Source organism: Acinetobacter sp. CAU_H_56 (genome assembly GCF_058599425.1).
Window position 1 is genome coordinate 172170 of the sequence record NZ_CM178654.1, and the last position, 230686, is coordinate 402855.

General features: G+C 43.0%; 210 protein-coding genes, 9 tRNA genes, 3 rRNA genes and 1 riboswitch (2 of these 223 only partly in view). Of the genes, 133 read left to right on the forward strand and 89 right to left on the reverse strand.

Translation table 11 applies throughout. From position 1 onward, the window contains the following. From atpB to AC4MCC_RS00850, 9 genes are all read left to right on the forward strand, one after another. Positions 1-851, forward strand: the 3' portion of a protein-coding gene (gene atpB / locus AC4MCC_RS00810; protein WP_004970145.1) for a F0F1 ATP synthase subunit A. The gene continues 25 nt to the left of window position 1, outside the view; the window shows 851 of its 876 coding nt (coding positions 26-876); its start codon lies off the left edge, out of view; it ends in the stop codon at positions 849-851. A gap of 86 nt (positions 852-937) precedes the next feature. Next, entirely contained in the window at positions 938-1183 is a 246-nt protein-coding gene (gene atpE, locus AC4MCC_RS00815; protein WP_000424060.1) for a F0F1 ATP synthase subunit C, read from the forward strand. A gap of 39 nt (positions 1184-1222) precedes the next feature. Next, positions 1223-1693, forward strand: a complete 471-nt coding sequence (locus AC4MCC_RS00820) for a F0F1 ATP synthase subunit B (RefSeq protein ID WP_067731406.1) — start codon at positions 1223-1225, stop codon at positions 1691-1693. 12 nt (positions 1694-1705) lie between these two features. Further along, complete coding sequence (locus AC4MCC_RS00825) at positions 1706-2242, forward strand: F0F1 ATP synthase subunit delta (protein WP_419364982.1); 537 nt, start codon at positions 1706-1708, stop codon at positions 2240-2242. Between the two features lie 43 nt (positions 2243-2285). Then, positions 2286-3830: a F0F1 ATP synthase subunit alpha gene (atpA, locus tag AC4MCC_RS00830; protein ID WP_004780707.1), complete on the forward strand. Its 1545-nt coding sequence runs from the start codon at positions 2286-2288 to the stop codon at positions 3828-3830. Between the two features lie 88 nt (positions 3831-3918). Then, the gene (atpG, locus tag AC4MCC_RS00835; RefSeq protein WP_004780708.1) at positions 3919-4788 is read left to right on the forward strand and encodes a F0F1 ATP synthase subunit gamma; all 870 of its coding nucleotides are present in this window, start codon (positions 3919-3921) and stop codon (positions 4786-4788) included. Positions 4789-4818: 30 nt separating this feature from the next. Beyond that, positions 4819-6213 carry a F0F1 ATP synthase subunit beta gene (gene atpD / locus AC4MCC_RS00840; RefSeq protein WP_004780710.1) on the forward strand — a complete coding sequence of 465 codons (1395 nt, stop codon included), beginning with the start codon at positions 4819-4821 and terminating at the stop codon, positions 6211-6213. A 26-nt stretch (positions 6214-6239) separates the two neighbouring features. After that, positions 6240-6659 (forward strand): F0F1 ATP synthase subunit epsilon, encoded by a 420-nt coding sequence (locus AC4MCC_RS00845; RefSeq protein ID WP_004780711.1) that lies wholly within the window; start codon positions 6240-6242, stop codon positions 6657-6659. Positions 6660-6805: 146 nt separating this feature from the next. Next, on the forward strand, positions 6806-7108 hold the full coding sequence (locus AC4MCC_RS00850; RefSeq protein ID WP_067762729.1) for a hypothetical protein: 303 nt from the start codon (positions 6806-6808) through the stop codon (positions 7106-7108). Between the two features lie 13 nt (positions 7109-7121). On the opposite strand, the gene AC4MCC_RS00855 is transcribed toward AC4MCC_RS00850, so the two are convergent. Then, on the reverse strand, positions 7122-7565 hold the full coding sequence (locus AC4MCC_RS00855; protein WP_067762728.1) for an AAA family ATPase: 444 nt from the start codon (positions 7563-7565) through the stop codon (positions 7122-7124). 106 nt (positions 7566-7671) lie between these two features. On the opposite strand from AC4MCC_RS00855, the gene AC4MCC_RS00860 reads away from it, so the two are divergent. Together AC4MCC_RS00860 and adhP are read left to right on the forward strand one after the other, a co-directional pair. Next, complete coding sequence (locus tag AC4MCC_RS00860; protein ID WP_067762727.1) at positions 7672-8133, forward strand: hypothetical protein; 462 nt, start codon at positions 7672-7674, stop codon at positions 8131-8133. A gap of 317 nt (positions 8134-8450) precedes the next feature. Beyond that, positions 8451-9479, forward strand: coding sequence for an alcohol dehydrogenase AdhP (adhP, locus tag AC4MCC_RS00865; protein WP_067762726.1), 1029 nt, complete (start codon positions 8451-8453; stop codon positions 9477-9479). Positions 9480-9577: 98 nt separating this feature from the next. Here adhP and AC4MCC_RS00870 read toward each other — a convergent pair whose 3' ends face one another. The 4 genes from AC4MCC_RS00870 to AC4MCC_RS00885 all read right to left on the reverse strand — a co-directional run bounded on the left by AC4MCC_RS00870 (position 9578) and on the right by AC4MCC_RS00885 (position 12194). Further along, a complete protein-coding gene (locus AC4MCC_RS00870) occupies positions 9578-10171 on the reverse strand; it encodes a PM1805 family lipoprotein (protein ID WP_491885547.1) in 594 nt (197 codons plus the stop codon). A gap of 164 nt (positions 10172-10335) precedes the next feature. Beyond that, on the reverse strand, positions 10336-10719 hold the full coding sequence (locus AC4MCC_RS00875; protein ID WP_419364976.1) for an RcnB family protein: 384 nt from the start codon (positions 10717-10719) through the stop codon (positions 10336-10338). A 208-nt stretch (positions 10720-10927) separates the two neighbouring features. Beyond that, a complete protein-coding gene (locus AC4MCC_RS00880) occupies positions 10928-11473 on the reverse strand; it encodes a glutathione peroxidase (protein ID WP_491885548.1) in 546 nt (181 codons plus the stop codon). 175 nt (positions 11474-11648) lie between these two features. Next, complete coding sequence (locus AC4MCC_RS00885) at positions 11649-12194, reverse strand: glutathione peroxidase (protein WP_491885549.1); 546 nt, start codon at positions 12192-12194, stop codon at positions 11649-11651. 191 nt (positions 12195-12385) lie between these two features. On the opposite strand from AC4MCC_RS00885, the gene AC4MCC_RS00890 reads away from it, so the two are divergent. Beyond that, on the forward strand, positions 12386-13285 hold the full coding sequence (locus tag AC4MCC_RS00890; RefSeq protein ID WP_491885550.1) for a DMT family transporter: 900 nt from the start codon (positions 12386-12388) through the stop codon (positions 13283-13285). Between the two features lie 436 nt (positions 13286-13721). Here AC4MCC_RS00890 and tsaC read toward each other — a convergent pair whose 3' ends face one another. From tsaC to AC4MCC_RS00905, 3 genes are read right to left on the reverse strand one after another with little or no spacing between them, the layout of a single operon-like run. Beyond that, on the reverse strand, positions 13722-14291 hold the full coding sequence (gene tsaC / locus AC4MCC_RS00895; RefSeq protein WP_419375242.1) for an L-threonylcarbamoyladenylate synthase type 1 TsaC: 570 nt from the start codon (positions 14289-14291) through the stop codon (positions 13722-13724). 40 nt (positions 14292-14331) lie between these two features. Further along, positions 14332-15471 carry a DNA-processing protein DprA gene (gene dprA / locus AC4MCC_RS00900; protein WP_180018517.1) on the reverse strand — a complete coding sequence of 380 codons (1140 nt, stop codon included), beginning with the start codon at positions 15469-15471 and terminating at the stop codon, positions 14332-14334. Between the two features lie 57 nt (positions 15472-15528). Further along, on the reverse strand, positions 15529-16683 hold the full coding sequence (locus AC4MCC_RS00905) for a LysM peptidoglycan-binding domain-containing protein (protein ID WP_491885551.1): 1155 nt from the start codon (positions 16681-16683) through the stop codon (positions 15529-15531). Between the two features lie 120 nt (positions 16684-16803). Here AC4MCC_RS00905 and def point away from each other — a divergent pair, with 120 nt between their 5' ends. The 13 genes from def to AC4MCC_RS00970 all read left to right on the forward strand — a co-directional run bounded on the left by def (position 16804) and on the right by AC4MCC_RS00970 (position 32815). Next, the gene (def, locus tag AC4MCC_RS00910) at positions 16804-17334 is read left to right on the forward strand and encodes a peptide deformylase (RefSeq protein WP_004780730.1); all 531 of its coding nucleotides are present in this window, start codon (positions 16804-16806) and stop codon (positions 17332-17334) included. A 93-nt stretch (positions 17335-17427) separates the two neighbouring features. Continuing rightward, a complete protein-coding gene (locus tag AC4MCC_RS00915) occupies positions 17428-17838 on the forward strand; it encodes a DUF2946 family protein (RefSeq protein ID WP_005233427.1) in 411 nt (136 codons plus the stop codon). Positions 17839-17909: 71 nt separating this feature from the next. Beyond that, the gene (locus tag AC4MCC_RS00920) at positions 17910-19931 is read left to right on the forward strand and encodes a TonB-dependent copper receptor (RefSeq protein WP_491885552.1); all 2022 of its coding nucleotides are present in this window, start codon (positions 17910-17912) and stop codon (positions 19929-19931) included. A gap of 125 nt (positions 19932-20056) precedes the next feature. Then, positions 20057-20695 (forward strand): ATP-binding cassette domain-containing protein, encoded by a 639-nt coding sequence (locus AC4MCC_RS00925; RefSeq protein WP_491885553.1) that lies wholly within the window; start codon positions 20057-20059, stop codon positions 20693-20695. Next, positions 20692-21969: a hypothetical protein gene (locus AC4MCC_RS00930; protein ID WP_491885554.1), complete on the forward strand. Its 1278-nt coding sequence runs from the start codon at positions 20692-20694 to the stop codon at positions 21967-21969. Before AC4MCC_RS00925 ends, AC4MCC_RS00930 begins: the two co-directional genes overlap by 4 nt. Before the next feature lie 523 nt (positions 21970-22492). Further along, positions 22493-24030, forward strand: a 16S ribosomal RNA gene (locus AC4MCC_RS00935). A gap of 61 nt (positions 24031-24091) precedes the next feature. Continuing rightward, positions 24092-24168 (forward strand) — tRNA-Ile (locus tag AC4MCC_RS00940). A gap of 66 nt (positions 24169-24234) precedes the next feature. Continuing rightward, positions 24235-24310, forward strand: a tRNA-Ala gene (locus AC4MCC_RS00945). Between the two features lie 452 nt (positions 24311-24762). Continuing rightward, positions 24763-27654, forward strand: a 23S ribosomal RNA gene (locus AC4MCC_RS00950). Between the two features lie 202 nt (positions 27655-27856). Beyond that, a 5S ribosomal RNA gene (rrf, locus tag AC4MCC_RS00955) occupies positions 27857-27971 on the forward strand. Together the 16S, 23S and 5S rRNA genes with 2 tRNA genes alongside form the textbook arrangement of a ribosomal RNA operon. Before the next feature lie 147 nt (positions 27972-28118). Beyond that, positions 28119-29333 carry an MFS transporter gene (locus tag AC4MCC_RS00960; protein ID WP_491885555.1) on the forward strand — a complete coding sequence of 405 codons (1215 nt, stop codon included), beginning with the start codon at positions 28119-28121 and terminating at the stop codon, positions 29331-29333. A gap of 143 nt (positions 29334-29476) precedes the next feature. Continuing rightward, the gene (locus tag AC4MCC_RS00965) at positions 29477-31867 is read left to right on the forward strand and encodes a YgiQ family radical SAM protein (protein ID WP_491885838.1); all 2391 of its coding nucleotides are present in this window, start codon (positions 29477-29479) and stop codon (positions 31865-31867) included. 399 nt (positions 31868-32266) lie between these two features. Then, entirely contained in the window at positions 32267-32815 is a 549-nt protein-coding gene (locus AC4MCC_RS00970) for a DUF2726 domain-containing protein (protein ID WP_166136543.1), read from the forward strand. A 77-nt stretch (positions 32816-32892) separates the two neighbouring features. Here AC4MCC_RS00970 and AC4MCC_RS00975 read toward each other — a convergent pair whose 3' ends face one another. From AC4MCC_RS00975 to mdtD, 5 genes are all read right to left on the reverse strand, one after another. After that, a complete protein-coding gene (locus AC4MCC_RS00975) occupies positions 32893-33249 on the reverse strand; it encodes a RidA family protein (RefSeq protein ID WP_491885556.1) in 357 nt (118 codons plus the stop codon). Positions 33250-33253: 4 nt separating this feature from the next. Then, positions 33254-34549 (reverse strand): shikimate transporter, encoded by a 1296-nt coding sequence (shiA, locus tag AC4MCC_RS00980; RefSeq protein WP_419374574.1) that lies wholly within the window; start codon positions 34547-34549, stop codon positions 33254-33256. A 221-nt stretch (positions 34550-34770) separates the two neighbouring features. Further along, the gene (gene dinB / locus AC4MCC_RS00985; protein WP_491885557.1) at positions 34771-35826 is read right to left on the reverse strand and encodes a DNA polymerase IV; all 1056 of its coding nucleotides are present in this window, start codon (positions 35824-35826) and stop codon (positions 34771-34773) included. Between the two features lie 143 nt (positions 35827-35969). After that, entirely contained in the window at positions 35970-36755 is a 786-nt protein-coding gene (locus AC4MCC_RS00990; RefSeq protein ID WP_419363896.1) for a glycoside hydrolase family 25 protein, read from the reverse strand. A gap of 51 nt (positions 36756-36806) precedes the next feature. Continuing rightward, a complete protein-coding gene (gene mdtD / locus AC4MCC_RS00995; RefSeq protein WP_179992221.1) occupies positions 36807-38198 on the reverse strand; it encodes a multidrug transporter subunit MdtD in 1392 nt (463 codons plus the stop codon). Positions 38199-38550: 352 nt separating this feature from the next. Here mdtD and AC4MCC_RS01000 point away from each other — a divergent pair, with 352 nt between their 5' ends. After that, on the forward strand, positions 38551-39516 hold the full coding sequence (locus tag AC4MCC_RS01000; RefSeq protein ID WP_034169797.1) for a hypothetical protein: 966 nt from the start codon (positions 38551-38553) through the stop codon (positions 39514-39516). 89 nt (positions 39517-39605) lie between these two features. Here AC4MCC_RS01000 and AC4MCC_RS01005 read toward each other — a convergent pair whose 3' ends face one another. Further along, positions 39606-40226 carry an LOG family protein gene (locus tag AC4MCC_RS01005; protein WP_166136525.1) on the reverse strand — a complete coding sequence of 207 codons (621 nt, stop codon included), beginning with the start codon at positions 40224-40226 and terminating at the stop codon, positions 39606-39608. 323 nt (positions 40227-40549) lie between these two features. On the opposite strand from AC4MCC_RS01005, the gene AC4MCC_RS01010 reads away from it, so the two are divergent. From AC4MCC_RS01010 to AC4MCC_RS01035, 6 genes are all read left to right on the forward strand, one after another. Then, a complete protein-coding gene (locus AC4MCC_RS01010) occupies positions 40550-42130 on the forward strand; it encodes a TerC family protein (protein WP_159123942.1) in 1581 nt (526 codons plus the stop codon). 75 nt (positions 42131-42205) lie between these two features. Further along, positions 42206-42670, forward strand: a complete 465-nt coding sequence (locus tag AC4MCC_RS01015; RefSeq protein ID WP_491885558.1) for a YchJ family protein — start codon at positions 42206-42208, stop codon at positions 42668-42670. A gap of 61 nt (positions 42671-42731) precedes the next feature. Next, on the forward strand, positions 42732-43376 hold the full coding sequence (locus tag AC4MCC_RS01020; RefSeq protein WP_034169794.1) for a trimeric intracellular cation channel family protein: 645 nt from the start codon (positions 42732-42734) through the stop codon (positions 43374-43376). A gap of 131 nt (positions 43377-43507) precedes the next feature. After that, positions 43508-44827 carry a niacin transporter NiaP gene (niaP, locus tag AC4MCC_RS01025; protein WP_491885559.1) on the forward strand — a complete coding sequence of 440 codons (1320 nt, stop codon included), beginning with the start codon at positions 43508-43510 and terminating at the stop codon, positions 44825-44827. Positions 44828-44990: 163 nt separating this feature from the next. Beyond that, positions 44991-47210, forward strand: a complete 2220-nt coding sequence (parC, locus tag AC4MCC_RS01030) for a DNA topoisomerase IV subunit A (protein ID WP_491885560.1) — start codon at positions 44991-44993, stop codon at positions 47208-47210. 150 nt (positions 47211-47360) lie between these two features. Then, complete coding sequence (locus AC4MCC_RS01035; RefSeq protein WP_180011317.1) at positions 47361-49037, forward strand: long-chain-fatty-acid--CoA ligase; 1677 nt, start codon at positions 47361-47363, stop codon at positions 49035-49037. Between the two features lie 42 nt (positions 49038-49079). Here AC4MCC_RS01035 and AC4MCC_RS01040 read toward each other — a convergent pair whose 3' ends face one another. Continuing rightward, positions 49080-49460, reverse strand: a complete 381-nt coding sequence (locus tag AC4MCC_RS01040; RefSeq protein ID WP_419363911.1) for a hypothetical protein — start codon at positions 49458-49460, stop codon at positions 49080-49082. 100 nt (positions 49461-49560) lie between these two features. On the opposite strand from AC4MCC_RS01040, the gene AC4MCC_RS01045 reads away from it, so the two are divergent. Then, positions 49561-49959 carry an MAPEG family protein gene (locus tag AC4MCC_RS01045; protein ID WP_034703876.1) on the forward strand — a complete coding sequence of 133 codons (399 nt, stop codon included), beginning with the start codon at positions 49561-49563 and terminating at the stop codon, positions 49957-49959. Between the two features lie 120 nt (positions 49960-50079). Continuing rightward, on the forward strand, positions 50080-50616 hold the full coding sequence (ppa, locus tag AC4MCC_RS01050; RefSeq protein WP_005233448.1) for an inorganic diphosphatase: 537 nt from the start codon (positions 50080-50082) through the stop codon (positions 50614-50616). 102 nt (positions 50617-50718) lie between these two features. Here ppa and AC4MCC_RS01055 read toward each other — a convergent pair whose 3' ends face one another. Continuing rightward, the gene (locus AC4MCC_RS01055; protein WP_491885561.1) at positions 50719-52017 is read right to left on the reverse strand and encodes an OprD family outer membrane porin; all 1299 of its coding nucleotides are present in this window, start codon (positions 52015-52017) and stop codon (positions 50719-50721) included. Between the two features lie 868 nt (positions 52018-52885). Between AC4MCC_RS01055 and AC4MCC_RS01060 the strand changes: the two genes are divergently transcribed. Further along, complete coding sequence (locus AC4MCC_RS01060) at positions 52886-53620, forward strand: TorF family putative porin (RefSeq protein WP_180015429.1); 735 nt, start codon at positions 52886-52888, stop codon at positions 53618-53620. A gap of 51 nt (positions 53621-53671) precedes the next feature. Here AC4MCC_RS01060 and AC4MCC_RS01065 read toward each other — a convergent pair whose 3' ends face one another. The 3 genes from AC4MCC_RS01065 to AC4MCC_RS01075 form a co-directional block, all read right to left on the reverse strand. Next, on the reverse strand, positions 53672-54823 hold the full coding sequence (locus AC4MCC_RS01065; protein WP_058951619.1) for an IS4-like element ISAbe18 family transposase: 1152 nt from the start codon (positions 54821-54823) through the stop codon (positions 53672-53674). Between the two features lie 123 nt (positions 54824-54946). Further along, the gene (locus tag AC4MCC_RS01070; protein WP_302700289.1) at positions 54947-56434 is read right to left on the reverse strand and encodes a YifB family Mg chelatase-like AAA ATPase; all 1488 of its coding nucleotides are present in this window, start codon (positions 56432-56434) and stop codon (positions 54947-54949) included. A 65-nt stretch (positions 56435-56499) separates the two neighbouring features. Then, on the reverse strand, positions 56500-56727 hold the full coding sequence (locus AC4MCC_RS01075) for an accessory factor UbiK family protein (protein WP_491876827.1): 228 nt from the start codon (positions 56725-56727) through the stop codon (positions 56500-56502). Positions 56728-57005: 278 nt separating this feature from the next. On the opposite strand from AC4MCC_RS01075, the gene glnK reads away from it, so the two are divergent. The 7 genes from glnK (at position 57006) to AC4MCC_RS01110 (ending at position 63146) form a co-directional block, all read left to right on the forward strand. Further along, positions 57006-57344: a P-II family nitrogen regulator gene (gene glnK, locus AC4MCC_RS01080; protein WP_004650081.1), complete on the forward strand. Its 339-nt coding sequence runs from the start codon at positions 57006-57008 to the stop codon at positions 57342-57344. A 61-nt stretch (positions 57345-57405) separates the two neighbouring features. Further along, complete coding sequence (locus AC4MCC_RS01085) at positions 57406-58821, forward strand: ammonium transporter (RefSeq protein ID WP_491885562.1); 1416 nt, start codon at positions 57406-57408, stop codon at positions 58819-58821. Positions 58822-58960: 139 nt separating this feature from the next. After that, positions 58961-59428, forward strand: coding sequence for a transcriptional regulator NrdR (gene nrdR / locus AC4MCC_RS01090; RefSeq protein WP_004787309.1), 468 nt, complete (start codon positions 58961-58963; stop codon positions 59426-59428). Positions 59429-59430: 2 nt separating this feature from the next. Further along, the gene (ribD, locus tag AC4MCC_RS01095; RefSeq protein ID WP_419374565.1) at positions 59431-60519 is read left to right on the forward strand and encodes a bifunctional diaminohydroxyphosphoribosylaminopyrimidine deaminase/5-amino-6-(5-phosphoribosylamino)uracil reductase RibD; all 1089 of its coding nucleotides are present in this window, start codon (positions 59431-59433) and stop codon (positions 60517-60519) included. Further along, positions 60516-61808, forward strand: a complete 1293-nt coding sequence (locus AC4MCC_RS01100; RefSeq protein WP_004787305.1) for a DNA adenine methylase — start codon at positions 60516-60518, stop codon at positions 61806-61808. The genes ribD and AC4MCC_RS01100 overlap by 4 nt, the downstream gene beginning before the upstream one ends. 23 nt (positions 61809-61831) lie before the next feature. After that, positions 61832-62491 carry a riboflavin synthase gene (locus AC4MCC_RS01105; RefSeq protein ID WP_491885563.1) on the forward strand — a complete coding sequence of 220 codons (660 nt, stop codon included), beginning with the start codon at positions 61832-61834 and terminating at the stop codon, positions 62489-62491. Positions 62492-62600: 109 nt separating this feature from the next. Beyond that, complete coding sequence (locus tag AC4MCC_RS01110) at positions 62601-63146, forward strand: VTT domain-containing protein (protein ID WP_180053831.1); 546 nt, start codon at positions 62601-62603, stop codon at positions 63144-63146. A gap of 103 nt (positions 63147-63249) precedes the next feature. Here AC4MCC_RS01110 and blhA read toward each other — a convergent pair whose 3' ends face one another. From blhA to AC4MCC_RS01125, 3 genes are read right to left on the reverse strand one after another with little or no spacing between them, the layout of a single operon-like run. Beyond that, complete coding sequence (blhA, locus tag AC4MCC_RS01115) at positions 63250-63864, reverse strand: cell division protein BlhA (RefSeq protein WP_491885564.1); 615 nt, start codon at positions 63862-63864, stop codon at positions 63250-63252. Positions 63865-63890: 26 nt separating this feature from the next. After that, a complete protein-coding gene (locus AC4MCC_RS01120) occupies positions 63891-64298 on the reverse strand; it encodes a DNA polymerase III subunit chi (RefSeq protein WP_004787296.1) in 408 nt (135 codons plus the stop codon). Beyond that, a complete protein-coding gene (locus AC4MCC_RS01125) occupies positions 64291-65739 on the reverse strand; it encodes a leucyl aminopeptidase (protein ID WP_491885565.1) in 1449 nt (482 codons plus the stop codon). Before AC4MCC_RS01125 ends, AC4MCC_RS01120 begins: the two co-directional genes overlap by 8 nt. 156 nt (positions 65740-65895) lie before the next feature. Here AC4MCC_RS01125 and lptF point away from each other — a divergent pair, with 156 nt between their 5' ends. The 4 genes from lptF (at position 65896) to AC4MCC_RS01145 (ending at position 70937) form a co-directional block, all read left to right on the forward strand. After that, positions 65896-66996, forward strand: coding sequence for an LPS export ABC transporter permease LptF (gene lptF / locus AC4MCC_RS01130; protein WP_034703425.1), 1101 nt, complete (start codon positions 65896-65898; stop codon positions 66994-66996). A gap of 2 nt (positions 66997-66998) precedes the next feature. After that, complete coding sequence (gene lptG / locus AC4MCC_RS01135) at positions 66999-68069, forward strand: LPS export ABC transporter permease LptG (RefSeq protein WP_005233468.1); 1071 nt, start codon at positions 66999-67001, stop codon at positions 68067-68069. A 124-nt stretch (positions 68070-68193) separates the two neighbouring features. Next, the gene (gpmI, locus tag AC4MCC_RS01140; RefSeq protein ID WP_491885566.1) at positions 68194-69741 is read left to right on the forward strand and encodes a 2,3-bisphosphoglycerate-independent phosphoglycerate mutase; all 1548 of its coding nucleotides are present in this window, start codon (positions 68194-68196) and stop codon (positions 69739-69741) included. 23 nt (positions 69742-69764) lie between these two features. Beyond that, positions 69765-70937, forward strand: a complete 1173-nt coding sequence (locus AC4MCC_RS01145) for a S41 family peptidase (protein WP_491885567.1) — start codon at positions 69765-69767, stop codon at positions 70935-70937. Here the strand turns inward: AC4MCC_RS01145 and AC4MCC_RS01150 are convergent, their stop codons facing one another. Genes AC4MCC_RS01150 through gacA form a run of 3 tightly spaced genes read right to left on the reverse strand, consistent with a single transcriptional unit; the run spans position 70938 to position 74605 of the window. Next, positions 70938-72359, reverse strand: coding sequence for a sigma-54-dependent transcriptional regulator (locus tag AC4MCC_RS01150; RefSeq protein ID WP_491885839.1), 1422 nt, complete (start codon positions 72357-72359; stop codon positions 70938-70940). Positions 72360-72376: 17 nt separating this feature from the next. Beyond that, entirely contained in the window at positions 72377-73942 is a 1566-nt protein-coding gene (locus tag AC4MCC_RS01155) for a sensor histidine kinase (RefSeq protein ID WP_491885568.1), read from the reverse strand. Positions 73943-73969: 27 nt separating this feature from the next. Then, positions 73970-74605 carry a response regulator transcription factor GacA gene (gene gacA / locus AC4MCC_RS01160; RefSeq protein WP_005233474.1) on the reverse strand — a complete coding sequence of 212 codons (636 nt, stop codon included), beginning with the start codon at positions 74603-74605 and terminating at the stop codon, positions 73970-73972. A 216-nt stretch (positions 74606-74821) separates the two neighbouring features. Between gacA and AC4MCC_RS01165 the strand changes: the two genes are divergently transcribed. Next, positions 74822-75874, forward strand: coding sequence for a serine hydrolase (locus tag AC4MCC_RS01165; RefSeq protein ID WP_034703413.1), 1053 nt, complete (start codon positions 74822-74824; stop codon positions 75872-75874). 58 nt (positions 75875-75932) lie between these two features. Here the strand turns inward: AC4MCC_RS01165 and thrC are convergent, their stop codons facing one another. The 4 genes from thrC to xerD all read right to left on the reverse strand — a co-directional run bounded on the left by thrC (position 75933) and on the right by xerD (position 80391). Beyond that, positions 75933-77072, reverse strand: a complete 1140-nt coding sequence (gene thrC, locus AC4MCC_RS01170; protein WP_419363942.1) for a threonine synthase — start codon at positions 77070-77072, stop codon at positions 75933-75935. 57 nt (positions 77073-77129) lie between these two features. Then, complete coding sequence (locus tag AC4MCC_RS01175; protein ID WP_005233480.1) at positions 77130-78434, reverse strand: homoserine dehydrogenase; 1305 nt, start codon at positions 78432-78434, stop codon at positions 77130-77132. Between the two features lie 127 nt (positions 78435-78561). After that, complete coding sequence (locus AC4MCC_RS01180; protein WP_491885569.1) at positions 78562-79374, reverse strand: DsbC family protein; 813 nt, start codon at positions 79372-79374, stop codon at positions 78562-78564. 99 nt (positions 79375-79473) lie between these two features. Continuing rightward, positions 79474-80391: a site-specific tyrosine recombinase XerD gene (gene xerD / locus AC4MCC_RS01185; RefSeq protein WP_159124366.1), complete on the reverse strand. Its 918-nt coding sequence runs from the start codon at positions 80389-80391 to the stop codon at positions 79474-79476. Between the two features lie 176 nt (positions 80392-80567). Here xerD and AC4MCC_RS01190 point away from each other — a divergent pair, with 176 nt between their 5' ends. The 5 genes from AC4MCC_RS01190 (at position 80568) to ftsW (ending at position 85932) form a co-directional block, all read left to right on the forward strand. After that, positions 80568-80828: a FeoA family protein gene (locus AC4MCC_RS01190; protein WP_004787267.1), complete on the forward strand. Its 261-nt coding sequence runs from the start codon at positions 80568-80570 to the stop codon at positions 80826-80828. Then, positions 80825-82681, forward strand: a complete 1857-nt coding sequence (feoB, locus tag AC4MCC_RS01195) for a ferrous iron transporter B (protein WP_004787264.1) — start codon at positions 80825-80827, stop codon at positions 82679-82681. The genes AC4MCC_RS01190 and feoB overlap by 4 nt, the downstream gene beginning before the upstream one ends. A 57-nt stretch (positions 82682-82738) precedes the next feature. Next, a complete protein-coding gene (locus AC4MCC_RS01200; RefSeq protein ID WP_262738493.1) occupies positions 82739-82990 on the forward strand; it encodes a DUF6587 family protein in 252 nt (83 codons plus the stop codon). Positions 82991-83368: 378 nt separating this feature from the next. Continuing rightward, complete coding sequence (gene murD, locus AC4MCC_RS01205) at positions 83369-84715, forward strand: UDP-N-acetylmuramoyl-L-alanine--D-glutamate ligase (protein WP_491885570.1); 1347 nt, start codon at positions 83369-83371, stop codon at positions 84713-84715. 20 nt (positions 84716-84735) lie between these two features. Beyond that, positions 84736-85932 carry a putative lipid II flippase FtsW gene (ftsW, locus tag AC4MCC_RS01210; protein ID WP_180015015.1) on the forward strand — a complete coding sequence of 399 codons (1197 nt, stop codon included), beginning with the start codon at positions 84736-84738 and terminating at the stop codon, positions 85930-85932. Here ftsW and AC4MCC_RS01215 read toward each other — a convergent pair. The 7 genes from AC4MCC_RS01215 to AC4MCC_RS01245 form a co-directional block, all read right to left on the reverse strand. Then, entirely contained in the window at positions 85921-86181 is a 261-nt protein-coding gene (locus AC4MCC_RS01215; RefSeq protein WP_180159404.1) for a zinc ribbon domain-containing protein, read from the reverse strand. The two genes, ftsW and AC4MCC_RS01215, sit on opposite strands and share 12 nt — an antisense overlap. Positions 86182-86237: 56 nt before the next feature. Then, entirely contained in the window at positions 86238-87158 is a 921-nt protein-coding gene (gene gluQRS / locus AC4MCC_RS01220) for a tRNA glutamyl-Q(34) synthetase GluQRS (RefSeq protein WP_491885571.1), read from the reverse strand. A gap of 2 nt (positions 87159-87160) precedes the next feature. Beyond that, positions 87161-87688, reverse strand: a complete 528-nt coding sequence (gene dksA, locus AC4MCC_RS01225) for an RNA polymerase-binding protein DksA (RefSeq protein WP_004787252.1) — start codon at positions 87686-87688, stop codon at positions 87161-87163. Between the two features lie 209 nt (positions 87689-87897). Beyond that, on the reverse strand, positions 87898-88710 hold the full coding sequence (locus AC4MCC_RS01230; RefSeq protein WP_491885572.1) for a metallophosphoesterase: 813 nt from the start codon (positions 88708-88710) through the stop codon (positions 87898-87900). Further along, positions 88707-89342 (reverse strand): NUDIX domain-containing protein, encoded by a 636-nt coding sequence (locus tag AC4MCC_RS01235; protein WP_491885573.1) that lies wholly within the window; start codon positions 89340-89342, stop codon positions 88707-88709. Before AC4MCC_RS01235 ends, AC4MCC_RS01230 begins: the two co-directional genes overlap by 4 nt. Before the next feature lie 79 nt (positions 89343-89421). After that, a complete protein-coding gene (gene thiC, locus AC4MCC_RS01240; RefSeq protein ID WP_419374555.1) occupies positions 89422-91317 on the reverse strand; it encodes a phosphomethylpyrimidine synthase ThiC in 1896 nt (631 codons plus the stop codon). Between the two features lie 90 nt (positions 91318-91407). Further along, a riboswitch (TPP riboswitch) is annotated at positions 91408-91536 on the reverse strand. A gap of 96 nt (positions 91537-91632) precedes the next feature. Further along, entirely contained in the window at positions 91633-92670 is a 1038-nt protein-coding gene (locus AC4MCC_RS01245; protein ID WP_491885574.1) for a hypothetical protein, read from the reverse strand. A 281-nt stretch (positions 92671-92951) separates the two neighbouring features. Between AC4MCC_RS01245 and abuO the strand changes: the two genes are divergently transcribed. The 4 genes from abuO to AC4MCC_RS01265 all read left to right on the forward strand — a co-directional run bounded on the left by abuO (position 92952) and on the right by AC4MCC_RS01265 (position 97809). Then, a complete protein-coding gene (gene abuO / locus AC4MCC_RS01250) occupies positions 92952-94301 on the forward strand; it encodes a multidrug efflux outer membrane protein AbuO (RefSeq protein ID WP_491885575.1) in 1350 nt (449 codons plus the stop codon). A gap of 98 nt (positions 94302-94399) precedes the next feature. Further along, positions 94400-95119, forward strand: a complete 720-nt coding sequence (phoU, locus tag AC4MCC_RS01255; protein WP_491876437.1) for a phosphate signaling complex protein PhoU — start codon at positions 94400-94402, stop codon at positions 95117-95119. A 465-nt stretch (positions 95120-95584) separates the two neighbouring features. Beyond that, positions 95585-96859, forward strand: a complete 1275-nt coding sequence (locus AC4MCC_RS01260; RefSeq protein ID WP_491885576.1) for a glycosyltransferase family 2 protein — start codon at positions 95585-95587, stop codon at positions 96857-96859. Beyond that, entirely contained in the window at positions 96856-97809 is a 954-nt protein-coding gene (locus AC4MCC_RS01265; protein ID WP_491885577.1) for a hypothetical protein, read from the forward strand. Before AC4MCC_RS01260 ends, AC4MCC_RS01265 begins: the two co-directional genes overlap by 4 nt. Before the next feature lie 76 nt (positions 97810-97885). On the opposite strand, the gene AC4MCC_RS01270 is transcribed toward AC4MCC_RS01265, so the two are convergent. After that, positions 97886-99688: an ABC transporter ATP-binding protein gene (locus AC4MCC_RS01270; RefSeq protein WP_491885578.1), complete on the reverse strand. Its 1803-nt coding sequence runs from the start codon at positions 99686-99688 to the stop codon at positions 97886-97888. A gap of 159 nt (positions 99689-99847) precedes the next feature. On the opposite strand from AC4MCC_RS01270, the gene AC4MCC_RS01275 reads away from it, so the two are divergent. Beyond that, positions 99848-100468 (forward strand): alpha-ketoglutarate-dependent dioxygenase AlkB family protein, encoded by a 621-nt coding sequence (locus AC4MCC_RS01275; protein WP_491885579.1) that lies wholly within the window; start codon positions 99848-99850, stop codon positions 100466-100468. 236 nt (positions 100469-100704) lie between these two features. On the opposite strand, the gene ruvX is transcribed toward AC4MCC_RS01275, so the two are convergent. Together ruvX and AC4MCC_RS01285 are read right to left on the reverse strand one after the other, a co-directional pair. Continuing rightward, positions 100705-101148 (reverse strand): Holliday junction resolvase RuvX, encoded by a 444-nt coding sequence (gene ruvX, locus AC4MCC_RS01280; RefSeq protein WP_034705889.1) that lies wholly within the window; start codon positions 101146-101148, stop codon positions 100705-100707. Continuing rightward, positions 101141-101695 (reverse strand): YqgE/AlgH family protein, encoded by a 555-nt coding sequence (locus tag AC4MCC_RS01285; RefSeq protein ID WP_004787233.1) that lies wholly within the window; start codon positions 101693-101695, stop codon positions 101141-101143. Before AC4MCC_RS01285 ends, ruvX begins: the two co-directional genes overlap by 8 nt. Positions 101696-102339: 644 nt before the next feature. Between AC4MCC_RS01285 and AC4MCC_RS01290 the strand changes: the two genes are divergently transcribed. Genes AC4MCC_RS01290 through AC4MCC_RS01305 form a run of 4 tightly spaced genes read left to right on the forward strand, consistent with a single transcriptional unit; the run spans position 102340 to position 105763 of the window. Beyond that, entirely contained in the window at positions 102340-103698 is a 1359-nt protein-coding gene (locus AC4MCC_RS01290; RefSeq protein ID WP_180104176.1) for a COG3014 family protein, read from the forward strand. A gap of 19 nt (positions 103699-103717) precedes the next feature. Next, a complete protein-coding gene (locus AC4MCC_RS01295) occupies positions 103718-104119 on the forward strand; it encodes a YcfL family putative periplasmic lipoprotein (protein ID WP_491876444.1) in 402 nt (133 codons plus the stop codon). Positions 104120-104131: 12 nt separating this feature from the next. Next, the gene (gene lpoB, locus AC4MCC_RS01300; protein ID WP_004787227.1) at positions 104132-104731 is read left to right on the forward strand and encodes a penicillin-binding protein activator LpoB; all 600 of its coding nucleotides are present in this window, start codon (positions 104132-104134) and stop codon (positions 104729-104731) included. 51 nt (positions 104732-104782) lie between these two features. Beyond that, positions 104783-105763: a flagella assembly protein FlgT middle domain-containing protein gene (locus AC4MCC_RS01305; protein WP_491885580.1), complete on the forward strand. Its 981-nt coding sequence runs from the start codon at positions 104783-104785 to the stop codon at positions 105761-105763. A 72-nt stretch (positions 105764-105835) separates the two neighbouring features. Here AC4MCC_RS01305 and recN read toward each other — a convergent pair whose 3' ends face one another. Further along, the gene (recN, locus tag AC4MCC_RS01310; RefSeq protein WP_491885581.1) at positions 105836-107497 is read right to left on the reverse strand and encodes a DNA repair protein RecN; all 1662 of its coding nucleotides are present in this window, start codon (positions 107495-107497) and stop codon (positions 105836-105838) included. Positions 107498-107935: 438 nt separating this feature from the next. Here recN and ppnP point away from each other — a divergent pair, with 438 nt between their 5' ends. The 3 genes from ppnP (at position 107936) to AC4MCC_RS01325 (ending at position 110114) form a co-directional block, all read left to right on the forward strand. Next, entirely contained in the window at positions 107936-108259 is a 324-nt protein-coding gene (gene ppnP / locus AC4MCC_RS01315; protein ID WP_004787221.1) for a pyrimidine/purine nucleoside phosphorylase, read from the forward strand. A 142-nt stretch (positions 108260-108401) separates the two neighbouring features. Then, the gene (gene rlmB, locus AC4MCC_RS01320) at positions 108402-109151 is read left to right on the forward strand and encodes a 23S rRNA (guanosine(2251)-2'-O)-methyltransferase RlmB (protein ID WP_005233526.1); all 750 of its coding nucleotides are present in this window, start codon (positions 108402-108404) and stop codon (positions 109149-109151) included. A 45-nt stretch (positions 109152-109196) separates the two neighbouring features. Next, positions 109197-110114: a DMT family transporter gene (locus AC4MCC_RS01325; RefSeq protein WP_491885582.1), complete on the forward strand. Its 918-nt coding sequence runs from the start codon at positions 109197-109199 to the stop codon at positions 110112-110114. Positions 110115-110152: 38 nt separating this feature from the next. Here the strand turns inward: AC4MCC_RS01325 and coaE are convergent, their stop codons facing one another. From coaE to pilB, 4 genes are read right to left on the reverse strand one after another with little or no spacing between them, the layout of a single operon-like run. Beyond that, positions 110153-110758: a dephospho-CoA kinase gene (gene coaE / locus AC4MCC_RS01330; RefSeq protein WP_491885583.1), complete on the reverse strand. Its 606-nt coding sequence runs from the start codon at positions 110756-110758 to the stop codon at positions 110153-110155. A gap of 1 nt (position 110759) precedes the next feature. Next, complete coding sequence (locus AC4MCC_RS01335; RefSeq protein ID WP_491876449.1) at positions 110760-111620, reverse strand: prepilin peptidase; 861 nt, start codon at positions 111618-111620, stop codon at positions 110760-110762. Next, entirely contained in the window at positions 111620-112849 is a 1230-nt protein-coding gene (locus AC4MCC_RS01340) for a type II secretion system F family protein (RefSeq protein ID WP_491885584.1), read from the reverse strand. Before AC4MCC_RS01340 ends, AC4MCC_RS01335 begins: the two co-directional genes overlap by 1 nt. Before the next feature lie 30 nt (positions 112850-112879). Further along, positions 112880-114589: a type IV-A pilus assembly ATPase PilB gene (gene pilB, locus AC4MCC_RS01345; RefSeq protein WP_491885585.1), complete on the reverse strand. Its 1710-nt coding sequence runs from the start codon at positions 114587-114589 to the stop codon at positions 112880-112882. Positions 114590-114868: 279 nt separating this feature from the next. Between pilB and tpiA the strand changes: the two genes are divergently transcribed. The 11 genes from tpiA (at position 114869) to AC4MCC_RS01400 (ending at position 122137) form a co-directional block, all read left to right on the forward strand. Continuing rightward, the gene (gene tpiA / locus AC4MCC_RS01350) at positions 114869-115660 is read left to right on the forward strand and encodes a triose-phosphate isomerase (RefSeq protein WP_491876451.1); all 792 of its coding nucleotides are present in this window, start codon (positions 114869-114871) and stop codon (positions 115658-115660) included. 13 nt (positions 115661-115673) lie between these two features. Next, positions 115674-116003, forward strand: coding sequence for a preprotein translocase subunit SecG (gene secG / locus AC4MCC_RS01355; protein ID WP_159122712.1), 330 nt, complete (start codon positions 115674-115676; stop codon positions 116001-116003). 53 nt (positions 116004-116056) lie between these two features. Beyond that, positions 116057-116141 (forward strand) — tRNA-Leu (locus AC4MCC_RS01360). Between the two features lie 53 nt (positions 116142-116194). Next, a tRNA-Met gene (locus tag AC4MCC_RS01365) sits at positions 116195-116271 on the forward strand. A gap of 81 nt (positions 116272-116352) precedes the next feature. Continuing rightward, positions 116353-116429, forward strand: a tRNA-Met gene (locus AC4MCC_RS01370). A gap of 71 nt (positions 116430-116500) precedes the next feature. Next, positions 116501-116577: transfer RNA gene (locus AC4MCC_RS01375), tRNA-Met, on the forward strand. A gap of 88 nt (positions 116578-116665) precedes the next feature. Further along, positions 116666-116742, forward strand: a tRNA-Met gene (locus tag AC4MCC_RS01380). 224 nt (positions 116743-116966) lie between these two features. Further along, positions 116967-117491 carry a ribosome maturation factor RimP gene (rimP, locus tag AC4MCC_RS01385; RefSeq protein ID WP_180016611.1) on the forward strand — a complete coding sequence of 175 codons (525 nt, stop codon included), beginning with the start codon at positions 116967-116969 and terminating at the stop codon, positions 117489-117491. Positions 117492-117526: 35 nt separating this feature from the next. Continuing rightward, positions 117527-119011 (forward strand): transcription termination factor NusA, encoded by a 1485-nt coding sequence (gene nusA, locus AC4MCC_RS01390; protein ID WP_004787201.1) that lies wholly within the window; start codon positions 117527-117529, stop codon positions 119009-119011. A 10-nt stretch (positions 119012-119021) separates the two neighbouring features. Next, positions 119022-121733, forward strand: coding sequence for a translation initiation factor IF-2 (gene infB, locus AC4MCC_RS01395; protein ID WP_180011351.1), 2712 nt, complete (start codon positions 119022-119024; stop codon positions 121731-121733). Further along, positions 121733-122137, forward strand: a complete 405-nt coding sequence (locus tag AC4MCC_RS01400) for a ribosome-binding factor A (protein WP_179992191.1) — start codon at positions 121733-121735, stop codon at positions 122135-122137. The genes infB and AC4MCC_RS01400 overlap by 1 nt, the downstream gene beginning before the upstream one ends. Before the next feature lie 79 nt (positions 122138-122216). Here AC4MCC_RS01400 and AC4MCC_RS01405 read toward each other — a convergent pair whose 3' ends face one another. The 11 genes from AC4MCC_RS01405 to AC4MCC_RS01455 all read right to left on the reverse strand — a co-directional run bounded on the left by AC4MCC_RS01405 (position 122217) and on the right by AC4MCC_RS01455 (position 135283). Then, the gene (locus tag AC4MCC_RS01405) at positions 122217-122615 is read right to left on the reverse strand and encodes a Na+/H+ antiporter subunit G (RefSeq protein ID WP_005233541.1); all 399 of its coding nucleotides are present in this window, start codon (positions 122613-122615) and stop codon (positions 122217-122219) included. 10 nt (positions 122616-122625) lie between these two features. After that, positions 122626-122901 carry a monovalent cation/H+ antiporter subunit F gene (locus tag AC4MCC_RS01410; RefSeq protein WP_004787192.1) on the reverse strand — a complete coding sequence of 92 codons (276 nt, stop codon included), beginning with the start codon at positions 122899-122901 and terminating at the stop codon, positions 122626-122628. Further along, on the reverse strand, positions 122898-123416 hold the full coding sequence (locus AC4MCC_RS01415; RefSeq protein ID WP_491885586.1) for a Na+/H+ antiporter subunit E: 519 nt from the start codon (positions 123414-123416) through the stop codon (positions 122898-122900). The genes AC4MCC_RS01410 and AC4MCC_RS01415 overlap by 4 nt, the downstream gene beginning before the upstream one ends. Continuing rightward, entirely contained in the window at positions 123416-125224 is a 1809-nt protein-coding gene (locus AC4MCC_RS01420; protein ID WP_491885587.1) for a monovalent cation/H+ antiporter subunit D, read from the reverse strand. The genes AC4MCC_RS01415 and AC4MCC_RS01420 overlap by 1 nt, the downstream gene beginning before the upstream one ends. Continuing rightward, positions 125224-125589, reverse strand: coding sequence for a Na+/H+ antiporter subunit C (locus tag AC4MCC_RS01425; RefSeq protein ID WP_004787185.1), 366 nt, complete (start codon positions 125587-125589; stop codon positions 125224-125226). The genes AC4MCC_RS01420 and AC4MCC_RS01425 overlap by 1 nt, the downstream gene beginning before the upstream one ends. Positions 125590-125593: 4 nt before the next feature. Then, positions 125594-128431, reverse strand: a complete 2838-nt coding sequence (locus AC4MCC_RS01430; RefSeq protein ID WP_491876453.1) for a monovalent cation/H+ antiporter subunit A — start codon at positions 128429-128431, stop codon at positions 125594-125596. Positions 128432-128868: 437 nt separating this feature from the next. Next, positions 128869-130263: an AAA family ATPase gene (locus AC4MCC_RS01435; RefSeq protein WP_491876454.1), complete on the reverse strand. Its 1395-nt coding sequence runs from the start codon at positions 130261-130263 to the stop codon at positions 128869-128871. 39 nt (positions 130264-130302) lie between these two features. After that, on the reverse strand, positions 130303-131805 hold the full coding sequence (locus AC4MCC_RS01440) for an AAA family ATPase (protein WP_034590271.1): 1503 nt from the start codon (positions 131803-131805) through the stop codon (positions 130303-130305). 19 nt (positions 131806-131824) lie between these two features. Continuing rightward, positions 131825-132607 (reverse strand): bifunctional phosphoribosyl-AMP cyclohydrolase/phosphoribosyl-ATP diphosphatase HisIE, encoded by a 783-nt coding sequence (gene hisIE / locus AC4MCC_RS01445; protein WP_180013393.1) that lies wholly within the window; start codon positions 132605-132607, stop codon positions 131825-131827. A gap of 214 nt (positions 132608-132821) precedes the next feature. Beyond that, entirely contained in the window at positions 132822-133709 is an 888-nt protein-coding gene (locus AC4MCC_RS01450) for an SDR family NAD(P)-dependent oxidoreductase (protein ID WP_419364021.1), read from the reverse strand. 296 nt (positions 133710-134005) lie between these two features. Then, complete coding sequence (locus tag AC4MCC_RS01455; protein WP_491885588.1) at positions 134006-135283, reverse strand: O-acetylhomoserine aminocarboxypropyltransferase/cysteine synthase family protein; 1278 nt, start codon at positions 135281-135283, stop codon at positions 134006-134008. 318 nt (positions 135284-135601) lie between these two features. Between AC4MCC_RS01455 and ettA the strand changes: the two genes are divergently transcribed. Continuing rightward, the gene (ettA, locus tag AC4MCC_RS01460) at positions 135602-137263 is read left to right on the forward strand and encodes an energy-dependent translational throttle protein EttA (protein ID WP_491885589.1); all 1662 of its coding nucleotides are present in this window, start codon (positions 135602-135604) and stop codon (positions 137261-137263) included. Between the two features lie 43 nt (positions 137264-137306). Here ettA and AC4MCC_RS01465 read toward each other — a convergent pair whose 3' ends face one another. From AC4MCC_RS01465 to AC4MCC_RS01490, 6 genes are all read right to left on the reverse strand, one after another. Next, on the reverse strand, positions 137307-137717 hold the full coding sequence (locus AC4MCC_RS01465) for an SEL1-like repeat protein (protein ID WP_419374537.1): 411 nt from the start codon (positions 137715-137717) through the stop codon (positions 137307-137309). Between the two features lie 318 nt (positions 137718-138035). Beyond that, positions 138036-138377, reverse strand: coding sequence for a hypothetical protein (locus AC4MCC_RS01470; RefSeq protein ID WP_004787163.1), 342 nt, complete (start codon positions 138375-138377; stop codon positions 138036-138038). A 143-nt stretch (positions 138378-138520) separates the two neighbouring features. Continuing rightward, a tRNA-Glu gene (locus AC4MCC_RS01475) sits at positions 138521-138596 on the reverse strand. A 36-nt stretch (positions 138597-138632) separates the two neighbouring features. After that, positions 138633-138708: transfer RNA gene (locus AC4MCC_RS01480), tRNA-Ala, on the reverse strand. Between the two features lie 57 nt (positions 138709-138765). Next, positions 138766-140274, reverse strand: a complete 1509-nt coding sequence (gene gltX, locus AC4MCC_RS01485) for a glutamate--tRNA ligase (RefSeq protein ID WP_262737953.1) — start codon at positions 140272-140274, stop codon at positions 138766-138768. A gap of 139 nt (positions 140275-140413) precedes the next feature. After that, positions 140414-140719, reverse strand: a complete 306-nt coding sequence (locus AC4MCC_RS01490) for a hypothetical protein (RefSeq protein ID WP_180013405.1) — start codon at positions 140717-140719, stop codon at positions 140414-140416. A gap of 390 nt (positions 140720-141109) precedes the next feature. Here AC4MCC_RS01490 and AC4MCC_RS01495 point away from each other — a divergent pair, with 390 nt between their 5' ends. The 9 genes from AC4MCC_RS01495 (at position 141110) to AC4MCC_RS01535 (ending at position 151564) form a co-directional block, all read left to right on the forward strand. After that, positions 141110-142114, forward strand: a complete 1005-nt coding sequence (locus AC4MCC_RS01495; RefSeq protein WP_491885590.1) for a sulfate ABC transporter substrate-binding protein — start codon at positions 141110-141112, stop codon at positions 142112-142114. Positions 142115-142356: 242 nt separating this feature from the next. Further along, complete coding sequence (locus tag AC4MCC_RS01500; protein ID WP_004787154.1) at positions 142357-143376, forward strand: sulfate ABC transporter substrate-binding protein; 1020 nt, start codon at positions 142357-142359, stop codon at positions 143374-143376. A gap of 191 nt (positions 143377-143567) precedes the next feature. Beyond that, positions 143568-144479, forward strand: coding sequence for a 16S rRNA (cytosine(1402)-N(4))-methyltransferase RsmH (gene rsmH, locus AC4MCC_RS01505; protein ID WP_491885591.1), 912 nt, complete (start codon positions 143568-143570; stop codon positions 144477-144479). Positions 144480-144489: 10 nt separating this feature from the next. Continuing rightward, the gene (ftsL, locus tag AC4MCC_RS01510) at positions 144490-144822 is read left to right on the forward strand and encodes a cell division protein FtsL (RefSeq protein ID WP_491885592.1); all 333 of its coding nucleotides are present in this window, start codon (positions 144490-144492) and stop codon (positions 144820-144822) included. 15 nt (positions 144823-144837) lie between these two features. Further along, complete coding sequence (gene ftsI, locus AC4MCC_RS01515) at positions 144838-146661, forward strand: penicillin-binding protein PBP3 (RefSeq protein ID WP_491876459.1); 1824 nt, start codon at positions 144838-144840, stop codon at positions 146659-146661. Positions 146662-146672: 11 nt separating this feature from the next. Beyond that, entirely contained in the window at positions 146673-148169 is a 1497-nt protein-coding gene (locus tag AC4MCC_RS01520; protein WP_491876460.1) for a UDP-N-acetylmuramoyl-L-alanyl-D-glutamate--2,6-diaminopimelate ligase, read from the forward strand. An 8-nt stretch (positions 148170-148177) separates the two neighbouring features. After that, positions 148178-149581 carry a UDP-N-acetylmuramoyl-tripeptide--D-alanyl-D-alanine ligase gene (locus AC4MCC_RS01525; protein WP_491885593.1) on the forward strand — a complete coding sequence of 468 codons (1404 nt, stop codon included), beginning with the start codon at positions 148178-148180 and terminating at the stop codon, positions 149579-149581. Further along, positions 149582-150700, forward strand: coding sequence for a phospho-N-acetylmuramoyl-pentapeptide-transferase (gene mraY / locus AC4MCC_RS01530; protein WP_159122695.1), 1119 nt, complete (start codon positions 149582-149584; stop codon positions 150698-150700). It begins immediately after the preceding gene. Between the two features lie 60 nt (positions 150701-150760). Then, positions 150761-151564 (forward strand): putative RNA methyltransferase, encoded by an 804-nt coding sequence (locus AC4MCC_RS01535; RefSeq protein WP_491885594.1) that lies wholly within the window; start codon positions 150761-150763, stop codon positions 151562-151564. A 58-nt stretch (positions 151565-151622) separates the two neighbouring features. Here AC4MCC_RS01535 and ponA read toward each other — a convergent pair whose 3' ends face one another. Beyond that, positions 151623-154151: a penicillin-binding protein PBP1a gene (ponA, locus tag AC4MCC_RS01540; RefSeq protein WP_179992181.1), complete on the reverse strand. Its 2529-nt coding sequence runs from the start codon at positions 154149-154151 to the stop codon at positions 151623-151625. 166 nt (positions 154152-154317) lie between these two features. Here ponA and AC4MCC_RS01545 point away from each other — a divergent pair, with 166 nt between their 5' ends. The 20 genes from AC4MCC_RS01545 (at position 154318) to AC4MCC_RS01640 (ending at position 179089) form a co-directional block, all read left to right on the forward strand. Next, positions 154318-155376, forward strand: coding sequence for a pilus assembly protein PilM (locus AC4MCC_RS01545; RefSeq protein ID WP_180002742.1), 1059 nt, complete (start codon positions 154318-154320; stop codon positions 155374-155376). Beyond that, positions 155376-156014 (forward strand): PilN domain-containing protein, encoded by a 639-nt coding sequence (locus AC4MCC_RS01550; RefSeq protein WP_491885595.1) that lies wholly within the window; start codon positions 155376-155378, stop codon positions 156012-156014. Before AC4MCC_RS01545 ends, AC4MCC_RS01550 begins: the two co-directional genes overlap by 1 nt. Continuing rightward, positions 156011-156727, forward strand: coding sequence for a type IV pilus inner membrane component PilO (locus AC4MCC_RS01555; protein ID WP_491885596.1), 717 nt, complete (start codon positions 156011-156013; stop codon positions 156725-156727). The genes AC4MCC_RS01550 and AC4MCC_RS01555 overlap by 4 nt, the downstream gene beginning before the upstream one ends. Then, positions 156727-157254 (forward strand): pilus assembly protein PilP, encoded by a 528-nt coding sequence (locus tag AC4MCC_RS01560; RefSeq protein WP_034169727.1) that lies wholly within the window; start codon positions 156727-156729, stop codon positions 157252-157254. Before AC4MCC_RS01555 ends, AC4MCC_RS01560 begins: the two co-directional genes overlap by 1 nt. 16 nt (positions 157255-157270) lie before the next feature. Then, positions 157271-159436 (forward strand): type IV pilus secretin PilQ, encoded by a 2166-nt coding sequence (locus tag AC4MCC_RS01565; protein ID WP_491885597.1) that lies wholly within the window; start codon positions 157271-157273, stop codon positions 159434-159436. Positions 159437-159472: 36 nt separating this feature from the next. Beyond that, positions 159473-160009, forward strand: coding sequence for a shikimate kinase AroK (gene aroK, locus AC4MCC_RS01570; RefSeq protein WP_005233593.1), 537 nt, complete (start codon positions 159473-159475; stop codon positions 160007-160009). Between the two features lie 28 nt (positions 160010-160037). Beyond that, the gene (aroB, locus tag AC4MCC_RS01575; protein WP_491885598.1) at positions 160038-161117 is read left to right on the forward strand and encodes a 3-dehydroquinate synthase; all 1080 of its coding nucleotides are present in this window, start codon (positions 160038-160040) and stop codon (positions 161115-161117) included. 11 nt (positions 161118-161128) lie between these two features. Further along, positions 161129-161980: a hypothetical protein gene (locus tag AC4MCC_RS01580; protein WP_491885599.1), complete on the forward strand. Its 852-nt coding sequence runs from the start codon at positions 161129-161131 to the stop codon at positions 161978-161980. 450 nt (positions 161981-162430) lie between these two features. Continuing rightward, the gene (gltB, locus tag AC4MCC_RS01585) at positions 162431-166906 is read left to right on the forward strand and encodes a glutamate synthase large subunit (RefSeq protein ID WP_491876829.1); all 4476 of its coding nucleotides are present in this window, start codon (positions 162431-162433) and stop codon (positions 166904-166906) included. Positions 166907-166978: 72 nt separating this feature from the next. After that, positions 166979-168400 carry an FAD-dependent oxidoreductase gene (locus AC4MCC_RS01590; RefSeq protein WP_104425619.1) on the forward strand — a complete coding sequence of 474 codons (1422 nt, stop codon included), beginning with the start codon at positions 166979-166981 and terminating at the stop codon, positions 168398-168400. Positions 168401-168671: 271 nt separating this feature from the next. Further along, complete coding sequence (locus tag AC4MCC_RS01595; protein ID WP_004787108.1) at positions 168672-169265, forward strand: LemA family protein; 594 nt, start codon at positions 168672-168674, stop codon at positions 169263-169265. 37 nt (positions 169266-169302) lie between these two features. After that, entirely contained in the window at positions 169303-170346 is a 1044-nt protein-coding gene (locus AC4MCC_RS01600; RefSeq protein ID WP_491885600.1) for a TPM domain-containing protein, read from the forward strand. Next, a complete protein-coding gene (locus AC4MCC_RS01605; RefSeq protein WP_180025544.1) occupies positions 170340-170900 on the forward strand; it encodes a TPM domain-containing protein in 561 nt (186 codons plus the stop codon). Before AC4MCC_RS01600 ends, AC4MCC_RS01605 begins: the two co-directional genes overlap by 7 nt. A gap of 200 nt (positions 170901-171100) precedes the next feature. Continuing rightward, positions 171101-171538 carry a pilin gene (locus tag AC4MCC_RS01610; RefSeq protein WP_491885601.1) on the forward strand — a complete coding sequence of 146 codons (438 nt, stop codon included), beginning with the start codon at positions 171101-171103 and terminating at the stop codon, positions 171536-171538. A gap of 58 nt (positions 171539-171596) precedes the next feature. Continuing rightward, complete coding sequence (locus AC4MCC_RS01615) at positions 171597-173513, forward strand: tetratricopeptide repeat protein (RefSeq protein WP_491885602.1); 1917 nt, start codon at positions 171597-171599, stop codon at positions 173511-173513. Beyond that, positions 173514-174365, forward strand: a complete 852-nt coding sequence (locus AC4MCC_RS01620) for a glycosyltransferase family 2 protein (RefSeq protein ID WP_491885840.1) — start codon at positions 173514-173516, stop codon at positions 174363-174365. A 3-nt stretch (positions 174366-174368) separates the two neighbouring features. Then, the gene (locus tag AC4MCC_RS01625) at positions 174369-176081 is read left to right on the forward strand and encodes an ABC transporter ATP-binding protein (protein ID WP_491885603.1); all 1713 of its coding nucleotides are present in this window, start codon (positions 174369-174371) and stop codon (positions 176079-176081) included. A gap of 18 nt (positions 176082-176099) precedes the next feature. Continuing rightward, positions 176100-177302, forward strand: a complete 1203-nt coding sequence (locus AC4MCC_RS01630; protein WP_491885841.1) for a CDP-glycerol glycerophosphotransferase family protein — start codon at positions 176100-176102, stop codon at positions 177300-177302. Next, a complete protein-coding gene (locus tag AC4MCC_RS01635) occupies positions 177296-178069 on the forward strand; it encodes a glycosyltransferase family 25 protein (protein ID WP_491885604.1) in 774 nt (257 codons plus the stop codon). Before AC4MCC_RS01630 ends, AC4MCC_RS01635 begins: the two co-directional genes overlap by 7 nt. A gap of 45 nt (positions 178070-178114) precedes the next feature. After that, positions 178115-179089 carry a glycosyltransferase family 2 protein gene (locus tag AC4MCC_RS01640; protein WP_491885605.1) on the forward strand — a complete coding sequence of 325 codons (975 nt, stop codon included), beginning with the start codon at positions 178115-178117 and terminating at the stop codon, positions 179087-179089. On the opposite strand, the gene AC4MCC_RS01645 is transcribed toward AC4MCC_RS01640, so the two are convergent. After that, entirely contained in the window at positions 179066-180124 is a 1059-nt protein-coding gene (locus AC4MCC_RS01645) for a glycosyltransferase (RefSeq protein WP_491885606.1), read from the reverse strand. The genes AC4MCC_RS01640 and AC4MCC_RS01645 overlap by 24 nt on opposite strands. Before the next feature lie 8 nt (positions 180125-180132). Further along, the gene (locus AC4MCC_RS01650) at positions 180133-181266 is read right to left on the reverse strand and encodes a glycosyltransferase family 4 protein (RefSeq protein ID WP_491885607.1); all 1134 of its coding nucleotides are present in this window, start codon (positions 181264-181266) and stop codon (positions 180133-180135) included. Between the two features lie 124 nt (positions 181267-181390). On the opposite strand from AC4MCC_RS01650, the gene AC4MCC_RS01655 reads away from it, so the two are divergent. Further along, complete coding sequence (locus AC4MCC_RS01655) at positions 181391-183025, forward strand: PglL family O-oligosaccharyltransferase (RefSeq protein WP_491885608.1); 1635 nt, start codon at positions 181391-181393, stop codon at positions 183023-183025. Between the two features lie 54 nt (positions 183026-183079). Here AC4MCC_RS01655 and bfr read toward each other — a convergent pair whose 3' ends face one another. The 3 genes from bfr to AC4MCC_RS01670 form a co-directional block, all read right to left on the reverse strand. Beyond that, positions 183080-183544 (reverse strand): heteropolymeric bacterioferritin subunit Bfr, encoded by a 465-nt coding sequence (gene bfr / locus AC4MCC_RS01660; protein WP_034705394.1) that lies wholly within the window; start codon positions 183542-183544, stop codon positions 183080-183082. A gap of 226 nt (positions 183545-183770) precedes the next feature. After that, entirely contained in the window at positions 183771-183965 is a 195-nt protein-coding gene (locus AC4MCC_RS01665) for a bacterioferritin-associated ferredoxin (protein WP_004787097.1), read from the reverse strand. A gap of 155 nt (positions 183966-184120) precedes the next feature. Next, positions 184121-184504: a RidA family protein gene (locus AC4MCC_RS01670; protein ID WP_104425645.1), complete on the reverse strand. Its 384-nt coding sequence runs from the start codon at positions 184502-184504 to the stop codon at positions 184121-184123. Positions 184505-184636: 132 nt separating this feature from the next. On the opposite strand from AC4MCC_RS01670, the gene AC4MCC_RS01675 reads away from it, so the two are divergent. Continuing rightward, positions 184637-185698: an RNA-guided endonuclease InsQ/TnpB family protein gene (locus AC4MCC_RS01675; RefSeq protein WP_491885609.1), complete on the forward strand. Its 1062-nt coding sequence runs from the start codon at positions 184637-184639 to the stop codon at positions 185696-185698. A 76-nt stretch (positions 185699-185774) separates the two neighbouring features. Here AC4MCC_RS01675 and AC4MCC_RS01680 read toward each other — a convergent pair whose 3' ends face one another. The 3 genes from AC4MCC_RS01680 to gmk all read right to left on the reverse strand — a co-directional run bounded on the left by AC4MCC_RS01680 (position 185775) and on the right by gmk (position 189080). Next, complete coding sequence (locus tag AC4MCC_RS01680) at positions 185775-187880, reverse strand: RelA/SpoT family protein (protein WP_491885610.1); 2106 nt, start codon at positions 187878-187880, stop codon at positions 185775-185777. 217 nt (positions 187881-188097) lie between these two features. After that, positions 188098-188379: a DNA-directed RNA polymerase subunit omega gene (gene rpoZ, locus AC4MCC_RS01685; RefSeq protein WP_004650579.1), complete on the reverse strand. Its 282-nt coding sequence runs from the start codon at positions 188377-188379 to the stop codon at positions 188098-188100. 77 nt (positions 188380-188456) lie between these two features. Continuing rightward, complete coding sequence (gene gmk, locus AC4MCC_RS01690; protein ID WP_004787090.1) at positions 188457-189080, reverse strand: guanylate kinase; 624 nt, start codon at positions 189078-189080, stop codon at positions 188457-188459. Positions 189081-189215: 135 nt separating this feature from the next. Between gmk and ispH the strand changes: the two genes are divergently transcribed. The 12 genes from ispH to rplS all read left to right on the forward strand — a co-directional run bounded on the left by ispH (position 189216) and on the right by rplS (position 199951). After that, entirely contained in the window at positions 189216-190166 is a 951-nt protein-coding gene (ispH, locus tag AC4MCC_RS01695; protein ID WP_180031245.1) for a 4-hydroxy-3-methylbut-2-enyl diphosphate reductase, read from the forward strand. A gap of 162 nt (positions 190167-190328) precedes the next feature. Further along, on the forward strand, positions 190329-190760 hold the full coding sequence (locus tag AC4MCC_RS01700; RefSeq protein WP_432242168.1) for a pilus assembly FimT family protein: 432 nt from the start codon (positions 190329-190331) through the stop codon (positions 190758-190760). Further along, the gene (pilV, locus tag AC4MCC_RS01705; protein WP_432242169.1) at positions 190757-191305 is read left to right on the forward strand and encodes a type IV pilus modification protein PilV; all 549 of its coding nucleotides are present in this window, start codon (positions 190757-190759) and stop codon (positions 191303-191305) included. Before AC4MCC_RS01700 ends, pilV begins: the two co-directional genes overlap by 4 nt. Continuing rightward, positions 191302-192213 (forward strand): prepilin-type N-terminal cleavage/methylation domain-containing protein, encoded by a 912-nt coding sequence (locus tag AC4MCC_RS01710; protein WP_491885611.1) that lies wholly within the window; start codon positions 191302-191304, stop codon positions 192211-192213. Before pilV ends, AC4MCC_RS01710 begins: the two co-directional genes overlap by 4 nt. Further along, the gene (locus tag AC4MCC_RS01715; protein ID WP_491885612.1) at positions 192213-193025 is read left to right on the forward strand and encodes a pilus assembly protein PilX; all 813 of its coding nucleotides are present in this window, start codon (positions 192213-192215) and stop codon (positions 193023-193025) included. Before AC4MCC_RS01710 ends, AC4MCC_RS01715 begins: the two co-directional genes overlap by 1 nt. A 14-nt stretch (positions 193026-193039) precedes the next feature. Further along, positions 193040-196675, forward strand: coding sequence for a pilus assembly protein (locus tag AC4MCC_RS01720; protein WP_491885613.1), 3636 nt, complete (start codon positions 193040-193042; stop codon positions 196673-196675). 10 nt (positions 196676-196685) lie between these two features. Further along, positions 196686-197147, forward strand: coding sequence for a type IV pilin protein (locus AC4MCC_RS01725; protein ID WP_491885614.1), 462 nt, complete (start codon positions 196686-196688; stop codon positions 197145-197147). Continuing rightward, positions 197135-197620, forward strand: coding sequence for a type IV pilin protein (locus AC4MCC_RS01730; protein WP_491885615.1), 486 nt, complete (start codon positions 197135-197137; stop codon positions 197618-197620). Before AC4MCC_RS01725 ends, AC4MCC_RS01730 begins: the two co-directional genes overlap by 13 nt. A gap of 142 nt (positions 197621-197762) precedes the next feature. Then, on the forward strand, positions 197763-198020 hold the full coding sequence (gene rpsP / locus AC4MCC_RS01735; RefSeq protein ID WP_004826436.1) for a 30S ribosomal protein S16: 258 nt from the start codon (positions 197763-197765) through the stop codon (positions 198018-198020). A gap of 21 nt (positions 198021-198041) precedes the next feature. Next, the gene (gene rimM, locus AC4MCC_RS01740) at positions 198042-198590 is read left to right on the forward strand and encodes a ribosome maturation factor RimM (protein WP_004787070.1); all 549 of its coding nucleotides are present in this window, start codon (positions 198042-198044) and stop codon (positions 198588-198590) included. Positions 198591-198632: 42 nt separating this feature from the next. Next, a complete protein-coding gene (trmD, locus tag AC4MCC_RS01745; protein WP_491876480.1) occupies positions 198633-199373 on the forward strand; it encodes a tRNA (guanosine(37)-N1)-methyltransferase TrmD in 741 nt (246 codons plus the stop codon). A gap of 206 nt (positions 199374-199579) precedes the next feature. Beyond that, positions 199580-199951 (forward strand): 50S ribosomal protein L19, encoded by a 372-nt coding sequence (rplS, locus tag AC4MCC_RS01750; protein WP_004787066.1) that lies wholly within the window; start codon positions 199580-199582, stop codon positions 199949-199951. Positions 199952-200012: 61 nt separating this feature from the next. Here the strand turns inward: rplS and AC4MCC_RS01755 are convergent, their stop codons facing one another. The 3 genes from AC4MCC_RS01755 to AC4MCC_RS01765 form a co-directional block, all read right to left on the reverse strand. Further along, a complete protein-coding gene (locus tag AC4MCC_RS01755; RefSeq protein WP_491885842.1) occupies positions 200013-200993 on the reverse strand; it encodes a lipase family alpha/beta hydrolase in 981 nt (326 codons plus the stop codon). 170 nt (positions 200994-201163) lie between these two features. Beyond that, positions 201164-202174, reverse strand: coding sequence for an esterase/lipase family protein (locus AC4MCC_RS01760; protein ID WP_491885616.1), 1011 nt, complete (start codon positions 202172-202174; stop codon positions 201164-201166). A gap of 507 nt (positions 202175-202681) precedes the next feature. Beyond that, positions 202682-203710, reverse strand: coding sequence for a lipase secretion chaperone (locus AC4MCC_RS01765; protein WP_491885617.1), 1029 nt, complete (start codon positions 203708-203710; stop codon positions 202682-202684). Positions 203711-203863: 153 nt separating this feature from the next. On the opposite strand from AC4MCC_RS01765, the gene truB reads away from it, so the two are divergent. From truB to AC4MCC_RS01780, 3 genes are all read left to right on the forward strand, one after another. Further along, a complete protein-coding gene (gene truB / locus AC4MCC_RS01770; protein ID WP_491885618.1) occupies positions 203864-204769 on the forward strand; it encodes a tRNA pseudouridine(55) synthase TruB in 906 nt (301 codons plus the stop codon). Positions 204770-204784: 15 nt separating this feature from the next. Beyond that, a complete protein-coding gene (locus AC4MCC_RS01775) occupies positions 204785-205552 on the forward strand; it encodes a sulfite exporter TauE/SafE family protein (protein ID WP_004787054.1) in 768 nt (255 codons plus the stop codon). A 127-nt stretch (positions 205553-205679) separates the two neighbouring features. After that, complete coding sequence (locus AC4MCC_RS01780) at positions 205680-206147, forward strand: hemerythrin domain-containing protein (RefSeq protein WP_180179401.1); 468 nt, start codon at positions 205680-205682, stop codon at positions 206145-206147. Positions 206148-206218: 71 nt separating this feature from the next. Here the strand turns inward: AC4MCC_RS01780 and AC4MCC_RS01785 are convergent, their stop codons facing one another. Beyond that, complete coding sequence (locus AC4MCC_RS01785; RefSeq protein WP_491885619.1) at positions 206219-207103, reverse strand: EamA family transporter; 885 nt, start codon at positions 207101-207103, stop codon at positions 206219-206221. Between the two features lie 333 nt (positions 207104-207436). Between AC4MCC_RS01785 and AC4MCC_RS01790 the strand changes: the two genes are divergently transcribed. After that, the gene (locus tag AC4MCC_RS01790; protein WP_491885620.1) at positions 207437-208585 is read left to right on the forward strand and encodes a hypothetical protein; all 1149 of its coding nucleotides are present in this window, start codon (positions 207437-207439) and stop codon (positions 208583-208585) included. A 44-nt stretch (positions 208586-208629) separates the two neighbouring features. Here AC4MCC_RS01790 and AC4MCC_RS01795 read toward each other — a convergent pair whose 3' ends face one another. Both AC4MCC_RS01795 and serA read right to left on the reverse strand, forming a co-directional pair. Beyond that, entirely contained in the window at positions 208630-209496 is an 867-nt protein-coding gene (locus tag AC4MCC_RS01795; RefSeq protein WP_491876488.1) for an EamA family transporter, read from the reverse strand. 126 nt (positions 209497-209622) lie between these two features. Then, the gene (serA, locus tag AC4MCC_RS01800) at positions 209623-210855 is read right to left on the reverse strand and encodes a phosphoglycerate dehydrogenase (RefSeq protein WP_005233651.1); all 1233 of its coding nucleotides are present in this window, start codon (positions 210853-210855) and stop codon (positions 209623-209625) included. A 354-nt stretch (positions 210856-211209) separates the two neighbouring features. Here serA and AC4MCC_RS01805 point away from each other — a divergent pair, with 354 nt between their 5' ends. From AC4MCC_RS01805 to craA, 4 genes are all read left to right on the forward strand, one after another. Further along, positions 211210-212619 (forward strand): FAD-binding oxidoreductase, encoded by a 1410-nt coding sequence (locus tag AC4MCC_RS01805; protein WP_491885621.1) that lies wholly within the window; start codon positions 211210-211212, stop codon positions 212617-212619. Positions 212620-212761: 142 nt separating this feature from the next. After that, a complete protein-coding gene (locus AC4MCC_RS01810; RefSeq protein ID WP_312210962.1) occupies positions 212762-213139 on the forward strand; it encodes a hypothetical protein in 378 nt (125 codons plus the stop codon). 79 nt (positions 213140-213218) lie between these two features. Next, on the forward strand, positions 213219-213794 hold the full coding sequence (locus AC4MCC_RS01815; protein WP_491885622.1) for a hypothetical protein: 576 nt from the start codon (positions 213219-213221) through the stop codon (positions 213792-213794). A gap of 259 nt (positions 213795-214053) precedes the next feature. After that, entirely contained in the window at positions 214054-215283 is a 1230-nt protein-coding gene (craA, locus tag AC4MCC_RS01820; protein WP_491885623.1) for a chloramphenicol efflux MFS transporter CraA, read from the forward strand. 211 nt (positions 215284-215494) lie between these two features. Here the strand turns inward: craA and AC4MCC_RS01825 are convergent, their stop codons facing one another. The 5 genes from AC4MCC_RS01825 to AC4MCC_RS01845 form a co-directional block, all read right to left on the reverse strand. Further along, entirely contained in the window at positions 215495-215791 is a 297-nt protein-coding gene (locus AC4MCC_RS01825; protein WP_004787034.1) for a DUF3817 domain-containing protein, read from the reverse strand. Positions 215792-215918: 127 nt separating this feature from the next. After that, complete coding sequence (gene yccS / locus AC4MCC_RS01830; RefSeq protein WP_491885624.1) at positions 215919-218084, reverse strand: YccS family putative transporter; 2166 nt, start codon at positions 218082-218084, stop codon at positions 215919-215921. Between the two features lie 142 nt (positions 218085-218226). Further along, the gene (sodC, locus tag AC4MCC_RS01835; protein WP_180168071.1) at positions 218227-218769 is read right to left on the reverse strand and encodes a superoxide dismutase family protein; all 543 of its coding nucleotides are present in this window, start codon (positions 218767-218769) and stop codon (positions 218227-218229) included. 110 nt (positions 218770-218879) lie between these two features. After that, positions 218880-220028, reverse strand: a complete 1149-nt coding sequence (locus AC4MCC_RS01840) for an AI-2E family transporter (RefSeq protein WP_491885625.1) — start codon at positions 220026-220028, stop codon at positions 218880-218882. Positions 220029-220161: 133 nt separating this feature from the next. Next, the gene (locus tag AC4MCC_RS01845; protein WP_419364104.1) at positions 220162-220806 is read right to left on the reverse strand and encodes a ParA family protein; all 645 of its coding nucleotides are present in this window, start codon (positions 220804-220806) and stop codon (positions 220162-220164) included. Between the two features lie 123 nt (positions 220807-220929). Between AC4MCC_RS01845 and AC4MCC_RS01850 the strand changes: the two genes are divergently transcribed. Together AC4MCC_RS01850 and AC4MCC_RS01855 are read left to right on the forward strand one after the other, a co-directional pair. After that, entirely contained in the window at positions 220930-221397 is a 468-nt protein-coding gene (locus AC4MCC_RS01850; RefSeq protein WP_004787020.1) for a Holliday junction resolvase-like protein, read from the forward strand. Between the two features lie 26 nt (positions 221398-221423). Continuing rightward, positions 221424-222008: a hypothetical protein gene (locus AC4MCC_RS01855; RefSeq protein ID WP_302700376.1), complete on the forward strand. Its 585-nt coding sequence runs from the start codon at positions 221424-221426 to the stop codon at positions 222006-222008. Here AC4MCC_RS01855 and AC4MCC_RS01860 read toward each other — a convergent pair. Then, positions 222005-222631, reverse strand: coding sequence for a class I SAM-dependent methyltransferase (locus AC4MCC_RS01860; protein ID WP_419374508.1), 627 nt, complete (start codon positions 222629-222631; stop codon positions 222005-222007). The two genes, AC4MCC_RS01855 and AC4MCC_RS01860, sit on opposite strands and share 4 nt — an antisense overlap. A 180-nt stretch (positions 222632-222811) precedes the next feature. On the opposite strand from AC4MCC_RS01860, the gene AC4MCC_RS01865 reads away from it, so the two are divergent. Then, positions 222812-223375 carry a hypothetical protein gene (locus tag AC4MCC_RS01865; protein WP_004787012.1) on the forward strand — a complete coding sequence of 188 codons (564 nt, stop codon included), beginning with the start codon at positions 222812-222814 and terminating at the stop codon, positions 223373-223375. Between the two features lie 223 nt (positions 223376-223598). On the opposite strand, the gene AC4MCC_RS01870 is transcribed toward AC4MCC_RS01865, so the two are convergent. Then, positions 223599-223931 carry a HopJ type III effector protein gene (locus AC4MCC_RS01870; protein WP_491876495.1) on the reverse strand — a complete coding sequence of 111 codons (333 nt, stop codon included), beginning with the start codon at positions 223929-223931 and terminating at the stop codon, positions 223599-223601. A gap of 166 nt (positions 223932-224097) precedes the next feature. Here AC4MCC_RS01870 and crcB point away from each other — a divergent pair, with 166 nt between their 5' ends. Then, a complete protein-coding gene (gene crcB, locus AC4MCC_RS01875) occupies positions 224098-224478 on the forward strand; it encodes a fluoride efflux transporter CrcB (protein ID WP_341119973.1) in 381 nt (126 codons plus the stop codon). A gap of 76 nt (positions 224479-224554) precedes the next feature. Here crcB and AC4MCC_RS01880 read toward each other — a convergent pair whose 3' ends face one another. Both AC4MCC_RS01880 and AC4MCC_RS01885 read right to left on the reverse strand, forming a co-directional pair. Then, positions 224555-224806, reverse strand: a complete 252-nt coding sequence (locus AC4MCC_RS01880; protein ID WP_491885626.1) for a type B 50S ribosomal protein L31 — start codon at positions 224804-224806, stop codon at positions 224555-224557. A gap of 97 nt (positions 224807-224903) precedes the next feature. Further along, positions 224904-226202 (reverse strand): ABC1 kinase family protein, encoded by a 1299-nt coding sequence (locus AC4MCC_RS01885; protein ID WP_004787005.1) that lies wholly within the window; start codon positions 226200-226202, stop codon positions 224904-224906. A gap of 288 nt (positions 226203-226490) precedes the next feature. Between AC4MCC_RS01885 and AC4MCC_RS01890 the strand changes: the two genes are divergently transcribed. Then, on the forward strand, positions 226491-226697 hold the full coding sequence (locus AC4MCC_RS01890; RefSeq protein WP_034701512.1) for a DUF1737 domain-containing protein: 207 nt from the start codon (positions 226491-226493) through the stop codon (positions 226695-226697). Positions 226698-226727: 30 nt separating this feature from the next. Here the strand turns inward: AC4MCC_RS01890 and AC4MCC_RS01895 are convergent, their stop codons facing one another. Together AC4MCC_RS01895 and AC4MCC_RS01900 are read right to left on the reverse strand one after the other, a co-directional pair. After that, the gene (locus tag AC4MCC_RS01895) at positions 226728-228086 is read right to left on the reverse strand and encodes an MATE family efflux transporter (RefSeq protein ID WP_491885627.1); all 1359 of its coding nucleotides are present in this window, start codon (positions 228084-228086) and stop codon (positions 226728-226730) included. Positions 228087-228126: 40 nt separating this feature from the next. Next, complete coding sequence (locus tag AC4MCC_RS01900; RefSeq protein WP_159122648.1) at positions 228127-228585, reverse strand: DMT family transporter; 459 nt, start codon at positions 228583-228585, stop codon at positions 228127-228129. Between the two features lie 126 nt (positions 228586-228711). On the opposite strand from AC4MCC_RS01900, the gene hemW reads away from it, so the two are divergent. Next, the gene (hemW, locus tag AC4MCC_RS01905; RefSeq protein WP_491876496.1) at positions 228712-229866 is read left to right on the forward strand and encodes a radical SAM family heme chaperone HemW; all 1155 of its coding nucleotides are present in this window, start codon (positions 228712-228714) and stop codon (positions 229864-229866) included. A 99-nt stretch (positions 229867-229965) separates the two neighbouring features. On the opposite strand, the gene AC4MCC_RS01910 is transcribed toward hemW, so the two are convergent. Further along, a complete protein-coding gene (locus tag AC4MCC_RS01910) occupies positions 229966-230250 on the reverse strand; it encodes a hypothetical protein (RefSeq protein WP_419374503.1) in 285 nt (94 codons plus the stop codon). Between the two features lie 376 nt (positions 230251-230626). Further along, a protein-coding gene (locus AC4MCC_RS01915; RefSeq protein WP_004786992.1) for a cold-shock protein crosses the window boundary here: on the reverse strand, positions 230627-230686 show its final stretch. Its footprint extends 150 nt past the window's final position; the window shows 60 of its 210 coding nt (coding positions 151-210); its start codon lies off the right edge, out of view; its stop codon occupies positions 230627-230629.

The window sequence follows — 230686 nt, forward strand, 5'->3', positions numbered from 1 at the left end:
CTTCGACCGAGTATATCAAGCATCACTTGACCAACATGACCTATGGCAAAATGCCAGACGGTTCATGGAAGTTGGCTGAGTCTGCTGAAGAAGCTCAACAGATGGGGTTCACTGCTATTCACTTGGATTCAATGGGTTGGTCTATCGGACTTGGTCTGATCTTCTGTTTATTGTTCTGGATTGTCGCGAAAGCTGCAAATTCAGGCGTGCCTGGTAAATTCCAGTCAGTAATTGAAGTGATTATCGAGTTTGTAGATTCAAGTGTACGTGATACCTTCCATGGGAAGTCTCGATTAATTGCACCCTTAGCATTAACCATTTTCGTGTGGATTTTCCTCATGAACTTGATGGATTTAATCCCTGTTGACTTTATTCCTTATGTAGCTCAACAGGCGATTGCATCTATGCTGGGTGTGGACCCTCATCAGGTTTACTTTAAAATTGTTCCGACTACAGATCCAAACATTACCTTAGGTATGTCTATTTCTGTATTCTTCTTAATTATTTTCTATAGTATTCGTGAGAAAGGTGTTGGCGGCTTCGTTGGTGAGTTGGCACTTAACCCATTTAACCCAAGTAATCCAGTTGCTAAAGTGCTTTTAATTCCATTCAACTTATTGTTGGAATTGACTACTTTCTTGGCGCGACCAGTTTCATTGGCTCTACGACTGTTCGGTAACATGTATGCGGGTGAGTTAATCTTCATTCTTATCGCGTTATTACCGTTCTGGATCCAGTGGGCATTGTCTGTGCCTTGGGCGATTTTCCACATTTTGATTATTACGCTACAAGCATTCATTTTCATGATGTTGACAATCGTGTACATGAGCATGGCAAGCGAAAAGCATTAATGGTATGGCCTAACTGTCATCGGGCGGTTGGGCACACAATTTTTTAACTTAATTTGGTATAAAACCTAACCTCTGAGGAATTTTTCATGGAACTCACTTTAGGTCTAGTTGCAATTGCATCTGCTATCTTGATCGCTTTCGGTGCTTTAGGTACTGCGATTGGTTTTGGTCTTCTAGGCGGCCGTTTCCTTGAAGCTGTAGCTCGTCAACCAGAATTGGCTCCACAACTTCAAACTCGTATGTTCTTAATCGCGGGTCTTCTTGATGCTGTGCCTATGATCGGTGTTGGTATTGGCTTGTTCTTCATCTTCGCTAATCCATTTGTAGGTTAATCAGCTTAATTCCGAAATTCACTATTTGAGGAATTTGCAATGAATATCAACCTCACATTGTTTGGCCAAGCGATTGCGTTTGCGATTTTTGTCGCATTCTGCATGAAGTTTGTATGGCCACCACTAATCAATGCGATTAGTGAACGTCAGCGTAAAATCGCTGATGGCTTAAATGCTGCTGAAAAAGCGAAGGCTGACCTTGCAGATGCGCAAGCACAAGTGAAAGCTGAACTAGACGCGGCAAAAGCTCAAGCGGCTCAATTGATCGAACAAGCGAACCGTCGTGCAGCACAATTGGTAGAAGAAGCGCGCACTCAAGCATCTGCTGAAGGTGAACGTATTCGTCAACAAGCGAAAGATGCTGTTGATACTGAAATCAATGCTGCTCGCGAAGAATTACGTCAACAAGTGGCTGCTCTTGCAGTAGCTGGCGCTGAGAAAATTCTTAGCCAACAAGTTGACGCAGAAGCTCACAATGCCATGCTGACTCAGCTGGCTGCTAAACTTTAAGAGAGGCGGATTATGGCTGAACTCTTGACGTTGGCACGCCCTTACGCAAAAGCAGCATTTGCTTACGCTTCTGAGCAAAGTGCAGCTGACACTTGGTCAACTGTACTTGAATTGCTTAGTGCTGCGGTGCAAGACGAAGCATTTTCAGCTTATCTAAATCGCCCTGAGTTGACACCTGCTGAGCAGGTGGCTCTTTTCGCTAAAGTTTTAGGTGAAGACCAAACTGCATCAGTGTCAAACTTTTTGACATTGCTTGCTGAAAACGATCGTTTGGTTCTTCTTCCTGAGATTGCAGCAGAATTTGAGCAGCTTAAATCACAGAATAACAATACTGTGGATGTAGTGATTGAATCTGCATTCCCATTAACTTCTGTTCAAGAACAATTACTTGCGCATGCATTAGAGAAAAAATTCGAAGCTGCCGTAAATGTTTCTGTAGAAGTTAACCCAGCGTTAATCGCGGGTGTGGTTATTCGTGCAGGCGACCAAGTGATAGATGATTCTGCGCTTAATAAGCTTGAAAAAATGCGTACTCGTCTTCTTGCTTAATAAATAAGAAGACTGAACTTTAAAAAGATTGAGGTATAGCGCAATGCAACAACTGAATCCATCCGAGATCAGTGCGCTCATTAAACAGCGTATCGGCGATCTGGACACCAGCGCGACCGCTAAAAACGAAGGTACCATTGTTATGGTATCCGACGGTATTGTGCGCATTCACGGCCTTGCTGATGCAATGTACGGTGAAATGATCGAATTCGACGGCGGCTTATACGGTATGGCACTGAACCTAGAACAGGATTCAGTGGGCGTCGTTGTTTTAGGTAACTACTTAAGCCTTCAAGAAGGTCAAAAAGCTCGTTGTACAGGTCGTGTATTAGAAGTTCCGGTTGGTCCTGAACTTCTTGGCCGTGTCGTAGATGCTTTGGGTAACCCGATTGATGGTAAAGGCCCTATTGATGCAAAACTTTCTGATGCTGTTGAAAAAGTAGCACCAGGTGTAATTTGGCGTCAATCAGTGGATCAACCTGTACAAACTGGTTATAAATCAGTAGATACAATGATCCCAGTAGGCCGTGGTCAACGTGAGTTGATCATTGGTGACCGTCAGACTGGTAAAACAGCTATGGCGATCGACGCGATCATCGCTCAGAAAAACTCTGGCATTAAATGTATCTACGTTGCAGTTGGTCAAAAACAATCAACTATCGCAAACGTAGTACGTAAGCTAGAAGAAACTGGCGCTATGGCGTATACAACTGTTGTAGCAGCAGCTGCAGCCGATCCAGCAGCAATGCTGTTCTTGGCTCCATACTCTGGCTGTACAATGGGTGAATACTTCCGTGACCGCGGTGAAGACGCTCTGATCATCTATGATGACTTGTCTAAACAAGCTGTTGCGTATCGTCAAATTTCATTGCTTCTTCGTCGTCCACCAGGTCGTGAAGCTTATCCAGGTGACGTGTTCTATCTACATTCACGTCTACTTGAACGTGCTTCTCGTGTATCTGCTGACTACGTTGAGAAATTCACTAACGGTGAAGTTAAAGGCCAAACTGGTTCATTAACTGCATTGCCGATTATTGAAACTCAAGCAGGTGACGTATCTGCATTCGTACCAACCAACGTAATTTCGATTACTGACGGTCAGATCTTCCTTGAAACATCATTGTTCAACGCAGGTATTCGTCCTGCTGTGAACGCGGGTATCTCTGTATCTCGTGTTGGTGGTTCTGCGCAGACTAAAGTCATCAAGAAATTGTCTGGTGGTATCCGTACTGCACTTGCACAGTACCGTGAATTGGCAGCGTTTGCTCAGTTCGCTTCTGACCTTGACGAAGCAACTCGTAAACAGCTTGAACACGGTCAACGCGTAACTGAGTTGATGAAGCAAAAACAATATGCTCCATACTCAATCGCTGACCAAGCTGTATCAGTTTATGCATCTAACGAAGGCTACATGGCTGACGTAGAAGTTAAGAAAATCGTAGACTTTGACGCTGCGTTAATTGCTTACTTCCGTTCAGAACACGCTGCGTTAATGCAAAAAATTGACGAGACTGGTGCTTGGGATAAAGATATCGAAGCTGAATTCAAAGCTGGTATTGAAAAATTCAAAGCGACTCAAACTTACTAATTTAGCAACTTGCTAGATTGGTGTTGGTTTGGTTCACGGAATCAACCTTCGAGGGCTCGTAAGGGCCTTCGAATACTAGGTTAAGCGTATGGCAAATTTAAAAGAAATTCGCGCCAAAGTAGCTAGTATCAAAAGCACGCAGAAAATTACTCGCGCGATGCAGATGGTAGCAGCTTCTAAGATGCGTCGTGCGCAAGAGCGCATGGCTCAAGGCCGTCCGTATGCCGAAAATATGCACCGTGTAATTGCTCATTTGGTACAAGCGAATCCTGAATATAAACACCGTTATATGGTTGAACGTCCTGTTAAGCGCGTTGGCTATATCATTGTGTCTTCAGATCGTGGCCTTGCTGGTGGTTTGAACATTAACCTGTTCAAGAAAGTGGTAAAACACGTTCAGCAGCAACAAGAGCAGTCAATTGAAGTTCAATTTGCTTTGATTGGTCAAAAAGCGGTTTCGTTTTTTAAAAACTACGGCGGTAAAGTGCTTGGTGCGACCACTCAAGTGGGCGACACTCCAAGTCTTGAACAGTTATCTGGTTCTGTACAGGTGATGTTAGACGCTTATGATAAAGGCGAATTAGATCGTATTTATCTGGTTTCTAACGGCTTTGTCAATGCCATGACTCAAAACCAAAAGATCGAACAGCTTGTTCCTTTGGCAGCTGCTGAAGAAGACAAGACGCTTAACCGTCAATACGGTTGGGACTACATCTACGAGCCTGAAGCTGAAGAGCTTTTAAATGGCTTGTTGGTTCGTTACATCGAGTCTGTGGTGTATCAAGGTGTGATCGAAAACATCGCGTGTGAGCAATCTGCTCGTATGGTTGCAATGAAAGCTGCAACTGATAACGCGGGTGAATTGATCAAGAACCTGCAACTTATTTATAACAAGCTGCGTCAAGCCGCGATTACTCAGGAAATTTCTGAGATCGTTGGTGGTGCCGCTGCCGTTTAACATATATTAGTTTGAATTGAGGAGACAGCAATGAGTAGCGGTCGTATCATTCAGATCATCGGCGCGGTTATCGACGTCGAGTTTGAACGTAACAGCGTTCCTAAGATCTATGACGCTCTCCAAGTTGACGGTACTGAAACTACTTTAGAAGTTCAGCAACAACTTGGTGATGGCGTTGTTCGTACTATTGCAATGGGTTCTACTGAAGGCCTTAAGCGTGGTTTGAACGTAACTAACACTAACGCTCCGATCTCTGTACCAGTAGGTACAGCGACTCTTGGCCGTATCATGGACGTTCTTGGTCGCCCGATCGACGAAGCTGGTCCTGTTGCGACTGAAGAGCGTTTACCAATTCACCGTCAAGCGCCTTCTTATGCAGAACAAGCGGCTTCTACTGACCTTCTAGAAACTGGTATTAAAGTCATCGACTTACTATGCCCGTTCGCGAAAGGTGGTAAAGTTGGTCTGTTCGGTGGTGCCGGTGTTGGTAAAACTGTAAACATGATGGAGTTGATCAACAACATCGCGAAAGCGCACTCAGGTTTATCTGTGTTTGCTGGTGTTGGTGAACGTACTCGTGAAGGTAATGACTTCTATCACGAAATGAAAGACTCTAACGTTCTTGACAAAGTAGCAATGGTCTACGGTCAGATGAACGAGCCACCAGGTAACCGTTTACGCGTAGCGTTGACTGGTTTGACTATGGCTGAGTACTTCCGTGATCAAAAAGACGAAAACGGTAAAGGCCGTGACGTACTATTGTTCGTCGACAACATCTATCGTTATACACTAGCGGGTACTGAAGTATCAGCACTTCTAGGCCGTATGCCATCTGCAGTAGGTTACCAACCGACTCTTGCAGAAGAGATGGGTGTTCTTCAAGAACGTATTACATCTACTAAGTCTGGTTCTATTACGTCAATCCAAGCGGTATACGTACCTGCCGATGACTTAACAGATCCATCGCCTGCAACTACGTTCGCTCACTTGGACGCAACTGTTGTATTGAGCCGTGACATCGCTTCTCAAGGTATTTACCCAGCGATCGATCCACTTGACTCTACTTCACGTCAGCTAGATCCACTTGTAGTTGGTACTGAGCATTACGAAATCGCTCGTTCAGTTCAAAACGTTCTTCAACGTTATAAAGAATTGAAAGACATTATCGCAATTCTTGGTATGGACGAATTGTCAGAAGAAGACAAACTTACTGTATACCGTGCACGTAAGATCCAACGTTTCTTCTCTCAACCGTTCCACGTAGCTGAAGTGTTTACTGGTGCTCCTGGTAAACTTGTACCGCTTAAAGAAACGATTCGTGGCTTTAAAGGTCTTCTAGCTGGTGAATACGATCACATCCCAGAACAAGCGTTCTACATGGTTGGTGGTATTGACGAAGTGATTGCTAAAGCTGAGAAACTTTAATTAGTTCCCTAATTTAGGAGATTCTCATGGCGACTATGCAATGTGACGTTGTAAGTGTTCAAGAGTCTTTGTACTCAGGCACTGTAACTATGCTAATTGCTAAAGGTGCTGGCGGTGAGTTAGGTATTATGCCTGGTCACGCTCCGCTGGTAACTTTGCTCCAACCTGGCGCGATCCGCGTTATTTTGGAAAACGGTACAGAAGAATTAATCTATGTATCTGGTGGTGTTCTAGAAGTTCAACCGCATGTTGTTACGGTTCTTGCTGATACAGCAGTCCGTGCAGAAAACTTGGATGAAGCGGCAATTATTGAAGCGCGTAAACACGCTGAACAATTGCTCGCAAATCAAAAGAGCGATTTGGACTCTGCTGCTGCTTTGGCTGCTCTTGCAGAAACTGCTGCTCAGCTGGAAACGATCCGCAAAATCAAAAACCGTGCAATGTAATTGCTGGTTTGAGATTGAAGAAACCACCCGAAAGGGTGGTTTTTTTATGCCTAAGGTATTTGAAAAAACTGATCAATCTAAAGTTGCATGTATTTTATTCATGTTTTAATTTATTCTCATTCAATTCAACTGCCTAATACTGCCTTATGAATCTCATCGCTTTTGAACCTCACTTTTGGGAACTTTACCAAGACTTTGATCAATATTATTTAAGTATTGCAGTCGATATGAGTTCGGTGGTGTCTTGTTGGGATGTGGAATTGACGCATGAAGAAGTGCAGCAATATGAGCATCGTGGTCGTGTCAGTATTCAAGAACTGGCAAAAGAGATGGTGGCTGCAACCTATAGAGGTGATTTTAGTTCTTTGGAAAGTCGCTTGGTGAAACCGTATGAACGACAAGCCATGCAAGCTGCGTTTAAAACATGGCAACAGCAGCAAGCTGAATAACTGGTTTATGCGGTTATGGGTTCATCGGTAAGATTGAAAACTCGCCATTGGCAATAATTTTAAGCTTAAAAATTTCAGTAAAACCTTCTGCATAGCAGGGAATTTCTAATTTTTTATAGGTGGCTCGAATCCCAATTTCAGGAATATTGGCCTTACCTTCTCTATAACTATTACGCTCTAAAGTACTGGCCAAATCAGTGTCAAAATAATAAGCAATCACGTCAAAGCCAGCATCTCGCGCACGTTGAATATAACGTGCACGATCCATACGTGTCGGGTTGGTATTATCAATCACCATTTTGGTTTTAGACACTAAACCAGCTTCAAAAATTATATTTTCACGATGTCGAGTTTTCAGCATATCAAGATTAATACGCAAATGACTGTGGTATAAATTCAACATATAAAATGTGGACTTACCCGATGCTTGTACGCCGGTAAAAATAATCAGTTGCATAGTGGATGAAAAAATCTGTAGGCCTTATATTGCATATTAAAGCAGCTACAGGCTTTTGCTACAATTTCTGCACTACCAATAACAACAAAATAGGTCAGGACTTTTTATGTATACACTTCGATTATGTTTCTGCTTATTGCTGGCAATGCCGCTGCTTGCCTGCCAAAGCCAATATGTCACCACACCGAATGTCGCAACTGAAGCCGCATTGGTGGCAGAATCGGTGGATAATGGCATCAGTACAGAACTTGAAATTCCCTATTTATCCGCTTTTCGCAACCTAAGACAAGCCTATAACCATTGTGTGGCGTTCACCTCAGCAGAAGCTTATGTGTATACCGACAATCGGCTGGAAGAACATTTGGAGCAGGGCACGCTGATGGCGCGTACAGAAAATGGTGCTTTTCTGCATAAAATGTTGGTGGAGGGAATGGGAGCTGACAAAACTCGAATTACCCTGTTCCTGCCAGCCAAATATCATTTTGCTCAAGCCCGTTTTAAGCAAGATGTGCAACGTGCACTCGGACAAGATAAAAACTGTAATACTTATGAATTTGCTCAATCTTAAAGTAAGAAAAAGAGGCAGTTGTTTATTTTCTGGTTGAGAGATTTCCCATGCTTAAAAACTCTCAATTTTTCAATGGATTTGGATATGGTCTATCAACAACATGCGGAAAATTTTAGATTAAAAATATTGTAAATTTACAGCATGACATTTTGTGAGGTGTAGTCGATAAACCGATCATCAGGCAGTGAATCACAAGAAGTAGCAAACCGAGAGAATTGCTTACAAATTCATCACGCTGACCTATTTATTCTTCCTCTATAGTAGAACAAGGTTGTTTAAAAAATAATCTCAACACTTATAAGATGGAGAGAATAAATATGGCAACAATGAAAGCAGCCGTAGTGACTGCATTTAATCAACCACTACAAATACAACAAGTCGAAATTCCTAAAGTCACGCCGGGCAAAGTCTTGGTCAAAATTATCGCGACAGGTGTCTGTCATACCGACTTACATGCCATGCATGGCGATTGGCCTGTTCAGCCAACCTTACCTTTTATCCCCGGGCATGAAGGGGTGGGTGAAGTAGTTGAAATTGGTGAAGGAATTGAACATTTAGAAGTTGGTGATATCGTCGGTATTCCTTGGTTATATTCAGCGTGTGGGCATTGTGATCATTGCTATGCGGGCTGGGAAACCTTATGTAAACAACAACAGAACTCAGGCTATTCGGTCAACGGCAGTTTTGCAGAATATTGCTTAGCCGATGGTGATTATGTCGGTGTGATTCCTGAGGGTGTCGATCTACTGGAAATCTCACCTATTCTATGTGCTGGTGTCACCGTTTATAAAGGACTGAAAATGACCGAGGCTAAAACTGGGGATTGGGTTGCCATTTCCGGTATTGGCGGTCTAGGTCATGTGGCGGTGCAATATGCGAAAACAATGGGTTTTAATGTCGTGGCGATTGATGTTGATGACTCAAAACTTGAGTTGGCCAAAAATCTCGGCGCCGATGTCGGCATTAATGCCTTAAAAACCGATGTGAAAGAGGCGGTATTGCAGGCAACGGGTGAAGGTTGTCATGGTGTCTTGGTGACTGCGGTTTCTCCGAAAGCCTTTGAACAAGCCGTGTCGATTATACGTCGCGGTGGTACGATGGTCTTAAATGGTTTGCCGCCCGGCACTTTTGACTTGTCGATCTTTAACATGGTGCTGGAGGGAATTACGGTACGTGGTTCAATTGTTGGGACACGTCTGGATTTAAAAGAAGCGCTAGATATTGCCGCGCGCGGTAAAGTCAAAGCACATATTCATGTTGAACCGCTTGAAAATATCAACGATATTTTTGATCGTATGGAAAAAGGTAAAATTGATGGCCGTATCGTGATTGATATGCGGCTTTAATGCAAAATCCCACAGCAACATAACATAGAGCAAAATCAAGACAGACCAGTTCAGTATGATCGAAAGGTCTGTCTTGCATGTTTAGAGCTAAGAGAAAATTAGCTTTCTGATGTTTTTTCTTGAGCTGAATGATCTGAAATGATCATGCTGGCAAGTTTCACCATCTCCAGTTGGATATTGCCCATTTGATTTTTAATTTTCTGAATATCCACTTGAGTTAAATCCATTTGGCCATTTAAAAAGGGTGAAGCCAAAACTTGCTGATTGGCAGCTTGTAAATTGCTGCGAATATCATTGATTTCAGTGCTTTTTAGGTTCAGTCCACTGAGTGCCTGATTAAAACCTTTCAATTGTTGTTGTAGCTGATCGGCTGCCTTTTGCAGTTGAATCGGGTCTTGGCTACTGACCGCCGTTTCAATATCGCTTTGGGTTTGTTTCAATTGCTCAACATAGCTGCCCGCTTTCAATTGCATGTCGGCGACATCACGGACAATGTAAAACATATTGCCAGACTTCAGCTCTGTTTGCGCAGTCGTCGTGCGATCACTTTGCTGTGCAGGTTCAAGATCAGTAGAAAGCGTACTTTGTTCTTGCTCGACCGGTGCTTCGGTCGCCTGTTCACAGCCCATTAATAAAACGCCTGAGCTAAATAGTGCAAAAGGAAGAAGAGCATTTACAAGAATCTTGGACATGAAATCGTGGTCTCGGAGCAGGTGGTTCTAATGCATGACTATAAGAATAAAATGTGAAGATAAAAAAGATTGTTGCAAAGTTATAACAAATATTTTGAATACAAATGATTAAGACATTAAAAAAGAGTGCCGAAGCACTCTTTTTTCACCGAGGAGGATAAAACTTATCCTGCAATAATTTTAATAATATTATGGCTCATCACATTGGTAAGTATATAGTCACCATTTACTTTGATCCATTGCTGATTTTTACCAGGTTTGCTGAGTTTTTTGTATTTGCTGTGATCTACCTTATAAATTTTGCTCTGGAACTGAGTTGGTACTTTTTGACCTACGCGCCAATCGCGTGAAGGATCTACTTTCTTATGTACCTGTTTATGCTGTTGAGCTTGTGCAGGGGATTTATGCTGTGCATGATACTGTTGCTGAACATGCGTTTTTTGTGGCTGATGATGTTGGGAATAATGCTCTGGAGCTGCAGCAAAAGCTGAAGTCGCCACAAGTGCACTAGATAATGAAAATACGACTGCTTTTACTAAGTTTTTCATGTTCTGAACCTATCGTTATCTCTCTTAGGATAACTGCATATTAGGCTCAACTCATTGATAAATATGGAATGAAATGTTGTAGAAAAATAAAAATTCAGTGTAAATCATGGAGATTTTAGAGCCAGGTAAATCTTGTTATAAGTGTTTGATTATACATTAAAAAATAAGTATCTATTCTTGAAATAGATACTTACATTACTGTTACAAATTATTTAGCCAATTCTGCATTGATTGCATCTTGCAAGCGAGCATCATCTGCTGGAATATTGGGTGCAAAACGCGCGACTACTTCACCTTGCTTGTTGACCAGGAATTTCTCAAAGTTCCACAGCACTTCTGGTAATTCATTTGGCGTATTACCAAAACTTTTCAGGCGCTCTGCAAAATCTTCGCCCCCTGTACGTTGCGGCTGAGCTTGGGTCAGATAATGGTAAAGAGGATGCTGATCTTCACCCACGACAGAGATCTTGGAGAATAGCGGGAAATCTACATTGTAGTTCAGACTGCAGAACTGCTGGATTTCCTCGTCTGTACCCGGTTCCTGACCTTTAAAGTTATTCGCAGGAAAAGCCAGAATTTCCAGTCCTTCGGTTTTCTTCTCATTATAAAGTTTTTGCAGTCCTTCATATTGTGGGGTTAGACCACATTTTGATGCGACATTCACAATCAGCAGGACTTTGTCCTGATAATTGGATAAAGTCGTATCTTCTCCAGTGACGGTTTTTACCGGAATCTCATAAATGGACTGGCTCATATTATTTTAGTCGAGTTGTTATGGAAATAGACTCTTGTTTTATCGGGTCTGGGCGGTTTCAGCAAACATAAATTTTAGATAAGCTTGTGAAAAAAATATGAAATTCAATGTTCATGCCTATGAGCCAGGTCGGCTAAACTGGTCATCAGTTGCAACCGACCTATTTAAAAAAGACTTATTTAGCAAGCTCAGCATTGATTGCATCCAGCAGGCGTGAATCATCTGCCGTGATATCCGGTGCAAAACGTGCAACGACTTCCCCCTGTTTGTTCACCAGGAATTTTTCAAAGTTCCAAAGGACTTCAGGCGGTTCATTTGGAGTCAGGCCATAGTCGACCAGATCTTTCCACCATGGACCTTCACCGATACGTTCTGGCACAGCCTGAGTCAAAGTAGCATACAAAGGATGTTTAGCTTCACCCACGACCGGAATTTTGGCAAACAGCGGGAAATCCACCTGATAATTTAGGGAACAGAATTCCTGAATTTCCTTTTCACTTCCAGGTTCCTGTTCCAGAAAATCATTGGAAGGGAAACCTAAGATTTCCAGTCCTTCGGCTTTTTTATCCTCATAGAGTTTTTGCAAGCCTTCGTATTGTGGAGTGAGGCCGCATTTTGATGCCACATTCACCAATAGCAAGGCTTTGCCTTGATACTGGTTCAGCGTCGTGTCCGTTCCTTGAATCGTTTTTACCGGAATGTCATACACAGAAGTGCTCATCAGATTTCCTTTTTATTAAATGAATGAGGGCTATTTGTTTTAACGGGTATTTAAATACAGTACAAGTCGGAATCAGTGAAATGCTTACTTGCCGGCTACAAATAGCATTAATTTTAGTTGAAAAATCAATTATGCTTAGGCACTTGCCAAGAGGGCATAGATTAACAATAGATAGAGACAGGGATGAAGTTATGACGCAGCAGCAAAAAACAATGTGGTGGGCCATGCTGCTTCCCTTGACTGCGGTCCTGATCTGGTCATTGAATATGACCGTTAACCGTTATGTGGCGGATTATATTTCTCCCTTAAGTATCAGTTTTTATCGCTGGGTTCTGGCTCTGCTGATTTTAACGCCGTTAATGTGGCCTAAGGTTCGCAAAGCCTGGCCAGAAATTCGACCACATCTGGGGCATCTGGCTGTCTTAAGTGCATTGGGCATGGTGTTGTATCAAGGGCTGGCTTATACCTCGGCACATTATACCAGTGCCACCAATATGGGCCTGATCAATGCCTTTATTCCGATTTTTACCATTATTGTCGGAATCTTTGTTTTACATGTTCGTCCCACCTTAATGGCAGTAATTGGCAGTATTTTGTCTTTTATTGGTCTGATGTATGTGATGGGGCAGGGGCAGTGGGCACATTTGCTTGATGCAGGGGACCATTATATTGGTGATCTGTTAATGCTGATTGCGGTATTTTTCTATGCTTGTTATGGCGTTTTGCTCAAAAAATGGCAGATCCAGATTCCGCTATTGGTTAGTCTGTATATGCAGATTTTTTTGGCCGTTCTCTATCACATTCCTTTAGTGCTGTACTCAGGTCTGGATGCTATTAATAGTAATAACGCAGCAAGTATTATTTATGCCGGAATTTTTCCTTCTATTGCTGCCCCATTCTTATGGATGATGGCTGTACAACAACTTGGTCCAAACCGCAGCAGTATTTTTATGAATCTGATGCCGGTCTTTACGGCGTTAATCGCTTATTTATGGTTGTCTGAAGCCTGGACGATCTACCACAGCATTGGTGGTGCCATTATTCTGGTAGGTATTTTATTGGCGCAATACCCTGCTAAACCCAAGGTTTAAGCTATTAAATACAGGGCTGAAGTTTTGTTTGTTTAATATTTGAACAAATGATTACATTATTTTTACAGTATTATTCCTGAAATTTAGTGATTATGGATATAAAAATAAATTATTAAAAATTAACTTCATTTTAAAACTGAAACAAAAATAGCAAGATATTTTGAATTTTGATTAAATTTTAAATATTTTTAATAGAAAAAATATATTAATACATTGTTTTATTGTATTTGCTGTTGTAACGGATTTCTCGCATAATGCCCGCATCGAGAATGATGAATCAGAAAAAACCTAGATTTATCAAACTCCCAGAGATTTACAGACCCTCTGGATGTGATAATACACATCCTTTTTTATGCTCAACCATCCCTATATGGTTGAGCTTTTTTTTGTCTTAAAACTTTAGTCGGCTTGAAAAGAAAAATGACTGAGCAAAGGCTCAGTCACGAATAATTTCACCTGTTACCGCATCAATAATCCGGCTTGGTTTCTGGCTCAGTCCCAGATCGCCATTCAGATAATTTAGATCCTGGTCAAAATAACGCATGGCATCTTGCAGGGAACGTGCAGGTTCTAGGCCGGCAGGATTGGCACTGGTTGAAACAATAAAACCGCCAAAGGCTTGGCACAAGGCTACACAAAGAGGATGAGTAGTCACGCGTACTGCCACTTTAGGGTGTTTGCCTTTAATCCAGCCTGGAATATCGTTATTGGCAGGGAGTAACCAGGTGGTTGCCCGGTCTGTAGGTCGATCATTACTCCAGGACGCAATTACTTTTTCACGCATTTCTTCACTTAGATCCTGAAGTAAATGTTCCACTTGTGAAATATGAGCTGCGAGTAAAATCACGCCTTTTTCAATCGGGCGCTGTTTTAAGGTTAAAATCTGGTGAAATGCCTGTTCATTGTAGGGGTCGCAACCTAAGCCCCAAACAGCCTCTGTAGGGTATGCCAAGACCTGTCCAGCTTTGAGACATTCAGCTGCTTCGGCAACAGAGGTGGTGATCATGTGTATACCTTATCAAAACAAGAAGTGTCTATTGTGAACCTTATTTATGTGGACGACAACGTAGATACATGCCGGCTTGCTGGGTGCAAAAGCCAAGTAGCTCCAGTTCCATCAATTGACTGGTCAGAGAAGAAACATCCTGTTGCAGATGATGACTGAGATGATCCAGATCCTGTCCGACCCAGTCCAACTGGTTATAAAGTCTGAGCAGATGGGGCGGTATGTGTGCAGGAAGTTCATCCGCCATGTCATGTTGTACTTCATTTTGTAAGGCTTGCCATTGGGTCGCCAGAGCCAGTTCTTCAATCACCTGTTGTGGGTGATCAATCAGAATCGCGCCTTCACGAATCAGCTGATGGCAGCCCTTATGATATTCGCTATAAATATGCCCCGGAATGGCAAATACAGTCTTGCCTTGTTCGGCAGCCAGTTTGGCCGTAATCAGAGAGCCGCTTTTTAAGGTTGCTTCAGCCACAATGACCCCGAGACTTAAGCCACTGACAATCCGGTTACGCCGTGGAAAGTGATGCTGCAACGGTGGAGTCTCTGGCAGAAACTCGGTAATGACCGCACCACCATGTGCAATGATTTCCTGGCGCAATTGTGCATGTTGAGAAGGGTAGGTTTGATCCAGCCCGGTTCCCATCACCGCAATGGTTCCCTGATGTTTTAATCCTGCCCGATGAGCAGCTTCATCTATGCCTTGTGCTAATCCACTATTAATATAGAAACCCTGTTCACTCAAATAAAAGGAGAAATCATAAGCTACTTGCCGGCCGTGAGGACTCGGCTTGCGACTTCCTACAACCGCAATTTGAGCCTGAAGCAATGTATCCGGCTGACCTTGACCAAAAATAATTGGTGGTTTGTCTACATAGTGGCTGAGTTGCTGCGGATAGTGCAGATCATGATAGAGCAGGATGAAATCACTATCTCGTTGAATTTTTTCCAGACAGCGCTGAAATTTCTGCTGTGATTCTGGAAGCGAGAAGTCCTTTAAGCGTTGGACATGATTGGCATGAATGCCAAGAGCCTGCCAGGTAGGCACCTGATCAGGCTGTATGGCTGTGGTCAGACTTGAATAATGCTGACTGATTTTATAGAAGCTCGAAAGAGAATGCTGAACCAGATACCATAACGTCAGTGTTTCCAGTTGCACGCGTGATAACGAGTTCAGCATATCGAGACCTATATCTGTGTCTTCTTATTCTTTAAGTTGTAAAGTTAGATCAATCTATTATTCATCTAACAATGGCGCTTGAATATTGGCACCCACCTTGATTGGTAATTCACTTTCCAGCACATAAGCATAGCTCAGCTGGTCAAAAGTTTTAAAGACCATCACATTGCCAATGCGTTCACCTGGAAGCTGTACGCGTTCCTTGGTTTTCGGATCAGTCACGACTTCACCTTTCTGGTTTACGCTGAAGACATGACCAGTCTGAACCCCATGTGATGTACCACGGTCAATCGTTACGACACTATGACGTGCTGCTGTACCAATTGAACCCAGTACACGCACAATCTGACCACCAGCAACCGTATTTTCTGCATTCACTGGATAGAACAGGGTAGGCAACATCGGATCGTATTCAGGTAATACACGGTCACCGCGACGCACTTCTGCATTATAGCTATCTGTCAATTCCAGCGTGGTGACATCACCTTCGCCACGTACTGCGATTCCGGAAGCAACCTGTTGCAACTCTAGAGCAGCTGTGTATTTCTTGCCATTGGCATCAGTAAATACATAAGGGTCTGCTTCACGATACACCGCATAACGCTGACCAACCACCAGACCATTGCCGCGTGCATAGACCTTCTGGCCTTTACCGGCCAGTACGCGCTGGTCTGCAGTGCCGAGAATGTAAGGCGTACCCTGAACTGAATCCGCTGCCACTATGGTATAGCGTTCCAACCATTGCTGGATATGCGCTAATGGAATCACTGGAATCGTATTATTTAAAGATTCAACGCGAACCTGTGGTTGTAATGAAGTACTACCGATATAACGACTGATGATGCCTTCACAACCATCACCTTCATCTTTACCGATAATTGGACGACCTTGATAGTCACACATCAACAGGCGATCACCCGGGAAAATCCAATGTGGATTTTTCACGTGCTTGTTACTGGCCCAGATTTCTGGCCAACGCACCGGGTTTTTTAAGAAACGTTTTGAAATATCCCACAATGTATCGCCTTTTTTGACCACATAGACATTGGGCGCACTGGCTTTTAAAGCAGGTGGATTGACGTTACGGGCAGGAGCTGCCTCGGCTGAATACATTGTCCCCATACTCACTCCGACACAAACTGCCAGTGCGAGCATTTGATTTTTTAACCCCAAGGCACTAAAAAATGGCATGCCCTTCAAAACCTTTTTCATTATCATAATTCCTAAAATTATGTGCGTAGTTGCGTTATAATAACGATCTTACACACATTTTTTTGATGAAGCATTCCCTTCATTTGGTTTTTTGATCAATGGCATAATTGAGGACGCAGTATGGCCTTATTACCTATTTTAAGTTTCCCGGATCCCCGTCTTCGTACCATTGCACAACCAGTCGAAGAAGTTACTGATGAAATTCGTCAGCTCGCTGCAGATATGTTTGAAACCATGTATGAAGCGCCAGGCATCGGACTCGCCGCGACCCAAGTCGATCGTCATATTCAGCTGATTGTGATGGACCTGTCTGAAAACAAAGATCAACCCATGGTGTTCATTAACCCCAAAATCACACCATTGACTGAAGAAACACAGCCTTATGAAGAGGGCTGTCTATCAGTTCCTCAAATATACGATAAAGTTGAGCGTCCGTCACGCGTAAAAATCGAGGCAATTGGTCTGGATGGTCAACCCTTCGAACAAGAGGCTGATGGACTTCTCGCTGTGTGCATCCAACATGAAATGGATCACTTAAATGGTAAACTTTTTGTAGATTATCTGTCGCCATTGAAACGTCAGCGTGCCCGTGAAAAAGTAGAAAAACTGGTTCGCCAGCGCAATAAAGAAAAAGTTGCAGTTAAACGCTAGGATTATTTTCCCAAGCAATTTTTTATGATTCAACAAGCCCAATTTTGATTGGGCTTTGTTATACTCAGCCTAGACAAATTCAAGGGTTTGCCTATGGTTCTGCGGGGAGGTCTGCTACTTTCCTTTGTAGCGGTATTTCTACAAATTGCTGTGTTCTTACAGCCTTTGCTGCCGAAGCAATATCAGGTTGCTCCGGTCTGTGAAACCATCACGCGCGCCCTTTTAGTTTCCTCTCATGTTCATTCTGAACATCCTGCTCATCATCTTGATCAGCATCCTATTTCCTCGGACTCCATGGCGCATGAACACGATGCCAGTCATCAGTGTCAGTACTGTACTGTCTATGGCAACCTGGTTTTGCCGCCTGAGCTTGAAGTGAAAGAAGTCCTGGATCGAATTCAGGTCAGACTATTGGCTTTTGAACAAGCCTTTAAGCATGTCTGGTTTATCCTTCAACGACTCTTTTTAATCCCGCAGGGACGGGCACCGCCACTGTTTGCATAAATCCACGTTGTTTTGCCTGGGTCTTTACTGACTTAGGCCGTGTTCAATTTATGTATTCAGTGAGATAGAAAATGGCTCAGCCTAAATTTTCTTTACAGCCTCTTGCGGCTGCGATTTGTGTTGCCTGTTATTCATCAGTGGTTATGGCCAATGAAAGCATGCCTGTACAAACCATGGCACCGATTGTGGTGACTTCAACTGCCGGTAATGATGCTAATGGTCTGATTGTCCGTGCTGATCCGAAACAGCCGATTCAGCCAGTGCCGGCAACCGATGGTGCAGATTATCTGCAAAGTATTGTAGGTTTTAGTTCGGTCAATAGCGGAGCAGGTACCAATGGCGATGTGACCTTTCGTGGCATGTTCGGTTCACGCATTAAAATCCTGACTGATGGCACAGAAAACTTGGGTGCCTGCCCAAGCCGGATGGATTCGCCCACTTCATATATTTCTCCAGAAAGTTATGACCGTATTTCAGTCATTAAAGGCCCGCAAACGGTTCAATATGCCAATACTGGTTCGGCAGCAACCGTCATTTTTGAGCGTACACCTGAACAATTTGGAGAAGATCAACACTATCGCGGTCAGGCCAGTGTACTGATAGGATCTTTTGGTCGTCTGGACCAGAACATTGAAGCTGCTGCTGGTGATGAAAAGAAATATATCCGCCTGAACACCAATCGTTCGGTATCAAACAGTTATCAGGATGGTGATGGTCAAACTGTACCTTCAGATTGGGAACGATGGAATGCAGATCTGGCGCTAGGCTGGACCCCCAATGAAGATACTTGGGTCGAATTGACTGGAGGCAAGGCGGATGGTGAAGCCGTGTATGCGGGTCGTGCCATGGATGGATCTAAGTTTGCTCGTGAAAGTTTAGGCTTACGTGTTGAAAAGAAAAATCTCAGCGATGTGATTAAAAAAGTCGAGGCGCAGGTCAATTACAATTTTAATGACCATGTGATGGATAACTTTAGTCTGCGTGAATTTACCCCGAGCGCGATGATGGCCATGCCGATGGCGACCAATGTGGCACGTAAGACTTTAAATGCACGTGTTGCCATGACCAATGCATGGGATCAAATTGAGCTCATTACGGGTATTGATACACAAAATAATGAACACAGCATTCGTAAAGGCATGCATAACAGCTATAAAGATCAGCTACGTGAGACCGATATGGAATTTCAGTCGGTGGGTGCTTTCGCTGAACTAAATTATGATTTGGGTAATCGTAATGCCCTAGTTACAGGCGTACGCCTCGATCAAGTCGATGTGGATGCGGTGCAAAGTCATCAAAGCCGTCATGACGTATTACCAAGTGCCTTTTTACGTTTTGAAAATCATCATCCAGAGCATGAAGATGGCAAAACCTATATTGGTCTAGGCTATGTCGAGCGTATGCCGGATTACTGGGAGCTATTCAGTCCAAAAACAGGTAATGATCATCCCAATACTTTTGCCCATATTGATATTGAAAAAACCTTACAGCTTGATATTGGCTATCAACATCAGCATAGTGCATTGAATTCATGGGCATCTGCTTATGTTAGTTTCATCAATGATTATGTCTTAATGACTTATAAAGGCATGCACGGCATGCTCAATGCCCATGCCCGTAATGTCGATGCTACTATTGCAGGTGCAGAAGCAGGGGTGGGTTATCAATTTACCGATGCCATTCAAGCAGATGTCAGCGCCATGTATGCATGGGGTGAGAACACCACAGACCATACGCCACTACCACAAATTGCACCTTTAGAGGCGAGGGTGAATCTCCGATATATTCAAGACCGTTATACGCTAGGGGCTTACTGGCGTGTGGTAGATGCACAGACGCGTATCAGTAAAAATGAAGGCAATATTGTCGGCTATGACCATCAAAAAAGTGCAGGCTTTGGTACCTTATCGCTGAATGGAAGCTACAACATTGTTGATGGTATCGATTTATCGGTGGGTATTGATAATGTCTTGAACAAAACCTATACCGAGCATCTGAATAAAATGGGGGCTTCAGGCATTGGCATTGCTTCAGATGAACAATTTAATAATATTGGACGTAATTATTGGGCACGTCTGAGTTTTAAATTCTAAAGCGCTATGCATTAAAAGCAAAAACAAAGCCGCATGTATTGCGGCTTTGTTTTTTTAATAACTATTTGAATCATTATAAAATTCATGTTTTATTTAGGTAAAACAATACATCTGAATAACAACATATGCAGCAAAAAAACCAACCCAGCATTCAACTGAAAAATCTTAGTAAATCCTATGCTGAAAAAGTGATTTTTCAGCAGCTTAATTATCGTTGGCAGGGCAATGGTATTTTTGTGCTGTCTGGTGCCAATGGCGCAGGCAAATCGACGTTGCTACAAATCATCGTCGGTATGGATACCGTGTATCAAGGACAAGTCTTGATTCATGATCAAGTTTGCAGTCAAAAGCAACTTGCAGAGCACATGAGTTTTGTTCCCGATGCCATGGTGGCGTATCCATTTTTGACCGGGCAAGATTTTCTAGAATTTATTGCCAGTTTACGCAATATCTCGATGAGCAAAGCTCAGGTTTTAATTGATGCATTTCAATTGCAGGACTTCTTACAGACGCGTTTTGATGCCATGTCTTTTGGTACTGCGAAAAAAATGATGCTGATCTCAGCATTTATGAGTGATACATCTATTTTGGTCTTGGATGAACCGACACATGGGCTAGATGTACAGTCTTTAAATGTCTTAAAAGAACTTTTACTAGAGGCTGCACAGCATCGCTTAATTCTAATGACCTGCCACGACGTGCATTTACAACAGATGCTAAATGCACAACATGTCAATCTGTATGATTTGGTTGAGGTCGCATGAAGCAAAGCCTTTCATCAACATCGGATCACGCCGTGCAATCAATTCAGCTGATTCGTAAGTTAGTGCGTTGGCGCTTGCAATATTATGTGTACGTGACAGCAGATGCACTTAGTCGAAATAAACAAATGAGTATATTGCTGATACTTGCATTAGGACCTATGTTGATGGGCCTGATTTTAATGTCAGCAAAACCCATCTTGGCATTATTGAATGGCGGTCATGTCGTGCAAAGCCTAGTTATTTGGAATGCTTTAATTGCAGTGTCAATGATTTGGGTAATCGTACAACGCCAAGCATTGATGGGTGGTGTACCGAATCAATATTTGCAATGTTTACCGATTTCGCCACAACAGAGGTTGTTCACTGATTTTGGAGTGTTGTTTTGCACGAATATCATTTTATTTATGCCCTATATGGTCGCGTTGCTGTATAGCGTTGTCGAAAACCCTCGGCAACTTTTAGGACATGCTGTGTTGACTTTGCTGTGGATGAGTACAGTGATATTGCTGCAGCTGCAGTTCTTATATCGTATTTGTGGGCGAATGTTTGCTGCAATGGGTTCTGTTCTGAGTCCATTGTTGTTATGTGTCATTGATTTACCCTTAATCAGCGTAGTTGTAGCTTTGGTATATATGTATTTACTGTATGCAATGTTGAAGCGCAATCAACAATCAAAGCCGCTGAAAATGTTATGGCTCGGTCAACGATTACAACTCAAAGCCAGCGATTCGATTCGTTATAACCTAATAAGAATTTACGCACGCCAATTATTACAAGCTGAAAATCATGCACGACTGATCATTCTCTTTATCGTTGCTGTATCGCCTCTTGTTATTATTCCGATGGTTGATGCCAAAATTATTTTGGAAAATCTTTTATGGATTCGTTGGCAAGGGCAGGGCTTACTGTTTTTTGTGATCAGTGTATTGATGGTATTGCCGATCAGCGTATTGGTTGGCTTTCAATTGCCACTGAAGACTGCATACCAAATGCAGTTAAATTTTTTAATCAGTCAGGGCGTCAGTCAACATCTGATTCATCAAGCACAGCACACTATGTTGTTTCTACTTGGTATGGTGGCAATATTACCTAGCTTGATCACCGCAATGTGCTTTATAGGAAATTTACCGCGTTTTTTATTGTGCATGACGACGCTTGCTATGCTTTGGATCAGTATTTGGTTGTACCGCAAGCCTGAAGATCTGCATGTTGTGACCAAAATGGTTCTTTTTATTGTGAATGTAATGATCATTCGCTTCATTTTAGCAATGTAGAACTCAAAAAGAGGTGCCGAAATACACTTGCAAGAAAAAAATGAAAATTAAATCGTTAAATTTGACAAATAAAACAGCGGAAAATGCAAAAAAACACTCATTTAGCCCAATAAATAAACAGACGATAATTTTTGTTTAAAATAGGGGTTGTGTTAGGTGTGAAATGCTGTAGAATGCACATCCATCGGCGGTGATGAAGATTAAAACTTCTGATAAAACAGTAACTTAGCATGAAATGGTTGAGTTGGGTTTTAGAAAGGAAGTTTAAAAATAATTTTCATTACTGGTTGACTTTCTAGAGATAGGGAGTAATATAGCCGACCTAGCTTGCTACTGACGAAGTAGTAAGAAGATCATTAAGAGATTATGAAGAACAACTTGTGTGGATTTTTACTGGTTGATTAATCGAAATTATTTTCATTGATTGAATGGTAGAAATTACTCGAAGTTTATTTGAGAAATATTTGTCAGAAAATTGATGAGCCAAGTTTAAGAGTTTTACTTATAAAACTCGAAATGATTTTAACTGAAGAGTTTGATCATGGCTCAGATTGAACGCTGGCGGCAGGCTTAACACATGCAAGTCGAGCGGGGATAGGGTGCTTGCACCTGATTCCTAGCGGCGGACGGGTGAGTAATGCTTAGGAATCTGCCTATTAGTGGGGGACAACGTTCCGAAAGGGACGCTAATACCGCATACGTCCTACGGGAGAAAGCAGGGGATCTTCGGACCTTGCGCTAATAGATGAGCCTAAGTCGGATTAGCTAGTTGGTGGGGTAAAGGCCTACCAAGGCGACGATCTGTAGCGGGTCTGAGAGGATGATCCGCCACACTGGGACTGAGACACGGCCCAGACTCCTACGGGAGGCAGCAGTGGGGAATATTGGACAATGGGGGCAACCCTGATCCAGCCATGCCGCGTGTGTGAAGAAGGCCTTTTGGTTGTAAAGCACTTTAAGCGAGGAGGAGGCTTACCTGGTTAATACCTGGGATAAGTGGACGTTACTCGCAGAATAAGCACCGGCTAACTCTGTGCCAGCAGCCGCGGTAATACAGAGGGTGCAAGCGTTAATCGGATTTACTGGGCGTAAAGCGCGCGTAGGTGGCTAATTAAGTCAAATGTGAAATCCCCGAGCTTAACTTGGGAATTGCATTCGATACTGGTTAGCTAGAGTATGGGAGAGGATGGTAGAATTCCAGGTGTAGCGGTGAAATGCGTAGAGATCTGGAGGAATACCGATGGCGAAGGCAGCCATCTGGCCTAATACTGACACTGAGGTGCGAAAGCATGGGGAGCAAACAGGATTAGATACCCTGGTAGTCCATGCCGTAAACGATGTCTACTAGCCGTTGGGGCCCTTGAGGCTTTAGTGGCGCAGCTAACGCGATAAGTAGACCGCCTGGGGAGTACGGTCGCAAGACTAAAACTCAAATGAATTGACGGGGGCCCGCACAAGCGGTGGAGCATGTGGTTTAATTCGATGCAACGCGAAGAACCTTACCTGGCCTTGACATACAGAGAACTTTCCAGAGATGGATTGGTGCCTTCGGGAACTCTGATACAGGTGCTGCATGGCTGTCGTCAGCTCGTGTCGTGAGATGTTGGGTTAAGTCCCGCAACGAGCGCAACCCTTTTCCTTATTTGCCAGCACTTCGGGTGGGAACTTTAAGGATACTGCCAGTGACAAACTGGAGGAAGGCGGGGACGACGTCAAGTCATCATGGCCCTTACGGCCAGGGCTACACACGTGCTACAATGGTCGGTACAAAGGGTTGCTACTGCGCGAGCAGATGCTAATCTCAAAAAGCCGATCGTAGTCCGGATCGCAGTCTGCAACTCGACTGCGTGAAGTCGGAATCGCTAGTAATCGCGGATCAGAATGCCGCGGTGAATACGTTCCCGGGCCTTGTACACACCGCCCGTCACACCATGGGAGTTTGTTGCACCAGAAGTAGGTAGTCTAACCTTAGGGAGGACGCTTACCACGGTGTGGCCGATGACTGGGGTGAAGTCGTAACAAGGTAGCCGTAGGGGAACCTGCGGCTGGATCACCTCCTTAACGAAAGATTGACGATTGGTAAGAATCCACAACAAGTTGTTCTTCATGACGATGTATCTGAGGGTCTGTAGCTCAGTTGGTTAGAGCACACGCTTGATAAGCGTGGGGTCACAAGTTCAAGTCTTGTCAGACCCACCACTACTGACGAAGCGTTAATTGCAGAGCGAACAGAAACGGAACGATACATTGACTTATTGATAAGCTGGGGACTTAGCTTAGTTGGTAGAGCGCCTGCTTTGCACGCAGGAGGTCAGGAGTTCGACTCTCCTAGTCTCCACCAAATTTCAAGATCATAAAAGCGCAGCTTTTACTTGAAATTTAAGCAAGAAGCTACGCTTCGCGCAGTATGTGATCATACAGTGTTGAAGTTGTTTAGTCCTTGAGCGAACAAGCTGATAGCTTATAGAGCTTAGTAAGAAAGCGGCGTATAATGCGCGGCATTGTTATTAACCTCTGTGATTTATCACAGTAATGCAGTCCGACGAGGATGCATTAAATCATTAACAGAATATATTTGAGTTGAAATAATTTGTTCATACTCATACAAGAGCGGAAACAAGAGATCGCAAGATTGATTGTTGAAGTGATTGAATGAGAACTAGCGAAATTAACTGAATCAAGCGTTTTGGTATATGAATCTAATTGAAGCTGTACAGTGATTAAGTTCACGAGATCGCAAACAACTATGTTGCTACACTGACTTGTAGGTGTAACGACTGTTTGGGGTTGTATAGTCAAGTAATTAAGTGCATGTGGTGGATGCCTTGGCAGTCAGAGGCGAAGAAAGACGTGATAGCCTGCGAAAAGCTCCGGGGAGGCGGCAAATATCCTGTGATCCGGAGATGTCTGAATGGGGAAACCCACCGGCTATAAGGTCGGTATCATAAACTGAATACATAGGTTTATGAGGCGAACGCGGAGAAGTGAAACATCTCAGTATCCGTAGGAAAAGAAATCAATTGAGATTCCCTCAGTAGCGGCGAGCGAAAGGGGAACAGCCCATTAAGTCATATCAGTTTTAGTGGAATGCTCTGGGAAGTGCAACCATAGTGGGTGATAGTCCTGTACACGAAAGGGCTGATATGATGATGTCGAGTAGGGCGAGGCACGTGAAACCTTGTCTGAATATAGGGGGACCATCCTCTAAGGCTAAATACTCCTGACTGACCGATAGTGAACCAGTACCGTGAGGGAAAGGCGAAAAGAACCCCTGTGAGGGGAGTGAAATAGATCCTGAAACCGCATGCATACAAGCAGTGGGAGCCACTTTGTGTGGTGACTGCGTACCTTTTGTATAATGGGTCAGCGACTTATATTCAGTAGCGAGGTTAACCGAATAGGGGAGCCGTAGAGAAATCGAGTCTTAATAGGGCGTTTAGTTGCTGGGTATAGACCCGAAACCGGGTGATCTATCCATGAGCAGGTTGAAGGTTGGGTAACACTAACTGGAGGACCGAACCCACTGTCGTTGAAAAGCCAGGGGATGACTTGTGGATAGGGGTGAAAGGCTAATCAAACTCGGTGATAGCTGGTTCTCCCCGAAAGCTATTTAGGTAGCGCCTCGGACGAATACCATTGGGGGTAGAGCACTGTTTCGGCTAGGGGGTCATCCCGACTTACCAAACCGATGCAAACTCCGAATACCAATGAGTACTATCCGGGAGACAGACTGCGGGTGCTAACGTCCGTAGTCAAGAGGAAAACAATCCAGACCGCCAGCTAAGGTCCCTAAATCATAGTTAAGTGGGAAACGATGTGGGAAGGCATAGACAGCTAGGAGGTTGGCTTAGAAGCAGCCACCCTTTAAAGAAAGCGTAATAGCTCACTAGTCGAGTCGGCCTGCGCGGAAGATGTAACGGGGCTAAAACTATGTACCGAAGCTGCGGATTTGCAATTTATTGCAAGTGGTAGGGGAGCGTTCTGTAAGCCGATGAAGGTGTGTTGAGAAGCATGCTGGAGGTATCAGAAGTGCGAATGCTGACGTGAGTAACGACAAAACGGGTGAAAAACCCGTTCGCTGAAAGACCAAGGGTTCCAGTCCAACGTTAATCGGGGCTGGGTGAGTCGACCCCTAAGGCGAGGCCGAGAGGCGTAGTCGATGGGAAATTGGTTAATATTCCAATACTTCAGTGTAATGCGATGAGAGGACGGAGAAGGTTAAGTCAGCCTGGCGTTGGTTGTCCAGGTGGAAGACAGTAGGCATGCATCTTAGGCAAATCCGGGGTGCTCTATGCTGAGAGTTGATAGCAAGCCAGTTTACTGGTGAAGTGGCTGATACCATACTTCCAGGAAAAGTCTCTAAGCTTCAGTTACACTGGAATCGTACCCGAAACCGACACAGGTGGTCAGGTCGAGTAGACCAAAGCGCTTGAGAGAACTCTGCTGAAGGAACTAGGCAAAATGGTACCGTAACTTCGGGAGAAGGTACGCTGCCGGCGGTGATAGGACTTGCTCCTTGAGCTGTTGGCAGCCTCAGAAACCAGGCCGCTGCAACTGTTTATTAAAAACATAGCACTCTGCAAACACGAAAGTGGACGTATAGGGTGTGATGCCTGCCCGGTGCTGGAAGGTTAATTGATGTGGTTAGCGCAAGCGAAGCTATTGATCGAAGCCCCAGTAAACGGCGGCCGTAACTATAACGGTCCTAAGGTAGCGAAATTCCTTGTCGGGTAAGTTCCGACCTGCACGAATGGCATAATGATGGCGGCGCTGTCTCCAGCAGAGGCTCAGTGAAATCGAATTCGCCGTGAAGATGCGGTGTACCCGCGGCTAGACGGAAAGACCCCGTGAACCTTTACTGCAGCTTGACATTGAACTTTGATCTTACTTGTGTAGGATAGGTGGGAGGCTTTGAAGTGGTGACGCTAGTTGCCATGGAGCCGTCCTTGAAATACCACCCTGGTAATATTGAGGTTCTAACTCTGCTCCATAATCTGGAGCGAGGACCATGTCTGGTGGGTAGTTTGACTGGGGCGGTCTCCTCCTAAAGAGTAACGGAGGAGTACGAAGGTGCGCTCAGCGTGGTCGGAAATCACGCGTAGAGTATAAAGGCAAAAGCGCGCTTAACTGCGAGACCCACAAGTCGAGCAGGTACGAAAGTAGGTCTTAGTGATCCGGTGGTTCTGTATGGAAGGGCCATCGCTCAACGGATAAAAGGTACTCTGGGGATAACAGGCTGATACCGCCCAAGAGTTCATATCGACGGCGGTGTTTGGCACCTCGATGTCGGCTCATCTCATCCTGGGGCTGAAGCAGGTCCCAAGGGTATGGCTGTTCGCCATTTAAAGAGGTACGCGAGCTGGGTTTAGAACGTCGTGAGACAGTTCGGTCCCTATCTACCGTGGGCGCTGGAAATTTGAGAGGATCTGCTCCTAGTACGAGAGGACCAGAGTGGACGAACCTCTGGTGTACCGGTTGTGACGCCAGTCGCATCGCCGGGTAGCTATGTTCGGAAGGGATAACCGCTGAAAGCATCTAAGCGGGAAGCCTACCTCAAGATAAGATTTCCCCGAGACTTTATGTCTCCTAAAGAGCCGTTGAAGACTACGACGTTGATAGGTTGGATGTGGAAGTGCAGTGATGCATGAAGCTGACCAATACTAATTGCTCGTGAGGCTTGACTATACAACACCCAAGCAGTTGTATATAAAGCATCAATTGATTTCATATTGATCTAACGATCAGACGAAGCCTTGATTTGGTTAAGCTAATCGAACAAACTACTGCAACTCAGATACATCTGTTAATGAACTCTATTTGAAGAAAGCTAGGCAAACGAAGCGTAAGCAACGTAGATAAGACCATAGCGAGTAAGCATACCAGTTGTGCTGGCGACCATAGCAAGAGTGAACCACCTGATCCCTTCCCGAACTCAGAAGTGAAACCTCTTAGCGCTGATGGTAGTGTGGGGTTACCCATGTGAGAGTAAGTCATCGCCAGCTCATTATTCCAAAAGCCCTCTGCTAGCGCAGGGGGCTTTTTTTATGCGTGGAGTTTAGGAAAATTAATTATTCGATGGTTATTTAAACTGAATCATCACATAAAAGGCGAATTGAGAGGCGTATACTGGGCAGGTTCATGGAGCGGATATGTCCTCAAATTTATCTTCAAGCCATATCGCATATGGTTCATCTGCTTTTAAAGCTATTTTATTCTCCTTATTTCTGGCGGGTTTTGCGATTTTCTCATCGCTGTATTGTGTCCAGCCAATGATGCCGATTCTGGCGGATTATTTTCATATCTCTCCAACACAAAGTAGTTTTCCACTTTCCTTCTCTACCATTGCCTTAGCTATTGGCCTGATTTTTACAGGACTTATTTCAGACCGTTTTGGCCGTAAACCAATTATGGTTTGGTCTTTATTCTCTGTATCAGTCTTATTATTACTCAGTGCTTTATTACCTATCTGGTCTATATTTTTAACAACACGAGTGTTAATAGGTCTCACGGTCAGTGGCGTGGCAGCCGTGGCGATGACTTATATCGGAGAGGAAGTGGCGGAGCAGGATGTGGGCTTTGCCATGGGACTGTATATTTCCGGGACTGCGATTGGTGGTATGAGTGGTCGATTGATTGCTGGGACATTGGTCGATTTTATTTCCTGGCAATCCGCGACTTTGATTATTGGATTGCTGAATCTATGTATCGCGACAACTTTTTATTTTCTATTACCGAAGTCCAGGCATTTTAAAGCTTATCCAATACAATTCAGTCGTTTTATCAGAGCATTTCAGCAGAATCTGAGTGATCCTAAATTAAGAATTCTGTTTTTACAGGGCTTTATCCTGATGGGGGGCTTTGTCTCGGTATTTAACTATCTAAGTTATCGTTTGATTCAAGCACCATTTGAACTGTCTCATGTCTGGATAGGGTTGATTTCGATTACTTATCTGGCCGGAATTTATAGCTCTCCACGAGCCGCAGCTTGGAGCAGGAAGTTTGGACGTTATAAGGTGCTTGCCGTCATGCTTTGTACCATGCTGTTTGGCTTAGCCTTAATGTTGATTAATAACTTGGCTTTGGTCTTTATGGGTTTGCTGATTTTTACCTTTTCCTTTTTTGCGGCTCATTCAACTGCTAGTAGCTGGGTATCTGTGCAATCCTTACAGTATCGTGCGGTAGGTTCGTCCCTTTATTTGTTCTGTTATTACCTGGGTTCAAGTTTACTCGGAAGTTCAAGTGGACTGGTCTGGGAAAATGCCGGATGGTTAGGACTAAGTGTATTTATTGCTATTATTTTAGGATTGGGCTTATGGATGACACAGTATTTAAAACCTGCAACTGATCATTCAAAAATAGAATAAGTATATATTCCTGATAAAGGGCTTAAAGCTAATATTGTATAAATTATAATCAAGCAACCTGAGCTGAATTCATGCTAAAATACTCGGCTTTCATCTTTGATCACTTTTCTGATCTTCCATCTGCCAGCCGAGAATTGCTAGCCATGTCTACTGCTTATACCGCTCAGACTGCGCCTAAAGCGTTGTTTGATTACGACAAATATTGGGCGTCATGTTTTGAACCCGCGCCTTTTTTGCCGATGTCACGCGAGGAAATGGACCAACTCGGTTGGGACAGCTGTGACTTTATTTTTGTCTGCGGTGATGCCTACATTGACCACCCGTCATTTGTGACCGGGATCATTGGACGTGTGCTCGAAGCACAAGGTTTCCGCGTCGGGATTATTGCCCAGCCAGACTGGACCAATGTAGAAGCCTTCCGTGTACTCGGTAAGCCAAATATTGCCTGGGGTGTTTCTGCCGGTAATATGGACTCAATGATCAACCGTTATACGGCGGATCGTAAGATTCGTTCAGATGATGCTTATTCTCCAGATAACCAGCCGAATAAACGTCCAGACCGCGCAGCAACCGTCTATTGCCAACGTTGTCGTGAAGCTTTCCCGGATGTGCCGGTATTACTCGGTGGTATTGAAGGTTCATTACGTCGTATCGCACATTATGACTACTGGTCAGATAAAGTCCGTCGTTCGATCTTAATGGATTCTAAAGCGGACTTGTTGATGTACGGTAATGGCGAACGCTCGATCATTGAGATCATGCACCGTCTGGCTAAAGGTGAAAAGATTCATCAGATTACCGATGTTCGTGGTACTGCATTCATTATTAATAAACATAACCGTGCTGCGAAAGCTCAGTTTGTTGAAATTGCATCCAATGATGTGGATACCATTGGCCGTGTTGATCCGATCATCAACCCGTATGTGATGAGCGAAGATATTGATGGCTGTGAGATTGAAAAAGACAAAGGCAACAGCTTAAGCCAATACCAGAATTTCCAGAAAGAAGTCGTATCGAATCCAATCGTGCGTGAAGGGGATAATCTGGAACCTGATACGCAAATCGTTCAGTTACAGCCTGCATCTAAAGCCATTAAACACAAACTGCCACCACGTGAACTGGCGGTGATTCGTTTACCTTCTTTTGAAGAAGTGGCGAATGATCCTGTGCTGTATGCGCATGCGAACCGTATTCTGCATCTGGAAACCAATCCAGGCAATGCGCGTGCCTTGGTACAAAAACATGGTGAACGTGATGTGTGGATCAATCCACCACCGATTCCATTAACTACCGAAGAAATGGATTATGTGTTCGACCTGCCTTATGCACGTCTGCCGCATCCATCCTATGGTAATGCACGTTTCCCGGCCTTTGACATGATTAAATTCTCGGTGAACATCATGCGTGGCTGTTTTGGTGGCTGTACTTTCTGTTCGATCACCGAGCATGAAGGTCGTATCATTCAGAACCGTTCTGAAGAATCTATCCTGCGTGAAGTGGAAAAGATTCGTGATACGGCTCCGGGCTTTACCGGCATTATCTCGGACTTAGGTGGCCCAACAGCCAATATGTACCGTTTGGCATGTAAAGATCCTGAGATTGAGAAGAACTGTCGTAAACCTTCATGTGTATTCCCGGGCGTATGTCAAAACCTGCATACCGACCATGCACCGTTGACCCAGTTATACCGTAAGGCACGTGCCTTACCGGGCATTAAAAAGATTCTGATTGGATCAGGTCTGCGTTATGACCTTGCTGTATTGAATCCGGAATATGTCAGAGAGCTGGTCACCCATCATGTGGGTGGTTATCTGAAGATTGCGCCAGAGCATACCGAAAAAGGCCCATTATCGAAGATGATGAAACCGGGCATCGGGACATATGATCGCTTCAAGCAGATGTTTGACCGTTTCAGTAAGGAAGCCGGCAAGGAACAGTATCTGATTCCTTATTTCATCGCAGCGCATCCGGGAACTACGGATTACGACATGATGAATCTGGCGATCTGGCTGAAAAAGAACGGTTTTCGTGCCGATCAGGTACAGACTTTCTATCCGTCGCCAATGGCCACTGCAACCACCATGTACTACACCGGTAAAAATCCGCTGGCGAAAGTCGCGCGTTATACTGAAGATGTGGACATCGTGAAAGGTGAGAAACGTCGTCGTCTGCATAAAGCTTTCTTGCGTTACCATGATCCAAACAACTGGCCTTTATTGCGTGAGGCTTTAAAGGAAATGGGGCGTCAGGATCTGATTGGTAACTCGAAGCAGCATCTGATTCCGACCTATCAACCTGCAGGTACAGATGGACAATACCAGTCTGCACGTAAGAAGAATTCGACGGTTGCAGGCGATTCACAGAAACGTACTGCTAACCCAGGTAATCGTAGTCAGGCTCAAAATAACCGTCCGAAAAAAGGCCAGATTCTGACCCAGCATACCGGTCTGCCACCGCGTGAAACGGGTGATGCGAAAAAGCCATTTGGTGGCCCTAAACCGAAAGGAAAATCAAAGCTAAAATCACGTGCTTGATTAAGCTGATAAAAAAGACACTTCGGTGTCTTTTTTTTGTGTTCAGACTTTATTGATGCAGCTTTCGGGTTCTCAATTAAAATGTAAAATATTTTATTTTTAGTCGATTTAAATTTTTGAAAAATGATATAAAAATAACACTTTGTCGGAATTGTCTTACAGTTCAACCGATTTATATTGCGATCTATCAGGAGACTATTTTACAGTCGCGTATAAGGATTTAACCCTAATTTCTATTGAAATAGCAAAAAGCGGTTTTTAAGTAACTGGCAATCAAGTTTTGCTACGAATTGTATTGGTCTCTACACAGAATAGTAGCAGGGCAATTTTAAAAATAGTATGGGTTTATACTGGATAACAATAAAACAAGAATGATTATAAGAATGCAAGGATTGAGTCATGACCACCTATATGATTATAGGGAGTTTCTTGGTGTTCTGTGTCGTGCTCATGGCATGGAAGCAGCTAAGGAATAGCCCAAAACCACAAGACAGCGCATTAAAACAGCGCGCTATTTTTAATCCAAATGAACAACTGACGTTTACACGCCTGAAAGAAGTGTTGCCTGATTATATTGTACTGGCCCATGTTTCTTATGATGCACTACTTACCACTAAATTTGGTCGTACCCGGCACAAGTATCGTGATCTGATTGCAGATTTTGTGATTCTGGATCAGCAATATCAGATTGTTGCTATTGTAGCCGTCGATGATCCGGTAATTTTAAAACGTCCACAGCAGGCGCAATTTCAGGATGCCTTGTTGACTATGGCCGGTTATCGCGTCATTCGCTATGAAGATGTACCGGAATATTATCAGTTACGAGGAGATTTCCTGCGTGAGCAGGAGCATTCCAGTAAGGACCAGAGATTTACCGCTGTGAATGATCTCAAAAAATATCATCTCTATTCAGATCTGGAACGACGTAAAGTCAAAGCATTAAACTGATAGAACCTAAACGAAAAAAGTATGCCAGGTGCATACTTTTTTCTATTTTACATGAGTAGAAATTAGGCCTGAGAAGTCTATTCAGGTTTGACGGCTACGACAGTCAGTTCCACTAACACACGTGGATCATACAGTTTAGCTTCGACACAGGTGCGGGGCAGGGCTTGAATATCCGATACCCAGGCGTCCCAGACTTCATTAAACGCTGCATAATCTTTTTCAATATCTTTGAGATAAATCGTCACCGACATGATCTGGCTTTTATCGGTACCGGCATCCGCCAGGAACTGGTCAATGAGGTCCAGGGTTTGCTGGGTTTGACCTTTGATATCCAGATCCAGGTCTGTGGCCAGTTGGCCGGCAAGATGAACCAGATTGCCGGCAATGGCGATCTCAGAAAAGCGTTGTGAAACATGCAAACGTTGAACAGACATTAGCTTAATCCTTGGTTTTTGGCATCAAGGCTGCGACTAATGCAGTCAGTAGGCAGCCTATCGCAAGATAGATGGCTACATAATGCCATGAACCATCACCCCAAATCACTAAGGAGGCTGCAATCATTGGGGTAAAACCACCACCAATAATACTGGCGACCTGATAACCGACTCCGGCACCGCTATAGCGATATTCTGTACCAAATAGCGAGGTAAAAATCGGTTGATGTACGCTGACCACCATGTCATGTGCAACATTAGCCAGTAGAATGGCGCCAACAATAATCATCCAGGTATTTTGTGCATCCAGTGCCATAAAGAAAGGGAAAGCAGACACTGCACCGATCAGGCCACCCCAGACACACATAGTTTTATGCTGGATTTTATCCGATAGCCAGGCAAAGAAAGGAATACTGAAACAGCTGATCGCACCAACCATCAGGGTGATATTCAGGAAGAACTGTTTGTCCATGCCCAGGTTGTTGGTGGAATAGTTCAGAGCAAAGTTGGTGACCAGATACATGGTCAGCAGTTCGGTCAAACGTAAGGCAATAATATAAAAGAAGGCTTTCGGATGTTTGCTGATTGCCTGCAAGATCGGCAGTTTTTCTGGATGATGATCCGCCTTAATCACTTTCTCTACGAATTCTTGGGATTCATCCTGATCACGGCGAATCCACATCGCAATTCCGATTAGTACGATACTGGCAATAAATGGAATCCGCCAAGCCCATTCAGCAAAAGCCTCTTCACCCAGTGTGGCAATAATAATGGATACTGCACCCGTTGCCAGTACCAGACCTACGCCATAGCCGACCTGAACACCACTGCTATAAAAGGCTTTTTTGCCTTTAGGGGCATTTTCTACTGCCATTAGGGCAGCACCACCCCATTCACCACCGACTGCAAAGCCTTGAATGGCACGCAGGGTCACCAGTAAAACCGGTGCCCACCAGCCAATGGCTTCGAAATTAGGTAAAAAACCAATCCCGACGGTGGAAATCCCCATCAGGACCACAGTCAGAACCAGCATTTTCTTGCGGCCGAGCTTGTCGCCGAAATGACCAAATACCACACCGCCTAGAGGGCGAAAAAGAAAGCCAACACCAAAGGTCGCTAGCGCCGCCAAGGTGCCCATATTGGCGCCAATGCTTGGGAAAAACTGGTCTTTAAAAATTAAGGCTGCAACAATACCGTAAAGGAGAAAATCATACCAATCGACAACAGCACCAACAAAACTGGATAACGCCGCTTTACGCGCGCGTCGTTCTTGAATAACAGAAGAATTTACAGAGGACATGCAGGGAGGGATCCATGAGATACATCAGAGTTGCCCTGTAATATTCGGATTTGATCGTCACGCCAATCACAGGACAGTATGCTGAAAGTAAAGGTGATTTCCAGCATCTCAGCACATACATGGATAATGCATTGCGCAGATAGAGTACTCCAAAAATTCAAAATGTAAAAATAAAGTTGCCGTATTTTTAAACTAACGTCTAATACTTGTACAAAATAGGTCTAAAGTAGGAGTAATTGCGTTTCTGTTTCACGTGCAGCGAGTTGATAAACGCCAAGCCCAATCAGCCGAAATTGCAGTTGAGGAGTAATATGCATTTCTTGAAGCAATAAGTTTAAAGCCTGTTCCAGTTCTTGTGGACTACGCAGCAGCTGGCTGAAGCTTTTACTATGCTGCATGGTCTGAAAATTCTTCATTCTCAGCTTTACAGTAACTCCGCGGGCAGAGAGCTGCTTTTTTTCCAGACTTTGCCAAAGCTGGGCAATTAATGGCTGCCAGTAAGGCTGGCATTGCGGTAAATACAGATCATCATCGAAAGTCGTTTCCTTGGAAATCTGCTGGCGTTCCCGTTCAGCTTCGACTGGCCGATCATCAATGCCTTGAGCATAAAGAAAAAGACGCCGTCCATATTTGCCAAAATGCTGAATCAGGATCGCTTCTTCAATCTGCTGTAAATCTCCCAAGGTTTCCAGATTCAAAATTTTTAGTTTTTCTTGAGTGACTTTGCCTACACCGGGAATTTTTTTTAGTGGAAGATCCTGAATAAAACGCTGCACCTGTGAAGGTTTGATGACACAGATTCCATTCGGCTTATGCCAGTCAGAGGCGATTTTAGCGAGAAATTTATTCGGCGCCACGCCAGCAGAAGCGGTTAGTCCAGTAGTTTGAAAAATATCTTCACGAATGTGCATTGCCACTTCAGTGGCACTCGGAATCTGCTGCAAATTTTCGGTGACATCCAGATAAGCTTCATCCAGAGACAACGGTTCGATCACCTTGGTATAAGTTTGAAATATCTGATGAATCTGACCAGAGACCTGACGGTATTTGGCAAAATCCGGTTCAATCACAATGACCTGAGGGCAGAGCTTACGTGCTTGAGTCATCGGCATGGCAGAACGCAGTCCGAACTCACGGGCCGGATAGGAGGCAGCCGCCACTACTGCCCGGGGATGATGTGAGGCAATCACCACAGGCAAAGCTTTCAGCTCCGGACGTTCACGCAGCTCGACCGAGGCGTAGAAAGCATCCATATCGATATGAATAATTTTGCGCATATCCAGTATCTTAAGTGGCTTTAGCTGGATTGGGAAGAGACCGGATTGATAAGTAAACAGGCTAAAGCATTATTCAATATGAAGCATATCCTGCCTAAATAATTCAATATCCATTTCATGGTTGAATCAGGGAGAAATTGGATTTATTTCTTGGCCGGAGGCTGGGACTGATCTGGGGTGGGAATACTGTTCTGCTGTAAAAATTTGATCCAGTCCTGCTCCGAGCCATAAAACACATTCAGATCCACAGTACGGGCAATGCCGGGAATTTCACCCTGACTGCTATGCTGCCAGAAAGTCCATTTAGGCTGACCTTTTAAATCTGGCAAACCTTGGTATTCACGTACCCAGAGCGGTACGTCAGCAAACTCTCCCGCCAGCACAATGTTATAAAAAGATTTGGACACATAGAAGATCGGCTGCTTGCCATAATGGTGTTTTAAGGCATCATGCATGATCCGGATTTCCTTGAGCAGCTGCTCTTTGGAGTAGTGATTGATACATTTGCTGTCATATTCCAGATCCATGACAGGAGGCAGGGCATCCGTTTTACGCGGAACCGATTCTATAAAATTCTGAGCCTGAATGCTGCCATCACGGCAAAGCCGGTAAAAATGATAAGCACCGACCAGAAAGCCCTGTTCGCGGGCCTGCAGCCAATATTCCTGAAACTTGGTATCTTTAAAATCACCGCCTTCTGTGGATTTTAAATAGACAAATTTATATTTCTGTTTTGGGATTTTCTTCCAGTCTATTTCTTTCTGATGATGGGAAATATCAAAACCATGAATCGGATAATCTGCTGCATGCGCTGATGGCTGCTTGAAAACCAGCAGATAAAGCACAGTCGTCACCACAAGTGTAATCAGCAGCCCGACTGCAATCACTGAGCATTTTTTCCAGTTGCTAGAGGTGGGAGCTGCTTTCATTGTGAATGGTGGCCTAATCTAGAGATATTCATATCGAGTTTACATTCTGCCTTAGACTGGCGTATTTTTGGGAATATGCCAGAAAATATAGGCAGCAATAATATTAATACAGCCCAGACAGAGCAGCGAAACATGGAAGGCATTGTCCAGCTGTTCAGGGCCGAAGTAGGCACTAAACATATTCACCAGCGTACCCGCCAGTGCCACCCCGATACTCATCGACAGCATCATGATCATCGACAGGAAACTGTTGCCACTGCTGGCATCCTGCTGGCTTAAATCTTTTAAAGTCAGCGTATTCATTGAGACAAATTGCAGGGAATTCAGAATCCCGAACACAAAGAAATGAATGGCTCTTAGCCAGATTGGGGTTTCCGCCGTAGTTAAGGCAAAACTGGCGATACATAAACCGACCAGCAAGGTATTGATCAATAAGACTCTACGATAACCAAAACGCTGAATGATTTTGCGGATAATCGGTTTAGATGCTAAAGAACCGAGTACCGTTGGAATCATCAGTAAACCGGTAATAAAAGGTTCAAAACCAAAAGCGACCTGCAACATTAAAGGCAATAAAAACGGAATCGAGTTGCCGCCGAGCCGGGCAAAGAAATTACCCAGAATGCCAATCGAATAAATCTTATTTTTAAATAATTTACTACGAAATAGCGCATTTAAATGAGTATGCGAATGATAGGCATAGATGAGCGAGGCAATCAGACCACTTCCGACCAGACTTAAGCTCCACCAGAGGGGATATTGTGGATTGGCAAAGTTTTCAATCCCCAGACACAGGCCGATCATTGCGATGACCAGCAGAATAAAACCACCAAAATCAAAACGCTGTACCGTTGGTTCAGTGATATTCGGCATAGCTTTAAAGGTAATTAGGGCACCCAGCAGACCAATCGGCAGATTGATCAGAAAAATCCAGTGCCAGGATAGATACTCGACCATCCAGCCACCTAAGGTCGGGCCGATCAGAGGGCCCATCAGTCCTGCCAGACTCATCAGGCTCATGGCGGACAGAAACTGGGTACGAGGAATGATTTTCAGCATGGCCAGTCGTCCGACTGGAAGCAGCAAAGCACCGCCAATGCCCTGAAATACCCGATAAACCAGCAGTTCATTCAGATTCTCAGACCAGGCACAGCCCAGTGAGGCCAGAGCAAAAATAATGATCGCTGCAAAATAGATATTCCGAACCCCAAAGCGATCAGCCAGCCAGCCACTCAAGGGAATACAGGCCGCAACTGAAAGTACATAGGCCACCACCACACTATGCATCCGTAGTGGATCTTCCTGCAGGTTACTGGCGATCGCAGGCAGGGCCGTATTGATAATCGTGGTATCCAGGCCCTGCATGAAAAAGCCAATCGACACCAGCAAGACCAGCAGTCTGAATTCAGGTTGTAGGGATTGATGCGTAGGAGTGACATTCATGGATTTAAAAAATCATCTATTTTGAATAGTTTAAAGAAATCTATGCAGCAGTGTGACTGAAATAAAAACGATTGTGAATAGGAGTCGTGTAGACAAAATGCTAATGAATTCACAGCCTGATTTCAGTTATTGAAGAGAAAGGGTAAAAGATATATTTCTATACTGCGAACATCTCAAACTTATACGGATTTATAAATACGTCATTTTTGGAACACTTCAAGCTTCTTTTTAAGGAGTAGGCTACAAAAAAATATGACGGAAATGTCATGAAAATGAAATAAAACCGTCATAATCTGGGGCAAACTTCCAGAACTGCTGTACTGGGAACTGTCTAGTAAAAGGTTTTGTACTTATGACCATCGAGATTTTGATGGTAGTTGGCTTCTGTCTGGCCGCCTATTCCATCGTGGGGAATGATGTTCCGCAAACATTAGGAACATTTATTTCATCGAACTCACATCGCCCATGGTGGGTACTCTGGATTTACATCAGTACTATTCTGGTTGTGGTGTTAATTTATGGCTGGTTTGCTTCTGGAGTAGGGGATGCCTCTTATGGACGTTTGGAAACCATTCCTTTTCCTGAGGATGGGGTCACCTGGCTATATGTAGTACCGCCTCTTTTACTGATCATTTTGACCAAATATGGTATTCCGGTGAGTACTACTTTCTTGGTGCTCACGATCTTCTCCCCGAGCAGTCTGGGTTCCATGCTGACCAAGTCGATGATGGGTTATGCCGTCGCGTTCTTTGTGGCGATTGTTATCTATCGTCTGGTCATGAAAAAACTCGCGGTCTATTTCAGTGAAACCCGTGATCAGCAACATTCTCCGATGTGGATGGCTTTACAATGGCTATCTACGGCATTTCTGTGGAGCCAGTGGCTAATCCAGGATCTGGCCAATATCTTTGTTTATGTGCCGCGTCAGGTGCCGTTTGAGTTCCTAATCTTTGCCATTTCTGTCTTTGTGATACTGCTAGGCATGATTCTTTACCAGCGTGGTGGAGCTATCCAGAATATTGTCGATACCAAGACTGGGGTCACCGATGTCCGTTCTGCTACAATTATCGACTTTATCTATGCGCTGATTCTGCTGGTGTTTAAAGAGTGGAGTAACATCCCGATGAGTACCACTTGGGTATTCTTGGGGTTACTGGCCGGTCGTGAATTTGCCATTTCGATGCTGGTGACTGAAGTCAACAAGCACCGTACTTCACGTAATGTCAGTAAAGATGCCATGAAACTGATGTTTGGTCTGGCGATTAGTGTATTTCTGGCGACGACTTTGCCATGGTTCTATCACACGATTTCCGGTTAATGTCTTTGCATGTATAAATGAAAAAAGCGAGCATCAAGCTCGCTTTTTTATGGCTTTAAATATTTGCTATTCAAAGCAGATGAAAAAATTTAAACCACAAAACGTTGTGGGGCATCCAGATTCAGCAAGGTGGTATAAATCTGATCTGCATGTTCACAGACAATCAATTTAGCCCGATGTTGGGGCGGCAAGAAGCCTTCCTGCACCGCAAGATCAAGCTGGGCAATCAGGGGATTATAAAAGCCATTGACGTTATACAGCATCATCGGTTTTTGATGCTGGTTCAGCTGACCCCAGGTCGCAATTTCCAGAATTTCTTCAAATGTTCCCAATCCACCCGGCAAGGCGACAAAGGCACAGGCTCGATCTGCCATCATGGCTTTACGTTGATGCATGCTGGTGACGATATGCAGTTCAGTCAGTTGAGGATGAGCAATCTCATAATCCAGCATAAATTCCGGAATCACACCCACCGCTTCACCACCATGCTGAATCATGGTGTCTGCCACCTGGCCCATCAGACCAATACTGGCGCCGCCATAAACCAGACCAAAACCATGTTCGGCCAGACCTTGAGAAAGTTGAATCGCTTTTTCCAGATAAATCGGTTTGTTGCCGGCACGAGAGCCACAGTATAAAGCCACTAGCGGGCGTGTTGTTTTTGGGGAGTTATCATTAAAATAATCGGTCATTTCCATTACACTTTGCATTTATTTTTTTCACCTTATCATTTTTTTATCTACTTACTATAACTTAGTTAACAAATATGACAATTCCATGAGCTGACCTCATTTTAGGACAAAATCTTTCATTCAAATTCATCCATAATCCCGGATGAAAACAGGTGAATTTCATGGTGTTCTTGATATACTGAAAGTCTGTCTTACTACAATAGAACTCACATGGGTAGTCGAAGTTGGCGCTTTAATTTAATAAAACGTCACATTATCAAGTCTTTAATTCAAGTCGGGTATCAACCTGTATCTCATCATGCAAATACTTGCCTTTCTCCTCAATTAGAGGAGCAGATGCGATGATTTTTGAATGGATGTCAGATCCCTCTGCCTGGATTGGCTTACTCACACTGATTGTTCTTGAAATTGTACTCGGGATCGATAACTTGGTCTTTATTGCAATTCTGGCGGAAAAACTTCCACCCGAACAGCGTAATGCGGCGCGTATCACCGGTCTGGGCTTGGCGCTGTTAATGCGACTGGTGTTGCTGGCATCGATTGCCTGGGTCGTAACGCTTACCGAACCGCTATTCCATATCTTTGAGCATCCATTTTCAGGACGCGACCTGATCTTATTATTCGGTGGTGTATTCCTGCTGTTTAAAGGCACTATGGAGTTGCATGAGCGTCTGGAAGCCAAACCTGTGACCAAGGAAGAAAATCCGGTTCAGGCGGTGTTCTGGATGGTGATTGTTCAGATCGTGGTACTGGACGCCGTGTTCTCGCTCGACAGCGTGATTACTGCGGTTGGTATGGTCAAAGATCTGTCTGTGATGATGATTGCCGTGATTATTGCGGTCGGTATCATGTTGTGGGCCTCTAAAGCCCTTATGGATTTCGTCAACAAGCACCCGACAGTAGTGATTCTCTGTCTGGGCTTCCTGATGATGATTGGTTTCTCGCTGGTGGTTGAAGGCTTCGGTTTCCATATTCCAAAAGGCTATCTGTATGCCGCGATTGGTTTCTCGGTAATTGTCGAGTTCATTAACCAGACCATGAAACGTAATCAGGAAAAAATGGTGACCACTACTGATATGCGTTACCGTACTGCGTCTGCTGTAATGCGTATGCTGGGCGGTAAACCGGCTCAGGACAATGATTCTTCTGAGCCGGAAGATGTGCTGGCGACCCGTGCCTTTGCTGATGAAGTCTTTGATGATGACGAAAGTGGGGTCTACCATAGTGTCATGGTTCAAGGTGTACTTGGCCTGTCAGAACGTCCGGTGAAATCGGTGATGACACCACGTCCTGAACTGGAATGGATTGATCTGGAAAATGATCATGCTAGCATCAAAGAGCAGTTATTGCATATGAGCCATTCACGCCTGATTGTGGCGCGTGGTGAGCTGGACAATATTGCCGGTGTGGTATTGACCCATAAAGTCCTGAATGAATACATCGAAACAGGTATTTTGGACTTCGAAAAACATCTGCGTGAACCAGTGATTGTGCATGAAAATGCTCAGGTCTTGATGGTCATGGATCAGTTGCGTCAGGCACCGCTACAAATGGCTTTAGTATTGAACGAATATGGTTCGATCGAAGGCGTGGCAACACCGATTGATGTACTGGAAGCGATTGCCGGTGAATTCCCGGATGAAGACCAGCTAGAAGCAGCGGTAGAGAGCCTGGAAGATGGCAGCCTGATTCTGGATGGTTCAACTGATATTCGCCATGTGTCACTGCTTCTGGATCGTGATCTGGTCAATGAAACTGAAGAATATTCAACTTTGTCGGGTTATATCCTGTTCCATCTGGGACGCTTGCCGGAAAATGGCGAAAAGCTCGAAGCAGATGATTATATCTTTGAGGTGGTCACTATGGACGGCCACAAGATTGATAAGGTACATATAATCGCGCCTGCGAACCGGAAAGACTAGTTCAACGCCCGAAGAGGTCAGCTAAAAGTTTGCTAAAATAGCCCGCATTGTCGGGCTATTTTTTATGGAATTGAAATGTCAGAAGCATGTCCATGTGGACAAGGTGAATATGCAAGCTGTTGCCAGCCACTGCATCAGGGGCAGCAATTGGCTCAAAGCGCCGAGCAATTAATGCGCTCGCGGTATAGTGCCTTTGCCAAGCATGAAATTGATTATATCCAGCAGACTACCGCCCTTGGACAACAGCAGGCTTTGGACATGCCAGCCATTGCTGAATGGAGTAGAACCAATCAATGGCTGAAGCTGGAAATTGTGCAGGCCAATGAAAAACTGGACAAGACCCATGCGCTGGTCGAGTTCAAAGCACATTATCACGATGGCAAGCAGGCCCAGATTCATCATGAAATTTCACATTTTGTGAAGTTCGAGAATCGCTGGTATTTTCTGGATCCAACGACAGATCAACAGCTTACAATGAAACAGCCGTGCATCTGTGGCTCCGGGAAAAAATTTAAGCAATGTTGTGCGCATTTTTTATAATTTTCACATAGATTTAGCTTAGAATAGCCGCCATCTCAAAGCCTCAGGTGGAAGCAGGGCGATGTTACTGACCGTCATCTATATTATTGCAATTACCGCTGAAGCCATGACCGGAGCCTTGTCTGCCGGTCGGCGTAGTATGGACTGGTTCGGGGTTACGATTATTGCCTGTGTCACGGCGCTCGGTGGTGGTTCGGTACGTGATGTACTGCTTGGCCATTATCCCTTGACCTGGGTTAAACACCCGGAATATCTGGTATTGACCTGTTGTGCCGCCTTTGTCACCATCCTGATTGCCAAATGGATGCGCCATTTACGCAATATCTTCCTGGTACTGGATGCCTTGGGCCTCATCGGCTTTACTATCATTGGCTGTCAGATTGCACTTGAGATGGGACATGGCTTTGTGGTCAGCGCGGTCGCCGGTGTCCTAACTGGAGTATCGGGCGGTATTTTACGTGACATTTTATGTAATGATGTGCCTTTAGTCTTCCGCCGTGAACTGTATGCCAGTATTTCCTTTGTTGCAGTCATCTTCTATTGGCTCTGCAGCAATTTCGGTCTGTCACTCGAACTGACCATTATTTCTACCTTAATTTTTGGCTTTAGTTTGCGTTTGATTGCGATCTATTTCGGTCTGGAAATGCCGAAGTTTATCTATAAGGATGATGACGAACAGTCCGCTTCATCCAAAGACGAATCTTGATATGAATTATGGTAACTGCGGGAGGGAAAACTTCCCGCAGGCGTACGTATTCGTAGTATAAAAAAATAAAAAATCAAACCTCCTGTTGGGACAGCAGCATCTCCCGTTTCACCTGATCAGAGATTTTTGTTATGGATTTAGTTTCTCGGATACAGCGCTTGCCGATCGGCAAGTTCCACTACACTCTTTTATGGGTGATTGGTCTTGGCTGGATGTTTGATGCCATGGATACGGGATTGATTTCCTTTATTCTGGCGAAAATGGCTGAAGACTGGCAGATGAGCGCTGACCAGAAAAGCTGGGTGGTTTCGATCGGTTTTATCGGTATGGCGATTGGGGCAATTTTCTCAGGTGGACTGGCAGATCGCTGGGGACGTAAAACTGTATTTGCCAGTACGCTGGTGATTTATAGTCTGGCGACTGCTGCCTGTGCCTTTGCGCCGAATCTGACCTGGTTACTGGTATTCCGTTTTATTGTCGGTCTGGGATTAGGGGGGCAGTTGCCGGTTGCGGTGACACTGGTCAGTGAATATATCCCGGCAAGGGTACGTGGCCGTTTCATTGTGCTGCTGGAAAGTTTCTGGGGCTTGGGCTGGTTGGTGGCTGCACTGGTGTCACGTTTTGTGATTCCTGATTTTGGCTGGCAAGCTGCATTCATGATTGGCGGGATACCGGCACTGTATGCCATCGTAATCTGGAAACTGGTGCCTGAGTCGGTGCCATATCTGATCAATCATGGCCGGGTAGATGAAGCGCAGGCTCTGGTTAAAAAGATTGAGCGCAAATGCGGCGTCGAAGTCATGGAAATCTTTGAAGTTAAACCCGTGGCTGCCAAGCAGAATATCTCGTTTACCCAGCTCTGGAGTGGTATTTTTGCCCGCCGTACCTTGATGCTGTGGCTGATCTGGTTTGGGATCGTTTTCTCCTACTATGGCATTTTTACCTGGTTACCCAGCCTTCTGGTCAAGGAAGGCTATACCATCGTGCAGTCTTTTGAATATGTTCTGGTTATGATTCTGGCGCAATTGCCAGGTTATATTGCGGCAGCATGGCTAGTTGAAAAACTCGGTCGTAAGGCAACTTTAGCTGGCTTTATTGGCATGTGTGCCATCTCTGCTTATTTCTTTGGCCAGTCCGGCAGTGTCACCGAGATCGTAATCTGGGGTTGTCTGATGTCCTTCTTTAATCTGGGGGCATGGGGTGTTCTTTATACCTATACACCAGAACAGTATCCAACCAATATCCGTGCTTTTGGTTCAGGCTGGGCCGGTGCAATTGGCCGTATTGGCGGGATTGCTGCACCTTTTGCCGTAACCCATTTGATGGGGATGCCAAACGGTTTCAGTTATGTCTTTACCATGTTTACTGCGGTGCTGATTGCAGTGGCTGTGGTCATTTTAGTCCTAGGTGAAGAGACCAAGGGCAAGACACTAGAATCTATGGGTTTATAAGGTTGGTGATTTTTTAGTTGCTCAGCTGCTATAAAGTGGATATTTTTAGCCCATAAGACACGATTTGTCGCGCTGTGTAGTTTACTGCCCTTGTGCAGCACACAGCCGCGACTTAGCATAAGAAACATTGATACAAAAACGAATTTTAGGATTATAGGTTGTTATGACAAGCCTTGCGCATCATGCGACAGAAAACCGTTCCGTAGCCGAATTTACCGAACAAGCTTATTTAAATTATGCCATGTACGTGATTATGGATCGTGCATTGCCACATATTAGTGACGGTTTGAAACCGGTACAGCGCCGTATTGTCTATGCCATGAGTGAACTGGGTCTGAAATGGACCAGCAAACCGAAAAAATCGGCACGTACTGTCGGGGATGTACTGGGTAAATACCATCCACATGGTGACTCGGCCTGTTACGAAGCTATGGTCCTGATGGCGCAGCCATTCAGTTATCGCTATCCATTTATTGAGGGACAGGGCAACTGGGGTTCACCGGATGATCCTAAATCTTTCGCGGCGATGCGTTATACCGAAGCCAAGCTGTCGCAATATAGTGAACTGCTTTTATCCGAGCTAGGACAGGGTACCTGTGACTGGCAGGATAACTTTGATGGTTCGATGAAAGAACCGATCAACTTGCCGGCACGTGTTCCTAACATTCTACTAAATGGTACCACCGGGATTGCTGTGGGGATGGCGACTGATATTCCGCCTCACAACTTGCGCGAAGTGGTGAAAGGTACTATCGCTCTGATCCGTAATCCGAACCTGACCGATGCTAAAATGGCAGAATACATTCCGGGACCGGATTTACCGACCAAAGCGGAAATCATTACGCCACCCTCCGAACTGCTTAAAATTCAGACGACAGGTCGTGGTAGTTACCGCATGCGTGCGGTATACGCCATTGATAAAAATGAAATTGTGATTACCGAATTGCCATATCAGGTATCCGGTTCAAAAATTATCAGCCAGATTGCGGATCAAATGCAGGCGAAAAAACTGCCGTTGGTCACTGATGTTCGTGATGAATCTGACCATGAAAATCCAACACGTTTAGTGGTGGTACTGCGTTCGAACCGTATTGATGCAGAAGCGGTCATGAGCCATCTGTTTGCGACTACAGATCTTGAGTCTAGCTATCGTGTCAATATGAACATGATTGGCGCGGATGGCCGTCCACAGGTGAAATCGATTCGTCGTATTCTGCTGGAATGGATCGAGATCCGTAAAACCACCGTCACTCGCCGTCTGCAATACCATCTGAACAAGATCGAAAAACGCCTGCATATTCTTGGCGGTTTGATCATTGCTTACTTAAATATTGATGAAGTCATTCAGATTATTCGTGAGGAAGATCAACCTAAACCAGTGTTGATGGAACGTTTTGGCATCGATGAGATTCAGGCCGAAGCCATTCTGGAACTTAAACTGCGTCATCTGGCCAAGCTCGAAGAAATGGAACTGCGCCGCGAACAGGAAGAGCTGGAAGCCAAAGCTGCCGTGATTCGTGAACAGCTGGCCAATCCTGAGTCTTTAAAAACCTTAATCATCAATGAACTAAAAGAAGATGCCAAGAAATTTGGGGATGATCGCCGTTCTCCAATCGTACAACGCGCCGAAGCCGCTGCAATTGATGAAACTGAAATGATGCCAGCAGATCCCGTTACGGTGGTATTGTCTGAAGCAGGCTGGATTCGCTGTGCCAAAGGGCATGAAGTGGATGCTGAAAATCTGAATTTCCGTGCGGGCGATCAGTATCTCAGTCATGCTCAAGGTAAATCTAATCAACGCGTCTATGTATTAGATGATAGTGGCCGTAGCTATGGCTTACCAATCAATGGCCTGCCATCGGCACGAGGACTTGGTGAACCATTGAGTTCAAAACTGTCTCCGGCAAGTGGAGTCGGTTTCAAGCAGGTATTGGTCGCTGAAGATGATGCGGAAATCCTGGCAGTCAGCAGCAAAGGTTATGGATTTAAAACCCAGGCCAAGCAGCTAGATACCAATGCCAAAGCTGGTAAGGCTTTCCTGAATTTATCTGAAGGTGCACAAGTCATGAACCTGCAGCCGCTGGAAGATGCAACTCATGTTGCACTACTCAGTTCAGCTGGCCGTCTGCTGATTGTTGATCTGTCGGAATTACCTGTACTCAATAAAGGTAAAGGTAATAAATTGATACAACTTGAAGATAAAGATCAAATTTTATCCATGACAATATTGAAACTTGATGAAATAATTCAAGTGCTTGCAGGACAGCAACAATTAAAACTTAAAGGGGATGACCTGCAAAAATATATTGGGAAACGAGGCTCTAAAGGAACCCTGTTACCACGTGGATATCAAAAAGCAAATAAACTGTTGATTCAAAGATAATACTAGCATCCATGAATCGAAATACGTTATATATGAGTAACGATTCGACAAATGGATGCAATGTTGCACATATACAAGTCTAAAAAATGACGTGCAGCATTGAAAAAAACAGTTGAACTACTAAGGATTATGATTGGAGAGATTGGCATTATGGAAAAGATTTGGTTCGCTGAATACCAAAAAACAGGGATTCCAGAAACTGTAGAATTACCAGCAGAAAATACATCTCTGGTTGATATTTTTGAACGCAATTTCCAAAAATTTGGCTCACGTGATGCCTTTATCTTTATGGATAAGACTTTAACGTTCAATGAGTTGGAAGAAGCTAGTCGTAAATTCGCAGCATATTTACAAAGTTTGGGTCTGGCAAAAGGCACACGTGTTGCCGTAATGATGCCAAACGTTCTTCAGTATCCGGTCGTAGCATTGGGGGTGTTCCGCGCTGGTTTAGTACTGGTAAATGTAAATCCACTGTATACATCACGTGAGCTTGAGCATCAGTTAAAAGATTCTGGCGCTGAAGTTCTGGTCATTATTGAGAACTTTGCCAGCGTTTATCAGTCAATTATTGGCAAAACGCCTGTGAAACACGTGGTTGTTGCTTCTGTGGGTGACATGCTGGGTGCTTTAAAAGGTACTTTGGTGAACTTTGTATTGCGTTCAGTACGTAAGCAGATTCCGGCATGGGATATTCCAGGTCACATCAAGTTCAATGCTGCACTGAACAAAGTAAATCCAAGCAACTATAAACGCCCTGAATTAACTTTAAGTGATACTGCTGTACTTCAGTACACAGGTGGTACTACTGGTGTTTCTAAAGGTGCTGAACTGACCCATCGTAACCTGGTTGCTAACCTGTTGCAGTGTGATGGTATCTTCCAGAGCAAATTCGGTGCACAAGATGGCCAGCCAGATGACCGTATTTTCTGTGCTTTACCGCTTTATCACATCTTTGCTTTCATGGTCTGTGCACTTTACGGCATGTATAAAGGTCAGGCCAACGTTCTGATTCCTAACCCGCGTGACCTGCCTGCGGTGATGAAAGAGTTACGTAAATACCAGCCAACATTCTTCCCTGCTGTAAACACGCTGTTTAATGCGCTTGTAAACAATGAAGAATTCAAGCAACTGGATCATAGCCGTTTAAAAATGGCGATGGGCGGTGGTATGGCGGTTCTGCCTTCTACTGCAGAAGCTTGGAAGAAAATTACCGGCACTAACATCATTGAAGGTTATGGCCTGTCTGAAACTTCTCCAGTGGCAACTGCAAACCCACCAGCATCTGAAGAATTCAGCGGTACGATTGGTATTCCGTTGCCTTCAACTGAAGTTGCTATTCTGGATGATGACGGTAATGAAGTTGCACTCGGTGAACAGGGTGAAATCTCAATCCGTGGTCCTCAGGTGATGAAAGGCTATTGGAACCGTCCGGATGAAACCGATAAAGTGATGGTGAATGGCTTCTTCCGTACTGGTGATATCGGTGTAATGGATTCACGTGGTTATATCAAAATCGTTGACCGTAAGAAAGACATGATTCTGGTCTCTGGCTTCAACGTTTATCCTTCTGAAATTGAAGAAGTCGTTGCAAAACATCCGAAAGTACTGGAAGTGGCTGCAATTGGTGTACCAGATGAAAAATCAGGTGAAGTGCCAAAACTGTTCGTTGTGAAGAAAGATCCTTCATTGACGACTGAAGAAGTTCTGGCATTTGCGAAAGAAAACCTGACCGGTTATAAACGCCCACGTTATGTTGAATTTATGGATGAATTACCGAAATCTAACGTAGGTAAAATCCTGCGTAAAGACCTACGTAAGACTGCATAAATCCTGCAATAAAAAAGCGCCTGAGGGCGCTTTTTTTTAATTCTATTTTTTCATTAGCCAGCGGTCAAAGTAAGGACGTCCTACCCCGATCACACCCAAGAAAATAAACATGGTGCCAAACTGGCGGTTAAATCCTCTCAAATTAAAACTGCCATAACTGAGAATATTATCTATCAGGCAATAAATGATGATCGCGACTACCCAGTGCCAGATCGGCATACGCTTGATGCCTACCGCATAGAAGGCAATCCATAAGATGGCAAAAGTGAATAAGGGAGACCAGATATTCATATTGGCACAAATGACTGCCATCAGAAATGCAACAATCGGCAATACGATTTTTAATACGCGATCCACCTGACGTTGATGCTGGCGCTGTTTCTCGAGGACATCGAACATTTCATTTTGATCAGGGCTGACCATAGTGAATCCTTAATCATTTATAAAAACACTCTATTTAACAAAATTTATTCACGAAACGCCATGCTATGATAGACATAAAAATTCTCAAGAGAAAAATCAGATGCATAGCATTAGTGGGGTTATCTATCTCATTTTGGCAGCTTGTCTTTTACCTTATGTTTTTACCTTGATTGCTAAAAAATCGGCAGGGTTTCGTGCAAAAGACAATCAGAATCCGCGGGCATTTTTAGAACAGTCTACAGGCCTGGCCAGTCGTGCCAATGCCGCTCAGCAGAATAGCTTTGAAAGCTTACCACTCTTTATTGCCTCGATTCTGATGGCAGAATATATGGTCGTTTCACAAAGTCTGGTCATGACCTTTGGGATTGCCTATTTGGTTTTTCGGGTCATCTATGGGATCTGTTATCTGGCGAACTGGTCGACCTTACGTTCAATTGTCTGGCTGTTATCCTTATTGTGTCCAATAACCTTGCTGCTGTTAATTATCAAAATCTCTTAAGCCAAAAATAAAGCAGGTCGAGATATTTACAGTTCGATATTTTAAAATCAAAAAAAATCTGTAAAAACCGTTATAATTATCGCGGTTTTTAAAAGATATAACTTGTTAAAGAGTGATGCTATGAGCTACAGCAATATCCCAGCGGGTAAAGATGCGCCAAACGACATCTATGTCATTATCGAAATTCCTGCAAATGCAGCACCAATCAAATATGAAATCGATAAAGATTCTGATGCATTATTTGTAGACCGTTTCATGGGTACAGCAATGTTCTACCCAGCAAACTATGGTTATGTACCAAATACACTTTCTCTAGATGGCGACCCTCTAGACGTATTGGTGGTAACTCCACATCCAGTAGAGCCAGGTTCTGTAATTCGTTGCCGTCCTGTCGGTAAACTGAACATGGAAGATGACGGTGGTGTTGATGCGAAACTGGTTGCAGTTCCACACGACAAACTGACTCCGATCTACAAAGATGTTCAAGAATATACTGATCTTCCTCCATTACTGATCAGCCAAATCGAACACTTCTTCCAGCACTACAAAGACTTGGAACCAGGTAAATGGGTTAAGTTAAGTGGTTGGGAAGGTGCTGATGTTGCGAAACAAGAAGTACTCAGCTCAATTGCAGCTTATGCAGAAGCAAATAAATAATTCATTTGCTTTTCAGTTTAAGTCTTTAACTTTTTAAAGCTTAAACAAAAAAAACCTGCACAATGTGCAGGTTTTTTTATTATGGCTTGAAATTCGGGTGAATTAGAATAATTTCACAGGAATATCTAACCAGATACGCCATTCGTTGGTGTCAGGCATATAGTAGTCATTTGCATAAGCAGCATCATTACGATAGTGAGAATAACGTAGACGCAAACTAGTATCCTTAGCAAAACCAGATTGAACGGTATATTTTACCTGATTGAAAAACTCTTGTTCTTTCGCGTTATTATCAGTCTCTGTGTCGATATCCCAGCCATATACAAAAGCTGAAGTCCAGTTCAGTCCAGGAATACCATATTTAGAAAAATCTAAATTGTATTGAAGTTGGGCTGATTTTTCGTCACGACCGTTAAAGTCTGAAAGATATGAGTTTGGCAAGTAGACACTTTGCACACCATCAGCATTTTCACCATATGCATAACCAGTGTTTCCAGTACTTTGTTGATAAGCCAACATAACACTATGAGCACCTTTATTATAAGTACTAGAAAGTGCCCAAATATTATTGCTACGATCAGATGAGTCTGATCCTAAGCGAGAAGATGATGCTGAAGCATCTTTATCCCACTCGGTATGATAACCACTGAGATCATGGGTTAAAGTACTATCATTCGCTAAAGCGTAGCTATAGTTTGCATTAATATAATGACGATCAAGTTTGTCCTTAACATCTACACCATAATATGAAGCATTTACGGCATCATTAAATTTATATTTTGCACCCCATACTACGGCACGATCCAGCTCAGCACCATCAGAGTTAATTTGGTTAGAAAGCTGATTTTCTGTGAATTTACCAGCAACTAAGTTTAAATTTTCAATTTCGTTACTTTGTACCAATAGACCAGTAAAGTATTCAGGCACTAGACGTGCAGTATTACTTGCAAGTACAGGAAGATCTAAAACTTGAGTACCATAAGTCGCTGTCGTATTTGACACACGAGCTTTCACATAAGCACCACCACGTGCCCAATGATCATAGGCGTCTTTAGTTCCATCAGCATTATTTTGAGGGTGGGTAGGAATCATACTGTTGCCTGTGTGACCATTTTCACCCAGTTTGATTGATGCATCCCCAATAATACCAGCACCAAAACCAACTGTACCCTTTGTGAAACCCGAATCTAATTTGACGATTGCTGTTTGAGCGAAAGAACTCGTATCACTATTTGGTGGAGTGCCTTTATAGTCACGAGATAAATAACCAGTACGGAAAAGTACAGATCCTTCTGCGTCTTCTACAAAACCTTTAGACTCACTTTGCTCGCTAGCAAAAGCGGTTGAGATCAATGCAGCCTGAATCAAAACTGCCAATGTTAATTTTTTTGTGTTTTGCATTGGGAGAGAGCCTTATACAAATTGATGGAAATTTTTAGGAATTGTATAAGATTCGCTGAATAAATGTCATTTTTATTTACGATATTCCACTAAAGTCGAGGGATTTTTTTTAATCTAAAGTAAATAATAGTAAGATATCTAACAGTATAAATCCTGACCATATAGTAAAAAAACAAATAAAAACAAAGATGTTTTTTAAATATAAATTCTCTGAAGGATTTGACTCATGAGTGCATCAATAATATTTAAAATTAAAATTCTTAGAATGAAAAAGTTAAGTGTTCAAAATCTTCATTTTCTGTATCAGACTCTTCATTAATAATTTCTTAAAAGTAGAAATTTGTTATAAATTATTGAATTTTAATATATAAATACTTAATTTAAATATTTATAAATCCAAAAATGCGCAGAGATTGCCGAATAATAAAAAGTCATTCTATGAGAGTCACTTTTTGTTGCTTAGCACTATTTTGAACTTTTTAATCCAGAAATTTCTGAGTTTGGGCAAGAATCAAAAACTCGAATAGAGTAATCTGCTTCTTTACCTTTTATTTCTGCACCTTTTTTTAGCACAAAATTTAATCAAAGCGAAAATAGTTTCAAAATGGCGCAACTTGTAAATGATTATGTATAAGGGCGAAAAAAGAAAATAAATCTTTGAAAAAGGACCAGTGTTAAAAAGAACCTATCAAAGTGCTTTTTTTAAAAATTTAAATATAATTTAAAAACAAATACCTAGTGATTTATTTTATTTATATTCATCAGATTTCCGTTGTTTTATTCCAGATTGGCATAGCTCTTGCAAATTTCGAACTTGAGTTTAATCAATATCATAAAAACGTCTCAGACGATCTGGGGGAGTCATACAATGAAATCAACATTAAAAGTATTATCTTTTGCTTTACTAGGTGCTGCATCTTCTTTCACTTTCGCGGATGAACCAGCTGCTGAACATTCAGTTTCTGGAAATATCAGTGTACTTTCAAGCTATAACCTGCGTGGGATTACCAACACACCTGAAAATAGCGGAGCTACTTTACAAGGCGGACTTGACTATAATCACGCCTCTGGCTTCTATGCTGGTTGGTGGGGCTCTACCTTAGATTATTCTTTGGTTGAAGAAGGCCGTGATGCTTTTGAAAATAATTTCTATGCAGGCTACAGCCATTCGGTAAATGATGATTTGGGTTTAACGATCGGTACGACTTACTACTATTACTATGAATCTGATGAAGAAACGAATGGATTTGAGCTGTTATTAGGTCTGAGCTATAAAGATTTAGGTATTACAGCACAAACTCTTCTTGAAGATACGACTTGGGGGAATGCAGGGGATACTTATATTAAAGGTACTTATAGCTATGCACTGCCTAATGACTTTAGTTTAGACACCGCTTTAGGTTTATATGCTTATGAAAAGTCAGGTGACTATGTAGAAGAGACCAGTGAAAGCTTTGGTTTCCGTCATTTTGATATCGGTTTAAGTAAACCTCTTGCAGATACTGGTGTTACTGCAAGCATCAATTACATCATCGGTGGTTATGATCGTATGGATGTGAAACAAAAGAACAAAGTAGTATTCGGATTAGGTTATAGCTTCTAATTTTTTCTGAATAAAAAAGGCGACTCTAGGTCATTGCTGTCCCACAATTTTTCACAAGAGGAAGCTCAAATGAGCTTCCTCTTGTTTTATGGGTATTTTATCGGGTGAAAATAAAGCTTTTAAAGTTCTTCTTTCAAACAAATTCACTTGAATTATTCTGAGTAAACGTTGAACTGTCCAACCTGTTTTTCCTAAATGTTGAGCGAAACTCACCAATAAATAGGCGATCATCGCAATCCAGATTTGTGTCTGAATTGCGTTCCTGCTGCGGCCTAGAAACGCTTTTAATTTGAGATTCTGCTTAATCGCCTTAAAGAACAGCTCAACTTTCCAACGATCTTTATAAATCGCCGCAATGGTGGAGGCGGCTAAATGAAAGTTATTGCTGAGAAAGCTAAAGTGCTTGCCACTTTGCTGATCTCTATATTCAATTCTTCTTAACACTGGGGCTTTTCTTTTTAGGGCATGTGCGCTATTCAGCTGAATGGTTTCATCTTTTAGAATACCTTTGGATTCAAGCACTGGATGTTGCTGGATCACCTGATACACAGATTTAGGCCTAAAACGTGTGACAAATCCAATGTTTTGAGCAGTCAGATTTGCATACCATTGGTAATCGACATAGCCTTTATCAAAAACTACAATGCTGCCAGCAGGAAACTGGAATTTGCGGCCTTGTACCATGTCATTTTCTTTGCCATTTTCAACTGCAACAAACTCAGGAATATCATTGCTGTGATTCAATCCTATACTGAGTTTCATGCTGGCTTTTGAGTCGTGAACTTTGGCCCATTCACATAAGGAAAGCGACAGGTCAATATGACTGGCATCCAAGGAATACAAGGGATTCTTAAAGCGAAATTTATGAGCGACTTTTGAGTGTTCATAGTATTTAAGCAACTTGTAAAATAGCTGTTGATACAAGGCAGCAGGCTGCTGCTCATTGATTCGTGCCAGCGTGCTTCGGGGAATAGACTTTGCTCCGAGATGACTTAGCTTTTCCTGTTGGCACTCCAAATTGGATTGAATATCTCTCAGACTTTGCCTACAAGAGAATTGAGACATCAATATGGCAATAAACTGATCCCACCGGGAAGCTGCTCTAAATTTCTGTCCAACATGGTGTACTTTAGCAAGTTGTTCAAAATCCTGTCGCACAACAGGTTTAATTAGCTCATGAAATACGGTATTCTGATGTGACAAAACCTGAATCCTGGTCGTTAAAGTGTTTGTTTGCACTCATATTTTAACTGTTAGGACTCAGGTTTTTTTTATTTAAAGCAAACTATGGGACAGCAGTGGACTCTAGGTCGCCTTTTTTATTGTTTAAATGTGCTGCCCGCGATAAGACAAGGCTTCCGATAAATGCCCAGTCTGAATATCTGGACTTTGGTTAAGATCGGCAATGGTTCTGGCAACACGCAAAATGCGATGATAGCCTCGTGCTGATAAATTCAGTTTCTGCTGAGCCAGTTCAATCATTTTCTGAGCTGGTGGATCGAGAGGGGCATATTGCTCCAGTTGTTTTGGACTAAGGCTCATGTTCAAGGCATTTTGCCGTTCGATCTGAATATTATAGGCGCTGATCACACGCTGTCTGACGGTTTCAGAGTTTTCGACAGGTTTATTGTCTTGTAACTCCTGTGCCTGTAAAGGTGGTACGTCAATATGCAGGTCAATCCGGTCCAGTAATGGACCAGAAATCCGGTTCTGATAACGCTTGATGCTTTCAGGTGAACATTGACAGCGGCTGTCCTGATTAAATGCATAACCGCATGGACAAGGATTCATGGCTGCCACCAGTTGAAAATTGGCTGGAAAAGTAATTTGCCGGGAAGCACGTGAGATTACAATTTCTTTGGACTCAAGCGGCTGACGTAATACTTCTAAAACCTTGCGGTCAAACTCAGGCAGTTCATCTAGAAATAAAACGCCCAAATGTGCCAGTGTGATCTCTCCAGGTTTAGGATGTGAGCCACCGCCGACCAGTGCAATGGCAGACGCAGTATGATGCGGTGCCCGAAATGGCCGCTGGCCAAAGGGATGATTGGCATTGGCAATTGAATAGATACTAGCAACTTCCAGATTTTCCTGAGTATTTAAGGGAGGTAAAATACTGGCGAGGCGCGATGCTAATAAGGTTTTACCTGTACCAGGTGGGCCGCGGAACAGCAGGGAATGGCCACCTGCAGCTGCAATTTCCAAGGCACGTCGTGGTCGCAATTGTCCTTTCACATCCGCAAGATCAAATTTATAAAAAGAGTGCTGATCTAATGGACTGGTCTTAAACGGGGGCAAGGTTTCTGCTTGAGCCAGATGTGCACAGACTTCCTGTAAATGATTGGCAGCAAATACCTGAAAATCCGGAAGCTGAGAGGCTTCCTGAGCATTCGGACTAGGCAAGATCAGTTGATGCTGTGCCTGCTGGCAGGCGATTGCAATACTCAGGATTCCTGTTACTGGCCGCAATTGACCATCTAGGGCCAGTTCACCAATAAATTCAAGGTCATCTGTGCAATTTTCTGGAAGCTGCCCTGAGGCCACTAAAATTCCTAGCGCAATCGGCAAGTCCAAACGTGAGCCATCTTTAGGTAGATCGGCAGGTGCCAGATTAATGGTCAGGCGTTTGGTCGGAAACTGAAAGCCGCTATTCAGAATAGCTGATCGAACCCGATCCTTACTTTCCCTGACTGCGGCTTCAGGAAGCCCCACAATGGTGAGGGAAGGCATGCCAGAACTGACATGAACTTCGACTTCAATTAAAGGTGCATGCAGGCCTAACAGGCCTCGCGTATAAATTTTGGCAAAAGACATATTGTTGTTCCAATATAGTGCATTATTTTTATTGTTCTCGTGTCTTTTGTGCACTGTAGTTGTGCTTATTTTTTAATCGAGACTTTTTCTTCTAGCTCTTCGACTTGTTTTAGTAAATCATTTAAACGCTGATTGGCATTATTTAGGGCAGTGCGTTGACGTTCGAGCTCTTCTTTAGACACTAAATCCATTTTACTGACGGCTTCATTGAGCAGGGCACGCAGGTTGTGCTCCAGATCCTTTTTAGGTTGTTCAACTTGCTGCAAAATTGCTTGTAACAGGGTTTCAATCATAATCCGATCCATCGCCATATAAATGCGTGGACAGTGTAACATTGCCGAAAGAGTGACTGACAGTATTTCAGATAAAATATAGGCTGCTTCGATTAGTAATATTGTAAAAATCCACATAAAAAATATCCAATTTGTGCAGATTCCAATACGTTATAAGTATAAAATAAAAGAGCAAGAAACATCGTGCCGGGCTTTCTAATTTCCCCCGACCTTAGGAATCTTGGCATGAAATTTGAACATAAAACCTTACTGGTGAAATAAGCCGAAGGAAAACAAACATGAAGCTCGTAACTGCAATTGTAAAACCTTTCAAATTGGATGATGTGCGTGAAGCATTATCTGAAATTGGTGTTCAAGGCATCACTGTGACTGAAGTCAAAGGCTTTGGTCGTCAAAAAGGCCATACTGAACTTTATCGTGGCGCTGAATACGTTGTAGATTTCCTACCGAAAGTCAAAATTGAAATCGCAATCAGCGATGAAATGGTTGATTCGGTAATTGAATCAATTACTCGTGTTGCAAGCACTGGCAAAATCGGTGACGGAAAAATTTTCGTAACTAACTTAGAACAAGTCATCCGTATTCGTACCGGTGAAACAGGTGCAGACGCTGTTTAATTTGGCACGAAGTTTGCTGAGTACCTAATAACTCACAAAAAAACATGGTTGGGGGATACGAATGAAAAAAATGCTAATGGCGTTCGGCTTGTCCAGCGCTCTTTTAGGTGGTTCTGTTGCGTGGGCTGAAGAGGCCGTAACAGCACCAACACCTACTGAAGAAGTCGCACTCGTTGCAGAGACTGGTGATACTTCACTTACAACAACAGACACAACTACAGCAGAGATTGCTGAAGTGGCGCCAGCTGAGCCAGCAGCGCCTGTAGAAGAAGAAGCTACTCTCGATACTGGCGATACAGCCTGGATTCTCACTTCAACAGCCCTTGTATTACTGATGACCATTCCAGGTTTAGCCCTGTTCTATGGCGGTATGGTCCGTAAGAAAAATGTGCTGGCAACAATGGCACACAGCTTTGTTGCTGCAGCCGTAGTCAGTATTGCCTGGGTCGTGATTGGCTATACATTGGCCTTTGGTGAAGGAAATGCCTTTATCGGCAGTCTGGACAAGCTCATGCTGGCTGGGATAACCACCGATGCACTTTCAGGCACAATTCCTGAAATCCTGTTCGTGATCTTCCAAATGACGTTTGCCATTATTACGGTTGCCATCATCAGCGGTTCAATTGCGGAACGTATGAAGTTTGGTGCTTTTGTGGCATTCATTACACTCTGGGTGATTCTGGTTTATGCGCCAATTACTCACTGGGTATGGGGTGGCGGCTGGTTAGGCAACGACGGTGCGCTTGACTTTGCTGGTGGTACAGTCGTTCACATCAACTCAGGTGTAGCGGGTCTAGTTGCAGCCTACATGCTAGGTAAACGTATGGGTCTTGGCCGTGAATCAATGGCGCCACATAACCTGACTTTAACTGTAGTCGGTGCAAGCTTACTTTGGGTAGGCTGGTTCGGCTTCAACGGTGGTTCAGCATTGGGTGCAAATGGTTCTGCGGGTTATGCGCTGATCGTAACTCAAGTTGCAGCAGCGGCAGCAGCGATCTCTTGGTTAATTACTGAAAAAGTGGTACGTGGTAAAGCCTCTGTATTAGGTGGTGCATCTGGTGCGGTAGCAGGTCTGGTGGTGATTACTCCAGCAGCTGGTTTCGTTACTGTCGGTGGTGCCCTGGCGATGGGTCTGATCGGTGGTGTGGTATGTTTCTGGGGTATTACTGCTCTGAAACGCGCACTGAAAGCCGATGATTCTCTAGATGCCTTTGGCCTGCATGGTGTAGGTGGTATCGTAGGTGCGATTCTGACAGCATTCTTCGCAAGCGAATTCATCATGGGTGATGCTGCTCCAGCAAATGTAATGAGCCAACTTTGGGTTCAAGTTGAAGGTGTACTTGCAACCATCGCTTACTCTGCAGTATTAACTTTCGTGATTCTTAAAGTGATCGATCTGATCATCGGTATCCGTGTTTCTTCTGATGATGAACGCATGGGTCTGGACTTGAGCCAACACGGCGAACGCGTAGAATAATCTGCTAAAACAATAATCAATATATTGTGTAAAACAGCCCATCTGGGCTGTTTTTTTTCTATATATTGCGTAAAACTCTACAAAGTTTAGAATTTTTGCTACACTCGGAAATCATCAGGATTTGTTCAATTAAACCGCTATGCATTGCCCATTTTGCAATACACCAGACAGTAAAGTGATTGATTCACGCCTGGCCGCTGAAGGTTGCCAGATTCGCCGCCGTCGTGAATGCGTCAGTTGTAATGAACGCTTTACCACCTTTGAAAGTTATGAAGTGGTGATGCCGCGTGTCATCAAATCTGATGGCAAGAATGAACCCTTTGATGAAGCCAAATTACGCCGTTCCCTGATGCATGCCTTGCAGAAACGTCCTGTGACGCAGGAACAGATTGAAACGGTGCTGAGTGATATCCAGTTGCAGATTCGCCGTCTGGGTGAGCGTGATGTGAAATCACGTACCATTGGTGAAATTGTCATGCAATCTCTATTTGCACTTGATCATGTCGCTTATGTCCGTTTTGCTTCGGTCTATCAGGATTTTCAGGATGTCGAGGCTTTTCGTCGTCAAATTGAACAGATGCAGCAACGTGGCGAATTTCAAGAATAAGCATGTCTGAACTCAATCAAGATCAAGTCTGGATGCGCCGTGCCATCGAACTGGCACGTCAGGGACAGTATTCCACTAAACCGAATCCGAATGTCGGCTGTGTCATTGTCAAAGATGGCGTGATTGTCGGTGAAGGTTTCCATCCTAAAGCTGGTCAGCCACATGCTGAAGTCTTTGCCATGCGTCAGGCTGGAGATCAGGCGCGCGGTGCAACAGCTTATGTGACCTTGGAACCTTGTGCACATTATGGTCGTACACCACCGTGTGCCAAAGGTCTGGTCGAAGCAGGCGTAGCCAAAGTGATTGTGGCTTGCCCTGATCCGAATCCACTGGTGGCTGGAAAAGGCATGCAGATCCTGAAAGATGCCGGTATTGAAGTGGAAGTTGGCATCTGTGAAGATGAAGCGCATCCACTGAATTATGGCTTTCTGAAAGCCATGGCGACTAGGATGCCTTATGTACGACTGAAAATTGCATCAAGTTTAGATGGCCGTACCGCAATGGCATCGGGTGAATCAAAATGGATTACTGGTGTAGAGGCCCGACAGGATGTACAGCATTGGCGTGCGATTTCTGGCGCCGTAATTACTGGTATAGATACGGTATTGGCAGATGACTGCCAGCTCAATGTACGCAATCTAAATGACGTGGATGACCTCAGTACCATCGTTCAGCCCAAACGGATTATTCTGGATCGCCAGGGGCGTTTGCCACTCACTGCCAAGCTCTTGAAAAATCCAGAAACGATAATGGTGATGGGGCCTTATCGTCAGGAGCTGGCTGAGTTGGGTGTGATCCAACTCGAAATTCAGCCTTTAAAAGAATTATTACAGCAACTGGTTCAGCAGCATCAGATTTATGAGGTGCTGGTTGAGTCAGGCGCGACCTTATCTACCGCATTTTTACAGGCAGGACTGGTGGATGAACTCATCAGTTATGTTGCACCGACCTTATTGGGGCAAACTGCGCGTAGTATGTTCAATGCAGAATTTAGCCGAATGGCAGAACAACTTCGATTCAAGTTGCAGGACGTGACCCGTTTGGGTGACGACGTGCGCTTCAGGTTAATTCCTTCTCAAGAGACACTATGAATTCAGAGTCTACGGTTTATCACAAACGTCGCCATGCGGCACGTACCACAGATGAATATCTTTTCCATCAATTGGTTCCTTATTTGGGGAACAAACGCCGTTTACTACATTTAATTCTGGAAGCACTTGAGAGCACGGGAACCTTAAAACGTGAAGATGGCCGTGCGCCGATATTTGCCGATTTCTTTGCCGGTTCTGGTGTGGTATCACGTTTAGCACGTCAAAATGGCTATCGTGTCATTGCCAATGACTGGGAACCCTATAGCCATGCGCTGAATCATGCAGTTCTGGCATGCACTGATGCACCTGCATTTAAAGAACTGGGTGGTTATCAGAAAGCAATCGACTATCTAAACCGTCTGCCTGAAGTCAAAGGCTGGGTGACGCATAACCTGTGTCCACGCAATGACGAAATCTATGATCCGACCCGTGACCGTTTGTTCTTCAAGCGCCGTAATGGCATGCGTATTGATGCGATCCGTCAGCAGATTGCCACCTGGCAAGCGCAAGGTGCGATTGATGACGTGGAAATGAGTGCCTTGCTGGCACCATTACTTTATTCAGCCAGTTTTGTCAGCAATACATCAGGCGTATTTAAAAGTTTCCACCATGGTTGGGGCGGTAAAACCCAGACTGCACTAGAACGTATTGAATCTTTACTTTGGTTAACGCCAAGCCGTTTCTGTGAAGATGCTAAGCACCAAGGACCTGCCGCTGAAATGTGGTGTGTAGATGCCCAGCATCTGGCCAATCAGATGAGTGGATTTGAAGTCGATGTGGCTTATCTGGATCCACCGTATAACCAGCACGCCTATAGCAGTAACTATCATGTGCTGAATGCTTTAACACTTTGGGATCAGGTGGATTTGCCGACACCAGATACTAAAGGCTTCAAGAGCGGGATTGATCGTGCATGGCGTAAGGAACGTCCAAGTCAGTACAACTCATCCAAGCATGCCAAAGAAGCCTATGAAACTTTGTTGGCGACCATTAATGCGCGTTTTATCCTGACCAGTTATTCAACCGATGGTAATATTAGTGCCACAGATTTGCTACAGGCCAACCTGAAACGTGGCCGTGTAACCTTGCTCACTCAGGATGTGCCACGTTATCGTGTCAGCAAACAGCGCCAGTCTGAACGTGCACGTGTACTGGAATTTATTGTAATTACCGACACACATGCCAAGTCAGGTCCGCCAATCCGTCAGTTACTGAGCCAGTTGCATCATTATGCCGAGCTGGGCGGTGTGGATACGACCGGGGTGAGTACCCAATTGGCCTTGTGGTAAGCGCAGAGAAAAAGGAAATAAAGATGTTTACAGGTATTATTGAAAGTCTGGGCAAGGTCGAGAGCCTGCAAAGCGTTGGCGGTGATGTGCGTTTACGTATCCAGACGGATCTGGATATGTCTGATGTACATCTAGGCGATTCAATTGCCACCAATGGCATCTGTCTGACCGTAATTGACTGGGGTGAGAACTGGTATGCTGCAGACGTATCACGTGAAAGCCTGGACCGGACTACACTGGCTAACTGGAAAGTCGGCCAACCTGTAAATGTCGAAAAGGCGATGCTGCCCACTACACGTTTTGGTGGACATATTGTTTCTGGTCATGTCGATGCTGTGGGTGAAATTACGGTGGTACGTTCCGATGCCCGTTCCATCTACTTTGAAGTGACTGCACCAAAAGAAATTGCCAAATATCTGGCAGAGAAGGGCTCTATAACAGTAGATGGTGTCAGCCTGACCATCAATCACTTACGTGGAAATATCCTTAGTCTGAATCTGATTCCGCATACAGCCGAACGTACCAATATTAGCACTTGGAAATTAGGTACTAAAGTCAATCTGGAAGTAGATGTGTTGGCGCGTTATATCGAGCGGTTATTACTGGGTGACAAGGCCGCAGAAAATACAGAACAGTCTAAAATCAGCATGGAATTCTTAGCCGAAAATGGTTTTTTGAAATAAATCCGCTGAGCAATTACCAGACAGTCTAATTGAAAAATTAGACTGTCTTTTTATTTTTCGGGATAATACGTAGCTCAACTCGCGATTTTAGCCCCAGTGGACAGGTCGAATGCTCGATTTTTTACTTCATCTTGAACAGTCTTTACCCTTATTGCTGGAGCAGTATGGGGTGTGGATCTATGCAATTTTGTTCCTGGTGATTTTTGCAGAAACAGGTTCACCATTTTTCTTTTTTTTGCCCGGTGACAGTCTGTTGATTGCTGTCGGTGCGCTGTGTTCCAGCTCTGACCTGATTACCTTGCACTCTATGGGTTTATTGCTGCTGATTGCTTCGATTCTGGGTTATACCGTGAATTATTATTCGGGCAGGGTGCTCGGATTAAAGTATTTCAATGAACATTCACGGTTTTTCAAACCCGAATATATGGTCAAAACCAATCATTATTTTATGAAACATGGTGGCAAGACGATCTTAATTGCGCGTTTTATTCCCTTTGTACGTTCCTTCGGCCCTTTTGCGGCAGGTTCTGGCCATATGAGCTTTGCGACTTTCAGTTTTTATAATGTGACTGGGGGAATTCTCTGGATCAGCACTTTGCTTGGGACAGGCTATCTGCTTGGCAATACCGCATTTTTACTGGCTGACTTGTTTTAATTTTAAAGTGAATTTTATAGTTAGATAAAATGAGTTTAAATAAGGCAAGCAGGGGGTAAGGCTGAAAAATAAAAAGACTCTTTCAGCCAACTGATTATCAAGCCTACTCAGCCAGATCAGAATTTTTCAGAATATAGTCAATTTCTTCTTTAGCTGCAGCGCGTAATTTCTCACGCAGTGCATTGATGGTTTGTTCAATCACAGTTTCTGCTTCGAGTTCCAGACGTAACCGTAAGCTTTCCAGCTCAGACAAAATCTGGGTATCGTCGATATTTAAGCGACCTTTGGCAAAGTCGAGCACCTGATCCGGATTTTTCTGATAGCGTGCGGCATAATCCTGAACTTCAGTATCCAGCATATGACGCATTTCAGCCAGCTTCTGAGTTTGCTCGGCAAATTTTCGCTCTTCATCACGGCGTAGCTGTTCGGCATAGGCCTGTTCTTCAGCACGTTTTTCGGCTAAGGCTTTTTCGAGTGCCCGCTGTCTGCGAATGCGTGCTTCTTCAATCAGTTCGGCCTTGCGCTGTGCATATGCTGCTTCAATTTTACGTTCAGACTCTTTCTGTAACTGCTGGTCGCGAACGAGCCATTCTTCTACAGCGGTTTCAGGCTTAAGTACTTCACAGATGCGCGAGAGGTCATCGATAAAGGTCTGACGTACAGCCTCAGGCGTGTTTAACCAGCGCTGTTTAAAATCTGGACCTACATTTAATGCCACTTGCATCTCCTTGTTCACGTGATTACTTAGAGCTTAAAGGTATTTGGCTGAATGCCAAAGCGACGATATTGTTTATATTTCTCACGTCCCAGCTGTTTGGCCGGTTCATTGTTTTCAATAATCTCAATAATGTGACTAAATTTCGCATCAGGTTCAAGTGCTTCCGGATTAAAATTAAAAATAATCCAGCCCGACTGCTCTGGTAATTGAGCCGAGATACAAACGGTTGCATCTGGCTGATCGATTCCATGCGGAATAAAGCTGGCGGGATCAAAGTTCCACAGCTTTTCATCCAGTTCCTGCTGTAAGGCAGGATCGGCACACAGCAGCCAGATACGCTCTGGCTGACGCAAAATTTTACGGCATAAACGACAAGTGCTGTCCACTTGTCGTTCAGGGCTTTTTTCAAATAAATAAAAGCTGACCTTAGCCATGCTTTTGAACGCGATTAGCCAGGAATTGCATTAATAGAGGTACTGGACGGCCAGTTGCGCCTTTATTTGGACCTGAATTCCATGCAGTGCCTGCAATATCCAGGTGAGCCCAACGATAGTCACGCGTAAAACGTTGCAGGAAGCATGCAGCCGTTACAGAACCGGCTTTAGGACCACCAATATTGGCAATATCCGCAAATGGGGAATCCAGTTGTTCCTGATAGTCGTCCAGTACTGGCATGCGCCATACACGGTCAAATGCATTTTGGCCAGCGGTTTCAAGTTCTGCAGCCAGCTCATTGTCTGGCGTAAACATACCGGTCAAGACTGAACCTAAGGCCACTACACAAGCACCGGTTAGAGTTGCAATATCAATCACCAGAGCAGGGTTGAAGCGTTTCACATAAGTTAGCGCATCACAGAGTACCAGACGGCCTTCAGCATCAGTGTTTAGAATTTCAACGGTTTGACCGCTCATAGTCGTTACGATGTCACCTGGACGGGTGGCTTTACCAGAAGGCATATTTTCCGCTGCAGCAATCGCACCCACCACATGAATTGGTAAACGAGATTCGCATAGTGCACGAAGCGTGCCTAGAACTGAAGCCGCACCGCACATATCGTATTTCATTTCGTCCATGCCAGCGCCTGGTTTTAATGAAATACCGCCGGTATCAAAAGTAATGCCTTTACCCAGTAATACCACTGGTGCTTCTTCACGATGAGCCAGATATTCAATCGTAATAATACGGCCTGGACGGTCTGAACCTTTGCTGACTGCAAGGAAGGCACCCATACCAAGGTCAGCCATTTGCTGTTCATTGAGCACAGTCACTTTAAGCAGGTCTGGATATTGAGCCGCCAGCGCTTGCGCCTGTTCTGCCAGATATTCCGGGAAGCAGATGTTGCCAGGGCGGTTACCCAGATCACGCGCCAGATTCTGACCAATCTGAACGGCATGAATCAATTGTAACTGTTCAGCTGTTAGCGGAGTTTCGGCAGCGATGAAATCAATCTGCTGCAGAATAAATTCGTTCTTTTTCGACTTGTATTCGTCATAGCCGTAGCTGGCCTGAGTTAAAGCCAATGCAAACAGATAGTGCAATTCTTGTGGAAGTTGTGTCAGATCAACAGAAATCTGTTTGAATTTTTTTTGAGAGCCTTTAATAATGGCCTGGGCAATTTTCGCCAGTTTTCCCGCTTGTAATTCGGCAGTCTTGCCGAGGCCGATCAGGGCCGCATGCTGAGACTGGCTGACCTGTCCAATCAGGCTTAAACTTTCTGCTAGACCAGCCTTGAATTGAGATGCTTCAATTAATGTATCTAGGCTATTGATTTGGTATGTTGATGCAGCGCTCTGAATCTGTTCTGAGTCGACTAAAATCAACAAAGATTGACTTGATCCATTCTCTGGGAATGACGTATTAATTGTAAGGTTCATATCTTGTTTTCACGCCTGTTTAGATTTGCAAATCATTCAAGCATTGAAACATTTATCCGAATAGATTTTCAATGGGCAGAGCCACCTAGGTTTTATATTTTTGCTATTCGGGTAAACTAGCACTCGTTTTATGGAGCTCATTTTGGAAGAACTAATTTGATTATTCGGCGTTATCTGGTCAAGCAAGTGGTATCGACCTCCTTGGTGGTGATTGCCTTACTGACCCTTATCATGATGGGCGGTCGTTTGATCAAGTATTTTGGTGTGGCCGCACAGGGGCGTCTGGATGCTGGAATCCTGTTCAGCATCATTGGTTATCGTCTGCCTGAATTCCTGACCCTGATTCTTCCACTTGGGTTTTTTATTGGCTTAATGCTGGTCTTTGGCCGTCTCTATGTTGATCATGAGATGGCGGTCTTAAACGGTAGCGGAATTAGCCGGCATCAGCTGGCACGTCTTTTGATTCCGATGACTCTAGTGTATCTCCTTGCACAAGGCTTTCTCATGCTGTGGGCTTCGCCGTGGGGGATTCGTCAGTTTGAAGCCTTGACCAGTGAGCAAGCAGTACGAACCGGCTTTGATCTGGTTCGACCCAAAGAATTTATTTCTTCCGGACCTTATACGATTTATGCCGGAGATCTATCCGAAGATCGCAAAAATCTGAAAGATATTTTCTTCTATCAGCGTGCGGAAAAAGAAGGTAAGCCGGATGTGATGATTCTGGCGCAGGAAGCGACCCGAATTGAAATGCCGAATGATGCAGCCAATGTGGTTGATCTGGTCAATGGTCGCCGCTATGAAATTTATCCAGGCACGCCGCAATATACCCAGGCTGAATTTGAAAGCTATCGTTTACGGATCGAAAGTGATAAAGAAGCAGAACTGGCCAGTGATGAAGTTGAAGCCTTGCCGACCGGACAGCTTTGGAAAAACCGTCAGGATCCTGTCGTAGCCAGTGAGCTTGGCTGGCGTGTCTTTGTACCGTTTGCCATTGTGATTGCCCTGATTTTGTCTGTAGCGCTGTCTGAAGTGAGCCCACGTCAAGGTCGCTATCTCAAATTATTCCCGGCACTGATGATCTTTGCCAGCCTGATTGTGGCCCTGATGGCGATCAAAACCCGGGTCAGCAAGGCGGAAATGGGCATTTGGGCTTATCCACTAGTCCTGATCATCTATGCGATAGCCGGTGCATTGTTCTCACGTAAACAGAATTTGGCGCCAAAAATTAAAAAACGGATTCAGCGAGTGAGGTCTTAACAATGTTAGCACGTCGTATAGTTGCCAAACATGTGACCGGAACCACTGCGCTGGCGATGCTTGGGGCAACAGCTGTTCTTTCAGGTCTGCAGGTTTTATTTACGTATTTAGGTGAATTGGGCTCCCTGAAAGAAGGCTATGGTGCCTGGGATGCCTTGAAATATGTACTCTGGGGCGCACCGAATTATCTTTATGAAATTCTGCCAATTTCGGCACTGATTGGTGCGGTACTCGGTTTGGGTACATTGGCTTCCAATAGTGAGCTGATCGTAATGCGTTCAGTCGGCGTTAGCCTATGGCGTATTGTCGGCTGGGTTATTCGATCAGCATTGTTATTGGTCGTATTGTCGTTTGCCCTGAGCGAATGGGTGATTCCATATACCAATGAACAGGCCAAAGCAGTCAAAAGCTATAACAAGCCAGTCAAAATCGGTGAAGTGAAAGGCTATTGGACGCGTGAGGGCAATCGCTTTATCTATATTGATTATGCCAACGCCAAAGGCCAGCTGAAAAATGTACAGATGCTGGACTTTGATGACAATTACCGTCTGCGGGGTACTCTGGATGCCAAACAGGGTGAGTTTGTCAAGGATGGAGCCTGGAAACTAGATAGCACTGAACAGTTTGATATTTTACAAAACGGCAATGCGACACTGGTACAGCATGATGAGCAGCCACTGGCTTTGGCCTTGCAGCCGAAATATGTGCATATGGTCACGATTGATCCGGAAGATTTATCACCAAGTCAGTTAGTGAGCTTTATGAGCTATATGCATGAATATAGTCAGGTACCTAAAACCTATCAGCTGGCCTTCTGGCAGAAAGTCGGTTCGCCATTTGCCCTGATTGCGCTGGTAGTGATTGCCTGTTCATTTATCTTTGGGCCATTGCGTCAGCAATCGATGGGCTTCCGTTTGGTGATTGCGTTATTCGCAGGGTTAGGCTTCTTCTACCTGCAGGATTTTCTCGGTTATGCCAGTCTGGTCTATGCGCCGTCACCGGCATGGTTTGTATTTATTCCTATTTTGCTGATGTTTGCTATTGGCGGCTACTTGCTCCATCGGGCCCGCTAAGCTATAGGAAAATAGAAGAAATCAATCGCAACAAGAGGCTTAAACCATCGTCTGGTCATGGCCTCTTTTTGCAAAATTCGGTAAACTAGAGCGATTAATTCGTAGACGAAAAGAGTATTTCATTATGACGGATGCAACTGCTGGCAAAATCCCTCACGTTTTGGTGATTATGGATGGTGTGGGTCATCGCGAAGCGGTCGAAGACAATGCGTTTTTAGCGGCTAAACGACCAAATTTAACTGCTATGCAGGAAAAGCATCCGCATGGTTTGATCTCAGGTTCAGGTGAAGATGTCGGCCTGCCTGATGGTCAGATGGGGAACTCTGAAGTCGGTCATATGAATCTTGGTGCTGGCCGTGTGCTGTATCAGGACTTTACCCGTATTACCAAAGATATCCGTACTGGGGCTTTCTTCGAACATGAAGTGCTGGTAGATGCGGTTGAGAAAGCCAAAGCAGCAAATGGCGCAGTCCACATTATGGGTCTGTTGTCTGAAGGCGGTGTGCACTCACACGAAGATCATATCGTGGCGATGGCTGAACTGGCTTTAAAACGCGGTGCTCAGGTTTATCTGCATGCGTTCCTCGATGGCCGTGATACACCACCAAAAAGTGCGCAACCCTCTTTAGAAAAACTGGATGCATTATTTGCTCAATATCCGGGCCAGGGTCGTATTGTCAGCATGATCGGTCGTTATTTTGCCATGGATCGTGACAACCGTTGGGATCGTGTAGAGCAAGCGTATTGTCTGCTGACTGAAGGCGAAGCAGTGCGTACTGCAGCTACTGCAGTTGAAGGTCTGGAACAGGCTTATGCTGCAGAGGAATCAGACGAATTCGTAAAAGCGACTCGCATTGGCGACACTGTGAAGATTCAGGATGGCGACAGCGTCGTATTCATGAACTTCCGTGCTGACCGTGCCCGTGAATTGACTCGTGCCTTTGTTGAAAAAGATTTTGCCGGTTTTGAACGTAAGGTTGTACCGAATCTGGCGAAATTCGTGATGTTGACCCGTTATCAGGCGACCATTGATGCACCTGTGGCATATATGCCAGAAGCGCTGGTAAATTCTTTAGGTGAGTATCTGTCTAATTTGGGTAAAACCCAGTTGCGTATTGCAGAAACTGAGAAATATGCACATGTAACCTTCTTCTTTAGCGGCGGCCGTGAAGAAGAGTATCCAGGTGAAAAACGTATCCTGATTCCATCTCCAAATGTTGCGACTTATGACCTGAAACCGGAAATGAGTGCCTATGAAGTAACAGATGAACTGGTGGCAGCGATCAATTCAGGCGAGTTTGACCTATTGGTTGTGAACTATGCCAATGGTGATATGGTCGGTCATACTGGTGTATTTGATGCAGCAGTGAAAGCCGTTGAAGCTGTGGATACTTGCTTAGGCCGTGTTTATGAAGCTGTGATGGCGAAAAAAGGTCATATGATTATTACTGCAGACCATGGTAATGTGGAGCAAATGCAGGATTATCAGAGCGGTCAGGTGCATACCCAGCATACCACTGAACTGGTTCCATTTATCTATGTGGGTCCAAGCTCTGCAACAATCGCAGAAGGTGGCGTATTGGCGGATGTCGCACCAACACTACTAAACTTGATGCAAATTCCGGTACCAGCTGAAATGCAGGGCCGCAATCTTATTGAGTTGCACGCTTAATCTTTTATAAAACAGGTATAAGAATGATAAAAACACATGGCAAGTCTGTAGTCTTATCCTGCTTACTGATGTGTTTGAGTCATTCCGCCTGGAGTGCTGTTTCGACCGAGATGGCACTCGATGAACTGGAAATGGATGAACAGGTCTATAATGAAATTCCTGTTACATCCATCCAGGAATTTGTTCAGATTTATGGCATCGTCAAAGATAATTATATTCAAGACAAAAATGACGATGTGCTTTTCCAGCAAGCCATTCAAGGTTTGGTGAGTGGCTTAGACCGCTATTCCCGCTATTTATCTCCTGAAGACTATAAGCAGCTGCGTGAATATACCGAAGGTGATTTGGCCAGTATTGATTTTGATCTGCATTTTAATCCGCAGCTAAAACAATGGATGGTACAAGGCTTGAGTCCGGATGCTGACTCTGCCAAGCAAGGCCTTCGTAACGGTGTCACAGTTTACAAGATTGATGATCAGGTCTTGAGTGCGCTGAAACGTGAGCAGGTGCGAGATTTATTGACTGGTGCCATTGGCTCTACTTTAACGCTCCAGCTTTCTGCGCAAAGTGTACCGATTACACTGGTCCGCAATACCAAAGTAGATACCGAGATTAAATCGACCTTACACAGCAATCAGGTTCTGGTGCTGCAGGTCAAAGTCTTCCAGCAGGATACTGCTAATGAAATCAAACGGATTATTGAAAGTTATTCAAGCAATCGCCTGAAAGCGGTGCTGTTTGACTTACGTAATAATCCCGGTGGTTTATTGTCCGCAGCCGTTGAATCGGCAGATTTGTTCCTGAATCAGGGCATTATTGTCTCGACCAAAAGTCGCTCGGAAGGCAATCAGCAATTCCAGGCACTACCAGGAATTGAGTTTCAGAACCTGAAAGTCGGGATTCTGATTAATAACCGCTCTGCTTCCGCTGCAGAAGTATTTACTGCTGCTCTGAAAGAACACAATCGTGCCTGGGTGGTAGGGGAAAAGAGCTATGGCAAAGGGGTAGTGCAGAAGCTATTCCCTTTAAGTAATGGCTCTGCTTTGCAGATGACGGTGTCGCAATACTTTAGCCCGACCGGCAATATGATCGAAGGACAGGGGATTCAGCCACATTTCACCTATCCTCTCGGTCAGGATGCACGTGAGGAGAGCTATCTGGATCACGTCACAGACTTGCTGCTCCTGCAAAAATAATTATTCCTCTTCTTCGGTATCCAGTCCGAATTTTTTCAGACGGTAACGTAAAGAGCGAAACGACATACCGAGTTTTTTGGCGGCCAATGTACGGTTCCAATGGGTCAGATTTAAAGCATTCAGCAGAATTTCTTTTTCAATCTTTTCTAAATATAGTTCCAGACCTTCTTCAGGTAATTTTTTCGGAATAATGATCTGATCCGAAGATGCTATAGGCTCTGCCAGATTGGCAGTTTCTGATAAGACAGGAGCCAGATGACGCAGTGGAGCAGTTTGCAGATGCTGAAGATCAATCTTGTCTTCATCACTCAAAGTAATCGCACGTTCAATAATGTTACGCAGTTCACGCACATTGCCTGGATAATATTGCTCCAGTAAAAATTCCTTGCTCCGTTCTGTCAGCTTTTTTGCAGGAATCTCCCATTCCTGACAGATCTTTTGAATAAAATGCTCAGCGAGGAGCAGAATATCCTGGCCGCGCTCACGCAGTGGTGGTAAGACCAGATCCATCACATGAATACGGAAGAATAAGTCCTGACGAAATTTGCCTTGTTGTACCAACGCATCAAGATCCTGATGGCTGGCACTGATGACACGGAAATCGACATCAATTTCGGTATCGGAACCGACTGGACGAATGCGTTTTTCCTGGACTGCACGTAGCAGTTTGACCTGCATAGACAGGGGTAATTCAGCAATCTCATCTAAGAACAGACTACCTCCATGGGCAGACTGAATTAGTCCTTGTTTGTCCTGTGTCGCACCCGTAAAGCTGCCTTTCTTATGGCCAAATAGTTCGCTTTCCATCAGTTCGGTCGGAATCGCGCCGCAGTTAATTGCGATAAAAGGTCCTTCATTGCGATTGCTGAGACGATGGACCAGATTGGCCACCACTTCTTTCCCGGTCCCTGATTCGCCAGTAATAAATACCGGAGCCTGAGAACGGGCAATTTTTTTCAAGGTGACACGTAATTGCTGAATAGGCAGTGATTGTCCAATTAGCAATTTATGTTCTAATGAATCATTAGAATTATTCTGATAATAGTCTACTGGTTTATTCAGTGCTTTTTGCAGCAGTTGTTCTAGATGCTTTTGATTGATCGGTTTGCTGACAAAGTCAAATGCACCTGCCTTGAGTGCAGCAATAGCAATATCCATATTGCCATAGGCCGTTAGAACAGCTACCGGAAGGTGAGGGGAATGCTGGTTAATCCAGTCCAGTAATTGCAGACCATTGCCATCAGGAAGATTTAGATCTGTCAGACAGGCATCATATTGATGATCTGTCAAACATTTTTTTGCATCTTCCAGACGATGAGCAATATGCGTACGGATTCCCATGCGCATCAATGACATTTGCATGAGGGTACATAGATCTTCCTCATCATCCACCAATAAGACCAGTGGTTGTTGTTCCACAATATTTCCCCTTATTCCTTTTATGCTGTCACACGTTGACAGCTAATCCGAAAGCATGCGCCCTGTTCTTGTGAAATGTAGTTGAGTTGTGCCTGATTGGCTTCACAAAAACTGTGTGATAAATATAGTCCGAGTCCCGTTCCATGGATAGATGTGCTGAAAAAAGGTTTAAATAATAATTCCTGATCATGGGTGGCAACACCAGAGCCAAAATCCCGAACATCTATCCATACCTTATGTTCATATGGGTGAATATTCAATTGAATATGGGGTGAATCCGGTGAATTATGCCGGATAGCATTACGAATCAGATTAATCAGAATCTGACGTAACTGGGCTTCATCGAACTGAATTGCCAGTGGTGCATCAATATTACATTGAATCTGATCTGCCACATCTGCTAAATCTTCCTGAATAAACAGTGGTATAAACTCATTCAGCTGAATCACGACCGGATGGGTTTCTTTATTCTTCACCATATTCAGGGTGTCTTGGATAATCCGGTCAATACGGGTAGCCTGTCGGCTGATCATCTGATGCAGGACCTGTTGCTGTTCAGGTTCAGAATCGAGATAAAGATCATTGGCCTGTACAATGGCAGCCAGAGGGTTGCGAATTTCATGGGCAATACTGGCGGAAAGCTGGCCTAGAGCAGCAAGCTTTAACTGTTGCACCTGCTGATTAAGTTTGCGGGCATCTTGCAGCACGAGCAGAGTCAGAGTCTGGTGCGGTACAATCAGCTTTTGTACCTGCACGTGAATATTATAACGACTCTGCTGGGATTCAAATTGAAACCGCTCACCATTTTCTAGAGTTTCAAAACGGATCAGTTCAAACAAGTCATTTTGAGATTGGTATAACGAAAATCTTTCATGGGCATACATTGGTTCAATGCCCAGCAGATGACAGGCAGCTGGATTACTGAGCACCACATGGTAATTCTCATCTAAGACCAGATGGCCAGTTTCAATCTGTTCCAGAATATAGCGGTTAATATTCTGTAAGCGATATAGTTCAAGCGATTGAGAAAAATTCAGGTTCTCCAGAATCTGAAAACGTCGTACTGCAATTTGTCCTGAGCCATAGACGACAAAAAACAGAAAGGCCAGCAGGGCACTATTCCCGATATTGGAAAGTGAGGAAAAGGCAAAAATACTGCCGATAAAATGCTGATAGATGATACTAATTACCGCAATCAGGGTGATGATCAGGGCTTTCTTGGCATCCAGTAATAATGAGGCTGAAAAAATGGTAATAACAAAAATCAGTCCGAGATGGACATTTGGACCCTGACTGGCTAAGGTCAATAAACTAAGAAAAAAGACATCGCTGGCAAAAATCAGAATGAACTGTGGCTGAATCAGGCGCTTTACCCATCTTAGCGTAAACAGCTGCACAGTATTGACGGCGACGCCAATCATTAAGGCATAGTGATAGAGTTTAGGATACTGATAATCCGCAGTCATATCGGGATAAGTCAGCAGGAAAATCAGCAACAGACCCGTGCTGATAATCAGGCGGTAGGCGCTATACCATAGGCCCAGATGATATTGATTCAGTTCAGAATAACTGGATGTTTGCGCCATAGAAACCGCATTAAGCAGAGGGTTAAATTAAGGTTTAATCAGGCCATAGCGCATTGCAAGATGGGTCAGTTTAACATCACTATCGATATTCAGTTTTTCGAAGATCCGGTAACGGTAAGTATTGACTGTTTTAACACTTACAAACAGCTTGTCGGCAATTTCCTGCGCGCTGATACAGTTCACTACCATCATGGCTACCTGCATTTCACGTTCAGACAGTGCATCAAAAGGAGATTGCTGGGTATCGGACAGGTAGGAGCTGGCCAGCTGTTCCGCGATATCAGCACTGAAATATTTACCGCCCTGCATGACTTTATTGATGGCACGAACCATCTCTGATACAGGTGCACCCTTGGTGATATAGCCTTTGGCACCTGCCTTAAGTAAAAGAGAAGGATAAGGCTCTTCAGCTAGGCCACTCACCGCAAGAACTTTGGTTTCAGGAGCAGTCTGTAGTAAACGGCGTGTGGTTTCTACACCACCGATACCTGGCATGTTGACATCTAATAGAACCACATTGGGATGATGCTGACGGACGAGGGTAATTGCTTCTTCACCAGATTCAGCCTGTCCAATCACCTGAACATCCGCATGGTCTTCCAGCATTCTGCAAATTCCAGTACGAACTAATTCATGGTCGTCGACAACTAAAACTGTGATCACCTAGACTCTCCCTCATTAAAAAATCATTTTTTTGTTACATAAAGCAAAATAAGCTTGCAATGAAACTACAAAATTAGCAATCCTATTCGCAGATTAAATCTGAAACTTATCACATAGTGTCAAGAACAAAAAATGTTCGGCATTGTGTTTAAATGTAAGGCATATTAGAGGTAATACGCAAATCAATCTTACCTCTGTTAGTTGAGTGAAGGAATAGTGAAGAAAATAAACAAGTCTTTAAGGCATCTACTCGGCCTGTCCGTGTTAATCAGCATGAGCACGACAAGTTTTGCTGAAATCATTATGAATTCTGGCACAACAGAGGGCGGATCCAGCATCAGCTGGTCTTCTGATGAAGTCAATCAGCTCATGAATGATAATTTGAGCGTATCTGCTGCAGAACCTTCACCACCAGGTTCAGCAACTGTTACGACGACGATTCGTCAGGGCGGCGCACCAGCACCAGTACCGACAAAACCTGTGCAGATTATTGATAATAGTCATTTTATTAATCAACCTGCTGTAAGTGCGCGTGCAGCTCTGGTGATGGATTCACAGACGGGTGAAGTGTTATTCAGTAAGAATACCAATAATGCTTACCCGATTGCGTCGATTACCAAATTGATGACTGCAGTAGTGATTTCAGATGCGCGTTTGAATATGTCTGAAAAAATTACTTTGCAACAGGCTGATTTTTCCTGTGCAGGCTGTAAGAGCTCAAGTTCTACCTTAAGAGCTGGGGACAGCATGAATCGTGCTGAAGCCTTATTATTTGCCTTAATGAAGTCTGAGAACCCGGCTGCAGCGGCATTGGCGCGTACGTATCCAGGTGGTCGTGCAGCCTTTATTGCGAAGATGAATGCCAAAGCTAAAGAGCTGGGCATGAATTCAACCCACTATATGGAATCTACCGGCCTGCATCCTGGCAATGTGTCTTCTGCACGCGATTTGGGGATTCTGGTGAATACCGCTTCACAGTATGGCTTGATCCGTCAGTTCTCTACCACTGCCAGTTATGATTTTAATCTTGGCTATCGTGTATTGAAATCGAATAACACCAATTCACTGGTGCGAAATGGTGGCTGGAACATCAACCTGTCTAAAACCGGTTATATTAATGAGGCAGGACGTTGTGTCGTCATGCACACGACCTTAAATAACCGTCCTGTAGTAGTCGTGGTATTAGGCGCGGATTCAACTGCTGCACGTACCAATGATGCGACTCGTCTAATGACCTGGGTGTCTAGCCTGCCTAAACAACGTGTTTAATCTTTTTTAAGCGCATATAAAAAGCCCTGCAAGTGCAGGGCTTTTTTGATTCTGTATCTTACATATTAGAAAGAATAGATTCACGAACCTGTTCTAAAGTTGCGTCGATAGACAGCATTACAGCATCAGAACATTGTTTGATGGCAGTATCTGGATCTTTCAGACCGTTACCAGTTACGGTACACACGATCACAGAACCTTCAGCAATTTTACCTGCTTTAATGTCACGGATTGCGCCACCGATAGACGCTGCAGATGCAGGTTCTACGAATACGCCTTCATACATAGAAAGAAGACGTTGCGCTTCCAGAATCTCGGCATCAGTCAGTTCATCGAACCAGCCTTTAGAATCACGAACAACCGCTTTCGCATGGTTCCAGCTTTGTGGATTACCGATACGGATTGCAGTTGCAACAGTCTCAGGATTTTTAACAGGTGCACCACGAAGGAAAGGTGCAGCGCCAGAAGCTTGATAACCTACCATTGTTGGCAGACCTTCAGGTTTAGGACCAGTGAAGGCATCAGTGGCAGCGTCGTAAACCACTTGTTCGAATTGATCAGCAGGTTGATTCGCAACAGCTTCAGTATAACCCATCCAGTGTGCAGTAATGTTACCTGCGTTACCTACTGGCAGGCAGTGGTAATCTGGTGCACGGCCCAATTCATCCACGATTTCGTAAGCAATGGTTTTTTGACCTTGCAGACGGTACGGGTTGATTGAGTTTACGATAGTTACTGGTGCTTTATCAGCGATTTCTTTTACCAGACGCATACCGTCATCGAAGTTACCGCGGATTTGCATGGTGATCGCACCATACATCATTGCCTGCGCCATTTTACCCATGGCAATTTTGCCTTCTGGGATTAAAACAAACGCTTTGATACCTGCACGCGCTGCATAAGCCGCTGCAGCTGCTGAAGTATTACCTGTAGACGCACAGATAATCGCTTTAGAGCCTTCTTCAACCGCTTTTGTTACCGCCATGGTCATACCACGGTCTTTAAATGAACCAGTCGGGTTTAAGCCCTCGTACTTCACATAAATTTCAACATTTTTGCCAATAATGCGCGGAATATTCGCAAGCTTAATCAGTGGCGTGTTACCTTCACCCAGAGAAACGGCTTTAGTAGTTGCAGACACTGGTAAACGGTCGCGATAGCGGTCAACTAAACCAGTATAACGATTGGCATTCGACATGATGATGTTCCAATTGTGTGTAGAGCTTGGCAAGGGGAGAGTGTCCCCTCGACCCGATTAATTATCAAGCGATTCTAAACGAATTCGTACAATTTCGCCATGAATGACAGGAAGAGCTTGAATTTGTTTTAACGCTTCATCCATTTTCGCTTCCTTGACTGGATCAGTCAGGATCACGATAGGAATAAGATCTTTTAGACGTGACTGCTGCAGAATTGCATCAATACTGATGCCTTCGCGGCTTAGGATAGAGGTTACTTCAGCCAGTACTCCGGTCTGATCTTCAGCATTGATCCGGATGTAGTATCCAGTCGTCATTTCTTCGCGTGGCAGGATTGGCAGGTCACTTAAGCTTTCAAAAGCCAGTTGTGGAATTGTACCAGCACCGTCTTCAGTATAAGAAATATCACGTACGATATCCACGACATCTGCAACTACTGCAGAAGCTGTAGGGCCCGCGCCAGCACCCGCACCGTAATACAGTGTAGGACCAACCGCATTGGCTTGAACCAGAACTGCATTTTTCACACCATTCACATTAGCGATCAATTGCTCTTCAGGAATCAGAGTAGGATGTACGCGGAGTTCAATACCGGTTTCAGCACGACGGGCAATACCGAGGTGTTTGATACGGAAGCCCAAGTCTTCAGCATATTTCACGTCTTGTGCAGTAATTTTGCTAATGCCTTCAGTAAAGACTTTATCAAACTGCAACGGAATACCAAAAGCAATAGAGGCCAGTAATGTCAGTTTATGTGCTGCATCGATGCCTTCTACGTCGAAAGTTGGATCTGCTTCTGCATAACCCAGCTCTTGTGCTTCTTTCAGTACATCAGCAAAGGCACGGCCTTTATCTCGCATTTCAGTCAGAATGAAGTTGCCTGTACCGTTGATGATACCAGCCAGCCAGTCAATCTTGTTGGCTGCCAGACCTTCACGCATCACTTTAATAATTGGAATGCCGCCAGCCACCGCTGCCTCGTAAGCAATTTGCACAGCGTTGTCATCGGCAAGTTTGAACAGTTCATTTCCATGTTCAGCCAATAGGGCCTTGTTGGCAGTTACGACCTGCTTGCCATGCAGGATGGCTTCTTTAATCACTTCATAAGCAGGGTGAATACCGCCCATGACTTCAACCACCACATCTACATCAGGTTGACGTACGATGTCGAGCAGATCTGCACTTTGTTTGACTGATTCAGGTAGATCCAGATCAGGACGCGGACGACGCGTACCAACATGGGTAATTTGAATTTCACGACCGGTGCGACGTTTAATCTCAGCAGCATTTTCTTTTAATAGTTTAAGGGCACCACCACCCACAGTACCAAGACCGAGGATTGCCAGACGAACTGGTTTCACGTCACACTCCAAATATAAACAGTTTTTTACGAGAGCCTAGATCATAGCTAAAAAAGCGGCCTGACTCTAGGGTCATTTCAGAATATCTTTATCTATAAAATAAAGTTAAATAACTAATTAAAATGAGTTATTTAAGTCGATCCAATAATTCTGATGTGCTCATATAGCCACCGAGGTAAAGTCCTTCAGAACTGTATACGCCCGGGGTACCATTGACGCCAATATTAAGACCCATTTGATATTGATCTTTCACAGGATTTTTACAAGTAGTAGGAGTGATAGATCCACCAGTGATGGCTTGGTCGAAGGCTGCGCGACGGTCGGAATTACACCAGATGGCTTCCATGGCAGGCATATGCTGCTCGCCACGTGGCCAGGCAATATAACGCACCTCGATGCCTTTGCTGTTCATTTCATCCATTTGTTCATGGAATTTGTGACAATACGGACAGCTGACATCGGTAAAGACATAGATCACATGCTTGGTTTTACCTTTGGCTGGATAGATCAACAGGTCTTCAGCTTTAAGATTTGCAAAGATTTTCTTGTTCACGTCAGATTGCAAGGTTTCGCTGACATTATGCAGCTCTTTATCACCAAGACGAATGACATCGCCCTGAATCAGATATTTACCGTCATTTGTCACATAGACGGGTGCCATACCTTCCAGGCTGACCCAAGACATGTTGGGTACTTCAGTAGTTTTAATACCCGTGATTTTTGCGTTAATTCCCGCTTTTTTGAAATGACTTTCGAGCGTTGAAATCAGGCGTTGCTGTGCATTACGTTCGCTAAGGTTAGAGGCTTCACCCGTCGCCGGTGCACTTGCTGTAAGCGTATCTTGCTTTTTATCTGAATTATTGGAATTGGAACATGCGCTCAGTCCCAGACCGGTAGCAAGCAGACAAGCGATAAAAATTTTGGTGCGGGCAAATGTCATAATAACCCTTTTTTTCTTGGACTAAAAACAGAGCATTAGCATAGCAAAAAAAGATAGAGCTACGTCAAACTTCTCAGTTTATTCTATTTGAATCAGCTCTTAAGCCCGTGGATGATGGGTCGCGTGTAGTTGTTGCATTCTGACTTGTGCCACATGGGTATAGATCTGTGTGGTGGATAAATCACTGTGACCTAGCAACATTTGTACTACCCGTAAGTCAGCGCCATGATTAAGTAAATGCGTGGCGAAGGCATGGCGCAAAGTATGCGGAGACAGTTCAGCCTGAATTCCGGCTTGTAGTGCATAGCGTTTAATGGCATACCAGAAATTCTGCCGGCTCATGATGCCGCCATGCTGGGTGAGGAACAGATAATCAGTCGCTGTCTTATACAATTGCGGGCGTGCCTCTTGCAGGTATTTTTCTACCCATTCACAGGCCATCTGTCCCATTGGCACTAGACGTTCTTTATTGCCTTTACCAACAATACGTAAATAGCCCTGTTTTAAATTAATCAGATCGAGACGCAGATTAATCAGTTCTGTCACCCGTAAACCACAGGCATAGAGGACTTCAAACATGGCACGATCACGTAAACCAAGAGCAGTATTAATATCGGGTGCATGAATCAGCGCTTCGACATCAGCTTCAGACAGGTCTTTGGGCAAAGCACGGCCCAGCTTCGGTGTTTTATGAGCAGCCACCGGATTGTCACTCCGCAGTTTTTGTTCCCGCAGGAATTTATAAAAAGAACGTAAGGCGGACAAACATCGTGCAATTGAACGTGGACTTTTTTGCTGTTTGGTCAGTTCAATAAGCACATCGGAAATATCATCATGGTTCCATTCTGGTAAAGGTTTAACCAGACATTCAGCACACTGAATCAGATCAGACAAATAGGCATTCCGGGTATGGGGGCTCACTGTCTGGGCAATCAGATAATCACGAAAACCCTGTAAGTAACTGAAAGCTTCAGGAATCTGAACTGGACTAGGAATACGAGGTTTTTTATTCAGCATGATGTTTAATGAAGATGATTTTTAAAAGCGAGAAGCCTGATTGCTATTTTCCACTCTAGTTTAATTTTGCTGACATGTCGATGTGCTATACAGTCAAGAAGAAATGTAATTAATACTTATTTGTTAATTATTCTCATTTGTTTGTATACTGTACAAAAGTCTTAGGAATTTTCACGGTGCGTTTGTCTGATTTGAAAGCAAAACAAACTGCCATCATTCGAAAAGTTAATCGAACTACTGATGGTAAAGGCGCTTCCCACGATGTTGTGGCCAGTCGCTTGGAAACTTTAGGTTTTGTACCAGGGACTCAGGTACAAGTCATTACCAAAGGTATTTTTGGTGGGGATCCGATTCTTATTCAGGTGGGGTTTACGCGTTTTGCTTTACGAAAATCGGAAGCGGCCAAGATTGAAATTGAACAGGGAGCCGCGGCATGAGTGATACCTTACGTATTGCCCTTGTCGGTAACCCAAACTGCGGTAAAACTTCTTTATTTAACCATTTAACTGGATCTCGTCAAAAAGTCGGCAACTATGCCGGGGTTACGGTTGAGCGTAAAGTCGGGAATTTTACACTGCCTTCAGGCAAACCGGTACGCGTACTGGATCTGCCAGGAACTTATAGTCTGGATGCCACCAGTCCGGACGAAGAAATTACCCGTAATGTGGTTCAGGGTAAAATTGCAGAAGAAGGCCAGCAGGATACTTTCCTGTGCGTGGTAGATGCAACAAACCTAAAACTGCATCTGGGACTGGTACTGGAAATGATTCAGCTGGGTCGTCCAATGCTGGTGGTGCTGAATATGATGGATGAAGCACGTCGTCGTGGCATGCAGATTAATACCCAGAAACTGTCTGAGCGTTTGGGTGTGCCGGTAGTTGAAACAGTAGCTGTGCGTACTTCAGGGATTGAAAACCTGAAAAATGCATTGGATAAAAACAAATTTTCTGCCCCGCAAACTGAACTCAGTGGTTTGAGTGGTGACCACCATCATCAGATTGCCAGCATTCTGAAAGATGTGGTGAATTATGCCGATCAGGAAGATAAACGTACTGATTTCTTGGACAAGATATTCCTGCATCCGGTATTGGGCCTGCTTAGCCTAGCCATCATGATGTTTGTGGTGTTTCAGGCGGTCTTTGCCTGGGCTGCGCCATTTATGGACGGAATTGAAACTTTCTTCGGCTGGCTGGGCGAGTACATGGGTGGACTGATCGCTCATCCTTTATTAAACAGCTTGGTAGTTGACGGGATTATTGCCGGTGCGGGTGGGGTTGTGGTCTTCCTGCCGCAGATTCTGATTCTATTCTTCTTTATTCTGGTTTTGGAAGAGTCCGGGTATTTACCACGTGCCGCCTTCCTGCTAGATAAATTGATGTTTAAAGCAGGTCTTTCGGGCCGTGCTTTTATCCCTTTATTGTCCAGCTTTGCCTGTGCCGTGCCGGGGATTATGGCTTCACGGACGATTAGTGATCCACGTGACCGTCTGACCACGATTTTTGTGGCGCCACTGATGACCTGTTCGGCACGTCTACCAGTATATGCCTTGTTAATTGCAGCGTTTATTCCTGAGCAAACTGTTTGGGGCTTCATGAACCTGCAGGGTCTGGTGTTATTTGGTCTGTATATGGCCGGTATTCTGAGTGCACTGATTGTTTCCTTTATCCTGAAATTTTTCCATAAAGACAAGTCACAGCACATGCTGTTGATGGAGCTGCCAAGTTACCGCTTCCCGGATGTGAAAAACGTCTGGATTGGTTTGCTTGATCGCGGCAAAATCTTCTTAAAGCGTGTCGGTGGCATCATCTTTGCGTTATCCATTCTGCTATGGTTCCTGTGTACGTTCCCGCAACCACCAGAAGGTGCAACTTTACCGGATATCGATTATTCCTTTGCCGGGATGCTCGGCCATGTGATGCAACCTATTTTTGCGCCATTGGGCTTTAACTGGCAGATCTGTATTGCACTGATTCCGGCGATGGCAGCGCGTGAAGTTGTCGTGGCAGCACTGGGTACGGTTTATGCCTTGTCTGCAGTTGATGAAGATGCCATGTCTGAGGGTCTGGCGGCACTGATTAGTGGCGGTGGTGATCTGGGCTGGTCGATCGCGACCGGCTTGTCTCTACTGGTCTGGTTTATCTATGCGCCGCATTGTCTGGCGACTTTAGCCACTGTGAAGCGTGAAACCGGTTCATGGAAAACGGTCAGCTTTATGACCTTCTACTTGTTTGGTTTGGCATATTTCATGTCATTCCTGACTTATCAAATTGCATCACATTATTTGGGTTAAACTGGCTGAAGAGAAACCTTGGCTAGATCTGACTGATCATGTGAATGGGAGATTGAGATGATTGAAATTCTGATTGTAGCGGTACTGGTTGTCTGGAGTGCGCTCGTGGTATTTAAAAAGGTATTTCCGAATACCTCACGCTCAGTCTTCCAGAAGCTGTCTGATGCCTGTGCAGCCAAGGACTGGCACACGCTGGCGAAATGGTTAAAACCGGCTATGGCTGGTGGCTGTGGCGGTAATTGCGCTTGTCCGGCATCGGAACAAAGCTCAAGTACAAAACCTAAAGCTCAGGCAGTGAAATGGAAGTAAACTTTCATTCTGTTTGAGAATAAAAACTGAGCATGCAAATGAGTGAGGGAGTTTAGAAATAAACTCCTTCATTTTTTATTTTTTAAAAACTTATTGATTTATCTGGGTAAGAAGAGTCCACTATTTTTCTATATATGAATGTAAGCGTTGTCTGATTTTCCTTTCAAGTTATGGATAGCATGGTCTTAACTTTTATTCCCATGATGATGCGAATAAAAATTCATTAATTATTAAACCGATTAAAGATGAAGATTGAACGATATTTTTTTACGCCCTGACACAAAAAATGCCAGAGAAAGTCAAAACAGAAAAAGCATTCAAAACAGCAAAGTGCTACCATTTCGTCAGTTTTAAAATAGACCAGAAAATGGGGCGAAAATGTTAATACAACGTGGTGGATTAAAAGTCGTTGCAGGACTCGGGATTTCAGGTGTTGCAGCGGTCAACTTCTTACATGACCAGGGCTACCGCGTTGCAGTAACGGACTCAAGAGCCACCCCACCGGGACATGACCAGATTCCTGCGGAAGTACAGACCAGTTTTGGCAAGTTTGACCAGAATCTGTTGCTCTCTGCTGAAGAAATTATCATCAGCCCGGGACTCGATCCGAAACTGCCTGAGATTCAAGCAGCACTGGCTCAAGGTATTCCTGTGGTAAGTGAAATCCAGATTTTACGTCGTGCGACGGATAAGCCGATTGTGGCCATTACCGGTTCTAATGCCAAAAGTACCGTAACGACTTTAATCGGTCTTATGGCAGCGAATGCGGGTAAAAAAGTGGCAGTTGGGGGGAATCTTGGTCGTCCAGCACTGGATCTGACCAAAGATGATCCTGAACTGTATATTTTGGAATTGTCGAGCTTCCAGTTAGAAACCACATCAAACTTGCAGGCTGAAGTGGCTGTTGTTCTGAATATGAGTGAAGACCATCTGGATCGTCATGGCGACATGATGGGTTATCACACCGCCAAACACCGTATTTTCCAAGGTGTAAAAAAAGTGGTGTTTAACCGTGATGATTCATTGACCCGTCCACTGGTTCCAGATGCAATACCGATGCAGAGCTTTGGTTTGAATGCACCGGACATCAACCAGTACGGTATTCTCAAAGATACAGACGGCACAATCTGGCTGGCACGTGGTCGTGAACGTCTGCTCAAAAGTTCTGACATGTATATTCAAGGTACCCATAATGTGGCGAATGCCTTGGCTTGCTTAGCTTTAGGTGAAGCAATTGGCTTGCCAATGAGCGTTATGCTGGATACGTTAAAAACCTTCAAAGGCTTGGAACATCGCTGCGAATTTGTTAAAGAAGTGAATGGGGTACGTTATTATAATGACTCCAAAGGAACCAATATTGGTGCAACACTGGCAGCACTTGATGGCTTGGGCATGGCAATCGAAGCTCAAGGTGGCAAAGTTGCCATTATTCTTGGCGGTCAGGGTAAAGGCCAGGACTTTACTGCTTTACGTGACTCATTATCTAAGTATGCAAAAGTAGCCATATTGATTGGTGTGGATCGCCCAATTATTGAAAAAGCCATTACTGGTACGACTGAGCTGGTGCATGCAGAAAGCCTGCAGGAAGCAGTAGAAATTTGCCAGAAGCGCACTCAGGCACATGATGTCGTGTTATTGTCTCCTGCATGTGCAAGTTTTGACATGTTCTCCGGTTATCCGGAACGTGGTCGCAAGTTTGTGGCCTATGTGAATGAACTCAATTAAGAATAACAAGGATTCGTGATATGGCTGAGTTTGCTCAGACTGCGATCAATAAAATTAATCAATTTTATCAGCAGTGGGTACCTAAGCTGCCCGCTGAAGTTAATCCGCGTAATGTGCTGATTTTTTGTGTGCTGGCTTTGCTGTGCATTGGTTCGATCATGGTGGCCTCGGCATCCATGCCTTATGCGGAACGGATGCATGAAAATGCTTTCCACTATGTAACCCGGCATGCGATCTCGATTCTGGTTGCGGCGGGTGCAGCCTTTTTAGCCTATAAAGTTCCATTAAAAGTCTGGTTCAATAACACTTTCTTTTTATGGATTATTACTATTGTTTTGCTGGTCGCCGTACTCTTTGTCGGGACTGAGGTAAACGGCTCCAAGCGCTGGATTCGGGTAGCCGGTTTTACCTTGCAAGCTTCCGAAGTCGCCAAGATCATGATGGCGATTTTTACCGCAGACTACGTCGTGCGTCGTGCTGAAGAGGTTCGTAATAATATCAAGGGCTTGGTACGTTTAAGTGCCATCATGGGTGCAACCGTTGGCCTGATTATTCTTGAGCCTGACTTGGGTGCAACGGTGGTTATTACCCTGACCATGCTCGGTGTATTCTTCCTGGCTGGTGCACCCTGGATTCAGTTCGGTGTTGCTTTTATAACCTTATTAGGTGCGTTTGCTGCTGCGATTGCTCTGGAACCTTATCGTTTACAACGTTTACTGTCTTTCTCGAATCCCTGGGAAGATCCGCTTGGTACCGGTTATCAGCTTTCCAATGCCTTAATGGCCTTTGGTCGTGGCGAATGGACGGGAGTAGGGCTAGGCCACAGTATCCAGAAAATGTCTTATTTACCGGAAGCGCATACTGACTTTATGTTGGCGATCTTAGGGGAAGAATTTGGTTTCTTGGGTATTTCTACTATTCTGATTCTGTCCTTTACCGTGATGGTCTGCTGCATCCGGATTGGGCATCGTGCCTTGCAGCATCAGTACTTGCGTGCAGGTTATCTGGCTTATGGGATCAGTATCATTTTCCTGTTACAGATTCTGGTAAACGCTGGGATGAATATGGGGCTATTGCCTACCAAAGGTTTAACCCTGCCATTTATTAGTTATGGCGGTTCATCACTTATTGTTTGTGCAGTGATGATCAGTTTGATTCTGAAAATTGATTCGACGACCCAGCAGGTCAATCCAAGCCGGGAAGAATCAAGCTTCTAGATTAGACGGACGCTGTGGATCAGGCTGAGCATGGTCAAGTACTGTGCTCGGCATGACAGTCCCACAATTCAGGCAACGCACAAAAGCACTTTTTGCCTTGGAAAGTGGAACCAGCGGAATAAAAAATAAAGAAAAATAATTACGCTGCTGTTTGAGTTCATACCCAGAACGGGTTCGGCAGACTGGACAAAGGAACTGGCTTTTCTCAATGACCTTGGTTTTCGGTCCTACACCAAAAATAAAAAACATTTTTATGATCCTCACTCGCCTTGGTTATTGCTTTTAGCTTAAGTGAAAACCTGTTTTTATAAATAGTGACCTTGTAGCTCAGTTGTATGCGGGATTTGGGAAATATCCCATTGTGCAACCGCTTGTTCGAGCATATGAGCAGGACGATCCAGTTCTACGGGCACCTGACATAGAGCTTGAAGTGCTTTTTGCAAGAGCAGGGGAGCCTGATCAAGATCCAGTGCCTGCGCCAGATTTTGCTTGGATAGTTTCTGGCCCTGATCATTCATTGCCAGTGGTAAATGCATATAGCTTAAACGCGGATAACCTAACAATTGACCCAGATAAATCTGACGTTCGGTATTATCTAAAAGATCTGCACCACGCACCACATGGGTCATGCCTTGCAGATAGTCATCGACTACGACTGCCAACTGATAATTGATAATGCCATCACGACGTTTCAGTACAAAGTCACCCAAGTCTTTTTTTAACTGTGAACAATGTTGACCTTGCAGGCGATCTTCAAAACAGATTTCAACATCTCCGACCTTGACCCGAATTGCCTGATGTTCGAAAGGCAAACCGAGGTCACGACAGGTGTCTTGGTAAATATGATTGGAGCCCAGCATTTTACGGGTACATTGGCAGGCATAGACCAGACCCTGTTGACGCAGTTGCTGGATCACATTTTCGTAAATATCCAGACGATCTTTCTGGTAAATGATTTCTCCATCTGGCTCGAATTCAAAAGCATCCATGGCACGCAAAATATGTTCTTCGCTACCGGGATAAATTCGGGGGATGTCGGTATCTTCAATGCGGACTAGCCAGCGCCCCTGATGGGCTTTGGCATCGCAGTAGCTGGCAACTGCGGTAATGAGGGAACCAAAATGCAAAGGGCCGGTTGGCGATGGCGCGAACCGGCCCACGTAATTCTCTTCAGCTTTCCCTTCCTTTGATAAAGGGAGGGTCAGGGAGGGATTACTTAAAGACATGCTTAACCGTTATTTTGCTTCTCTTTGATCTCTGCCAAAGTTTTGCAGTCGATACATAAAGTTGCAGTTGGACGTGCTTCCAGACGGCGCAGACCAATTTCGATACCACAAGTTTCACAGAAGCCGTAGTCATCGTTTTTAATCGCTTCGATAGATTGCTCGATTTTGCGGATCAGTTTACGTTCACGGTCACGAGTACGAAGTTCGATGGCAAATTCTTCTTCCTGAGTCGCACGGTCGTTTACATCAGGGAGCGCAGTGTTTTCGTCTTGCATCGTATTTAAAGTACGATCAACTTCTGACATCAGTTCAGCTTTCCATGCCATCAAGATTTGGCGGAAGTGTTCAAGCTGCCCTTCAGACATGTATTCTTCATTTTTTTTAGGTTGATAAGGTTCAATACCAAATAAGCTAGCAGTAGAACCACCCTCAGTCGTTTTCGGCTTAGATTTGCGCACACGTTTTGTAGGTTTTTCCTCTACAACATCAGTTTGTTCGTCTAAGACTTGATTTTGGTTGTCATTCGCCATTTAGGGCATTCCTCATCATATGCGTATGTTAATACGCAAAAAATATGGTGATATGCAATTTTTATCCACCCTGTAGAAAGATTATCCTCCTACGGGGGTCGTCATCATATAGACTTTTTATGCTTTTTGATAGTCTTTGATGTCTGGATTATAGATATCACATTTCCTTTGGTTGCAATAAAGTAATTAAAAAAAAATAAAATGCAAAGTTAATAACCTGAAATTTCGGTATTAATATTTTGCTGGCTTAAGGTCACACGTTCGATATGTGTATCGAACTCCCCATTTTGTTTCAAATGTAATACACGATAGCCAGGTGCCGCCTGGTCTAGCGCGAATTCATCACTCTTGGGTTTGAACTGTACACTGGTCGATGGCGTCGATAAAAACTGGATACCGTGCCATTTATTGCAGGAATCCTGATGTACATGACCAAATAGAACCAGCTTCACATTCTGGTGCCGGGCCAGTACATCTTTTAGATCTTCGGCATTCTTTAGCCGGTGCTGGTCAATCCAGTGCGACTTCATCGCAAAAGGATGATGATGGCAAGCCACAACCACATGCTGATTTCGGTATTCAAGCAATAATTGGTCCAGCTGTTGCAGTTGAGCCTGTTCTACCCAACCATCTATCCGATCTTGGACTGCACTATTTAGTAAAATCAGGGTCCAGTTGCCAAAATGGATGGCATGTGCCTGATCTCGATCCTGATAAAAAGGAAAGACCTTAATATCATCATGATTGCCCGGAATCTGATAATAGGGCACTTGACAGGACTGGATATATTTTAAATAACGCGTATAGGTTTCTGCGACCGGCACCTGTGCCAGATCACCGGTATGTACGAGTGCATCCATTTCTGGAAAATTGTGCTGAATATGCTGCATGACTTCATGAAAGCTCTGCTCCGGGTTCATATTCGCAAATTCCAGATTGGGCTGATCCATCAAGTGGGTGTCAGAAATCTGGATAATGGTCCATTCTTGTGGTGATGCAGGATTGAATTGTTCCGATGTCATGTCTGCCCCCTTAAACCTGACGGGACAGCCTGTTGATGCTGTTGTAGCCATTGTAGCGCCATAATCACAGGTGCGTTTCTGAGGCGACCATTACTCAGCAGGGCCGGAATATCGGCATAATCCAGAATGTGCAGCTGGATATTTTCTCCTTCATCCGGCATGCCAAAAACACCGCCTTCTTCAGGCAGTTCAGTCTGGGCGACATAAAGATGAAACAGTTCCGAGCAGGCACCGGCAGAAGGATAGAAACTGAAAAGATGCTGCAAGGAATCAATGGTACAACCTGACTCTTCGAAAGCTTCGCGGCGAATACAGGTCTCAGGCGTTTCATTGCCATCCAGTACACCGGCAATGACTTCTAGTTGCCATGGCGTATCCTGATCATCCAGCCCGCCAATACGGAACTGTTCAATCAAGCCGAATTTTTGCTGCTGATCGTTATACAGCAGTACCCCAGCGGCTTCAGGGCGATGGATAAGCTCACGTTGCAATGCAGGTGTATAAGATTCCTGATGGAAGACACGGTGACGTAACGTGACTTTTTCCACCTGAATAAATCCCCGATATAAAAACTCACGGGCCTCTATCCTAAAATCTTTTTTATTATAAGAGGCTTGTTTAATAATATTCATAACTCAGAAAAGGATGAAATAACTTATTTTTTTCATCCTATCTGAGATTTTTATGAAAACAACTGTTTTTTTTACGGTTTTACACCTTGTGGTACAATTTTTGACCAGAGCTGTGGAAATCGTTTTTCATCTGCTTAAGGCCGGCTTCAATCTCTGCCTGCGTTACAGCCGGGGTTTCATCAGCAGATAACTGGCTGGCATAATCCCGCACATTCTGGGTGATTTTCATTGAACAGAACTTTGGTCCGCACATCGAGCAGAAGTGAGCCGATTTATGTGCCGCTTTTGGCATGGTTTCATCATGCATGCTGCGAGCTGTGTCTGGATCCAGGCTCAGGTTAAACTGGTCTTCCCAACGGAACTCAAAACGGGCTTTAGACAGGGCATTGTCACGCGCTTGGGCACCTGGATGACCTTTGGCTAGATCGGCAGCATGTGCGGCAATTTTGTAGGTAATGATGCCGTCTTTCACATCTTTCTTGTTCGGCAAGCCTAAATGTTCTTTCGGTGTCACATAGCAAAGCATTGCCGTACCGTACCAGCCAATCATCGCGGCACCAATGGCCGAAGTAATGTGGTCATAACCCGGTGCGATATCTGTGGTTAATGGCCCAAGTGTATAGAAAGGTGCTTCCTTACAGACTTCCAGCTGCAGGTCCATATTTTCCTTGATCATATGCATTGGCACATGCCCCGGACCTTCGATCATCACCTGTACATCATGTTCCCAGGCACGATGCGTCAATTCACCCAACGTGCGTAGCTCGGCAAATTGCGCTTCGTCATTGGCATCCTGAATACAGCCCGGACGTAAGCCATCCCCGAGGCTGAAAGACACATCATAGGCTTTCATGATTTCGCAGATTTCATCGAAATGGGTATAGAGGAAGTTTTCCTGATGATGTGCCAGACACCACTGTGCCATGATCGAACCACCACGTGACACAATACCAGTCAGACGATTCGCGGTCAGCGGTACATAACGTAATAACACACCGGCATGAATCGTGAAGTAATCTACGCCTTGTTCAGCCTGTTCAATCAAGGTATCTTTAAAGATTTCCCAGGTCAGGTCTTCAGCTACACCGTTGACTTTTTCTAGAGCCTGATAAATTGGTACGGTACCGATTGGAACTGGAGAGTTACGGATAATCCATTCACGAGTTTCATGGATGTTTTGACCAGTCGACAGATCCATAATGGTGTCGGCACCCCAGCGGGTCGCCCAGGTCATTTTTGACACTTCTTCTTCAATACTTGAACCCAGCGCAGAGTTTCCGATATTGGCATTAATTTTTACCAGGAAATTGCGCCCGATAATCATCGGTTCCAGTTCAGGGTGATTGATATTGGCAGGAATAATGGCACGGCCTGCAGCGACTTCCTGACGGACAAATTCAGGGGTGATTTCCTGTAAATTTTTGGCACCGAAATTCTGTCCCGGATGCTGACGCATATCGGTACCTTCCAGCTGACGCAGGTTTTCCCGAATCGCGATATATTCCATTTCCGGCGTAATAATGCCCTGTTTGGCATAGTGCATCTGGGTCACATTCTGGCCAAGTTTAGCCCGGCGTGGTTTTTGAATATGGGCAAAGCGGATATTGGCAGTACGGATATCGCGCAGACGTTGGCGACCAAACTCAGAACTTAAATCATCCAGCATTTCTGTGTCATTACGCTGTTCAATCCAGCCTTCACGCAGATTTAGCAGGCCTTTATTCAGATCAATTTCAACATTTGGATCGGTATAAACCCCTGAAGTGTCATAGACCATCAAAGGTGCATTATATTCACCGCCCAGACCAGTCGGAGTTTCGCTGAGAGAAATTTCTCGCATGGGCACCTGAATATCAGGACGTGAACCTTGCAGATAGACTTTACGGGAAGCCGGCAGAATGCGGGTCAGATCACGCGCTTCCTGTTCGTGTGGAGTAAGGGGAGTTTCAGAAGAAAGATTCGTTAACTGGCTCATTGCAATGATCCTTATGAATGACATCAACGAATCAAGCACGACCAAAAACGTGGACGGAATTATCTGGGAGTAGATAAAACAAGGGTAATCGTTTTTAGATGGCTTGATTCCTACGCAGGTATTAACCTGATCAGGTTCAACGGTACTCACTATCAAATGGCCGAAAAGGCTGATTTAAGTGATCTCAGCGAGTTATTACTCGCGCTCCGTCAAGCGAGGCTAAATCTTAGCTTAGTTGGTATTTAAAAAGTAGCTTTAAATTGGGAGGGGTTGCTGATTTTCGGCTATCTCATCGATTTTTAAGAAAAGATTGTTTTAAAGACAGATCGCATCTTTAAAGCAGTCTTTATTGTAGTTCTGTGAGGGTGGGGTGACTTGGGCATAATATAAAATCTGTTCAGTGCTGGACCGGTCACGATAATCCGCAGCTAAGGCACGCTGACGCTGTTCAGGATTCATATCCAGAAACTCTAAAAATAATTTCGCCTGTGTCGATAACTTGGATTTCTGACCACGCGCTAGACCAATAATAGTTTCCAGATGGCTGGTTTCTACCGAATAACGGTCACGATAATCCTCAGAGATTGGCGATTGCTCGCTGCCTCTGAATAGGAAATAAGTATATTGTTTCAGCAGATATTCGGCATCACGCTGATAACTGCTTTTTGGATAGGTTTGCAGATAATCTTCCCAGAATAGAGCGCGAGCGGCAATATTGGCAGCTTCAAGCTGTAAGCGTTTTTCGACCAAGACAGGTTCCATATTCTGCTCAGCCAGATTTTCAATAAATACCTTTTCGGCAACCGGTAAATACGGTGCAAAGATACGTGCCAGGTATTCCGGGCTACGACGATACTGCAATGTACCATTGCCCTGATCCAGTAGTTCTACATAGGCCTGACCTTTATGCTTCAATAAATACTGGTCGCGTGTGGTCAACTGTTCAAAGTGGCTTTGTTGGATGGTGGGATGCTGAGCCATATCTAAAGCATATTGCTCGAAAGCACGTTGCTGGAATTCGGTGCGTTCCACATGCAGGAAGCGTTGATACATTTCTGTAGAACGCTGCATCAGGTGTTTCTGCTCGGCCAGTTCCATGAGCGGCAGACACACTTTAAGGTCCTGATTAATCTGTTCCAGTGCAAAAGTGGTGCGCTGTTCATTAATCTGGGACATGTTTTTTTCAATATTTTCACACATGAGGGTGAAATCGTTCGCGGGAGACTGAACGGTTTTAACCTCGGCCTGTTCCATTTCAACTTGCGGTTCTGAGGATTGCTGGCATCCGCCTACGAACAGCAAGCTGCTGAAAACAAAACAAACTTTGAATATCGAATGAATTCGCGTTAACACTATGCTTCAGGACTCTATATAGATGAAATCAGAAATAACTGCCTTACTGGGAGCTATATTGTATAGATCTAATTCAAGTTCTATGTGTAGTATTGTGAATGGCTTTGTTAAGCTAAGATGCGGGATGGGGAAAGTAGGAGGAATATTGAATAAAATCGTGGATCTATAAGAGAAAATTAATAAAAGTCATACGTAAAAAATCAAAAGAAATCTTTAGTATTGCTGGGTTTAATGCGCCTTAATCTGATGATTTAAATGGCTGTAGGGGTGAAAACTATAAAATGAAATTAAAACACATCGTCAGTGCCTGTTTATTGGGTGCCAGTCCGACACTGTTTGCGCTGGATCTGCTTGAAGCTTATCAGCGTGCCCAGCAAAATGATCCGAACTGGCAGGCGAATCTGTTGCAATACCAGTCGGATCAGCTCAACCTGGGCATAGCCAGCGGAAATTTATTGCCGACTGTGACTTTATCTGGAAATGTGACCCGTAAAAACCAATCTGCCGATAATTCATCGATAGAAGGTTTGCCTGCCGAATTTGGAGAATTACAAGGTTCGAGTACGACTACACGTCAGATTGCAGTCACTGCACGTCAGCCACTATTTCGTTGGGATGCCTGGCAGGGTTATAAGCAGGTCAAAACCTCGGTAGAACTCAGCGAAGTTAACCTGCGCCTGCAAAAGCAGCAGCATATTTTGCAGGTGGCAGAAGCCTATTTTAATGTTTTACGCCAGCAGTCTTTAACTACGGCTTATCTGCAAGAAGAGCAAGCTTTATCAGAACAGTTAAGGATGATGAATGCCAAACTTCGAGAAGGACTCGTGGCGAGAAGTGATGTCAGTGAAGCCAATGCCCAATACCAAAGTGCACAAGCTAACCGGATTTCTACACAGGTACAACTGGTGCTGGCACAGGAACAATTGGCTCAGTTGATTGGACCTTATCAGGAAAATCTGGCGGTTCTACGTGAGGATTTCCAGTTTCAGAAACCTGTTCCGAGTAATATCGGCTCCTGGACCGAACTGGCACAAAACCAGAATCTGGAAATTTTGCAGGCACGTTTGCAGAAACGCTATTCTGAAGATGCCAAACGGGTGGAGCAGGCGGCTCTCTATCCTCAGGTTGAAGCTGTCGGAACCTATGGCTATTTAAAGCAGACTCCTGAAACAGTGTTATCAACCAATGGGGATTTTGACCAGATTGGCGTCGAGGTCAACTGGAATCTGTTTACCGGGGGGCGAACCCAAAAGAGTATTCGTCAGGCGGGCGTGAACGTACAGAGAAGTGAAGCCCAACTGGATGCCGCCATTCGCAAAGCTAATACTGATGTTAAACAGTCTTATCTGCAGGTAGAAACGGATGAGGCCAAACTGAATGCACGTAAAGCAGCGATGCAGTCTTCAGATATTGTGTCTCAAGCTTCCAGAGCTCAATATCAGGAAGGTTTAAAAACCATGGTGGATGTATTATTGGCGCAGCGCAATGCCTTCTCTGCCAAAACCGATTATCTGAATGCCAAATATGATTATTTGCTGCATGTACTGCAATTACAGGCTTCGGTAGGACAATTGACAGAAAAAGAACTGGCAGAGATGAATGCCTGGCTCATTGAATATGACCGTTCTTAAAGAAGGTTAACAAGTTGTCATCAAACTTTCATGATGGTCATGCTTTAATGATATTTCATGATGTGTTCTTACCTTTTCCTGTTCAGGAGTAGATTTCCTTGAGTCCCAATAATCCTGTGCTCAGTCATCACATTTCTTCGCAATTTAATGAAGAATTGCAGGACGTAAATACCAAGTTCATGACCATGGGCGGCATGGTAGAACAGCAGGTGACCAATGCCATTCATGCACTGCTGGATACAGATGCTGCAATGGCGGTTGAGGTGCAGTTTCAGGACAATACCGTGAACCGTCTGGAAAGTGAAATTGATGAGGCACTCACCCTGATTTTGGCTCGCCGTCATCCCGCTGCCATTGATCTGCGTATGGTGCTTGCCATGTCCAAGGCCAATACCGATCTGGAACGGATTGGAGATGAAGCATCGAAAATTGCTCGTATTGCCCAAACCTTGTGTGAAGAGGGTGGTTCACCACGCGGTTATATGGAAACCCGACATATTGGTAACCAGGTTCGAGTGATGATTCATGATGCATTGGATGCCTTTGCTCGTCTGGATGTAGACCAAGCGCTGCGCGTGATGCAGGCCGATGCCGACATTGACCGGGAATATCAGTCCGCTACCCGTACTTTAATGACCTATATGATTGAAGATCCACGGCATATTAGTCGGGTGATTAATGTACTTTGGGTACTACGTTCGCTGGAACGCATTGGAGATCATGCACGTAATATTTCGGAACAGGTCATTTATATGGTCAAGGGCCTGGATGTACGGCATAGCAGTGTCGAAGAAATTGAGCAAAAATTTCAACGTTAATTAAAACTAAATAATAGTAAAAAGCCTGCATTGTGTAGGCTTTTTTTATTTCAAAAATATGTTCTTGATATTGTGAAAGCTAGACAGGATAGGCGTTCCCTAATATTACTATGAGAAAAATCACATAAATAACAATTACTAATAAGCTTTATAAATTTAATTAAAAGAAATGTGAACTATTTATCAAAAAACATACAAAAGTTGTATATAATTTAGCAAAATACGGGTTGATTTATGAAAATGGAATTATTTTCAGAAAGTGAAAAGATTTTTTCATGTGCTCATCAAACCAATAGATAAGAAAGAAAAACGAAGCTCTTTTGTTATCAGTCACATACTTCTGGTCTAAACCTAACCCTGCATTCATTTACTCAGTGAAATTATATATTTAAGAGAAAATTCATGATCATTGATGAAAGTCAAAGAGAAGCTTCCCGAATTTACTTTTCTGTGTAGTTAAAGTTTGTGATCGCGTTAATGGGTGCGTGTTTCTGGACCATATTTTCCATCTGGATTGCTCAGGACTGGTTGCATGATTTGAGCACTTATGTTGGTTACTTTTGGGCTATTTTTCTGATTTATGGTATTGCCATTATTCCAGGATTTATGAACTCATTTGCGGCATTAAGCCTGATGATGGACAGACGCCCTAAACGCCAGCCATTAGCAGTTTATCCAGGGATTACCATGTTGGTGGCTGCTTACAATGAAGCCGCGTCAATTGAAGACACTTTGGTCAGTATTAACCAGCAAAAATATCCGGGAAAATTACAGGTTATTGTGATTAATGATGGTTCTCAGGATGAAACCGCAGAGATTGTCCGCAAAGCAGAATCAAGATTTCCCTGGCTGACTTTACTAGATTTAAAGCAAAATGCAGGGAAGGCGCATGCCTTAAATGAAGGCCTGAAACTTGCCGAACATGATCTGGTGATTACCGTCGATGCGGATTCTTATCTCCATCGTATTGCTCTGATTAATATTGTTGAGCGCTATGTGGCAGATCCTCCAAATACACGTGCGGTTGCAGGTAAAATTCTGGTACGTAATTCGCGTACCAATCTGCTGACCAAAACTCAGGAATGGGATTATTTTCTGGGTATCTCGGCAACCAAACGCCTGCAATCTCTTTATCAGGGAACTCTGGTAGCGCAAGGTGCTTTCTCTATTTATGACCGTAATGCCCTGATTGAAGTCGGCGGCTGGCCTGAATGTGTAGGTGAAGATATTGTGCTGACCTGGGCCTTGTTAAATGCAGGTTATCGGATTGGCCATTGTGAGGATGCCTGCCTGTTTACCAATGCACCGACGACGCTTAAAGTGTTTGTTAAACAGCGTCAGCGTTGGGCTCGTGGCATGATTGAAGCATTCATTAAACATCCTAGTATTTTAATCAAGCCAAGACTCTCTACATTTTTTATTTACTGGAACCTGTTTTTCCCATGGCTGGATATTGCCTTTACCTTTGGCTTTATTCCAGGAATCATTCTGGCATGTTTTGGACATTACTGGATTGTCGGAATCATGACTTTAGTGCTATTGCCAATGGCATTCCTGTTGGGTTTCTTAAATTATTCAATTGAACGCAGAATGTTTAATGACCTGGAGCTTAAGGTCCGCAAAAACTTCAGTGGTTTTTTATTGTATGTGTTGGCCTATAGCTTCCTGCTTCAACCAGCCAGTATTTTAGGCTATATGGATGAAGTGTTGAGAACACGAAAAACCTGGGGAACAAAATGAACACTATGAAAATCGGATATGTATGTGTTCCTCTGCTCATGAGTTTAAGTACTGCCAGCCTGGCCAATGGATTAGATGAAGATCAGACATCAAGTGAACGAGCGGCTGGAACAGAATTCTTTTTGAGTGACGATAGCGAAGGCTTCCAGACTCGTAAATTATCAGCGGAATTCTTGCCTCAATATGAAGATGCCGATCATTATCTGGGTGTACGTGGCAGTGCTTATCAATATAGGGCAGATGACTGGAAACGCGATGGTCAGAAGATCTCATTTATTGGGCGTGATATTGAGTCCGCTACAGCCAATGGCTGGACGCTGGAAGCAGGATTGTTTGAGCAAGGTGATCATACTTTATTGACCTTTGATGGCAGTTACCGTACTGCACTTGCAGAAAAGACAGCAGTAGAACTTTTTGCCAATCGTGACTGGGTTGAAACCCAGCCTGCACTTGATGCAGGAACAAACTTTACTTTTGTCGGTGCGGCATTAGATCAAGGTTTAGGTGAACATGTCACGCTTGTAAGTTTAGCGGGAACACAGTTTTTCTCGGATGATAACCGCCGTGATCATGGCCGTCTTAGACTGATTTATCAGCCTTCACTAGATCTGGGTCTAACGCTTCAGGCTCGTTATCGTATGTATCGCAGCAGTGAAGAAGATGTGGGTAGAGAGTACTTCAACCCAGAAGATTATCAAGAATCGATGTTCGCTCTCGGTTGGCGTCAGCGTTTCGCTGGCTGGTCTGCAGGCTTAACGGCAGGCTTTGGCCGAGAAAAAATCAATCAGGATCCGAGCCAGTCTACCCGATTATTCGAACTCAACCTACAAAGTCCTGTTCGTGGCTCGCAATTTCTGCGGATGAATGCCGGCTATAACCGCAGTGCTTCTTTCTATGGCCCGAATTACGATTATCGTTATATCAGGGGTGAATGGATTGTGCAGTTTTAAATCTGGCTAATGATATTTTGATTTTAAGCGGTCTTTAAAGACCGCTTTTCTTTTTTAGAGATAGTTGAATGAAGAGCTAACTATGCGTTTCTTCCTCTGCATCATCTTCAAAAGTCTTGGCAATTTTTTCAATATTCAGGCTCTTCGCCATAGCATCAAAAATTTCCTTATATACGCCGTCCTGATGATAAAGCGCATCATGTTCACCGTGTTCGGCAATACAACCTTCTTTCATCACATAGGTATAGTCTGCATCAATAATTTGAGACAGGCTATGCGAAATGATAATCACGGTACGGCCTTGCTTGATCTGATCCAGACTCTGTTTGATCTGTTCTGTCGCAATGGCATCCAGGCTTGCCGTCGGCTCGTCCAGAAAAATAATCGGTGGGTTTTTCAGGAACATCCGTGCGATGGCAATCCGCTGTTGCTGACCGCCGGACAGTTGCAGGGCATCGGAATCATAGCCATCCGGTAGCTGTAAAATCTGTTCATGAATCGAGGCTTTTTGAGCAGCTGCAATCACCTCATCCATACTGGCATTGGTTTTACCATAACGGATATTGTCAAAAATCGTGCCCTGAAAAATATGGTTTTTTTGTAGCACTAATCCGATATGATCACGCAGATATTGAGTGTCATAATCTTTTAAGTCGATCCCATCCAGTTTGATCTGGCCTTCCTGTGGTTCATAAAATTTATCGAGCAGACTGATCAGGGTTGATTTACCCGCACCAGACAACCCTACTAGTGCAGTAATCGTATTGGGACGAATCTCCATATTGATATCCTTTAAGGCATGATGCCCATTCGGATAATAAAAATTCACGCCACTTAGCTCAAATCGGCCTTTAACTGGCGTTTTTTGCTGTCCGCTTTGCTCAATTTCAGCATCAGCTTCCAGAATATTGAAGAAGCTTTCTGAATAGATCATGGCATCATTCACTTCATCATAAATCCGGTGCAGCGAGCGAATCGGAGCAGAAACGTTATTAAAGAGCAGCACATGGTACATGATCATGCCGATACTCATCTGTCCATCCAGTACAAAATAGGAGGTCAGGATGATAATCAGGACTATGCCGATCTGTTCAATAAAGGTTTTCAGACCATCAAACAGGAAGCTGGTCTGCCGGGTTTTCATCTGGTTATCGGTCAGTTCACGCTGCAAGCTCAGCTGCTTGTCTGATTCAATCGATTCCCGGTTAAAGGATTTGATGACTGTAATTGAATTGATGATGCTGAGAATGCCCTGGCTCTTTTTTTCCCGGCCATCTCTCAGACTACGGCGCCATCCACCGAGTTTTTGTGCCTGTTTATAGGTGAGCCAGAAGTAGATCGGTACAATCGCTGTGGCGACCAGCCCGACATAAAAATTGGCATAGTACATCAATCCGAGCGCGACAATTGCACTGGTAAATAGAGGAAAAATATCAATGAAAAAGATCTGAACCAGTCGGGTGAGGGAGCCAATTCCGCGATCAATACGGGTCTGTAATTTTCCAGCCTGATTATTATCCTGATTAAAAAATGCTAGCCGGTATTTTAAAAACTTTTCAATAATGCCTTGAGCCAGATCTTGGGAAATAAAAATCCGCAGCTTTTCTCCATAAAACTTCTGCCCAAACTGGACCAGTGCATTCACCACTTCTTTACCGAGTAAAATGGCAGAGATAGTAATCAGGATATGCCAGCCTTCATCCAGTCCCTGTCCTTGTTCCAGCAGTGCATTGATGCTATCGACTGCATATTGCAGGGTCAGTGCATTGACCTGAGCAGTAAAGGAACCGATCAGGGTTAAAATGAGGGTCGCAATCACCAGGAGCCGATAAGGGCTGACAAAGGGACGAAGTTTTAAAAACAGCTGCCATAAATTCATAAGCAATTATTTTTATTGTCAAAGTTGGATTTAGTCTAGGCAGGAATAGAGGTACTCACAAGAGTAAATGTTGTATTTATTTGTGAAATTAGATTGTAATTTTTCTGGATAAGTCTCAATCTTTTCAGCAAGATACTGAAATTTTTAGACTAATTTTAAATGACTTTGGACCTGTTTGCGCCAGAACCTCAAATGAATTTATTACCTTTTGATGGGGTGGTAGAGGATTATGGCCAGATTTTAAATGAGCAGCAGAGCCAGCAATATTTACAGCATTTTCTAGCTCATCTGGCCTGGCAAGCGGATGAAGTCACTTTATTTGGCAAGCATTATATTACTGGGCGAAAAGTTGTCTGGTATGGCGATGAACACTATCAATATCATTATTCCGGAAGTTTCAAACAAGCTCATATCTGGACACCGGGGCTATTTCGGTTAAAGCAGCATATTGAAAAATTGGTGGGTCATTCCTTTAATTCCTGTCTGGCTAATTTATATGAAGATGGGTCGCAAGGTCTGGGCTGGCATAGTGATGATGAGGCAGCTTTATATCAGGGAACGTCACAGGAAAATGTGATTGCATCCCTCAGTCTGGGTGCAACCCGCAAGATGAGCTTTAAACATAAAACAGAGAATGAAACAGTGGATCTGCTTTTACAAAGTGGTCAGTTGATTGTGATGCGTGGACAGACCCAACACTACTGGAAACATTGCATCCGGAAAACGACTCAGGTTCTGGAACCTAGAATTAACCTGACTTTTCGTTATTTTTTTCCTTAATTAAATTATCTTTGATAAAACAAAAAATACTAGTTCATTAGTATTTAAAATTCCTTCTCTCAGGGAGAAAGTGAGGATGAGGGAGTTCCTTTGCTCATTGTTGAATGATTAAAAAATGATTGATGAAGGCACTCTATTTTTTTAGATTGAAAGTATCCCAATGAACTAAAAAAGAGATTCTTTAATTCAAAAAAATAGCATCTCGAAAGATGCTATTGCTTCTATTTAAAAGAAATTTAGGGTTGCAGTCCAGCTGGATGCCGATACCAGCTTTCAATCAAAAGGGCAGCAGCGATACTGTCCGCAGACAATTTTTTGCCGCGACCTTGAGCTTGATAATGATCCAGTTCATCCCGTGCTTCACGAGTGGTCAGGCGTTCATCCACCATCAAGGTTTCAATATTGGTCTGATGACGTAAACGGCGGGCAAATTTTCGTGCCCGTGTCGACAGTTCAGATTCACTATCATCCATATTCAGTGGCAGACCAACTAAAAATAAGCCTGGCTGATGGCTTTTTACGATTTTCAGTAATTCGTCCCAGTTCGGAATCCCGTCTTTCATAGGAAATAAAGGGAGGGGATTGGCACTTTCAATCAGGGATTGGCCGACTGCCATTCCCATTTTCTGTGTACCAAAATCAAACGCCATAATGGTGTTTGGCGCGTTTACATCAGGCATGTCCAATCTCGGAAGATAACCAGGTTCGGTCTACGCCCATTTTTTTATAGGCAGCATCCCAGCGGTCGTTATAAGGTAAATTAAAAATCAGGTCCATATCGGATTCACAGATCAGCCAGTCACCCCGGGCAATCTCTTCTTCAAGCTGATGTTTGCCCCAGCTCGCATAACCCAAGGCGATCTGATAGCGGCCTACACCTTCATTATGCGCAATCGCATCCAGAATATCTTTAGATGTGGTAATACAAACATTTTCACCCACAGCAATAGAGGAATGCCAGGTCGGCTGACCGGTATGCAGGACAAAACCGGCCTCAGGTCGCAAAGGTCCACCTTGCAACACTTCATGGGGATTGACATTATCCGCCTCAATATCCAGGTCATTCAGCAATTCTTTAATTTGAATGCCAGCAGGGCGGTTAATAATGATCCCTTGAGCGCCATCTTCATCATGACGGGCTAGATAAATGACCGTGTGGGCAAAAAAATCGTCACTTGCATGGGGTGGCGCAATCAGACAACGATGAGTCAGATATTGTTTAGTCACCTGAGCGGCTCTCCAAAAGTCTATATCGTTTGTGATCGTGGTAGATGATTTATCAGGGCAAAAGACTGGATTTTCAATTCTGCAAATTGTCTATTCCTTATTTACTTATCCCACAAAAATGCACCACTGACAACTTAGCTTTGTAGATACTGAGTATAAAAAAACTACAAATAGGTATTTTTTTTATTTTTTCAATAAATCAATAAAATCAGTTTTATTTTATTGAATGGTAAATTCTGGGGTTCATTTATTATCGACTAAGAATATAAAATAAATTTAAGAAGGAATAAGTTTATATATTTTTAATTGTTTAATAATTAAACTAAATAATTAAATAGAAGAAAATATTAAATTTTATATTTAAAGCGAAGTGCTTTATTTTTTATTAATTTTTTATAAGTTATTTTATTAATGAATAGGTATAATGAATTAAACTTATATAGCAATAATAGAAAAGATTTTTCATACTTAAAAACGATTATAATTTGTAAATTTTATTCAATATTGTTTAATTTAGGTAAATATAATGTGTTTATTTAGAGTTAAATTTTACACAATATATACATAAACTACATATTGAAACAATTTGGCTTTGTTTGTAAGATGCGCCGATTTTTAATCTTCTATTATTTTAACGGATCGTTATGCATCATTTTTTTAAAGGGACTTTAATTTCTGCTCTATGTTCAGCGTCTATTATTTCCCATGCGGCAGTATTCAAAACATATAATGAAGAAGGTAATTTTTTTCGTAGTCATTTAAATGCAGAACTGTCTGAAAATTTAATTACAGATTTCAAGAATAAAACTAATTCAAAAGATGGTGTTTTATATCTGTTAGAACAAGCCCGGTTATTACAGGTCAATCATCAATATGATCAAAGCCAGGAATATTATAAACAGGCTTTTACTTTGCTAGATAAACAGCAAAATCGTGCCAAAGTCAGTGTATCTCGTGTGGGCTTTAAAGCTCTGGCTTTGATGAGTAATGATTCAATTGTTCCTTATCTGGTACCCCCTCATGAACAGGTACTAGCACATATTTCTCAGGCAAAAAATTATATTTTTCTCAAAGATTTAGAGGCTGCATCTGTAGAAATGCGGGTTGCACAAGGCCTACAGCGTGAAATTGAACTGGCTCATCAGAAAGAGCTGGAAAGAAAAAAAGACAAAGTTAAAAAACCGGCTACTGAAGGAAATCCGCTTAGCGCACTGGATGAAGCATTTATAGGTCTGGACCCTATTGCCGGCAAAATTAAAAACAGCTACCAGAATGCGTATGCGTTCTACATGGCTGCCAATTTATGGGAAACCTTGGGTGAATATAACGACGCCTTGGTAGATTATAAAAAGGCCTATGAATTACAGCCAGATGCACAGATTGCCCAAGACGTAAAACGCTTGAATCAGTTAGTAGCAAAACCAAAAAGTGGCAGTGTGCCGGTAATTGTCTTTATCGAGCAAGGTATTGTCCCGCAAAAGGTTGAAAACAAGATTGATGTGCCAACACCGGGTGGTTTGGTCAATATCGCTTTTGCGACTTATGAGCCAAGTACCTATGTGGCACCGAAAAGCCTGAAGGTCAAAGTCAATAATAAGCCTATGCAAGACAGCTACGTGATTAGTGATATTGGCGCTCTGGCAGTTAAAGACCTGAAAGAAAAAGTAGTAGGCAATCTGACCAGTCAAATCATGCGTGCAAGCGCCAAATATGCTGCACAAAAACAGTTAGGCAATCAGCTGGGTATTTTGGGTCAGGTGGCCGGCAATGTCCTGAATATGTCGACTGAACGTGCCGACTTGCGTGGCTGGAGTACCTTGCCAAGCAATGCCCAGATTGCGCGCTTAAATCTCGCTCCAGGCAACCATAAATTACAGCTCTCTAGCGGCAGTCTTTCCAGTTCAGCTGTCAATCTGGATGTCAAAGCCAATCAAACTGTCTTTGTCTATGCACATCACGTCAATGACAAGATTACCGCCAGCGTAAGCACCATCCCACATTAATAAAACCTAAGAGAACGATATGAAACGTCAATTCAGCTTTGCAGTACTTGGTTTAGGGGTACTGTTAATGGTGGGGTGTACTGCACCGAATGCCTTGTCGACCCAGACCAACTCAACTAATGAAATCAGCATCCGTACGATCACCAATAACCCGATCCTGAGTACGGAAGTATTTGTAGAACGCGTAAATATGAGTGCGGCAGGTGATTTGAAACGCGCATCGATTGCAATCAAAAACCGTCGTTTTAATAACAAAGACTTTAGCTACAAGATCGTGTGGGTGGATGCGCAAGGTGCGGAAGTGAATCCTGAAGGCGCCATCTGGAAGCCGATTCAGTTAACTGGCCGTGAAACCAAAGGTGTGCAATCCCTAGCACCAAATCCGTCTGCTGTCGATGTTGTTGTGTACTTGAAAAAATAAGAGAGATTGAACATGAATGCAAAATTGATTTTCGCTGTATTGGCAGCAACGACTCTGGTTAGTGGCTGTGCGTCTACTGGTGCAGTGAGTTATGGCGATGCGCAAGCAGTTGAAACTTTGACGACTGACTTCGGTTCGACTGATCTGCAAATGATTGCAGCGAAAATGGTGGATGACATGCTGATATTCCCGCCGATCGTACAAATGACACAAAACCGTCGCCCAGTGATTGTAGTAGATCGTATTCACAATAAAACTCAGGAACATATTGATACTGAATCCATTACTGACAGCATTCAGAACAAGCTGATCAACTCTGGAAAATTCCGTTTTGTGGATATGAAGTCTGTGAATGCGATGGCGCAGCAACTGGCCTATCAAAAACAGAGCGGCATGGTGAATCAGGCAACCGCTGTACGGAGCGGTGGTCATATCGGTGCTGAATATATGCTAAATGGCAACTTGTCGAGCATTGTAAAAAATGCAGGCGGCAAGAGCGATGTGTACTACAAGTTCACCTTTAAATTGCAAAACCTGCAAACTGGAATCGTTGAGTGGACTGGCGAGAAAGAAATCCGTAAAGCAGGCAAGCGTTCGACTTTCGGCCTGTAATTTAAATTAAGGTTGCTGTGCTTTGGCACAGTGACCGCAGAAGAATTCAATATGAAAAAAATATTACTTGCAGGCTTATTGTCCGGATTGCTCAGTTCACCTGCTTTTGCAGCAATTAAGGAAGTAATCAAAGAAGCCAGCGGCAGTGGTTCTACACAGCATCAGGCCATTTCTGAAGCGTTATTGGTAGCGGTACAGTCAGTAAATGGTGCTTCGGTTTCTTCGCAGATGGATTATGAAGAAACCGTTTCTTTATCAGTGAACCATCAAGGCTGGACCTATACCGGCAAGGTATCTCCGGTCTTTAGCGTAGCTAATCAGGGTTCGGGTTCAGTCACTAAATTCCAGGTACTTAGTGTTTCTGGAGCGAAGAATAATTATCGGGCCAAAGTCCGTGCTCATGTGGTTAAGTTTGAATCTGCTGTGCAGGATCAACATTTACACCGGATCGCTGTTTTACCATTCCAGATGGCAGAAAAAAATAATCGACTGGCTGGAGGAGGATCTGCCCGTGAATTTAGTCAGGAATTATCCGATACACTGGGCACTTATCTAACCCAAAGCGGACAATTAAGTGTGGTTGATCGTCACTATATTGAGGAAATGCAGTCTGAAACTGATTTCCTGTATTGGGATGGCGCACCACAGGAACTGGCACGTATCGGTCAGAAAGTTGGCGCAGATTATTTGCTGGTTGGTCAGATTAAAGATTTATCTACCGCCAGTAAGCAGCAGATGTATGGTCTGAATGCTGGCGCGGCTCAGGTGCGTTTAAGCTGGCGCGTGATTGAAGCGGCGACCAGTAAAGTCGTTGCAGCCGGAATCTTTAACCGTACCTTGTCTAATTTAATGACACAGAATATTTTGACGAACAGTTTAAATGACAGTACTGCAGACAAAATTGCTCAAGGTCTTAATCCAGAGATTTTACAAGGTTTGAAATTGCAGCCTGTACAAACTCGTCAAGCTTATGATCAGTCACCCGGTTATGGAATGACGCCAGGTTCTAGTGATCAACCAGTCAAATGGTAATTTTTGGCTTTAACTAAAAGCTGTTCATAAAAAAATCCCTGCACTAGTCAGGGATTTTTTATTAAGCATAATTTATGCTTGCTGAAACTTTAACTGTCTTAACTGACGTGCATGCTGCAAGGTGGTTTCATTAATTTCCACGCCACCCGTCATACGGGCAAGTTCCTGTACAATTTCACTTTCTTCCAGATTGATAATGGTACTGCTGGCCGGATCAGTCTGGCATTTTTTCACCAGTAAATGCTGGTCGGACTGTGCAGCCACCTGCGCTTGATGGGTAATACATAGAATCTGTACATGCTGTGCCAGATCAGCCAATAAGCGACCCACGATTTCCGCAGTACCGCCACTGATCCCGACATCGATTTCATCAAATACCAATACTTCAGCTTCGGTTTTTTCTGCATTCATCACCTGCATCACCAAGGCAATACGGGATAATTCACCGCCTGAAGCCACCCGTGCCAGAGGTTGGGCTGGAATGCCCTTGTTGGCAGTAAACAGAAGCTGAATAAAACTCAAACCTTCACTTGATGGATGTTCCAAAGGCTCAAATTTAAATTCAAAATGTGCTTCAGGTAGTGCGAGCTGTTTCACCTGTTCGGTCAGTTTCTTCGCCAGCGGTTCGGCCGCATCACGGCGAATCTGATCCAGATGTTGTGCTTTACTCAGAAACTCCTGATAAGAGACCTCAACCTGTTCAGCCAGTGTTTCCGGGTCTTCCAACTGATGCAATTGTTCAAGCTCAGTCTGCCAGGCCTCATATTCTTCTTTCAGCAATTCTGGCTGGGTGCGGTATTTGCGTGCTAAACGGTGAAACACTTCCAGTTTGGAATTCAGTTCTTCCATACGTTCCGGATCAAAGCTTTGCCGATCCATAAACTGGCGTAAGGTCGCCGTCGCATCTTCGAGTTCACTTTGGGCATTCAGCAAAGAAGTATAAATCTGGGAAAGCTGTTCGCTACGACCGGCATGCGATTCCATACGGCGTAAAATTGAAGCCAGTTCCTGAGAAATATTCTGTTCACCTTCGTCCAGTCCATTCAGGCTATAGACACAGTCCTGCATAATCGCTTCATGATGGGAAAGGCGGTCAAATTCCTGCTCAATTTCCTGATAATCCGTTTGGACGACTTCTTCTAATTCTTCGAGTTGCAGCTCCAGAGTTTCCATACGTTGCTTACGAGTTGCTTGTGCATCCAGCGCGGCCTGATGCTGGCGAATATTTTTATGCCAGATACTGTAAGCATCACGTACTTCCTGAGCGGGTGCATAAAAATTGCTATAGCGATCCAGCCAGTGTTTGGGATAAGGTGGCTCTAGAAGTTGCTGCTGGCTATGCTGGCTATAAAGCTGGACCAGTAGTCGGCCAATTTCTTTCAGTTCAGACAGACTGCTGGGGCGGCCATTGATCCAGGCCTTACTGCGACCAGTAGCGAAGATCACCCGGCGTAAATGAATTTCCCCTGACTCATCATCCAGTTCATGCTCTTTTAACCAGCTCGCCTCGGGGCTGTCTTCCTGATAGCTAAAAGTTGCTGTTACATCGGCTTTTTCGGTGCCATAACGCACATAATTGGTATCGGTTCGCTCACCTAGACAGGCAGACAGTGCATCCAGTAACAGGGATTTACCTGCACCGGTTTCACCAGTAAGAACGTTAAAACCTTTATCAATATCAATAGCAAGATGCTCGGCCAAAGCAAAATTGATCAGAGTTAAATGTGTCAGCATAAACGCATCCGGGCTGCGAAAAGTTTGAATGAAATAGCATGTCAGTTGCTTCAGTCTAGCAACGCGGCTGTTATTATAAATCAGGATAAATCGATTTCATTCTATCTTAAATTTCAGGGATTAATACACGCTTATTTGAATGTTGTGTCACAGGAACCAAGATTAGGCCACTGAAGTTACAAAAGATATTTTCATTTTTCTGACATACATGAAATTTAGATTAAAATCAGGTCGGAATATATTTTGCTTATAAATGGCGGGAAAAATCACGACATTTTCCAAGATCTGCCGAAATCGCTCAAACAGGCTGGAATTAAGGCAAGCAGAGGCACTCAATAATTTCATTCAAGTCCGATAAACTTCGATTGATTAGTTGCGGGTGCACATTTAAACTACAGCAATCAAAATATTACAAAATGCTTTATCTGGAGAAATGGCATGTCAGCTCAGTTTGATCATGTATCAGTACTTAAAAAATCGAATGTGTATTTTGGCGGGTTATGCATCAGCCATGTGGTGCAATTTGAAGATGGCACTAAAAAAACCTTAGGGGTAATTTTACCTTCAGAAAATGCATTAACTTTTGAAACACATGTGCCTGAGCGTATGGAAATCATCTCAGGTGAATGCCGTGTACAAATCGCTGACAGTGAAGAGAAAGAACTGTTCCGTGCGGGTCAGTCATTCTATGTGCCAGGCAATAGCCGTTTCAAAATCGAAACTGATGACGTGCTGGACTATGTTTGCCATTTTGAAGGCTAAATAGACCTACAGATGAGCTGTAACCGATCAAGAAATTTTGTTCTGAATCGGTTAAACTAAGCTTGATACAGAATCCTGTGAAGTTGGCTTTGCAGGATTTTTCTTTTGCTGCCTATTTCCCAATTTATTTTCGAGGTCGTTCATGGCTAAACCTGAGTATTATTATGGCGTCCATTCAGTAGAATCACTGCTGGAGCTTGAGCCTGAACGTGTCTTGACTCTTTTTACCCTGAAAGGTCGTGATGATCAGCGCCTGAAACGTGTACTGGAATTGGCTGAGCCTTTCGGCATTAGTGTCCAGCAGGCTAGTCGTGACAAGCTGGAAAAACTGGCAGGTTTGCCTTTTCACCAAGGCGTTGTGGCGGCAGTTCGTCCGCATCCAACCTTAAATGAAAAGGATCTGGAAGATCTATTGAAGCAAGATTCTCAAGTACTTCTATTAGCACTCGATCAGGTAACTGATCCGCATAATCTGGGTGCTTGTATTCGTACTGCCGCAGCGATGGGGGTAGCGGCTGTGATTGTGCCGCGTGACCGTTCAGCAAGCCTGACGCCGACTGCACGTAAAGTGGCAGCAGGTGGTGCAGAAAAAGTGAAGTTTATTCAGGTGACCAATCTGGCGCGTACTTTGGGTCAAATCAAAGATGAATTTAATGTACGTGTGGTTGGTACGATGCTGGATGAAAAAGCTTTACCTATCCAGAAATTTGATTTTACTGGTACAGGTGTATGCGTGGTGATGGGTGCGGAAGATACCGGTTTGCGTCCAATTACCCAAAGCCAATGTGATCAGACGGTTTATATTCCGATGGCAGGCAATCTGCAAAGTCTGAATGTGAGCGTGGCCACAGGTATGGCTCTTTATGAAGCCTGTCGTCAGCGTCAAGCTTAAGTCCTTTTTATTGTTTATTCATAAATACTGTTAAAGAAGAAGTCTATGTCTCCCCGAACGCAAGGTTATGCCTTTGTCTTAATTACCATGTGTATTTGGGGAGGTTTTACCTTAAGCACGCGTTTAAGTGCTCAGTGGGGGATTAGTGCCTGGGATCTGGTTGGATTACGTTTTCTATTGGCTTTTCTGATTCTGATGCCAGTCCTGATTTATAAAAAGGACACAGCCTTTTTGTGGAGTAAGGAATCCTTTCTCTTAGCCATGATTGGCGGGGTGGGGTATTGCCTGACTGCTTATACTGCTTTCCATTATGCACCTGCAGCTCATGCTGCCGTATTTCTAAATGGCTGTATTCCACTTTGTACCGCAGTGGCTGCTTTTGTGTTATTTAAACAGGGATTTGACCGACATACTTGGATCAGTATGGTGATTATGCTGCTTGCGATTGGCAGTATGAGTTGGCTGATGTTCCGAGAGTCCGGTGTGGCCTTGGGATTAGGCGATCTGCTATTTTTCATCAGTGCAATGTGGTGGGGTGTATTCACTGTACTGCTACGTCAATGGAAGCTATCTGCCTGGCATTCTATGGCCAGTGTAGCGATCTGGTCAGCCATCGTTTATGTGCCAATTTATCTGCTATTCTTCCCCAAACATCTGGATGCTGCTGAACCTTGGCAGATGGCTTCCCAAGTGCTCTTTCACGGTATTTTTGTGGTGATTATAGCGACACTAACTTATGTGGAAGCAATTAAACGTTTAGGTGCTTTTAAAGCGGGCAGTATTGTGACCCTAGCGCCATTTATTGCTGCCATACTGGCTGTACCGTTATTAAATGAGCCTCTAAGTCTCGCGCTTGTCTCTGGCTTAGTGGGTATGGCAATTGGTGCCATACAGCCTTGGCGTTGGTTGATGCATCAAGATAGCTTGAGTCAAAAACTGGAAGAACAAAAAAAGCAGTCCTAACAAGGCTGCTTTTTATTTTAGTTTTAAATAGGTTTGGATTAATTATTTTGAGCAGCCATTTGAAGATATTTTTCATGTAATGGCGTGAGATGGGCATAAAGATGTTCCAGCTCACCATCATTCAGTACAATATCATTAGCCATGGCACACTTTTGTTCACGCGGCATTTGTGCGGCAATGATCTTCTGAATTTGCTCCACATTTTGTCCATCACGCTGCGAAGCCCGTTGAATTTGCAGTTCAATAGCGGCATCAATTAATAACGTATGTTGTGTCAGTTCATGCTGATTGGTTTCAAATAATAAGGGAGAAACTAAAATCGCATAAGGACTTTGTGCTGCATGCAACTGTTGAATAATTGAAGTGCGAATAGCAGGGTGAGTGATATTTTCCAGCGTTTTTCGTGCTTCTGGAGACTGGAAAATATGGTTACGTAAAGCACGGCGATTCAATGAGCCATCCTGAAGTAAGACCCAATCACCAAATACTTCTCGAATTTGCTGCAGGGCTGGTTGACCGATATCGACGATTTCACGGGCGACAATATCCGCATCTACTACAGCAATCCCTTGAGCTTCAAACCATTGGCTGGCAGCAGACTTGCCACTACCAATTCCACCAGTTAAACCGAGTACAAATTTCACTTTACTGACCTAAATAGATTTTCATGATCTGCTCACCCCATAAAAAGGCAATCCAGCCGGCAATAGCAATATAAGGGCCAAAGGCAAAGGGCTGATTTTCTTTACGAACTTTAAGCAGGATAATCCCAATAATCGCACCCACCAATGATGACAATAATACAATGAGCGGTAGGAGCATAGGCCCCATCCAGGCACCTAAGGCAGCTAACAGTTTGAAATCTCCATAGCCCATACCTTCCTTGCCGGTCACCAGCTTAAACAGATAGTACACCACCCACAAGCATAAGAAGCCAATGATATAGCCCCAAATGGCAGAATCAGGGGTAGTATAAATCGCATAACTATTAATACCCAGGCCGAGTGCAGCCAGTGGCAGGGTATAGCGATCAGGTAATAATTGGGTGTCGAAATCAATAAAGGTGAGCGCAATCAGGACATAGGTAAAAACTAGACCAAACAGCATCTGTACTGTAGGTCCAAATACTGCCACCACCATCAGTGCACAAGCAGCTGTCAGAAGCTCGATAAATGGATAGCGAATACTGATTGGATTTTGACAGTTGCCACATTTACCACGTAATAAGATCCAGCTAATCACTGGAATGTTCTGATACCAGCGAATAGGGGTCTGACATTTTGGGCAGGTTGAAGCTGGTTTGCTTAAAGTAATTTTGCTTTCATCAATAATGGGCTGATCTGGATGCAAAAACAGCTGGCAATCCGTACGCCATTCCTGTTCCATCATTTTAGGGGTGCGGTAAATGACAACGTTTAAAAAGCTACCAATACAAAGACTAAAAAGCCCAACTGCGAGATAAAGCGCAGTTGGGTTTTGACTGAAATATAAAATAAAATCTTGCATTAAACCACGGAACCCATTTGGAAGATTGGGAGATACATCGCAATCACTAAACCACCGACAAGAACCCCGAGGATCGCCATAATCAAAGGTTCCATCATCGAGGTTAAACCATCTACTGCATTGTCAACTTCGTTTTCATAGTGCGTTGCAACTTTATCCAGCATGGCATCCAATGCCCCTGATTCTTCACCAATTGCAACCATCTGTACGGCCATAGAAGGGAATTTATCGGTGACACGCATGGCAAATTGAAGCTGTTGACCCGTCGCAACATCTTCCTTGATTCTTAAGACCGCCTCCTCATAGACCACGTTATTAGTCGCGCCAGCAGTCGATTCAAGCGCATCAATTAATGGTACGCCGGCAGCAAAAGTGGTGGCGAGAGTACGGCTATAACGGGCAATAATTGCTTTATAGACCAGATCACCAAAAATGGGAGCTTTGAGCGCGGCCTTATCCAGTAAATCACGGAATTTTTTGCTACGCTTTTTCGCTTCAAGGAAAGCAGTAATCACTACGCCAATTCCAATAATCAAAAGGAACCAATATTTTTGCATCCATTCGGACATATTGACTACCATTTTAGTAAATGCAGGTAAGTCCGCACCGAATGAAGAGAATAAGTCCTGGAATACAGGGACTACTTTCACCATCAGGATAATTGTGACGATCACAGCTACTACAATTACTGTAGCTGGATATTTCATGGCCTTTTTAATTTTTTGCTTTAATAGCTCACTTTTTTCTTTATAAATCGCGACACGATCCAGCATGGTTTCCAGAGCACCCGATTGTTCGCCAGATTCGACCAAAGAGCAGAATAGATTATCGAAATATTGCGGGTACTTACGTAGAGCACCAGCGAAAGTATTCCCGCCTTCGACTTCACCTTTAATTCCAAGCACAACCTCGCGCATAGAAGGATTTTCCAAACCTTCTGCAACAATTTCAAAGCCCTGAACTAACGGTACCCCAGCTTTCATCATAGTGGCGAGCTGACGGGTGAAGATGGTGATATCCAGTGTGGAAACTTTTTTCTTCATTAAACCTTCGAGAATATTTTTTTTCTTTTCCCGGATGGTTTTGATCGTAATGCCTTGTTTGCGCAAGTTCACTTTTGCCAAGGCCATATTTCGTGCCGGCAATTCCCCCTTGATCTTTGCGCCTTTGCGGTCAACCCCTTCATAACTGAAGATCGGTGTCATCTGGCCTTTTTTTGCTGCTGCCATAGCTTTATCCTTATTTTATATTCAGCACGATCATTCGCTGGTTACACGATTGACTTCCTGTAAAGAAGTCACCCCCTGCATAACCTTCACTAACCCTGATCGGCGTAAATTGTTAAATCCTGCCCGTGCGGAAGCTTCAGCAATTTCAATGGCATTGCCATCTTCCATAATAATTCTTGAAATCTCAGGTGTGACTTTCATAACTTCATAAATACCGACCCGGCCCTTATAACCTTCACGACATTCATTACAGCCGACTGGCTCATAAATCTGAAATTCAGGGCTTTGTAAATCTGCTTCGGTAAAGCCCATCTCCAGTAAGCTTTGCTTTGGAATGTCAGCTGTTTTTTTACATTGTGAACACAAGCGACGGGCCAGACGCTGCGCAATCACTAGATTGACCGAGGTCGCGATATTGAAAGAAGGGACGCCCATATTACGTAAACGGGTCAAGGTTTCTGGAGCACTGTTGGTGTGCAGAGTTGACATCACCATATGACCTGTTTGCGCTGCCTTGATTGCAATTTCAGCTGTTTCCAGGTCACGGATCTCACCGACCATGACAATATCAGGATCCTGACGCAGAAAGGATTTTAAAGCAGCTGCAAACGTCAGGCCTACTTTAGGGTTGACGTTCACCTGATTAACCCCTTGCAGGTTAATCTCGACTGGGTCTTCCGCAGTAGAAATATTAGTATCTTCACGATTTAAGATGTTTAAGCCCGTATAAAGCGATACGGTTTTACCGGAACCAGTAGGACCGGTAATCAGTAACATCCCTTGCGGTTTATCTAAGGCTTCCATGAATAACTCTTTCTGCTCAGGTTCATAACCCAAAGCATCAATTCCCAGCATGGCACTAGACGGATCTAAAATACGTAGAACCAGTTTTTCACCAAACAGGGTAGGGAGTGAGTTAACACGGAAGTCGATGGCTTTGTTTTTTGAGAGCTTTAATTTAATACGACCGTCTTGAGGCACGCGTTTTTCAGAAATGTCCATTTGCGACATAACTTTTAAACGTGATGCCAAACGGTTTGCTAGTTGTAGCGGCGGTGTTGCAATTTGACGTAAAACGCCATCGACACGATAGCGCACCCGGTACATTTTTTCATAGGGTTCAAAATGTAAATCCGATGCGCCCATACGAATGGCATCAATCAGTAATTTATTAATATATTTAACAATCGGGGCTTCTTCACCCTTCTCTTTTTCATCTTCTTCTTGAGTTGGATCAGCTGTATCGACATTTACATCCAGATCGAAATCATCATCAAAATCAAAAGTACTTTCTTCAGTAAAGTTTTGCTCAATCAGTTTTTCGAGTTTATTGTGTTCAACAATAACGGTTTCGATATTCAGTTTAGTCGCAAAGCGGATGGCATCCGTTGCTTCGATATTGGTTGGATTGCTCGTGGCAATATACAGAACATTGGCATTTTTATAAATTGGCAAAATTCGATGCTTGGTGACCAGCTTTTCATCGATATCTTCACGCAGGATTTGTCCTGGATCATAAGCGCCAATATCAAATAGAGGCTCACCAAATTCTACTGAGATCGTTTCAGCAATGGTGGTAGGAGAGAGATTATGATGACTGACCAAATAAGCCACAATATCTATTTTTTCTTGTTTGGCATTGGCTAAAGCAGTCCGCATATCTTCAGCCGATAATACCCCTTCATCGACCAGGCGACGAATAAACCCCGTAAATCTTGGTGACCCCTGCAATGCTGTCATGCTTCAATATGCCTATCAATTCAATTTTTTTAATTTGCTATTCTAAAATTATACGTTTGTTATACAAAAATACCATAGCTGAGAATGCTGCAATCTTCCTGATATTCAGTAAAAGCTTGAACTGGTCGGAAGAACTGGACATTTTTTTCAGTGATAACAAAAAATAACCATTTTGAATAGTCTAAACTGAGAAATAGGATGAATAAAACTATTCTTTAAATTTTACAATTCCGTGTAGAATGTGCCCAATTCAAGATATGTCAGTGAAATAGGTTATTTATGTCGGTTTCGACGATTACCCCTTGGGTGGTGGGCAACTGGAAAATGAATCCAATGCAGGCAGATGCCCAGGCTTTGGTTCAGAATTTAAAAGACTTGCTTGAGTCTGCACCAGTTTCAACAGAGAATTGTCATTTGGGTGTGGCACCGACAACCCTTGCCTTAACTCAAATTCAAACTGCATTTGCTTCTGCTAATCGCCCTGTATATACCGTAGCACAAGATGTATCACGTATTTCAGGTACAGGCGCTTATACCGGGGAAGTGAGTGCTGAATTATTGGCTGATAGCCAGATTCACTATGTATTGATTGGACACTCTGAACGTCGTGAAATTTTTGCTGAAAGTTCACAGATCTTAAATGCTAAAATCAAGAATGCCTTAAATGCCGGTTTAACTGTAATTTACTGTGTGGGCGAAAGTCTGGAACAGCGTGAAGCAGGGCAGGCGGAAGCAGTGGTCCTCCAACAGATTTGTGATATCGCGACTGTAGTTGCAGGCGAGCAGTGGAAAAATATCGTGATTGCTTATGAGCCAATCTGGGCCATTGGCACCGGTAAAACTGCCTCTCCAGAAGATGCGCAGGCCATGCATGCCCAGATCCGTCAAGGTTTGAGCCAGATTACAGGTTATGCTGCGACTATGGCGATTTTATATGGTGGTAGTGTAAAACCGGAAAATGCAGTAGAGTTAGCAGCTTGTCCTGACATTAACGGGGCATTGGTGGGTGGTGCATCGCTCAATGCTGAGTCGTTCCATCAAATTGCTCAAGCATTTGCAAATACACAATAATTAGGAGTTCAGCATGCAAACTTTTGTGCTGGTAGTACATATTATCTTAGCGATTTTGATGATTGTCTTGATTTTAGTTCAGCATGGTAAAGGTGCGGATGCTGGGGCATCATTTGGTGGTGGCGGTGCGGCAACGATCTTTGGTGCCTCAGGTTCGGGTAATTTCATGACCCGTTTGACGGCAGTTTTTACCGCATTGTTCTTTGTGACCAGTATTACTTTGGCGATTCTTGCCAAGAAACAAACCACTAATGCGTACAGTTTATCGTCAATTCAATCAGCACCAACTGCGCCTGCGCAACCGGTTGAAACTTCACCAACTGCACCACAAACGACCGAATAATTTTAATTAAACCTTTCTTTTTTTCAGTGATGCGACTAGAATGCGTCACAGCTGCGGTGGTGGTGGAATTGGTAGACACGCTACCTTGAGGTGGTAGTGCTTTCGGGCGTGGGGGTTCAAGTCCCCCCTTCCGCACCAACTTATAATCCAGAACATAAGTTGGTGTATGCAGCTAAAAAAACTTCTGTTGTTGCGGGATGGAGCAGTCTGGTAGCTCGTCGGGCTCATAACCCGAAGGTCGTTGGTTCAAATCCAGCTCCCGCTACCAATCAATCCTTTTTTAAAGACGCAAACTTTTAAAAGGCAGCTTAAATCTGATTTAAGTTGAGAAGAATTATTTGCATGTTGTTGCGGGGTGGAGCAGTCTGGTAGCTCGTCGGGCTCATAACCCGAAGGTCGTTGGTTCAAATCCAGCCCCCGCTACCAATCCTTTAAAGATGCAACTTTAAAGGCAGTTTAATGATAGAATATTAAGCTGAACGTTATTTGTATGCTGATGCGGGATGGAGCAGTCTGGTAGCTCGTCGGGCTCATAACCCGAAGGTCGTTGGTTCAAATCCAGCTCCCGCTACCAATTTTTCAGTAACAGATAACAAATATGCAGAATGATGTGGTTGTGATTGAAAAGTTCGCATCTTTTGTATATAATTTTTGCACGTTGATGCGGGATGGAGCAGTCTGGTAGCTCGTCGGGCTCATAACCCGAAGGTCGTTGGTTCAAATCCAGCTCCCGCTACCAAGTTTCTTAAAAGAGGCTCACAACTATGGTGGGCCTTTTTGCACAGTGGGATTTGAAAAAAGTTCAAATTGTGCATTAATTGGGGCGATTTACGCCCTTTTTTATTGGCTATCGTGTAGTGTCGACAATATTTGGTCAAATCTCCATGTTTCACTACTACTATAGTTTGTATTGGTTTGTAGTGGTCAAATAGATCATAAAATCGCACCAGATGACGAGAGTAAATGAAGCTATCAAATAAAACTCAAGCACTTCAGGACTTGATTGCACCAGCAGTTGAAGCCTGTGATGTAAATCTGTGGGGGATTGAATTCCTGCCACAAGGCAAACGTTCATTATTACGGATCTATATCGACAAACCGGTCGATGAAAATGCAGCACCTGTTGTCAATGAAGATGGCGAAGAAGAGCAGGGTCGTGGTATTGGGGTTCAGGACTGTGTGCGTGTCACACAGCAAGTCGGCGCGATCCTGGATGTACATGATCCAATCTCAGGTGAATATTCGCTTGAAGTGTCTTCACCAGGTTGGGATCGTCCATTCTTCCAGCTGGAGCAGATGGCTCATTATATCGGACAAATGGTTGCGCTGCGTTTGATCAGTGCCGTCGATAATCGTCGTAAATTCCAGGCAAAACTGGTTGCAGTCGACCTTGAAAATGAAATGATTCAAGTTGAAGTAGAAAAGCAACAGATTTTGGATATCGACAGTCACAATATCGATAAAGCAAATTTGGTCTATCAAGATTAATTCAATTAATAAGAATCTGAACGAATAGGTGACTTATGGCACGTGAAATTCTTACCGTGGTTGAAACGGTTAGTAACGAAAAAGGTGTAAGTCGTGAAGCAATTTTTGAAGCGCTAGAACAAGCTTTAGTTGCAGCGACTAAGAAGAAATTCTACGAGGGGACTCACTCGGAAGAAGCTCGTCTTCGTGTAGAAATTGACCGTAAAACTGGTGATTACCGTACTTTCCGTCAATGGGAAGTGGTGGCTGATGAAGATCATGAAATGCCTGCTTGTCAGGATGCGATCTCTGATGTTGATCCGGCACAATGGTCAATTGGCGATATCCGTGAACTGGAAGTAGAATCAATCGATTTCGGTCGTATTGCTGCTCAGATCGCGAAACAGGTGATTGTACAGAAGATCCGTGAAGCAGAACGTGCACTGGTTGCCGATGCGTATGAATCTAAAGTCGGTGAGCTAATCTACGGTGAAGTGAAAAAACAAACCAAAGATGGTTTTATCATTGACTTGGGTGACAACGCAGAAGCGTATCTGGCTCGTGAAGAGATGATTCCGAAGGAAATCCTTCGTCCGAAACAACGCGTGAATGCGATTCTATATAGCGTTAACCGTGAAGGCCGTGGTGCACAATTATTGTTGTCACGTGCTAAACCGGAAATGCTGATTGCATTGATGAAAAAAGAAATTCCTGAAATTTCTGAAGAAATCATTGAAATTAAGGCCGCAGCTCGTCAACCGGGTGTTCGTGCTAAAATTGCAGTGAAAACCAATGACCACCGTATTGATCCGGTGGGTGCTTGTATTGGTATGCGTGGTACACGTATCCAGGCTGTACAGCAAGAGCTCAATGGCGAGCGTATTGATGTGGTAGTTTGGTCGGATGATCCTGCGCAATATATCGCAAGTGCATTAGAACCAGCAGATGTCTCTAGTATTGTCATCGATGAAGATGCACGTACTGCAGACATCATTTTCGCGACTAGTGATCAGCTGGCTCGTGCAATTGGTTCACAAGGTCAAAACGTTCGTCTGGCATCTGAATTGACTGGCTACAAGCTGGACATGATGCTGGAAGAAGAGTACTACGCACGTCAACAAAGCGAAGCACAAAAATACCTAGACATGTTTGTTACACGTCTGGATATTGCTGAAGATTTGGCGATGGCGTTGGTAGAAATGGGCTTCACCTCGCTTGAAGAAATTGCTTACGTACCGCCAGAAACGTTTGATGAAATCGAACTGGATGCGGAACTGGTTGAACTACTGCAAAGCCGTGCGAAAGAAATTGCACTTGCTGATGCATTACAACAGCAAGAAAACGTACAAGCGCCAAGTGAAGAACTTGTTGCAATGGAAGGCATGACAGCAGAGATCGCGCAAGCTCTCGCAGCTCGTGGTGTGGTAACCGTAGATGACTTAGCTGACCAAGCGACTGATGATATCGAAGATATCGAAGGTCTCGGTGCTGAGAAGGCCGGTCAACTTATTATGAAAGCGCGCGAATCATGGTTTAACTAGGAGGTAGTATATGACGGACAAGTCGATTAAAGAGTTAGCACTCAGCGTGGGTCGCCATGTTGATAAGCTCCTAGAGCAGGTTCGTGAGGCAGGTTTACCACAGCGTAAAGCTGACGATATTATTACCACCGAACAACAAGATCGCTTAATGAATCATGTGAAAAAGACACAAGGTTCGGATGGCCATGCAGGACAAATCACGTTGAAACGTAAAACGACCAGTACTGCTAAAGTGGCAAGTACTTCAGGTAAGGCGAAAACGATTAATGTAGAAGTTCGCAAGAAACATACATTCGTCAAGCCAGACCCGGAACAAATTAAAGCAGAAGCTTTAGCGAAGGCTCAAGCTGAACAGCAAGCGAAAGCAGAAGCTGAACAGAAGTCAGCACCAGCTAAAAAACCTGCTGATGCACCTAAGTCAGGTACAAACAATGCAAGCAAAGCGCTAGAAGCAATGCGTGCAGCTCAGAAACAAGAAACTGAGAAACAGGAAACACCTAAAGCAGCTGTTGTGGTAAAACGCAAATCAACTAATAAACCGATTGTGAAAGCAGCGGTTAAACAAGTTGAAACAGCAGAACAGAAAAAAGCGCGTGAAGCTCAAGCCGCTCAATTAAAAGCAGCTGAAGAAGCAGCACGTCGTAAGGCAGCTGAAGAAGCACAGCAACGTACCCTTGAGCAAATGCGCAAGATGGCGTCGAAGTATTCTTCTGAAGATACCACTGCAACCATTCGTGTGATTGATGATTCTCCACTTGCTGCTGGTCTGGTTGGCCAAGCATATGAAGACTCATTTGCGAAAGAAGACCGCGAAATCAAACGTGGTACTAACACTTCAAATACACGTTCACCGAAAAAAGGTGGTCGTCGTGGTGAAGAGCAGTCTTTCCGTGATAACTCACACAAACGTGGTTTGAAATCTAGCCAAGCGAATAAGCATGGTTTTGAAAAACCAGTGAAAAAACAGGTTTATGACGTTGAAATCGGTGAAACGATTGTCGTTGCTGACCTGGCTGCGAAAATGGCAGTTAAGGTTCGTGAAGTGATCAAGTCACTGATGAAAATGGGTGAACTGGTTACTCAAAACCAGGCGATCGATCAGGAAATCGCGGCTCTTGTGGTTGAAGAAATGGGCCATAACCCGGTACTGGTTTCTGAAACTGCAGTCGAAGATAACCTGCTTGAACAGGCTGAAGAAGCACGTGGTGCGCAAACTACTCGTGCGCCAGTTGTTACGATCATGGGTCACGTTGACCATGGTAAAACATCGCTTCTAGACCGTATCCGTCGTGCCAAAGTGGCGCAAGGCGAAGCAGGTGGTATTACCCAGCATATCGGTGCTTACCATGTAACGACTGATAAAGGTATTATCACATTCCTTGATACTCCGGGACACGCAGCGTTTACTGCAATGCGTTCACGTGGTGCCAAAGCGACTGATATCGTAGTCTTGGTTGTTGCAGCAGATGATGGCGTGATGCCACAAACTGCCGAAGCCATCGATCACGCACGTGCAGCGGGTACGCCAATCATTGTTGCAATCAACAAGATGGATAAAGACTCTGCTGATCCAGATCGCGTATTGAATGAATTGACCACCAAAGAAATCGTACCTGAAGAATGGGGCGGTGACGTTCCTGTAGCGAAAGTATCTGCACATACTGGTGCGGGTATTGACGAACTTCTTGACCTGATTTTAATTCAGTCTGAATTGCTTGAATTGAAAGCGTCTGAAGAAGGTGCAGCACAAGGTGTTGTGATTGAAGCGCGTGTTGATAAAGGCCGCGGTGCAGTAACTTCTATTCTTGTACAGAACGGTACGTTGAAAGTGGGTGACCTGGTACTTGCTGGCTCATCTTATGGCCGCGTTCGTGCCATGACCGATGAAAACGGTAAGCGTATCAAGTCTGCAGGTCCTTCGATTCCAGTTGAAATTCTGGGTCTTCCAGAAGCACCGATGGCAGGTGACGAAGTTCTGGTTGTGAATGACGAGAAGAAAGCACGTGAAGTTGCCGATGCGCGTATGGATCGTGAACGTCAAAAACGTCTTGAACGTCAATCTGCAATGCGTCTTGAAAACATCATGGCGTCTATGGGCAAAAAAGATGTGCCAATCGTCAATGTGGTATTAAAAACTGATGTACGCGGTACATTGGAAGCTCTGCATGTTGCATTGGCTGAGCTTTCAACGGATGAAGTAAAAGTACGTATCATCGGTTCGGGTGTGGGTGCAATTACTGAATCTGACGTCACACTGGCTGAATCTTCAGAAGCAGTTCTTCTTGGCTTTAACGTACGTGCTGACAATACTGCACGTCAAAAAGCAGATGCAGACAGTATCGACATTCGTTACTACTCAGTGATCTATCAATTGATTGATGACGTGAAAGCAGCGATGAGCGGTAAACTTGCTCCTGAACACCGTGAAACGATCTTGGGTGTTGCTCAAGTACGTGAAGTGTTCCACTCAAGCAAATTCGGTGCTGCAGCAGGCTGTATGGTACTTGAAGGCGTATTACACCGTAATAAACCGATTCGCGTATTACGTGATGACGTGGTGATCTTCCAGGGCGAGCTAGAATCTCTTCGTCGCTACAAAGAAGTGGTGGAAGAAGTTCGTGCCGGTATGGAATGTGGTCTTGCGGTGAAAGGCTATAAAGACATCAAACCTCTCGATAAGATCGAAGTGTATGATGTGCAATTGATTAAACGGAGTCTTTAATGGCGGGTAGTCAACGTCTGAAGCGTATGGCGGATACGGTACAACGTGAGTTGTCTGAACTGATCCGTCAAGAGCTGAAAGATCCACGTCTGGGTGGTCTGGTGACCATCTCAGCCGTGAAGGTGAGCCCAGACTTAGGATATGCAGAAGTTTATGTCACAGTAATGGGTCGTGAACTTGGTGATGAGCAAAGTGAAGCGGCAAATAAAGAAACACTCGATGTCCTGAATAAGGCATCTGGGTTCCTGCGCCATGAACTGAGCCGTCGGATCAAGACACGTATTACACCTCGTCTACGTTTCCATTACGACAAAACCAATGCATATGGTAACTATATGTTTGGTCTGATTGCTGAAGCAGTGAAGGATTTACCTCCTGCTGACGACAAGAAAGATGAAGAATAAGCTTTTATAAAGCGCAATAAAAAAGCCACCTTAGGGTGGCTTTTTTATTGCTGAACTTTTAAGTAGAACTGGCTAACTATTACTTTGAATCTTGATCATTCATTTTCTTTTCATAAAATGCACGACGGCGGGTTTTCTGCCAAGGTAATGGACGTTCCAGCGTTTCTGGCACTTCACCACTCATTGAGCGCAAACGTAAATGCAAGGCCGCTTGCGCCATCAGGTTGGCAGATACCGGTGCAGTAATAAAGGCAAATAGGGTAATTAGTACTTCAGCAAAACCTAAACGACCATAGATAGCCGAAAAAATAATAGAAGCGATCAGAAAGCTTCCTAGACCTAAGGTACTGGATTTGGTCGGTGCATGCAAACGCATAAACAGGTCGGGTAGACGTATCATCCCAATGCCGCCCACCAGCATAAAGAAAGCGCCAATCAATAAAAAAATCGAAACTAGTATTTCTAAAATTAAAGGCATTTAAAAACTCCTAGTCGATGACATGGCCAGTAGTGAAATAGCGGGCAAGGGCAGCGGTAGAGACAAAACCTAGCATAGCCACCAGTAGGGCACCTTCAAACATAAAGGTACTGCTCCAGTAGATTCCCAGAATCACCACCAGACAGGTTGCATTCAAAAACAGGGTATCTAATGCTAGGAGACGGTCAACAATTGAAGGGCCCATGACCAGCCGGATCAGACACAGCAACATGGAGATCGTGACAGCACCCAGACAAATCAGCAATGCATATGGCAGAATGGTCATGCTTCAGCTCCTGATTGTGCGCTAAAAATTTTAATCAATGGTTGTTCATAACGCTGTTTGATGGTTTCGATTTCGGCCTCTTCATCATCCGTGCTTAAGGCATGCACCAGAATATCGCCACGGTCCTGATCAATCCCCGCAGAAACTGTACCTGGTGTGGTGGTAATGATCATCGCCAGCAACGTATTCACTTCTTCATGCTCGGTATCCAGCGGTACCCGGAACCATTTTGGATGTAGGTTTTTGGTCGGTCCCAGTACTAAAATCGCGACTTTAATATTAGCGACAATGATGTCCCAAACGACGACCCAAAATAGACGCATCGCCGGGATCCACCGGATATTCGGCGTGTAATCAATAAAAGGAGCGACCATTCGCGGAATCAAGATCGCCAGGAATATTGCCATGAGCAGTGTGCCGGCTTTCATATTATGGGCCAGCATGACCCAGCTCATCGCCACAATGACCGAAACGAAAGGATGAGGAAACCAGCGTTGAAGTAATGATTCAGCCATTAAAGTCCCTCCGCCGGTTTAAGTTGATTGTCGTCGTATTTGTTCTGTTCAATATACTGCTTATCAATCTGACGTTGTTTAAATTCAGAAATATGATCGCCATTTAAGGTGTTTTCTGAAATGACATAAGGAATCAGATGCGCATTTGGATCAGGTGTTTCACCACCATATTTGGTTTCTGGTAAATAACCTGGATCAAATGGCTGAACACTGATGAACTTACCTTCAGCATCACGTTTTAACAGTGCTGCTTCATAAATCGGATTGGTTTTAATCTGTGCTGCGGTCTGATAATTATATTGATAGATCGGTGCAGCAAAAACCACGTAGGCTGTCAGACTGAGCAATAACAGATAAATAACCCGGTCATTTCGTGCCGGTGCCTTGCTCGGTAAGGCTTCATACTTGCTGAATTCTTCAGAATTTTCATCCTGTTCCGGTCGGCTTGAACGCCAGAACAGAATAAAACCGACCCGGGTAAAAGCCAAAATACTCAGTAAGCTGACCAGTAGAACCGTAAAGATAATCAGCATTTGATGCTCAGACTGTCCTGAAGCTTGCAGGATAAACACTTTACCGAAGAAGCCGCTGAAAGGTGGCAAGCCAGCCATCATCAAGGCAATGATGAAATATACAATGGAAACCAGCTTATTCTGTTTCATCTGTGGGGCAATCTTAAAGTGATCTTTAAACTCGCCACGCTGTGAGGTGATCCAGCCACACAGAATATAAAATGCCGCGCCAATTAGGGTGCTGTGCACCATGTAATACAGTGCACCTGCCCAGGCCTGAGTGCTATTCATCGCAATGGCAATCAAAATAGTCCCAACTGAAGACAGCACCATAAAACCGACAAAACGACGCAGGCGTTCGGTACCAATTGCACCGATTACCCCATAGACCGAAGTAATCAGACCAATCACCAGCAGACAGTTCATCAGAATCTGGTGGCTATATTCATCATCAAATACAGTGCCATTGACCCGGATAATCGCGTAGATCCCGACTTTGGTCATGATGGTAAACAGGGCAGCCACCGGAGTAGTTGCAACAGCATACGTTTTAGGAAGCCACAGGCCTACCGGTAACATGGCTGCCTTGATCCCGAACACCACAAATAGCATCAGTCCGCCTGCAACGGCCAGCTTATGTTCATCGCCTGCCAAAGTTGGCATCAGGCGGGCAACATCAGCCATATTCAGGCTGCCGACACTGCCATAAATCATCCCGAGTCCGATCAGGAACATAGCAGAAGCGAGCAGGTTAATAGCCACATAATGCACACCGAGCTGGAAGCGTGCCTTGCCTTGCCCATGCAAAAGTAGAACATAGGAGGCCATTAACAGGATCTCGAAGAACACGAACAGGTTAAACAAGTCACCGGTCAGGAAGGCACCACTAAGCCCCATTAATAGAAAATGGACCATGGTGTGGAAATAGCGCCCGCGAATATCCCATTCTTTGCTGGCATACCAAACGATTGGCAAAGCGAGTGTATAGGTCAGTACCAGCATCAAGGCAGAGAGTTGGTCCAAGACCAGTACAATACCAAAAGGGGCGGCCCATTCACTTAAAGTGTAGACACTGATCTGCCCTTGGCTGCTATTGATCAGATAGCCAACTGCCATAATCAAACCCAATAGGGTCGAAATATGACTCACGCCACGACGCCACGGCTGACGCCAGTCGGTAATCAGAGAACCGGAACCCGGGTTACCCAACAGTACTAAAATAAAGGCAGTAAAAGCCGGTAAAAGAATACTGAAAATAGGAGTGTGTTGATTCAAGAAGTTGAGAAGATCAGTCATTACGGCTCATCCTCACGTGGGTCATGTTGCGGTATCTCTTCTTTGGAATCAACGTGATCTGTTCCTGATTCATAACGGCTACGTAAGGCCAGCTGTACAATAAAGGCGGTGGTGGCAAAACCGATTACAATGGCGGTCAGCACTAGCGCCTGAGGTAAAGGGTCGGTGACCTGCGTGGCTTCGGTGAGCACTGCAGGCGAATTCATCTGAATACGACCCATGGCAAATAAAAACAGGTTCACTGCATAACCAATCATGGCCAGTCCAAGAACGACCGGAAAGGTACGTGCCCGCAGAATCAGATAGATCCCGGTGGCAGTAAGTAGGCCAATTGCTGAGGCTAATAAAAGTTCTAAACTAATCATTCTATTATCCTCTTGGTACTGGGCCAGTCATGCTTGAGTGACGGGAGTCACCCAGAACGGAAATCATCAGCATGGTCGCCCCGACTACGGTGACATAGACACCGACATCAAATAGCGCGGCAGAAGCCAAATGCATATCGCCAAGTAATGGTGGATGAACATGAATATGGGCACTGGTCAGGAATGGACGTGACCAGAACCAGGCTGCAATACCAGTTAGGCCTGCAATAGTCAGGCCGACGCCAATCCAGATTTCATAGAGACGTCCAGATTTAGCTCCCAGCATTTTCTCTGCATGATCCTGACCAATGGCAACGTATTGAATGATCAAGGCCAATGAGGTAACCAGACCGGCAATAAAACCACCACCCGGAAGATTATGGCCGCGCATAAAGATATACAGGCTCACCACCAGGGCTACCGGTAAAATCCATGATGCAGTAATACGCAGCATCAAAGGGGAGGGGTTAAAACGGTAAGTCAGACCTTGGGTAATGGTAGTGCCATGGGCACGCATGCCATCCATCAGACTCAGTACACCGATTGCTGCAATCCCGAGTACGGTAATCTCGCCGAAGGTATCGAAACCACGGAAATCGACCAGAATTACGTTGACGACGTTTGTACCGCCACCAAGCGGAATCGATTGTTGGATGAAGAACCAGGAAATTGAATTATGGTCACGTGTCATAACCAGCCAGGCAACTGTTGCAATTCCTAGACCCCCGCAGACCGCAATCACTGCATCTCGCCAGCGTCGGGTCGGGCTGGATTCATAAGGCGTGAGTTGTGGCAGTAGAGACAGGCTCATTAGTAGCAGAACCGTCGTTACTACATCGACTGTAATCTGGGTCAAAGCCAGGTCGGGTGCCGAGAAACCAATGAAAACCATGGTGACGACCAGACCGACCGCACCACTGATCAGGATGGCCTTAATCCGTTCATGATGGAACCACAGCATCATCCAGCAAGCTGAGAACAGCAATAACCACAGTACAATGGCAAGCACTGGTGCATGGGTCAGTTCGCGGCTACCGGTGTCGATCCCATTGACGACGAGTGGGTAACCCACCAGACCAATGGTAAACAGTACAATCCACAAAATATAACTTTGCAGTTTGCCATTTTCAGTCGCACGGCGGAAACGTCTTGAATTCAGTAATAGATTTTTCAGAAACAGATCAAATAGTACACGACCTTGCAGTTTGCCCAGTTTTGGATCCAGATCAATTTCCCGGATTGTGCCACCTTTGGCCAGTGCAAAATAGAAAATCGCACCGCCGAATATCGCAATAATACTCATCACCAAAGGCAGATTAATACCGTGCCAAAGGGCGAGGTGAGTACCTTCAAAGGCGAAATTCTGGGTTGATGCTTGTGTGGTGCTATTTACAATCTTTTCAACCAGTAATCCTGGTAACAGGCCGACTGCGATACACAGGAAAGCCAGTAAAATAGCCGGTGCACGCATACCGAATGGCGGTTCATGCGCATCTTTATTTGGGACTTGCTGGCCTAAGGGGCCATCAAAAAATACGCCATGCACCAGACGAATTGAATAGGCGACAGCAAAAATCCCAGCCAGTGTTCCTGCAATGGCGGCACCGACCATCACTGGTCCACTTAAGTTTGCGACCAGTTCGGTAAAGAACATTTCCTTGGACAAGAAACCATTGGTTAATGGAATACCTGCCATGGAGGCGGCGGTGATCATGGTCAGTGTTGCGGTGAAAGGCAGCATTTGCCAAAGACCAGACAATTTTCGCAGATCCCGGGTACCGGATTCATGGTCAATGATCCCGGCAATCATGAACAAGGCAGCTTTAAAGGTTGCATGGTTAATGATATGGAAAATTGCTGCTGCGACGGCGAGTGGTGAGCCAATACCCAGCAGACACATGATCAGGCCTAAATGGCTAATAGTTGAATAGGCCAACAGACCTTTCAGATCTTCTTTAAAGATGGCAAAGAACGCTGCCACACACAGGGTAAATAACCCAATAAAAGTAACAATATTATGGAACAGTGCCGCGCCTGCAAAAATCGGCAATAAACGTGCAACTAAAAACAGGCCTGCTTTAACCATGGTTGCAGAGTGCAGATAGGCAGACACCGGCGTCGGTGCTGCCATGGCATTTGGTAACCAGAAGTGAAACGGGAACTGCGCACTTTTGGTAAAAGCACCGAGTAAAATTAATAATAATGTCGGTACAAATAGGGCATGCGCCTGAATCTGTTCGCCCATCATCAGGATCTGGTCAATCTGATAGGTACCTGTCATCTGTCCGAGCAGAATAAAACCACCCAGCATAGATAAGCCACCCATGCCGGTAATGGTCAGAGCCATGCGTGAGCCGCGTTGAGCCGCTTCATAATTGCTCCAGTAACCGACCAGCAGGAAGGAGGAAATACTGGTGAGTTCCCAGAAAATCAGGAGAATCAGAAGATTATTAGACAAGGAAATGCCGAGCATCGCTGCCATAAACAGCATCAGCAGGAAATAGAGTTTACTCAGGGAGTTTTTAGGGCTGAGATAATAATAGGCATAGATATAAATCAGGGTGCCAATTCCACTAATCAGCAGAGCAAACAGCATGCCCAAAGCATCCAGCCGGAAACTGAAATCGATTCCAAGCTGGGGTAGCCAGGACCAGGTCTGGGTAATTACCGTTCCATTAAATACAGCAGGCGCCTGACTCAACAGTAATAAGAAACTGCTGAGGCTGACGGCAATTGCTCCTAAAGCCGTTACCCCGCGTGAAAATTGCTTCAGCCACGAGACAAGGGTTGTGCCTAATACTAACGGTAACAATATAATAATTGGCAGCACACTCGTATCCATTGTCGTGATATAGGTTAAGGTCAACCTAGGGTGAATCTTTATCTTTCAAGGATTACAGGACCGCAAAGAGCGACCCAAAACTTCTCGATCTTGAAAGCCAGAATGATATTCAAACAGAATAAAACAGTTGTATTGCGCAACTTATAAACGATAGCAAATTCCGATTTTACAACGAAAATTGCAAGTAAAACCGATCATATTACAGGATAACCACAACATCAATGTTTTTATGTAGAACTTGTAGATTATACGTAAGCTTGGTTTTGATATGGGGTGCATGCTTGAACATCTCGTACAAATTTGACCGAAAATAAAGATCAAACTCCCTGCATTTATTGATAAAAATTTATAACTTCTTGATCAGGAATGCAGAAAATCCAAACCTATTCTTGCATCCTGATTTTATTTTTTAAATTGCATTATCGTTTCAGCACTATTTAAGAAGATTGAGGCAAGCTTTGTGAATTATCCTGACTCAACAGTTGTAAAAGTTCTTGCTGCTGTTCTGTGCTTAGCTGCTCCTGAATCAGTTGCAAAACAGATTGAGCCGTCAGGTTGACTGTTTCTGGTTCCTGAAGTGCATCTTCAACTTTTTCTATATCTGAATGATGTTGGCTAATCTCAAGCGGCAACTTCGCATAGAGATGATCATATTGAACCTGCATTGGATTCAGATGGATGGGATGCAGCTGTTTATTTTCCAGTTTTAGACACTGAAAATCCTGAGCCTGTTCCAGCAATTCCGGCCGGTTTCCAGTCACAATAATCTGCAAGTTAGGAAACGCCTGATGCAGACGCGGTAAAATGACGGCAGCCATGTCCTGATCCAGTTGATGATCAATTTCATCAATCATTAAGATGCCAGTACCTTCCTGACAGGGAAATAAGCTGTGCGGATTAAGCAGACAAAGGCGTCGTACGATATCTCCCACCAGTGCAATCCAGTTCCGGATACTGCTCGACAACTGCTGAAAGCTAAAGGTGTGATCCTGATAACGCACCATCAATTGCAGCTTGGGCTGGTAATCGAGATAAATCTGGCTAAGTTCTGGTAGTACAATGGATAGAGCTTCACGCAAGGCAGTTAAGCTCGGTGTATGCATATGCGCTTTGGCTTTTTCAATTTGCTGGGCCAGTTGATCTGCCTGTATATCATCCGATTGCTGTAGTGCCTGATCTAGAATCTGGTCAATGATCTTGGCACTTTGTGCATTTTCAATATCACTAACTTCACGAAACCATTCAAAGAAGCGCGCAAAAGTCGTAAAAGGAATGGCGGTAATTTCATAAGCATGCGCAGTCTGAAAAATGGCCTGATTATTTTTGCTGAGTAAATTGATTTCATTGACGAAGCGTTCAGCTGGATAGTAGGCGACCATAGGCAGACCGAGCAAAGGGTCATGTTGCCTTGCCTTCTGATAAAGATTCACCATGGCATCGAGTTGCTGCGTTTCTGCTTTGGCAAAGCCAATTCCCTGACTATTTAAGGTTTTATATAACTGCCAGGAACAAGATTGGGCAGGGGCCGCTTCTCCCTGTGCTGATTCAGGAAATGATCCCAAATCATCAGGAAAACGCACCAGGATATCAATTTTGGATTGCAGACGATTTTGCAGGATATCCTGATCCAGCATACTTAAACCTGCGGTACGCAAGTCACGAAAACGTGCAGAAAACCAGGTCAAAGCCTGATAACTTAAGCGCAGCAAGGTAGTTTTACCGGAACCCTGATCACCCAAAATTAAAGTCACAGGTGATTTTTGCAGATCAAAATCGAGCTGGATATTAGAAAAGTGCAGAGCATGTTTGAGTTGTATTTTTTCGATGTGCATGGATCACCTGTAGCGTGATTTTTACATCTATGTTTTACCTTAGCCGACGGCTTGGCGCAGTGACTGTGGCATCCTGATTTTCAGTTGTTGAATGAGGTCATAAATGTGATGAATATTTAAGCTTACTTTAGCACGAGTACAGGCCACGTACAGCAGACGTAACTCTTCGTCACTAATTTTATGGTCTTTCTCATTCAGCTTAAACTGGTAATCATCTTCAATGTGTACCCGATCCCATTCCAAACCTTTGGCCTTATGTGCGGTAGAGATGATGTAGTCCGCTTGCCCGATTGGTGTGATTTTGGCAAGGGCAGTTTTCAGGGGATCAGTACCATGTTCATCGACCAGTTTGACTAAAGGCTTGATATCACTGCCTTCATTGGTCTCGCAGTACTCGTGCACATCATGCCAGGAATTAAACCAGGCCAGTTCAGGTACATCAACCACACGTTTGCCCTGTTTCAGCATCGCAGCGGCATCAACAAAACGGTTTAGCTTGACATGATCCGCTTGCAGGCTGACTTTATCACCACGTACTAAACCGGCGAGTAACAGTTCCATAGCACGTGCATTGGTCCGGCATAGAATCGCATCGCGCAATTTGGTATGTGGTTTATTGACCACTTTAGAATTTAAGTGCGGATTACCGAGTAGGGGCACGGTTTCATTCAGTGCTCCCAAAATCGCATTGGCATTCAGCGCAATTTCAGGCCCGAAACGGAAGGAAGTGGTCAGACGAGATTCAGGTAGTGGCAGCTGCTGCATGGCATTCACTGCACCACGCCAGGCATAAATTTGCTGATGTGCATCGCCGACATAGATGACCTGAGTGCTACGCTGTTTCAGCAAAATTCCCAGCATCAGTGGATCAGCATCCTGTGCTTCATCAAACAGCACATAGTCGGCAGGAATATTGGGCTCAGACAATGCCCAAAGTTTCAGGTAAATATCATGCCCAATCCCGGCCTGATGATTGGGATCAATTGACTCTAACCAACGCCGTTCAACTGCTGGATAAAGTTTCTTTTGCAATGCTTCAATATCATCTGGGTGTAGCCAGCTCGGTGCCTGAATATGTCGCGGGGCGGGATATTGCGAACTGGTTGAGCAGAAATAGCCAACTGCATTCGCGACCAGACTGGCCAGACGCGAAGGCATCAGTACATATTTTTCATAACGTCCGCCCATCATCCGGCGCAAGGTCATCGGTTCAAGGCGATATTCTTTGGCAATAAAGCTTGGACTTAAACGCGGTAGGCGTAGTTTATCCGTGACTCCACGTGGAACACTGCGAAAAGCCAGGGAGTGGAAAGTACGGCAGTCGACACCACGATGAAACTTGTTTTGTGCTTCTGAGGCAATGGATTTATTAAACGCCAGATACATGCCGCGCCGTTCCGGCATGGCATCACTGATCATTTGCAGGGTCGTGGTTTTACCTGTGCCCGCATAGGCAATGACTTTAAAAGATTTTCCCAGGCGTGCGTTATCAATAGCAGTTGCCTGCTCATAGGTCGCTTTGGGTTTTTGCAGATCAGACACAGGTAGATTCATTCACGATTTAATGTTGGCGATTGGCTTTTTCAACCAGACCGGATAGACCCTGACGGCGTGCCAGTTCATTCAGGACCAGTTGCGGATCCAGGTCGAAGTAACCGAGCATCACAATGGTATGGAACCATAGATCAGCCACTTCATAGATCAGGTCATTCTTGTTGTCTTCAGAGGCTTCAGTTTTGAAATCTTTAGCCGCGATCACGGTCTCAAAGCTTTCTTCACCGACTTTTTCCAGAATCTTGTTGAGGCCTTTATGGTACAGCTTGGCCACATAAGAAGATTCCGGATCAGCTTTCTTACGCTCTGCCATCATCTCGCCCAAGTATGACAATACTTCAACCTGTTCAGACTGAGCGGTTGAGGCATTCATGGCAAGGGTATGTGGATTTGTTGATTTTTCACCGTAAATCGCAGCAGGATCTTTGATTTGTGCATCCACAATTTCCCAGCCATTTGGTGTCAGTTTACGGTAGAAACATGATTCACGACCAGTATGGCAGGCAATACCACCATGCTGTTCAATCTGTAAAATAATCACGTCCGCATCACAGTCCAGACGGATTTCATGCACAGTCTGGAAATGACCAGATTCTTCGCCCTTATGCCATAACTTGTTGCGCGAACGGGAGAAATATACCGCCTGATTTTTTTCAGCAGTTAAAGTCAGCGCTTCGCGGTTCATCCAGGCGACCATCAATACACGACCAGTTTGATGGTGCTGGGCAATGGCAGGGATCAGACCTTGTTCGTTAAATTTTACTTCATCGAGCCATTGCACGTTGTTCATAAGGGTTTCCATTAATTGAATCAGATATAAAAAGATGGATAGGAAATATCCGTCCATAGTGTACGTGATCTCGTCGCATTTGCGGCAAAAATCTGTGCCTGAAAAGACAGGATGTGCCGTTAGGCGCATTCAGATTATAAACCTGAGCGACTGAATCTCTAAAGTGTAGAAATAAAATAGCCGCCCTTAGGCGGCCAGAATATTCTTGAAAAAATTACCAGTGCTCACCTGGGAAGATCCGCGCATAGGCCTTTTGCACCCAGTTCAGTTTTTGCGGCTGACCCACTGATGCTGAAGAGCTTGGGAATAGGTTATAACCGATCGACATCAGGACATTGTTGATGTCTGGCGCAATCGCATAGGTAATCGAAGCCAGACGTCCCAGATGGGTTGCGACTTTCTTCGGACGTTTCACAATCGCATAAGCAATCAGTTCGGCTGCCTGTTCCGGAGACAGGGTAGGCACATATTTATAAATTTTGGTCGGTGCGATCATTGGCGTACGAACCAAAGGCATATAAATCGAAGTGATCGCAATTTTATGTGAATGGACTTCTGCAGACAGACAGCGGCTGAAAGCATCCAGTGCGGCTTTAGATGCGACATATGCTGAGAAGCGGGTGGCATTCGCCAATACCCCAATCGAGCTGATATTGATGATATGACCTGCACGGCGAATCATCATTTGCGGCAGGATATTCATCACCAGACGTACAGCACCAAAATAATTCAGCTGCATGGTACGTTCAAAATCATGAAAACGATCCACTGATTCATGCACTGCACGGCGAATCGAGCGGCCCGCATTGTTAATCAGGATGTCGATATGATCGACTGAAGCAATAATCTGTTTGGACACTTCATCAATGGATTCCATATTATTGAGATCACATGGAAATACTGAAGCTTTACCGCCTTTGGATTCAATTTCTTTTTTTACTTGTTCTAGGGTGTCTTTGGTACGCGCGACCAGTAAAACATGTGCGCCAGCATCTGCCAGCTGATGTGCTGTCGTTAAACCTATACCACTGGATGCGCCTGTAATAAGGACAGTTTTACCTGCAATACGTTTTTCCAATTGTTTCTGTAGTCTAGTTTTCACGTTTGTTATCCCTAATTTGAAGACTGTGTTCAAATTATTTTTATTAAAAAATCAAAGATGGCTCTAACAGAGATAAGAGCGAAGATGAGTACTAATATGATAACCAATTATTTAAGAAAATCTATACATTAAACTATTGAAAATAAAATAAAAATTAGAGTAATTGCTCTATTTGTGTTCGCCGTTTCAATTGATTTTTATCATGAAAATAAATCACAAAGCAAGTGATTGTATTCAAAAAATAAATAAAAAAACTCCAGCATTTTTTGCTGGAGTTTTCTGCTTTAAAATGAGGCTTAAACTGCTGCGAGAGAGTGGTCCAGATCCGCAATCAGGTCATCAATGTGTTCAATTCCGATCGATAAACGCACCATATCTTCACTCACACCTGCTGATTTAAGCTCTTCAGCATTAAGCTGGCGGTGGGTGGTCGTTGCCGGGTGGCAGGCCAAACTCTTGGCATCCCCAATATTGACCAGCCGAGTGAACAATTGCAGGGCATCGATAAAACGGGCACCGCCTTCACGGCCACCTTCTACACCAAAAGTCAGAATGGCAGACGGTTTACCTTTCACATATTTTTGTGCCAAAGCATGCTGCGGGTGATCTTTCAGACCGGCATAATTGACCCATTTTACTTTCGGATGTTGTTGTAAATATTCTGCAACCTTCAGCGCATTTTCAGTATGACGTTCCATACGCAGGCTCAAAGTTTCCAAGCCTTGCAGAATTAAAAATACATTTTGCGGGCTGATCGCTGCCCCGGTATTACGCAGAGGTACGACGCGAGCACGTGCGATATAGGCAGCTTCACCTAAAGCTTCAACATAATTGACACCGTGATAACTCGGATCAGGTGTATTCAGAGCAGGGAAGCGCTCGGCATGTTGACCCCATGGGAACTTGCCACTATCTACAATAATGCCGCCAATCGAATTACCATGACCGCCAATATATTTGGTCAGCGAATGCACCACGATGTCGGCACCGAAATCAAAAGATTTCTGTAGGACTGGGGTGGCAACCGTATTATCAACGATGACTAGTACGCCATATTCATGTGCAATCTTGGAAATCGCTTCGAGGTCAATGATATTGCCCAGCGGGTTACCAATTGATTCCACAAAAACCAGTTTGGTCTTGTCATCAATTAGGCCACGTAATGCTTCCGGGTCTTGATAGTCAAAGAAACGAACTTCGATCCCTTGTTTAGGCAGGGTATGTGCAAACAGGTTATAAGTGCCGCCATATAAAGTAGACACCGAAGCAATATTGTCACCCGCTTCAGCAATGGTCTGAATCGCATAGGTAATCGCAGCCATACCTGAAGCTAAAGCCAGCGCACCAATACCACCTTCCAGAGCTGCAATACGTTGTTCCAGCACTGCCGTGGTTGGGTTCATGATGCGGGTATAGATATTGCCCTGAACTTTTAGGTCAAACAGGTCTGCACCGTGCTGAGTATTGTCAAAGGCATATGAGGTGGTTTGATAAATGGGAACCGCAACAGCTTTAGTGGTAGGTTCCGGGCTATAGCCTGCGTGAATCGCTAAAGTTTCTGCTTTATAAGTCATGATCGTTGGTCTTCTTGTGTTTTTAGCTGTAATGAAACTGCTCAAATATTAACACTTGAAATATGAAGAAAAGTGCATATTTATTCAAATGAATATCTTAATTAACGATATAGCATCAGCAAAATAATGCAAGTTTAGGTGTCAGAAATACTGTTTGAAAAATAAACAGGATTAAACTTGTAACAAGGCATTAACTTCACGTGAATGGCTTATGTTTTGAAGACTTTCTGCGTATAATAGCCGATTATTTTTTCGCTCATGATTGAGCAGGGGAAGTTTGTTTCTTCCCCATTTGGTTTTTCAATTGAGGAGTCCTACGTGGCCCAATATATTTATACGATGAACCGAGTGTCCAAGATGGTTCCGCCAAAGCGCGAAATCCTCAAGGATATCTCCTTATCATTTTTCCCAGGCGCAAAAATTGGTGTGCTTGGTCTGAACGGTGCAGGTAAATCTACTTTGCTTCGTATTATGGCGGGCGTAGATAAAGATTTCTCTGGTGAAGCACGTGCGCAACCGGGTATCAAAATCGGTTACCTCGAGCAAGAACCACCACTTGATCCAACCAAAGACGTTCGTGGCAACGTTGAAGACGGCGTACGTGAAGCACTTGATGCATTAGAACGCCTTGATCAGGTATTTGCAGACTATGCAGATCCGGATGCAGACTTCGATGCTTTGGCGAAAGAACAGGAAAAACTGGAAGCGATTATCCAGACTTGGGATGCGCATAACCTGAATAACCAGTTGGAACAGGCTGCAGCAGCATTAAATCTGCCTGCATGGGATGCAGATGTAACCATGCTTTCAGGTGGTGAACGCCGTCGTGTTGCATTATGTCGTTTACTGCTGTCTAAACCAGACATGCTGCTTCTCGACGAACCGACCAACCACTTGGATGCAGAATCTGTATCTTGGCTGGAACGCTTCCTGAAAGACTTCCCGGGCACTATCGTGGCGATTACGCACGACCGTTATTTCCTGGATAACGTAGCCGAGTGGATTCTGGAGCTTGACCGCGGACATGGTATTCCTTACCAAGGTAACTATTCTTCTTGGCTGGAACAGAAAAATGCGCGTTTAGAACAAGAGAACAAGCAGGAAGAATCTTTTGCTAAAGCATTGAAAAAAGAACTTGAATGGGTTCGTTCAAATGCGAAAGGCCAGCAGAAGAAAAACAAAGCACGTATGGAGCGTTTCGAAGAGCTTAACTCTCGCGAATTCCAGCAACGTAATGAAACTTCTGAAATCTATATTCCGCCTGGTCCACGTCTGGGCAACAAGGTGGTTGAAGTTGAAGGGGTCAGCAAATCGTTTGGTGACAAACTGCTGTATAAAGACTTGTCTTTCACAGTACCACCAACAGCGATTGTCGGTATCGTAGGTCCAAACGGTGCAGGTAAAACTACATTGTTCCGTATGATGACGGGCGAACAGCAACCCGATACTGGTACAGTGACTTTGGGTGATTCTGTAAAAGTTGCTTATGTGGGTCAGATTCGTGACACCCTGGATGACAATAAAACCGTTTGGGAAGAAGTGTCTGGCGGTCTGGATATCCTGAAAGTAGGCGATTACGAAATTGCATCTCGTGCTTACATCGGTCGCTTCAACTTTAAAGGTCAAGATCAGCAAAAACGCGTAGGTGAATTGTCAGGTGGTGAGCGTAACCGTTTACAACTTGCGAAAATCCTGCAACAAGGTGCGAACGTAATCCTGCTCGATGAACCATCAAACGACTTGGACGTAGAAACTTTACGTGCGTTAGAAGATGCGATTCTGGTCTTCCCGGGCTGTGTGATGGTGGTATCGCATGACCGCTGGTTCTTGGACCGTATTGCGACTCACATCTTGTCATTTGAAGATGAGACTCCAGAATTCTTCACCGGTAACTATACCGAGTTTGAAGAATATCGCCGTAAGAAATATGGCGATGATCTGGCAGCGAAGCGTCAGAAATACCGCAAAATTGGTGCTTAATCCAAGCGCATAAAAAAACCAGCCTTTGGGCTGGTTTTTTTATTTAATATTGGACACTCATTTGGCTATAAGTATTTGATAACAGCCGCGCAGCTTTTAAATGACCTTGCTGTTTAGCCTTATTCAGCCATTCTTCAGCATGAAAATAATTCTGATCTAAACCTAGACTACCTTTAAGAAAGTGTTTACCCAGTCTATATTGCGCTTCGGCGTGTCCACGTGTTGCTGCACTTAAATAGTTCCAGAAAGCATTGCGTTGATAACTTTCTTGCTGCTTTAGCTGCGCAATTTGAAAATGTTCGACTTGGCGTTGCTTTAAAGCATGGCAAAGCTTTTCAAGCTGTACAGCTTCCAGATAATAGGTGTCTGCTTCAGAAATAGAATTCTCCACTTCTGAACCTGTAGGCTCATCATGAGAAAACAGAAAATGTATGACTTTTTTAAGTTTAAGCATTTTTATTCCTCACGTTTGCCATTATTAACAATTAATTAAACTATCCACTAAAGACTACAATATAAAGCGGTTTTATTACGGTAATGAATTGCATGCTTTTAGTCTCATGTTGATATTTTTGTGTATTTAATGAGCAAAAACAAGCAGTAAAAATAAAAAAACTTCATTTTAAAAGTGAATTAAATTAGAAAAAATATGAATTTGTTGTTCTAGTCTACATTTTGATATTAGGGGCTAGAAGATTTAGTTTTACTAATAAAAAAATCTTGCATAAGCATGCAAGATTTTTCGGCTTTGAAATTGAGTGAACTATAGAAATCAGATTTCCCACTCATGATTGCATTCACGGCATTTCCATTTCTTTTGGCTTTGCATGAAAGCCTGCATGGAAATTTTAAAATCAGGCAAATCTTTATAGAACATGAAGCCTGCGATCAGACAGATAATAAACACGATCACAGTAGCGGTCTGTAAAGTCGTACCTGCACCATCTCCAAAAATCCACATCGCGATGCTAATGATGACCAGTAGCAATAATACAAACAGGGCAGGCACCAGCATGATCAGGCTTTTAGGCACGACTGGACGTGCCGCTGGTTGACCTGGCTGAGCCACGGGCATGATTTTTGGGCTTTGACATTTAGGGCAGCGATATTGCATTACAACTCCAAAATTCTAAATTACTGATTATTTTATCGGAAGATACGCAAAAACCGAAATACCGCCAATATAAAACAGACAGACAATAAAAAACCCAAGTCACAATGCTTGGGTTTTTTATTAAGATGTTGCCATCTTGAATATGGCGTCCCTACGGGGATTCGAACCCCGGTTACCGCCGTGAAAGGGCGATGTCCTAGGCCTCTAGACGATAGGGACAAATGAGGCAAATACACAGGTAAAGCAAGACTTATTTGGTGGAGTCAAGGAGGATCGAACTCCTGACCTCTACAATGCCATTGTAGCGCTCTACCAACTGAGCTATGACCCCAGTCTGTGTGAGCGCTATATTATGGATATAACGCTCAGCCGTCAACTAAAAAATAAATCAAGCTTGATCAACTGCTTCATTTTTCGGCAGTTTCAGACTCTCATTCAGTTTTTCCCAAGCTTTTACTTCTTTCTTGCTAGGACCACCCACAACTTCCAGCGCGTGGCGCAGACGGGCAAAAGTCAGATCCGGACCAATGGTAACCATGGTCTGCATGACTGGGGTAGAAGCGGTTGAACCGGCAATCGCAATAAAGAATGCTGGCATAAAGTCACGTAATTTAACGCCCATCTGATTTGCCAGATCCATCAGCGTTTGGCTGACAGTGTCATTGTTCCAGGTGAACAGGCTTTCCAGACGCCAGATCGCAAATTGCAGGCTTTGACGAACTTGTTCTTCAGAAAGTTTTTTGCTTTCAAACTGTTCTTTAGTCAAAGTCGGGAAATGGTTGAAATAATGCGCTGACCAGTTCACTGCTTCAGACAGCAGATTGATCCGTGGTTGAATTGCAGCAGCGATTTCTTCCAGTTTGGCACGGTCTGCTTTCCAGGCTAGTAGGGTATCTAATAGTTCAGCAGGAGAAAGGGCTTTAATCCACTGACCATTTAACCAGTTCAGTTTCTCAACATCAAAGATTGGACCACCCAGAGAGACACGGTTAATGTCAAAGTGTTCAATCATTTCAGCCAAAGTGAACTTTTCACGCTCATCTGGCATTGACCAGCCCATACGGCCCAGATAGTTCAGCAATGCTTCTGGCAATACACCGATGTCTTTATAGTAGTTAATTGAAGTCGGGTTCTTACGTTTAGACAGTTTTGATTTGTCCGGGTTACGCAGTAGAGGCATGTGGCACAGGACTGGCATGTCCCAACCAAAGTATTTGTACAGCAACTGATGTTTCGGTGCAGATGGAATCCATTCTTCACCACGAATCACATGTGTAATTTGCATCAGGTGGTCATCGACCACGTTTGCCAGATGGTAAGTTGGCAGACCATCAGTTTTCAGCAGAATTTGCATGTCGACTTGCGCCCATGGAATTTCCACTTCACCACGCAGCATATCATTGAACGTACATACCCCTTCAGTCGGCACTTTCATACGGATCACGTGCGGTTCACCAGCTGCCAGACGACGTGCCACTTCTTCTTTAGACAGTTTTAGACCGCGGCCATCGTAGCGTGGAGTTTCGCCACGAGCCTGCTGTTCAGCACGCATTTCATCCAGTTCTTGCGCTGTTGCGAAACAGTAGAAGGCATGACCTTTATCTACCAGTTCTTCTGCGTATTTTTTATAGATGCTCATTCGTTCTGACTGGCGGTATGGTGCATGTGGACCACCGACATCTGGGCCTTCTGACCAGTTCAGGCCTAACCAGCGTAGTGAGTCCAGAATCATTTTTTCAGATTCAGGAGTAGAACGCAGCTGATCCGTATCTTCAATACGAAGAATGAATTCGCCACCGTGCTGTTTAGCAAAACACAGGTTGAACAGGGCAATATAGGCAGTTCCCACATGCGGGAAGCCGGTAGGAGAAGGTGCAATACGAGTACGAACAGTCATAACCGGATCTAATCTTAAATATAAAATTGCAGCTATTATAACGAAAAAGCCACATCACTTAATGCTTTATTCAACATTGAATGATGCGGCTTTTCAGGATGAGCAAAATATAACGAATGTGGAGAACTAAAACTAAGTCTTATGAATTGCTCGGAGAAAAAATACTTTGCACAAAGCGGGTAAAGCGCAGGTTTTGAGCTGCAAAAAAGCTTTGAGTCGGATTTGATTTGAACGCAGTCAGCGCCTTAAGTTCATCCTCAGTATGAAAAGCATTTTTATCAGCTTTATGTTGCTGAATCGCTTTTTCAATTGGTGAGGTTTTCACTTCAATTGCACTTACAGAGGCTTTAGGTAGCTCTGTTTTTACAACTACGGCATGGCCAAGTTGAATCGAGAACAGCATGATAAGACTTAGGATGCTGGCTGTGAATATTTTAAATTTCATATCCAAACTTCCTCCTTGGCTCTGGTTAATCTTGTTTTGTTAAAAATGTTGTTATAATACTGGCTACAATCTAATCACATTCAGATATAAAAAAGTAGAACCAGGTCACATTTTTTACAAAAAACTAATATTTCTCTGTGGAAAATTACTAAATCTCAAAATTTCCACATTTAAGTTGCCTATTTGTAACAGATAACTGTGTAGAGATCGTGAAGAACTGTCTTATATTGTAGCAGGATATTAAATTTTTAGGGGAAAATGTATCCGAAATGAATTGTGAGCATATATATCAAAAATAGAATATGATTGGATAAAATATTATAATCATCTGATTGTTAAGTAATTTTTTTGTTTATATAGTGCTGGGTAAATTAGCAATGAGTGCCCATCATGAAAAAGATAATAACTTCTACTATTTTAGTATTACTTGGCGGAAGTGTCATTCCTAGCTATGCTGCAAAAGACTTTCTCAATGTTTCCTATGATCCGACCCGCGAATTCTATCAGGAATATAACGAAGAATTTGGCAAGTTCTGGAAACAGAAAACCGGGCAAGCGGTCAACTTTAAACAGTCGCATGGTGGTTCAGGTAAACAGGCACGCTCTGTGGTGGATGGTTTGCAGGCCGATGTAGTCACTTTGGCACTGGCCAATGACATCGAAGAAATTGTCAATGCAGGCTTAATCGAAAAGGGCTGGCAGAAAGAGTTCCCAAGTAATTCGGCTCCTTATACCTCTACGATTGTATTTCTGGTTCGTAAAGGCAATCCAAAACAGATTAAAGACTGGAATGACCTAACCAAACCAGGCGTTGAAATTATTACGCCAAACCCAAAAACCGGTGGTGCACCGCGCTGGATTTATCTGTCCGCCTGGGGGTATGCCTTGAAACAGCCGGGTGGTAATGATGCCAAAGCCAAAGAACTGGTGAAAAAACTCTATGCCAATGTCAAAGTACTGGATTCAGGTGCGCGTGGTTCATTAACGACCTTTGCTGAACGCGGGATCGGCGATGTATTACTCTCTTGGGAAAATGAAGCGTTATTGGCGACGCAAGGTTTGGGTAAAGATAAATATGAAATTGTTTATCCTTCAATTTCTATTCTGGCTGAGCCTTCAGTGGCGATTGTCGACAAGACTGTGGATAAAAATGGCAACCGTAATTTGGCCAAAGGTTATCTGAACTATTTATATTCACCAAAAGGGCAGGAGTTGGCAGCGAAATATTACTTCCGTCCACGCGATGCCAAAGCAGCAGCGAAATATGCAGCGCAATTCCCGAAAATCCAGACTTTTACTATTGATAAAGTCTTTGGCGGCTGGGCAAAAGCGCAGAAAACCCATTTTGTGAATGGAGCAATTTACGATCAGATCTCTGCGGAAAACCGTAAATAATTTTACTTACTGAACCATTATGAGAAAGCGGATAATTTATTATCCGTTTTTTTTATATCTAAAGCATAAAATGCTATAAAAATAGAATAAGCCTTTAATCTAGATATTTTTATTATATAAAACATGAAATTAAAACAAAAAATAACTAAATATTACCCTGTATGCACTTTGTTTGCTCAATTGCGAAAAATAACTTTATTTCATATAGTTATATCTAATGAAGATAATCTCCCGATACTCTTATGAAAACTCAATTAAAATCACTGGTTAGTGCTGCCTTATTGGCAACAGGTCTGACATTTACTGCAACTGCGAGCCAAGCCGCGGATCGTGAATTCCTGAACGTTTCTTATGATGCGACCCGTGAATTCTATGACGAATTCAACAAATCTTTTGGTGCCTACTGGAAAAAACGAACCGGTATCGATGTGAACTTTAAACAGTCACACGGCGGTTCAGGTAAACAGGCGCGTTCTGTGGTCGACGGTTTAAAAGGTGATGTGGTTACCTTGGCATTGGCAAACGATATTGAAGAGATCGTAAGATCTGGTCAGATCCAGCCAGGTTGGCAAAAAGAGTTCCCGCATAATTCTGCACCTTATACTTCGACAATTGTGTTCATGGTGCGTAAGGGTAACCCTAAAGGAATTAAGGACTGGAAAGATCTGACTAAACCGGGTGTAGAAATTATCACGCCAAACCCAAAAACCGGTGGTTTGCCACGTTGGGTCTATCTGTCAGCTTGGGGTTATGCAGAGAAACAACCAGGGGGTAGCAAAGCCAAAGCCCAAGAATTTGTCGGCAAGCTTTATAAAAACGTCAAAGTGATGGACTCAGCCGCACGTGCCTCAATGACGACATTTGCTGAACGTAATATTGGTGATGTGCTGTTAACCTGGGAAAATGAAGCTCTGGTAACACAAAAAACTCTGGGTAAAAATAAGTTTGATATCGTTTATCCATCTTTGACTATTCTGACTGAACCCTCTGTAGCCATCGTAGATCGTACGGTAGATAAAAATGGCAATAAATGGTTAGCTAAAGGTTATATCAACTATCTTTATTCTCCACTTGGTCAGGACATGGCAGCACGACATTTCTATCGTCCACGTAATGAGAAAGTCTTAGCCAAATATTCATCACAGTTCCCGAAAATTAAAACCTTTACCATTGATGAAGTATTCGGTGGCTGGGCCAATGCACAGAAAACTCACTTTGTGAATGGCGCAATCTTCGACCAGATCTATAACTCGAAGCGTTAATCTGTTGATTAGAAAATAAATTTAAAATATAAAAAAAGCTTCCTTTATGGAGGCTTTTTTATCGGCTGTCAAAAAATAAAAACGGTTTTCTCTATAGAAATTAATATTTATCTACAAAAAGTCGTTTGGAGCTTTAGCTAAACAGAGTGATAATGTGCAGTTAAATTTTTCGCCCTATTGATTGAGTTTTTATGTCACATATTTCTGTATTACTTCACGAAACGATTGATGCCTTATTGGCTGGTCGCAATACGGGAATTTATGTGGATGGAACCTTTGGTCGCGGTGGACATACACGTTTATTGCTTTCCAAATTGGATGAAAATGCACGTGTCTACGCCTTTGATAAAGATCCGCAAGCATTGGCTGTTGCCGCAGAACTGGAACTGGAAGATTCACGTTTTAAAATTATCCATGCCAGCTTCGCTGATTTAAAACAGGCATTAGCTGAGCAGGGTATTGTAAGTGTAGATGGGGTGATGGCTGACCTAGGGGTATCTTCACCGCAGCTGGATCAGGCAGAACGCGGTTTTAGCTTTATGAAAGATGGCCCGCTAGATATGCGTATGGACAACTCACAAGGCCCGACTGCAGCAGAATGGCTGGTGGATATTGAAGAAGAAGCACTGGCTAATGTGATTTTTCAGTATGGGGAAGAGCGTTATAGTCGCCGTATTGCTAAAGCAATCAAGGCTGCCGGATATATTGATACCACAGCCAAACTGGCGGAAATTGTGAAAGTTGCCCATCCAAAATGGGAAAAAAATAAACATGCTGCCACCCGAACTTTCCAGGCAATTCGTATTGCTATTAATAAAGAATTAGAAGATATTGAAACTTTCCTCCCTCAAGCGGTTGAGATTTTAAAACCGGAGGGACGTTTGGCTGTGATCAGTTTCCATTCACTGGAAGACCGGTTGATTAAACAGTTTATTCAAAAAGAATCAACGCTTGAAGAAGATTCAGGCTGGGGAATGCCGCAACAACAAAAGGATACGCGACGTTTAAAGAAAATCGCCCGGGTCAAGGCAAGTGATGAGGAAGTTAAAGCCAATCCTCGTTCACGTAGCGCATGGCTGCGCGTGGCAGAACGTTTAGCTTAATAGGCACATCATGAAAACTGAAGTGGTTGATAAAAAAACAGAAAAGTTATGGCTGAAAAAAGTCATTGTTTACCTCATATTGATATTGATGGTCTTTATCAGTGCGGTATTTGTCGTCTTCCAGGTCTTTGAATACCGTCAGGATAATCGAGAACTAAGTACCTATCTGCGTGAACGGGATGATTTGAATGCAGAGTGGGGACGTTTGCTGATTGAACAGCAGACCTTTGGTGCGACCGCGCAGATTGGTACCCGTGCAGTGACCCAGTTAAGGATGTATTCACCTCCGATTTCACAGAGTGTCGTGATTTCCTTACCACAACCTTCAGATGAGAAAAAATAAGGCTAGCGCTCGAACATGGTAGACAAGAGAAAGAAGCAACCGGTACGTAAAAAGCAGTCCGTCACCGAGAAAAATGCCTTAAATGTTTATATCAACCGTTTTTACATCATGTGGGCCGTGGTGCTGCTGTGTTTTGTGACACTGATCGGCCGAGCTTTCTATGTGCAGATTATCAATAAAGACTTTTTGCAAAATAAAGCCAATGCCAATATTTTACGAACCAATACCATCAAGGCCATGCGTGGCGTAATTTATGATCGTAATGGTATTCCGCTGGCAATCAGTACGCCGATTATGAAAATCGTGATTGACCCACGTGACTATTTTGATAATAAAAAACTCTATGATGAAACCATGCTGGCGCTACAGAAAGAGCCGAATAGCCGTAAACTGAAACGTCAACTCCCAGATAAAAACCTGAATCTGGATGAGCTGGCTGATGCAGTAGGTATGGATCGTGCTGAATTGCGTAGAAAGATGGAAGAGCGCCCACGTTCACGTTATCTGATCCTTAAAAAAGAAGTGCCGCCACAACAGGCGGAACTGATCATGAAGCGTAATTTCCAGGGTGTGTATACCGAGAAAAACTATAAGCGTTATTATCCGCAGCCACAGCCAAACTCCCAGATTATTGGTCTGACCAATAGTGAAGGTACAGGTATTGAAGGTCTGGAGATGCAGCTGAATACCCGTCTTGCCGGTCAGGATGGAGAACAGCAGATTATTCGTGACAAAAAAGGCAACCGGGTTAAAGAACCGGAAGTGATTAAAGAAGTTGAGCCGGGTGAAAACATTACCCTGAGTATCGACTCACGTTTACAGTACATTATGTATCGTGAACTGACTGCAGCAGGCGTCGCCAATAATGCCCGCTCCGCAACAGCGATTGCAGTTGATGTCAAAACTGGTGAAATTCTGGCAATGTCTTCTTGGCCATCTTATAACCCGAATGACAAGAATGGCTTATTAAATAAAGACGCAATGCGTAACCGTGGCGCTGTCGATTCCTTCGAGCCGGGTTCAACCATGAAGCCGCTAACAGTGGCGATGGCTCTAGAGAGCGGGAAATATACGGCCAATTCGGTGATCAATACGAGTCCAGGTAGTATGCGAGTCGGGAATCATACTATTCGTGATACGCATAACTACGGTCAGTTGACACTGGGTGGTATTATCCAGAAATCATCAAACGTCGGTGTAGCTAAATTAGCTCTGTCACTGCCGTATGAAACTTTACCGACTTTCTATAAACGTCTTGGTTTTGGTCAGCGTTCCGCAGTGAAATTTCCGGGTGAAAGTTCCGGTTTGATTCTGCCGCCAAGTAAATGGAATGTGTCTGAAGTAGCAACCATGGCCTATGGTTATGGTCTGAATGCGACTGTGCTGCAATTGGCTGATGCCTATGCCATGCTGGCGAACAAAGGTGTGAAAGTGCCTTTAAGTCTATATAAGTTAGAAGAACAGCCACAAGGCGAGCAGATGATTGATCCACAAATCGCAGAACAGGTTCTGCTGATGATGGAAACAGCAACTTTGCCTGGTGGTACAGCAACCCGTGCAACCGTACCTGGTTATCGTGTTGCAGGTAAAACCGGTACTGCGCATAAATTGCGTGCCGATCGTAAAGGCTATTCAACCAGTGAATACCGTGCCTTATTTGCCGGTGTAGCGCCAGTAAGTGATCCGCGTATTGCCATGGTGGTGGTCGTGGAAAATCCGCAAGGGTCTTATTATGGTGGTATGGTATCTGCACCTGTCTTTGCCCGTGTGATGCAGGAATCTTTACGCCTGCTGAATGTCCCGTTGGACAAACCTTTAGAATCTCCCAAAGTCCAGTAAATAGGTGATCAATGTCCATTACATTTCAAGATCTCTACGCCGTTCAAGAACCTGCTGAGTGGATGCGACAATCCTTTCAGGGTTTCGAACTGGACAGCCGCAAAGTTAAACTGGGGCAAATTTTTATTGCCCTGACCAGCTTGTCTCAACCTGAAAAAACCGCAGAATATGCCAAGAAAGCCCTGTCATTGGGTGCACTGGCCGTGATTTCAGAACAAGAGCTGGGTGTTACTCCAGCTTTGGTAGTACCCAATGTCCGTCACTTGATGGGCGAGTGGCAGAAGCGCTATCTGCAAGCGACTCAACCAGTCAAGGCTGCCCGTATTCTGGCTGTGACCGGCACCAATGGTAAAACCACGATTTCCCGTCTGGTTGCTGAGTTGCTGATGCTGCAAGCTAAAGCCTGTGCAGTTATGGGGACTACAGGGAATGGTATTTTGCCGAATCTGGAAGCCTCTTCTCATACCACGCTTGATGCACTGCATTTGCAAAATGCCTTGCATGCCTATGCACAGGCTGGTGCGGAATTTGCTTCAATTGAAGCGAGTTCGCATGGTCTGGAGCAGGGTCGTCTGAATGGTTGTGCGATTGAAATTGCGGCTTATAGCAATTTAAGTCGAGATCATCTGGATTATCACGGTACGCTGGAAGCTTATGCAGAAGCAAAATCGCGTTTATTTAGCTTTGAATCTCTGAAAGTTGCAGTCATCAATATTGATGACGCACATGCAGAGGTGATGCTGAATGCTGCAAGAACCAATCCAAACCAACCGAAAATTCTGACTTATTCTTTGTCGCAAGCAGCCGATTATCAGGTTCAGGATATCCAGTACAGTATTTCCGGTGCTGAATTTAAATTGATCACTGCACAAGATACATTTACTGTGCATAGTCCTTTGCTGGGTCATTTCAATATCGAAAATCTGGTTGCGAGCCTGATTGTGGCAGAGCAGGCGGGTTTTGCACTAGCCGATTTAATTGCAACTGTACCTGAGCTAAAAGGTGCTCCAGGCCGTATGCAGGTGATTCGTGATGATGAGCGTTTATTTGTCGTGGATTATGCACATACTCCAGATGCCCTGACTCAGGTCTTGCTTACACTGAAGCGCCATGTCAGTCAAAAACTCTGGGTTGCTTTTGGTTGTGGCGGTGATCGTGACCGTGGTAAACGTCCGCTGATGACTCAAGCGGCTCTCGAAGGTGCTGATATTGCAGTGCTGACTTCGGACAATCCACGTACTGAAGATCCAAACCAGATTTTCGCTGACATGAAGCAGGGTATCGATTTTTCAGACAAAACCTATCATGAAATTCATGACCGTCGTGAAGCAATCCGCTTTGTAGTCGACCAGGCGCAGCCAGGTGACATTGTGGTGATTGCCGGTAAGGGACACGAAAATTATCAGGAGATTGATGGGGTGCGACATTGGTTTGATGATGTGGTCGAGGTACAGGCCGCAATTGATGCCCAGCATCACAACTGTGATTTAGCATTTCCAGCGCATTAGGATTTTACATGCATACTTCAACAACAAGTACCGTGCCTCTAGAGCCATGGACAATTGAACAGTTAGAGCAGGCCACTCATGGTTATTGGCTGAATGATAAAAAACCTGAAGGTCAGATTAAGCGGATTTTAACTGATTCCCGTCATGCCGAAGCAGGTGATGTTTTTCTGGCACTTAAAGGTGAGCGTTTTGATGCGCATGACTTTATCGCACAAGTGGCTGAGAAGGGCTGTGGAATCGCGATTGTCAGCCAACCTGTTGATGCAGAGATTTGCCAGCTGGTGGTTGAAGACACTCGTCTGGCACTGGGTCATCTTGGCGCTTATCGTCGTCAGCAAAACTCACAGCTTAAAGTCATTGCTTTGACTGGCAGTAGCGGTAAAACCACGACCAAGGAAATGCTGGGCAGTATCCTGTCACGTCTGGCACCGACTTTAGTCACTCGCGGTAACCTGAATAATGATTTGGGTGTCCCAATGATGTTACTGGAACTGCGTGCTGAACATCAGTATGCGGTGATGGAGCTGGGTGCGAGCCATCAGGGTGAAATTGATTACACTTCCAATCTGGTACAGCCGCATGTGGCCGGTATCATTAATATTGGTACCGCACACTTGGGTGAGTTTGGTGGCCGTGATGGGATTTGTCGTGCCAAGTCTGAAATCTATTCGCATATTTCTGAAACCTCGATTGTGCCTGCAGCGGATGATTATGCCGAGAAGATCCGTACAGCCGTCAAAACCGAGAAAACTTTGAGTTTTGGTCAGGGCGGTGATGTCTACGCGACTGACGTAGAACTACATCCGCAATCTGCGACTTTCACGCTAAATACACCGCAAGGCATTAAAACCGTAAATCTACCATTTGCTGGTGAACACAATGTGCAAAATGCAACTGCGGCAGTGGCTTTCTCTTTGGCAATTGGTATTAGTCTGGATGATATCGTGGCTGGCCTTGAACAGGCCGTTGGTGCCAAAGGTCGTTTGAACTTTATACCGCATAAAGAATTTTTATTTATTGATGATACCTACAATGCCAATCCAAGTTCGATGCGTGCAGCGGCTGAAGTTTTAGCGCAGCAGCAGGGCATTCGGGTAATGGTGACCGGTGATATCGGTGAACTGGGTTCATCTGCCGCGATCGAGCATTATAAACTCGGTCGGGATCTGGTATCGGTCAAAGGCATTAATTTTGTGGTGGCTGTGGGGGAATTTGCTCCAGCTGCACAAGAAGGTGCACGTAGTACGCAATATGGTAAGAAAATGCAGGCTTTCCTGAATCAGGAGCAGGCTTTACCGTTTTTAATTGATTTGATTGAAACACATCATCCCCAGCCAATGTCTTTCCTGTTCAAGGGTTCACGTTTTACCCATATGGAAACATTAATGGCTGCATTGATGGAGAAACTCTAAATGCTGTTATGGCTATTTGATCATCTGGCGGGCTTTGATAGCACGTTTCAGGTGGTTCGTTATTTAACTTTACGTGCTTTGCTCAGCGTCTTGACCGCAATGACCATCGGTTTGGTTTTGGGTCCGATCATGATCCGCAAATTGCAGGCACTAAAATATGGTCAGGCAGTAAGTTCGTTTGCTCCTGAGAATCATGCCAAGAAAATGGGTACACCGACTATGGGTGGGGTATTAATCCTGCTCTCGATCGGGATATCCACCTTACTATGGGCAGACCTGACGAACCCTTATGTCTGGATTGTGCTCTCGGTGATGGTGATTTTTGGCGCCGTGGGCTGGGCAGATGACTGGATTAAAATCCGTTATAAAGACAATGCTGGTTTACCTGCACGCAAGAAATTCTTTTGGACGTCTGTAGGTTCAATCGGTGCTGGTATTGCACTGTATGTGATCGCACAGCAGCAACCGAATCCGGTAGTGACTGCCAATATGCTGGATGTGCTGATTCCATTCTTTAAGGATCACACCATTCCATTGTCTGTGATTCCGCTGGGAATTGGCTTCATTATTTTCACTTACTTCGTGATTAATGGTGCATCCAATGCCGTAAACCTGACTGATGGTCTGGATGGTCTGGCGATCATGCCAATTGTTCTGGTTGCAGCAGGTTTAGGGGTATTTGCTTATCTGGCAGGCGATGTACGTTTCGCTAACTACTTACATATTCCTTATGTGAAATATTCTTCCGAACTGGTAGTTATCTGTGCTGCGATGATTGGTGCCGGTCTGGCATTCCTCTGGTATAACGCTCACCCAGCTCAAGTGTTTATGGGTGATGTGGGTGCATTATCTTTAGGTGCAATGCTGGGTACGATTGCCGTGATGGTGCGTCAGGAAATCGTGTTTGCGATTATGGCAGGTGTATTCCTGGTGGAAGCGATTTCAGTCTTCCTGCAAATCGGTTCATTAAGAATGCGTAATAAACGGGTATTCCTGATGGCACCTTTGCATCACCATTATGAAAAGAAAGGTTGGCGTGAAACTCAAGTCGTCATTCGTTTCTGGATTATTACGATTATGCTGGTAGTTTTAGGCCTAATGACCTTAAAATTACGCTAAGAAATGCATTTGAAAAAAGTCGGCGCATGCCGGCTTTTTTGTTTTGGAGAAATGAAAAAAATGAACCTACTGATGTGTCCTGTTTGTCGTGAGCAGTTACGCTTAAATGAACGTACATGGCGCTGTGACAATCAGCATAGCTATGATGTGGCCAAGCAGGGTTATGTGAACCTGCATGTGGTGCAGCATAAACATAGTAAAAATCCGGGTGATACGCCTGAATCTGTGCAGGCACGCCGTGCATTTCTGAGTGCAGGCCATTATGCGCCTTTGCAACAGGCTGTGGTCAAGAAAATCTGTGAGCTGCGGATTGAAAATCTGCTCGATATTGGTTGTGGCGAAGGTTATTACACCAATGCCATGCAGGCTGAAGTCATGCAATGTGTCGGCGTAGATATTGCCAAAAATGCAGTTCAGGTTGCAGCTAAACTGAATAAAGAAATTACCTGGGTGGTAGGAACAGGGGCGACCTTGCCGGTATTGGATCAATCCATTGATCTCTGTACCAGCTTATTTAGCCCGATTCCGAAACAAGAAATCTTGCGGGTATTAAAGGCAAAATCTTATTTGATGGTAGTGACACCTGCACCACAACATTTGTACGCGATGCGTGAAGCCTTATTCGAGGAAGTGAAAGCACATGAACCACATAAATTTGTCGAACAGTTGCAGGATACATTTAATCTGGTAAGTGAACAGGTGATTGATGCGCCAATGACTTTGGCTCAAGCGGATTTAAAAAACCTGATTACCATGACTCCTTATGCTTATAAAGCCAAACCTGAACGCCGTTTGGCACTTGAGCAGCAGGATCAATTCGATTTAATGGCTCAATTCCAGATTTATGTATTTCAGAAGAAGTAAATCGGTTATTTAGAAATAAAAAATCCCTCATTATTGAGGGATTTTTTATTGGTTCAGATTATTCAAGTTCTTCAATCAAGTTTTCCAAAGGATCCACCACCCGATTTGGTTGTAGTGGCTGGTCTCTTGGCGCCACTCTTTCATCATCCGGTATGCGAATTTCCTGATCAGGCAAATCTTCAAAATCATTGCTTTGTCGCTTAGGTGCTACAACCGGGGCAGGGCGATACAGAGGCGTCGCTAAAGGTGGAGAAGACGGATCATGCTGTTCCTGCTCACCTTGCACTACCTTATTACGGTTAATTGGTGCTTTAGCATTACGATCCAGGCGAACCCAAGCTTCTGGTGTGCCTTTTAAGGCATTCCCCATAAAGTCGGTCCAAATTGGCAAGGCTGCTACGCCACCGTATTCACGTCGACCTAAAGTCTTCGGCTGATCAAAACCGACCCAGGCAACGGTGACCAGTTTGCCATTAAAACCTGCAAACCAGGCATCTTTGGCATCATTGGTGGTACCGGTTTTACCCCCAATATCGCTACGACCAATTCTTAAAGCAGCACGCCCCGTACCATGCTGAATCACATCGCGTAAAATATTGGCCATATCATAAGCAGAGCTAGATTTTAGAATACGTTCTGCCTGACGGTAATTACTGTCTTCTGCCGAGATTTTTGGTGTTTCTGGTTTCTGCGCTAGGGTTTTGTTATTGATTTCAATTGCTTCATCATCAGGAGTGAGTGCGCCTGTTGGTTGAGGACTTTCTTCCTGAGCATTAATACACGAGATGCAGGCATATTCAGGCTTAGCCTCAAAAATAGTCTTGCCATAGGCATCTTCGATACGCGTAATAAAATGTGGCTGAATCCGATAACCGCCATTGGCGAACGTAGCATAACCAGTGGCCATCTGGATTGGTAAAACCTGAGGTGTGCCTAGAGCAATAGTATAGTTACGTGGAATCTGATTATCCTGCAAGCCAAAATCCATAAATAACTGACGGGTACGCTCAATACCAACAGTTTGTAATAGGCGTACTGAAACCGTGTTACGTGACAGATATAAAGCACGACGTAAAGGAATCATCCCTAAATAACGGCCATCCGAATTACGCGGACTCCATTTACCAATAGTAATCGGTGCATCATTGACCATGGTATGCGGAGTCATACCACGTTCTAAAGCCAGAGCATAAACAAAAGGTTTAATGGTTGAACCCGGTTGACGCCAGCCTTGAGTCGCGCGGTTAAATTTGGATTGATAAAAATTATAACCACCCACAATGGCTTCAATCGCACCATTATTTGGGTTTAATGCAATTAATTGGCCCTGTACCTGAGGCGTTTGTACTAGTGCCCAGGAACTTTTATTTTCATTAGGTCTTAAACGAACAATATCTTTAACTTTAACAATCTGTGAAGCTCTGCTTGGTGCAGCACCTACACTATCTGCACTACGATAAGGGCGAGCCCAGGACATGCCTGACCAAGGCACAGTTACAGTGGTGCCATCCTGCATCAACGCTTCAAAGCTATTATTATTGACCTTGGTCACTTCAGCAGGGTAAGTGTTGGCATAGACACGGAAATTTTGCAGGGGCTGATCATGAGCCTCAGCACCTCGCCAGCCATGACGACGATCATAGGCCTCTAAACCATCCTGTACTGCCTGTTCAGCATAAGCCTGACGTTCACTATGGATCGTCGTGTAGACTTTATAACCTGAATCTATGGCCTGTTCACCAAAATTTTCTACCAGTTCAGAGCGAACCATTTCGCCGACGTAGGGAAATTTGTTGCGGGTACTACGGTCAGGCATATCCAGGTTAATCGGTTCAGCAATGGCTTCCTGATATTGGCTCTGATTCAAATAACCCAGTTGCAGCATACGACCTAAAATCCAGTTGCGGCGTTCTAGTGCACGCTTAGGGTTGGCTACCGGATTATAACGAGAAGGCGCTTTAGGTAGGCCAGCAATCATCGCCATTTGCGCAATCGAAAGCTCATCTAAACTTTTGTTGTAATAGATTTTGGCTGCTGCCGCAATGCCGTAAGCATTTTTCCCCAAGAAAATTTTATTGACATATAAAGTCAGAATTTCTTCTTTACTTAAATTCTGTTCTATTTTACGTGCCAGGAAAATTTCAGTCAGTTTACGCTTTAAAGTACGTTCGGGACTTAAATAGTAGTTTTTGGCGACCTGCATGGTAATGGTCGAACCACCTGTCTGTACATCAGAGCCGGTAATGGTTTCACTGACTGCACGTCCTAAGCCTTTAAAACTGATGCCGCTGTGTTCGAAGAAACTGGAATCTTCTGCAGCGAGGAAGGCGTGAATAAATTCTTTCGGAATCTGTTCATAATTCACAGGAACAGAAAGCTTGCCACCATACTCTGCAATGAGCTCATTATCTGAGCTAAAAACTTGTAAAGGCTTTAATAAAGGTGCCTTTTTAAGCGTAGACATTTCAGGCAAAGATGGGGCAATATAGAGATACATGCCATAGAAACCCATCGGAATTGAGATCAAGATAATGATAATGATCAAAAAAAATGGATGAACAAGGCCTGAACAAGATAGCTTTTTCATAACAAGTAAGTTTTAATAAGAGCTAATGGCAAACTAATTACCGGTCAGTATATCCTTTAGATATGCATATTGTTAGATGAGTTATTGTATCTATATAAAATTATAGACCGGCACAGATTGGTGAGTTTGTTTTTATTGGGGATAAAAAAATAATAGGAATTGTATTGTGCGCAGGTTATATCGTAAGCCAAATAAGGGGTTAATAGGAGTGGATATTAGTTCGACTTCTGTTAAAGTTTTAGAGCTCTCTGTAAAGAACGGTCGGTACTGGGTAGAAAGTTATGCTTTGGTCCCACTACCAGAAAGTAGTGTCGTTGAAAAAAATATTTTAAATCCAGAAGCGGTGGGTGATGCGTTGGGGCGTGCGATTAATTTGGCCAATACCCAGTCCAGTCAGTCAGCCTTTGCGATTCCAACTTCTATGGTCATCACCAAGATCATCGAAATGGATGCTGATATGTCGGATGATGAACGTGAAATTCAGATTCGTGAAGATGCCGAACAATATATTCCTTTCCCACTTGATGAAGCCAGTCTGGACTTTGAAGTTCTGCCAGACCGTTTAACCAATCCGAACCGGGTCAATGTCCTGTTGGTAGCGACCCGAATCGAAAATGTCGAAGCACGTTCTGAAGTACTGCAAATTGCCAACCTCAATCCAAAAATTGCAGATGTCGAAAGCTTTGCATTAGAAAATGCATTCAAGGTGTTTTCGGATACCTTGCCGATGGGGGTAAATACTGTCGGGATCCTGGATATTGGTCATAGTATGACGACCTTATCCGTCATGCAGAATAACAAGATCATTTATACCCGTGAGCAGGTTTTTGGTGGCAAACAGCTAACTCAGGAAATCCAGAACCGTTATGGATTGTCTTTTGAGGAAGCAGGGCGTGCTAAAAAAACCCGTGCCTTACCAGATGACTACGATATTGAAGTACTGGAGCCATTCCTGGATGCTGTGGTACAGCAGGCAGCTCGCTCATTGCAGTTCTTCTTCTCTTCATCTCAGTTTAACGAGATTGACCATATTTTATTGGCAGGGGGGAATGCCAATATTCCAGGTCTGGCAAAATTATTACAGCAAAAACTCGGCTACCGGGTCACTATTGCCAATCCATTCCTGCAAATGGGCTTTTCTCCTCAAATTGATATTAAAAAAATTGAAAATGACGCGTCCTCACTCATGGTTGCATGTGGTTTGGCATTGAGGAGTTTTGATTAATGGCAAAGATTAACTTACTCCCTTGGCGCGATGAGCTAAGAATTAAAAGAAATAATGAATTTGTAGCGATTTGCGCAGGGGCACTTTTTCTAGGATTGGCAGCAGCAGGTTCAACCTGGTTCTATTACGATCAAAAACTTCAGGATCAGGAGCAGGCCAACCAGCTGGTGGTCAGTACTAACCAGAATCTGGATGTACAGCTGAAAGCATTGGATGGTTTACAAGACCAGCGTAATGCAATTGTTGAACGTATGAAGCTGATTCAGGGCTTACAGACTCAACGACCGATCGCAGTTCACCTGATTGATGAAATTGTACGGGTCACACCAGGCAATATGTATATTACGAAATTTCAGCGTACCGGTGATAAATTTACCATTGAAGGTAAGGCGGAAAGTCCGAATACAGTGGCTGAGTTGCTACGTAATCTGGAAGCTTCTAGCTGGTATCGTAATGCATTTATGAATGCCTTTATTGTCGCAGACGAAGCAAAAAATAAAGCGCCATCCTCGGTGATTCCTCGAGTAGAAGAATCTTATGGTAGCTTTACGGTCACGGTTGATCTAGATCAAATTGCTGAGCCAACACTTAAAGAAGGACAAACGCCAGCCACAACTACAGCGGAGGCATCATCATGAGTAATGACGGATTCGATGAATTAAGCCAAGACGTAGTGGCTGTTCCTAGAAAAAAAATGACAGTTGAAAAGTTCTTTCAACAATTCAATACACTAGATCCAAATAATTATGGTAGCTGGCCATTATCAGTCAAAATTACCTGCTGGATCTTTATTGTTATTCTGGTTTTTATGCTGGGGTATTTCGGGTTTATTCGCGGCAAAATAGAAGCTATTTCACAAGCCAGTGCTCAAGAGCAAAACCTGTTAAATGAATTCCGGGAAAAGGAATCCAAGCTGCGGAATTTACAGCAATATCAGATTCAGTTGCAGGAGATGGAAGCACGTTTTAATCAGCAATTGGAACAATTGCCGAAAGAAACTGAAATTCCAGGTCTGGTTGAAGATATTAACCTGAGTGGAGTGAACTCCGGACTGAAATTCAAGAATATTCGCTTGGAACCTGAAATCAAACAGGAATTCTTTATTGAGCAGCCGATCGCGATTGAAGCCACTGGGGATTATCATGCCTTTGGTTCTTTTGTGAGCAGTATTGCAGGTCTTTCGCGCATCGTTACACTGCATGACTTCACCATTACAGGGACTAAAAATAAAGAAAAGAAATCTGAAATTCCTGTTATTGATTATGTAGTGAAAGCGAAAACCTACCGTTATGTAGGCAATGCAGATGCTTCATCTACTTCAGCTACAACTGATACGCAGGGAGCTCAGTAATGAATATCATTAAAATTACTTCAGCTTTAACGCTCGGATTTTTATTGGTGGGCTGCGAATCAAGAATTGATGCAGTCAATCAGGAAATGGCCAATATCCGTAATCAACCACCATTACCAATTGAACCGGCGCCGGATTTTATTCCGACAGAAATGTTTAATTATGCAGCTCATCAGCTGAAAAGTCCTTTCCTGCCAAGCTCTTTAGCAGCCGAATTGAAAATTATGGCAGGTAAGCGGGTTTATCCAAACTTGTCACGCCAATTACAGCCTTTAGAGAGTTATCCACTGGAAACCTTAAGCATGAAAGGCAGTATGCGGAATCAGGCGGGGCAGATTCTGGCTTTGATTCAAACGCCTGATGGGGAAATTGAACGGATACAACGTGGCAGCTATATGGGACTTAATCACGGTCGTGTAACGAGAATTACGCCGACACAGATTGACTTGATTGAGATTATTCCAGATGGCCGTGAGGGATATGTGGAACGTCCACGAAGTCTGGTTTTGATTGGGCCAGCGCCATAAGTTTTAAGGAATAAAAATGAATAAGAGTATTAAAGAATTTATTTTTGGGGATGCTAATACAATGAATCATGTGTTTCGTCAGTTTTCTATGGGGGCTGTCGCGATTGCTGTGATGCAAGCAGCGAGTGCGCAAGTTTCAATGACCAATGTGGTGCCAATGCAGATTCCTGGACAGGGAACTGAAATCCGGGTGATGTTTAATGGATTGCCACCTCAGCCTCAAGCTTATCAGCTTGAATCTCCGTCACGCCTGATTCTGGATTTTAATGAGGCCCAACAAAATCTAAAACAGTCTAGTATTCCAGTCGCAACTGCTGAAGCTAGTTCAGTTGATATTAGCTCAGATGCACAGCGTTCTCGCCTGACAGTGAATCTCGCTAATGCAGGTGCATTTACCACGCGTGTAGAAGGTAATACCTTTATTTTAAAAATTAATTCTGCCACTCCAGTTGCTATTGCTCAGCCTGTACAACAGCAGGTCGCTCAGGGGATTACCAATATTGGTTTCCAGCGGGGTGCACAGGGTGAAGGGCTGGTGGTAATTGATCTGGCAGGTCAGAACACACCAGTCGATGTTCAGCAGCAGGGAACTAAAGTGATTGTAAGAACTTTGGGTTCCAAGATTCCGGCACATTTGACTCGACGTTTAAATGTAAATGATTTTGCTACACCCGTTTCAACGGTAGATGCAGTCAACCAGAATGGATCAGGCGTGATTACCATTCAGTCTGCAGAAAGTTATGAATATATGGCTTTCCAGACGGATAATAAGCTGACCATTAGTTTGAAGCGTCCAGAAGTTAAAAATCCGCTGCGTCCTAAATCAGTCGCTTATACAGGCAAGAAAATTTCCCTAGATTTTCAAGATATTGAAGTTCGTCGAGTTCTACAGTTATTAGCCGATTTTACCGATATCAATATGGTTGCTGCAGATAGCGTACAGGGTAATATTACCTTACGCCTCAAAGAAGTGCCTTGGGATCAGGCTTTAGATATTGTATTAAAAACCAAAAATCTGGATAAGCGTCGTAATGGTAATGTGATCTGGATTGCACCGGTTGCAGAACTGATTAAGGCTGAAGAAGAAGAAGCTAAGGCTTTAAAACAAAGCGTTGCACTTGCGCCAATTCAAACTGAATATATGCAGCTTAGTTATGCAAAGGCAGCTGATATTGAAAAGCTGATTACTCAAAATAAGAGTGCATCAGGGTCAGGTAGTTCAAGTAATACCAGTAACGGTGATGATAGAGAAAGTTTATTAAGTTCACGTGGCTCTATCTCTATTGATGCTCGTACCAATACCATTATTGTGAATGATACCCAGCCTTTCATTGATAAAATTCGCAATATGGTCGATCTACTTGATGTACAGGTGAAACAGGTAATGGTTGAGGCACGTATCGTTCGTGCAACCACTGACTTTACCAAAGAAATGGGAGTGAAATGGGGTGTCTTATCTCAAGGTATAGCTAGCAATAACCATTTACTTGTTGGTGGAAGTGATACAACTCTTTGGGATCTCCGAGAGCCAGAGGTAAATGAATTCGGTGGATTTACCTATGATATTCAGCGTCCGGATAACCTAAATGTAGACTTAGGGGTTACTAGTCAAGGAGCAAGTCGCATCGCCTTTGGTTTAATTAGCCTATCTGATTTTATGCTGGATCTTGAACTTTCTGCGCTTCAAGCAGATGGTTATGGTGAAGTGATTTCTACACCAAAAGTACTCACTGCTGATAAACAAAAAGCGACTGTGGCATCTGGTTCACAAATTCCATATCAGTCCGCAGAAGGTGGTGGTGCCAATGCAGTGTCGACTACAGAGTTTATTGATGCAACTTTAAGTCTGGATGTTACACCAAGTATTACTCCAGATGGCAAGGTGCAGATGGAGTTAAATATTACCAGTGACTCACCAGGAAATCCTACACCAACTGGCCAGTTAACGATTAATAAAAATCAGATCAATACTAATGTACTAGTTGATAATGGTGAAACAGTAGTACTTGGTGGTATTTTTGAGCAAGAAACTCGAAATGCACAAACTAAAGTTCCTTTCTTGGGCGATCTACCTTATTTAGGTCGTTTATTCCGTAAAGATGTAAAATCAGATAACAAGCGTGAGTTACTGATTTTTGTTACACCTCGAATTGTTAATGACAGTGTTTCAAGAAATCATTAATATATTTTGAATTTAACAAAATGAATAGGTGACTCCTTGCCAAGCAAAGAGTTTGAAACCCTGCCAAATATCTATTTGGTAGGGCCGATGGGGGCCGGTAAAACAACAGTAGGACGACATTTAGCAGAACTGTTAGGACGAGAATTTCTGGACAGCGATCATGAAATTGAGCGTAAAACAGGGGCTACGATTCCTTGGATCTTTGAAAAAGAGGGTGAAAAGGGTTTTCGTCATCGTGAAACTGTTGTAATTGATGAGTTAACCTCACGTCCACAACTTGTACTTGCGACTGGTGGTGGTGCAATTACTCAGGCTCCTAATCGGGATTATTTAAAGCAGCGAGGCATCGTTGTTTATCTTTACACCCCAGTTGAAATTCAGCTTCAGCGAACCTATCGCGACAAAAACCGTCCCTTGTTACAAGTCGAAAATCCTGAACAGAAACTCAGAGATCTGCTTGCAGTACGGGATCCGTTATACCGGGAAGTCGCACATTACATCATTGAGACCAATCAGGGAGCTGCACGAGATCTGGCGCAGCGTATTCTGAATCTCATCCTTCCGAAAAAATAAGTTCAGTTGAAAAAGTGGTTATCCCCTCATGAAAACCTTATATGTCGAACTCGGTGAACGTCGTTACCCCATTTTTATTGGCAGTAACTTGAATCCTCAGGAACTGCTTGAACCTTATATTCATGGCAAACAGGTGATGATTGTCAGTAATGATACGGTGGCACCACTTTATCTAGATCGCTATAAGGCTGCATTGGAAAATCTGGGTAAAACTGTGGCGACCTGTATTTTGCCGGATGGTGAGAAATACAAAAATATTGAGCATCTAAACCTGATTTTTGATGCATTGCTTGAGGCAGGCTTTAACCGCGACTGTACAGTTCTGGCACTCGGTGGTGGTGTTATTGGAGATATGGCCGGTTTTGCTTCTGCCTGCTTCCAGCGTGGTGTCTATTTTATTCAGGTGCCAACGACTTTACTCTCTCAAGTGGATTCCAGTGTGGGGGGCAAAACCGGCATTAATCATCCGCTGGGTAAAAACATGATTGGTGCTTTCCAGCAGCCACAAGTGGTGCTGGCAGATATGTCACAGCTGTCAACTTTACCAGATCGTGAACTGTCTGCAGGTTTGGCTGAAGTGATCAAATATGCCTTGCTCGGTGATGAAGAGTTTCTGGTCTGGCTAGAAGCCAATATGGAAGGTCTTATTGCCCGTGATGAGCAATTGCTGGCCGAAGCGGTTTATCGTTCATGTGCGCATAAAGCCCGTATTGTAGCGAATGATGAAAAAGAGCAGGGTGAGCGTGCTTTACTTAATCTCGGTCATACATTTGGTCATGCGATCGAGTCTTATCTGGGTTATGGTGAGTGGCTGCACGGAGAAGCGGTAGCCACGGGGATGGTGATGGCAGCAGATTTATCCCATCGCATGGGCTGGATTTCATTAGAAGACCTTGAGCGTACAAAAAAAATCATTTCTCGTGCGCAATTACCTATTGTTTGTCCTAAAATCCCACTTGACGATTTCCTGGCTTATATGGCTCACGACAAGAAAGTTTTAAATGGGCAGCTTCGTCTTGTATTATTGCAACAACTTGGAAAAGCGGTCATTACTCGAGACTTTAATGTCGAGTTGATGCAACAGGCGATTTTAGCTCATCAGGCATAGGTTTAATTTTTATGACAGCATTACGTTTTCCTTGGCAAAAGATTCAGCATTATTTCTGGCTGGTCTGTGGCGTATGCTGTCTATTTACTGCCTTGGTTTTTTGGGCTATCACTGATACAGATGAAGTTGTAGAAGTAGAGAAGAAGCCGGAAACCGAAGTTGAATTACAGATTCAACCAGAAAAAGTGGCCTCGATGACCCATCTTGGTGCGCTTTCTGATGAAGTTAAGCCTCTTGATCTCAATACTCGAATTGTTGTCAATGTTAGTCATGAGCCTGAATTCCGCGGAACCAAATATATTGGTGAAGTAAAGAATCAGCATGCGATTGAGCTATTTCGTGTGGGTAATGAAGCCATTCTAAAAACCTTCCTGAAAAAACAGCAGGATCGTAAGCCTTTTGTTTATTTAAGGCTTTCAGGTGAGAATCAACCAGAACAATATGTATTGTTATATGGTCTGTATAAAACCGCAGCAGAAGCTCAACAAGCTTTATCAGCGCTCAATCTGAATTTGCCTAAATCTGTCCAGCCTAAAGTTGTGGCCATGCAACAATATGCCAGTCTAGTCAACAGTATGGGTTCGGAAGAACTGGCAAGTAATCAAAAACTTTATGAAATTCAGTTGAAAAATGTACCTTTACCGAAATTTAATGAATCCGTACAGATCAGACCGAAAGCTCAACCTTCAGCCCCTATGGTCACCCCTAAAGAAAGCACCACGAGTACCACGATTGTTCGACGTGATCAGGAAGGTAATGTAGTGGATGTGCAGAAATCTCAAAGTCATGTCGAAGGAAGTCCGCGCTCATCAAATGGCAATTCTCGACCTCAAGAAAACGAGATTAGTGATCCATTTAACTAGGCCGGTCTAAAATAGCGCACAGACACTTTATCTTTATTATAAATGTGCGCTTTTGGTGCAAAAAATACGCACCATAAATAATCATAAATTTTCTTTTGTAGGCTAAATCTTTGTCATTTGTGTTGTTTTGATTTTTGCTCCTTAAGTTGGCATGAAATTTGCTTTATTGGTGCATGAATTGAATTAATCTCCCTGTTTTAGCGCGAAAATGATTCGATGAATAGGCGTAATTGTCATCTTTGTTGCTTATTTTTATCTTATCCATCAGCAAAATGAATGTTATTTTTCATGCATTCCGTCTGAAAAAGGATTATGTTGAAAAGATACTCAATGATATTTTGCTCTATAAAGCTGCTTAGCTTGCGGAGTAAATCAGACAGTCACGCACAGCAGAATTTAGATTGTTTAATAGCCTATCGGGCTTAGTGAAAAGAAGGGTACGCTATGCACATGCCATCGCCTAATAATGTAGCTCCCGCTCAAGGTTTATACCAACCGGATGAGTTTAAAGATAACTGTGGTTTCGGTTTGATCGCCCATATGCAGGGTGATGCCAGTCATGATCTGGTCAAGACCGCAATTCATAGTCTAAGTTGTATGACCCACCGTGGCGGTATTGCTGCTGATGGCAAGACCGGTGATGGTTGTGGTCTATTGCTGGCAATGCCTAAAGAATTCTTCCGTGAAGAGGCCAAACGCTTAAGCGACATTACCTTAAGTGAGATTTTTGCTGTGGGTACAGTATTCCTGAATCTGGACCCCGCATTAGCCGCACATGCAAAACAGGTCCTGACGAAAGAAATTGAAGAAGAAGGCTGTCGCGTTATCGCATGGCGTGTTGTACCGACGAATAATGATGCGCTTGGTGAGATTGCAATGCAGTCTCTACCAGCTTTTGAACAGATCATCGTGAACTGCCCAATTGGTGTAACTGAAGTTGAATTCAACCGTAAATTGTTCCTTGCACGTCGTCGTGCTGAACAGCAGTTAACCAGTGATCCATACTTCTATGTGACGACCTTATGCTCAACTGTAATCAGCTACAAAGGTCTGATGATGCCAGCAGCTATTGCTGACTTCTATACTGACCTGGCTGATGAGCGTCTGGCATCACATATCGTGGTCTTCCACCAACGTTTCTCTACCAATACGTTGCCACGTTGGCCATTGGCTCAGCCATTCCGTTACCTTGCCCACAATGGTGAGATCAATACCATTACGGCTAACCGTAACTGGGCAATGGCGCGTACACCTAAATTTGAAAACCCGTTACTGCCAGGTTTGACTGAGCTGAATCCAATCGTAAACCGTACTGGTTCAGATTCATCTAGTCTGGATAATATGCTGGAAATCCTCGTGGGTGGTGGTATGGATCTGTTCCGTGCGCTACGTATGCTGGTTCCACCTGCTTGGCAAAACGTTGAAACGCTTGATGCTGATTTACGTGCATTCTATGAGTTCAACTCTAAACATATGGAAGCATGGGATGGCCCTGCTGGTTTAGTTATCCAAGACGGTCGTCATGCGATCTGTATGCTGGATCGTAACGGCTTGCGTCCGGCACGTTGGGTCATCACTAAAAATGGCTACATTACACTGGCTTCAGAAATCGGTGTATGGGGCTATGAACCTGAAGATGTCATTTCTAAAGGTCGTGTGGGTCCAGGTCAAATGCTGGTGATCGATACTTATACCGGTAAAGTATTAGATACTCAGGATGTGAATAATCACCTGAAACGTATGCGTCCGTACCGTGAATGGTTACGTGAAAATGCTGTACGTCTACAAGGCAGCCCTGAGCTGGAAGAATATCTATGTGAGCGAGGCTTGAAAGGTGACAACCTGAAAGCGGCACAGAAAATGTTCATGGTGACTTTCGAGGAACGTGACCAGTTGCTGCGTCCAATCGCTGAAAGCGGTCAGGAAGCTGTGGGTTCTATGGGTGATGATACCCCAATGGCGGTGCTGTCACGTCAGGTACGTCATGTGTCAGACTATTTCCGTCAGCAGTTCGCACAGGTAACGAATCCGCCAATCGATCCATTACGTGAATCGATCGTGATGTCGCTGGAAACCTGTTTAGGTCGTGAACAAAATGTTTTCGAACAGGGTCCAGAACATGCAGACCGTCTGATTATTTCGAGTCCAGTTCTGTCTAATTCAAAAATGCATCAGATCCGCACGTTAGGCCGTACAGGTTATGAGATTGCGGATATTGATCTGAACTATGCTGAAACCGAAGGTCTGGAAGCTGCGATTGCTCGTATTTGCGAAGAATCAGCGCAAGCGATTCGTGACGGCAAAACTTTATTGGTACTTTCAGACAAGAAAATCCGTGAAGGTTACTTGCCAGCCAATGCTGTGATGGTCACTGGTGCAGTACACCATCATCTGATCAATACTGGTCTGCGTACTGATGCGAACCTGATTGTTGAAACCGGTTTCGCCCGTGATCCACATCAATTTGCCGTTCTGCTTGGCTTTGGTGCGACAGCAATTTATCCGTACCTGGCATATGACGTGATCAATGATCTGGTGGCTAAAGGTGAATTGCTGGGTGATCCGGTCTATGCACAAAATAATTTCCGTAAGGGGATTGAAAAAGGCCTGTTGAAAGTCCTGTCTAAGATGGGTATTTCAACTGTGGCTTCTTACCGTGGCGGTCAGCTGTTTGAAGCAGTCGGTTTATCCAATGAAGTTGTGAATAAATGCTTCGTAGGTGTTCCGAGTCGTATTCAGGGTGCAACTTTTGCTGACCTTGAAAATGACCAGAAACAACTGGCAGATTTAGCCTGGAAAAACCGTAAGCCAATCGATCAGGGTGGTATGCTGAAATTTGTCTTCGGCAAGGAATATCATGCGTTTAACCCGGATGTGATTAATTCACTGCATAAAGCAGTACGTTCTGGTAATTATGCTGACTTTAAAGAATATGCAGAGCTGGTAAACAATCGTCCCATTGCAACCATCCGTGACTTATTCAAGCTGAAAACTGACAACTCAATTCCAGTGGATCAGGTTGAGTCTGTAGAAGATATCTTGCCTCGCTTTGACTCTGCGGGTATGTCTTTAGGTGCGTTATCTCCTGAAGCACATGAAGCGATTGCGATTGCCATGAACACCATCGGTGGTCGTTCTAACTCTGGTGAGGGCGGTGAAGATCCAGCACGTTATGGCACCATCCGCAACTCGAAAATTAAACAGATTGCATCCGGACGTTTTGGTGTAACCCCAGCGTACTTAACTTCAGCAGAAGTGTTGCAGATTAAAGTGGCTCAAGGTGCGAAACCGGGTGAAGGTGGTCAGTTACCTGGTGGTAAAGTGAATGGCTTGATTGCCCGTTTACGTTATTCAGTTCCAGGCGTGACCCTGATTTCGCCACCACCACACCATGATATCTATTCAATCGAAGATTTATCGCAGTTGATCTTTGACTTGAAACAGGTCAATCCGCAAGCGATGGTATCGGTGAAACTGGTATCTGAACCGGGTGTAGGTACGATTGCAGCAGGTGTTGCGAAAGCGTATGCCGATTTCATTACCATTTCTGGTTATGACGGTGGTACAGCAGCATCTCCATTGTCTTCGATTCACCATGCGGGTTCTCCATGGGAATTAGGTTTAAGTGAAGCGCATCAAGCACTTCGTGTAAACGACCTGCGTGGCAAAGTACGCGTTCAAACTGATGGTGGTTTAAAAACTGGTCTGGACGTAGTAAAAGCAGCGATCTTGGGTGCAGAAAGCTTTGGCTTCGGTTCGACTCCAATGATTGCCTTAGGTTGTAAATACCTGCGTATCTGTCACTTGAATAACTGTGCGACCGGTGTTGCAACTCAACAAGACCATTTACGTCAGGAACACTATATTGGTGAACCACAAATGCTGATCAACTTCTTCACTTTCATTGCTGAAGAAACACGTGAATGGTTGGCGGCACTTGGCGTATCTAGCCTGAAAGACCTGATTGGTCGTACAGATTTGCTGGAAATCCTGCCAGGTGAAACTGACAAACATGCTCACCTTGACCTGAGCAAACTGCTAGAGTCACATCCAGCAGCAGAAGGCAAAGCACAGTACTGTGAAGTACAGGGTAATGAACCATTCGATAAAGGTATTTTGGCTGAGAAGATGGTAGAAGAAATTCTGCCAGCAATCGAAGCAGGTACAGGCGGTCAATACAGCTTTACCGTAGGTAACTGTGACCGTTCAATTGGTGCACGTCTGTCAGGTGAAATTGCCAAACGTTATGGCAACCTGAGTATGGAAGCACATCCGGTTAAAGTAAATCTAACTGGTACAGCGGGTCAGTCACTCGGTGTCTGGAATGCCGGTGGTCTGCATCTGAAACTGGAAGGTGATGCGAACGACTACGTGGGTAAAGGTATGGCAGGTGGCCGTATCTCGATTTTCCCACCGAAAGGTTCGCCATTCCAGACTCAAAATACTGCGATCATTGGTAATACCTGTCTGTATGGTGCGACTGGTGGTAAATTGTTTGCTGCAGGTACGGCTGGTGAGCGTTTTGCAGTTCGTAACTCTGGTGCCTTCGCAGTCATTGAGGGTGCAGGCGATCACTGCTGTGAATATATGACTGGCGGTATTGTGACCGTCCTAGGTAAAGTAGGCCATAACTTCGGTGCAGGTATGACCGGCGGTTTCGCTTATGTATTGGACCTAGACAATGATTTCGTAGATCATTACAACCATGAGTTGATTGAACTGAACCGTATCTCAACTGAAGCGATGGAAGAACATCAGACCTTCTTGCTTCGCATTTTAGATGAACATATTGCAGAAACAGGTAGTGCTTGGGCGTACAAGATCCGCCATGAGTTTGATTTCTATAGTCGTAAGTTCTGGCTGGTAAAACCAAAAGCAGCTAACTTATTGACCTTGTTGAAAACAACTCAAGCTGATCCACAATAATTCCACTACTGCAGATATAGGCAGACCTAAGGTAATGCGAATAAAGCCTTGGGTCTACCCACGGAGAGAGAGATGGCAGAGCGCCTAAATAATGACTTTCAATTCCTGGATGTCGCACGCCAAGATCCAGAGAAAAAAGAGATTGACGTCCGCAAAGCAGAATTTGTGGAAATTTATAAACCTTTCACAACAGAAGTGGCTGCAAATCAGTCACATCGTTGTCTAGGTTGTGGTAACCCGTACTGTGAATGGAAATGTCCAGTTCATAACTACATTCCAAACTGGTTGAAGTTACTTGCAGAAGGCCGTATTTTCCAGGCAGCAGAACTGTGTCACCAGACCAATACTTTGCCAGAAGTGTGTGGTCGTGTTTGTCCTCAAGACCGTCTGTGTGAAGGTGCTTGTACCTTAAATGATGGTTTTGGCGCAGTGACGATTGGTAATGCTGAAAAATATATCAATGACACCGCTTTCGCTTTAGGCTGGCGTCCAGATATGTCTCATGTGAAATGGACTGACAAGAAAGTTGCCATCATTGGGGCGGGTCCTGCCGGTCTAGGCTGTGCCGACATTCTGGTGCGTAATGGTGTAAAACCTGTTGTATTTGATAAACGTCCTGAAATTGGTGGTCTGCTGACTTTCGGTATACCAGAATTCAAGATGGAAAAAGACGTGATGAAACGCCGTCGTGAAATTTTCACCGGCATGGGGGTTGAATTCCGTCTGAATACTGAAATTGGTACCGATGTCACTATCGACCAGTTACTCGCTGACTATGACGCTGTCTTTATGGGTATGGGGACATACACTTATATGAAAGGTGGCTTTGCTGGTGAAGATCTGGATGGTGTGTATGATGCACTGGATTTCCTGATTGCTAACGTGAACCGTTGCCAGGGCTGGGAAAAAGATCCATCCGAATACATCAGTGTTGAAGGCAAGAAAGTGATTGTCTTAGGTGGTGGTGATACCGCGATGGACTGTAACCGTACTTCAATCCGTCAAGGCGCTGAGTCAGTGGTTTGTGCTTACCGTCGTGATGAAGCGAACATGCCGGGTTCACGTCGTGAAGTAAAAAATGCACGTGAAGAAGGTGTAGAATTCCAGTTCAACCGTCAGCCTATCGAAATCGTGGGTGAAAATGGTAAAGTGACTGGCGTAAAAGTGGTAACCACTCAACTGGGTGAACCAGACAGCCGTGGACGCCGTAGCCCAGAACCAATTCCAGGTTCAGAAGAAATTCTACCTGCAGATGCAGTATTACTGGCATTTGGTTTCCGTACCAGCCCAGCAGACTGGTTTACTGATGTAGAAATTAACTTGGATGGTTCAGGTCGCGTACTTGCAGCCGAGCAGCAGCAATATAAATTCCAGACTTCAAATCCAAAAATCTTTGCCGGTGGTGACATGGTCCGTGGTTCTGACCTGGTCGTGACTGCGATCTGGGAAGGTCGTCAGGCTGCAGAAGGTATTCTCGATTACCTTGATGTTTAATCTAATTTAATCCTCTATTTAAAAAACCCGCTACGGCGGGTTTTTTTATTTTTCTTCATTTTACTAATTTATTCAGCTTAGTTCTAAGAAGTTATAGTAGATATGGATTTTAACTTATAGATATATCCAATATTAATTCGTAGCTTTGAAGCATAACGAAAGGAATAAGAACGATATAAGTAAAAAATTATAAAAATTAACAAAAAATGAGAAAAATATGTTTAAAATCAAATTAATTAAATAAATATCAATAAAGAATTGAGGATAAAAGATGATCCCTGTATTAAAAAAATCTTTCATTGCTCTGATGTTAGCGAGTACCCTGACGCTTACAGGTTGTGGTTATAACACCTTACAAGTTAAGGATGAGGCGGTAACTGCGGCATGGTCTGAAGTACAAAACCAGTATCAGCGTCGTGCTGACTTGGTGCCGAATTTAGTGAATGTTGTCAAAGGCTATGCCGCACATGAAGAGCAGGTGTTAACTGAAGTGACTCAGGCACGTGCCAATGTGGCAGGCTTAAAAGTTGATCGTGAAGTGCTGGAAGATCCTGAACTGTTCCAGCGTTATCAGGAAGCTCAAGCACAAATGACTAGTGCTTTGTCACGTTTACTGGCGGTGACCGAAAATTATCCTGATCTGAAAGCCAATGAGCAGTTTCGTGATTTGCAGGTACAACTTGAGGGTACTGAAAACCGTATTGCGGTAGCACGTAACCGTTATATTACGACGGTACAAGATTTTAACTCTTATGCACGTCAGTTCCCGCAGGTGATGACGGCCAAAGTGATTGGCATGGATACCAAGCCAAACTTTAGTGCAGAGCAGAGTGCGCAACAGGCACCTAAGGTTTCATTTGATTAAGCTTGATCTTGGGTAATCTGCTAATAAGGTGGCTGCAATGATGCATATAAGCGCTGTAAAACTTTATATAGGTCTATTTCTCAGCCTCATTATGAGCCTGATGAATCCTGCCTGGAGTGAAACAGCAACGGCAACTGATACAGAAGAAGTGATTGTTGCACGTGAAATTTTGCAACCTAAAACGAATACTACGGATCAAAATGTAGAATCAGCCGCTACAGTACCGCAGCCCCAAATTGCCAATGATATGGCAGAAGGTCAGGTTCAGCGCGACTTGCCCAGCATGAATGAACCAGTGATTGATCAGGCAAATTTATTAACGGCAGCAGAGAAACAGCAACTTAGTCAACGAATCATTAATCTCTATGAAGCTGGCAAAGCTCAGATCGGGGTGGTAATTGTACCTACGACGGGCCAGGAAGATATTTTTGACTATTCCATGCGTGTGGCAGATCGCTGGCAACTGGGATCAAAAGAGCATGATAATGGTTTGTTAATGACTGTTGCGGTAAATGACCGTCGTATCCAGATTTTAACTGGATATGGGTTAGAAGGTGTTCTGCCGGATATTGTGGCTGGACGGATTATTAATAACAAAATTACACCTTTGTTTAAGCAGGGGCAGTATGCGCAAGGAATAGATGCTGGGCTGGCAGAAATCGAGCGTATTCTAAATCTGGATCCTGAAATTGCAGCTCAAGCAGCAGCTGAGCTTAAAGAACGTCAGGAACAGGCTTATAAAGCGCAGCAAGCATCTCAAGCGACTTTTGGTTCGGTTATTTTTATTATCGTTGCTGGCGTCATTGGTTCTATGATCTTTGGCAGGAAGTTGAGTGCGGCCACTGCTGCAGTAGCCGGTACCGCAGCCGGGTTAGTCAATGGTATGGGATTGGTCGCTAGCCTATTAATTGGTGCTGGAGTTTTCTTTTTGCTCGTGACCTCACTTGCTCAGTTGATCCTGCATGCTTTCATGGCAGGTGGAGGTCGTGGCGGTGGTAGTGGACGTGGTGGTTTTGGAGGCGGCGGCTTCGGTGGAGGCGGCGGTGGTTTTGGCGGGGGAGGAGCATCAGGCTCATGGTAACAACTACAGATACAACAGATATTGTCACGCAACCTAAGCTGGAAGAACATGCTCAACCAAGTTTTAAGCGTTGGCTTAAGCACTTCTTTTATATGCCTGCAACCAAGCGATTTTTCTCCAAGCAGGATCAGCATGCGATTGCATTAGCTGTAGAAGAAGCAGAGCATGGGCATGTAGGAGAAATTCAGGTGGTGATTGAAGGATCTCTACCTTCTCGTTCTGCTTATTACCAGGATACGCTTTGTCGTGCCCGTCAACTCTTTGCTGAATTGGGTGTATGGGATACAGAACATAATAGTGGCGTGCTTTTATATCTGAATCTTTGTGATCATAAAGTAGAAATTGTGATTGATCGGGGAATTAAACAGGCGACGACGCAAGAAGTATGGGATCAGATTTGTGAAAATATTATTCAGCAGTTGAAGCAACAGAAGTATAAGAATGGAGTGCTTTTGGGTGTTAAGCAGATTGGAGAAATTTTAAATCAATACTATGATCGAAAAATGGATGATTTGAAGAATGAATTAGGAAATAAACCGATCATTCTAGGGTGACTTTAGTTAAATAAATGACAATTTTTGTCAGTTATCTACACAAAATGAAACTGAAAAATAACAAATTGAAAAATATTTTTTTAAACTGCTGTTTTTTCTGTCAAAATTATTATAATAAAAGTTGGCACGTTAGATGCTAAATATAAATAGCTTTAACAATTAAGCTTATAAATAAACATAAAACATTTGTGGAGAATGTTATGAAATCAGTTCAAAAGGGTTTTACTCTTATTGAGTTAATGATCGTTGTAGCGATCATCGGTATTCTTGCAGCAATCGCGATTCCTGCTTATCAAGATTATACAAAGCGTTCACATGTAACAGAAGGTTTAAACCTTGCTGGTGGAGCAAAAGCGGCTGTAGCAGAATTTTCTGCTTCTCAAGGTGCATATCCGACTGATAATGCTGCAGCAGGTCTAGCTCCTGCAAACGGAATCAAAGGTAATGCTGTTGACTCAGTAACCGTTGCTTCAGGCGTAATTACTATTGCGTATAATTCTAAAGTAGAAGCTGGTAAAACATTAGTTTTAAGTCCAACAACATCAGCAGGTGGTGTAAATTGGAAATGTAAAGCAGATACTTCTACTGGCGTAAATCAAAAATATTTACCAAGCAACTGTCGTACAGGTTCGAACTAATTTAGTTTAAGCCATTAGAGAACCTACCTTCTGGTGGGTTTTCTTTTATGGGGGAGGTATGTCTACAAATAAAAGCTTTGTTTCCATCGTGTTTTTACTTGGTGTGACTTTTATATCTTATTTTCTTGGTTTAAAAGGAAATTTTATTTTTGATGATTTTCCAAATTTAGAGCCACTTGGATATTATGGCATTATCGATAGTTGGGAAAAGTTTAATAATTTTGTATTCAGTGGTTTTTCGGGACCAACAGGGCGCCCAATTTCTTTAGCCACATTTTTAATAGATGCACAGACTTGGCCGACTTCCCCTTATTCATTCAAATATACAAATTTAATGATTCATTTACTCAATGGAGTTTTACTCTGTTGGGCAATCATATTATTACTCAGAAATTATAACTATAAAGAACAACAAGCTATTTGGATTGCATTAATTACTTCAGGTATTTGGTTATTACATCCATATTTTGTATCTACTACACTATATGTAGTACAACGTATGGCGCAGCTGGCTACAGTATTTACTTTAATTGGGATTATTGGATATTTAAAAGCGCGATTACTTTTAGCTTATAAGCCTATACAAGCATATCTTTATATGGCTATGTGGATAGGTCTTTGCACAATTTTAGCAACATACAGTAAAGAAAATGGAGCCTTACTTCCGTTGTTGATCTTAGTTTTAGAATTTTGTAATCCAAATAAGAATCATAAACCGATTTGGCAGTGGCGAGCCTTATGTTTATGGTTACCATCATGTTCAGTACTTTATTTAATTTTTAGAGACTTGAACTTTGATGACAATATATGGCCGAATCGAAATTTTAATCAGGTTGAAAGATTATATAGTGAAGCGCGAATTGTTACTGAATACCTCTTTAATCTAATTATTCCTCAAATTGAGGGGCGAGGACTTTATCAAGACGGAATTGAAATTTCAAAATCCTTATTCTCACCGATTACTACATTATATTCATTAATTTTTTTATTTGGATTGATTCTAGTTGGGTTCATAGTCAGAAATAAATATCCATTAGTGTCTGTTGCTATTTTATTCTTTTTCGCTGCACACTTAATGGAGTCAACAGTTTTAGGTTTAGAACTCTATTTTGAACACCGAAATTACTTGGCTGCATTATTTCTTTTTGTTCCTTTAGCTGCTGGATTATATGTTTTAAAAGAAAAAATTGAGCCTAAATTAGGCTATGTAGTAATAATAAGCATTTTTTTAATTCTTAGTTTTTTTACGTATGAGCGTGCAAAACTATGGGGAAACACAGATCAATTATTATTATATTGGGCGAAGAATAATCCTAACTCGCCTCGTGCTCAAAGTACTATTGCACAGAAGTTGCTAGAGCAAGGCAATATCTTAGAAGCAAATCAACATTTAGAGCAGTCCCTTCAAAAAATGCCGAATAGTGCGTTACTAAATATGCAATTGCTTTTACAAAAAGTGTCATATGGTTATGCCACCAAGCAAGATTTCAAGAGAAGTAGCTTACTATTGGAACAACAACCATTTGATGCACAAGCGCTTCAAGGCTTACGTATTTTGACAGAAGGTATAATTTCGAATGAGCAACAATGTATTCACTATTGTGAATTAAGTTTAAAGTTTATTCAGACTTTAGATCAAAATGTGAAATATCAGCATATTTCAGTATACCAACGCCTATCACCTTATTTAAAAGCTAAGCTATATTTAGCAATGGGACAGGATAAAATGGCAATCACACATTATGATGAAGCAATTCAAAGATACAATGATGTAGAGGCTGGGCTAATGATGGTAGCTGAGGTGGCTTCACATAGTTTGGCACCCGATGCTTTATTTTTGTTAAATAAAATTGAGCAGCTATATAAGAAACAAGATTCGTCTAGATTAAGAAGAAGTAAGGCTGAATACGACATGGAAATATTCAGGTTAAAAGCTATCTTGGCTACTGAAATAGCTGGTAATACTAAGGATTAAATTTTGAAAATCAGTGTTGTGCTTCCATCCAAAAATGAATCAGGTGCAATTGGGGACACCATCGAAAAAATTCATGCGCTAGGCATTGTCAATGAAATTTTAGTCATTAATGATGGTTCTAAAGATTCGACTCAGCAAGTTGCAGAGCAAGCAGGTGCAGAGGTGATCTCTCATCCTTACTCTAAAGGTAATGGTGCAGCTATTAAAACAGGTGCGCGTCATGCTTCGGGTGAGGTGATTGTGTTTATGGATGCAGATGGACAGCATGATCCTAATGATATCCCGCGACTGTTAGAAAAAATTGATCAAGGTTATGATCTTGTTGTTGGTGCACGCCAAAAAGGCTCCCAAGCAAGTTTAGGTCGTGGTATTGCAAATGGCTTATATAATGGCTTAGCAAGTTATATGACCGAACATAAGGTAGAGGACTTGACCTCTGGTTTTCGTGCGGTTCGTGCTGAAAAATTTAGAGAGTTTTTATATTTATTGCCGAATGGATTCTCATATCCAACAACAAGCACTATGGCTTTTTTTAGAGCAGGCTATTCGGTCACTTATGTACCCATTCATGCAGCAAAGCGTATTGGTAAAAGCCATATTCAGCCTTTAAAAGATGGCGTGAGATTCTTTTTGATTATTTTTAAAATTGCGACATTATTTTCGCCGCTAAAGATGTTTCTTCCAATTGCGGTTCTTTTGTTTTTAATGGCGACGGGTTGGTATGGTTATACATTGTATGAGTTTCATCGGTTTACCAATATGAGTGCTTTACTTTATACAGGGAGTATTATGGTATTTTTATTGGGACTTATTTCAGAGCAAATTACTGCTTTGATGTATAAAGAGAAATAATTTGTGTTATACAGTATTCAGCAGATTTGGAAAATTTTGTCACCATTAGACCGACGTAAAGTACTCTATGTGCTGATACTTGTGATGGGAATGGCATGTGTTGAATCTGCGGGTGTGATTTCAATTATGCCTTTTTTGGCAGTGTTATCTAATCCTCAGATCATTGAAACTCAGCCTCTATTATCAACAATATATACTTTTATTGGTGCTAATTCTGTCAAGGAAGCGATTGTCTATTTAGGCATTATTTCTTTAATTGTGGTGATTAGTTCTGCAATATTTAAAATGATCACCCAGTATGCTGTGAACCGTTTTGCGAGTCTGCAACGTCACTATTTTTCAACACGACTATTAAAAATCTACTTACAACAAAACTATGAGTTTTTTATTCAGCGAAATTCATCAACTTTGATTAAGAATATTTTATCCGAAGTTGATCAACTCATTTGGACTTTAATTCTTCCTGCTTTAACAATCATGTCTTATGGCCTTGTGTTATTTGCAATGATTGCTATTTTGTTGGTGTATGACCCAATAATGGCATTTGCAACAGCAAGCATTTTAGGTTTTTTCTATTCAATTATTTATATCGTAATTCGAAGAAAATTAGCACAAATTGGTCAAGAATTTAGCATTGCGAATCAACAGCGTTACCATACTTGTCAAGAAGCATTAGGTGGCATTAAAGATGTCATTATAAATGATGCAAAAGAGAGTTATATCGAACAGTTTGAACGATCATCTCGTATATTTGCTCGACATATAGCAACACGTGACACCTTGGGACAAATTCCACTTAATATCATTGAAACAGTAGGATATGGTTGTCTTATTGGACTTGCGATTTTTTTAGTACTTTTAGGTAAAAATGTTTCTCATATTTTGCCTATATTAGGTTTATATGGTTTTGCAGCTTATAGGATGTTACCAGCAGCGCAAAATATTTACCGTGCTGTATCACAAATCAAATTTTCTTCTCAAATTTTAAAAGTCATTCAACCTGAGTTTGAATTGGAAAAAAAAGAGAACGTAGTTGAATTTAAGAAAGACATTACTTTCGAAAAAGCAATTCGACTTGAAAATATTAGTTTTAGTTATCCAAACAGACCTGATCAAGAAGTGCTAAAGAATTTTAGCATAGTAGTTCCTAAAAATAGTAGTTTGGGGATTATGGGTAAAAGTGGTAGTGGTAAAAGCACGTTGATGGATATTATGCTTGGGCTTTTGACACCACAGCAAGGTAAAATTTATATCGATGATATTGAACTTACAAGAGATAATGTAGCGAGTTGGCGTGCTTTGGTAGGCTATGTGCCTCAGTTTATTTATTTAGCAGATAAGACTATTGCTGAAAATATTGCTTTTGGTGTACCCAAAGAGCAAATCGATTTTGAGCAAGTAAAAAAAGTTGCTCAGCTTGCACAAATTGATGCTTTTATAACAAATAATTTAAAAAATGGATATGATGAAGTTGTGGGGGAGCGAGGGGTTATGCTTTCGGGGGGGCAGCGTCAACGTATTGGTATTGCTCGGGCATTGTATAAAAATCCTCAAGTTTTGTTTATGGATGAGGCAACGAGTGCTTTGGATATAGAGACTGAAGAGGCAATTAATAGAGCTGTAAATTTTTTAAATGGGAAAATTACAATTATAATTATTACACATCGGAAAGATACTTTAAAAAAATTAAAAACATTATTAATTTCTGAAAAATAGGAAAATATTAGAGTGAAAATGAAAGTATTTAATTTTTTTAATAAATTGATATATTTTATTTTTAATAGAGATTTTATATTTAATAATCTTAATTTATTTTTATTTAAGATAAAGAGAAAATCTAATATATATTTTTTGGTTAATGAAGAGCAGAAATGGTCAACAGATCAATTGTATTTAGAATTAAAAAAACATTTTGATGTGAAAATTGTTTTATTGGGAAATCCATATACAGGTAAAATAGAAAATAATGTATATGATTTTTTTTCAAAAAAGGGCGATGTAATAATATACCCAAAACTTAATTTTTTTCAAAAATTAAAATTATTATTTAAAGGAGATATAATTTTTTTTCAACAACCTTGGGGTATGGAAAATAAAATAAGATACATGCATTTTTTTTGTCTAACAATATATATTCCATATAGTGCAATTACGGTTAAAGATTCTATAGATTATAATGTAGAAAATTTTCATAGGTATTTGTGGTTGTATGTTGCACAGAATGAACACGTTTTTAATTTTTTTAAGGAGTTTCAATTAAAAAGGGGTATTAATTGTAAGGTTTTAGGTTACCCTAAGTTTGATGATTTGTATCGAGAATATTTAAATGATGAAAATATATTTCATGATTTTGGTAAGAAAAAAATTATTTATGCACCACATCACTCATTGGAAAATTCTATACTAGGTTTAGGTACCTTTGATAAGTATTTTGAAATATTAGTGAATATTGTTGGATTGAAACGTAGCTCATTTGTGTATAAACCTCATCCTAGACTAGAATATACATTAACTTGCGAGGAATTATTTTTTTCAATAGAAGATTATGAGGAATATCTTAAAAAATGGAACAATGGAATTAATTCAAAAATAATGAATCAAGGTGATTATGGTTCATTATTTTCTGAATCTGATTTTATAATTACTGATTGTTCTTCTTTTTTGATTGAGTATTTCTTTACTGGTAAACCTATTATTTGGTTAAAATCTGATAGGCAAAAAATTGATTTTAATGGTTTTGTAGAAGAGTTGAAAGAAAGTTTTTATATAGTAAATAGTTGCGACGATATATTAAAATATATTGAAATGTTAGAGAATGATGAGGATATCATGAAAGAAACAAGGGAAATACTTATTTCAAAATATAAGAAACAGATACTAGGTTCTTCAAATAATATTGTTGATTATTTATTAAATTTAAAAGGAAAAAAATGTTAATTTATTGCATTTCACTTGAAAAAGACACTATACGTAGGGAGAATTTAAAAAAAATTTTTCCTAAAAATTACTGTAATATGAAAATAATAAATGCTATAAACGGTAAAAAAATTACAGCTGAAGATTTTTTTTTATATTCTAATCAGTTTTACAAAACTCATAAAAAAATCATTGCACCGAGTGAAGTCGGGTGTACATTATCACATATAAAAGCCTATAAAGAGTTTCTTGAAACTAATGAAGAATATTGTTTGGTAATAGAGGATGATATTATCGGTAATGATGATGATATTTCAGAAATAGAAAATATAATTTTAAGTGACAGGCCAGAAGGAATTGTTTTATTTGGAGGGCAGGAAGGGGTGCCTAAAGATTATTGGAAATATGTTTTAGCAAAAAAAACTAAAAACTTATATTTAATTTCAAACTTTTCTAAGAAATTTTTATTTGGCGCATATTGCTATGTTATAAATCGTAGTGTAGCTGAAGAATTGGTTGAGATGCATAATAGGAATTTTAATTTTACAGATAATTGGGGTGATTTAATTAAATTAAATAATATGTATTTTTTTAATTTGATAAAGCATCCTCAGGATTTTATTGATAGTAATATTAATAGTGAAAGAAATTTGGTATATTCAACTCAGCATATGTTTAACAAAAAAAATATTTTAAAGTGGTTTTTATTTAAGTTTTTAAATCGAGCATACAATGAACTATATAGGTTTTTTTTGATTTTTAAAGGTTATAGAAATGTAAGGAAGTGAAATAAATATTTTTTAAAATTTTAATATGTTTGTGAGAATTATATTTTGATATTTTCAATTATTATTCCTTTTTATAATTGTGAAAGTTATATATCGGAAACTTTAGAAAGTTTATTTAATCAATGTACAAATGAAGTTGAAGTTATTTTAATTAATGATGGAAGTAATGATAATAGTATAAATATTGTTAATCATCATATTAAATATACTAAAGTCAATGCTAGAGTGGTAACTCAAAAAAATTCAGGGGTTAGCTCTGCAAGGAATTTAGGTTTAAAATTAGCATCAGGTCAATATATCGGTTTTCTTGATTCTGATGATACTTTAGAGCCTTTATATTTCGAAAAAATTATTCAAGCAATTAAAAAAAATGAACCAGATATAGTTCAATTTAATTTTAATTATTGGGATTCTAATAAATATAAATCTGGCATCAAGTTACATAGTGGGGTTTATCAAACTAGTTCCAACTTATTATTAGAGATATTTAATTGGAATTCATGGTATCCATGGTCACGAGTTTATAAAAAAGAACTTTTTTCTGATATTTCCTTTCCACTAGGCTTTACATTTGAGGATCCTGCTGTAATTCCATTTTTATTTATTAAATCTAAAAAAATATTGATTTTGGATGATTATTTATATAACTATAGAGAAAACTTATCGAGTATTACTAGGGGGAAAGACAAAGAGAAAATTTACAAAAATATGTTAAGTTTGGATAATTTACTCAACACTTATTGTAAACAAAAAAATGATCTTTATAAGATTTGTTTCATACATTTTTTTCGTATTTACTTAGAATATTGTTTTTTATTTGATGGTCTAAGTGGTCTTAAGCTTGGATGGGATAAGTATAAATATTACTATTTTGAAATTACTGAAAAAGATAAAGCTTTAATTAAAAGTAAAGCTGGAAGACTATTTATTTCTGTTAAATATTTCTCGTATTTTTCTTATTTTATTATGAGGTGTGCGTCTAATATTACGAATGTATTAAAAAAATCTAGTTTTTTTTGAGATTTCTTCCCAAGTATCAACGTGATTTTTCTTATTCGTTTGGGGCTTATTTAATTTTAATAGAATCTTTTCCTTAAGATCATGATGATTTGAATGTTGAGCTAAGCAGTGCTCTTCAAAATTAAGTAAGTGTTTATTGAAGATTAAGCTATTAGAATTTGTAACTACCAAGGGGATGCCCATTGAAATATATTCTCCAATTTTACAAGATGATGCATTATCTAAAAAATTAGAGTTTCTATAGGGTAAAGTTAAAACATCACAGCATGCTATAGCTATTGGTACATCTTTAAAAGGAACATTCCCCAAATAATGAATAAAATCGAATTCTAAGTTTAAGTCTTCACGTTTTTTTCCACCGAGTAAAATTAAAAAATTATTATTTTCTTCATGTAATACTTTTACAGCAGAAATTAGGTCATCAATACCACGTTCAATTTCCATGCTGCCAAAATAGCCTATATAAATTTTATCCGTATCTAAGTTGAAGAACTCACGTGATTGATTTTTGTCTCTCGGATAAAAGTGATTTGTATCAACGCCATTAGGCGTTAATAGTGTTGTTTTACAAATATGCTCACTATCATTTTTTAACTTTTTGCTGGCAAATAAACATATATCGGCATGCTTCATTAAAAAGTGGAATAAATTTTTGAAGCCTAAATTTCTATATCCATCGAAAGTGTCGTATTTATCATATATATCAAACACAAATTTTGCGCCACATAGTTTTGCTATTAGATATGACAATAAACCGATATAACAATCACCACTTGCAACAATTGTTCTAGGGCGTTGAACTAACATTGCTTTTATTATCGTGAAGATAAATGCAGCACTGAATAATGGGGTAGATAAAATATTTAAATTGTCATGTTGGTCTTTAATTTTTTCTTTCGTGTGATAGTCAATTAGCCATAAAGAAGTTGGAATCTCTCTCGACCAGTAATAGGGTAATTGATAAACTCTACCAAACCTCTCGGTATAAGCATCTCTATTTGTATAAAAACGTTTTCCAATAAAAAGAATGCTCATATCGTACTCTAAATGTGACAATCAAATTTTAATTTTAAATTTGACCATGAAAATTGTGAACAGAATGCGTCAAAATCTTCTTTTTTGAAATCATGTGATAACCCTAAAATTGATATAATCGCTTGGGCTAATAGTTCATATCTATTTATTGGAATTAATATACCTGTTTTTTGATGATTAACAGCATCCACAATTCCACCTGTTGCAAAAGCGACTGTTGGCGTCCGATGTGCTGCAGCCTCAATTGCGACCATTCCAAAACCTTCAGGGTCATTTGGAATGTGTTTTACGGGAAATACGTGTATATCAGCAATATGGTACCAACATGAGAGGATAGTATCATCACTGATATTACCTACAAAAAGAATATGATCTGATATGCTGTGCTGTTGAGCAGTTCTTATAATTAATTCTTTGCTTTGTAAATTCTTATTGAGAGACTGATTTGGAGTATCTCCAATTACGACTAAAATTGTATTAGGGTGTTTGGCCACAATTTTAGGTAATGCAAAATCCACAAACTCATTCAGACCTTTGCGTTGAGTCAATCTTCCAACAGAGATTAATATTTTTTTATCATATAGCTGATATTTTTCTTTAATGGATTGAATTAGATTTTCATTTCTTGGTAGAGGAGGATAAGTCACTCCAGGGGAAATAATCGTTAACTTTTCCTGAGATATGCCTTTTTTTAGGCAGAGATCATGTGTTGGTGTGCTGTTAGCAATGACTTTATTAGCACTGCGAATCATAGGAACCCAAATCAGATTATAAATCCAATGATTGGTGGCGATATCTAAGCCATGTATATATACAACGCTTTTTTTTCTAAAAACCTTTGCCCAAAAAACTACAATAGGTGCAGTTAGACCACTACCTGCAAAGAGAACATCTGGCTTGTGACGTAGGCAGATCAAAAAGGTTTGAATAAAAGCCAAGATGAGAAATAAGGGTAAAGGGTTTAATCTAACCCCAAAAAAAATACATTTTGATGGAGCTTGCTCTCTTGCTTGATTGTGACTGAGCAGAAGTATCTTATGGTCATGACTCAGTTCATCTGCAATATGCCAATTTAATCGCTCCATGCCTCCAATGAGCGGAGGAAGGTTACGAGTTACAATGAGAATCTTTTTTTGTTTCATGCAATTTTAATTGGCTGAATTTCCCCAAATTTTATATTACATCATTTCGATACGCATATACAGATTCCCCATCCATCTGCTTTTTTGTTTATCATATGCCCAACCTCCATCGCTTATTCTCCACATGAAATTCACGCTCGCCCTGATCGCAGCAATCCTCATCTCACTCGCTTGGCTTATGCCTGTTCATTACCGTCCATGGGTGACTTATACAGGTGAGCTATACGCATTTTTTGCGTTATTTGCTTTGTTTGCGATGTGTCTAAAAGATCGGTTAAGCCTTCCTAAACTGACTTTGCCTTTATTGCTCTTGGCATGTGTTCCTTGGGTGCAATATAGCTTGGGACATGTTTATTTTTTCAGTACTGCACTGATGACCAGTCTACTTGTGCTGGGTTTTTGGCTTTCAAGTGTATTGGGCTATAACTTATCACTCGTTCAAAGCAAACGAGAAGAAACATTTCGCTATCTGAGCTATGTGTTTTTAGTATCTGGTACCGTGACAGGTCTCATTGCTCTATGTCAGTGGTCGAATCTAGATGCAGTGTTACCGGGTATGGTCAATATCAGTGGCACACAGCGTCCATTTGCCAATTTTGCTCAGCCAAACAATATGGCAACCTTTTTGGTGATGTCACTCATGGCAACGCTCTATTTGTATGAGAAAAGGCAGCTTGCAACAAAGTGGCTCGTATTATGTGCAGTGCCAATGCTCATGGGTATTGCACTGAGTCAATCACGTACCTCTTGGGTGGCTGCCGTCGCGATTCTGATTTATCTCGCTATTTACCAATATAAAGGTGTGATCCGCCTGAAATGGTATTACAGCATTATATGGTTTGTTTTCTTTATTGCGTGTATTGCTGTTTTCCCACTACTTAGCCAGTTAGCTGCTCAGGTGATAGATGCAGATATAGTGCAAAGCCGTGATGTAGTTGCTCGTGCTACCGGCGATATGTCACGCCTCGCAATCTGGCAGCAAATGATTGCCGCGATTCAGGCTCAGCCATGGTTTGGCTATGGTTGGTATCAAACTAGCGTAGCGTTCGTTTCAATCAGCGATACCGTACAAGGCCCGGTCTGGATTCGAAGTGCGCATAATTTTATTATCGATTTCCTGCTCTGGAATGGATTGATCATTGGTCTGGCGTTCTTGGCATACTTTGGTTATTTGGGCTATCAGTTGCAGCGCTGGGCGAATACGCCAGAGTCTGTCATCGGGATCTTGATGATCGGGACTTTTGTGACACATGCCATGTTTGAGTTTCCACAGCATTATGCCTATTTCCTGTTGCCAGTAGGTTTTATTCTGGGTACGGTTTTGGCACAAAATCCAAAAATTAAAATAATAGTTATGCCATCAATCGGCATGAAATTCATTTTTGCTGTCGGATTGCTTTTATTGATTGTGATTTATCGGGATTATGATGTTGCTGTACCCAAACTTGGGCAAAGTATTCGTTATGAAAAACAGCCGGAAAAAATCACCAATGAAAAACCAATTTATCTGTTGACCGAGTTTAATCATCGTATTGCCTGGATTCGTCTTAATCCTTATAGCAAAGCATCTCCTCAACAGGTTCAAGCAGGTGAGCAGATGGTATTAAGTTATCCGACTAAGTATAACCTGATCAAATATGCCAAATTGCTAGCTTTTAATGGTTATGAAGATGAAGCCAAGCATCAGTTGCAACGCTTAAAAGTCATTCAGAAAACTGAACTTAGTTATGAGGAATTGATTCAGGATATGCCAAGATAAATTCCCTATAAAAAAGCCAGCAAGAGCTGGCTTTTTTATTGATTCATTCTAAGTTTAGAGCTGGCTTTGAATATAGTTTTCAATACCAATACTTTCGATGAGATCTAACTGAGTCGTAGTCCAGTCCAGATATTCCTCTTCTTTTTCCAGAATTTCACGTACTAAGTCACGGGTTACATAATCCATCTGTGTTTCTGCCAAAGCGACGGCCTGCTGAATGACTTCAATATTTTCTTTTACTTTACGTACATCACAATGCAGTACTTCTTGAGTATGCTGGCCAATATATAATTTGCCAAGATGTTGCAGGTTTGGTAAGCCTTCCAGAAATAAAATACGTTCAATGATTTTATCGGCGTGCTTCATCTGGCGGATGGATTCTTTATATTCTGCCGAACCCAGTTTTTCAATGCCCCAGTCATTAAACATGCGTGAATGCAGGAAATACTGGTTAATCGCGGTCAGGTGGTGATACAACACCTGGTTCAGCTGATTAATTACATCACGATTGCCTTTCATTGTATCACTCCATATAGCCTGTCAACCCATTTATCGCTATGGGTTTTTGATTAACTTATCTTAAATCAATCGAGCGAGCAATGGCGAGTAATTTATTGAACTGCAAATGAAAATCGCAATCAAAAAGCTTCAGGTGAAATATAAAGCAATAAAAACCCGCCAGAGTCAGAGGCGGGGGAGGAGTAATGATACGAGACCATTGATTTTATAATTATCGTTATCCGCTTTAGGCAGCAACCGCTAGCCGTGCAGCAATCTGGGAAATTTCATCACTGATGATCATACGGGCTTCTGGAGCGCAACGACCACAACATGTGCCTAGGTCAAGCATTTCACGCACATCACGGTAACTTTCGGCGCCATTTGCAATAGCATCTTTAATGTCTTGATCTGTAATGCCACGGCATAGACAAACGTACATAGGACACAACCACAGTGAATAAATAAGATAAGAGATATTATTGATAATTGTTATCGTTTGTCAATAAAAATCATTTGAAAATGCTTTTTATAATGATTGATGATTCAGATAAAAAAATACCACCTAATAGGTGGTATCTCTTAATTTGCTATAACTTATTGATTGATAACGACGATGCCATCCATCTCAACTAAAGCACCTTTCGGTAAGCTTGCTACACCTAAGGCAGCACGTGCTGGATAAGGTTGAGCAAAGTATTCCCCCATAATCTGGTTGACGAGCTGAAAATGAGAAAGGTCGGTTAAGAAGATATTTAGCTTTGCAATATCAGCCAATGAGCCACCTGCTGCTTCACAAACCGCTTTCAGGTTATCAAACACACGGCGAATCTGAGCTTCGATGCCTTCGACCAGTTCCATACTATATGGATCCAGACCAATCTGGCCGGATAAATAAAGCGTATCCCCGACTAGAATTGCTTGTGAATAGGTACCTATGGCAGCCGGGGCATTTTCAGTATGGATTACTTGGCGGAACATTAATTTCTCCTTTTATCAAATGGAGCGTAAAACTCTGTCCTGAAAGTCAGAGATATAAGCAATACGACATAAAATGTCGTTGAATTTTTTAAAAATCAATACATTTAATTTAACATGATCTAAAATAAGCTCATGAAAACACTTAAATTACGCATAAAAGACAAACATTGCAAGGTGCTAGACCAATTAGCAGCTGAGGTGAACTTTGTTTGGAATTATGTGAATGATTTGAGTTTCAATCACCTGCAAAGAACAGGTAGCTTTTTCTCAGCATTCGATATGGCTAAATACACAAAAGGAACTTCAAAATTGTGTGGTTTGCATAGTCAAACAGTGGATGCAATCAGGGAAGAATATGCTGGTAAAAGAAAACAGTTTAAAAAAGCAAAATTAAAATGGCGTGTGAGTAATAAGAAGTCAGCAAGACGTTCACTTGGTTGGATACCATTTAAGAAGTCGGGGATAAATTACGCTGATGGCTATGTGCAATACGGCAAACAGAAATTTAACCTATGGGATAGTTATGGTATAGGCAAATACAGCGTTAAAACAGGCTCATTCGTTGAGGATAGTCGTGGGCGCTGGTACGTGTGTCTTGTTGTGGAATCACCTAAACAAGATAAACCGACTTCTACTAAAGCAATTGGTATTGATCTTGGTCTAAAAGATATTGCTACCTGCTCAGATGGTACTGTGATTTCAAATCCAAAGTTCTATAGAAAGTATGAACAAAAACTAGGTATAGCTCAACGAGCAAAAAATAAGAAACGTGTTCGTGCATTACACGCTAAGATTGCAAATTGTCGTAAAGATCATTTGCACAAAGCAAGCACCATGCTTATTAAAAACAATGCATTTATTGTTGTAGGTGACTTAAGTGCCAAGAAACTTGTAAAAACTAAAATGGCGAAGTCTGTTTTAGATACAGGATTTTCAGCACTAAAAACGATGCTCAAGTATAAATGCGAGAACGCAGGAGTATTGTTTGAGGAAGTCAATGAAGCCTATACCACCCAAATGTGTTCGTACTGTGGTGAGATCACCGCAAGTAGTCCGAAAGGTAGAGCAGATTTGCGAATAAGAGAATGGAAGTGCGTGAACTGCGGTACAGCTCACGATAGAGATAAAAACTCAGCTCTAAACATTCTTGCGCTCGGGCATGAGCGTCTAGCAGTAGGAATCCCTGTCTTTTAGGTCGGGGAGGATGTCAACATCAACATACATCATATTAGATCATTGCCATGGGCAAAAGCATTATCGTTTTAAATGATTAACTGGCTTTAGAGGTTTCAGCAATATTGAGCGACTGTTCTAAGCGGGTAATACGTGGAAAACCGAAATGCATGCGTAAATCACGAATAATCTTGGCAATCTGTTTACGGTTATGCACCACAATATTTACATAAGTTTTGCCATCATAATTACGTACCATCTCTACACCTGTATGGCCTTTACGACATTGATAAATCAGATCAGAAATCTGTTCATCGTCCATGGCCTGATCAATACAGAGATAGGCAGTAAAGCTAACATCATCCAGATCTTCAGTCGTCCATTGTAGAGGCATAATATTTTCAGGATGCATGTGTTGTTCCTGCAATAAATTATGGCAACGGGCACGATGTACAATCAGGCCACGACGAGTCAGATGACCTTGAATTGGATCACCAAGTACCGGGTTGCAGCAATGTGCGTATTTAACATCTACACCTTCTGTACCCTGAATAAGACGACCTGAACTATTCGCATTTTGATACTGGTCATGTGCAAATAAATGGTTAGCAACCAGTTGTGGTAATAAGTCACCTACAGCAATCTGTTCAAATAGTTGCTCTTTAGTGGGAACATGACGCCATTCCAGTACATTTTTCCAGTCAGCTTCGGTCAGATCGCGAATAGAACACTGGAAAAGTTTTAAGGCACGGTTGAGGGCCTGTTGACCCACAAGGCGCTGTTCATCAATGTCTTGATCGCGCAGGATATTCTGAATCGCGCGACGGGCTTTTTGGGTGTTAATAAAACTGAGCCAGTCCGGGTTTGGAGTTGCTAGGACATCAGTAATCACTTCAACGACCTGACCACTCAATAATGGTGTAGAAAGTGGTTTAGTTTCACCATTAATTTTGGCGCCAATAGCATGGTTACCGAGGAACAGGCTGGCGGCATAGGCAAAATCAACAGCAGTCGCACCTTGCGGCAGCTCATGCAGATGACCATGAGGGGTATAAACCCAAATTTTTTCCTGATGCAGATAATCCAGTAATTCGCTGAACGTAGTTTTGGCGCATTTACCATCAACCAGTACGTTCAGATTTTGCATGGATGCCTGAATGGCAGAGCGGCAGGCTTGAGGGGCATTTTCACCAAGTACGACACCAAAGCGTGCAGCTTTACGCATCAGTTCTGTTTGAATAGTCAGCGACAGGGTGGTCTTTTCACCTTTTAAGCGCATGGTTAAAGACTGGTTGCCGCCAGGTAGAGGACGACGGATATTATCTTGGTAATTTTGAACTGTAAAACTCTCAGTCAGGATATCGGCAAGGCGGTCACAGTCAGCAATACTCTGTAAGATAATTTCAAATGCGTGGCTATGGGTAAGTTCCTGTAGATCAATATCATTTTTTACAAAGTGACGTAATAGCTCGATATTATTGTTTTTCTTTTTAACCCGGCCTTCAATGGCATATTGCTGTAGTAATTCGTTAAGTTTCTGTTCCCACTTGGCCTGATATTCACAGCGTTTAGGCTTGGTCTCCAGAAGGGCAGCCTGGACATCGTTATACATATCCAGATCCAGATTCTGATAACAGAGATGTTCCAGATTATCTGCCATTTCATTCATGCCGACCAAGCGTGCCATTGGAACAAAAATTTCAAAGGTTTCGCGGGCAATACGGGCGCGTTTATCCGGGCGTAATGCTTCCAGCGTAGTCATATTGTGATAGCGATCTGCCAGTTTCACAATAATGACACGTGGATCCTGTAGAGTCGCTTGCAGAATTTTACGGAAAGAGGCCGCTTTATTATATTCCTTATCACTAGAATGGCTGAGCTTGGTGACACCATCAACCAGCTCTGCAACCGTGCTGCCAAATTTTTCAGTAATGTCATCTTTATTGAAGTCGGTATCTTCAATGACATCATGCAGCAGCGCTGCCATTAAGGTTTCAGTATCCAGACGCATATGGGCCAGAATACAGCTCACTGCAATAGGGTGCAGAATATAGGGTTCACCACTTTTACGGGTAATGCCATCATGGGCAATATCGGCATAATCACAGGCCGCAAGCACACGTTCGACATCGCTTTCACTTAAGTACGCGTCGATAATAATTTTTAACTGTTGCTTAGCTTCACTGACCTGTGGGCCTGGCATAAAACACCTTTAAAACTGGATTTTTTAACAAATAAAACAGAGAAAGCTCGTATGAAATGTATAACATAAAGTGGGTCAGTTTTTTCATATCAACGAGTGAAAAATTTATACTGACTTTAGAGCTAACTCTTATGTTATAACCGTTCTGCGCAAAATATAAAAGTCACAGAACAAAAAAAGCCTAGTTTAAAACTAGGCTTTTTGGAATGGTTTATTCTTATTGGAAAGAAAAACCATCTAAATTTAGATTATTTGCAGAAAGAGCAAGGTCTAAACTTGAAGTTTGATAATCTTGATCACGTTGTTTCAAAATATCTTTTGATACATGACCTGCAGCGATTTCACGTAAAGCAACTACAGTCGGTTTGTCATTGTCCCATTCTACAGTTGGTTCAATGCCTTGACGTGCCAATTGACGCGCGCGTTTGCTTGCCACTAGTACAAGCTCAAAGCGGTTGTCTACATGGTCTAAACAATCTTCAACGGTTACGCGTGCCATAAGAATTCTCGTTTTGAATAGTAAATTTCAACAGACTGCACAGTATAAAATGCTTTGTCTGGAGACTCAAGTTTTAATCACTGTTCGCTTGGAGTAATTAGAGCCTGGATCAATTTTTCATGGCGGGTCGCTTGCTGGGAAAGGACCAATCGATTGGCAATTATCACAGATTCAAGATCATGTAATGCCTTATTAAAGTCATCATTGATAATGACATAATCAAAGTTGACATACTGCTGCATATCTTCGACTGCACAGCTAAGACGGTGTTCAATCACTTCAACAGAGTCTGTACCGCGGTTGGAAAGACGCTGACGCAAATCAAACTGGCTTGGCGGAAGAATGAAAATCTGTTTAGATTCAGGAAAAAGTCGACGAACTTGTTGTGCACCTTGCCAGTCAATTTCAAGTAATACATCATGACCTTTGGCAAGTTGTTCTTTTACAGTCGCTTGCGCTGTGCCGTAATAATTACCAAAGACTTCGGCATATTCAATAAAACCACCTTCTTCGACCAGGTTTAAAAAGTCTTCTTTAGTCGAGAAATGATAATGTACGCCATCGAGTTCGCCAGGTCGTTGACCGCGTGTCGTATGAGAAACAGAAACATGAAGATTGTTGACGCGTTCAAGTAATGCTTTAACGAGGGATGTTTTGCCCGTTCCAGACGCTGCAGAAACGACAAACAAGAGACCCGACATGATATTTTTCCTGATATGATAAAATATCTTCTCTATTTTAGAGTAGACCGGCTTTAAACTAAATAGTTGTACGTCGATTGTTTTACATTTATTTCAATTGTAGCGCCATAAATTGAGTGAGTATTGAGGATTTCTATGGAAATTGTTTTAGCTAACCCGCGTGGTTTCTGTGCCGGTGTGGATCGTGCCATTGCGATCGTGAACCGTGCCCTAGAATGCTTTAATCCACCCATTTATGTGCGTCATGAAGTAGTCCACAATAAATTCGTAGTTGATGACTTACGCCAGCGTGGTGCGATCTTTGTCGATGAGCTGGATGAAGTGCCAGATGACAATATCGTGATTTTTAGTGCACATGGTGTGTCTAAGGCTGTACAGCAGGAAGCTGAACGCCGTGGTTTAAAAGTCTTTGATGCGACCTGTCCTCTAGTCACTAAAGTACATATTGAGGTGACCAAATATGCACGTGAGGGAGTGGAAGCGATTCTGATTGGTCATGAGGGCCACCCAGAAGTTGAAGGCACCATGGGGCAATATGATAAAAATAATGGCGGTGACATTTATCTGGTCGAAGATGAAGAGGATGTTGCCGCTTTAACAGTTCGCAATCCTGAGAAAGTCGCTTTTGTAACGCAAACAACTTTGTCGATTGACGATACAGCGAAAGTCATTGATGCGCTTCGCAAAAAATTTCCGAATATTCAAGGCCCACGCAAGGATGATATTTGCTATGCGACACAAAACCGTCAGGATGCAGTACGTGATTTAGCTGCACGTTGCGATGTTGTGTTGGTTGTAGGATCACCAAATTCATCCAATTCAAACCGTTTGCGCGAACTCGCGGAACGTATGGGTAAATCGGCTTATCTGGTCGATAATGCAGATGAGCTCAAACAGGAATGGTTTACCAATATTTCTAAAATTGGGGTAACTGCAGGTGCTTCCGCCCCGGAAATTTTGATTAAGCAGGTGATTCAGCGTTTACAGGATTGGGGTGCACAGGCACCCAAAGAACTGGATGGGCGAGAAGAGAATATTACATTTAGTTTGCCAAAAGAGTTACGTATTCCTGTAACACAGGCTTAAATTGTTAACTATTTAACAATTTATTTTTCATTAAAAAATAAACAGATAGCTATAATATGATAGTTATCTGTTTTTTTATGCCTTTTATCTACTCTGTGTAGGTTTTGTAAAATTTATAGATATTATTTTTAATAGGGGAAAGTTTTGGAGCTGGGGAAGAGTGTGCAAAAGAATAAAGGTTTTACGTTAATTGAGCTCATGGTTACAATCACAGTACTTGCAATTCTTACAACAATTGCAGCGCCTTCTTTTGGGAATATGATAAAAAACCAAAAATTTAAGTCAAATACAAATGCCTTGATCGATAAGATCAAGCAAGCACGTACTTATGCGGTATTGAATCATCAAGGGGTTACTTTAAAGCTAAACGTTGCTGGGACAGATAATCCACCTGTTTTTAACTGGATTAGTGAAGGCTCAGCGCGGCTAAAAAATGCGTCTGACGCGGAAGTCGAATTCGATAAACAAGGTTTTTTGCGCTCTACCTTTGATGTAATTGAAGTTTGTAAGAATACGGGTAGCAGTGAATCAATAAAAATTACCCTGACAGCATTGGGACAAATACATAAGGTTGAAAAGGGAGCTTGTACATGATTTCAAAAGATCATCAAAAAGGTGTTGGTCTGATTGAGGTATTAGTTGCCTTAGTTGTGCTGGCAATAGGTGTACTTGGATATGTGATGCTGCAAATGAGAGCATTAGAGGCGACAGCAGAAAGTGCTCAGCGTGTACAGGCAATTAATATTGCCCGTGATCTGGCTGAACGTATCCGTGTCAATAGAGATGGATGGACATTTGGTACAGCCTCTAAATCCTATCTCACAGAGATGTCAGATGCTGAAAAACAAACAGATACTAATGATAAAGACTGTGGATCAGTAACAGCAGAATGTAATGGGTCAGAGCTTGCAGATTATGATGTAAAGGAAATTGTTACTTTTGCTCAAAATTTGGGTATGAGTATGAATTTGATGCAATGCCCAAAACAATCTGCGTCTAGTACAACCAATGGGCGTTATTGTGTATATGTTGCTTGGGGAAATACATCTGCAACAAATGATGCAGGAACAACAGATTGTACAAATGGAGCTTCATACAATACTAAATCGACCTGTGTGATTATGGAGCTTTACCAATGAAACAAACTGGTTTTACGCTCATTGAACTCATGATTGCGATGGCATTGGGTTTAATTATTGCTGCTAGCGCAACTTTATTGTTTTTATCTGGACAGAGAAATCTCATTTTACAAAATGGTGCGAATAGTTTACAGGATGACCAAAGTTTTGGCCTTTCTTATCTGACATCTCACATTCGCTTGGCTAATTTGAATAATAATTTGGCTACGGTAAAGCCTGATGTCGCTAAGTCAGGCATTATTTTTAATAAAAATAATCTGCCAAGTGGGGTCACTAGTCGTGCAGACTTTAATGATAAGTACAGCTCCTTAACTACGGAAGATGAAAGCAACTTTACCAGTACGGGTGCAGTGAAAAATGATCAATTAGTTATTCAATATCGTCCTGCTGAGGTTGGTGGATTTGATTGTGCTGGTGGGAAAATTGATTCACGGAATGAATTTATTGTGGAGCGATATTTTGTAAGAGCAGACAATAGCCCTGCTAATCATGAGACTACAGCACAGGAAAAGAAAGTTTTGGCTTGTGCTGCAGGAAGATATAGCATCCCTGAAGAGGGTGCTACAGCAACTCTAGATTCCACACTTTATAACAATGGCGAAATTATTTTAAAAAGAGTTGAGTTATTTAAGGTGAGATTCTTAGTTCAGGAGGGGGCTGCGAAAAAATATATGACTTTGGAAGAGTATGCAGATCTTACCTCAGATCAACCACGTATTTTATCGGTACAATTGGCGGTGATTTCCAGAGCTTCTGATACTAGTACGGAGAGCACAATACCTGTTGCACCAACTTTTAAATTATGGAGTGATTTTGAAGTAACGTTGAATTCAGACCAGCCTAGACGTTATTTAAGGACTCCTATCGTGCAGACCGTTGCATTGCGTAATGCTTTGGGGGATCGATAATGTATAAAAATCAACATGGTGCTACCCTCATTGTCGTTCTCCTATTATTGGTGGCTATTACGGTAATAGGTGCTTTAGCTATTCGATCAAGTACTACGCAACTTCGAGTCGTTACTTCCGCTCAAGCTCAGCAGCTGATGATCCAAAACTCAGATGCTGCACTATTTCAGCTTGAAAATCCGACTGACCTTGAGCGGAGTATGGCATTGAATGGCATGTTTGGTTTCATTAAGGCTGAAGATGATTCAGGGAAGGAATTGGTATTTTGCTATAAAGCAGGTGACACTCGCTTTTTTGATTTAAGCAAAGCGAGTCTGATTAATTGGGATGGAAATACTGTAACGAATAATGGCTTAAGTCAGCTTGGTTTTTGTAAGATCGATGGCGGATATTTTAGTACTCACCGTAAAACAGTCATGACGCAAATTGCAATTAAGGCAGCAGATATGTCTGAAGCAGCGGCTTTCCAGCACATGCAAACCGGAACTGATTCAGAAAGTGCAAAAGCAGATCCAGCACAGTTGTATACGGTGGTGGCTACAACAATTTTTCCAAACCTTTCTGAAAATACTAATTTAACTAGCAGTCAGTTTTCATCAGCTATAAAAAATTGTTTTAGCAATCATTTTAATGCAATTCCTGAAACAAAAGTTACATCTTTAGAAGGTGAAATTACTGATGAATCAACTGAAGATGAAAAAGAAGCAATTAAATTAGCGAAATTAACAGTTTCACAGTGTTTAACGGATTTAGGTGTGCCGACACATACACAAGTGGCAACCTACTCACTTATGCAAAATATTGGTAAATAATTGGGGACATAGCAATGAAAAATAAGACAAGACATGGCTTAGTCACAGGGTTAACTGCGTTAAGTACAGCAATGATTTGCCAAACAAGCATGACCTATGCCAGTGATATTGAAATTTATAAAGCTCCGACAACTGGTGGTGCTAATCTTATGTTAATTCTTGATGAATCAGCTTCAATGGCACATGGTGAAAGTAGCCAGACTCCAATTACCAATGATTTTAAAGCAAATAATAATTATTGGTGTCAAACTCCACCGTCTTCACCTAATAAAACTGATTTTCAGAATCAACGTGGTTATTATTTTGATGAAACTCATAATCTAGAATATGAAAAAGAAGATAAATCTAAAGAATCTTATTCATATACGGGTAGATATTGTTTAATTGATAAATCTGTAGTGGATGGGCTCTCTAATACTTTAAATAAAACAAATTTTGAGAAGGGATGTACCTTATTACAAAACTATACAATTAAAAGAACTGTATATTCTTCAGGTAGTGGTGCAAAAATCAAATATTATGTTGGTGATGTAACTGTACCAGCACGAGATGTTTATAAGTGTTCAGATCGTCGCACGGCTTTGAAAAAAAGTTTAGCAGAGCTAATAGGTAATGCTGATAATTTGCCGAATAATACAGTTATAGGTATGACGGTATTTCCAAACCACAAGACGCTACATGATCCAGTTACTCTTGACGATGAGGGTAGAATAAAACTTTTAAAAAAAATTAATAGTTTTGGGGCAGGAACTTCTACTCCTATTGCTCAGGGTTATAGTTATGGGGCATCTGAGTTATTAAAATATATGTCAACCGCTGCGAATCAATGTGCAGGATACGGGGTTTATTTCTTAACCGATGGTGAGCCTCGCTCTGACTCATTTAAAGGTTCAACAAGTGCTACTAGTAGCGCTTATCTGAATAAATATTTGGACAGCGATTCGCAATTAACTTATGACGAAGTTAAAACTGGTTCTGGTAAAAATCAGAAAACTGAAACTATAGGTAATTGTACAGATTCTTGGGAATGTCTTGATGTAGCAGCTGGATATTTGGCAAATAAAAAACATTCAAAAAAATTAGAAGTTAAAACTGCTGTTGTCGGATTCGGAAGTGAATTTAGTTTCAAAGATGTATCTGGTAGTAATATACTTTTTTCAAAAAATTATACTAAATCGGATGTAGATAATTTATTTAGTACTGCTTTCCAAAAAGCTGCAGCTAAGGCGGCAATTTCTGGGAAAGGTGGATGGTTTAGTGCCGATAATACTGCTGATATTGTTGACAGTGTGCAAAAATTTGTTGAATCTGTGAAGGTCCCTATTCCAGCAATTACTACGGGTACGGCTGCAATTCCGCAAGATCGACTAAACCCGATAGTAATTCAGTCCTATGCCTATTTCCCTCAATTTCAGCCAAAGCCGTCTGAAGACTTTGAAGCTTGGTTTGGTAATTTAAAAAAATTCAGTGTTAAAGATGGGGTGTTGGTTGGACAGAACGATGAGAAAGTTTTTGGTGCAGATGGTGCTTTAAAGAGTGCAACAAAGGATTTTTGGGTGAATGGTGCCTCTGCAGATTTAGCAGTTTACGGAGGCTTATTGAGTAAACTTAATTTGCAAGTATTTACTAATGGTGCTGATTTTGCAAGAAAAGTATTTACAAATGCGGGTGGTTCAATTCAGAAAGTTAATCTGGAATATATGCAGGAAAAAATCGCTACAGGTAATAATAAATACTTGCTGGGAGCGCTTGGTTATGATTTGTCAGAAACTGAATTAGATGAGCTAGCTGCATTAGATTCTCTAGAGCTCACAAATTTAGAGAACAGGAAGCAAAACCGCTCGATAGGTGCAATTATGCACTCTACACCAGTATTACTCACTCAATCAGGAAAAATTACTTATAGTGATACTAAAAAATCGAATGAGACTGTTGATCGCGATGACTATATCTTATTTGGAACGACACAAGGCGCATTGCATGTTGTAAAGACTGGCCGTGAGGCAGATACATATGCGAATGATGAGACTCCTGCTGATTATGATGGCGGTAAGGAAATCTTTACATTTATCCCAGAAGAAATGTTGGCTGCTCAGCCAAAGGCTTTATTAAGTGAACCGAATACCACAGGTAATGGTATGGATCATTTGTATTACGGTATTGATGGTGCATGGACAGCGCATACGGAATATGTCTATAACAATAGTTTGGATAAGTTTGAAGTTAATCCAACTTCTGGGAAAAAAGGTAAACAATGGGTTTATGGTGGTATGCGTATGGGTGGTTCCAGCTATTATGCCTTAGACTTAACAGATATTGATTCACCAACGGTTAAATTCAGAATTGATCCAGCAGCTAAGACAATTTCTGATGTTGATGGCAATGGAGATCCTATTGAAGGTACAGAAAGAACGGTTGGTTATGTTTATAAAAATGGAAGTACTACAGGTACGCCTTATACAGATTTAGCTAAAATGGGACAAAGCTGGTCTAAGCCGACAATTGCTTATGTACAGTGGAAAGGGCAACGAAAATTAGTCATGATTGTTGGTGGAGGCTATGATCCTGAATATGAAGATTTCCGTACCGGCAAAAGTGCTAAAGGTGCAGGTGTCTATATGTTCGATGCTGATACAGGTGATTTACTATGGACGACCTATGATGCATCTGGTGGAGATGAAGATAATTTAGAATATAGTGTTGTCAGTCAAATTAAAGCAGTGGACCGCGAAGGAGATGGTGACGTAGATCATCTGTATTTTGGGGATTTAGGTGGGCAAGTATTCCGTATTGATTTGAAATCCGACCATGTTTCTTCCGACTCAAAAGCTGACTTTGGTAAGGTTACTCGTTTAGCTAATTTTAAAGAAACAGGAAAATATGCACCTCGGTTCTACGAAATGCCAGCATTCAGTATATATCGTAACGCTACTGGTATATTTGCAGTACTTAGTATAGGAAGTGGTAATCGAAGTACACCTTTATTAGGGAAAGTAATTGATTCGCAATATGTGACCCCAGATGAAAGTGATACAGAGAATCAGAAATTATTGAATGATGCAATTTATAATATTTATGATTTAGCCGTTACAGATAAAAATCCTGCGAATTCAACTAAAGGACCATTGAGTATCGGCCGTAGTAATTTACAACAAATCACAGATGAAGATCGCGAGCTAGCTTCTGATGAAGACCAGGCCGGTGAAGACTATAATGAAAATTCTTCCTATAAAGGCTGGTATTATGAATTTCCTTCTTCTGCTTCAATTGGTAACCGTAAGGCGGTAGAAAAAGTTCAGAGTGATTTAGTGTTGTTGGACTCAGACTTATATGTGAGTACTTTTGATGCTGAAGGTGTCGGTAGTGAGGAGGCTTGTGGTGCAGGGATTTATGGCTCAAGTCGTGCGTATAGATTCTGTATGCCATATGGACAATGTGGAGCAGGCGATACAGTTGAAGATAATACTATGACCTTGGGTAAGGGGCTGTTAGGTATAACTCTAGGCCAGAGTACTGATGCGAATGGTGTTCCTTATCGTAGCATCATTGGCCCTGTTGAAAATCGAAATCCTACTAGCAACAAAATTTTAAATACATTATATCGTAATAAAATAAAGCTGACTCCTTATAGTTGGTACGAGCGAAATTAAGGAGGATATGGTGAACGAATATAAAAAGGGTTTTACACTAATTGAACTAATGATTGTAGTGATGGTGATTGCTATCATTGCTGCAATCGCTTTTCCAAGTTATCAGAGTTATATACAGCGTTCTGATGAAGCTGTAGCAAAGCAGCGAATACAACAAATTGCAACTGAATTGGAGAAGTTCAAGGCTCGCCAATTTAATTATCTGAATTATGCTATTGAAAGTGGAATGGATTATTATCCGACTTCTACCAATGCTAAATATACGTTTAGTGTTAAAGATGGTGATGACACAGATAATGCACTGACAGATACAGATGCAACTGGTAGAAATTGGGTGATTCTCGCTACCCCAAGTGCGAGTTATCCAAAACTGCAGCAATTTGTCATGACGAGTACGGGACTGAAGTGTAAAAAAGTACAAGGTAGTACGATTGATCTGGGTTGTAGTGGGGAAGCTTCATGGACAGATTAAGAAATGGTTTTACACTTATTGAATTAATGATCGTGGTGGCAATCGTCGGTATATTAGCTGCTATAGCTTTGCCATCCTATCAGGGTTATAAGATCAGGGTAAATCGAGTAGATACTCAAGCAGAACTCATGGAAGTTGTGAGTAAAATTAATCGTTATAAGATTGCAAATTTTCATTATAAAAAGTCAGCTACTACAACAATTAGTTTGAGTGATATAGGGGTTTCAGGGGTATCTGAAAATGGGCTTTATAATTTGAGTCTAGTTTTTCCTGCTGAGATAAAATCGGATGGTTCTACAATAGCTAATTATACACGTTGGGTATTAATTGCTGATCCTATTACGTCAGAATCGCAGCGAGGAAATGGTGCAATGTGTATTGATTATCAAGGATTCCGACATTGGTCAAAGACAACAACGCCAACAAATTGTGCAGCTTCATTGATGAACACTTCTACTTGGGACGGACGCTAACCAAATTCAAAATTGTGGATAACCAACTTTTGATCTTTCATTCAGGGCAAACTTCGCGTAAAATATTGCCCTCTATGAAAGGGGTTTGAAGTGTTCCGGTGGTCGGTACATGAATAATCCGTAAAAACTATAAGGTTCTATCATGGTTGTTATTCGTCTTGCACGCGGTGGTGCTAAAAAACGTCCGTTCTATCAAATCATTGTGACTGATAGCCGTAATGCACGTGACGGTCGTTTCATCGAACGTATCGGTTTCTTCAACCCTACAGCTCAAGGTAAAGCAGAAAAACTTCGTTTAGATGCTGACCGTTTTGCTCATTGGGTTTCTCAAGGTGCTCAACCTTCTGAACGTGTTGCTTCTCTAGCTGCTCAAGCTAAGAAAGCTGCAGCTGCTGCTTAATTTTAAGGTAGCAGGTAGCCCATGACACCAACACAGAATGTTCCCGAAGATCGTATTCAGATTGGACAGTTACGTTCAGCATATGGATTAAATGGGTGGCTCTGGGTCTATTCCAATACAGAACCTATGAGCAACATATTTGACTATCTGCCTTGGTACATTGAGACCAAAGCAGGATGGCAAATTGTCGATGTAAAACGTTGGAAACCACATGGTAAGGGCCTGGTTGTTTCGCTGAAGGGTGTGAGTGATCGCACCGCAGCAGACGGTCTGGTTGGTGCTAATGTCTGGATCTCTAAATCGCAACTACCTCAACCAGGCGTGGACGAGTATTACTGGTCTGATTTGAAAGGTCTAACAGTGTTAGGTCTGGATGAAGAAGAACAGGAAGTGAATCTCGGTCAAATCCATGAAATGTTTGAGACAGGTGCCAATGACGTGATGGTGGTTCGCGCTACTGCTGACAGCGTCGATGGCGAAGAGCGAATGATTCCATGGCATAAAGATGTGGTACAGCGTGTTGATCTCGAAGCTGGTCGTATCTACGTAAATTGGGGCGTAGATTATTAATCCTTAACGGGATTAACGCAGCAGGAAAATGAGGAGTCTGCGGTGTTCTTTGCAGTCATTACGCTTTTTCCTGAAATGTTTGAAGCGATTACAGCCTACGGTATTAGCGGGCGCGCAGCAAAACGTGATTTGATGCAAATTCATTGTATTAATCCACGCGAATTTGCTGAAGGGAATTACAAACGGGTGGATGAACGTCCATTTGGGGGTGGTCCCGGTATGGTGATGATGGCTGAGCCATTAGCAAAAGCAATTCATCGTGCCAAAGAGCTTGCAGTGCAAGCGGGTGCAGTTAACGTTCCTGTGGTGTATATGTCACCGCAAGGAAAAACCTTAAATGAACCTGCAGTACAGGACTTCGTTAAATATGATGGCTTGATTGTACTGTGTGGACGTTATGAAGGTGTCGATGAACGTTTGATCCAGAAATATGTTGATCAGGAATGGTCGATTGGAGATTACGTATTATCGGGTGGCGAGCTCCCTGCGATGGTGTTATTGGACAGTATTATCCGGAGACTTCCGGGTGCAATGTCAGATGAACAATCTCACGTGCAAGACTCATTTGTGGATGGTCTTCTAGATTGCCCACAATATACCAAGCCAGACCATTTCGAAGGTATGGATGTACCGGACATCTTGAAATCGGGACATCATGCCAATATTGAGAAATGGCGGTTTTTGCAGCGATATCAGCGCACTTTGGAACGCCGGCCTGAGTTGGTAGAAAAAGTTGAACTGACCAAGCAGCAAAAGAAATGGCTAAAAGATGAGCGAGGGTGAGTAAAGCATTGCTTTACCCGAGCGCAAGGCGAGAAGCTATGCTTCGAGCAAGCTAAACTGCTTAATGTAAATTAAGTACATAAATAGGCTCTTTATGCATTGAAGCGGTCAAGCATAAAGGGAAAGTCAATCGGGTCTATGCGATTCAGCCTCTATACCCAGCGATGATCAGACCTCTTCTGACTCGCACATATTGGAGATACCCCATGAGCGGTAAGCATCCTTTAGTACAAGCTGTTGAAAATGCTCAGCTTAAACAAGACATCCCAGCTTTTGCACCAGGTGACACAGTAGTTGTCCAAGTAAAAGTAAAAGAAGGCGACCGTGAACGTCTACAAGCGTTCGAAGGCGTTGTCATTGCTAAGAAAAACCGTGGTCTGAACTCTGCGTTCACAGTACGTAAAATTTCTAGCGGTGTTGGCGTTGAGCGTGTATTCCAAACTCACTCTCCAATCGTTGCTAAAATCGAAGTGAAACGTCGTGGTGACGTTCGTCGTGCTAAACTTTACTACCTACGCGAATTGTCTGGTAAAGCTGCACGTATTCGTGAAAAATTGCCAGCTCGTAAACAAGGTTAATTTTAGCCTTGCTTATCTGCAAAAAAATGCGCCTTTAGGCGCATTTTTTTATGTTTAAATTTTATAAACCTTGTAATTTTAAACGATTAGCATGCTGACGGTAAACATCTACAGGGTCTGGTGCGAATATACTCTTCAATCCGAGGACCTGGTTCACTTCATCCAGATGGTTCCAGTTGTAGTTGTCCCGAATCGTCTTGCCAAACTTGGCGCTACAACGAGCCACTAAACCATCATTTTCTTTACCACCATCAATTAAGAGACTCGTGACTTTGAGTGCAGAGTCAAGATCCAAAAGATTGGTCACTGTTCCTACGCCAGTAAAGGAATAGTTGTAAATCTCTTTATTACCGTATTTCCATCTATATTCACCTTCACCACAGGCTGTGGTGGGCATGCCAATGGGATATCTCTGATTAAATTTCGCAGAGCCTGATGCCGTTAAACTGCTGCCACCCGCAAGTGAATCATGCGGATAAGAGTTTGGGTCCAGGCCTTGAGCCCAGGTAATGGCTTTAGAAACCAGATTTATTGTGCCGACCAGCGGCGCTTCAATAGCAGTCCCTTCAGCTTTTAGAATCAGGTCTGCAACCGGTGAACCTTTATGCGGTGCACCTACTGTGGTTAATGAAGCCACCAGTTTAGGTTCTGAACCAGCTACGTAACGAATCGTTGGGCCACCATGTGAGTGTCCGATTAGGTTAACTTTATCTGCTCCGGTAATTGCGGCAATTTCCTTAACCTGCTCCAAAAGTTGTTCACCGCGAATTTCAGAGGAGTTAAAAGGGGAGACCCGTGTTGCCCAGACATTCGCACCATTACGGGCCAGATCTGGTAAAATCTGATACCAGTAATCCAGTCCAAACTGGTCAGTGCCAACCCGGATGAAACCCGCCATACCATGTGAAAATACAATCGGATATTTGGTTTTGGCATATTGTGAACTGGCTTTCGCCGTCACCTGACTGGCCTGAGTGGAGGCATGAGCCGTGAAGCAGGTCGCTGCCATGAGCAGGCTTGCTGTTAATACTCCATATTTCATCATTATTTCCTCATTCTTGTTGTTGTGTTAAGGCGATCCTCGCCATAATGTGGGGAATAGCCAGCTTAGAAGCTGACCCATTAAGCGTTTTGAGTTTTTTATCTCCTTAGTTTTTTAAAGTGAAAATAACGAAAAAGCCCTTATATCCGTAGATATAAGGGCGATGAAAATTATAGATTCTGAAGTTTTAAACGATTGGCATGCTGACGGTACATCGCCACCGGATCTGGAGCAAACAGGCCTTTAAGACCAAACATCATATTGGCCAGATCGGTATGGTTCAGTTTGTACTGGTCATTAATCACCTTACCAATAAATGCACTACAACGGGCAACCATGCCATCATTGTCTTTATTGCCATAAGATAAAGGGCCAAGCTGCATCAGGATGGTATCAATATCCAGTGCATTGGTCGCTTGAGCCACACCGGTCCAAGAATAATAATAGATACCGTTGCGATCTTTTGGTTTCAGGTTCTTATTACAATTTTCTGTTGAGGCTAAGACACCATCCTGCACCATATGTTTAGCCACGCTGGCATTAAAAGAGCTAGAGCCAGTTTGGGTCAGGGATTTCATGGATGCATCGAAATCAATTTCCAGTTCAGGTTTGAACTGTCCCAGTGCGATCAGTGGCCCGATAATATAATCACCGAGAATATTGAAAGCAGTGCGGGTAAGAGTATTGTTCTGAATATCGTCGGCCACTTTAGAGCCATGATAGGTGCCTGCGACCCCCGTAATGGATGCAATCTGCGCTGGTCTAGTCGCTGCCACATAAAGTACTGTCGGCCCTCCATGTGAGTGACCAATAAGATTGATTTTTTCCTTCCCTGTAATTGCCAGCACTTCATCGACCTGATGAATGAGCTGTTCACCACGGTGAGTCGTGGTATTGGCAGGCGACAATTGGGCGGCAAACACGGTCGAGCCATTACGAGCCATATCCGGCAGAATCTGATACCAGTAATCTAAACCAATGGTATCGGTACCTATGCGTTGCCAGCCTAACCAGCCATGCACCATTAGAATGGGATACTTGGTTTTGGCATAGTCTGATTTGGCTTTTTCAGTGACCTGAACTGCACTTGCTGCTGCCTGGGTTTGTGTTGAAAAGCCAAAACCGAGACCTGCTGCCAAGGAAAGTGCCAGCATCTGTGTTGTTTTAATAAAAGTACGCATAACCGTTCCTTTGTTCATTTTATTGTTATAAAAAGCAATCATTGCTCGGGAGTATTGATGCGCGATAAATATTGAAGTTGGATGTCTCGATCATGCAGACCTAATCTTCAATCACGTGCAAAAATTATTATTTTGAAGCAGAAGCATTTTTTCATGCTGATGAGCCAATTCCATGTCATTTTGGGCCACGCCAGGTGAGCATTTATGAGTTTATAAATTTTAAATTTATATACGTATGTATTTTATTGTTAACTCTTTGAAATCTAAGATTGATAAATTATTGGGCTGAAATAGTTGGAAACAAATAACAATGTTAAAAAAAGTAATCAGACCAAGAAAATCAAGGCTTTCAGAGGGAAATGGCTTTGTTAAACTCCCAAAATAGATGATCGTCGTTACTGTTTTTATATAAGAGATGAGACAAAAAGAAAGGGAGTAGGAGAAGATATTCGACGCCGTAGCAGTACTGTTTTAGCTACGGCGTCAATGAGCAATTTTAGCTGAAAATTAATTGGCAAAGGGTAAGGTTCCACCCTGATCATGGACCTGTTCAAATGTACCTACACGGAGCCGTTCTTCAGGGCGCTGGAAATGTTTCTGACGCAACTGATCAACTGCCTGCTGTTTGGCATTTTCACTCAGGCCACTTTTTAGGATGTTATCGCGCTCGCCCAAGTAACGAGTCACGTTCGATTTCCAAGTCGCACGTTCATCATCGAGTTTTTCCAGACGTTGGGTTGCTTCAGGCCCGACCAGATTCAGGCGCATCTGACGGATTTCTTCAGCAGAACCACCACGCGCTTTAATATCAGCGGTAAGTTTACGCAGATCTTCCAGTTTATTCAGCTGCTCCAGATTTTCTTGCCAATCCTTCGGTAACTGCGCAAACAGTTCTTTTAGCTTCTGAGCTTTTTCTGCTTCGCTCAGCTTTTTATCCGCCATGACTGCCATCCGGTCTAAGGTATATTCATGATAGGTATCTTCAGTGCCAAACAGGCCTTCAATTTCATAATCAGAGAAAAAGCGCTTACGTAGATTCTGGGTGCTGGCATAGATACTGCGGTAGTAAGCCGGATCTTCCTGATCCAGACCTGCAGGTGGAGTCAGTTCTCCTAAGCCTTGACGATACTGGATATAACGGTCCCAGAGATCCAGAACCTGTGATAACGCAGGTTCCTGATAATTTTGTTGAATATAGGCCTTAAAATCTCGCTGGATTTGTTCGAGGGTTTTTTCCCCATATTGGGTAATAAAATATTCAAAACAGTTACGGGTCTGTTCATTGACAATCAGGCGATTGCTGGCATCCATCTGCATCTGGCAATTAATTTCCGTATCCTGCTGGCTTGGACTCGGGAATATGTTATTTACGGGGCCATTGGCCAGTGCTGCTGCCTGCTGAGCGCTGCTTTCATTGGTGGATTGCGGGTCTGAGACACGTGCCTGTGCTTCATCCCTAGGAGCAAGCCATAGAATCAGGGTAATCAAGCACAATACGATGAGCGCAATCACGATCCATAGTTTATATTTCTGCATATCCTATGCACCTTTATTTTAATTATCGGATTATTTTAAATTTTGCATTCGGCAGAATAGGAGATATTGCACCTTATATGCTGTAGAAAAGTTGTAAATAATTGGTAGGGGTTTTACCATTGCGCCAATTTATAAAATGTCTGACTTTTTGCCATGAAATCCTCATCTCCTAAAATTCAGCGTCGTCATATCAGCGGTGTATTTCTATTAAATAAGCCTCTAGGCATCAGCTCCAATGCTGCATTGCAAAAAGTACGCTGGTTATATCGTGCGCAAAAAGCTGGACATACTGGTGCACTAGATCCCTTGGCATCCGGTCTTTTACCGATCTGTCTGGGTGAGGCGACCAAGTTTTCGCATTATCTGCTGGATTCAACCAAACGTTACCAGACCACAGTTTTTCTAGGACATAGCACCACCACAGGTGATGTCGAAGGGGACATACTGCTAGAAAAGCCAGTCCCTGAACTGAATGAAGAGTTGATTCAGGAGACAATTGCCAAGTTTATCGGTGAGATCCAGCAAGTGCCACCGATGTATTCGGCTCTGAAAAAGGAAGGTCGTCCGCTGTACGAGCTGGCGCGTAAGGGCATTGAAATCGAACGTGAAGCACGTCCAATTACCATTTATGCAATTGAGCTTTTATCCTTTACTGAAAATAGTATTACTTTGGATGTGACCTGTTCCAAAGGCACTTATATCCGGGTACTCGGCGAAGATATTGCCAAAGCACTCGGTACTTATGGTCATCTGACTTATCTGCACCGTACTCAAACTGGTCATTTTGAAATTATTCCAAGCTATACCATTGAATATCTGGAAAGCTTGACTGAGGCAGACCGTGAAGCACTATTACTGCCGGCTTATGCCCCGGTACAGCATTTCCCGCAGATTCAGGCACCGGAAGGCCGTGCAGAATATTTTAGCCGGGGTATGGAAAGTAATATCGACCATCCGGCAGAGCCGCAGGTGCTGGTCTTTGATGGCGAAAAATGCTTAGGCCTGGCTGAAATCACGGATAAAAAACGTCTGGTACCCAAACGTGTTCTTAATCTCTAGTCGCGTTGAATAACAATGGACATCGAGATTATCCTCAGTCTGGTGCTTTTTGCCTTTATGGCCGGAGCAATTGACGCTGCCGTCGGTGGTGGTGGTCTGATCCAGATCCCGGCAATTATGAGTAGCCTGCCGCAGTTGCAACCCGCCACGGTATTTGGCACTAACAAACTGGCCTCTATTTTTGGTACAGGATCGGCAGCCTTTTCCTATCTTAGACAGGTCAAACTGCCCTGGGTTTTACTTGGTGTAATTGCGCTGTGCAGCTTTATTAGCTCATTTATTGGAGCAGCCAGTGTCACCTTGATTCCGGTGGATATTCTCAAGCCTTTTGTGCTGATCATGCTGATCGTGATTGCAATCTATACATTCATGAAAAAGCAGTTCGGACGGGTACATGTCGAACAAAAGCTGAATAAAAAGATGCTGATACTGGCAGCACTAGGCAGCCTGGCCATCGGTTTTTATGACGGAATTTTTGGCCCGGGGACAGGCAGTTTCTTTATCTTTTTCTTTATTCGTTATCTGAGCGTGGATTTCTTGCATGCCTCAGCTTTATCGAAAATTGCCAATTTCACTACCAATCTTGCGGCACTGAGTTTCTTTATTCCTACAGGTCATGTGCTATTTCTGGTGGGTGCCATGATGGCAGCTGCGAATATTTGCGGTTCGCTGTTAGGAGTTAAATTGGCTTTTAAATATGGCAGCGGTTTTATCCGGATTCTGTTTCTGATCCTGGTCAGTTTGCTGATTTGCCGTATGGCTTATCAGATGTTTTTAGCCTAAAAATAGATGTAAACTATTCTCAATATTAAAGTTTTTTATACAAATTCGCCTTATAAATATTCCTGACCATTTGCCGGTTTCACTCTATGCTGAAGCAAAGGCATGACAAAAACAGGAGAACAATTACATGACCACCATTTTTGAAGCATTAAGAGAAAGTCATGAAATCCAGCGTGATCTGGCAGAAAAATTACTGCAAACTTCGGGGGATTCACCAGAACGTCGTGAGTTGTTCAAGCAGCTGAAGAATGAACTGTTTGCGCATGAAACGGCAGAAGACCGTTACTTTTATATTCCCTTGATGATGACAGATCCCGGCCTGAACATTACCCGTCATGCCTTGGCAGAACATCATGAAATGGATGAAATGATTGAGGAACTGACTGAAACTGAATTTAGTAGCCCAAGCTGGATTGCAATTGCCAAGAGACTGTCAGATAAGGTTCATCATCATTTGAAAGAAGAAGAGCATGCTTTCTTCCAGCAGGCCGGAAAAATTCTGGGCGATGAACAAAAACAGGCTTTAGCGGATCAGTACAAAACTGAATATCAGCGTTATAAAAAAATGAAAAAAGACATGCTGGTTAAAAGCTAATATTTAAATTTATTTAAATTCAAATTTTCATAACAAAAAAAGATGGCCAGAGTGCCATCTTTTTTATTTATTCAGCTTTCTATTTTCCGGGTTTTATACTGCTGCCGTGCTTCCCGCATGGTCACGCCAACTGAAGCCAGCATAATACAAACCAGCGCGACTGTCTGAAGTAGCGTAATTTTTTCACCCAGCAAGATAAAACCTACCAGTGCTGCCAGAGCTGGAGACAGACTGGAAAGCGTGCCATAACTGGTTTTATTCAAGTACTGGAGCGCTTTTAAATCCAGCGCATAAGGAATAGCGGTTGCCAGTACTGCGATGGTAATGGCCTTGCCCCAGTATTGGGTATCAATGAGCGCAGGAGCATTGTTATACAGTCCGATTGGTAGCAAACACAGGGCTGAAATACTGATGGCAATCGTCAGTGCATGCATCCCGATATTTTGCTGTACCACGCGTTGCCCAAAATAGATATACAGCGCCCAGCAGAGGCCAGCCCCTAGGGCACAGGCTGCACCAAACAGATCAAAGTTACTGCTATTGGCTTCCCCCCATGGCACCATCAGCACGATACCTAAAATTGCCAGTAACACCCAGACATAGTCCTTGCGGTTCTGAATTGAGATTAACGCTAGTCCTAGCGGACCAATAAATTCCAGTCCGACTGCAATCCCTTGCGGGAGTTTCCCGAGCGACATATAGAACAGGATATTCATCACACCCAGAGAAGCACTATAGCAGAGCAGATCCCGCCATTTCAGGAATTGTAAACGTCGAATAACTTTCCAGGAACGGAACATGACACAGACAATAATGGCGGCAAAGCAGAGTCTTAAAATAGTGACGGTGATCGGGTCAAGCACCAGGAAAAGTTGCTTGGCGAAGGATGCACTGATCTGGTATGAAGTCATGGAGAGAACCATGTACAACACAGCAAGAAGTTGGACGTTTGGCATGGGAGAAACTACTTATACCAGAAGGGTATAATCGAGATACAGAAGAAAGCGGAAGTATATCAAACTGGTTAATTTTTGATGAGTAGGGCAGACGAATATTTTGTGAATACGAAGCAGATTTTGGATCAGTGAATTTAAATTTTTGATTTCGTCCCTCACCGAAAAAATTAAATTCAAAATGAATTATTGATGAGATTGTGGTTACAAATTAATCAATTTTTTAATTTGATCTTAATTTTATATTTATTAAAATGACTTAGACCTCATGATTTGGGTCAACTTTAAAATAACAATGAAAAATAAAACGATGAAAAAATAATAAGGTAGATAATAATGAAATTAAGATTACTCTCTTGTGCTGTCTTGAGCCTTATGCTGACTGCATGTGGTGGCTCTGATTCTGATAATAACGAGCCAGTCGCAGGTCAACCAACCCCAACCAATCCTGGTAATCCGAGCAATCCTGGAACTCCGGATAATGGTGATGGAACATCAGATACGATTTCTGAATTCTATACCTATCAGTTCAACCTGCCGAATATTGATGCTTCAGATATGGAGTCGGAAAAGCTTCTATTGGCCAGTCATAAAAATAAAATTACTGACGGCATCTTATATGCAGATGATAACCGGGCTGTTGATACTGAATATGATCTTGATGAAGATATGACCTTCCCAATTTATGTTACAGAGAAAGGTGTATTCCCTGCAGATCGTGCCCGTACAGCATTAGGCTATAAACTGGAAAAGGTATTGGAAAATACTTCTGAACAATTTACCAGTCGTCCTGTCACTATTCCGGAAAATAACATCAGCAATCATCGACACCTGGAGTGGTATGACCTGTCAGGTAAAGCATTAACTGAACGTACCAATATTGCTGTCGTGAAGATGTATGACGATACCGAGACCAGAGTTTTCTTTGATACTGATACCACGGATGCTGAACGTAAATATTACAATCAGTTTGCTACCAATTTTGTCGGTTTGCAGAAGGCACGTACTTTCCCGAACGGATCTAAATGTTTCCGTATTCTGGCTCAGCATCCTGAAGAAGAATTTATTGAATTTGATCCGGATATCAAAACTGGCTATCGTACACTGGCTGAATGGCAGACAGGCGAGTCTGTTCAAGAGATGGCGAAAACCATTTTAGATGGCACGATGGCTAACCTGAAATTTAAAAAAGCCGAATATAAAGACGATGCCCAGCAATATTACAAATACTTTGGGGCGATCGAATATCAGGGTGAAATTTATTCAAGCACTTTCTCGGAACATGGGGAGCATATTGATCATGCCGATTATATTGCTCAAGCAAGAAAAGCTGCCTTGGACAATTTAAGGGAAGAGGGTGCAACTCCTCTAATGCTCAAATGGACAGATTACCTGTATGACCATCTTGCTTCGGCATGTGATGGCTATAATGTGACAGCAGCTACTGCATTAAATACAGCTATTAAGGATGCAACACCACGCTAAAATTAAATAGGTCATAAAAAAAGGCGCTTGAGCGCCTTTTTTATTTAGTGTTTTCTTCTTTGTATCGTCACCGTACAGCCAATCGATGCACTGATAATAGTGGCCAGCGCCAGCCATTGTGTCCACAATAAAGTCTCGCCTAAGAATACAAAACCGGAGAGTGCTGCAACCGCAGGTTCTAGGCTCATCAAGGTGCCAAAACTCAAAGCAGTTAAATTACGCAGTGCAATCATTTCCAGGGTAAAGGGTAAGGCACTTGCAAGAGTAGCCAAAATAACAAAATACATGAGGCTAATCGGTTCAAATATATGAGCAGGCATTCCCGCAAACAGGGCAATCGGCATTAGCACCAGCATGCCCACGAACATGCCTAGACACACGGTATGATTCCCTGATACACCCGAAGGCTTTTGTCCGGCCACGATATATAGTGCCCAGCAGGAACCTGCACCTAAGGCAAACAGGATGCCCATCGGGTCAAGCGGTTGTGCAGCCTGATCAAAGGGAAACAACAGAACCAGCCCCAGAATGGCCAATCCCACCCAAATAAAATCAAATTTCTGCCGGGCATAAAACAGGGCAACACTTAAGGGGCCAATAAATTCAAAAGAGACTGCGATTCCAATCGGCAATCGGTCAATTGCCAGATAAAACAGCATATTCATGCCAGCTAATGCCAAGCCATAACTGATAATGGCTGGCCATTTGACCTGGCGGAAATTGATCTGCCAGATTTTAAAAATGAGCGCCAAAATTAATGCACCAAGAAGTAGGCGCATTGCGGAAACGGTCAAGATCGGGAACTGGCCAAACAGATATTTGGCAAAGGAGCCGCTGCTCTGCATGCTGATCATCGCGATCAGCAGAATCAGCGGCGCTTGCACCATAGGTGCAATTTTAAGATTTGGCATGACTAAATTTGTTTCGATTTCTCGAAGAGCGGAAGAGCAGCATCAGCTGAGTAAGGCTTAAAAATAAAAACCTTTAAGCAATAAAAAAACCACAGCCCGAAGACTGTGGCTTTTTAAAAACCTGAATTAGAACAATACGCGAACGCGGATTGTACCTTCAAGGTTGTGTAGAGTATCGAGTGCTTCCTGAGATGCAGTTGCGTCTACATCCATCACTAGGTAACCCACATCGCCTTTGGTCATTAAAGTCTGACCAGAGATGTTAATGCCGTGTTCAGCAAACAGGTTGTTGATCTTAGACAACACACCCGGAATGTTTTTGTGGATGTGAAGCAGACGGTGTTTGCCTTCAGTTAATGGAAGCGCGATTTCTGGGAAGTTCACCGCAGAAAGCGTCATACCTTTATCTGAATAAGCTACAAATTTCTCAGCAACTTCCAGACCGATGTTCGCCTGAGCTTCCATGGTAGAACCGCCTACGTGTGGAGTCAGGATCACATTTGGAATATTACGTAATGGAGAAACGAATTCTTCGCCATTTGCTTTAGGCTCTTTCGGGAATACGTCAACCGCAGCACCCGCAAGATGGCCAGATTTCAACGCTTCAGCCAGATCTTCGATTACCACACATGTACCACGTGCCGCATTGATGAAGATTGAGCCTTCTTTCATTTGCGCGAATTGTTCTTTGGTCATGAAGTTACGTGTAGACGGAACATCAGGAACGTGAATAGAAACAACATCAGCATTTGCAAGAAGTTCGCCCATTGTGCCGACCTGACGTGCATTACCGAGTGGTAATTTAGTCACTGTGTCGAAATAGATCACTTTCATACCCAGGCTTTCAGCAAGGACAGAAAGTTGTGAACCAATTGAACCGTAACCAACGATACCTAAAGTCTTACCACGAGTTTCGAACGAACCTACAGCAGATTTGTTCCAGCCGCCTGCATGTGTATCTGTAGATTTTTCAGGTACACGGCGAAGCAGAAGAATCGCTTCAGCAAGTACAAGTTCAGCAACCGAACGTGTATTTGAATACGGTGCGTTGAATACCGGAATACCGCGACGCATTGCTGCATCCAGGTTCACCTGGTTGGTACCGATACAGAAACAGCCTACCGCGATCAGTTTGTTCGCAGCTTCAAACACTTCTTCAGTGAGCTGAGTACGGGAACGGATACCAATGAAGTGTGCATCTTTAATCGCTTCTTTCAGTGCTTCACCCTCAAGCGCTGTTTTGCGATAGTCGATATTGGTATATCCAGCTGCATTCAATGTGTCGATTGCGTTCTGGTGAACGCCTTCTAACAATAGAAAACGGATTTTATCTTTAGGTAGAGATAGATGTTGGCTCATTACGGCTCCGCTACAAAGGCCAAATTTAGTCGCCGTATAATAGCACAGGAATGGGGCGGTTATACATTTCCTTGATGACTACAATATCAGCTATTTTTGCAAGTGATAGTAGTGAAAATGATAGAACTGGTTGAATTAAACTATCATTTTCAAAGGTATATTATCAAAATTGTCATTTTTTAAGGGAAAGCCCCAAAAATAGCTTATAATATTGCGCCATGCTGTTTAAGCTGCCAGTTTTGGCGCTTTAATCATCATGTTTCGCCTGCTTTGTATACAGGTTTTAATGCCTGAAAAATATACAAATAAACTGGCGAGGTCTCTCTTGTTTAATTCATGCTAGGTCTGCAAACGATGAATGCTCCAGTCGCTTTAACCCCAGAGTTATTGACCCAATTGACTGCAATTGTGGGTGAAAACCGTATTAAAACTGATGCGGACAGCCTCCAGAATTGGGGTCGTGATCATACCAAACACTTTGATCCAAACCCATCGGTCATCGTTTTCCCATCTTCAACTGAACAGGTTCAAGCAATTGTGAAGCTTGCCAATCAGTTCAATGTTGCAGTAACACCATCAGGTGGTCGTACTGGTCTTTCTGCAGGCGCTGTCGCTGCGAATGGCGAGATTGTGGTGAGCATGGATAAGATGAACCAGATTCTGGAATTCTTCCCCGCAGACCGTATGGTGTGCGTACAGGCAGGTGTGGTGACTGAACAGTTGCAAAACTATGCTGAAGAGCAGGGCATGTATTACCCGGTAGATTTTGCCTCTTCTGGTTCAAGCCAGATCGGCGGGAACATCGGCACCAATGCCGGCGGTATTAAAGTGATCAAATACGGCATGACCCGTAACTGGGTGCTTGGCCTGACTGTAGTGACCGGTAAAGGTGATGTGCTGCGTCTGAACAAGGGCATGATCAAGAACGCGACTGGTTATGCGTTACAACACCTGTTCATCGGTGGTGAAGGTACTTTAGGTTTAGTCACTGAAGCAGAAATCAAACTTGAGCGTCAGCCACACGACCTGCAAGTGCTGGTACTAGGCGTCCCTGATTTTGATGCGATCATGCCAGTGTTACATGCCTTCCAGGCAAAAATCGACCTGACTGCATTCGAGTTCTTCGGTGAGCTGGCGATGCAAAAAGTATTGGCCAATGGTCACGTACAGCGTCCATTTGAAACTGAATGTCCATTCTATGTATTGCTTGAATTTGAAGCGCCGTTTGAGCCGATTATGGACAAGGCGATGGAAATCTTCGAGCACTGTATGGAACAGGGTTGGGTGCTGGATGGCGTGATGAGCCAAAGTCTTGAGCAAGTACATAGCTTATGGCGTCTGCGTGAAGACATCTCTGAGTCGATCGCTCCATTCATTCCGTACAAAAATGACATCTCTGTACTGATCACTCACGTACCAGCTTTTATTAAAGAAATCGATGCGATCGTGAATGAAAACTACCCAGACTTCGAAATCTGCTGGTTCGGTCATATCGGTGACGGTAACCTGCACTTGAATATCCTGAAACCGGCTGACCTGACCAAAGATGAATTCTTTGCAAAATGCCAAGTCGTGAACAAGTACGTATTTGATACTGTGAAAAAATACGATGGTTCAATTTCTGCAGAACACGGCGTAGGTATGACCAAGAAACCTTATCTTGAATACACTCGTTCCGCTGAAGAAATCGAATATATGAAAGCACTGAAAAAAGTGTTCGATCCAAATGGCATCATGAACCCAGGCAAACTATTCGATCTTTAATCAGAATAGATTTACAAAAGCGCATCGAAAGGTGCGCTTTTTTTATTACTCTGTAACTGGACTTACAGAGTCTAAATAGCGTTAAGCTGAAAAGCCCGGCATGATAATTTCTGCATAATAAAGATAATCTGGGTTAAACAATATGTTACGGTTATTGGCGGTTACAATTTTAGGTCTGGGTGTGATGACATCAGGTTGTACAACCACCCAGAAAGTGATTGCAAAAGTGCAGTCTTCTTCAGATACACCTTTGGATCAGGTGCTTAAGATGAGGCCTGACCTGCGTGAAGAACTGGCAACAGTCGAGATACGTCAGTTCTTTAATCGTGTTGAGTCACCAACGGTTGGACAGGTAAAAGTGACTGAAACAGGTTTGATGGATGATTCGGTGAGATCGATTCAAACCATTTATCATTTTAGAAAAGAAGAGAAAAACTGGAAAATGAACAATACTGAAAAGCTCTATCAGTGTGTACGCGGTTCAAATACCAAAACTTTCCAGAAAGCAGTCTGTCCATAATAATGTTTGATCTTTAAACAAAACTTCGTTAAAAGCGTATCTTATTGATGCGCTTTTTTGTTTTAGAAAAGGGAAGTTAATGGACTCAAATATATTAGCCGCCACAATTGGTGTTATTGGGGGATTTTTAGCTTCACTCTCACTATTCTACTTAAATAGGTTTTATACTAACTGCGATAAAATAAAATCAGAAAAAATCCTACGAGAAAAATTATTGTATCGTGAGAAAGATAATGAGCTAGGGGCAGATAAAATTTTTATTTTTTCTTTACCTGATCTGAAAAGAGAAGTCTATTTAAATTGTCATGTCAATTGGGATAGTGGTATCACGCTTAATATGATGAAAGGTAATGAAGATTTAATATGGTTCTTAAGATTCTGTTGGTTAAGTTTGGTAAGGTTTTTTCCTCAAGACCATTTTTCAGCAGAAGGGCATATTGATTATATTGATAAATTTATTACGGATAGGGCCAACTATCATTACTCTAGATTGGACTGTAGTGACCAATTAAAAAGTGGGAGTATTTCTAAAATAACTTTAGGATATTCGATAGCAAAAGATATTGATCAACTGATTATAGAGTTAGTAGAACAACTTCTTCCTTTTGAAGATTCTAGAAAAGAAAAATGGTTTCAAGACTGGAATACTGTATAATTTAATTAATTATCATAAGTATATAAAATATATAATCTTTATTGAATTAACTTGGAAGAGCTATAAATTTTTTAGTTTTTCACTCGTGCTTATGAACCGGATGATTTGAGGTTAATTCAGAAAGAGAAAATATAATATTTTGATTAGACCATTCAAAAAGAGAACGGATTTAAAAATAGTACTCTGCTAAAATTATTCTTCTCTATTTTAGATAAAGTTCGGTCTGCTATTAACGGATAGACTGGCAATAACAACTCCCATGCAAAATGCCCAAACCCACAAACTGACCCGTGCCACACTGATGTTCCCACTGGCACTGGTTCTGTTTGAATTCTCCGTCTATATCTGTAATGACCTGATCCAGCCGGCCATGTTAGCCATTACCCGTGATTTTGGCGTGAGCAGTTCCTGGGCACCATCTTCCATGTCCTTTTTCCTGCTAGGTGGAGCATTTGTTGCCGCAATTTTAGGACCCTTATCGGACCGTTTAGGCCGTAAAAAAGTCTTGCTCGGTGGCGTGGCATTTTTTGTGATCTGCTGTCTGGCGATCTTACTCACACCGACTATTCAAAGCTTCCTGTTCCTGCGCTTTTTACAAGGTTTTGGCTTGTCCTTTATTGCTGCTGTAGGTTATGCCGCGATTCAGGAAAGTTTTGAAGAACGCGATGCCATTAAAGTCATGGCACTCATGGCCAATGTTTCCTTGCTGGCACCCCTTTTAGGGCCAGTGGTCGGTGCCTTTATGATTGATCATGTCTCATGGCACTGGGGCTTTATTGGCATCGCCTGTCTGGCATTTTTGAGCTGGTTTGGACTGAAAGCGAAAATGCCGAATCCGAACATCAGTATTCCCAAACAGCCACTTAGCTATATTATCGATGACTTTAAACAGGTTCTGAAAAATAAGCGTTTTGTGATCATGTCTATGGCATTGCCACTGGTGAGCTTGCCATTGATGCTATGGATTGCCTTATCTCCCGTGATTCTGGTTGAAGAGCTAGGCTTGAGCAGCATGCAATATGGCCTGGCTCAGTTTCCGGTATTGGGTGGCCTGATTCTGGGCAATATCATTCTGCTAAAAATTATCGACAAGATGCCGCTCGGTAAAACAGTAATGCTGGGTGTGCCATTGATGCTGTTCGGAACCATTTTGTTGTTAGTGGGAATGTTGATTCCGGATTATTTTCTGCATTGCCTGATTATCGGTACCACTTGCATCAGTCTGGGTGAAGGGATCAGCTTTTCGGTATTGTACCGTTTTGCCTTGATGTCATCTGAAGTGTCTAAAGGCACGGTTGCGGCAACGGTATCTATCTTAATGATGCTGAGTTTCTTTATCGTGATTGAAGTGGTCAGAATTGCATATGAAGCTTTTGATCTTTGGGCTTACTGCGGTGCCTCATTTATTTTAATTGCACTCTGGTTTAGCTTGCCGCGTATGCAGCTGAAACAGGTGATGCTGGAAAGAAAAGGGCGAGGGGAGTTTTAAAGAAGCTCCTCCTTTGTAAATGTTTAATTAAATGAAGCTATTTACTTTATGTGTCTCAAATACAAGTATTAAATGTTCTCTCTCCCTATGGGAGAGAGTGAGAGAGGGAAATATTAATAAAATAACCTCACCCTTGCGCAGCAGTGCTGCTCATCTCCTAAAAGGAGAGAAAACGTCCATGATGGATTTAATAATAATTAGAATTCAAAAGTTAAGCTTCAGCCGGCTGCTCTAACTTTTTTAATTTCATATCAAAGATAAATGGTCCAAACGGCAGAATCGAAGCGATCAAGCCCAGAATAAACATACTCAGAGACCATTTCTGTTTTTCGCATACTGCAAATAACACTACAAGAAAAAGCACGAAAAGAACGCCATGACCCATGCCGATATATTTCACCAGAATCGGGTTATCCATCATGTACTTGACCGGCATTGCAATAAATAACAGCAGCAGAAATGAAATACCTTCAAGCAATCCAACCAGACGTAAAGTTTTAATATTCACGCGCGCTTACTCTTCTATGTTCTATTCAGTCAGGCTTGAGTGTACCCAATCTGCCGATTTAAGCAAAATGAAATTTATAGAATAAAATGAATTATTTTAAATACTTATATCCTAGTGCTCCGCTTGGTTATTTGATTTCAACTGCCAGTAATTGCTGTCTTAGAGACAATAATTCAGGCAAGGTTTCCAGTAAAAGACTGATCTGTTTAAGTACCAGCAGCAGGTGGGTGGAAATATGTTCCTGCTGACTCAGTTGCCGGATTTCTGCCAATTGGCCTTGAATGTCCTGCTGCGGTACATTTTCAGGATTTGATAGGGCAGAGGTTAAGGTCTGCTGACAGGCAGAAAGCAGTTGCAGAATTTGCGGATCAGATACCTGTTCACGATGGCTACCCAATGCGGAAATATAACTGAGCTGACTGTGGCTATAAACCAGATAACGGAAGGCATTGCGAATCAGCACCGGATCTGGATTCGGTTCGGTACTTAGACTGGAAATCATATTGGAAAGGTCAATCTGGGCATTGTGGGCCAAACGACGTGCTGTCCGATAAGCAATGCTGTTATTTTTGCCATGCTGATATTGCTCCAGAATAGCCAGTAAATAGTTCAGCGTCGCTTGGGAAGATTTTTTGATGTTGCTGGAAATATTACGGAAATTCCAGTCTGGCCAGATGCAGCTGACCGCCAGCCAGGCGATCAGACAGCCAATCAGGGTATCGATAATGCGGGGCAGAATGACTGCATAGCCAGCGCCTTTCAGATTGAAAATCAGCAGTACCACCAAGGTTGCCATCAATGTGGCCATGGCATATTTCTTGGAACGTAAATAGAAAAAGCCGACACCGAAAATAACTGTGAGCAGCAATTGGCCTTCAATACTTGGCACAAAATACAGGATCGGAATGCCCAGAATGACGCCGAGCAATGTACCCAAAGTCCGTAGCTTTAAACGGCTTTTGGTGGCGAAATAACTGATCTGGCAGACAAATAAACTGGTCAGCAATATCCAGTAGCCATTTTTGGCAAAGGGCAATAGGGAAATTGCATAGCCGACCAGAAAGACCAAAGCGATCCGCACCGCATGACGAAACAGCGCCGATTGCGGTCCCAAATGGGGTCTTAATTTCAGCCAGAAATCCGCGGGTCCACGCAGATCATCATCAAACAGGCTGGAATCATCAAAATGCTTTGGATAATCCGGACGGTAAATGGCTTGTCCATCCTGCAAATGTTGCAGCTGTTCATGCACACTCAGCAGATTGCTCAGAATGAGCTGTAAGTTTTTCACTTCAATATTATTGGGATGCTGCGCAATCCAATCCTGCATGGAAGCTTCTAATGCTTTGAGTGCCAGCTGATGCTGTTCAGGAAGCTGATAAGTTTCGTTGCGTAGTACACATGCAGCCAATTGCTGGCAAGCAAGTGCCTGCAAGTGAATATTTTTCTGAATCCGAAAGATCAGATCGGTACGGCTAAAATGCTGGTGAATCTGCTCATAATGCAGATAGTTGGCAGTCGCCTGCTCATGGATATCTTGAGTCAGAAAATAAAGATTCAGCCAGTAAATAGTTTTATGATTCGGACGTGAGGCTTTGAGTCGGGTCAGTAAAGAATCTTTGGTACGATTAAAGCTTTCAATGACTTGGGTATTTTTTAAGGAAAGCTCATAGAGCAGCGGCTCAACATTATTCTGATTATCAGGATCAAATAATTTGGCTTTAGTCGATAGCAGTTCGGCCATCTGTTGCAGGTTGATGGACAGATTTTCCTGAACCTGCAAGGTGGGGCGAATCATATAGAATAGAATAGAAGTCAGGCCATACCACAGCACCCCAACTACAAAATACAGCGGCTGCTCATACCAGTGTCCATATTCTCCCAAGCCAAACATGGTGTAAATGGACAGCAATACAGTGCCAAATGAAATGGTGGCATAACGCTGTCCCAAAGCCCCCATTAAGATAAATACGGCACTAGAAAGTGATAGCCAGAGTGCAAACCAGATTTTATAGGGATGCAGAAATTCCAGCATACTACTGACTGCAAAAAACAGCAGCATGACCAGCCCCAGATTGCGTAGCCTTAAACTTAAACGGTCATCAAAATCGGTCAGAGCAGTGGCAATTGCCCCTAAAGTGACCGGAACAATCAAAGTCTCATAGCCGAGAAGTTTTAGGCCAAAAGTTGTCCCTGAAAGCACAATAAACATCTGCAAACAATAAGTTATCAAGGCACTGGACTGAAAAGGCAACAGGGCTTTTTTAAGTATGTGATGAAGAGGATGCAACATGGAATCTGAGCTATTCACAAGAATATGATCCGTGGTATTTGACTGCCGGTTTTAAATGCAATTTAAGCGCCAATTTCAAAAGAAATGTCTACTAAAAAACGGGCAAGAAGCCCGTTTTTGAATGCTAATAATCTGTGATAAATCAGATCACGCCGCACGCAATACGTTCACCGCCGCCGCCTAATGGTTGCGGTTCATCTGAATAGTTATCACCGCCTGCATGAACCATGATGGCACGACCCTGAACATCTGCCAGTTTCAGGCGTGGCGCAAGCAGAGTCACACGTGCTGTACCATCAGTGTTTACTTTAAGGGCTGGTAAGTCACCCAAATGACCCGTCACTGGTGTGCCATGATGAGGTGCCTGATTCGGGTTGTAGTGACTGCCGGCAGCAAGTGCAGCACCTGGTTTGCCATCTTTTTCACCCGGTGCACATGAACCATTTTCATGAATGTGGAAACCACGCTCACCCGCAGGAAGCTGTTTCAGATTAGTACGAATCACCAAGCCAGCCGGGCTGTCACTCAATAATACGGTACCAATCGATTCACCGACGCCCTGTGCAGAAACTGCATTCAGGGTCACGGTTTTAACATTTTCAGTCGAAGTAGAGGTTGAAGCGCAACCGGTAAAAAGTGCTGCACTGACTGCGCACAAAGCTGTAAGTTTAAATAATGAAGACATAATTATCACACCTTGATCTTTATTCTGCTTTTCGGAATCTATTGAAACAGAGCAAGACCAAAAGCACTATAGAAAATCAGTACTTAAATGTTTTAATTTGTTTAAGCCAGTCAGTTTTGTGATTTCGGTGCCTTGTTACGGCGCAGACGGAATTTTTTCTTCGGTTCAACCTCATGCGCCATAGTGGCTTTAGGCATCATCAAAGGTTCGTTCAGGTTGCTTTCATGCAGCCATTCACGCCAGATGGCCAGTAGTACCGCCAGAATCACTGGTCCAATAAAGACACCGACCAGACCAAAACTGGCAATGCCACCCAAGACACCAAACATGATCAGCAGGAATGGAATTTGTGTTGCGCCTGAAATGACCAGTGGACGAATCACGTTATCCGCTGTACTCACAATACAGACACCCCAGACCATGACGCCAACGGCTTCAATAGTCTGTCCTTGCGAGAATAGCCATAGCGAAACTGCACCATAAGCAACCGGAGGGCCAAAAGGAATTAAGGCAAAAATAAAGGTGATAATGGTCAGTACCATCGGGTTCGGTACGCCAGCCACAAAGTAGCTGATACCTGCCAGCAAAGACTGGGCAATTGCTGTTAAGCCTACGCCATAGACCACCGCACGTGTGGTATCTGAAATTGTCGCCAGATAATGATGAATACGTGGACCGACTACCATCTCAAAGGCTTTACGCACCTGATTCAGAATGGTATGGCCATCACGGTAGAAGAAGAATAACGACAGTACGGCAAAACACAGCTTGAAGACGTTTTTACTGATTTCATTCAGTACGACTTTACCATAATTCAGATGACCCTGAATCCAGGCTGAAATGGTCTGTGCAATACTGTTTGGATCGGCATTTATCTCATTCAGGGTACGGGTAATTTCCTTACCCACAAGTGGCAGGCCGCGAATAAAATCAGGAACACTAAGATGACCTGAGAATACCTGTTTTTGTAATTCAAAATACAGATTCCGGCCTTCGTGTTGCAGCATAAAAATGGCAAAGATAAAAGGCAGACCAAATACCAGAATTACACCCAGAATCATTATAGTCGCGCTCAGCGTCGGCCGATTGCCACTCATTCTTAAGATCGACTGATACAGCGGCCAAGTCATGTACGCAATAATGGCTGCCCAAACTACAGGAATGATGAAATACTTGAGTATGTGAAAACTCAAAAAAATCAGAATGAAAAACAGTCCAAATAATAAGACTTTTTGTAGTGTAGGCGCGTACTGTTGCACTGAATTTAGAAGCTCATTTTTTTTAGGTTGTGTCAGGCATATTAACTGAAAAAAAAGCGATCGAAAACGATAGTGCAGGAAGTAGTACGATTATTTTCCTAAGAATAAAAAGAAGAGGCTAAAAATAACAGAACTAGAACCATTGGCTTGGATCGTCAATAATGGCATTCAATAAAGGTTGCCATTGATCCTGTAATTCCCGGTACATCTTCTGCTGTTTATCAAAAATAGACAGGCCTTGCATGGCCAGCCGGCTATAAGGCGCACGTTCAGAAATCCAGGCGACCGGTTGCTGATCAATTTTATTGAAAAACTGCTGAATGTCCTGATTGCTGGCTGCATTAGGTTTGGTGCGGTTAGCGAGGAGCAGAATTTCAACCTTGCCTTTACGGATACGTTTAATATCATGCAAATGCTTGAGAAAACGGCGCGTAGAATCAATATCAAAAAATGAAGGCTGCAGCGGGGTAATGATGGCATCTGCTTCACTAATTAGCTGTTCGGCATGATCTTCATTCAGCGCTCCGGGTGCATCGATAATCAGATATTCCAAGTTTTTAGGCGCATCTCCAATCGATTTGGCATTTCGCCAGTCCAGACTCTGAATCGGTGCGGCATCTTTTGGGCGATGTTTCAGCCATTGCAAGGTCGATTTCTGGCTGTCCGCATCAGCCAGAGCAACTTTATAACCCTTTTGTGCCAGGGCAGCTGCCAGGCTAATTGCAGTAATGGTTTTACCACAGCCACCTTTCTGATTTGCAACTAAAATAGTTTTCATGACCCGGGATGATTTAATTCTGCTCCCGCCTAGCATATCATTCTTTGCAGGCTTACTGGATGGCAGACCCTTTCAACTTCAGTCGAAGGTAGGCAGCAAAATAAAGCAGATTAGGAAGATTGAATGTCCATTGGAATGGCCATGCTGATTGGTGCCTGTATTGGAGTAGTTTTAACTACCCTGATTCTGGGCCAGACGCGAAATGGTCGAATTAAAGCAGAATATGAACAATATATTGCCGAGCTGGAGCTGGAACATCAGCAAGCTTTAGTTGCTGCACAAAAACGCAGTGTGAATACCAGTCGTGCGGTACTCAAAGGCAAAATGGCCGAGCAGTTGGCACCGATCATGCCAGAGTTTCAATATCTGCCTAGTGATGCCAAATTTTTAGGTGATCCGGTGGATTATGTGGTCTTTGATGGCTATACCGATTTTCGTGACGGTGAGGGGCTGGCTGAAGATATTGAAGTGGTTTTGATTGATATTAAAAGTGGTGGTGCACGTCTGACCAAAGGCCAGATGGCAATTGCTCAAGCCATTCAGGAAGGGCGGGTACGTTTTGAGACTATCCGGATTGATTTTGAAGACTGAAGGACAGCAAGCTTCAACGCTACACTATGGATAAACTGATTATTGCCGCAGCACTGTTTGCGCTTGGACTATGGATCTGGTCGGAATACTTTCGGGCGATTCCGAATCTGGAGCAGGCCGGAGTACTCAAAAATTTTCAGGTAGAATCGATTGAGCCGCATCAGGCTGAATATCGCGTACTGGCTAAACAGTATTATGGGCCTGAGCGCCGTACCATTCATCCAGCCAGTCCGGTGGTGGGAAGTTTTAATGATCTGGCCTATGTCAGTAATATTGATCTGTTACTGGCAGTACCGGAAGTATCCAGTGCTGTATTTAAACCATTCAAGCTTGAGCAGGACAGGCGTTGTTTTAATATGACCGCTACAGACGCACAAGCCAATCCTGCGAACATTCAACCTCATTTGCTGAACCTGAGTGTGATTGCCGCCAGCGAAGCTGTTGCCAATAAGGTTCGCCGTTTAAAAGCAGATCAGCGGATTTGGCTGCAAGGTGACTGGGTACAGGTCAAATCAGCGACCAGCCAGCAAGAATTTCAGGTTGGAAAAAGCAATCCAAAATCAGCCCAATGCCGCCTGTTTAGAATAACTGATTTAAAAGTGCTGGATTAAAGCGGTTTATGCGCTCTAGCTAACAGCATACGCTGGCCAATCTTTGGAATACCTTCTGCATCGATATAATGAACTTCATCCAGTTCAAACCCAGCCTCTAAAAGAGCGGTTTCAATATCCCGGTTAAGATGACAGCCATCTGCCACTTTCTTCTGAATCGGGGTGAGTAAATGCTGTAAGCGCTGAATGTTGAGATGCTCTCGGTTTAATACATGCTCAACCAGATGAAAATGGCCGCCTGGCTTCAGAACCCGGTAAATTTCATGCAGACTTTGGTGCAGATCTGGAATACTACATAAGGTCCAGGTTGATACGATATTTTCCAGACTATTTTCTGCGAAAGGCAGAGCTTCTGCACGGGCCTGAATCTGTTCGACTGCAAAAGGGCTTTGACTGATGCGCTGCTCAGCCAGTTTAAAAATGTCCAGGTTAGGTTCCAGCGCATAGACTCTATCGACGGCCTGATAAAAAGGCAGATTCAATCCTGTACCGAAGCCAATTTCTAGGACTTCACCTGTAATAGGCAACAATAATTCACGGCGTAAATTCATCAGGGATGGGGTCTGCATGACCTGATTCAGCAGATGCGGAAAAATATGTTGTTGATAGAATTTATACAGCATGGTCGCATTCAAATGATTCTTAGACAGGCTTAGATTAACTGAAAATAACAGGGTTAGCTAAAGCCCTCCGCTCACCAAAATTGATCAACTTGTTACTAATTTCAACTATTTATTCATTAAAAAAATCGTACTATCAAACAAGATATTCTTGAAAAGATTTGATGGAATAAAGACAGAATTATGTTCAAACATCTTCGATACTATGCTTTGGCGGCCAGTCTTTTACTACCGCTTTATGGTCACACTTCTGTAGACCATAATGTTGCCAAAGGGCTGCCACCGATGGCCAAAGACCAATCTATTTCAGTCTTGCAGCCGTTTAAAGGTGATTTCCGCATTCTGGGATCAAAAATTTATACCGACGACGAGCAGGCTAAGTTCTCTCCGATCGATTATGCGGTGAGTTGGGGGTTGTTTGCACAACCTGAAATTGCCCGGCACATTACAGTCAATCAGTATAACCGTTACCTGAACTGGAAAATGGATCGCGTACCAGTGCCCATTGAACAGGCCAAACAGATGGTATCCAATATGCACATCATCCCTGCCAATCCACAAATTGCCAAAGCGATTAAACAGGTGAAACGTGGTGATCTGGTACGTTTGCAAGGTGAACTGGTGGAAGTACGTGATAAAGACCTCGTCTGGAAATCTTCTTTAACCCCAACCGATACCGGTGATGGTGCTTGTGAGGTGTTTCGGGTCAGCTCGATCAAGTGGATTGAGAAAGTAGGTAAAGGTTAACACTGGAAAACTTAGAACTTTCTGAAAGGGGTGTTTGGAGTGCTGCTGGGTGGCTTGGCTTTCTTGATATTTAATTTATTTTAAGCCTCATAGTTTTTCATTTTTTAAATGAACTACTTCTTCCAAAAAATAATTTTAATCTTAAATACGAATGTCATCTTGTTTTGTTAGTTTGATATAAAAAACCGCCAGAAATAGGCGGTTTTTTATTTGGCAGAATAACTTATTTGGCAGCCAGTGCTTCACCTTCAAATACAACACCATCCCAGCCATTTTGCATGAACTGACGGATATTCTGATGATCTGTTGCTTCTGGTGTAGTCAGTACAGCCGCATAGTGTTCTGCAAACAGGCTCAAGGTTTGTGCCTGATCCAGACCATTCAATTTGGCAAATGAAAATACTTTGGCACTGCCTTGGTTTTCAGTGGCAGCATTGGCCTGTTGACCATTTTTGAATGCAGTTGGTGTATGAGTATAGCGTGCATCGATATATGCAATCACATCTGCAAATTTAGCTTCGCCCGCAGCCAATTGAGCCAGTAATTCCTGAGCCATGTGGATTCCCTCTAGACTTAAATCAATTTGAATGGCGTCGAATATACCAATTTTTTGGCAAAGATCCATGTTCATTCTGCAATTTTAGGTGCATGATGTTATTCATTATTCTCGTCCCACATGGTGGCTGACGAAAGATTTAAGATCGAATAAAGACGGAGTAAACATGAACTGGCTTTTGGTGGCAATGGGAGGCGCGATTGGGGCAACACTGCGTTATGGAACAGGAATGTTGATTGCCAAGCCACAGATGCTATTTCCGTGGCCGACCTGGTGGATCAATGTTATAGGCTGCCTGTGTGCCGGGATTTTCTTTGCCTTTAGCCAGAAATACAGTTTCCTGCAAACCGAAGCACGGCTATTTTTGATGGTAGGTATCTTGGGCGGCTTTACGACTTTCTCCAGTTTTGGTCTAGAAACTTTTCAGCTGCTTAAGCAGGGTGCAGTCACGATCGCCCTAAGTTATGTGATCTCTAGTGTGATTATCGGAGTATTTATGCTAGGTATGGGCTTCTATTTAACTCAGCTGGCTTTGGCGCAGGCATAAAAAAGTCAGGAAATTGGAGGTAATTTCCTGACATAAACCACCATTTAAATTGAGAGAAAAATCGGAGGTTTTAAGTTTAACCACGTTTAAAACGGGCAAAACGTTTGTTAAAGCTCGCTACGCGACCTTCATTACTGGTTTGACGTTGCTCACCGGTATAGAACGGATGTGAAGCACTCGAAATATCCAGGGTGACATAAGGATAAGTCTTACCTTCATATTCCTTGGTCTGGCTAGAAGTCATGGTGCTGCCAATCACGAAGTAGGCATCAGCATTGGTGTCATGAAATAAAACTTCTTGATATTCGGGATGAATGTCTGGACGCATCGTAATATTCCTCTTGTAATTTAAGGGTAATGTTATAATGTAACATTTGATATTTCAAGTGAAGTAGGGTTACTGCTTGTAAGCTTATTACTTCAACCTAACTGCGACTTGGCACGATTTCTTCAAATACATCACTCAAATCATCATGTACTTTCAAATGAATCAGGTTCCAGTACTGTCCGGAAATAGTACGGTTCACCATCAAGGTATCTGGCGACGGTTTGAATACATCCCAATATTTCAGAGAAGGTTTGAGCAATTCCATTCCATCATGATGTGCTGAGTTTTCAGCAAAATCATAATTGGTAGTTAAAGGACGCATCAGTACTTCTAGCCATTGCTCATACAGATCGGCCGGGAATTTTCCGGTCTCTGTCAGGGTATGCAGGGCATCCAGTTGCTGTTCAATAGTCGAAATATCCTTGTCACGGGCTGCATGGATCAATTCTTTGAAGTGAGTAATGATCTCGGTAGAAAGCGTTTTAACACCGCCGTAATCGTAAATAATCACCGAGCCATCTTCACGGAAGGCAAAGTTCCCTGGATGCGGATCACAGTGAAAACGTTTCAGATAGAAAATTTCCTGACCAATCGCACGGAATAATCGGCGGCCTAGGGCATTACGGGTTTCTAGCGGCCATTGGCTGGCCGTTTCCATACTTTCACCCTGTTCCAGGCTTAGGGTCAGAATATGGCGGGAAGAATACTCACTAAATACTTTCGGAATTACAATTTGGTGATCGAGCGATTCATGAAAGGCACGCGCCACTTCCAGATTCTGAGCCTCAATTTCATAATTGAGTTCATTGTCCAGACTATGCTGGATTTCCTTAAATAGCTGATCCTGCAACTTGCGGTCAATTTTAAGTACACCCATCAAACGCAAGGCGAGACGAACCTGTTTCAGGTCACTTTCACAGGCTTCTTCCACTCCCGGATATTGCACCTTGACCACAACCTGCTGGCCATCGGGTAGCGTCGCTTTATGCACCTGTCCGATCGAGGCTGCGGCAAAAGGCTGCTCATCAAACTGCTGGAATAGGTCCTGCAAAGATTTGCCTAATTCTTTTTCGACCTGTGACTGAATCTCTTTAAATGGCATCGGTGGAGCCTGACGCTGCAATTTGGAAATGGCTCGAGCAACTTCAGGCGGAAAAATATCTTTATATTGCGAGGCAATCTGGCCGACTTTCATCACCGCACCTTTCATTTCCCCCAAGGTATCAGCAATCTGTACTCCAATATCCTGAAATAATTTACTGCGTGCAGCATTTTTCTGCTCTTCATCCGCAGTTAAATTTTTAATCGAATTGGATAGGGTTTTACTTGCAATACTTGCGGTCATTCCAGCCAATTTCATAAAGCGGCGACCAGGCGTTCGAGCCGTTTTTGCCATGCGAGATTCCTCAAAATCACCATTTTTATGGGTGTATCTGATCATAGGTGACAAACTATAAATTGCCTATATTTAATTGTAGATGTTATGTTGCAAAGCTTCTCAAAGTATTCATATTTGCTTGATATTATTCACTTGATTTATGCAATTTTTAAACCATCTTGGCATCTGTATGGTAGTTTTTGAATCAATTATTTAATTATTCTGAAGAGAGCAAAACATGATTTTTGAGTTCCTTTCCATGATGAAAGGCTTAAAATAATGGCATCTCAAGATCAAGAAATTTCAATGAAAGTCTATCGATATTTTACTGGCAAAGATGATGTGAATTTTTGTGCCCGTGTGACCAAGGCGCTTAATGAAGGCTATGAACTTTATGGTGCGCCGACCATGACCTTTAATGGAACAGATGTGATTGTGGGGCAAGTGGTGATTAAAGAAGTCGCAGATGAGTCGGAGATTCCACAGGGATTAAAAGATGCATTAAATCAGTAATTCAATGCATCTTTTTAAATAATAAGAGAATTAGGCACGCTGGCTTAAACGTTTGTTATTGCCATAAAGTCGTGCCAGCAATAAAACACAGGCCACGCTTAGACCGACAATCAGTCCGACCCAGACGCCTGCCGCACCCATATCTCCAAAACGGGATAGATAAACCCCTACAGGAAAGGCAATCACCCAATAGGCAATCATGGTGATCCACATCGGACCTTTGGTATCCTGCATGCCGCGTAAGCAGCCTGCAGCACTGATCTGCCAGGCATCCATCAGCTGATAGGCCACAGCAAAGAGCACCAGATAAAGCGCGATCTGGGTCACCATCGGGTCAGAGGTATAGAGCGCTACGATTTCACTACGGAACACCCAAAGCATCAACATGATCAGCAGAGCCAGAATCGTCGCAGTCATCAGACCTAAGCCTTGCACTCTACGCATGGCATCCCAGTTCTGTTCACCATAATAAGTTCCCACCCGAATGGTCAGTGCAATGGCGAGAGACATGGGAATCATGAACAATTGCGAGGTAACGGAAATAGCAATCTGGTGAGCGGCCACAATGGTTTCACCTAATGGACTCAGAACAATCGCTGCGGTACTAAAAATACTCACTTCAAAGAAAATTGCCAGTCCGATCGGAAAGCCCAGCTTTAAAATCCGTTTCAGCCAATACGCATTTAGCTTTTCCCAGTGACTAAATGGCTGACTATTTTGATAAACCCGATTTTTAAAAATATACAGTGCCAGACTCATTAACATGAGCCACTGCAGAATTGCGGTGGCAAAACCACAACCTGCACTGCCCAGCGCATGTATTGGACCAACTCCATACATAAAAATGAAGTTCAATGGAACCAAAAGCAGTAGCGCCATGAGGCTAATGGCAGTGACCGGACGTGGATAACCAATGGCTTCAGAGTAGCCACGTAAAGCCGCATACATGGTTACAGCAGGCATACCAAAGCCGATGGCATGCAAAAACAGGCCAGCTTTAGGTTGCAGACTTTCTGGAACACCTAGTAAAGGTAAGGTGAGTGGCAAAACTTGTAAAACCAGACCCGCAATCACCCCCAGGATGAATGCAACCCATAGTGATTGCCGCGCAATTGTGGCGATTTTTTCAGGTGTACGTGCGCCTTTCGCTTCCGCTACCAAAGGTGTAGTAGCAATCATAATGCCACTAAACAGTAGCATGACTGGAATCCAGAGGCCGACACCAACCGCAATCGCTGCCAGATCAGTCGGTGAGAGACGCCCGGCCATAATCGTATCAATCAGGCCCAAACCTGCTTGGGAGAATTGTGTGACCAGAATGGGCAACATCAGATGGAACAGCTGTTTTAATTCATAACGACGGGTTGTGGCTGTCAAAACATTCGACACAAAAATTACTCATTAGTGATCATGTGCTTAGAGATAAGGTTTAGCGTTGTAAAGTGAGAAGCACACCAATAAAAATCACCACGCCACCTAAAAGACGTTGCCAGTTCACCGGCATTTTTTCATTGCCCAGCAGACCAAACTGATCGACGATCATGGACATCACCATCTGACCAAAAATAATCATTCCGGTCAGTGTCAGGAAGCCCATTTTGGGAGCAGCATAAATACTCATGCTGATCGCATAAACACCCAAAAATCCACCTAACCAGAGATACCAGGGAACTGCAATCAGCTCCTGTAAACCTGGTTTGGGATGTGACTGAAACAGCACGATGCCGGCAAGCACTATTGTACCAATCAAAAAGGAAAAAAATGCAGCTTGAATAGGAGAATATAAATATTCTTTTAATTGGGTATTAATAGCCGTCTGTAAGGTCAGCAAGACCCCGATTGCAAAGACCAAAGGCAGTAAAATGAGGAGCTGGGAAGATATTTTCATAATTTTAACTATCTAATTCTATTTAAATTTTTAGGCATTAGGCGATGGCGATTTTAATTTTAGCAGTGTTGTTGCCGAGTCATGTTAAAATTACGCTAGATCTTGTAGTTGTTTTTGAGTAGTTCTTTGGCTGAATTGAATCCTGCACTTATTCCCTTATCCCTGTATATCCATATGCCGTGGTGCGTACGTAAATGTCCGTATTGTGACTTTAACTCGCATGCCGTGCCTGATGGAAAATTGTCTTTAGACCTGGAGCGGGAATATCTGCATGCGCTGGTAGAGGACTTTAAAACTCAGGTTGATTTTGCCCAAGGCCGTTCGATTCATAGTGTATTTATCGGTGGGGGAACGCCGTCACTGATCTCTGCTGCAGGTTATCAATGGCTATTTACCGAACTGAAAGCACTGATTCCTTTTGAAGAGAATTGTGAAATCACACTGGAAGCCAATCCGGGTACAGTGGAGCATGATCCATTCGCTGGATATTTAGCAGCTGGTATTAATCGTCTTTCGATAGGCGTGCAAAGTTTTAATACCGAGCATCTGAAAAAGCTGGGCCGAATCCATAGCAATCAAGATGCGATCTCGGCGATTGGCTTGGCGCGTGACGCAGGATTTCAGCGAATTAATGTAGACTTGATGCATGGCTTGCCTGGACAGACACTGGAGCAGGCACTCAATGACCTGAAACTGGCAGTCGAGAATGGCGCTACGCATATTTCGTGGTATCAGTTAACCATTGAGCCGAATACCGTGTTTTTCCGTACTCAGCCGATTTTACCGGTCGATGAAGTACTGGAAGAGATTCAGGAACAGGGCGAGGCCTATTTAAAAGCCAATGGCTTTATCAATTATGAAGTCTCTGCCTGGCGTAAAGAATTGCCATCGGCACATAATCTGAATTACTGGCAATTTGGTGATTATCTGGCCATTGGAGCAGGGGCACATGGCAAAGTGACTCAACCGGATGGTGTTTACCGTTTCCAGAAAACCCGTTTGCCTAAAGACTATTTAGCCAAAGTGCCAGCAGAAAATTTGCAGTTTAAGCGCATCGAAGCGGTAGATATGCCGTTTGAATTTATGATGAATGCTTTACGTTTAAATGATGGCGTGGAAGCAAAGCTTTATCTTGAACGAACAGGCTATAGTTTGGATACACTGAGTGAATTATTGACTTCACTGCGCCAACGTCAACTGATGGTAGAAGATACAGAACGTCTGGCATGTACTGAGCAAGGTCACATCTTTTTAAACTCTGTGCTGGAAGAGTTTCTTTAATTGCCTAATCTATCTAAATAATTAATCAAGTTTAAAAAAGCCCGATGAGTTACATCGGGCTTTTTCTTCTCTCTCCACTATGCATTTAAGCCATTCGGATTAACGATACTTAGGCGGTAACTTGTGATGCGGGCCATTGTGATGGTTTTTGTTGAAGAAACCCTTATGGTCTTTCTTGCCAAATTTATCATGACGATCATGCTGGTTAAAATGCGCTTTAGGAGGTGCTTTATGGAAACCACCTTTATGCGGCATTGGTTTCTTATCAAAATGATGCGCTGATGGCGTTGGATGACGATGATCCGGTCCAGGAGCCGCCATTGCTGACATGGTAGCTGTTGTTGCGATCAAGCCAATCATTAAAGAAGAAACTAATTTATTCATGATAATACTCATATTTATTTAATGAGTTCATCATAGGAGTCAGTGATGTAGGGAAGATGGAGCTGTAGACAAGACTTTTGTAAATTTCAGGATTTCTGTCAAATTTGTATTTAAGTAGCTAATAAATAATAATTTTAATTAAAACTTCTATATTTTTATGGGCAATTTTTGATTTTAAAATCATCAAAATTCTTCTCAGTTTCTTCATGTTTTAACCTGATTAAAATTAGATGAAGAGATTTGGGACAAGATGATGAATGAAAAGCGAATATTTAATTATCTTTTAAATTTAATTAATTGATCTGGAAACTAAAATTAGCCAATTTAAGGTACAAAAAAAGCACTCTAATGAGTGCTTTTTTTCATCTTCGCAATATTAGATTGCAGTGATGTTAGTCGCTGTAGGACCTTTTTGGCCTTGAGCTACGCTGAAAGA

Bases quoted from the DNA above. Each gene is read 5' to 3' on its own strand.
- atpE (WP_000424060.1), top strand. From the start codon at position 938: ATGGAACTCACTTTAGGTCTAGTTGCAATTGCATCTGCTATCTTGATC.
- AC4MCC_RS00820 (WP_067731406.1), top strand. From the start codon at position 1,223: ATGAATATCAACCTCACATTGTTTGGCCAAGCGATTGCGTTTGCGATT.
- AC4MCC_RS00825 (WP_419364982.1), top strand. From the start codon at position 1,706: ATGGCTGAACTCTTGACGTTGGCACGCCCTTACGCAAAAGCAGCATTT.
- atpA (WP_004780707.1), top strand. From the start codon at position 2,286: ATGCAACAACTGAATCCATCCGAGATCAGTGCGCTCATTAAACAGCGT.
- atpG (WP_004780708.1), top strand. From the start codon at position 3,919: ATGGCAAATTTAAAAGAAATTCGCGCCAAAGTAGCTAGTATCAAAAGC.
- atpD (WP_004780710.1), top strand. From the start codon at position 4,819: ATGAGTAGCGGTCGTATCATTCAGATCATCGGCGCGGTTATCGACGTC.
- AC4MCC_RS00845 (WP_004780711.1), top strand. From the start codon at position 6,240: ATGGCGACTATGCAATGTGACGTTGTAAGTGTTCAAGAGTCTTTGTAC.
- AC4MCC_RS00850 (WP_067762729.1), top strand. From the start codon at position 6,806: ATGAATCTCATCGCTTTTGAACCTCACTTTTGGGAACTTTACCAAGAC.
- AC4MCC_RS00855 (WP_067762728.1), bottom strand. From the start codon at position 7,565: ATGCAACTGATTATTTTTACCGGCGTACAAGCATCGGGTAAGTCCACA.
- AC4MCC_RS00860 (WP_067762727.1), top strand. From the start codon at position 7,672: ATGTATACACTTCGATTATGTTTCTGCTTATTGCTGGCAATGCCGCTG.
- adhP (WP_067762726.1), top strand. From the start codon at position 8,451: ATGGCAACAATGAAAGCAGCCGTAGTGACTGCATTTAATCAACCACTA.
- AC4MCC_RS00870 (WP_491885547.1), bottom strand. From the start codon at position 10,171: ATGTCCAAGATTCTTGTAAATGCTCTTCTTCCTTTTGCACTATTTAGC.
- AC4MCC_RS00875 (WP_419364976.1), bottom strand. From the start codon at position 10,719: ATGAAAAACTTAGTAAAAGCAGTCGTATTTTCATTATCTAGTGCACTT.
- AC4MCC_RS00880 (WP_491885548.1), bottom strand. From the start codon at position 11,473: ATGAGCCAGTCCATTTATGAGATTCCGGTAAAAACCGTCACTGGAGAA.
- AC4MCC_RS00885 (WP_491885549.1), bottom strand. From the start codon at position 12,194: ATGAGCACTTCTGTGTATGACATTCCGGTAAAAACGATTCAAGGAACG.
- AC4MCC_RS00890 (WP_491885550.1), top strand. From the start codon at position 12,386: ATGACGCAGCAGCAAAAAACAATGTGGTGGGCCATGCTGCTTCCCTTG.
- tsaC (WP_419375242.1), bottom strand. From the start codon at position 14,291: ATGATCACCACCTCTGTTGCCGAAGCAGCTGAATGTCTCAAAGCTGGA.
- dprA (WP_180018517.1), bottom strand. From the start codon at position 15,471: ATGCTGAACTCGTTATCACGCGTGCAACTGGAAACACTGACGTTATGG.
- AC4MCC_RS00905 (WP_491885551.1), bottom strand. From the start codon at position 16,683: ATGAAAAAGGTTTTGAAGGGCATGCCATTTTTTAGTGCCTTGGGGTTA.
- def (WP_004780730.1), top strand. From the start codon at position 16,804: ATGGCCTTATTACCTATTTTAAGTTTCCCGGATCCCCGTCTTCGTACC.
- AC4MCC_RS00915 (WP_005233427.1), top strand. From the start codon at position 17,428: ATGGTTCTGCGGGGAGGTCTGCTACTTTCCTTTGTAGCGGTATTTCTA.
- AC4MCC_RS00920 (WP_491885552.1), top strand. From the start codon at position 17,910: ATGGCTCAGCCTAAATTTTCTTTACAGCCTCTTGCGGCTGCGATTTGT.
- AC4MCC_RS00925 (WP_491885553.1), top strand. From the start codon at position 20,057: ATGCAGCAAAAAAACCAACCCAGCATTCAACTGAAAAATCTTAGTAAA.
- AC4MCC_RS00930 (WP_491885554.1), top strand. From the start codon at position 20,692: ATGAAGCAAAGCCTTTCATCAACATCGGATCACGCCGTGCAATCAATT.
- AC4MCC_RS00960 (WP_491885555.1), top strand. From the start codon at position 28,119: ATGTCCTCAAATTTATCTTCAAGCCATATCGCATATGGTTCATCTGCT.
- AC4MCC_RS00965 (WP_491885838.1), top strand. From the start codon at position 29,477: ATGTCTACTGCTTATACCGCTCAGACTGCGCCTAAAGCGTTGTTTGAT.
- AC4MCC_RS00970 (WP_166136543.1), top strand. From the start codon at position 32,267: ATGACCACCTATATGATTATAGGGAGTTTCTTGGTGTTCTGTGTCGTG.
- AC4MCC_RS00975 (WP_491885556.1), bottom strand. From the start codon at position 33,249: ATGTCTGTTCAACGTTTGCATGTTTCACAACGCTTTTCTGAGATCGCC.
- shiA (WP_419374574.1), bottom strand. From the start codon at position 34,549: ATGTCCTCTGTAAATTCTTCTGTTATTCAAGAACGACGCGCGCGTAAA.
- dinB (WP_491885557.1), bottom strand. From the start codon at position 35,826: ATGCGCAAAATTATTCATATCGATATGGATGCTTTCTACGCCTCGGTC.
- AC4MCC_RS00990 (WP_419363896.1), bottom strand. From the start codon at position 36,755: ATGAAAGCAGCTCCCACCTCTAGCAACTGGAAAAAATGCTCAGTGATT.
- mdtD (WP_179992221.1), bottom strand. From the start codon at position 38,198: ATGAATGTCACTCCTACGCATCAATCCCTACAACCTGAATTCAGACTG.
- AC4MCC_RS01000 (WP_034169797.1), top strand. From the start codon at position 38,551: ATGACCATCGAGATTTTGATGGTAGTTGGCTTCTGTCTGGCCGCCTAT.
- AC4MCC_RS01005 (WP_166136525.1), bottom strand. From the start codon at position 40,226: ATGCAAAGTGTAATGGAAATGACCGATTATTTTAATGATAACTCCCCA.
- AC4MCC_RS01010 (WP_159123942.1), top strand. From the start codon at position 40,550: ATGATTTTTGAATGGATGTCAGATCCCTCTGCCTGGATTGGCTTACTC.
- AC4MCC_RS01015 (WP_491885558.1), top strand. From the start codon at position 42,206: ATGTCAGAAGCATGTCCATGTGGACAAGGTGAATATGCAAGCTGTTGC.
- AC4MCC_RS01020 (WP_034169794.1), top strand. From the start codon at position 42,732: ATGTTACTGACCGTCATCTATATTATTGCAATTACCGCTGAAGCCATG.
- niaP (WP_491885559.1), top strand. From the start codon at position 43,508: ATGGATTTAGTTTCTCGGATACAGCGCTTGCCGATCGGCAAGTTCCAC.
- parC (WP_491885560.1), top strand. From the start codon at position 44,991: ATGACAAGCCTTGCGCATCATGCGACAGAAAACCGTTCCGTAGCCGAA.
- AC4MCC_RS01035 (WP_180011317.1), top strand. From the start codon at position 47,361: ATGGAAAAGATTTGGTTCGCTGAATACCAAAAAACAGGGATTCCAGAA.
- AC4MCC_RS01040 (WP_419363911.1), bottom strand. From the start codon at position 49,460: ATGGTCAGCCCTGATCAAAATGAAATGTTCGATGTCCTCGAGAAACAG.
- AC4MCC_RS01045 (WP_034703876.1), top strand. From the start codon at position 49,561: ATGCATAGCATTAGTGGGGTTATCTATCTCATTTTGGCAGCTTGTCTT.
- ppa (WP_005233448.1), top strand. From the start codon at position 50,080: ATGAGCTACAGCAATATCCCAGCGGGTAAAGATGCGCCAAACGACATC.
- AC4MCC_RS01055 (WP_491885561.1), bottom strand. From the start codon at position 52,017: ATGCAAAACACAAAAAAATTAACATTGGCAGTTTTGATTCAGGCTGCA.
- AC4MCC_RS01060 (WP_180015429.1), top strand. From the start codon at position 52,886: ATGAAATCAACATTAAAAGTATTATCTTTTGCTTTACTAGGTGCTGCA.
- AC4MCC_RS01070 (WP_302700289.1), bottom strand. From the start codon at position 56,434: ATGTCTTTTGCCAAAATTTATACGCGAGGCCTGTTAGGCCTGCATGCA.
- AC4MCC_RS01075 (WP_491876827.1), bottom strand. From the start codon at position 56,727: ATGATTGAAACCCTGTTACAAGCAATTTTGCAGCAAGTTGAACAACCT.
- glnK (WP_004650081.1), top strand. From the start codon at position 57,006: ATGAAGCTCGTAACTGCAATTGTAAAACCTTTCAAATTGGATGATGTG.
- AC4MCC_RS01085 (WP_491885562.1), top strand. From the start codon at position 57,406: ATGAAAAAAATGCTAATGGCGTTCGGCTTGTCCAGCGCTCTTTTAGGT.
- nrdR (WP_004787309.1), top strand. From the start codon at position 58,961: ATGCATTGCCCATTTTGCAATACACCAGACAGTAAAGTGATTGATTCA.
- ribD (WP_419374565.1), top strand. From the start codon at position 59,431: ATGTCTGAACTCAATCAAGATCAAGTCTGGATGCGCCGTGCCATCGAA.
- AC4MCC_RS01100 (WP_004787305.1), top strand. From the start codon at position 60,516: ATGAATTCAGAGTCTACGGTTTATCACAAACGTCGCCATGCGGCACGT.
- AC4MCC_RS01105 (WP_491885563.1), top strand. From the start codon at position 61,832: ATGTTTACAGGTATTATTGAAAGTCTGGGCAAGGTCGAGAGCCTGCAA.
- AC4MCC_RS01110 (WP_180053831.1), top strand. From the start codon at position 62,601: ATGCTCGATTTTTTACTTCATCTTGAACAGTCTTTACCCTTATTGCTG.
- AC4MCC_RS01120 (WP_004787296.1), bottom strand. From the start codon at position 64,298: ATGGCTAAGGTCAGCTTTTATTTATTTGAAAAAAGCCCTGAACGACAA.
- AC4MCC_RS01125 (WP_491885565.1), bottom strand. From the start codon at position 65,739: ATGAACCTTACAATTAATACGTCATTCCCAGAGAATGGATCAAGTCAA.
- lptG (WP_005233468.1), top strand. From the start codon at position 66,999: ATGTTAGCACGTCGTATAGTTGCCAAACATGTGACCGGAACCACTGCG.
- gpmI (WP_491885566.1), top strand. From the start codon at position 68,194: ATGACGGATGCAACTGCTGGCAAAATCCCTCACGTTTTGGTGATTATG.
- AC4MCC_RS01145 (WP_491885567.1), top strand. From the start codon at position 69,765: ATGATAAAAACACATGGCAAGTCTGTAGTCTTATCCTGCTTACTGATG.
- AC4MCC_RS01155 (WP_491885568.1), bottom strand. From the start codon at position 73,942: ATGGCGCAAACATCCAGTTATTCTGAACTGAATCAATATCATCTGGGC.
- thrC (WP_419363942.1), bottom strand. From the start codon at position 77,072: ATGTCGAATGCCAATCGTTATACTGGTTTAGTTGACCGCTATCGCGAC.
- AC4MCC_RS01180 (WP_491885569.1), bottom strand. From the start codon at position 79,374: ATGACATTTGCCCGCACCAAAATTTTTATCGCTTGTCTGCTTGCTACC.
- xerD (WP_159124366.1), bottom strand. From the start codon at position 80,391: ATGCTGAATAAAAAACCTCGTATTCCTAGTCCAGTTCAGATTCCTGAA.
- feoB (WP_004787264.1), top strand. From the start codon at position 80,825: ATGAGTGATACCTTACGTATTGCCCTTGTCGGTAACCCAAACTGCGGT.
- AC4MCC_RS01200 (WP_262738493.1), top strand. From the start codon at position 82,739: ATGATTGAAATTCTGATTGTAGCGGTACTGGTTGTCTGGAGTGCGCTC.
- murD (WP_491885570.1), top strand. From the start codon at position 83,369: ATGTTAATACAACGTGGTGGATTAAAAGTCGTTGCAGGACTCGGGATT.
- ftsW (WP_180015015.1), top strand. From the start codon at position 84,736: ATGGCTGAGTTTGCTCAGACTGCGATCAATAAAATTAATCAATTTTAT.
- AC4MCC_RS01215 (WP_180159404.1), bottom strand. From the start codon at position 86,181: ATGTTTTTTATTTTTGGTGTAGGACCGAAAACCAAGGTCATTGAGAAA.
- gluQRS (WP_491885571.1), bottom strand. From the start codon at position 87,158: ATGTCTTTAAGTAATCCCTCCCTGACCCTCCCTTTATCAAAGGAAGGG.
- dksA (WP_004787252.1), bottom strand. From the start codon at position 87,688: ATGGCGAATGACAACCAAAATCAAGTCTTAGACGAACAAACTGATGTT.
- AC4MCC_RS01230 (WP_491885572.1), bottom strand. From the start codon at position 88,710: ATGACATCGGAACAATTCAATCCTGCATCACCACAAGAATGGACCATT.
- AC4MCC_RS01235 (WP_491885573.1), bottom strand. From the start codon at position 89,342: ATGAATATTATTAAACAAGCCTCTTATAATAAAAAAGATTTTAGGATA.
- thiC (WP_419374555.1), bottom strand. From the start codon at position 91,317: ATGAGCCAGTTAACGAATCTTTCTTCTGAAACTCCCCTTACTCCACAC.
- abuO (WP_491885575.1), top strand. From the start codon at position 92,952: ATGAAATTAAAACACATCGTCAGTGCCTGTTTATTGGGTGCCAGTCCG.
- AC4MCC_RS01265 (WP_491885577.1), top strand. From the start codon at position 96,856: ATGAACACTATGAAAATCGGATATGTATGTGTTCCTCTGCTCATGAGT.
- AC4MCC_RS01270 (WP_491885578.1), bottom strand. From the start codon at position 99,688: ATGAATTTATGGCAGCTGTTTTTAAAACTTCGTCCCTTTGTCAGCCCT.
- AC4MCC_RS01275 (WP_491885579.1), top strand. From the start codon at position 99,848: ATGACTTTGGACCTGTTTGCGCCAGAACCTCAAATGAATTTATTACCT.
- ruvX (WP_034705889.1), bottom strand. From the start codon at position 101,148: ATGCCTGATGTAAACGCGCCAAACACCATTATGGCGTTTGATTTTGGT.
- AC4MCC_RS01290 (WP_180104176.1), top strand. From the start codon at position 102,340: ATGCATCATTTTTTTAAAGGGACTTTAATTTCTGCTCTATGTTCAGCG.
- AC4MCC_RS01295 (WP_491876444.1), top strand. From the start codon at position 103,718: ATGAAACGTCAATTCAGCTTTGCAGTACTTGGTTTAGGGGTACTGTTA.
- lpoB (WP_004787227.1), top strand. From the start codon at position 104,132: ATGAATGCAAAATTGATTTTCGCTGTATTGGCAGCAACGACTCTGGTT.
- AC4MCC_RS01305 (WP_491885580.1), top strand. From the start codon at position 104,783: ATGAAAAAAATATTACTTGCAGGCTTATTGTCCGGATTGCTCAGTTCA.
- recN (WP_491885581.1), bottom strand. From the start codon at position 107,497: ATGCTGACACATTTAACTCTGATCAATTTTGCTTTGGCCGAGCATCTT.
- ppnP (WP_004787221.1), top strand. From the start codon at position 107,936: ATGTCAGCTCAGTTTGATCATGTATCAGTACTTAAAAAATCGAATGTG.
- rlmB (WP_005233526.1), top strand. From the start codon at position 108,402: ATGGCTAAACCTGAGTATTATTATGGCGTCCATTCAGTAGAATCACTG.
- AC4MCC_RS01325 (WP_491885582.1), top strand. From the start codon at position 109,197: ATGTCTCCCCGAACGCAAGGTTATGCCTTTGTCTTAATTACCATGTGT.
- AC4MCC_RS01335 (WP_491876449.1), bottom strand. From the start codon at position 111,620: ATGCAAGATTTTATTTTATATTTCAGTCAAAACCCAACTGCGCTTTAT.
- AC4MCC_RS01340 (WP_491885584.1), bottom strand. From the start codon at position 112,849: ATGGCAGCAGCAAAAAAAGGCCAGATGACACCGATCTTCAGTTATGAA.
- pilB (WP_491885585.1), bottom strand. From the start codon at position 114,589: ATGACAGCATTGCAGGGGTCACCAAGATTTACGGGGTTTATTCGTCGC.
- tpiA (WP_491876451.1), top strand. From the start codon at position 114,869: ATGTCGGTTTCGACGATTACCCCTTGGGTGGTGGGCAACTGGAAAATG.
- secG (WP_159122712.1), top strand. From the start codon at position 115,674: ATGCAAACTTTTGTGCTGGTAGTACATATTATCTTAGCGATTTTGATG.
- rimP (WP_180016611.1), top strand. From the start codon at position 116,967: ATGAAGCTATCAAATAAAACTCAAGCACTTCAGGACTTGATTGCACCA.
- nusA (WP_004787201.1), top strand. From the start codon at position 117,527: ATGGCACGTGAAATTCTTACCGTGGTTGAAACGGTTAGTAACGAAAAA.
- infB (WP_180011351.1), top strand. From the start codon at position 119,022: ATGACGGACAAGTCGATTAAAGAGTTAGCACTCAGCGTGGGTCGCCAT.
- AC4MCC_RS01400 (WP_179992191.1), top strand. From the start codon at position 121,733: ATGGCGGGTAGTCAACGTCTGAAGCGTATGGCGGATACGGTACAACGT.
- AC4MCC_RS01405 (WP_005233541.1), bottom strand. From the start codon at position 122,615: ATGCCTTTAATTTTAGAAATACTAGTTTCGATTTTTTTATTGATTGGC.
- AC4MCC_RS01410 (WP_004787192.1), bottom strand. From the start codon at position 122,901: ATGACCATTCTGCCATATGCATTGCTGATTTGTCTGGGTGCTGTCACG.
- AC4MCC_RS01415 (WP_491885586.1), bottom strand. From the start codon at position 123,416: ATGGCTGAATCATTACTTCAACGCTGGTTTCCTCATCCTTTCGTTTCG.
- AC4MCC_RS01420 (WP_491885587.1), bottom strand. From the start codon at position 125,224: ATGACTGATCTTCTCAACTTCTTGAATCAACACACTCCTATTTTCAGT.
- AC4MCC_RS01425 (WP_004787185.1), bottom strand. From the start codon at position 125,589: ATGATTAGTTTAGAACTTTTATTAGCCTCAGCAATTGGCCTACTTACT.
- AC4MCC_RS01430 (WP_491876453.1), bottom strand. From the start codon at position 128,431: ATGGATACGAGTGTGCTGCCAATTATTATATTGTTACCGTTAGTATTA.
- AC4MCC_RS01435 (WP_491876454.1), bottom strand. From the start codon at position 130,263: ATGCACATCGAAAAAATACAACTCAAACATGCTCTGCACTTTTCTAAT.
- hisIE (WP_180013393.1), bottom strand. From the start codon at position 132,607: ATGAACAACGTGCAATGGCTCGATGAAGTAAAATTTAACGAACAAGGT.
- AC4MCC_RS01455 (WP_491885588.1), bottom strand. From the start codon at position 135,283: ATGACTTATAAAGCAGAAACTTTAGCGATTCACGCAGGCTATAGCCCG.
- AC4MCC_RS01465 (WP_419374537.1), bottom strand. From the start codon at position 137,717: ATGCTTAAACTTAAAAAAGTCATACATTTTCTGTTTTCTCATGATGAG.
- AC4MCC_RS01470 (WP_004787163.1), bottom strand. From the start codon at position 138,377: ATGCAATATCGCTGCCCTAAATGTCAAAGCCCAAAAATCATGCCCGTG.
- gltX (WP_262737953.1), bottom strand. From the start codon at position 140,274: ATGACTGTTCGTACTCGTATTGCACCTTCTCCTACCGGCTTCCCGCAT.
- AC4MCC_RS01490 (WP_180013405.1), bottom strand. From the start codon at position 140,719: ATGAAATTTAAAATATTCACAGCCAGCATCCTAAGTCTTATCATGCTG.
- AC4MCC_RS01495 (WP_491885590.1), top strand. From the start codon at position 141,110: ATGAAAAAGATAATAACTTCTACTATTTTAGTATTACTTGGCGGAAGT.
- AC4MCC_RS01500 (WP_004787154.1), top strand. From the start codon at position 142,357: ATGAAAACTCAATTAAAATCACTGGTTAGTGCTGCCTTATTGGCAACA.
- rsmH (WP_491885591.1), top strand. From the start codon at position 143,568: ATGTCACATATTTCTGTATTACTTCACGAAACGATTGATGCCTTATTG.
- ftsL (WP_491885592.1), top strand. From the start codon at position 144,490: ATGAAAACTGAAGTGGTTGATAAAAAAACAGAAAAGTTATGGCTGAAA.
- ftsI (WP_491876459.1), top strand. From the start codon at position 144,838: ATGGTAGACAAGAGAAAGAAGCAACCGGTACGTAAAAAGCAGTCCGTC.
- AC4MCC_RS01520 (WP_491876460.1), top strand. From the start codon at position 146,673: ATGTCCATTACATTTCAAGATCTCTACGCCGTTCAAGAACCTGCTGAG.
- AC4MCC_RS01525 (WP_491885593.1), top strand. From the start codon at position 148,178: ATGCATACTTCAACAACAAGTACCGTGCCTCTAGAGCCATGGACAATT.
- mraY (WP_159122695.1), top strand. From the start codon at position 149,582: ATGCTGTTATGGCTATTTGATCATCTGGCGGGCTTTGATAGCACGTTT.
- AC4MCC_RS01535 (WP_491885594.1), top strand. From the start codon at position 150,761: ATGAACCTACTGATGTGTCCTGTTTGTCGTGAGCAGTTACGCTTAAAT.
- ponA (WP_179992181.1), bottom strand. From the start codon at position 154,151: ATGAAAAAGCTATCTTGTTCAGGCCTTGTTCATCCATTTTTTTTGATC.
- AC4MCC_RS01550 (WP_491885595.1), top strand. From the start codon at position 155,376: ATGGCAAAGATTAACTTACTCCCTTGGCGCGATGAGCTAAGAATTAAA.
- AC4MCC_RS01555 (WP_491885596.1), top strand. From the start codon at position 156,011: ATGAGTAATGACGGATTCGATGAATTAAGCCAAGACGTAGTGGCTGTT.
- AC4MCC_RS01560 (WP_034169727.1), top strand. From the start codon at position 156,727: ATGAATATCATTAAAATTACTTCAGCTTTAACGCTCGGATTTTTATTG.
- AC4MCC_RS01565 (WP_491885597.1), top strand. From the start codon at position 157,271: ATGAATAAGAGTATTAAAGAATTTATTTTTGGGGATGCTAATACAATG.
- aroB (WP_491885598.1), top strand. From the start codon at position 160,038: ATGAAAACCTTATATGTCGAACTCGGTGAACGTCGTTACCCCATTTTT.
- AC4MCC_RS01580 (WP_491885599.1), top strand. From the start codon at position 161,129: ATGACAGCATTACGTTTTCCTTGGCAAAAGATTCAGCATTATTTCTGG.
- gltB (WP_491876829.1), top strand. From the start codon at position 162,431: ATGCCATCGCCTAATAATGTAGCTCCCGCTCAAGGTTTATACCAACCG.
- AC4MCC_RS01590 (WP_104425619.1), top strand. From the start codon at position 166,979: ATGGCAGAGCGCCTAAATAATGACTTTCAATTCCTGGATGTCGCACGC.
- AC4MCC_RS01595 (WP_004787108.1), top strand. From the start codon at position 168,672: ATGATCCCTGTATTAAAAAAATCTTTCATTGCTCTGATGTTAGCGAGT.
- AC4MCC_RS01600 (WP_491885600.1), top strand. From the start codon at position 169,303: ATGATGCATATAAGCGCTGTAAAACTTTATATAGGTCTATTTCTCAGC.
- AC4MCC_RS01605 (WP_180025544.1), top strand. From the start codon at position 170,340: ATGGTAACAACTACAGATACAACAGATATTGTCACGCAACCTAAGCTG.
- AC4MCC_RS01610 (WP_491885601.1), top strand. From the start codon at position 171,101: ATGAAATCAGTTCAAAAGGGTTTTACTCTTATTGAGTTAATGATCGTT.
- AC4MCC_RS01615 (WP_491885602.1), top strand. From the start codon at position 171,597: ATGTCTACAAATAAAAGCTTTGTTTCCATCGTGTTTTTACTTGGTGTG.
- AC4MCC_RS01630 (WP_491885841.1), top strand. From the start codon at position 176,100: ATGAAAGTATTTAATTTTTTTAATAAATTGATATATTTTATTTTTAAT.
- AC4MCC_RS01635 (WP_491885604.1), top strand. From the start codon at position 177,296: ATGTTAATTTATTGCATTTCACTTGAAAAAGACACTATACGTAGGGAG.
- AC4MCC_RS01645 (WP_491885606.1), bottom strand. From the start codon at position 180,124: ATGAGCATTCTTTTTATTGGAAAACGTTTTTATACAAATAGAGATGCT.
- AC4MCC_RS01650 (WP_491885607.1), bottom strand. From the start codon at position 181,266: ATGAAACAAAAAAAGATTCTCATTGTAACTCGTAACCTTCCTCCGCTC.
- AC4MCC_RS01655 (WP_491885608.1), top strand. From the start codon at position 181,391: ATGAAATTCACGCTCGCCCTGATCGCAGCAATCCTCATCTCACTCGCT.
- bfr (WP_034705394.1), bottom strand. From the start codon at position 183,544: ATGAAAGGCAATCGTGATGTAATTAATCAGCTGAACCAGGTGTTGTAT.
- AC4MCC_RS01665 (WP_004787097.1), bottom strand. From the start codon at position 183,965: ATGTACGTTTGTCTATGCCGTGGCATTACAGATCAAGACATTAAAGAT.
- AC4MCC_RS01670 (WP_104425645.1), bottom strand. From the start codon at position 184,504: ATGTTCCGCCAAGTAATCCATACTGAAAATGCCCCGGCTGCCATAGGT.
- AC4MCC_RS01675 (WP_491885609.1), top strand. From the start codon at position 184,637: ATGAAAACACTTAAATTACGCATAAAAGACAAACATTGCAAGGTGCTA.
- AC4MCC_RS01680 (WP_491885610.1), bottom strand. From the start codon at position 187,880: ATGCCAGGCCCACAGGTCAGTGAAGCTAAGCAACAGTTAAAAATTATT.
- rpoZ (WP_004650579.1), bottom strand. From the start codon at position 188,379: ATGGCACGCGTAACCGTTGAAGATTGTTTAGACCATGTAGACAACCGC.
- gmk (WP_004787090.1), bottom strand. From the start codon at position 189,080: ATGTCGGGTCTCTTGTTTGTCGTTTCTGCAGCGTCTGGAACGGGCAAA.
- ispH (WP_180031245.1), top strand. From the start codon at position 189,216: ATGGAAATTGTTTTAGCTAACCCGCGTGGTTTCTGTGCCGGTGTGGAT.
- pilV (WP_432242169.1), top strand. From the start codon at position 190,757: ATGATTTCAAAAGATCATCAAAAAGGTGTTGGTCTGATTGAGGTATTA.
- AC4MCC_RS01710 (WP_491885611.1), top strand. From the start codon at position 191,302: ATGAAACAAACTGGTTTTACGCTCATTGAACTCATGATTGCGATGGCA.
- AC4MCC_RS01715 (WP_491885612.1), top strand. From the start codon at position 192,213: ATGTATAAAAATCAACATGGTGCTACCCTCATTGTCGTTCTCCTATTA.
- AC4MCC_RS01720 (WP_491885613.1), top strand. From the start codon at position 193,040: ATGAAAAATAAGACAAGACATGGCTTAGTCACAGGGTTAACTGCGTTA.
- AC4MCC_RS01730 (WP_491885615.1), top strand. From the start codon at position 197,135: ATGGACAGATTAAGAAATGGTTTTACACTTATTGAATTAATGATCGTG.
- rpsP (WP_004826436.1), top strand. From the start codon at position 197,763: ATGGTTGTTATTCGTCTTGCACGCGGTGGTGCTAAAAAACGTCCGTTC.
- rimM (WP_004787070.1), top strand. From the start codon at position 198,042: ATGACACCAACACAGAATGTTCCCGAAGATCGTATTCAGATTGGACAG.
- rplS (WP_004787066.1), top strand. From the start codon at position 199,580: ATGAGCGGTAAGCATCCTTTAGTACAAGCTGTTGAAAATGCTCAGCTT.
- AC4MCC_RS01755 (WP_491885842.1), bottom strand. From the start codon at position 200,993: ATGAAATATGGAGTATTAACAGCAAGCCTGCTCATGGCAGCGACCTGC.
- AC4MCC_RS01760 (WP_491885616.1), bottom strand. From the start codon at position 202,174: ATGCGTACTTTTATTAAAACAACACAGATGCTGGCACTTTCCTTGGCA.
- AC4MCC_RS01765 (WP_491885617.1), bottom strand. From the start codon at position 203,710: ATGCAGAAATATAAACTATGGATCGTGATTGCGCTCATCGTATTGTGC.
- truB (WP_491885618.1), top strand. From the start codon at position 203,864: ATGAAATCCTCATCTCCTAAAATTCAGCGTCGTCATATCAGCGGTGTA.
- AC4MCC_RS01775 (WP_004787054.1), top strand. From the start codon at position 204,785: ATGGACATCGAGATTATCCTCAGTCTGGTGCTTTTTGCCTTTATGGCC.
- AC4MCC_RS01780 (WP_180179401.1), top strand. From the start codon at position 205,680: ATGACCACCATTTTTGAAGCATTAAGAGAAAGTCATGAAATCCAGCGT.
- AC4MCC_RS01785 (WP_491885619.1), bottom strand. From the start codon at position 207,103: ATGCCAAACGTCCAACTTCTTGCTGTGTTGTACATGGTTCTCTCCATG.
- AC4MCC_RS01790 (WP_491885620.1), top strand. From the start codon at position 207,437: ATGAAATTAAGATTACTCTCTTGTGCTGTCTTGAGCCTTATGCTGACT.
- AC4MCC_RS01795 (WP_491876488.1), bottom strand. From the start codon at position 209,496: ATGCCAAATCTTAAAATTGCACCTATGGTGCAAGCGCCGCTGATTCTG.
- serA (WP_005233651.1), bottom strand. From the start codon at position 210,855: ATGAGCCAACATCTATCTCTACCTAAAGATAAAATCCGTTTTCTATTG.
- AC4MCC_RS01805 (WP_491885621.1), top strand. From the start codon at position 211,210: ATGAATGCTCCAGTCGCTTTAACCCCAGAGTTATTGACCCAATTGACT.
- AC4MCC_RS01810 (WP_312210962.1), top strand. From the start codon at position 212,762: ATGTTACGGTTATTGGCGGTTACAATTTTAGGTCTGGGTGTGATGACA.
- AC4MCC_RS01815 (WP_491885622.1), top strand. From the start codon at position 213,219: ATGGACTCAAATATATTAGCCGCCACAATTGGTGTTATTGGGGGATTT.
- craA (WP_491885623.1), top strand. From the start codon at position 214,054: ATGCAAAATGCCCAAACCCACAAACTGACCCGTGCCACACTGATGTTC.
- yccS (WP_491885624.1), bottom strand. From the start codon at position 218,084: ATGTTGCATCCTCTTCATCACATACTTAAAAAAGCCCTGTTGCCTTTT.
- sodC (WP_180168071.1), bottom strand. From the start codon at position 218,769: ATGTCTTCATTATTTAAACTTACAGCTTTGTGCGCAGTCAGTGCAGCA.
- AC4MCC_RS01845 (WP_419364104.1), bottom strand. From the start codon at position 220,806: ATGAAAACTATTTTAGTTGCAAATCAGAAAGGTGGCTGTGGTAAAACC.
- AC4MCC_RS01850 (WP_004787020.1), top strand. From the start codon at position 220,930: ATGTCCATTGGAATGGCCATGCTGATTGGTGCCTGTATTGGAGTAGTT.
- AC4MCC_RS01855 (WP_302700376.1), top strand. From the start codon at position 221,424: ATGGATAAACTGATTATTGCCGCAGCACTGTTTGCGCTTGGACTATGG.
- AC4MCC_RS01860 (WP_419374508.1), bottom strand. From the start codon at position 222,631: ATGCTGTATAAATTCTATCAACAACATATTTTTCCGCATCTGCTGAAT.
- AC4MCC_RS01865 (WP_004787012.1), top strand. From the start codon at position 222,812: ATGTTCAAACATCTTCGATACTATGCTTTGGCGGCCAGTCTTTTACTA.
- AC4MCC_RS01870 (WP_491876495.1), bottom strand. From the start codon at position 223,931: ATGGCTCAGGAATTACTGGCTCAATTGGCTGCGGGCGAAGCTAAATTT.
- crcB (WP_341119973.1), top strand. From the start codon at position 224,098: ATGAACTGGCTTTTGGTGGCAATGGGAGGCGCGATTGGGGCAACACTG.
- AC4MCC_RS01880 (WP_491885626.1), bottom strand. From the start codon at position 224,806: ATGCGTCCAGACATTCATCCCGAATATCAAGAAGTTTTATTTCATGAC.
- AC4MCC_RS01885 (WP_004787005.1), bottom strand. From the start codon at position 226,202: ATGGCAAAAACGGCTCGAACGCCTGGTCGCCGCTTTATGAAATTGGCT.
- AC4MCC_RS01890 (WP_034701512.1), top strand. From the start codon at position 226,491: ATGAAAGTCTATCGATATTTTACTGGCAAAGATGATGTGAATTTTTGT.
- AC4MCC_RS01900 (WP_159122648.1), bottom strand. From the start codon at position 228,585: ATGAAAATATCTTCCCAGCTCCTCATTTTACTGCCTTTGGTCTTTGCA.
- AC4MCC_RS01910 (WP_419374503.1), bottom strand. From the start codon at position 230,250: ATGAATAAATTAGTTTCTTCTTTAATGATTGGCTTGATCGCAACAACA.